We start from the raw sequence: 213,926 nt of genomic DNA, 5'->3' as shown, positions 1-213,926 counted from the left end.
AGAAGCTTTTTAGTTGAGAACGGCTCATCCTTCGCTAAAGCTTCGGATGACTAAGGGGATGCAAACTTACAACCTTTTTCCCGTACAAAACAAACAAAATTTCAAACTTTTTTCAAGGAGCGTTTTTCGCTTTGAAGCTTCACCCCTGCTGGGCTCACAACTGGCGGTACATTTACCGTTTGTTGTTTCTCAAAGCGGGTGCAAATATACACCCACTTTCCATTCCCGCAAGTTCCTAAACCAACTTTTTTACCCTTTTTTTAAGCCCCCATTATAAGGTGCTGAAAATGACATTTTTGAAGACGAAAGTTTTTTTTGATCCTGCCAAGGTTTGAAACTCCTGGCAGGGTTGTGCAGAATAAAACGACCCCGGTTTAGCTCTACCAAAGTTCCAAACTTTGGCAGAGCTATACTTCTTCCTTAGTACTTCGTTTCGCGTTAGCGGGTGAAGCGGCATCTTTTAAAGCGCTGGCACATAAGGCGCTTTAAAAATATAGTGCAACACGCGACCCACCTTCGCTGAAGCTTCGGTGGGCAGGCCCACTGTTCCTGTAACGAAGGTGGGGAACGCCCAAACAACGAAGAAAAAAACACTCATATATATAATAGTATTGTAAAGCACCTATTATCCTATTATCTTTGCGGCTTAATTGAGAATTATGATAAAGATTACGTTGCCAGATGGCAGTATTAAAGAGTTCGAGAAAGGCACTACTCCGCTGGAGGTTGCCAAAAGCATTAGTGAGGGACTTGCGCGAAATGTACTTTCGGCAAAATTCAATGACACGACGGTTGAAGTTACCACTCCTCTTAATACAGATGGCAGCCTTACTTTATATACCTGGAATGATGAGGAAGGAAAAAAGGCTTTTTGGCACTCTTCTTCCCACGTCATGGCACAAGCCATTCAGGACCTTTATCCCGGCGTAAAGCTTACTATTGGCCCGGCTATTGAAAACGGGTTCTATTACGACGTGGATTTTGGGGAGCATAAAATCTCTGAAAACGATTTTCAGAAAATCGAGAATCGTATGCTGGAGATCGCACGTGGAAAACATGATTTCAACATGCGCGCCGTGCCTAAGGAAGAAGCAATTGGCTATTACACCAGGGAGAAGAACCCATATAAGGTGGAGCTTATTGAAAACCTGGAAGACGGTACTATCACTTTTTGTGACCATGATACCTTCACGGATCTTTGCCGCGGAGGACACCTCCCTAATACTGCTCCCATCAAAGCTGTAAAGCTGATGAGTGTGGCAGGCGCTTACTGGAGAGGCGATGAGAAAAATCCGCAGTTGACAAGGGTCTACGGAATCTCCTTTCCAAAGCAGAAAGACCTGAAAGAATATCTTGAACTTCTCGAGGAAGCCAAAAAAAGGGATCACCGAAAGCTTGGAAAAGAGCTGGATCTTTTTACTTTTTCTCAAAAGGTTGGTCAGGGACTGCCTTTATGGCTGCCTAAAGGTGCCGCTTTAAGAGAGCGTCTTGAGAACTTCCTTAAAAAAGCTCAAAAAAGAGCCGGTTATGAAATGGTGGTGACACCTCATATTGGTCATAAAGAATTATATGTGACCTCCGGGCACTACGAAAAATACGGAGAAGACAGTTTTCAGCCTATAAAGACTCCAAACGAAGGAGAGGAATTTTTACTGAAACCCATGAACTGTCCGCACCACTGTGAGATCTACAACAATGGGCACTGGAGTTACAAAGATCTGCCAAAACGTTTTGCTGAATTTGGTACCGTTTACCGATATGAGCAAAGTGGAGAATTACACGGTTTAACCCGTGTACGCGGATTCACACAAGACGATGCACACATTTTCTGTACTCCGGATCAATTGGACGAGGAATTTAAAAAGGTAATTGACCTTACCTTATATGTATTCAATTCTCTGGGCTTTGAAAACTTTACTGCACAGGTTTCTTTGAGAGACCCTGAGAACAAGACAAAGTATATAGGATCTGATGAGAACTGGGAAAAAGCTGAAAATGCCATCATCAATGCTGCAAAGGAAAAAGGCCTTAATTATGTAGTTGAGACCGGAGAAGCCGCTTTCTATGGACCTAAACTCGACTTCATGGTGAAAGATGCTCTTGGAAGACAATGGCAGCTGGGAACTATTCAGGTGGATTACAATTTACCGGAAAGATTCAACCTTTCCTATAAAGGAAACGATAATGAAATGCACCGCCCGGTAATGATCCACAGGGCTCCTTTTGGAAGTATGGAGCGCTTTGTTGCTATCCTACTGGAACATACAGCAGGAAACTTCCCGTTGTGGCTGATGCCGGAACAGGCTATTATTCTCTCTCTCAGCGAGAAATATGAAAAATACAGCCAAAAAGTTTTAACTTTGCTGGAAAATCACGAAATTCGCGCCCTTACAGACAACCGGAACGAGACCATTGGTAAGAAAATTCGGGAGGCTGAAGTAAGTAAGGTTCCGTATATGTTGATCGTTGGAGAACAGGAAGCAGAAAACGGAACGGTTTCTGTACGTAAACACGGGAAAGGCGATATTGGCACTATGTCAATTGAAGACTTTGCCGAAATAATTAAAAAAGAAGTAAATAGTACTTTACAACAATTCGAAGTTTAACTAAAATTTTTGAGCCATAGCAATACGAAGAAAAAGATCAAGAAGACCTCTTAGAGAAATCAAAGAAGATCCGCACAGAATCAACGGTAAGATCCGCGCGGAAGAAGTTCGCCTGGTAGGTGATAATGTGGAAATGGGAGTTTACCCAACCAAAAAAGCTTTAGCCATTGCTGAAGAACAGGAACTGGACCTTGTGGAGATATCTCCCAATGCGAATCCACCTGTAGCCAAAGTGATGGACTATAAAAAGTTTCTCTACGAACAGAAGAAACGAGACAAAGCCTTAAAGGCTAAAGCAACCAAAGTTGTTGTAAAAGAGATCCGTTTTGGTCCAAATACCGATGATCACGATTATGAGTTTAAGAAAAAGCACGGAGAAAAATTCCTGAAGGAAGGTGCCAAACTGAAAGCTTATGTATTCTTCAAAGGACGTTCTATCGTGTTCAAAGAACAGGGAGAGATCCTATTATTGCGTTTGGCGCAGGACCTGGAAGAACTTGGGAAAGTAGAACAAATGCCAAAGCTTGAAGGTAAGCGAATGACAATGTTCATCTCTCCGAAGAAGACAAAATAATACTGAATATGCTTCAGTTGAAGCATTTTTTGGTTTACAATAATAAGTGAGATAATTAAAAAGAAGGACACAATGCCTAAAATGAAGACAAAATCCAGTGCTAAAAAGCGTTTCAAGCTTACCGGTACCGGAAAAATTAAAAGAAAGCATGCGTTTAAAAGTCACATCTTAACAAAGAAGACTAAGAAACAAAAGCTTGCCTTGACGCACAGCACTTTAGTGCATGAAGCAGACGAGGATAGTATCAAACTTCAATTACGTTTGAAGTAATTGAACTTTTGATGGTTTACCAAATTTAATAACCCTGGAGTTGGGCTCAATAAAAGTGTCGGGTTTACCGGCCGCCTGCTACAAAAAAATTTTAAAATATGCCAAGATCAGTAAATTCAGTTGCTAAGAGAGCCAGAAGAAAAAAGGTTCTTAAGCAAGCAAAAGGTTACTTTGGACGTCGTAAAAACGTTTGGACAGTAGCTAAAAACGCGGTTGACAAAGCAATGCTATATGCTTACAGAGACCGTAAAACCAAGAAAAGAAATTTCCGTTCCCTATGGATCATGCGTATCAACGCTGGTGCCCGTATGCACGGAATGTCTTATTCTCAGTTCATGGGGAAAGTAAAAGCCAGTGGAATCGAATTGAACCGTAAGGTTCTTGCAGATTTGGCGATGAACCACCCAGAGGCGTTCGAAGCTATCGTCAACAAAGTAAAGTAAATAAAAACTGTTATCTCACTTATAGAAAGATCCTGCTCGAAAGAGCGGGATCTTTTGTTTTTATATAGTTTTCTTTCTCTTTTTTAGCCACTGACCCGCCGGCCGGCCGGCAGGTGCACGGATAATTTCTTTTGTCATTCTGAACGAATCGCAGCGAAGTGAAGAATCCTTTTAAAGAAGCACCAAATCTCAAGCACCAAATTCCAATCGCCTTTTCGAAAGTTTTGAATTTTGAATTTGCAATTTTGAATAACAAGAGATTCCTCTCCCGAAGCCTCGGAATCGGAATATCAGGGAATTTTTTTTCTCTTTTCCCCCACGATCGTCAACACCAGTTTTCTGCTCCCGCCGTGGTTTCGATGTTCACACAAATAGATCCCCTGCCAGGTTCCAAGGTTCAGCCTTCCATTTGTAATAGGGATCTGCAAAGAAGTGTCAAGCAAAGAAGCTTTTATATGTGCAGGCATATCATCAGGGCCTTCCAAGGTGTGTTTGTAATAGGGTTGCTCTTCAGGGACCATTTGGTTAAAGTGACTTTCGAAATCCTGCCTTACCGTAGGATCGGCATTTTCATTGATGGTCAGGCTCGCAGAAGTATGTTTTATAAACACCTGTAAAATGCCATTTTTGAAACCTTTTAGTTCCTCCAGCTGTTCCAAAATTTCGTCTGTTACCAGGTGAAAACCTCTGGACCGTGATCTTAGGGAAATTTCCTTCTGAATAATAGCACTCATAAATGACATTTTTGAATAGACATCATATCACTAAGTTATAAAATCTGACCGCGTTTTCTCCTAATATCTTCTGAAGGTCAGCTTCGGAAAAATAGCTTTTAACCATTCCAATGGTTTCAGAATAAGAGGCAGTGGCAGTTCAAAGCGGCCAGTCTGATCCAAAAAGCAACCTTTCCGGACCAAAGGCAGAAGCCGCCACCTCTAAAAAAGGTTGAAAATCTTCAGTTTTTCAGCTTCCATTTCGGAATTTGAACTTTGGAATTTGGAATTTAGAAATAGGTTAGGTCTTCTGTTTTTTCTTTTTAGCCGCAGGAAACAATACGTTATTCAGAATAAGGCGATAGCCGGGCGAGGTAGGATGCAGCTCCAGCTCGGTCTTGGGATCTCCCACCATGTGCTGGTAATCTTCCGGATCATGACCTCCGTAAAAAGTGAAAAATCCGTTGCCCTTAATTCCGTGAATATAACGGGCTTCTCCATTGATCTTATTTTCTCCCAATACCAGAACGGTAGGTTTAATATTATCGGGATCGTAAGCGGTGGTCTGGCCCATGAAACCTTTCACCAGCACAGTGTGATTTTGAGTGAGCATGGTGGGAATAGGATCCCACTTAGCCGAAAATTCCATGAGTCGGAAATAGTCGACATCCATAGGCACCCTGCGTTTGGTGGTCATATCTATAGAAGAAAATTCATAGACCATAGGATCCCGCTCCAGAATAAAATCTGTGAAGGCAAAGGTCGTAGTGTAATCGATCTTGTTTTGATAATCGGGTTCGCTGGGATCACCATCGAACATAGGTTCAGCTATATCAACCCCTTCAGCAGCAAGAGCAATATCAAAACTGTCGGTCGCGCTGCACATGGCAAACATAAAACCACCGCCCACTACATAGTCACGGATCTTAAGCGCCACAGCGAGTTTCTCTTCAGAAACCTTATCGTATCCCAACCTTTTAGCTAAAGCTTCTGCCTGTCTTTTATCTTCTACATACCAGGGCGCTGTGCGATAATTCCGGTAAAATTTACCATACTGGCCGGTGAAATCTTCATGGTGAAGGTGCAACCAGTCAAATAACAGCAAAGCATCATTGAGCACCTCTTCATCATAAATTGTTTCGTAAGGTATCTCGGCATAGGTGAGCACCATTGTCACAGCATCATCCCATGGCTTATTTCCCTGAGGGCTGTAAACTGCTATTTTTGGCGCCTTTTCAAGCAAGACCGCTTCCATGTTCTTGGACGGACTACTGATCTCTTCCAGGATTTCTCCTGTTCTCTGATCGCTCAGCACTTCAAAAGAGACACCTCTGATACGGCATTCCTTCCGGAGCTCTTCAGAATCTGGCATTAAAAAAGAACCTCCGCGGTAGTTCAACAACCACTGCACATTCACCCCTTTTTTGAGCATCCAGTAGGTAATTCCATAAGCTTTAAGGTGATTGGTCTGACTTTCAGCATCCATAGGGATGAGCACCTGTGAGGCAAATCCGGAAAAAGTGATCAGAAAAAAAAGCAGCAGAAAAATGCCTTTTTTGAAGGGCAATAAAAAACCGGAAGCGGAGAAATTTCCCGTTCCGGTCTCTGAATTATTTATAAAAGCTATTACACCATTATTGTACTGGTTCTTATTCTCGCATTTAGAAGGGTACGTCGTTGTCATCATTAAAATCATTCATCGAACTTCCAAAAGCTTCATCGGCACTTGGAAAATGGCCGGTACTGAAACCTCCATCACCGGAACTATCGTCATCATTCATCTTTGAATAGAATTCAGACGGAGAATCAAAGTCATCTAAGTTATCAAATTTACCCAAATGCCCGATGAATTTCAACCTAATATTCTCGAGTCCACCATTCCTATGCTTCGCAACGATAAATTCAGCCTGGCCATCTGTCGGAGATCTTTCTTCATCATCCCACTCCTCAATCTTGTAGTATTCGGGACGATAAATAAAGGACACGATATCGGCATCCTGCTCGATCGCTCCAGATTCCCGAAGGTCACTCAATAAAGGTCGCTTACTACCTCCCCTGGTTTCCACCGCACGCGATAGCTGGGAAAGTGCAATAACCGGGACGTTAAGTTCTTTCGCAAGGGCTTTCAGGTTTCGGGAGATGGTCGATATCTCCTGTTCCCTGTTTCCCCCTTTTTGAGTTCCGCCGGCGGTCATTAGCTGAAGGTAATCGATCACGATCAATTTGATCCCGTGCTGCGAAGACAGACGCCGCGCTTTTGCACGCAGGTCAAAAATGGAAAGTGATGGGGTGTCATCAATGAAAAGGGGTGCTTTTTCGAGACCTTTTACTTTGACGTTCAATTGTTCCCATTCGTGTTTCTCCAGATTTCCGGTTCTCAGTTTTTCTGAAGAGAGTCCGGTTTCTGAAGAGATCAAACGGGTGATCAACTGAACAGATGACATTTCCAGAGAGAAGAACGCCACCGGAATATTTTGTCCAACAGCAATATTTCGGGCCATCGACAAGGTCAGAGCCGTTTTACCCATACCCGGACGTGCCGCTACAATGATAAGGTCACTGGGTTGCCAGCCCGAAGTTAGTTTATCCAGCCTTTCAAAACCGGAAGGAATTCCGGAAAGTCCGGATTTATTAGAGATCTCTTCGATCTTCTTCTTAGCCTGCATTACAAGATCCTGAGCGGTCTCAGATGAACGTTTAATGTTCCCCTGGGTAACTTCATACAATTTAGATTCCGCAGCATCCAAAAGATCAAAAACATCGGTTGTCTCATCGTACGCATCTTCAATGATCTCACTGGAGATCTTGATCAGGCTTCGCTGAATATACTTCTGAAGAATGATACGGGCATGGAATTCAATGTGCGCTGAAGAAGCTACTTTTTGAGTGAGTTGCACCAGGTAAAAGTCACCACCTACCTGCTCCAGCTTCTGATCCTTACGCAGTTGGTTAGAAACCGTTAATAAGTCAACCGGCTCCGAATTTTCAAAGAGCTTAAAAATGGCTTCGAAAATGTATTGATGTGCTGATTTATAGAACACTTCGGGATGAAGAATATCAATGATCTCATCGACACCTTTTTTGTCGATCATCATTGCGCCAAGCACAACTTCTTCTAAATCAACTGCTTGTGGCGGAATTTTTCCTTTTTCAAGGCTGACAACATTATTGGAACTGTAATTGTAATTTTTGGGGGAGCTGGCTTTTTCCATAGGAACGAAAGTAGAAAAATTGACTTTAGAAATAACCTGCGAAAGCCTTGACTTAGTTCACAGGTTATGAACATTTTAACTGTTGAAAACTTTATTATTTTGTTGATAAGGCCAAAAAAATCCGAAGTGCGGTACTCCGGATTCGTTTTTTGGTTATATCAGGGCACTTATCCTTTAAATACTCCCATATTTGAGTATTTCTCCATTCTGTTTTTCACAAGCTCTTCTGGTGATAAGTTTTTAAATTCATCATAGGCTTCAGAAATGGCATTTTGAACCGTCTCAAAAGTTTTCTCTCTGTCACTGTGCGCTCCTCCCAAAGGTTCTTTTACGATCTCATCGATAAGTCGCTGCTTTTTCATGTCTTTAGCGGTAAGCTTCAAAGCCTCGGCCGCTTTTTCTTTGTATTCCCAGCTTCTCCACAAAATTGAAGAACAGGATTCCGGAGAGATCACAGAATACCAGGTGTTCTCCAGCATCAGTACTTTATCTCCCACTCCAATTCCCAGTGCTCCTCCACTGGCTCCTTCTCCAATAATCACTACAATGATCGGCACTTTTAGCCGTGTCATTTCAAGAATATTTCTTGCAATTGCTTCTCCCTGTCCGCGCTCTTCAGCTTCCAGACCGGGATAAGCTCCCGGAGTATCCACGAAAGTCACTACGGGAATTCCGAATTTTTCAGCAGATTTTATAAGACGCAGGGCCTTGCGGTATCCCTCAGGATTCGCCATTCCGAAGTTGCGGTACTGGCGTGTCTTTGTGTTGTATCCCTTCTGCTGCCCCACAAACATATAACTCTGGTCTCCGATCTTTCCCAATCCGCCGATCATCGCCTTGTCGTCTTTCACATTGCGATCTCCGTGAAGTTCAAGAAAGGTATCTCCACAAATAGCTTTGATATAATCTAAAGTATATGGTCGGTTAGGATGTCTGGAAAGTTGCACCCTTTGCCAGGCGGTAAGGTTCTTGTAAATTTCTTTTTTAGTCTCATTCAGCCTTTTTTCGATCTGCCGGCAGGTAGCCGTTACATCTACTTCACTTTCTTCTCCAATCGCACAGGCCTTTTGGTACTGCTCTTCCAACTCCTTTATAGGTAATTCAAAATCTAAATATTCCATAATGAGTTATGGGTTTGTTTAAAATTAGCTTACAAATATAACAAACTTTAAAAGGTAGGTTTCCTTTGTCTTTTAATTTTTCTCCTTGTTTTCAGAATCCCGTTGAGGATCACGGTTGAAAGGATAATTGCCGCACCATAATAAAATCCCGGGGCCATTTTTTCTGAACTTCCGAAGATCCAGAAAGCCAGCAGGATTCCGTAAACAGGCTCCAGATTTATGGTGAGCATAATGGTATACGGACTCAAATGCCGCATGACTGCTACGGAAGCTATAAAAGCATAGGCCGTACAAACAGAGGCCAATAATACCAGATAGCCAAGATCTGAAGCTGAAAGGCTAAAGAAAGCTGCAGTGAATCCTTCAGAAGCAATTCCGAAGAAAGTAAGGAACAGCAAATAAAGGGTGATCGCACCTGTTCCGGTAAGCAGTTCGTAAAATGAGATAACTGAAGCGTCTTCTTTTTGAGCAAGTTTTCCGTTGATAAGTGAAAACACTGCGGAAAGAAATGCCGACAACAGGGCTAATCCGATTCCCAGTAGATGTTCTGTCTCTACTTTAAAGATTATGTACAATCCGGCAATTACAATAATTCCGAATAGTATCTCGTACCAGATCACCTTTCGCTTATAGAAAATGGGTTCCATAATGGAAGTGAAAAAGGCGCCCGTGGACATTAAGGCAAGTGTAACCGAAACATTAGAAACTTTGATAGCGCCAAAAAAAGTGATCCAGTGCAAAGCGATGACCACTCCCGCGATCAACATGGGTAATACCCTTTTGGCTCCCAGGTTCATATCCTTTCTCCTGAACTTGAGCCAGAGAAGGATAAAAAAACTGGCCATCAGCATTCTGTACCAAACCAGCGGCACCGCATCAAGACTGATGAGGGCACCCAACACCGCTGTAAATCCCCAGATAAAGACGATCAGGTGAAAATGCAGATAACTGCGCAGTTTATCGTTTGGCATTGAACAACAGGTAAACGGCTAGAATTCCGAAGATGATATTTGGGAACCACACGGCGATAAGAGGTGAAAAAGTACTTTGTTCGGCTATGGTTCCAAAGACCTTGTCCATAAAGATAAAGACAAAGGCAAGGGTGATTCCCAGAGCGAGGTTCACTCCCATTCCTCCCCGTCTTTTAATGGAAGACACCGCCACCGCAATGATGGTAAGAATATACGCCGAGACCGGAAGGCTCCAACGTTTGTAAGCCACAACCTTATAACGGTTGATATTACCTGAGCCCCTTCTTTGTTCCTGCTCAATAAAAGCAGCAAGTTCATCGTAGTTCAGCGTTTCAGCCATGTAGGACACGGGGGTGAGCTCATCAAATTCGAAAGGCAGCACCGTATCTTTACTGATCTCGGTGATCAATTGGTCGCCGTTCTCTCCTATGATCCTTTTGTTGTAGTTGGTAAGGGTATAAGTGGAATCTTCGTTGAATTTAAGTCTTGAAGCACTTATCTTATATTTCATTTCATTCCCAACGAAATGTTCAAGGGTAAAGTTTCGTGCAGAACTGGTGCGCGGCTGGAAGTGGGAAGCATAAATATACTCGTTGTCATTTATCTGCCGGTAAACATCACTGGTCTCCTGCACCTCATTACTTTTTTTGAAGTAGTTGTATTTGAATTCGTTGAAACCTTTACTGGCACTCGGCGCAAGATACATTCCCAATACCAGCGCACCCATACATACAAGGGTCGCTCCAATAATGTAGGGTCTTAAAAACCTCCAGAAGGAAACTCCACTACTCAAAAAAGCGATAATTTCTGTATTTTGGGCTAACTTCGAAGTAAACCAGATCACCGAAAGGAACAGGAACAAAGGGAAAAGCAGGTTTGCAAAATAAATGGTGAAGTCTATATAGTAATAGACCACTTCCATAAACGGCACCTCATTCTCCAGGATCTTATCGATCTTTTCTGCCAGGTTTACCGTAATCCCAATGGGAATAAACAGCAAAAGCATCAGGAAGAAAGTGCCCAGATAGCGCTTTAATATGTACCAGTCGAGTATTTTCAAGTTACAGGCGTTTATCCATTTGCCGTACCATTTTGTCCTTCCAGGTGGCAAAATCCCCTGCTAAGATATGTTTTCTGGCCTCACGAACCAACCACAGATAGAATCCGAGATTGTGCATGGTTGCGATCTGTTTCCCTAACATTTCATTGACGGTGAACAGGTGCCGCAGATAAGCTTTTGTATAAAAAGTATCAACGTAAGTAGTTCCATTCTCATCAATAGGAGAAAAATCATCCTGCCACTTCTTGTTTTTGATGTTGATGGTTCCCTGGGAGGTAAAGAGCATTCCGTTTCGTGCATTCCTGGTAGGCATCACACAGTCGAACATATCCACCCCAAGAGCGATATTCTCCAGAATATTAATTGGAGTACCCACCCCCATTAGATAACGTGGTTTATCTTCGGGTAAAATTTTGGTCACCACTTCGGTCATTGCATACATCTCTTCTGCAGGCTCTCCCACAGAAAGACCACCAATAGCATTTCCTTCTGCTCCTGCAGCCGCAATATATTCCGCAGATTGCTCCCTAAGATCTTTGTAAGTACTTCCCTGTACTATTGGAAAAAGTGCCTGGGAATATCCATATTCCGGAGGAGTTTTATCTAAATGAGTGATACACCTGTCCAACCAGCGATGAGTGCGGTGCATTGAATTTTTAGCGTAGTTATAATCACAGGGATACGGAGTACATTCATCAAAAGCCATGATAATATCGGCACCGATCAATCGCTGTATCTCCATCACATTTTCAGGAGTGAAATTGTGATAAGAGCCGTCTATATGAGATTTGAATCGTACGCCTTCTTCTTTGATCTTTCTTCTTTCGGCAAGTGAATACACCTGGTATCCTCCACTATCTGTAAGGATATTCCGGTCCCAGTTCATGAATTTATGGAGTCCGCCGGCTTTCTTGAGAATTTCAGTTTGAGGCCTTAGATAGAGATGATACGTATTACCAAGGATTATATCTGGATTAACTTCCTCTTTTAATTCTTTCTGACTAATTCCTTTTACGGAAGCCACTGTACCAACGGGCATGAAAATAGGGGTTTCAATAATTCCGTGGTCTGTGGTAATAACTCCGGCGCGGGCACTGCTACCGGCATCTTTAACTGCTAATTCAAATTTCATAGAGAATTTTAATGGCCGCAAAGATAACCAACTGAAAGGCATTTTCTGAAGGATTCAAACCTTAAATTGCTGCCTGTTTTCGCATTATTCAAATAATTGCGGAACATTGATTTTCAAAGCATTCATAAAATAGTATTTTTGCATCACATTTAATAAAACACAAATGCCAAACACACAACAATTAGAAGATTTTGTCACTCAGGTGAGAAGAGACATTTTACGGCAGGTGCACAAAGTGAATTCGGGGCATCCCGGAGGATCTTTAGGCTGCGCCGAATTTTTCACGGTGCTATACCAGGAGATCATGGACCGCAAGGAAGGCTTTGATATGAATGGAAAAGATGAAGATCTTTTCTTTCTTTCCAACGGACACATTTCCCCTGTGTTCTACAGCGTACTTGCCAGAAGTGGTTATTTTCCGGTAGAGGAATTGAACACATTCAGATTGATCAATTCCCGCCTTCAGGGTCACCCTACAACTCATGAAGGATTGCCAGGCGTGCGCATCGCCTCAGGATCTTTGGGTCAGGGAATGTCTGTAGCCATTGGTGCTGCAAACACTAAAAAACTGAATGGTGATAACCACCTTGTTTATTCTCTTCATGGAGATGGTGAATTACAAGAAGGTCAAAACTGGGAGGCTATTATGTATGCCGCCGCCAAAAAAGTGGACAACCTGATAGCAACTGTTGACAGGAACCACCAACAAATTGACGGAAACACAGATGACGTGTTGCCAATGGGTGATCTCACCGCGAAATTTGAAGCTTTTGGTTGGGATGTACTGGAATTAAAAGATGGCAACGATATCAACCAGGTAATCGACGCTTTAAAAGAGGCAAAAAGCCGAACCGGAAAAGGTAAACCGGTAGCCATCATAATGACAACTGTAATGGGTCACGGTGTCGATTTTATGATGCACACTCATAAGTGGCACGGGGTGGCACCAAATGATGAGCAATTAGAAAAAGCACTTGCTCAAAACCCAGAAACTTTAGGCGATTACTAGCCCAACCGACAAAATCGAAGAAATGAAGAAATATACAAATACAGGAAGTAAAGATACCCGATCTGGTTTTGGAGATGGTCTTACCCAGCTCGGAAAAACTAATCCAAATGTGGTAGCCCTATGCGCTGACCTTACCGGATCCTTAAAAATGGGAGATTTTCAGAAGAATCACCCGGAAAGATTTTTCCAGATAGGAATTGCTGAAGCTAACATGATGGGAATCGCTGCCGGAATGACCATTGGAGGGAAGATCCCTTTCACCGGTACCTTCGCAAACTTTTCTACCGGAAGGGTTTATGATCAGATAAGACAATCGATCGCATATTCAGGGAAAAATGTGAAGATCTGTGCTTCTCACGCAGGACTAACTCTTGGAGAAGACGGTGCTACTCACCAGATCCTGGAAGATCTTGGAATGATGAAAATGCTTCCGGGGATGACAGTGATCAACACTTGTGATTACAATCAAACTAAAGCGGCTACCATTGCAATTGCAGAGCACGTAGGTCCGGTCTATTTACGATTCGGAAGACCAAAAGTGCCAAATTTCACTCCTGAAGATCAGGTGTTCGAAATTGGTAAAGCGAATATCCTAAATCCAGGAAACGATGTAACTATAGTTGCAACGGGACACCTGGTATGGGAAGCCTTACAAGCTGCAGAGCAACTTGAGGAAAAAGGTATCAAAGCTGAAGTAATAGATATACATACGATCAAACCTCTTGATGAGGAGGCGATCCTGAAATCTGTTAGAAAGACCAAGTGTATTGTAACAGCCGAAGAGCACAACTTCCTTGGTGGCCTTGGAGAAAGTGTGGCGCGTACGCTCGCCCAGCACTACCCTACTCCGCAGGAATTTGTTGCTACCATGGACACATTTGGTGAAAGTGGTACTCCTGAACAACTGATGGAAAAATACGGACTGAATGCTGAAGCCATTGTAAAAGCTTCAGAAAAAGTATTTAAGAGAAAGTAATCCATTCAGCACCAGCTTAAAAACCCCTGTAGAATCATATTTTACAGGGGTTTATAATTTCATTAAGGAATATAAGTCACAAATAATCGTTTTCTTTGGATAAACTTAAACCTACTATTATGAAAAAAGGAATTTTAGCCCTGTTTCTCATTTCCACAACTGCCGTAATGGCCCAGAGTGGTTTTGGTGTAAAGGGTGGCTTGAATTATGCCGATAACGGCGACATCGAATATTCTGATATTACCACCGCTGGTGAGGATGCCATAAAAGGTGGTGACAGTAAAGTGGGATACCACTTCGGATTCTTTTACAGAGCAGAATTCTCAGGCTTTTTCATTAAACCTGAATTACTTTATACCAGAACCAAGAGTTCCTACGACTACAACGACAAGAATGCAGAGTATAAAATTTCAAAATTGGATCTGCCTTTACTTTTTGGTGTTGACATTATAGGACCTGTTAATATTTTTGCAGGCCCAAGTCTTCAATACATTCTGGATAACGACTTTCAGGGAGTGAGATTGGGAGACGTAGAAGAGGATTTCACCATTGGAGCCCAGTTTGGCGCCGGAATACAGTTTGGCGGTGTAGGTTTGGATGTTCGTTATGAACGCGGACTCTCCAAAAATGAGGCTACGGTTCTCGACCTGGATAACCCGGAAGGCTTACAACGGGTGGATACCCGCCCCAGCCAACTTATTTTCAGTTTGTCCCTCCAGTTGTAATTGCACGCCTCAAAATCTAAAGCATCAAAAAAGCCCCGAACACGGGGCTTTTTTTATTATATCTAATTATTGGTTTTCTTAGTTATCCTTATCCAGATAATCAGGAATACCGTCATTGTCTTTATCAGGGAAACTAATACTTCCGTCTTCATTGATAGTGATCTCTTCCCTCGTCGGGATGAAATCATTGTCATCATCATTGTCGGCATAATTAGATGTACCGTCTTTATCAGTATCGTCATTTGCGATGATCATATCTTCATTTAGATCCTCCATCCAGGAAGGGATTCCGTCCCTGTCGTGATCAGCTTCATTGACCCCATAGAGGTTAAATGTAAATACCAGAGGGCTATACGGTGAAATACCTGCTTGAGGACGGGCGAAGTATCCAAGACCTGAGGTCATGAAGACAGCGCCAATTCCGTAGTCATTATTCCACACAACGGTGTTGTCCGGTTGCACCTGGAACCCGGATGAACCTTTGAACTCAGTTAGAGCCCGTCCAAATCCCGGAATAACCGCGGTAAGATCGAACCACACCGGAGTTATTGAACTGTCGAACATAGTCTGGTTTAACAATTCTCCACGATATGAAACCAGGGTAGAATCGGTAAACTTAGGCTGGTCTTTCACTCCTTCTCTCACCTTAAGAATGTACATAGTGTAATCCACTCCTTCCCAGGTGACCGTTTTTGTTTCCAGAAGATTCGATTCGATTAAAGGAGTCTTATCGGCATTAGCTTCATTGATGGTATCAATTCGCACCTGGTAATCAAATGATTCTGAAGGATTCTCGAAATCTTCGTAGTTGTAAAAATGTGTCTGCAGGTATTCTAAAAGCACTTCCTGATCTGTAGCTTCCTGTTCAGAGCGATCTCTTTCAGGAACTGTTACAGGACCGTCATCTTCTTTGTTACAGGAAAAAAGTGCAACGGCTAAAATAAGGGAGGCAAACAAATATTTATTCAATCTCATCAAACTGTGATTTTAGGGCCGCAAGATACAATATTCTTGTATTTTTGCTGATTAATAAACGAGTTTTACTGCAAAAAGTATGAGAGTTGACAAGTTTTTATGGTGCGTTCGATATTTCAAGACCAGAAGTATAGCCACAGAAGCATGTAAACAGGGAAAAGTAAGGGTGCAGGATGCAATTATTAAACCTTCCAGGGAAGTATTCCCCGGAGATAAGATAGTAGTTCGTAAGAATCAGATCAATTATGAGCTGGAAGTGCTCGACCTACCTCAAAGTCGCGTTGGAGCTAAACTTGTCAATCTTTACATCAACGATATAACTCCCAAAGAAGAGTTCGCAAAACTGGAACTACTCAAATACTCCAGAGATTACTACCGTAAAAAAGGAACGGGCCGTCCCACCAAAAAAGACCGAAGGGAATTGGATGACTGGTTTGAAGCTCCCGAAAACGAAAATGAGGAAGAAAAAGACAACTAACTGTTACACCTAAAAAAGGCATTTTTGACACCGTCTTATTTTTTATCTTTGAGAAAACATTCTTCATGAAAAAAGCTTCTGTTTCCATTCTCAACCACATCGAGATTAGCCACAAGATAAAAAGGATCGCTTACCAGATCTATGAAAGCAATGTAAATGAAGAGGCAGTAGTCCTGGCGGGAATTGCCACAAATGGATTCCAACTAGCCAAAATATTGAAAGAGGAGCTGCAAAATATCTCGGAGCTCCAGGTTGAACTTTGTGAGGTAAGGATTAATAAGGGAAATCCGCTGGAAAAGGTAGAGACTTCTATGGCGGCAGAAGATTATAAGAATAAATCTATCGTACTCATCGATGATGTGCTCAACTCAGGCACCACCCTGATCTATGGAGTGCGACATTTTCTGGAAGTACCTCTTAAGCAGTTCCGTACTGCAGTATTGGTTGACCGAAGCCATAAAAAATACCCTGTAAAAGCTGATTTTAAAGGGATCTCCCTCTCCACTTCCATTCATGAACACGTAGAAGTATTATTCGAGAAAGAAGATAGTCGGGTGGAACTACTTTAATTTTTCGGAGATCGCGTTTACCACTTCTTCTACTGACTTACCCTCTGTTGAGAGAATAATTTCACTCTGGTTGTAGTAAAAGGAACGTTCGTACAAATGTTTCCGCACAAAATCTTCAAGAGCTTCAAAAGAACCTAGATGACTTATGACCGGTCTCTGATCTTTCTCTTCGGAAAGTCTTCTTAAAAGCTCCTGCAGATCGGTTTTAAGGTAAATAAGCACCGAATCCTCATCATCTTTAATCAGCTGGAGGTTTTTACCGTAACAGGGTGTGCCTCCCCCTAAAGAAAGCACAACAGAATTGTCATTTTTGAGTATTTCCTGAAGCACTTCACCTTCTTTTCTTCTGAAATAGATCTCTCCTGACTCCTTAAAAATATCAGGAATGTTTTTTCCTTCCCACTTGCTTATTTCTTCATCAAGGTCCATGTATTTGACGCCGATTTTTTCTGCCAGCGACTTGCCAACCACCGTTTTTCCCGATCCCATGTAACCTGATAAAATTATTTTCATACCTTAAACCAATGATTTTTAGAGGGTTTATCTCCCTCTTTTAAACGTCGCACAAATTTATGTCAATTTGTTCTTGAAAAATAAATTAATGTGGGTATATTTGCACCCGCATTAGCAAAAATGCAATAAGCCAGATCTGGTAGCTCAGTTGGTAGAGCATCTCCCTTTTAAGGAGAGGGTCCTGGGTTCGAGCCCCAGCCAGATCACGAAATTAGAAGTACTGATTTGTTGGGCGAGAAGCCTGTCCCGAGCGAAGCTGAAAGAAATTGAAGCGAAATCGAGGGAAGCCCCAGCCAGATCACGAAATTTGAATTACTGATTTGTTGGGCGAGAAGCCTGTCCCGAGTGAAGCTGAAAGAAACTGAAGCGAAGTCGAGGGAAGCCCCAGCCAGATCACAAAATTTGTTCTTAAAAATCCTGACCTGGTAGCTCAGCTGGTAGAGCATCTCCCTTTTAAGGAGAGGGTCCTGGGTTCGAATCCCAGCCAGGTCACTTTCTTATCCTTTATTTTCTGAAAAAGTGGTACATCAGAAGGCTCTCAGCTCTTTCAGAAACCACTCCACAACAGAAAATAAATTATAGAATGCCCAGGTGCTGGAACTGGTAGACAGGCATGGTTGAGGGCCATGTGTCCATTAGGGCGTGCGGGTTCGAGTCCCGCTCTGGGCACCAGTAACCCTGAAAATTCAAATGGGAATTTTTAGGGTTTTTTTATTCCCTGTAGGTAGGCCTGGCAGATCGATTTCTTTAAAAGATTAGTACAAAAAGGATACAAAATCTAACCTATAAAACATATTAGAAGGCGTGCGGGCCTGCCTGCCGGCAGGCAGGTTCGAGTCCCGCTCTGGGCACCAGTAACCCTAGAAATTCACACGGGAATTTTTAGGGTTTTTTTATTCTCTGTAAGTAGGTCTGGCAGATCGATTTCTATAAAGAATAGTACATAAAGGATACAAAATCTAACCTATAAAACATATTAGAGGACGTGCGGGCCTGCCTGCCGGCAGGCAGGTTCGAGTCCCGCTCTGGGCACCAGTGACCCTGAAAATTCAAATGGGAATTTTTAGGGTTTCTTTATTTCCTGAGGGTAAGTCTGGCAGATCGATTTCTTTAAAAGATTAGTACAAAAAGGATACAAAATCTAACCTATAAAACATATTGAAGGACGTGCGGGCCTGCCTGCCGGCAGGCAGGTTCGAGTCCCGCTCTGGGCACCGGTGAACCTGAAAATTCAAATGGGAATTTTTAGGTTTTTTTTCCTGAGGGTAGGTCTGGCAGATCGATTTCTATAAAAGATTAGTAAATCAAGGATACAAAATCTAACCTATAAAAAATATTAGAGGGCGTGTGGGCTTATCTGCCGACAGGCAGGTTCGAGTCGCGCTCTGGGCACCAGTGACCCTGAAAATTCAAATGGAAATTTTTAGGATTTTTTTACACGATAGGCAGGTCTAAAAGATCGAATACTATAAATGTTTACTAACCAAAGGATATAAAATTTGCCGTTTTGCAAATGAAAAAAGGGGTCCGCCCCCTTCTGCCGACAGGGAGTTTCGGGTCCGCTCTGGGCAATTCTTTTTTCTTTCCCTTTATCGATTTTATCTCGCGTCTTTAGTAGGAAAAAACTGCCACCTCTTAAAAATTTCACCTTTCTTACAATTTCTCTGACTCAAAAGATAAATTATTGTTAATCAATTTTTTACAAGATCAAGAAGGGCATTTAATTGCTATTTTTATGATAGTAAAAGTTCCTTCTAATATGTAATTGATTATGCAGTTCCAACTCTACTCTCAGCTATTGCGACTTGACCTATCCAACGACCATCTCCTACAGATGTACTACGTCTTGTATTATGACCTGCCCAAGGAAGAAAAAGACCTGGCAGACAATATTTCACGTCTTATAGAAATAAGAGAAAAAGCCAAATTGGAGATCAGGCGGCTTCTTTTCAATATCAGGAATTCTCTACAGGATTCCCGATTAGGCATCGCTATACTGAATTTCCTGCCTATCTTTTTGAAATTGGATTACCTCGCACGAAACACCTTTAATGATCCTAATCTGAAAGTGTGTTACGAGAAGGAAAAGAAAAATATAAAACTTTATTACGATACACTTTATAACCAGGATATTCCACCTTCAACACTTGAAGTTCTGTTGAAACAGAAAAAGAAGCTGGAATCCCTGCCATAATAGATGAGAATGAGTAATTTTTACTGGGGGGCAAAAATTACTTGATATATGCTTCGGTAGATTCTTCTACCGAAGTCTCTCATCTACTTTTTGAAAGAGGCAATTCAACATGAATTGCCTCTTTTTTATTTCACCTCATAATGATTCTCAAATCTTTTCCTCGAACCACTTTGAAGCACCCTATCTGTTTCCAGTCATACTAACTCGTTCCTTTTTGGATACACTGAAACTATCAAAACAAAAAACTCCCGCCAAAAGCAGGAGTTTTTATCAATCTATGTGAATTACCTTATGCGGCATTCTGCTTTTTGATAAGGTTAAGAGCAGAACCTTCCTTATACCACTCTATTTGAGGAAGGTTATAAGTATGATTTGCTTTTATAGTATCTTTTGAACCGTCAGCATGTACGATCTCGATCGTAAGCTGCTTGTCTGGTGCAAAATCTTCAAGATCTATAAAGTTGAAGGTATCATCTTCCTGAATAAGATCGTAATCGTTCTCATTAGCAAATGTGATACCCAACATTCCCTGTTTCTTAAGGTTAGTCTCATGAATTCTTGCAAAAGATTTCACCAGCACCACCTTAACACCCAGGTGTCTTGGTTCCATTGCAGCATGCTCACGGGAGGATCCTTCTCCGTAGTTATGATCTCCCACTACAACAGTAGGAATACCGGCTGCCTTGTATTTTCTCTGTGTATTCGGTACTCCGTCATATTCCCCGGTGATCTGGCTCTTCACGAAGTTTGTCTTCTTGTTGAAAGCATTCACAGCTCCAATAAGACAGTTGTTCGAAATATTATCCAGGTGTCCTCTGAATCTTAACCATGGACCCGCCATAGAGATATGGTCAGTAGTACATTTTCCGAAGGCTTTGATCAAAAGTTTTGCACCCATCAGGTTCTTACCATCCCATGGCTCAAAAGGTTCCAACAACTGCAATCTTTCAGAAGTCGGACTAACTTTCACCTCTACAGAAGAACCATCTTCTGTAGGGGCCAGGTAACCCGGATCTTCCACATCAAAACCTTTTGGAGGTAATTCAAGTCCTGTAGGCTCGTCCAATTTTACATGTTCTCCATCCTCATTCAAAAGGGTATCTGTAGTTGGATCAAAATCCAGTCTTCCGGAAATTGCAATTGCAGCCACCATTTCAGGAGATCCTACAAACGCATGTGTGTTAGGGTTCCCATCGGCTCTTTTAGAAAAATTCCGATTGAAGGAATGCACGATGGTATTCTTCTCATCGCCTTTACGGTCACTTCGGTCCCACTGACCAATACATGGCCCGCAGGCATTCGTAAAGATAGTAGCGTCAAGATCTTCGAAGATCTGAAGTAAACCATCCCTTTCCGCAGTAAAACGTATCTGTTCAGACCCGGGATTTATTCCGAAATCTGATTTTGCTTTAACTTTTTTATCAACTGCCTGTTTCGCAATGGAAGCAGCACGGGTAAGATCTTCGTATGAAGAGTTAGTACACGAACCTATCAATCCCCAGTCCACATTAATAGGCCAGTCGTTCTCTTTTGCTTTTTTGCCCATTTCTGAAATAGGTGTAGCAAGGTCTGGTGTAAACGGACCGTTAAGGTGAGGCTTCAGTTCGGAAAGATTGATCTCGATCACCTCATCGAAATACTGCTCAGGATTTGCATAAACTTCGGCATCGCCGGTTAGGTGCTCTTTTACTTCATTTGCTGCATCGGCAACATCAGTACGATTTGTGGCACGCAGGTAACGCTCCATTGAATCGTCATAACCAAAAGTAGAAGTCGTAGCCCCTACTTCGGCACCCATGTTACAAATAGTTCCTTTTCCGGTACAGGACATAGATTGTGCTCCTTCTCCGAAATATTCAATAATAGCTCCAGTTCCCCCTTTTACGGTAAGAATTCCGGCTACTTTTAAGATCACATCTTTTGGAGCAGTCCATCCCGAAAGTTTTCCGGTCAACTTAACCCCGATCAATTTTGGCATTTTTAGCTCCCATGGCATTCCGGCCATTACATCAACTGCATCTGCACCACCAACTCCAATAGCTACCATTCCCAATCCACCGGCATTCACCGTGTGAGAATCGGTACCGATCATCATTCCTCCCGGAAAAGCATAATTCTCAAGAACAACCTGGTGGATAATACCTGCACCCGGTTTCCAGAAACCTATTCCGTACTTATTCGAAACTGATTCAAGGAAATCAAAAACCTCGTCACTTGATTTTTTGGCGCTTGGAAGGTCAAATTGAGCTCCCAGTTTAGCCTGGATCAAGTGATCACAGTGTACAGTTGTTGGAACAGCTACCGTCTTTTTCCCTGCTTGCATGAACTGCAACAAAGCCATTTGGGCAGTTGCATCCTGGCAGGCGATCCTGTCCGGAGCAAAATCAACGTAGTCTTTTCCGCGGGTAAATTTCTGAGTAGGTTTTCCATCCCACAGGTGAGAATAAAGGATCTTTTCTGAAAGAGTCAAAGGCTTTCCAACAGCTTCACGTGCAGCATTTACACGCTCTGCCATTTGGCTGTAAACCTTTTTGATCATATCAATATCGTAAGCCATAGTCTTATTTATTTTTTTGTTCTGAAGTTCTGCAAAATTACTAATTATAGGTGAAGATTAAAAATTATAACTAAAGACTAATTTTAAATGAATATTTTTTAGCACTTCTGAAAATTATCCACTAAAAATTAACTAAATCGCATATTATAGCATCATGAATGAGAAATTGGCAATTTCCTCACCAATATCATTTTTTAGAATGAAAAAATTATTAAAGCAGGGGCTTAAAATCTTTGGAATGTAGAATACCAGAGACCTAAAATTCCCTTTTTAGGACCTTAATATTTAGGGAATAAATAATGGATCAGAATAAGGTCTTGATAATATCTTCTTCAGATATACCTTCTGCTTCGGCCTTATAATTTTTGATCACCCGGTGCCGAAGTATTCCGAAAGCCACAGCCTGCACATCTTCAATATCGGGAGAATATTTGCCGTTTACAGCTGCGTGGGCTTTGGCTCCTAAAATGAGGTTTTGAGAAGCTCTTGGCCCTGCACCCCAATCGACAAACTCCCTCACAAGATCTGTAGCTTTGTCTCCTGCAGGACGGGTCTTGCTCACAAGGTTTACTGCATATTCCACCACATTATCTGCCACAGGTATCCGACGGATAAGATGTTGAAAATCCACAATTTCTTTCGCCGAGAAAAGAGGATTTATAAAAGCCTCTTCGTCTGAGGTAGTAGTCTTCACTACCTCAACCTCCTCTTCGAAACTTGGATAATCAAGTTTAATAGCAAACATGAATCTGTCTAGCTGGGCTTCAGGTAAGGGATAGGTCCCTTCCTGTTCAATAGGATTTTGGGTAGCAAGTACAAAGTATGGCAGATTCAATTTATAGTGTTGCCCGGCCACAGTCACCGCTCTTTCCTGCATTGCCTCTAAAAGCGCCGCCTGGGTCTTGGGTGGTGTTCTATTGATCTCGTCAGCCAGAATAATATTCCCGAAAACAGGTCCTTTAATGAATTTAAACTGTCGATTCTCATCCAGAATTTCTGATCCCAGAATATCACTCGGCATTAGATCCGGCGTAAACTGGATCCTCTTGAAGTGCAAACCCAGAGCCTCGGCAATGGTATTGACCATTAAGGTCTTTGCCAATCCCGGAACTCCGATGAGTAAAGAATGTCCTCCGGAGAAAATAGATAGCAGTATCTGATCAACCACCTCCTGCTGCCCCACAATCTTCTTGGCAATTTCCTGCCGAAGTTGCTGGTGCCGGGTGACGAGATTCTTTACCGCTTCTACATCAGACATACAATTTCTACTGTTTTAGCCAGTTACTCGAAAAGTCACATTCGCGATACTCTCCGTTGACCTTAATATACGTATCTTTTATCTTTTCTCTCTGCCAGTCTTCAATTGCTTTCAATTGTTTATCACGCAAAGCAAGATCTTTGATCTTGTTATAATCCTGAGCGTAATTCGCCTTGTGTTCCGTAAAACGATTGGTGACCGTTATGATCTTGTAGAAAGGACGACCGGTGTTATCCTGATCTGTGATCACTCTTGAAACCTCTCCTTCTTTCAGGTTTACAACCTGCTCGTATAATAAAGGATCAATCTTGGAGAGCTCAAAACGCGTATCTCCAGTAGTAGGATTCACCAATTGTCCGCCGCTCTCTCTTGTTTCTTTTTCGTCAGACACTTCGCGTGCAGCTACTCCGAACTTTAATTCGCCACTGGCGATCTTTTCGCGCACATTCTGAATTTCTTCAAAGGCTTTCTGTTTGGTCTCTTCGGTCACATCGGGAATAAGGAGGATATGCCTAACATCTACCTGTTGCCCGCGGATCTTATCTACGGTAAGAATATGGTACCCAAACTCCGTTTCAAAAGGTTCGCTTACCTCTCCTTCCTGAAGACTGAAAGCTGCATCTTTAAATTCTTTTACAAAAGGATCTTTTCTGGAAAGGGAAATCTTTCCACCGGAAGAACGTGAACCGGGATCCTGAGAGTATAATACCGCCTTGGTAGCAAAACTTGCACCGTTCTCCACAATATCAGCACGCATTTCGTTCAAACGATCAATGATACGTTGTCTTTCTTTCTGAGGAATTTCAGGTTTCACCACGATCTGTGCGATCTCAACCTCATCCCCAAACACCGGCCGCTCATCTTCAGGAATACTGCTAAAGAACTCCCTAACTTCTTCCGGAGTGATCTCTACCGCATCTACAATCTTGCGTTGCATTTCTCCGGCCAACCTGTTTTGCTTGTTGATCTCAAAAAGTTCTGCTCTAAATTCTGCTTCATTGTCCTTTTTATAGAACTCCAGCACTTTTTCCAAAGATCCCACCTGTTGGGTCATGTAAGATAACTGCTGATCTACATTCGCATTGATCTCAGCATCTGAGACTATGATACTATCCTGAATAGCGTGATGAGCATAAAGCTTGTTCTCCATCAACCTTCCGGCAAGACTGCAAGGAGTTACATCTTTAATAGAAGCTCCCTGACTTTGCAGTTCAATGTACATTTTATCGATATCACTATCCAAAACCACGAAATCACCCACAACCGCGGCCACTCCGTCAACTTTGAATTTCTGTGAGTTTTTAAGGGAATCTCTTACCGGGATTGCGGTTTCCTGGATAGCCGTACTATCGGTCACCACCACTTCCTGGGCCTGTGCAGTAGCAAAAACAGCAGTGAAAATAACAACTGCTGCGTGATTAATTATAGATTTCAAATTTGTCGTTTTTAATAGCATCTTGAGTAATGTCTTTTTCTAATTTCTTGATAAGTTCAAGTTTTCTTTTATTCAGAAGGATCTGTTTGATGTTTGGCAAAGAATATTCCAAAGGGGCTTGTTCATTGCGCAATTTCACATCTTCAACAGAGATCAAATATACTCCTAATGAATCTTCGAGTTGCAAAAAATTCTTGTTTTTTAAGAATTCCTGATCATTTTGAGGGGTTAACGGCCTGATCTTTTCATAGACCTGTTTGGTTTTTACCCAAACCGAATCATTCAAGGAATACGAATTAAACTGAATGGCCATATCCAACAAAGCCTGTTTATCTTCCTCATTAAAACGTCGGAATTGGGTCTTTATCTTTTCAAAATCGGAATTTTGCTTGGAAAGATTGATGTACCTTAGTTTAACAAGGTCATCATTCAGCAGAAAGTTCTCTCCATTCTCTTCGTAATATTGCTCAGCGGCTTCCATGCTAATGCTCGTATCCAGTTGTCGGGCAACAATAGCATCGGTATAAGCCTTGGCATAGAGTTCATTTTGATAATTCTGTACAAGCTTATCAAACTCCCTCAATTGCTCGTCACTCAAATTCACTTTTGCACGATCGATCAACAACTTTTGGGTCGCCCAGCGATTTATGAAGTTAGAGACCAATAAGGCACTGTCTTCTGGAGAGGTATTCTCAGAGATCAGGGAGTTGACATCTTCTTTATATAAATAGGAACCGTTTACCCTGGCAACCACTTCCCTGTCTTCTGTTTTTTCAAAAAAACTGCAACCGGGAAGCAGCAGCATCAGAAGAAACACAGAAGATATACTTTTTAATTTTTTCAAAGGATTGTGAGAATACATGAATAGGCAAAAATAAGAATTCTGCCATCTTTACCAACTACTTAGTAAAACGACAGAGCAGAAAAAAAAGTATACTTTTGAAAGGGTGTCAAAAATGGCATTTTTGAAAGAACTAAAAGCTAAGAATATGACCGATAAGAAAGATGAACGAAAATTAAAATTGATATGGGATTTCCGCGGACCTGATTCTACGCGCACAGCTGAACATCATGCTTTGCACCTCAAGGAGTTTGTGAAGACCAATGATATTTCTCTTAATATTACCGGATTTGAGAAGGTAAATCCCGACTACAGTACCGCCTATATCGTGGTGCACGAAAGCGAAATGAAAGCTGTTCGGGATGCATTAAAACCACACCGCGGACAAGTTTATGAGGAATAATTTCTGAAATTATCCTAACAGGATCCTAAAAAAGTAAACCTGCTCGTTTATATTTGCGAAAAACAAAATCAATTTCATGAAAAAAGCAGTATTAGTATTGGGATTGGCCTTAATGAGCCTTTCTACTTTTGCACAGTCTAAAATAGGTACCATTGACGCAGAATACATTCTTAGCCAAATGCCTGAAATGGCACAGGTGGATGAAGGACTGAAAGCCTATAATAATGACCTTCAAAAAGAGCTGGAAACCACCGTAACTAAGTATGAGACCCTGGTGAAAGATTATCAGGCCAATAGTAATGGTTATACAGAAGAAGAAAAGACTACCAAGGAAAATGAGATCATTACTCTGGAAAATGAGATCAAAGGTTTTAGAAATAAGGCCACTGTAATGATGCAAATGAAGAGAAATGAGCTTTCTGAACCTTACTACCAAAAGATCAACGCTGCGATGGAAGAGGTGATCAAAGCAGAGAATTATACACATATCTTCCACGCTTCAGGAAATAACCTTGCTTTCGCTTCAGACCAGTATGACATTACGCTCAAAGTGATGGAAAAACTTGGAATCTCTGCGAAGTAACAGAAAAACCGTTTTGCCATAATTAAAAGAGGCTGTTCAAATTTTGAACAGCCTCTTTTAATTTATTCAGATTCCTATTACCTGCTGTAGTTAGGAGATTCTTTTGTGATGGTTACGTTATGAGGATGACTTTCATGAATTCCTGAAGAAGTGATCTTTACGAACTTTGCCGTCTCCTGTAAAGTCTGAACATCTTTAGCGCCACAATACCCCATTCCGGCACGTAGACCGCCCACAAACTGGTGAATACTTTCAAAAAGGTCACCTTTGTATGGCACTCGCCCTACAATACCTTCCGGAACCAGCTTTTTAATATCATCTTCCACATCCTGGAAATAACGGTCCTTTGAACCCTGCTTCATAGCTTCTACAGAACCCATTCCGCGGTATGACTTGAATTTACGGCCTTCGTATATAATGGTCTCTCCCGGAGATTCTTTAGTCCCGGCTAATAGCGAACCGAGCATTACGCAGTCGGCTCCGGCGGCAATAGCTTTTGGAATATCACCAGTATAACGGATACCTCCATCAGCAATTACAGGTACACCACTGCCTTTTATAGCAGCTGCAACCTCAAGAACAGCCGAGAATTGTGGAAAACCTACTCCGGCTACCACCCGGGTCGTACATATTGAACCGGGTCCAATACCTACTTTAATAGCATCGGCTCCCGCCTCAACTAAATATTTGGCTGCTTCGGCAGTAGCGATATTTCCAACCACTACTTCCAGCTCTGGGAAATTCTTCTTTACTTCCTTTAGAACGGTAACTACTCCTTTGGTATGCCCGTGAGCAGTATCTATCACAATCGCATCCACACCGGCTTTAACCAAAGCTCCGGCACGATCAACTGCATCTCCGGTGACTCCAATGGCTGCTGCAACACGTAGCCTTCCGAAGCTATCTTTGTTGGCTATAGGTTTTTGAGAGAGTTTCGTAATGTCACGAAAAGTGATAAGTCCAACGAGTTTATCTTCGGAATTAACTACCGGTAATTTTTCGATCTTGTTCTGCTGCAGAATACCTTCAGCTTCTTCTAAAGAAGTTCCTTCAGAAACTGTGACAAGATTCTCTGAAGTCATAACCTCAGAAATCGGCCGGTCATTATTCTTTTCAAAACGAAGGTCACGGTTGGTAACAATTCCAAGAAGTTTTCCTTCGTCATCAACGATAGGAATCCCACCGATACTGTGCTCGCGCATATTTTCTTTAGCATCGCGGACTTTAGCGGTAATAGGCAAGGTAACAGGATCAATGATCATCCCACTTTCTGCCCGTTTCACTTTACGCACCTTAAGAGCCTGCTGCTCGATCGTCATATTCTTGTGAAGTACTCCTATTCCCCCTTCCCTGGCCATGGCAATTGCCATACTGGATTCGGTCACTGTATCCATAGCAGCGGAAACAATGGGAACGTTAATACTTATATTCCGGGTGAATTTGGATTGGATATTGACTTCGCGGGGAAGGATCTCTGAAAAAGCGGGAACTAAAAGTACGTCGTCGTACGTTAATCCTTCGCCTACAATCCGGGAGTTGTGTGCAATCATGGCAATTAAGATTTAATTGCGTGCAAATATACAGAGTTAAACTCACAAGCCGGCAATAAGTTTTACTAATTATTTGCCTTTCTTGATTTTAGAGTGGAGAAATTGAAGCGAAGATCGTTGCAGTCTGCGGAAAATTTTTTCTGCAAAAAAAAAACTACTTCGCTTTCTTCAGAAGTAGCTGATATAGAAGAATTATTGCTGAGGCCGCAAAACAGAAGGTCATAAGGATTCCCGAAATAACTACGATGTATTTCATCCATTCCACTCCCTTCCATACAAAATAGATCCCTCCGAAGGTAAGTAAGATGGAAAAGAAAGGTTCCAGGATAAGGAAGAATTTAATTCTTTGAGGCAACTGTGCGAATAGTAGTATTCCTCCCAAGAGGAAAAAAATAAAGGACATGGAAAGTACGTGAGTATGAATTATGGTGAGCATCTCCCGCTCCCCTTTTTCAAACTTCATCACCTCTGCATCGGGATCATCCTCATTACCCAGGTAATTTTCTTCAATCCCGGCGGGTGTTGTGGTCTCCGTCTGCCCTACAAATAAAAGTCCCGTTACATAACCGACCGAGAGCACGATCACAAAAACAGCAAGAAAAGTTCTTATCTCTCTTGGAAGGCTTAAGAGGAGTCCGTTATAGCGCATTAGAGAACCTTGTTTTCTTTTAAGATCTCAACACTTACCAAAAGGTCTTTTACTGCAGATTTCATGGACCGCACAGAAATTGTTGCTCCGGAAATAGCTGCAATATCATGGATCTCTGAGGATTTTGACTTACCATCAAACTGGCGCAACCAGCGTTTGCTTCCAATCTCGCCTCCATACTCTTCCCGATATACCAATACTTTGGTTCGTGCGATCACCAGATCTTTGTTGAAGATAACCAGGTAGTCAAATTCAGCAGTTTTGCTAGGTGCCTTATCCAGGTATGCATAACCAATAAGATTTCCGTCACTTTTCAGTTTAAAGAAATTCTCCTTTGATATCCTGGAAGGTAATTTTTGACGCAGGTTATCGGGGATTTCCACACCCTGGTGTTCAAAGGAACTTACATGAAACTCATCTCTTATTTCACGGTCAATTCTTTTTCCTAAACCGTCAGAATTCCCAATCATCCCCATCAACGGAAACATCAAAAAGATCGTAATTAATAATTTCTGAATCATGTTGCAAATTTAATTAAATAATACGGAAGCAGTAATGCCAAAAGCCGGGAGAGATTCTCCCGACTTTCAGCAGTAAAGTTTCTTTAGAGTTTAGAACCAAACTCCAACTCCAAAATTCACCTGGTTCTTAGCGTCATATCCTTCAACGGCGTTATCCTTAATTTGATAATCTCCTTTGAAAACTACTCCAGGAGCTATATGATAACTTAGACCAAGAGTTATATCATTTCTGTCATAAGCCGGATTTTCCACCAGGCTACCTGCAGTTTCTGCGTGAGTATCATAATCCTCGTAGCGTGCAAAAGCAAATAGTTTCTGCTTATTCATAGTTGGTAACAAGTTATAAGCTGCTTCAGCATACCATCCAGAAAGAGCACTTCCCAAATCTCTTCCGGTAAGGTTGTTATATGCATCAGTATCTGTTAACGAAGCATAAATATATTCCCCTCTGGCAGTGAAACGCTTGTAAACGTATCGTGCATCCAAGCCTACCATAGACATTCCCACATCAGCTCCATCTAACATATCAACCTCGTCTGCAGCCTGAGTTCTACCAAAATATCCGGCAAGACCAAGTCTCATTCCAAGGATACCGTAGTATTCAACTTTAGCAGAAAGGTTTGGAGTATTTATTGTCGACTTTATCCCTTTTTGGCGTCCCCCACGAAGACCATTGCTTCCTTTTAGCAAACCGTTTCCATCAGAATCGGTTGACTGGAAACCATTAAAAATATAAGCCTGATAGGTAAGGTTAGCTGAATTGATCCTTCCGGTTAATCCCACACCTATTTCTCTCCAGGTAGTGGGAACAATAGATCCTGCAATTGCAGGGCGTTCCACTCCATTAAAAGTTGTTGGTTCATGGTATTCATTAATAATTCCCATTGGCACCAACATAAGACCAGCACGCAAATTGACATTTCTGGCAACATTATAGTTTACAAATGCCTGCTCCACGTAAACTTCTTCAACGTGCTCAAATTCAATTTCAGTAAAGAACTGAACTTTATCAGTGAATTGATAACCTAAAAGCATTACAAGACGCTGAACATCCAACTCGCCATTATCTCCCTCTGGTTGATTATAAGTAATCTCTCCGTAAGCTCCCAGGGTAACAGCATCATTATTTGCCGACAATACTCTTTGAGCAGAGTTTAATTGGTATTGTGGATTAAAAGTAATCGAGTCAGTATCAGTCTGCGCAAAAGAAAGCATGCTTGTCGCTCCCAAAACAACTGAAAGTAATAATTTTCTCATGGTATTTATTTAGACTTGTTTAAAATAGTGATGCAAATATAGAAGTGTGAAATTTTTTAACAAACTTTATTTAGACTAATTTTAAATAGTATTTTTTAATACCTGAAGAAAAAGCTATTGATAATCCTAATGATAAGCGGTAAAGATCTTTGTAGCCTCATTGTGTGAGGCCTCAAAACTCATCATTTTGACGTCGGTTTCTGCCTTACGGGAGGTGAAGTAAGAAAGTAGTTTTTCGGTAGGCATATTGCCGGTAAGTTCATCTTTTGCCATCGGGCAACCGCCAAATCCCTGGATAGCTCCATCAAAGCGGGTACAACCCGAGCGGTATGCTGCATCCACTTTCTCAAACCAGCTGGAAGGTGTGGTATGAAGGTGGGCTCCAAATTCAATTTTTGGATACTTCGGAATGAGATTGGAAAAAAGATATTCTATGACTTCCGGAGTAGAGCTTCCTATGGTATCAGAAAGTGAAAGTATCTTCACTCCCATTCCTGAAAGTTTTTCGGTCCACTCCCCTACTATCTCCACATCCCACGGATCTCCATACGGATTTCCAAAGCCCATTGAAAGATAAGCCACTACTTCCTTTCCGGTCTTTCCAGCAATGTCGAGAATTTCCTGAAGCGTTTCTACAGATTCCGCAATGGTCTTATGCGTGTTACGCATCTGGAAGTTTTCAGAAATTGAAAAAGGGTATCCAAGATAATTGATCTCGGGGTGCTGTGACGCATCCTGTGCCCCCCGGGTATTGGCTACAATGGCGAGCAGTTTGCAACGGGTTCTGGAGAGGTCCAGTTTGGAAAGAACCTCAGCTGTGTCGGCCATCTGCGGAATAGCTTTTGGCGAGACAAAACTTCCGAAGTCAATGGTATCAAAACCGCAACGCAACAACGATTGTATGTACTGAACCTTTTTCTCAGTAGGAATAAATTCCTTAATTCCCTGCATCGCGTCCCGCGGACATTCGATTATTTTGATCTGCGCCATAGGCTCAAAGATACAATTTTGAAGAAAAATTGATGATTTGATAATCAGCAGTTTGAAAAAATAAATATTCGGAATTATACCTCTCAAAAAGGGCATTTTGGAAGAATATTTTCAGAAGCATCTGCAGCTACACCAGGATAAATATTCCAATTCCTAAAAACACCAAGACCTGTAACCATTTAAAGATAAGTCCCGAATGTGGGTGCGACTGCAGGTATTTCGAGATCTTGCCAGCGAGTATGGAAACCGTAGAAAAGATGATAAAGGCCTGTAACAGGAAAATGAAGCCAAGCAGGTAGAACTGTAAAACCGTATTACCCGTGGGATCCCACAAAAAACCCGGAAAAAATGCCAGAAAGAAGATGGCGACTTTAGGATTGAGAACGTTCATCAAAAATCCTCTTTTAAAAAGGGAAAAGAGGCCCTTCTTCCCGTCCACAGCAGTGGTGGAAAAAGCAATTTTCGGGTCGCTTTTAAAAACCTGCCATGCGAGGTAAAAAAGATAAGCAGCACCTAATAGCCGAATGATGAAAAACAGCATTTCAGACTGTTTTATAATTGCCGAAATACCAAACGCGACCAAACTGGTGTGAATGATAATGCCGCTTACCAGTCCTAAAGCAGTAACGATCCCATACTTTTTTCCGTTGGTCACTCCCTGCACCAACACATAAATTATGTCCGGACCGGGAGAAAGTGTCAACAGCACTGAAGCTGTCAGGAATGGGATCAATTGTTCTATCACAGACCTCGTTCTAAAATAGCTTTATTGATCTTTTTGATCAATTGTGGACCTTCGTAAATAAATCCGGTGTAGAGTTGTACCAGGCTGGCACCCGCTTCAAGTTTCTCAATGGCATCTTCAGCAGACATGATCCCTCCCACTCCAATAATAGGAAATGCGTGGTTACTTTTTTCAGAAAGAAAACTGATCACTTCGGTAGCCCGGTCTTTTAAGGGAAGACCACTCAAGCCCCCGGTCTCTTCCTTTTTCTCCGAAGTGAGCCCTTCGCGGGAAATGGTAGTATTGGTAGCTATAATGCCGGCGATTTTTGTCTCCTTTACTATGTCAATGATATCCAGCAATTGCTCTTCAGTAAGATCTGGCGCGATCTTCAGCAATATGGGTTTGGGAGAAGGCCGTTCAGAATTCCTTTTTTGAAGGGTATTTAAAAGCAGTGTCAATGGTTCCTTATCCTGAAGCTCCCTCAGATTCGGAGTATTGGGAGAACTTACATTCACCACAAAATAATCCACGTGGTCCAATAGTGCGTCAAAGCAAATGATGTAGTCATCAACAGCCTTGTCATTGGGAGTGACCTTATTCTTTCCAATATTTCCCCCAATCAGTACATCTTTGTTCTTTTTTAAACGCTCCACAGCAGCCATCACTCCGCCGTTATTAAAACCCATTCGGTTAATAAGAGCCTTATCTCCTACCAGTCTGAAGATGCGTTTCTTCTCGTTCCCCGGTTGTGGCTTCGGGGTAAGAGTCCCAATTTCGATGAAACCGAATCCGAAGGATGACAACTCTTTATAAAGTTTTGCATCCTTATCAAAACCGGCGGCAAGGCCCACCGGATTCTTAAATTTTAATCCGAAAACCTCCCGCTCCAGCCGTGGATCCTCTAAAGCAAATTTCTTTTTAACAATACTCTGCACCAAAGGCAGTTTGAACATTTTCCGAAGTAAGGAAAAAGTAAGATGATGCACCTTTTCAGGGTCAATTTTAAAAAGTAGCGGGCGTACTAATTTTCTGTACATGATCTGGATTTTCGGCAAAATTAACACAAACCTAAAGAATTAAACTCCGAAAAGCCAAAAGGTTTTGAAGCTGAAGCAGAGTTCACTAATTTTGGGGAAACTTCAACCAAAATGACCGATAAAAACAATATCATAGACCGCTTTATCAGTTACGTTAAAATTGACACTCAAAGCGACGAAAGCAGCAATAGCACACCAAGTACTGAAAAACAATGGGATCTGGCGAAGAAATTGACCGAAGAACTTCGGGAAATGGGAATGCAGGAAGTGAGCATTGATGAAAATGCCTATGTCATGGCTACCTTACCTTCAAATGTTGATTTTGATGTGCCTGTTATAGGATTTGTAGCCCATTTTGATACCACTCCGGATTTTTCCGGAACAAATGTGAATCCGCAGATCGTTGAAGATTATGATGGTAAGGACATTGTGCTGAACAAGGAAAAAAACATCATCCTTTCTCCTGATTATTTTGAAGACCTTTTAGAGTATAAAGGGCAAACGTTAATAACTACTGATGGAACCACTTTGCTGGGAGCTGATGACAAAGCGGGGATCACCGAAATTATGGAGGCGATGCAATATTTTATCGCACACCCCGAAGTTAAACACGGGAAGATAAGAGTTTGTTTCACTCCCGATGAGGAGATTGGCCGCGGAGCTCACAAATTCGATGTGAAAAAATTCGGAGCCGAATGGGCCTATACCATGGATGGCAGCCAGGTGGGTGAATTGGAATATGAGAATTTCAACGCCGCCGGAGTAGTGGTGACCGTAACCGGTAAAAGCGTACATCCCGGTTATGCGAAAGGCAAAATGATCAATAGCATGTATATCGCTCAGGATTTTATCAATTCCCTGCCGAGACTTGAAACTCCGGAACATACTGAAGGACGGGAAGGATTTTTCCATCTCAACGGGATCAAAGGCGATGTCGAAGAGACCAAACTTAATTATATTATCAGGGATCACGACCGGCAGCACTTTGAGGCCCGTAAGGAAGTCATGAAAAAGCTGGGTGCAGAGATCTGCAAGCAATATGACCGTGATTGTGTCACTGTGGAGATAAAAGACCAGTACTTCAATATGAAGGAAAAGGTGGAGCCTGTAATGCACATTGTTGATATAGCCGAAGAAGCCATGGAACGTGTGGACATTACACCTCTTATCAAGCCAATTCGCGGCGGCACCGATGGAGCCCAGTTAAGCTTTATGGGCCTACCCTGCCCAAACATCTTTGCCGGTGGTCACAATTTCCATGGAAAATATGAATATGTACCGGTAGAAAGTATGCAAAAAGCAGTGGAAGTGATCGTGAAGATCGCTGAGATCACTGCGGAAAAGTTCCGTAAATAAGCCTTTTTGAAACCTTACGGGGCAGCTTATCTTTTAAACTATGGCAGCGAAAACAGTAGATGAATATATTACCAATCATCCTAATTGGGAAGAAGAGATCAGGACCCTGCGGGAGATGATTACAGCTACCGAACTTGAGGAAACCGTGAAATGGGGAGGACCTGTCTACACTATCAACGGAAAAAATGTAGTGGGCATCGGCGCTTTTAAGAACCATTGCGCTCTTTGGTTCTTCCAGGGAGCCCTATTGAAGGAAAATACTGCTTTACTGGAGAACGCACAGGAAGGGAAGACAAAGGCCTTAAGACAGATCAGGTTTGAAAAAGGAGAAGAACTGCCAATTGGCACTTTACATAAATATGTTCAGGAGGCAATTCAAAATCAAAAAGAAGGCAAGGAAATAAAACCGGACACAAACAAGGAGACTGTAGTCCCTCTTGAGCTGGAAGGCGCTATGAACAAAGACAAAGCCCTGAAAGCAGCTTTTCAAGACCTCAGCCCGGGAAAGCAGCGGGAATATTGTGAATATATTTCAGAAGCTAAACGGGAAACCACAAAAAAGAGTCGACTGGAAAAGATCCTGCCAATGATCAAGGCCGGTACTGGTCTGCATGATAAGTACAAAAACTGCTAAAAATAAGAAAGCAAATAAAAAACGCAGACCGGCCGGTCTGCGTTTTTTATTTATGCCTGTAACAGGTTTATTTTTCCTTTACAGGTTCATTAAGTTTTCGGCTCATCTCCATTGAGATGGAAGATCTGTCAAAAGTGATCTTTCCTGCTCCCGTTTCGATGATCACCGCATTTTGTTTTTCACTGAAATCAATTATTTTACCGTGCATTCCACTTTTGGTAACAATACGGTCTCCGCGTTTCAGTTCAGAGGCAAATTGTTTTTCTTGTTTCGCACGTTTCATTTGGGGGCGTATCATAAAGAAATACACCACTACAAACATTAAAATAATTGGGGCAAACTGGGCTAATTGATCCATAGATTTGTTATTGGCTCGTATTCCTTACGATTGTTTAGGATTTACGAAAGCCTTGATTTTAAGTTGCTCTTTACCGGTTTCGGTATTCGCAGTAATATTTACAGTTTTTGTTACCTGATTTTGACCACTACCATTGAATTTCACCAATAGCTCACCAGTTTCACCCGGCGCAACAGGTTCTTTTGTGTAGGTAGGAACGGTACAACCACAAGAACTGGATGCGTTGGTAATAACCAATGGAGCTTTTCCAGTATTTGTAAAGGTAAAGGTATGCTCCTGCGGAGTTCCTTGCTCAATAGTACCGAAGTCATATTCAGTTTCTTCGAAAGTCATCACAGGATACACAACTTCCTGCGCGTCACGCTCAGCTGCTTCTTCCACGTTTTCGGCTTTCACTTTGTTGGCCGCATCTTCCTTGCAGGAAGTAAATGCCACGGCAGCGATAACTGCTAAGAAATAGATTCCTTTTTTCATGATTTAGATTTTATAGTTAAAGTTGTTAAAATTAAAAATTTTTAAGGACTACATAAGTCCCCTTCCTATTTTATTCAGTTTGTCGGTTTCTTTGTACTCTTTTGAGAGTTTATCAAGAATACCGTTGATAAAAATACTGCTTTTTGGAGTACTGTATTCTTTGGCAATTTCTAAATATTCGTTAATAGTGACCTTGACCGGAATAGAAGAAAACTTTAAAAATTCACAGATAGCCATTTTGATCAGGATGGAATCCAGGTCTGCGATACGCTCCTTATCCCAGTTTGGGGTCTTACCTTCCATTTCACCGGCCAGACTTTCATCGTTTAGCAATGTCTTTCTAAAAAGCTGCACGGCATAGTCTTTATCATCTGAATTCTTGAAGAGTTTCACCAGCTTCAGTTCGCTTTCAGGTTTCGCCTTCTGAAGCATCTTAACAATCGAAGTATTCACCAATGGCAGATCATCAACCCAGGTTATCTTCTTATCTTCAAGATAATCATACAGCTTTTCATTAGGCGCTATAATATCTTTAAAGATCCTGATGATAAAATCCCTGTCTTCCTTAAAATCTCCGGATCGTGTAGACATATAGTTGTTATATGTCTCGCTATTCCTGATCTCATTCCAAAGGATCTCAACATACTCGTCATCATTCTTCCAATTATTCAGCTTTCGAGCTTCAACTGCATTTTTAAGAGCAGCGTTTTCAGCAAGCATTGAAATCACACCGTTATTGATGAATTTTGGATTTGGATCTCTGTCTTCGTCAGAAGGCAAATGTTTAAGACGACTTTTTTCCTGGTAATCTTCGGCATGATCTCTTATTTCCACTATAAGCTGCAGCATTAAAAGATACAGGTCGTACATCTCATCCATACTTTTCAGAAGGAATTTCTCTTCTGAAGTCATATTGTCATTTTCACTTTGGGAGTACGCGTACAAAGACTGCATTACTTTAACCCGGATATGTCTTCTGGTTAACATAGCTGTAAAAGAACTTTAAAAAATTAGGGGCGAAAGAAAATTCCTTTCGCCCCGCAAAAATAATATTTAATTAAGAACCGCTCGGGTTATTTCTGATTTTTTCTGTCAGCTATTCTCTGCTGCGCCACCTTAAGAGCAGCTTCATGGGTAGAGATATCATTAGCATCAGCACTGGTCAATATTTCAAGCGTAGTGTTGTAAATATTTTCAGTTTTTTCCATGATCTCTTTTCTACCATAGCCTTCCAGTTCAGCATACACATTGATGATACCTCCGGCGTTGATAAGGAAATCCGGAGCATATACAATGCCTTTTTCTCTTAAGATAATTCCATGTCGGCGGTCATCAGCCAGCTGATTGTTTGCTGCTCCGGCAATAATGGAAGCTTTAAAGCTGTCAATGGTATCGTCGTTAATGGTTGCTCCCAAAGCACAAGGCGCATAGATATCTACATCTGCAGCATATACATTTCCACCTTCAAAAATGCTGGAGTTATATCGCTTGCTCACTTCCTGCAGGCGCTCCTGGTTAATATCACTGATGATCACCTTTGCTCCTTCTTTGGTAAGATGCTCAACAAGGGATTCGCCTACGTGTCCAATCCCCTGTACAAGAACGCTTTTTCCCTGTAGGTTGTCAGATCCATATTTATATTTTGCGGCGGCTTTCATTCCCATGAAAACACCGTAAGCCGTAATTGGAGAAGGGTTTCCTGCTCCTCCTTTATCTTCAGAGATTCCGGTAACATAAGGAGTCACTTCACGCACGGTATCCATATCGGCAGTTTCCATTCCCACATCTTCCGCAGTGATATATTTTCCGCTCAAAGAATGAACAAATTCACCGAACCTGCGCATTAGCTCAGGAGTCTTTTGCGTTTTTGCATCTCCTATAATAACCGCTTTTCCTCCTCCCAGGTTCAATCCTGTCACGGCACTCTTAAAGGTCATCCCGCGTGAAAGCCTTAGTACATCATTCAAAGCATCCCATTCACTACTATAGTTCCACATACGGGTACCTCCCAAAGCAGGCCCTAAAACTGTATTGTGAATTCCAATAATTGCCTTTAAACCTGTATCTTTGTCGTTACAAAAAACCACTTGTTCATGGTCATCAAAGGAAAGCTGCCCAAAGACCGGAGCGGCTTTTTTAAGTTCATTTGGCTTTAGAACATCCACTGTCATAAGATTAAATTAAGTTGATAAAATTTTCGTACTACGAAATATTATGTGGCAAAAATAATTAATATTTCAATTTCAAACATATTTTTCAACTGTTAAATAAGAAATTGCCAAAAAACGCAGGTTTTGCAACTATGAAGCATTTAAAGCATCTTAATAAATACTTTCTCAAATATAAATGGTTGCTGATAGGCGGTTTATTCATCACTATTCTCGCGCGCCTTTTCGCTTTGGTCACTCCCAGGCTCATTAGGGAATCTACCAATGCTATTGAAAAATATGTGAATGGTGAGACAGTTTCTGCAGCGGCAGTGCGATCTGAACTTATCACCAATATTCTATTGATCATTGGTGCAACTTTAATTGGTGCTTTTTTCACCTTTTTGATGCGGCAGACCTTTATTGTGGTGTCCCGGCACATGGAATATGATCTCAAGAACGAGATCTACCGGAAATATCAAGAACTATCCCTCAACTTCTACAAACAGAACCGAACCGGTGATCTCATGAACCGGATCAGTGAAGATGTCTCGAAAGTTCGAATGTACCTGGGGCCGGCCATTATGTATAGTGTGCAGACCGGGATACTTTTTATCGTGGTGATCCCATATATGTTCACCCAGGCGCCTGAGCTTACGATGTATACCATAGCACCCCTGCCCATTTTGTCTTTCGCTATTTATAAACTGAGCGTTGCCATTAACCAGCGCAGTACTATTGTACAACAGTATCTTTCTAAACTGAATACTTTCACTCAGGAAAGTTTTAGCGGGATCTCCGTGATAAAATCTTACGGACTCGAACCTCAAACAAACGTGGCCTTTGTAGCCCTTTCCAATGAGAACAAGGAAAAGAATATTGACCTGGTTAAGGTGCAGGCTTTCTTTTTTCCACTTATGGTACTGCTTATCGGAGCCAGTAACATCCTGGTAATTTACATAGGAGGCCATAAGTTCATCACCGGTGAAATTGACAACCTGGGGATCATTGTTGAGTTTCTACTTTACGTCAACATGCTTACCTGGCCCGTAGCAACTGTTGGCTGGGTAACTTCCATCGTGCAACAGGCCGAGGCCTCTCAACGCCGTATCAACGAATTCCTAAAGGAAGAACCACAGATCCAAAATCCCTCCAATGAACCGGAAGATGTACAGGGAGCAGTAGCCTTCAAAAATGTCACTTTCACCTATGAAGATACCCATATCACAGCTCTCAAAAATGTAAGTTTTGAGGTGAATAGTGGGGAAACCCTGGCTATCATTGGCAAGACCGGAGCAGGAAAATCTACTATCCTGGAGCTTATTGGTCGTCTTTATGATGTTGAAAAAGGAGAGATCCTCATCGACGGAAAAGATATTCGTACGATGAACCTCACTGAACTACGGGACAGCATTGGTTATGTACCACAGGATGCGTTCCTCTTTAGTGACTCCATAAGGAATAATATAAAATTCGGAAAAGCAGACGCTTCAGAAGGAGAAATTGTAGAAGCAGCGAAGAATGCAGCGGTTCACCGTAACATCGCCGGTTTCTCCAAAGGTTATGACACCGTGCTTGGTGAACGGGGTATAACTCTTTCCGGAGGACAGAAGCAACGCGTTTCTATTGCACGAGCCATTATTCATGATCCGAAGATCCTTCTTTTTGACGATTCACTTTCCGCAGTAGATACTGAAACTGAGGAAGAAATCTTAAACAATCTCTTCAAGATCTCCCAAAATAAGACCACAATCATAGTGAGCCACCGTATCTCTTCTGTTAAAAATGCAGATAAGATAATTATCCTGGAGGGCGGAGAGGTAGTTCAAAGGGGAACACACCAGGAATTACTGAATACCGAAGGCTACTACAAAGAACTTTATCTCAAACAACTGAGTGAAAAAGAAATGTAAAAATTTGTTGCGAAATGTTAATTTTTTTTAGAATTTTGAACCTATGATTTACAAACCGTAAAAGACAATTGATTATGAGCGACAATGGAACGATTGAAAAAGAAGAGATTTTTTCCAAGGTCTTAAGAGCAGGTAGGCGTACTTACTTCTTTGATGTTAGAGCGACTAAGGCGAATGACTACTATCTTACCATAACTGAGAGTAAGAAATTCACCAATGATGACGGATCTTTCCACTATAAAAAGCACAAGATCTATCTTTATAAAGAAGATTTTGCCGGGTTCAATGAGATCCTGAAGGAGATGACAGATTATATCCTGGAAGAAAAAGGTGAAGAGGTCATTAGCGAAAGACACCAGAAAAATTTCAAGAAAGAATATGAAGAGGAGGACACAGCTCAAACTGAAAAAACTCCATCTGCCGCGAATTTTACTGATATCAGTTTCGACGATATTTAATCTGAAAATAACTTTTTTGAAAAACCGTCCCGAGCAATCGGGACGGTTTTTTTATATTACCGACTGAAAAAATTAAAATATGACAAGAATATATCTTTTTTGCCTTTCTGTGTTTTTGAGTTTTAATCTCGCAGCACAGGAAGATCTCGATCTTTCCTATTATTTACCTCAAGATGTCACCTACAATGAAGCCATTCCCAAACCTCAGGACGTATTGGGATACGTTCCGGGGCAGTGGCATGCCAGTCATGACCAGATCCTGGCTTATATGCGCAGCCTTGCTGAAGCTTCACCGAGGATCAAACTGGAGAATCGCGGCACTACCTATGAAGGTCGCCCTCTCATTCTGCTGATCATTACTTCGGAAGAAAATCACCGCAACCTGGAAGATATCCGCAAACAACATGTGGCACTGACGGAACCTGGTTCAGAAAAAATTGATATTGCTAATATGCCGATCGTGGTGAATCAGGGCTTCTCTATACATGGGAACGAAGCAAGTGGAGCTAACGCCGGTCTGCTTGCCGCTTATTATTTAGCAGCGGCTGAAGGATCGGAAATCGAGAACACGCTTGATAACACTGTAATTCTTTTTGATCCGGTCTTTAACCCGGACGGACTGCAACGGTTTTCAACATGGGCGAATATTCACAAAAGCGCCAATATCAATCCCGATCCTCAGGACAGGGAATACAATGAAGTTTGGCCCGGTGGCCGTACAAACCATTACTGGTTTGACATGAACAGGGACTGGTTACCTGTACAACTTCCGGAAAGTAAAGCCCGTATCGCCACTTTTCACAACTGGTATCCTAACATCCTTACAGACCATCACGAGATGGGAACCAATTCCTCCTTTTTCTTTCAGCCGGGGATTCCTTCCAGAACTCACCCGCTAACGCCGGACCTCAATCAGGAACTCACTCAGGAAATTGGAAAATATCACGCAGCAGCCTTTGATGAATTGGGCTCGCTATATTATACCGAAGAAAATTACGACGATTTCTACTACGGAAAAGGTTCCACTTTCCCGGATATCCAGGGAAGCATCGGGATCTTATTCGAACAAGCCAGCTCCCGAGGGCATGCTCAGGAATCTGACAACGGAATACTTACTTTTCCTTTCACCATCAGGAATCAGTTCACAGCAGCACTTTCAACTTTGAAGGCTGCCACTTCCATGAGGGAACAATTATTGAACTATCAGCGGAATTTTTATCAGAACTCGCGCAAAGAAGCTGAAAAAGGTGCGTACGTCTTCGGAAGCACCAAAGATGCATCCTCTGCCTATCACCTGGCCGAGATCCTGAAAAGACACCAGGTCGAGATCCATGAACTGAAGGAAAATTTTTCAAAAGACGGAAAAAGCTTTGAACCGGGTAGCAGTTATGTGGTCCCAAAAAAGCAAAAACAACAACGGCTTTTGAAAGCGATGTTTGAAAGAAGAACGGCTTTTGAAGACAGTCTGTTCTACGATATATCTGCCTGGACCTTTCCATTGGCCTTTGACGTACCATTCACCGATGATGCGTCTGCCAGCACTGCGGGAGCTAAAATCGACAGTCTCACCTGGCCGGCCTTTGCCAAACCGGAGATGAGTCAGTATGCTTACCTGATGCAATGGTATCAATACGAAGCCCCAAAAGCACTGAACCAGATCCTGGAGAAAGGGATCCGTGCAAAGGTGGCCATGCAACCATTTACAGCCGGCGGTAAAAAATATGATTACGGGACTATTCTAATTCCGGTACAAAACCAGAAACTAAAGAAAGACGAATTGCACGACTTCCTTTCTGAAGTTTCAACGGATGCACATATTTCCATTGACGGAGTAAGCACCGGATCCACAACAGGAATTGACCTGGGAAGTAACGAATTTCGAGCTTTAGAACCTCAAAAAGTGGCTTTATTGGTAGGAGAAGGTATTACACCATACGATGCGGGAGAGATCTGGCATCTCTTTGACCAACGCTATAATATGAAGATCACCAAGCTGGATATCACCAACTTTTCAAGAACAGATCTTGATCGCTACACTGATATTATTCTTCCTAACAGCTGGGGTAGCGCTCTTGACGAGAAAGATGCAGATAAATTGAAGGAATGGGTTCGTGGCGGAGGAACACTTATCGGCTTCAAAAATGCCGCAAAATGGTTCGATAAGAATGATTTTATGGACCTGGAATTTTCAGAATCAGAAGTACCTGCTAAAAATGTCACTTTTGAACAGAAAGATGATTTTAGGGGAGCACAGGTAATTGGGGGTGCCATTTTCGAAGCAAAACAAGATCGCTCACATCCTGTAAATTTTGGATATGCAGACGATAATATTGCCCTTTTTAGAGATACTACCATTTTTGTGAAAGCAGACTCTACTTCCTATAAGAATCCAATTAAGTACACTGAAAAGCCACTGTTGAGCGGATATATAAGTGAAGAGAACCTGGAACTGATGCCGGGAACAGTTCCTTTCAAGCAAAATTCAATGGGAAGAGGCGAAGTAATATTGTTTACAGACAACACCAACTTCAGAGCTTTTTGGTATGGTACCAACAAGTTACTTATGAATGCTGTTTTCTTCGGAAATGAAATGTAGATCCCAAAGAAGATTGAGATCATAGATCAGAGGCTCTGATCCAGAAATTAAAAGGTTCCAAAAATGACATTTTTGGAACCTTTCTTCTTTTTTAGTCCTTAGTCAATTTTGATCTTAACGCCACCGTTGACCACAAATCCGTCAACAGGCGCATAAATATCCCGAAACTGCGGATCTGAAATTGAACCGGTGTAAATGGTATCAAAGCCTGTTTGGCGGGTATCGGTAAAGTTTTCGAAATTCAGGAAGATCGAAAAGTTCTCCCATTTCTTTTCAGTCATTAATCCGAAGATCCAATAATCCTGTCCGGTAGTGCCGTCATTCAGTTCCTGAGGTCCGTAATAATAACCTTCAAGGCCTATTACCAGGTTATCCTCCAGTTCATACACCAGCACATTATTCAGGCGGTGCTGAGCCACCAATGGCATTTCAGTCACCTCTCCACCATAGTGCCTGTTCACATCAGCTAAGGTATAGCCCGTGAACAATTTGAAATTACTATATCCAAACCTCATATTCAACTCCAGACCTTTAGTATCTATGAAACCATTCGGCTGAGTATATTCATAGAATTCTCCGCCCGCATTACTTAAGATCAAAGGATCCTCTACTTTGGTGTAGAACAGCAAAGTATTCAGGCTAAAATCAATAGTTTTAAAAAGTTCAGTCCGGTAATTCACATCCAGGTTAAGACCAATGGAACGTTCAGCTTCGGTTTGAGACACATCTATCGGCATCACATTTTGAAACTGTATCCTTTCAGCGTCTTCGGTAAAGATCGTCGGGGTTTTGTACCCGAGGCCCCCACCGATTCGGGCGGTAACATCTTCAGAAAGGTTTAGCATAGCCGAAAGTCTGGGTAAGAGGAAAAATCCGTATTCATTCTGATAGTCGGCGCGAAGCCCCGTCTCCAAACTAAGGGTCCTGTTAACACTCCAGTTATTCTGAAGAAAAGCCCCATAAGTAATGTGATTGTAATCCACGAGCTGGGAACCCGGATTTGGATCTTCCTCAAAACGGTCAATATTGAGGTTAAGACCTGCTATCCATTCCATTTCTGTGCTTCCGAAGTTATAAGCCACCTCATTGAAGGAAGCGAACTGGTCTCCTGAAAAGACATAATCTGGGATCTCGATCTTTCTTTCAAAAAAGCTGAAACTGTTCTTTATACTCAAATACGAGCCATCAAGGTAATATTGATCGAAACCTACTCTGGTGGTTATACGTTCGGTATTATTACGCTCAAAATACGCATCCTCTACCGGTTCCCCTTCTATGAAATCGATATTCCCGCCTGTCCTTTCTTCAACCACTGTATTCACGCCTACCTCCAAAGTTGTGCGATCATTGAAGTAATAAAATAATCTGGGGTTGACGGTATAACGGTTGAATTCAGGAATGGCCGTAAGACCATTGTCTGCCGGATCGTAAGGATTTCCGTAGTTATAGGATACGAACACGGTAGTCCCGATCTTGTTCCAGGTATTGGAATAAAACGAACTGAGGTCGAGGCCGAGAGCCGAGGTTCCGTTGATCAGAAAATTGAGCTCCCCTTCATCTGTCGGTTTTTTAGAAACCAAATTTACCAGTCCGGCGATGGCTCCACCTCCATAAAGAGTTGAAGAAGCACCTTTGATCACCTCCACCTGCTGAAGGTCGAGCGGTACTATTTGCAAAAGACTCAATCCTCCCGAAAATCCTGAGTAAAGAGGATATCCGTCTTTGAGGAGCTGGGTGTACTTCCCGTCAAGTCCCTGGATCCTTATACTGGAATTGTAGGAAGTAGCCGAAGTTTGCTGGGTTCTGATCCCCGTAGTCTCGTTCAATAACATCCTGATATCTCCGGGTTTCATATTGCCTTTTTCGCCAAGTTCTTCCCCTGAGATCACCTCCACCCGCGTGGGCAGATCAGCGATAGTTCTTCTGGAACGGGTGGCAGAAATGATCACCTCCTCCATCTCCTCTCCTTTCGGAAAAAGATAGATAACTGAAGGTTCTTTTTTTTCCGCCGGAAAGGTCATTTCTATTTCGCGGGTTTCATAGCCCACAAAACTTATAACTATAGTTTGTTCTCCATCAGGGACGTTGTCAAGTATCAGAAGCCCTTCCTGATTAGTGGTTGCTCCTACTGCAGTTCCTTTAACAGAGGCATTCGCTCCCGATAAGGCAGTGTTGGTCTGGGCATCAAAAATGTAGGCTTCAAAGGTATTTTGAGCATTTACCAGGGATGACAACAGCATCAGGGTAAACACCGTGATATTTTTTAAATTCATGTTTTTCTTGAATAATTAAATAATGGTACTTAGAAGGAGCAGTTTTCCTTCTTTGGTGAAATTAAAGATCATTATTTATTTTAGGAGGCTGCCAGATATTTTCTGAAAATTCAGAACGGAAGTATTTTCCGGGAAATTCAGGTTTTGAAACTGAAGGCTGAATGTCCACGGGTAGTTCCACGAATTCTTCCTGTAATACAAATCCTGTACAATTGCCGCAACTCAGGAAAGGAGAACATACCCCCTCTGAACCGGAATGCTTCTCCACAGGTTCTTCATCTGAGCAATAGTCTGCACAACAAGGAACCGCGTTCAGCATTAAAAAAAGAATTGAAAAAATGATTCCGGCGATCTTCATGGCTGCAAATTTAAAAAAGCCTGCCGGTTCAACCCACTCTTAATCCATTTTCTACTTTAAAATCTGTATTTAGGAGGACTATATCGTTATCTGCTCCCACTGCACCCAACACCAGGCATTCGCTCATGAAATTCGCTATCTGTTTTTTCGGAAAGTTAACTACGGCAATTACCTGTCGATTAGTAAGCTCTTCTTTAGAGTAACGACGGGTGATCTGCGCAGAAGATTTGAGGATTCCTATTTCTGGACCAAAATCGATCTTTAATTGGTACGCCGGATTACGTGCCTCGGGAAAGTCATTAACTTCGATGACCGTCCCAACTCTCATTTCTACCTTTTCAAAATCCTGCCAGGAAATTTTCATTATCCGAAGACTTTTTTGATCACCCACGCGGGACCAATGAGCAGAAATTGAAGGTCTTTTAAGAAAGAAGGCTTCTTCCCTTCTACTTTATGTCCATAGAACTGACCTATCCATGCAACTACAAAAATGCCGAGTGAGATCATCCATAGTTCACCTAGTTTTGACAGGTAATAATTCCCTGCAATACAAAGCCCGGCAAAGATCAGGATCTTAAATCCCATGGAGAAGGACAGCCTGAAATAGAAGAGCAGCACCAGGATCAAAATTACCACCGCCCAGTTTTCCAGGAAGGGAATATACAAGGGAAAAATTCCGGTGAGAGGACCAGGTGGTATGCTCATAAGCAAACCTACTATTGAGAAGAAAATAGCCGGAACACAGAAATAATGTATCAGCTGATTTGTTTCATTCTGGTGACTAACCGCATATTCTGAAAACCAATGATCTAATGATTTCATATTCGTGAATTTACCTGAACAAGATAGCAATTTTGAAAATATTCCGTCGAAAATTCGTATTTTTCAGGAATTCACTGAGACTTAAAAAATGGCTGAAACTGCTTCAAATACACTTCCACTGGGAACTGAAATAATAGACTTTGAATTACCCGATGCAGTTACTGCAAATTTGTATTCATTAGTTGATGTTCAAGGAGAAAGAGGAACTGTGATCATGTTCCTTTGCAATCATTGTCCTTATGTAAAACATGTGATCGATGAAATTGTTCGGGTAGCAAATGATTACCGCGTTTTGGGCTTTGGTTTTGCAGCCATAAGTAGTAATGACGTAGAAAAATATCCTGAAGATCACCCCGATCTTATGTGGAAATTTGCCCGCAAACACAACTTTACCTTTCCTTACCTCTATGATCGAACACAGGAAGTAGCGCGGAATTATAAAGCAGAATGCACCCCCGATTTCTATCTTTTTGACGGGGAAGAAAAACTGGTCTATCATGGGCAATTAGACAGCTCCCGACCCGGCAACGGACATTCTATCAATGGCCGGGAACTTAGGGAAGCAATGGACGCTCTGCTAGGGAGTCGCCCCGTGCCGGGACCTCAAAAACCAAGTGTAGGCTGCAGTATTAAGTGGAAGTACGCTCCGTGATCATTTTTTAAGGAATATTTAATCCTGAAGACCAACCTCTTGTTGCTTTTAATTCAGAAATTTAGGGAACAACTAAATTTTAAAATCATGAGCACACTTCGACTCGGGGATAAAGCCCCCAATTTTGATGCGGAAACTTCAGAAGGAAAGATCAATTTCTATGACTACCTCGGAAAAAGCTGGGGCGTCCTTTTCTCCCACCCTGCTGATTATACTCCGGTTTGCACAACTGAACTGGGAACTGCCGCAAAATACATGAAAGAATTTGAAAAACGGAATGTGAAGGTGCTCGCTCTGAGTGTAGACGGACTGGAATCTCATAAGAATTGGATTAAGGATATTAATGAGACCCAAAACACCACGGTCAACTTTCCAATTATTGCCGATGAAGATCGAAAAGTGGCTGAACTTTACGATATGATCCATCCGAATGCTGATGAAAACCTAACGGTAAGATCTGTCTATATAATCGACCCGGAAAAGATCATCAAGTTAATGATCACCTATCCCGCAAGCACCGGCCGCAATTTCGATGAACTTTTGCGGGTGATCGATTCATTACAATTGACCTCCGGTTATAAAGTTGCGACTCCCGCCAACTGGAAAAATGGAGAAGATGTGGTCATTAGCACTTCCATCTCCAATGAGGAAGCAAAGACCCTTTTCCCAAAAGGATTTAAGGAAGTTAAACCTTACCTGCGACTCACTCCCCAGCCCGGGAATTGAAAAAGGGCATTTTCTGAAGAAATTTTCTCAAACAAAAAACCTCCCATAGTCGGGAGGTTTTTGAATATATTCCGTTTCGAATTACTTCACTTTCACCAGTTCCACATCAAAAATAAGGGTCGCATTTGGCGGTATAACGCCTCCTGCACCTCTGGCACCATAACCCAAATGTGACGGGATCACAAATCTAGCCTGGTCTCCCTCCTTTAGAAGCTGTATCCCTTCATCCCAACCTTCAATAACATGGCCTTTTCCCAGAGGGAATTCGATAGGTTGTTTTCTTTTATAGGAAGAATCGAAAACAGTACCATCTGCCAGCATTCCTTTATAATGCACAGAAACTGTTTTGCCTTTTTCGGCTTTTTTGCCGTTTCCTTCAGCGATGAATTTATAGCGAAGTCCGCTTTCGGTCTTTTCAAAACCCTGGGCAAGTTCACCCATCAGTTCTTCCTGTTGCTTTTTGGCAGCTGCTTCTCTTTCTGCCTTAGCACCATTGAACTGGCGAAATGCTTCTACCGCATTGTATTTCTTTGCAGCTTCACCTTCTCTAATAATCTCCAGTTTTTCAATTTTATCTCCCTGTTTGATAGCATCTACCACTTCCTGTCCCTCCACTACGTAGCCAAAGACAGTATGTTTTCCATCAAGCCATGGCGTAGCCACATGAGTGATAAAGAACTGGCTACCGTTCGTTCCCGGACCCGCATTGGCCATAGAAAGAATACCGGGACGATCGTGTTTAAGATCCGGATGGATCTCATCTTCAAATTGATATCCAGGTCCGCCAACGCCGGTACCTTTAGGATCTCCTCCCTGGATCATGAAATCGGGAATTACCCTGTGAAACTTTAATCCGTCATAATAAGGAGTGCCCTGTGGTTTAGCCTGGTTTTCCAGGTTTCCTTCGGCCAGGCCTACAAAATTACCCACTGTACCCGGGGTCTTCTCGAATTCCAGTTCCACCAGGATCTCTCCTTTAGTGGTGTGGAATTTTGCGTATAATCCGTCGTTCATAACTGCTTTTTAAGTTAAGACCACAAAGATAAGAAAGCTTTTAAAGGTAGGAAGTCTACTTTTAGAGGTATAACAAAGGTTTAGCAGGATTGTTAAATAGAAAAGGTGTATCTGTTGTCATTCCGACGAAGGAGGAATCTCTTGCGACAGTGAGATTCTTCACTCCGCGCTGCTCCGTTCAGAATGACAAAGTGCAATTTCTTGTCATTCCGATGCAGGAGGAATCTCTTTAGAGTAGGAGATTCTTCACTGCGCTCCGCTCCGTTCAGAATGACAAAAGCATTGTTCGGTTGTCATTCCGACGAAGGAGGAATCTCTTGCGACATTAAGATTCTTCACTTTGCTGCACTTCGTTCAGAATGACAAAAAGCATTGTTCGTTTGTCATTCCGACGAAGGAGGAATCTCTTTAGAGGATGAGATTCTTCACTGCGCTGCGATCCGTACAGAATGGCAAAAGGATTGTTCCGCTGTCATTCCGACGCAGGAGGAATCTCTTTAGAGTAGGAGATTCTTCACTGCGCTCCGCTTCGTTCAGAATGACAAAAAGCATTGTTCGGTTGTCATTCCGACGAAGGAGGAATCTCCTGCGACAGTGAGATTCTTCACTGCGCTGCGCTTCGTTCAGAATGACAAAAGCATTGTTCCGCTGTCATTCCGACGCAGGAGAAATCTCTTGAGGGACCAATCCATAAAAAAAACCGGAACAGCTGTTCCGGTTCTTCTATATAACATTTAAAAGATTTTAATTGGCAACCTCACTAATAAACTTGATCCGGTATAGCCTTAACTCCTCTTCATCATAATCCCCGTCAAATTCTTCAAGGGCCTCCTCGATCTTATCGGTCTCGGCGTCTATAAAATATTCATGTATCTCTTCCTGCTGATCCTCATCGAGGATCTCGTCGATCCAGTAGTCGATGTTCAGTTTGGTACCACTGTAAACTATAGCCTCCATTTCTTTTATGAAATCTGGCATTTCCATGCCTTTAGCGGCTGCAATGTCATCCAGTGGTAGCTTACGGTCCACATTCTGAATAATGTATAGCTTAAGTCCGCTATTGGCTCCTGTCGTTTTGACAACCAGGTCATCCGGACGGGTAATATCATTGTCCTCCACGTAACGGGCGATCAACTCCACGAATTGTTTCCCATACTTCTTGGCTTTCCCTTCTCCTACTCCGTGAATATTGCTTAATTCATCAATAGAGACAGGATATTTCAGTGCCATATCCTCGAGGGAAGGATCCTGGAATACCAGGTAAGGTGCCAGTCCAATTTTCTTTGCTTCTTTCTTGCGAAGTTCCTTCAGCATTTTCACCAGCCTTTCATCAGTACCTCCACCGCTTTTTGCAGCACTGACTATACCATCGTGGCTATCCACCTCGTAGGTATGATCTTCGGTCATCATGAAAGAGTCCGGAGAATTAAGAAATTTTTCTCCTTTTTTGGTGAGTTTGACCACTCCGTATGTTTCTATATCCTTCCGCAGGTATCCAGCCACTAAAGCCTGCCGTAGTAACGCCATCCAATATTTGGAATCCTTATCCTGTCCTTTTCCGAAGAGGGCATTCTCATCAGTTTTATGAGACTTGATCACAGCGTTGGATTTTCCCACCAGCGTATTGACCACCTCTTTGGACTTGTAAAGCTGATTGGTCGCTTTTACAGTTTTTAAAAGCAATTCCAACTCATCTTTTGCCTCATGTTTCTTTTTAGGATTGCGGACATTGTCATCCATATCGGCTCCTTCGCCCGTCTTTTCGTCAAATTCTTCTCCAAAATAGTGAAGAATGAATTTTCTTCGGGACACGGAGGTTTCCGCAAAAGCGACCACTTCCTGCAAAAGGGCATGACCAATCTCCTGCTCTGCCACTGGTTTACCGCTCATGAATTTCTCGAGCTTCTCAATATCTTTATAGGAATAAAAGGCAAGACAATGGCCTTCTCCCCCGTCCCTTCCGGCACGGCCGGTCTCCTGGTAATAGCTTTCGATAGATTTTGGAATATCGTGATGGATCACGAATCGCACATCGGGTTTGTCAATCCCCATTCCGAAGGCAATGGTAGCAACCACAACATCCACGTCTTCCATCAGGAACATGTCCTGATGCCTGGAGCGCGTCTTGGCATCCAGCCCGGCGTGATAGGGCACGGCAGATATTCCGTTCACCTGAAGGGTCTGCGCGAGTTCCTCTACCCGTTTTCGGCTAAGGCAATAGATAATTCCTGTTTTCCCTTGATTCTGCTTAATAAACCTGATAATATCGGCATCGACGTTCTTGGTCTTGGGCCGTATTTCGTAGTACAGGTTGGGGCGATTAAAAGAAGCCTTAAAGGTGCGGGCATCGGTGATCCCGAGGTTCTTCAGGATATCCTCCTGTACCTTTGGGGTAGCAGTAGCAGTAAGGCCAATGATTGGAATATCATCCCCTATCCGCTTTACGATGGTCCTGAGATTTCGGTATTCGGGCCTAAAATCGTGACCCCATTCACTGATACAGTGCGCCTCATCAATGGCCAGAAATGAGATCTTAACACTACGTAAGAACTCGACATTCTCTTCCTTGGTAAGCGATTCGGGGGCAACGTAGAGGAGCTTGGTCACTCCATTCGTGATATCTTCCTTCACCTGTTTCACTTCTGTCTTGTTCAGGGAGGAATTCAATACATGGGCGATACCATTTTCCGAGGAAATTCCACGGATGGCATCCACCTGGTTCTTCATGAGGGCGATGAGGGGGGAAACTACAATTGCAGTACCTTCCTTGATAAGGGCCGGCAATTGATAACAGAGGGATTTACCTCCTCCGGTAGGCATGACCACAAAGGTATTGTGATCATTGACTATACTTTTTATAACCTCCTCCTGAAGGCCTTTAAACTGGCTAAAACCAAAGTATTTTTTAAGCTGTTCGTGTAAATTGATTTCCTGCGAAGTCATTCAATTGTGTTACAATTTTACATACATTTGCACAATTATTAAAGATACGTTTTTCTTTACTTCATGCAATTCCTAATTCTACAAATTTGACACCTCAAGAAAAAATACTCTCTGTCGCCAGAGAAACCATTTTAACTGAAGCCAAAGCAATCGCAAATTTAGAGCAATTATTAGACCAAAATTTTGCAAATGCAGTAGAAGCCATCTACCATTCCAAGGGTAGAGTTATAATTACAGGAATAGGAAAAAGTGCTGCTATTGCTACTAAAATTGTAGCGACATTGAACTCCACCGGCACTCCTGCCATCTTTATGCACGCGGCAGATGCCATTCACGGAGACCTGGGAACCATTTTGAAAGATGATGTGGTCATTTGTATCTCAAAAAGCGGAAATACCCCTGAGATCAAAGTACTGGTGCCCCTTATTAAGAATTTCGGAAACAGACTGATCGCAATTACCGGAAATACAGAATCCTTCCTGGGAAAACAGGCAGATCATACCATCAACACCTATATTGAAAAGGAAGCCTGCCCCAATAATCTGGCACCCACAACCAGTACCACTGCACAACTGGTGATTGGAGATGCCCTTGCGGTATGCCTTCTAAAAATGCGGAATTTTTCAAGTAAGGATTTTGCAAAGTACCATCCCGGAGGAGCTTTAGGAAAAAAACTTTACCTGCGCGTTAGTGATATTGCAGATCAAAACCAGAAACCTGCCGTTGCACCTGACACTCCAATTCCGCAGGTGATCATTGAGATATCTGAAAAAATGCTTGGGGTGGCCGCGGTGATCGAGAACGGCAAGATCGTGGGAATTGTGACAGACGGGGATATTAGACGAATGTTATACAAGAGTATCGATATTTCAGGACTCCAGGCCCGGGATATTATGAGTAAAAATCCGAAGACCATTTCCTACGACGCGATGGCGGTTGATGCCCTTGACGTGCTGGAAGAAAACAAGATCTCACAATTGCTGGCGGTCAAAAAGGAAAAATATTACGGAGTTGTTCACCTGCACAACTTAATAAGAGAAGGAATAATCTAAAATGGCGAAAGAAAGAAAACAGGCAGGGGAAATGTCATTTTTGGATCACCTCGAAGAGCTGCGTTGGCACCTAATAAGAGCTACGTTTGCGGTAGTAATTGCTGCCACAGCAGCCTTTTTGGCTAAGGGATTCATATTTGACGTACTCCTTTTTGGCCCCACAAATCCAGATTTCTTCACTTACGATATCCTTTGCCAACTATCAACCATGGTAGGAGTTGAAGGCGGATTCTGTTTTGATGAAATGCCTTTTACCATTCAGAGCCGGACTATGGGCGGACAGTTCTCAGCCCACGTTTGGACAGCTATTACAGCGGGCTTCATTATCGCCTTTCCGTATGTATTATATGAGTTCTGGAGGTTTATCTCCCCTGCCATGTACACAAAGGAACGGAATACTGCACGAGGATTTATTTTCATTTCCTCTCTCTTATTCTTTGCAGGAGTTTTATTCGGTTATTACCTTATTACACCTCTTTCCATTAATTTCCTCGGAAAATACCAGGTAAGTGAAAAGGTGCTAAATGAATTTGATATTGGGAGCTACATAAGTCTTGTAAGGTCTTCTGTTATAGCCTGTGGATTGATCTTTGAGTTACCTATAGTTATTTACTTCCTTACCAAGATTGGTCTGGTAACACCTCAATTCCTTCGGAAATACAGAAAATTCGCGTTGGTGATCGTTTTGATCATCTCCGCTATTATAACCCCTCCAGATATTTTGAGCCAGATCATTGTGGCCATTCCGGTACTTTTTCTCTATGAAATAAGTATCCTGATATCCCGGATCGTGAACAGAAATGAAGAAAGAAAACTAAGAAAGCAAAAGCGATGAGCAACCAGGTAGAAGAATTTAACGAGTACCGCCAGAAGATGAATGATAAGATCCTGGCAGATAATAATAAGATCATTAAAAGGATCTTTAATCTTGACACCAATGCTTTTGCATCGGGTGCACTTGATGTAAAGACAAAAGAATTACTGGGGTTGGTAGCCTCCACCGTATTGCGCTGCGATGACTGCGTAAAATATCATTTGGAAACCTGTTTCAAAGAAGGTATTACCAAAGAAGAAACTATGGAAGCACTGAGTATAGCTACTTTAGTAGGTGGAACCATTGTGATCCCACACCTTAGAAGAGCTTACGAATTTTGGGAGGAGTTAGAGAAAGCCGGTAGTTCTATATAAAGTAACATAAAGAATTTTTTCGATCAGAGGACAGTGGACAGAGGGCAGAGGTCTCAAATTAAATAATCAATCTTATGGATAATGTGCATTTTAGTTTTGAGGATTTAAAGGTTTATCAAAAAGCCCTGGATTTTACTGACCACGTTTATTCCTTGACCGATAAATTCCCACAGAAAGAATTGTATAGCCTTGCTTCTCAATACAACAGGGCCGCAGTCTCTATAGCTTTAAATACTTCGGAAGGCTCAGGAGATACTGATGCACAGTTTCACAGGTTTCTGCAGTTAGCTGACGACTCTCTAAGGGAATGCGTTACCTGTTCAACAATTGCCTTTAGAAGAGGATATATTTCAAAAGAGCAAAATCAAAGCTCAAGAATTATGCTCCTGGAGATGTTTAAAATGATCAAGAGTCTCCAAAAGTACCTGAAGTCAAAAAGTAAGTAGTAAAAACTATAATAGGTACGAACCAATGACCACTGACCACCGACCACTGACCTCTAACTACATTTTCTTATCTTTCGAGAAATAAGATCGCATCTGTTGACAGAATAAAAAGAAGAAAAAGAATATGAAACTACGAGCCGACACCCTCATAAAATCCTACAAAGGCCGCGAAGTGGTCAAAGGCATTTCCCTGGAAGTGAACCAGGGAGAGATCGTCGGTTTGCTGGGGCCAAATGGTGCAGGAAAAACTACTTCTTTTTATATGATCGTGGGGCTTATCAAGCCTAACGGCGGAAGGATATATCTTGACAGGGAGGATATCACCAAATTTCCTATGTACAAACGTGCCCAATATGGAATTGGTTACCTGGCGCAGGAAGCTTCAGTTTTCAGAAAGTTGAGTATTGAAGATAATATCATGAGTGTTCTGGAACTTACGAAGCTTTCCAAGAAGGAGCGCCAAATGAAAATGGAATCGCTTATTGACGAATTCGGATTAGGGCATATTCGCAAAAACCGCGGTGACCTTTTGAGTGGTGGGGAACGAAGAAGGACCGAAATTGCCCGCGCCTTGGCCACCGATCCAAATTTTATTCTTTTGGATGAACCCTTTGCCGGAGTTGACCCTGTAGCGGTTGAAGATATTCAGCGGATTGTGGCTCAACTGAAGGAAAAGAACATCGGAATTCTCATTACCGACCACAACGTGCAGGAAACCCTTGCTATTACTGACCGCACTTATCTTATGTTCGAAGGCCGTATTCTAAAGGCAGGTATTCCCGAAGAACTTGCCGAAGACGAAATGGTGAGAAAGGTATATCTAGGGCAAAACTTCGAGCTCAGAAAGAAGAAGCTGTTCAATTAGTTTCAATCCCGAATCTACCCACTCTACAAAGTTTAAAAAATGCCTTTTTTCGGAAGAAACTTCTGCAGTTATACTTTTCTGAATTCTTAACTTTTGACCTCCACCCTACTTCTATGCGTGGCCAGCATAGACAGCAAAACGTAACTGATGATCACCAAAGGAATGGCTGCAAAGTGAAGGAAGATCAATGCTACCACACAATATAAAAGGAATAGGTACCGCAGTTTATTCGCAGAAAAGCCCCAGGTCTTGAATTTCAAAGCGAAAAGCGGGATCTCAGCATTCAGCATATAACAGCTAAAAATAGTGAGACCCAGCAAAAACCACTGGTTCAAAATGATCTGAACTAATTGTGGTTGCGGCTGAAAAATAAGGATCAACGGTAGGCTGATGATCAATAAGGCATTGGCAGGTGTTGGCAGACCTATGAAAGAATCGGTTTGCCGCTCATCAATATTGAATTTTGCAAGCCGGTAGCCGGAACCTAAGGTCACCAACAAACCTGCCAGCGCTGCAACCGGAAAATTCCATTCCAAAAGGTCATTTCCCGATTCCCAATCCACATTTTCCAGTCCGCTTCCCGGCAGAGCCTTTAGTAATAGCTGAAACATGATAATTCCCGGTACTAATCCGCTGGTGATCATATCTGCCAGCGAGTCCAGCTGTAAACCCAATTCAGTTTTCACATCAAGCATACGGGCTGCAAGTCCGTCAAAAAAGTCAAAAAAGATCCCCAGTCCAACAAAAATGGCAGCCATGACCAGGTTTCCCTGCACGGCAAAGATCGCGGCAATACTTCCGCAGAAGAGATTAAGAAGAGTGATGGTATTGGGAATATGTCTTTTTAGGCTCATACAGGTTGGTTTTAGGTAAATGTACTAAAACTATCTTTTCTTCTGAAGGATATGATTCTCTTCTGAAATTTTTAGGGCCGTGGCGCGAAAAACAATTTCTCTAACTGTATGTTTTTTGCCAAATTTCTGCTCCGCCTGAAATGAGGAAAGAATTTGTATTTTTGAGCCAAAGCTCCCCTGATGAAGTACTTTTTTTACGCCCTGCTGTCGGGTATGTTGCTGGCTCTTGGATGGCCCACCTACGGGTTTCCGTTACTGCTGTTCGTTGCTTTTGTACCTCTTCTCTATTCCGAATACCGAATAAGAATGGAAGAGGCCCATTATCGAAAATTAAAGATCTTCGGGCTCTCTTACCTCAGTTTTTTCATCTGGAATCTCATAACCACTTACTGGCTCTACTTTTCCACGCCCTTTGGAGGGATTTTTGCCATAGTGGTCAATTCATTGCTGATGTCACTGGTATTCCTCATCTATCACATCGTAGCAAAAAGAGTCGATTTTAAAGCGGCCGCCAGTTTCCTCATCAGTCTCTGGATGAGTTTTGAATACCTGCACCTCAACTGGGAGTTTTCATGGCCGTGGTTAAACCTTGGAAATGGCTTTTCTGAATACTCTACCTGGATACAGTGGTATGAATATACCGGAACTTTTGGAGGAACCTTATGGGTCTTACTGGTAAATGTGGGACTACTGAAAATGCTGCTTCTTTACCGACAACATCAGGACAAGGCCATCCTGTTAAGAGGTTTACTGAAAAATGGGCTATTGATCCTACTGCCAATTGGCCTATCCTATCTTATTCTGTTCAACTACGAAGAAAGTGAAAAGAAGCTGGAGGCAGTCGTTCTGCAACCCAACATTAACCCCTACACGGAAAAATACAACACTACCGATGTCAGGATCGGACAGCTTTTGACCAAACTCGCCGAAGAAAATATCAGTCCCAATACTGACATAGTCATAGCTCCAGAAACCGTTTTTGCTGATGGTACCATTTACAGTCAGTTCGAGAACTCTGAAGCCAATTTCTTCACCAGGGATTTCGTGAGAAGGCATTCAAAAATGGCATTTTTGAGTGGTATCTCAATGTACGAGCGTTTTAATAATCCGTCGCGGGTAAGGAGTCAAAGCAATCAAATTGGTCCGAGGGACTGGTATGATGATTACAATTCGGCGTTTATGGTCACTGCCAGGGATTCAGTAAGCTTCTACCATAAATCAAAGCTTGTCGTTGGGGTGGAGAACTTTCCGTATCAGGAAGTCCTGAAACCCGTTTTAGGTAATGTGATGATCGACTTGGGTGGAACGGTAGCTATGAAAACCACTCAGAAGGAACGTGGCGTGTTTGAACTTCTTAACGGGGAAAAAGTTGGACCTATTATCTGCTATGAATCGGTTTACGGGGATTTTGTCACCGGTTATGTCAACAAAGGAGCAGATTTTCTCGCGATCATTACGAACGACGCCTGGTGGGGACGGACTCAGGGTCATAAACAACATTTGAGTTACGCAAGGTTAAGAGCTATTGAGAACCGGCGTTCTGTTGCCCGTAGTGCCAACACAGGTATCTCAGCCTTCATCAATGAAAAAGGGCAGATCACCCAATCCCTCGGTTACGAGAAGAAGGGAGCTTTAAGGGGAGAACTTACCCTCAACGATAAGCTCACTTTCTACACCCGCTACGGGGATTACCTGGCCCGGATTGCAAATTTCCTCAGCTTGTTCATCTTCCTTTTTGCCATGGTGAAATGGAAGAGAAAAAGAATTTAAAATTTCAGAATTCAAAGCTCCTGGGGCAGTCCACAGATCCTCCTTAAAAGAAAAAATCCCGCCTTTAGCAGACGGGACATTCACAAAAACACTCCATCACGCAACTGCTTCCGGAGGATTCTTTCTGCTTTTCCTGATCTTCAGCTGTAGAAGGATCAGCATTGCTAATAAACTTCCTGCGGTGATCACTATAAGCATGGTTATCTCGTGAGAAATAGAGGATATTCCGCCGCCATAGAAAGCCACTTTCCGGAAGCCATTCAAAAAGTGGGTTACGGGAATAATTTCCGCAAAGGCACTTATGGCTCCGGGCATTGCCAGGGAAGGCCAGGTAAATCCGCTCAGTACAAAGGCCGGTGTTGAGATCACCATAAGCAGTTCTGTTGCCTTTAACTGGTTAGGAAAAACAATGGAGAACAGCATCCCAATTCCCATGGAAGCCAGTGTTAACAACGCAGTGAGAATAAGCATTGGGAGACTAAAAATATCAGCTTCAATTCTGAAGAAAGGCAGGAACCAACTTACCAATGCCCACATAAACGGGATAAGGATCAAAAATGGCACAGCCTTTAAGAAAATATGGTAAAAAGCCCATTTATGAGTGCCGGCCAATACGTGAAAATAACCGTCCTCAAAGTCCCTCGCAAAAACAAGGGCAAGAGCCAGAAATATCACCTGCTGCATTATGGCCGCAAGCAAACCCGGGAGCATAAAGGTGAGGTAGTTTCCGGTAGAATTGTACATCTTATTGAAGTTGATCCTGAAGCTTTCATAAGCTTCCAGGGCATGAGCGGGAGGCATCCCCTGCTTCTTCAGGCCCTCGATCTCAATGCCGGCATTCATGGTCATCAAGACGGTCTGAATATTCTTGCTGGCAATATTGGCATTCAAAATATTCACCATGTTGAGATCAACTCTTATTTCGGGATGTCTTTTCTGAAGGATCTCAGCTTCAAAGCCTTTAGGAATATTTACTACCGCAGCATATTCCTTAAAAGGCATTTCTTTGGCGATCTCTCCGGGAGAGTATCTTACATCGGCTACTTTTAACGCCTCATTGTCATCAAAAGCGTCGATCAATTTATCTGAAATCGGGCTGTGATCTTCATCTACGATCACAATAGGAAGATCGATCACTTTAGCCTGGTTGTATACGAATCCGAATAGAAATCCGTACAAAAGCGGAGCGCCAAAAAAGATGGCCAGCAACACTTTGTTGGAGAATATCCTTCTGAATTCAATCTTGAGTAATCTTCGAAAGTCCTTCATTCTATTGCTTTAATACGATCGTGCTGTTCATAAAATAATTTCCGGCAACTCCACCTTTTTCAGGGACCAGTTTAAGTTCATAAACAGGTTCAGAAAGCTCGTACATGGGCGCGGTACTGGTGATATCAGAATAATGAGCAAGTTGCTTGATCGCCACGAGTTTGGTTGCTGTTTCTTCTTTAGTGTATGGATTTACTACTGTGAGCTTATCTCCCACTTTAAATTCATATACCTGTGACTCAGGAATACTGAACCTGAAATACATACTGCTTTTTTCATAGCCATTGAAAAGTGGATAACCCGGAGTTAGTAATTCACCTTCACTCAGGCTGACGGTTTCAATGGTCATATTGTCGGGCGCAGTGAGATATTGCTCCATGGATGCACTCATCACCTCCTCTTTAGAACCCAAAGCGCGATCCAACTGCCCCTGCGCCTGGTCTATCTGTTCCCTTCTGGCGCCTTTTTTCACCTCTTCCTGCTTAGCCTGTAAAGCGTCTACCTGGGCCTGAGCCATAGCCAGCTTCATTTTCACCTCATCGTATTGTTGACGGCTCACCAGGGAATCATTGAACATCGCCCGGATCCGGTTAAAGGATTCCCTGGCAAAATCCAATTGCGCCTTTCCGGCATTCAGTTTTCCCTGTATTTGCTCCAGTTGTTCTGAAGTAGCTCCATTATAGGCCATATCAAGTTGCCCCTTAGCAGCTGTAACAGCTCCTTCGGCCTGTTTCATTTTGGCGTTCACTTCAGGAATATCAATTAGTGCCAGGGTATCTCCTATTTTCACTTCTTGGCCTTCTTCTACATAGATCTTACTGATCCTGCCGGGAAGTTTGCCGCTGACAGAAATGGTCTCAAATTTCACTTTCCCCCGTTGAGCCGGGATCTTGTCATCATTATTACACGAGCTAAGGCTAAGCACTGCCAATCCGCTCAAAACTATCTTTTTGTATAAATTCATTTTTTATTTTTTTTTGGTTTAGAAGTCAAGTTGTCCTTTAGCGTGAAGTAGATCGATCTGGGCTCTACGCTCCTTAAAGTAAGATTCCTGTAATCGGAATCCAGCCTGTTCCAGGTCTTTTAAAGCATCCAGCACATCGGTAATGGAAGCAAGATCATTACGGTACTGCTTGTCCACCATTTCGTAAGTTTCCTTAGCCAGGTCGATCTCTTTTTGTACGATCATGGTATTTTGTCGGGAAGCTCTAAGAGCCAATTCGGCTTTGGTGATGGACAGCGCGATCATTTCTTCGGCTTCTGCCAACTGCTCCCTGTACTTAAGGGCTTCAAACCTGGATTGTTGACTTTTTAGATGAGATTGATTCCCGTCGAAAAGATTCCATCGCAACCCTACTCCCACATACCATTTTGGATCCAGCAGAGAGAGGTCATCCTCCAGTAACTCATAATGTCCTTTTAAGGCTAACTTCGGAATGAAATTATTCCTTTCCATTTTCGCTTTACTCAGGCTTGCTTTTTCAGCTTCCTCAAGGGCTTTTACCTCATCGCGTTTTTCAACAGGCTGATCTTCAACCGTGGTAAAAGGCGCCAGGTGTGGATCCAGTAAGTTTAGTTGCTCCCTGTTTACTCCGGTAAGCTGTTGTAAAACCTCTATCAATAATGTCTTGTTCTGCTCAAACTCCAGCTGTTTGCCTATGAGTTGCTGCCTGGCCAGTTCGATCTTTTTTCGTTCTATAGGAGTCGCAAGGCCGTTCTCAATGGCTTTTTTAACAAACAGTTCCTGTTGCGTCAGGAATTCTTCGGAAGTCTTTAGAACCTTTTCTGAAGCATTTACCAAAGCCAGTTGATCATAGGTTTCAATGATCTTTAGCGCTGCTTTATTTTCCAGAGCTGAACCCGCAAAATTTATGGATGCCTCCTTATGCTTACTGGCCTTTAATGCACTGGAAGCCTGAAAACCGCTGAATAATACCCAATCCACGTCAACTGAAGATTTTAAAATATTCTTCTGTTGAATGGCAGGAATCGCCTGCAACGGCAGGGTCTCAGGAAATTCTGAATTGAAGGGTAAGCCAACAGCTTCTTTTATCAGCAGTTTTTGAGTCCCCAAAAGTAATTTTTCAGTATCCTCATCAAATCGGATGTCGTCATTGAGTCGGGTATAATTTCCGTTAAGGGTGATTTTGGGAAGAAAGGTTGATTTGGCCAGCTTTTGGTCTAAAACTGCCTGCTCGGCTTCGAATTCATTTACATTGAGTTCGTGATTCTTGTTCAGGCCCTTATTGATCAGTTCCATCAGCTCCGGCTCCAATTCCTGGGCGTTACTTATAGCCGGAAGAAATCCGATAAGGAGCATTAGAACGGCACCTAAACCTACTCTGTTTCTCTGCATTCTCACTGTTTTTAAATTTAGAGTGCAAAGATCTGGCTGAAGTGCGGTCTTTCTTTTGACCTATATCAAAAAATGAAGAGATGTGAAGAGATCATAGTTTCCTTTTCCTGATCCGGCTCAAGGTTTCCTGTGACATTCCGAGGTAAGATGCAATGTGCCCCAGAGGCACTCTGTAGGTTATATCGGGATATTCGGTAAGCATATATTCATAACGTTCCTGGGCAGTCTGGAACTGTATGGCATTGATCTTCTGAACAACTTTAGTAAGCATTTCTGTTGCCAAAAGACGCCCCAGCTTTTCCATTTTATGATACCTGTCAAAAAGTAGGTCCAGGCGCTCCTTGGTAATAGACACTATAACAGAATCTTCCAATAACTCAAGGTAGTAAGTACTCGGACTCTCCTGAAAAAAACTCTCCAGGCTTGACATAAATCTGCCTTCTCCAAAGAACAATTGCGTGATCTCCTTGCCATCACTATTGAGGTAGTAATTTCTGGCTATTCCTCTTTCTACAAAGTACAGTCTCCGGCAAATTTTTCCCTGTTCCACCAGCACCTCATTCTTCGGAATCTCTTCCCTCTTAAAATTAGAAAGTATATCTGTTAGTTCCTCCTCAGAGAAATCTACAAGGCTTTTCAGAAATTCAGCTAATGTCATAAACCTTTCGCTTAATAGAAATTGGTCCCGAAATATTTGCAAAGAAGCTTATTGCCCCCGGAAAAATATAATTGTACTCAGGGTTTTGGTGAGAATTGTTATGTCCAGGAAAATATTGCGATGCTTGATGTAGTATAAATCATATTGAAGCTTCTCGAGGCTATCAGAATGACTGTTGCCATATTCACCCATTACCTGTGCCCAGCCGGTAAGTCCGGGTTTCACGAAGTGACGGGTATCGTAAAATGGAATAAGTTCTGACAATTCTTTTACAAAGACAGGTCTTTCGGGACGCGGACCAATAAGGCTCATCTCCCCTTTCAGAATATTCCAAAACTGCGGAAATTCATCCAGCCTGGATCGCCGCAGAAACTTTCCGAAGTGGGTGACCCGCACATCGTTCTTCTGGGCCCATTGTGCCCCGTTCTCTTCGGCATCCAACTTCATGGTTCTGAATTTCAGCATTTGAAAAGTTTTTCCGTGCCTTCCCACTCTTTCCTGGGTGTAGAACAATTTCCCTTTGTTTCCTAAAAGATTTCCGAAGTAAATGAACGGAACAAGACAAAGCCCTACCAGGAGCCCCAGCAGGGAGATAAGTATATCTGTCATCCTGTGAAAGAAAAGGTAGAATTTGTTGTCATTACTACGGCTAAAGGGAAAGAACTTGTAAAAATTCTTTTCTATATGCTGCACAGGTATGCGGAAAGTCTTCTCTTCATATACGTGGTTGTAGTCCTGAACCATAAACCCAGCATTCACAAGACTCATGATCTCCCTGTATAATTGCGGATTATTGGCCGAAGCGTCCATTCCGGAGATCAGCAATTCATCTACACCTTCACTTTTAATGGTCTTACTGAGTTCCCCTACAGAAAATGCTTTTAGGCTTATATTTTTACTAGTCCGGCTCAAGGGATCAATATATCCTATAATACTATAATTTGGATCCACCTGTTGTAGTTGTTCTGCTATCATTTCCACTTCCATCGGTGCTCCCACAATAAGGACCCGCCTATAAAACCGGGGAGAAGATATCAAACCAATATAGGCGTAGCGCCAAATGAGAAGGGCGGCAATAATAGCAACATAAAAATAAATGATCTGTAACCGGTTATCTGGCAGAACCGGAGTTAAAACAGGAGTAAGCAAAAAGAAAAGTACGGTGACAGAGGTCGTTAAAACCACATTTTTAAGGACCGTATAATGTTGGCTGGCTTTCTGAAGATCATATAATTCGAAGATACTTGAGAAAAGACTTAGATAAGCTGCCAAAACCACACTCCAGTGCCAAAACCTCTCAGAGATGCTGAAATATTCCAGGCGGAACAGAATCCCCACCACGTATAGGGTGAAAAGTACCCATACCACATCAAAAATTCGAAGTAGGATCTTGCGTTCTGAAACTACAAATTGCAGACTAGATTTCCGGGGCATGGAAAGTTTATTTCGCTGTAAATATAAGGAAGACTTTAAAGCCCTCAGGTCTAAATCCTGATTTTTAACAATGGCGTTCGATCTTTCCATAATCCCCCTACATGTTTTGGAATAATCAATTCCGGTTCTTCAATTATGGATCCTGGTAATAAACTTAATTCTGGCCCCATAAAGTCCTCCACCATCACCTTTTCATCTGGAAAAAGTAATGGATAGTAAATATTTTAAAATAAAGGGAGCTGAAACAGCAGCTAATCTAATAATAATCAGTCGATTATAAAAATAGAATTTCAGCTTTTTGAATAAGGAAAACTGATTTAACTTAGCAATTGGTGCCACTGAAGTTTTACTCTTTTCCAGTCGAAGTCTTCTGCTTTTTTCCTGGCTGCCGCAGCCAGGCGTTGAGCTTTGGCAGGTTCGGAGAGGAGTTCCTCAACAGCACGCGCCATTTTCACGGCATCACGTGGTGGTACTAACAAGGCATTTTTTTGTTCACTAAGAAGAAATGGAATACCGCCCACATCTGTTGAAACTATGGGCAACCCCAAAGCCATGGCTTCTATCACGCTGACAGGGGTATTGTCCACATTCGTGGTGTTTAAAAAAATATCGAATTGAGCGGCCAATTCGATCCAATGTTTCTTTTGCAATCGGCCCATAAACCGTACAGGCAGTTTTTTCTCCTCCGCCATCCTTTTACAGGCAGCCATGGAGGCGTCTTTTTCAGGTCCTACCATACAAAGTTCGGCATCAGGATATTTCATTAGCAGGATCTCCAGGACATGCAAAGCCAGCAATGGATTATATACTTTAGCAAAGGACCTTACCCAGAGTAGGTAGAGCTTTATATTTTTCCGTTCCTTATAAGGATAGTCGGAAAGTTGTATGCTATTGGGGATGTAAATAAGATTTCTGAATCCGGCTGCTTCAAAGCTAGCCATTAAAAATTGTGACGGCGCCACATTCTGATAGGCATTGGAGAACAACTTTGTCGTCTCCCTGGGGGATCTTTTAAGTCGTTGTGGAAGATTCCCACCCCGGAGAATGGGAATGTATTTTAGTTTAAACCTCCGGCATAAGTATCCTACTGCCGCGGCATACCAGAAATTGGTCGTACTATAGGTATCGATGAGGACATAATCTGCTGTTCTCCGGTTTCGGTACACCAGCAATAACATTTCTTTTAAGCGCTGTAGTTTTCCGGGATTTGCTGAAGCTGTCTTTACCTCATAGCCTTCCTCTCTCAATAGAGGTGCAAGTATGTCAACCGAAGTCGGTGTTCCCCCACGGTCTTGTAGTTCATTTCCGATATAAAGGAGGTGCTTTGTCAAGATTCTAATTTTTAGCCACTAATGCACTAATTCTATTTATTGTATAAACACCAAAAAAACCAAGTTATTCTAAAAAGCCAATGGCAAAAGGCTAACGGCTAAGAGCCTCTTATAATAAGAAATAATTGCGAATTGATATCTCTTATTATGATCGGAGTTCACTCCCATTCAACACCTCAATCCACTGTTCCTTTACCACTTCCCAATCAAAAGCCTGCACTTTTTGATTGGCGGCTTCTGCAATGCTTTTGGCTTTCTCCTGATCTTCGAGCAGATCTTCAATAGCAGTTACCATAGCATCTACATTTTTTTCAGGCACCAGGATACCGTCTTTACCCTGTTCGATCAAAAAAGGCATTCCGCCAACGTCGGTAGAGATCACCGGCAGCCCCAGGGCCATGGCTTCAATTACACTGATAGGTGTATTGTCAACATTGGTAGAGTTAATAAAAAAGTCGTAGTGAACAGAGAGTGCGGCCCACTCTTTCTTTTTTAATTTTCCGGCAAATTTAATAGGCAGGTGGTGTGTCTGGGCGTATCGCTGACACTTGGCCAGAGAACCGTCTTTCTCCGGACCAACCATGCACATTTCGGCATCGGGATAATCCTGTTGTATCTTTTCAAAGACCTTCACCGCCAGCATCGGATTATAGCGTTCCTGAAATCTTCTTACCCACAGAAATTTTGGCGCGAAATTTCCCCTTCTCTTGAAAGGATAATCTTCCAGGCTGATGGAGTTCGGGATAATTTTAATATTCTCAAAACCCGCCTTTTCAAAAATGTCGTACAGAAAGTGAGAAGGCGCTACGTTAAGTTTTGCGTTCCCAAACAAAGATCGCGTGAGGTTTGGTGATTTTTGGATGCGTTCCCGCAGATTACCACCATGAAGGATGGGGATATAAGGTAATTTCAACTGCTGGCAAAGCTTTCCAATGCTATAGGCATAGTAGAAATTCTGTGCACCATAAGTATCGATCAGAACGGTATCGGTCTCTTTTCGGTGTGCCCAAATAAGGGAGAGCATTTCCATAAGACGCATTGCCTTATTGTCCTTGCTGCTGGCGGTTTTAACCCAGTAACCTTCCTGCTTCAATACTTCGCTAAAAAAAGAAATATAGGTAGCCGTAAAAGTGGGATTCGATAAATTATTACCTATGTACAGGATTCTTTTTTTCATCAACAAATTTTAAACGACCAGCCTCTCCATTGGTTTTTTCTTTTGCACAGGCTGCTTTTTATCATCAACTATATATAACAATGCAAGACCGTAAACAAAGGCAGGCATAGCAATACGCATGGCAGAATGGTTGATGGTCAGGAACCAGAACGCAACGAAAGCCAAAAAATAGTAATTATTTTTAAACTTCAGCCAAAACAATAAAGGCACAAATATAAGAATTAGAACGGCCACGACACCCAACATTCCGTGTTCTGATAACAACCTGCTAATCTCACTGTGCGAGGCAATTTCAATACCTAATTCTTCCTTTCTAAAATCATAACCTTTCCCCACTCCAAGACCCAGGACCGGGTTATGGTAAAAACCTTCGAGTTCTGTTTCTACCAGTTCAGCCCGTCCTGTGGTAATATCATCTTTTAACTGTCCAGCTGCATTCCTGTTTGTATACCGATTAAAAATTAAACCACCCGTTTGGAAATTTGTGAAAATCCAGGAGAGAAACATTGCCAGTAAGAGTACTCCTACTTTGAAGTTGATTCGTGTTTTTTCAGCTGCTCCTTGTTTATAATACCATATAATAATAAAAGAAACAACACAGATAAAGGCAGTAATAACACCTCCTCTTGAAAAAGTGACCATAGCTCTGTAACTCATTACGCCCAGAAGGAATAAATCAACAATATTGATCCATCTTGTTCTAATGACAAAAAGCCGGGTCACCAATAAAAAAGCTCCCATCCCAAGTACGGTGGAAATTTGATTAGGACCATAACCTCCTGTGGCGGCATAATTGCCTGACATACTAATAAGAGATTGATCCAACCGGGGGGTGTAGAGGTGAAGATAAGCCATTGTGGTAATTAGGGGCATTAATAACATTATAATAACCTTCTCCATCTCATACCTCGTGATCTTCTTATAATAACAGTATAATGCCGATACTCCTAAGCATACAGGACCGGCAAGATTAAAAGCTATAGCTTTACGAAATACCGTGTCATAATCCAATGCCATAGATGCAATAATAATTCCGGGCATTAGCACTAAAAGATATATCCAGTAGGGTACTGTTTTTGATGAAGCTCCCTTAAAGAACATACCTATTAGCAAAAAAAGTATTACTCCGTACTTTCCTGTCTCATAAAAAATAGTTGCGCTGGTCATCCTCCAAAAAACCTCAGCACCAACAAGATATGCAGCTCCAAAAAGAGCTTCATTATTGCGGTTTTCATTCTGAATGGTTATGAACAGAAAATATCCAAATGCACCTAAGAAATGAAAAAAAGCTAATTTTTCGTAAGTGTTAACGGCAAATGCTATACCCAAATGCAGTAGCAGAATCCTGACGTATTCCGAGCTTATAGCTTTTTGAAAAACATCGTCTCTATATTGAAGAGCTGCTCTCATTCTTTCTATTAAATTCTCCCTTTTTTAGTCGTTAAAGTCGCAAAAAAACGTATCACTTCTGAAACGACCTTACCCTCAGTGTAATTGTTTTTAACTTTTCTTTCAAAACAGATTCTGTCTTTATCTCTTGCCAATAAATTGTGATAATAAAAATTCATTGCCTCTGCCAAAGCCTTGGGTTTTCCCGGCTCCACCAGAATACCACAATTTCCCAACACTTCCGGACACTCTCCTACCGCTGTACAGACAACTGGTAAGGCATTTAATCCGTATTCCAGAAGAGCCAGAGGCAAACCTTCTGATTTTGATGACAAAACCCCCAATTGAGCTTGTTTCAAAAACTGCTTCACATCCTTTTGCTCTCCATAGAGATAAACTTTATTCTCCATTTCGTTGTCTAAAAGGTACTTTTTTATTTCATCGTAATAAGGCCCTTCTTCAAACTTTCCTACCAGGTGAAGGGAAACATCGGGCTTATTTATAAAAGCTAATTTAAAGGCTTTTAATAAATTAATGTGATCCTTTTGTGGACGAAAATTGGCAATACAGAGAAGGTTAAATGTGCCTTTCCCTTTCAAAAATATTTCCCCGGAACAATTTTGTTCAGCTAAAAAATTGGTTACATAAATTACATTTTTAGCCCTAAGTTTTTCAATTGCCCAATCTTTAAGTTCAGTATTGACTGAAATTATTCCATTGAAAATATTGGAAAAAACATAAAGCACACCTGTTTTCCTGTCTTTGAGCTCTTTACCGTAGTGATCATGCCATACTAACTTTAATTTTGGGCACGTCATTTTCACCAATGCAGCAAAAAACCAGGAAGTCCCATGGGCCTGAATAAGATCTATATCATTTTTCAAGATATAATTTCTTAATCTAAATAAAGCTCTAAAATCTAATGTGGCTTTTTTCTTTAAAAACAGGAAACCAACAGAAGGATTTAATTTCTCTTTCAACAAACCTTCCGAACGGGTACAGCATAGAAATGAACCCTCGACCCTACTTTCCAAGGCATTGGCATAATTTACTGCCATGCGTTCGGCGCCACCGCTATGAAGACTATCTATGAGTTGTAATACGCGCACTATCCTGTTTGTTGTTTATGATTTGTTGTTTGTAATTCAAAACCTCCTGAATGGCACCTTCGAATTTTTCCAAAGTATATTGTTGACTCCATTGTTTAGCCTCTTTGGACATTCTTTGCATCTCCTTCTGATCTTTCATCAATCCTGAGATTTTATCTACATCCTTTATCCACTGCCCATTGCCAACTATTCTTTCTAACGAGCCTTTAGCTTTTAGCTTTTGGCTGTTGGCATTATTGGTCAATAGAATACCTCTATTCCCTTGATCGAGCATCCACGACACACAGCTTACAGGAGTGGCAATGGGAATACAGCCAAAGAACATACCTTCCGCAATGGCTTTGGGCCAGCCTTCAGATTTTGATGGCAAGATCACAAAATGTGCTTTTTGATAAGCACCCTTCAGTTCTTCTAAAGGTCGGGATCCTTTAAAGGTAACAAATTGCTCTAATTGTTTTTCTCTGACGTAGGTTTCCAGTTTTTCTCTTTCCGGACCATCGCCAAAAATCTCCAGGCTGACGTTTTTTGAGTTGGCAAGGATCTCCGGATCCGTGTCTCCTTTCAACCTCAAATTCAGTTGCTCAACTAACTTTACTGCTTCCAGCGGCTTCTTTCCTTCTACCAGGTTTCCAACGAATAAAAAAGTAAAGGGTTCGGAAAAATCCTTTTCTCCGACTGAAAATTTTTCGTCTTCTGAAAAGGATGCTGTGAAAAAAGATTTAATATTTCTGGTCTGCTCCGGCCAATCTCCATAGACCAGGACCTGCATTTTCCGGGTCAAAAATGTATTATTCAGGATCCATTTTTGAAGTGTATAGGACCAGGGTTGCTTTGAAGAAGGATCCCAATTTCCTGCATATTTCGCCGATTTAAGTTTTGAGGGGAAAAAGATCTGGCCAATACATGATAACAAACCAATATTTCCCGGACATCTCAAATGAAGGTGATCTGCACGTCGCATGGCCCCAAAAATCCGCAGAAAGATAAAGGGAATCCTTAGAACTGAGACTATAGTGTTAATAAAATTTAAAAAATTTAATGATAAAATTGGTGTAAAGGACAATTCATTATGATCATAGTGAATTCTTTGATCACTTCCTCCATAACCTTTTTTATCTACTCGTGAGTTACTGACCAATGGAGCAACAACCTCTACCTCTTCTACAAACTGAAACCACAGGTTCATTTCCCTTATATAAGGGGCATAGGCATAAAATTGGTTGCCTTTTTTGAAATGTTGGACATGGGTGAAGACGGCAAATTTCATCACAGGGACTTTTTTTGCAATAGCATACTGAGATGCATACACCTGAACAAATAGGTGTCTGACTGAGAAGACTTTTCCCAATCACTTCTGTGCCATTTTTTTGCTTTCTTTTCTTTATACTCCTCGGAAACCGGCATAAAATTCAACAAACTTGCATATTTTGCCTTCGCAAGGACCCCTCTTCTTTCTTTCACCTCAAAATTTTCCTGGAATTTAAAAAAGGTTTTTTTGCTAAAAGGCCACTCCCAGTCCTTATCAGATTGAAAAGGCCGGTACAACATCCTGAAAAACTTCATCGGTATACTGGTTTGAAGAGGATCATAACTTATGATTACCCCACCTACTGCCAGCTTTTTATCCAGTTGAGCGATCAATTCATCCACATCTTTAAAATGATGAAGTACCCCATAGGCATAAATGAGATCAAAATCACCTTCTTTAAAGTCCTTGGATAGAAAATCTACAACCTCAGCTCTTGCAGTTGGAATATTTTTCAAACGTTTCTCCAGGTACGTTATTCCGGTTGCACTTAGATCAATACCAAGGTAACTTTTAGAATTTGAAGCCAGGTAAAAACTAAGACTATTGCCTTTATAACATCCCAGATCCAAAACCTTCTTATTGGAAAGATCTCCAAACCACTTTTTGTGTAACTCATATATATCCCGCTCCACCTGCAGTTGTTTTTTGATCTTATTCAGTAAACCATTTCTAAAAAAAGACCAGATCCTGGTAGGTAGGTTCTTATGCTTGCTGTCATAGAATTCTCTCTGACGTTTATTGACGGCTGCTCGTTCTTCAGGATTCATGTTTCGGCTTATCAAATAAGAGGCTGCACCAACCAATAATTCTCCCGGTGCTCTCGGTCAAGGCTTCTATTCTCTTTGGGGTGTTTACAGCATTACCTAACCGCACCAAAGTTAATAATAAAGCTGTCGCATTCCATTTTAACCTGGCTTTTAATCCGGGTGAGGGATATTTAACCCTCCAGACATACCATCCGTTGCGAATAACCATTTTCCCATATTCAAATCGGTTAGGCCTTCCGGAGTCTTCATGATAGTGGTATAACCGGGCAGAGGTGTTAACATATAATTGTCCCATCTTTGACGCCCGTAGACAAAAATCCATATCCTCATAAAGTCCATACCCCTCAAAATAAGAAGAAAACCTGTTGTATTTGAACACCTCTGTTCTATACGATGCCACTCCTCCCATAAAAAATTCCACGGGATATGTCTGGCCAGATGGAGGCAAAAAACCAATAGAAAGTCCATTGGAAGCCTGTGGCATAAATCCGGGGGGCAGGTTACTCAGCAATCCTAATTTTCTCCTTAATGCATTACGACTGCCTAAAGGCCGCACCCAACCATCTATCTCATATTCTTCCGTTTTTATGGCTCCATCAGCCCTTCTCCAGTCTATAGTGTTATCAATAATATACCCCCCTACTCCAAGGGCATTGGGATAGTTATAGTAAGTGTTTAAGAGGTTTTCAAAAAAATCTGGTTTCAGAAGAACATCGTCATCTAAAAAACAGACTACCTCAAGATCGGCGGAAATTTGAGAAAGACCATAATTTCGCTGTTTTGTCAACCCCAGATCTTTCTTAGCTACTGGAAAATATTTAAGATCTTTAAATATCCTCTCATGGAGTATTTGCTTTGTAGAATCATCAGGCGAACCGTCCACGACTACAATCTCCCCCGGATAAAACGATTGATCTTCGATAGATTCCAATAATCGTCTTACCGCTAGTGGCCTCTTATAAGTACATATTATCAATCCAAAATCAATCATTCAGTATATTTCCTAATATAGTTCAATTCAGCATTTAATCCTGCAGCATTTATAATCTCAAGATTGGCGAAAGGCCACTGCTTCATATTCTTCCTTGCTTTAGCCTGGTTCAACAAAAAACTGGAATATCCCTCTCCTAATTGATTCTTTGAAAAGTAGGCCCGAATATTATCTTCCATCTCCGGATTTTGATACACCTGTACCCAGTTATTCGATTTAAACAATCTGTATCTCCCGTAAGGGTCGTTTTTTCGGACCATTCGTTTTATTAATACCTGGTCCACCTTTTCCCTGGCGGCCCATATTGGAAAACGAATAAAATCGGGAAAATTGAACGGTACCAGAGGAGCCTGACTTGTTGGAACTTTTTTCAATTCTTCGAATTCTTTTGCCTCTCTGAAAAGTTTTTTAATAAATCTAAAACTTAGGCGGGAATTAGGATGCATCCTACTGGCCATTCGAAGATTACCCAATGACATTGAAGGGCAAAAAGCCTTATACTTCCTGTTACAAATTAAGACTTGTTTTCCCATGGGAATTCTTGAGTGGGTGTACCAGGTAAAGAGTTCATCCACTAATTCAATGTATTTCAAATTATGGCTTTCGATCCGACAAAAAAGTTCCTCAAGGTCAGTTTTTAAGCTACTAATCAACTGCTCCCGTCCAAGGTTTGAATTTAGCTGTGACACTTTCCCTGGTGTATAACGTCGGGAAAACTGGTAAAACACCTCATTCTTCCATTCCTGAAAGCTCTCGGGATTATTCTCTTCCAGCTGATAGGGCTTCTGAAAAACGAAATGATTTATGAAATCACGAGGTTTTAGCTTCTTACCCGAAAATTTCTTTATTGTCCTTCCCGTTAACACTGTACTAAAGTCTCCTATTAATAAAGGAATGGATTTCTCTTCTGAAGTATTTTCCAGTATCTCTAACCACGAATTAAGGTACAGAGCTTCAGTATCGAGTGTATATTCCATAATCTTTTCGACATCAGGAAAATAAAGTTCAGGCTGAGAAAAACTCTTGAAGGATGCCTTTTTTAACCGAGCCAATCTATTGGCTATTTCGGTTTCATAATTGTCCTCTGCCCCATAAGTAAGACAATTTAATTCCTTATCTTCAGGTATAGCAGCTAAAAGCGTACGACTATCAATGCCGCCACTTAATGCTAGTTTTACACTTTTTGAATTATTCAGGAGAAACTTCACTTCTCTTTTATACGATCTCCAATAGTCACGGACCTGCTCCTTTTTAAGATCAGGAGAAGACAGGTTGTGATACAGCGAATTGTCATATTTTACTTCAGGATTCGCTTTATTCTGCTCGAATTTTATCCATTCCCCGGGTAACAACCGTCTGCAATCCTTTAAAATAGTCCTTCCTCCAATGGCAGAAAACTCCGGGGCCATGCACCTTTGGGTAATACCAACTTCATCAAATTCACCACCTGTAAAAATTCCCAATAAAATAATGCTGTTGCTTATAAACAACTCTTCCCCACTGTATTTATAGTATAGAGGATATATACCTATTACGTCATTAAAAAGGATTATTTCATTCAACTCCTTATCAACAACAACTGAAGAAAAAGAGCCAGTGACGTTTTCGGGTAAGGGCCATTTTCTAGAATACTGCTGGACAACTTTTTCTGTTGAGTTTACCCCGGGTGCTATATCCTGATCCAGATCCCTCATATAGCCCTCGGTTAGGCTCAAAAATCTATCTGTTTCAAAGACCGAATTCTCTTTTTCACAATACCATGTGTAATCTCCCACCTTTTTTTTAGTCAATTCAAAAGGTGTTTCTTTGGAAGTCTGGAACTGCCCTTCGCTATTAGTTAAAAGAAACTTCATCAATTTATCGATCTCAAAACGTACACTAAACCGGCATTTAGTATTTATTCAAAATTAATTTCTTTGCCCAAACCTCACTTTCTTTCCATTGCTTTTTCATACGCTGAAGGTACAATCGAGGATTTCTAATTTGCTGATTAAAATAATATTTCAAAAATAAGTGAGTCTTATAACCCAATAGCTGTTCAATAGAAAAATGTTGAAGTGCATAGACCATTATAGTGGGAGATGGTTTTGGGAGCGGAGGGGTAATTTCCCATTCTAAAACAGGTTTATGTCGAAATCCTCCTTCAGGTGCCTTTAAGTGTCGTATCTCAATATCAGGATCATAAATAATGTCACATCCGGCTTTTCTAAGTTGCATCCCAAAATCTTTATCCTCCCCGTACCCGTGTTCATAGGCCTCTGAAAATTTTACTTTTTCTAAGTAATCCCGATGAACGAAACTGTTACCGGCACCGAATGTGCCCCATTGTTTTTTCAGCTTATAGAGCTTTATCTCCCCCGGCTGTAAATAACTCGTAGTAAGACATCTTGCTCCCAATCGGTTTAAACTTCGTATAGATTTTTCTATAACCGTCTTGTCCAGTCTTTGATCATCATCTGAGAAAAACACCCACCTGGAATCAGTTCTTTTAATTCCAATATTCCTTGCCCGACAGACCCCGGGCATCATTAAAAACTCAAGGATTACCAAAAATGGCCAATCCCGGTCCACAATAAAATCCAGTTCTGAAGCAGTACCATTTATGCTTTGCTCCACCACTACAACCTTCTTGGGGAGTAGGGTTTGAACAGATAAATCCCCTAACACCTGCAACAGATATTTTTTGCGCCCCATTGTAGGAATCACTACATCAACGGAAGTATCGGATTCGGGCACTTTATTAGATCTAATGCCAAAATCGGAAAGGTCAGGTCTTTTATCGATAATCTTTGGATAAAACACACTTTTAAACAACGGCCATAAATATATCCTGCTTTCATATTTATATAGTGACCAGAATAGTATAAAGACCTTTATGTTAGTATAATTTTGTCTAACAAACCTAAACAGCTGGCCTTTGGAGGCTGAATAAGAAATAGGAAGTTTAGTCCTGTTCTGGATCAAACCAGGAGCACTATAGCAAAAAAGTGAATTTTGCTGTCCCGTTTTGGCAATGACATTTAGTAAATAGCTGAAGTTATGTATCCCCTGGGTTACCTGCACAAACTTTAAAAGAACTTTTCCCATTATCCCCCCGACATCACTGCTCATAAGCCACGACCCGTAACTAACATTTCTTTCAATATTTACGAAAGGTAATTGATCTACATAACCAATGTCCGGAGGTAAAAACATTTGATTTTGTCCATAGGACGCCATGATCAGGTCATGATGAAAAATTCCATCCCAGTTGTCAAGATCAAGATCTGGCACCAAGCTCTCTTCACACCACCCAATTACTTCATCTGGAAAATTCTGAGCCAACTCATAAAGAGCTGCTGAACATCGCTTACTTTTCAATTTGAGCACATTTTCCTCTAAGCCAATTATCTTGACTACCAAACCTTCATTTTTGTGAACCAGAATTTTCATAGATCCAAATGCTAAAAACCTAACATACTAAAGATTTTTGCAATCTTTACTCCCGGATGTAAATAATTATCGTAATAGGATTTATTAGCTTTCTGCATTTCCAGTCTTAGTCGATCATCCCTATGTAAATGGTCTATTGCGGCGATGCAATCCTCCGTTGTTTGATATTTAAGATAATTCTCACCTTCCGTTAGTGGACCAAATAGTTTATACTTGTCAATTGGATTTGAGACCACAGCCATACTGTGAGCTACATATTCCCCGAATTTCCAGCCAATACTCTTCTCTAGGCCCTGGTTAACTATTCCGATTCCAGAATTTTTTAAATGAGTGAGAAATTCTTTTTTATGATATTCTGCTTTTCTAAGCAACAGGTCGGGACATTTCTTTAATGCAAGTTCACTTTTTTCGATTCCCCCTAAAAAATCATTTGAATATTTTTCCTTTAAAAGGCGATTCAGAACTATTCGCTCATTATTCAGCCGTTCTCTTTCTTCTTTTTTCCATTCTACACTATTCCTTTCCGGGTCCCAAAGTCGCGTCCTGAAGATTATTTGTTTGTTACCTGAAGGTTCATTTTGCATTTGGTGTACACTGTTATTGTTAATACAGCCTCTCACGTCCAATAAACCGGATACTGTCCTGGAAAATCGAATGGAGTATTGCAATAGTTTCCATTGTTTTAAAAAAGCTTTTTTTAGAAACCTGTTTTCATAAAAGACCAGGTAATTTAGTCCAAAAGGATATAGTTTATTGCTTTTTTCAAAATCTGAGTGAAGAAGCATTCGTTTAATATAAAAGTCAGCTTCTTCGTAACATTCAGCATTGATTTCCGAATTATCGGCCATATCAAAGAACAGGTTCCGGCCTTTATAGCTGACCTTTAAAATATTGACCGGATAACGAGATAATTCAAGGCGATATTCCGTGTCAATATCACCCTTCTCCCGCAGGTATTCCAAACCGGCAAAAATCTGAATGAAATGGGGCAAAGTGGAATTAAAATGTATTACTACCTTGTCCATTTACAATTGAAGTGCAAAAGCTATTTAATATCATTTTTGGTCAAAAAATCAAATTTTCTGACAGACCGGGTAAGTTCTCTTCCCACCACCTGCCCAAAATCGGCAGCATCAATTCCATATCCTTTGGGTTTTTTCCCTTCAAGATCTTCAAATGCCAGGATATGACCTTTTTTAAGGTCTTTGTTCACAGCAAGAGATTTTTCAAAAATACTTTTTACTTCTCCAAAAACAGTATTTGAAGATTTATCTACAGGATTCCTAAAAGCTGTTTCAATATTTCTGATCCTCTCAACCAATTGTGCCACCTCATCTATTTCAAGCGAGGATTCTGCGTCCGGCCCGAAACTTCTCCTATCAAAAACTGAATGAAATTCCAAGATTTCAGCTCCCAAAGCCCGGGCTGCCAAACATGTTTCTATCTTTGCCGAATGATCTGAAAAACCAATTTTAACTCCGTATCGGTCTTTCAATTCTCGGATTACATTGAGACCATAGTTCTCAGGTCGGGTGGGATAGGCAGTTGTACATTGCAGTAATGAATACTCCACTCCCCTTTTTTTCAAGAATTCTGTCGCATCATCGAGCTCCGTATACGAGCTCATCCCGGATGAGAGAATAACCGGCTTACCAGTTCTTGCTATCTTTTCCAGCAACAAAAAATTAGTTACTTCTCCTGAACCGAGCTTATATCTTTTAACCCCGATATCTTCCAAAAGATCTACCGCCGCATTACTGAATGGAGAGGCTAAAAATTCCACGCCCTTTTCATCACACCTGTTCTTTAAAAGTAACCATTCATTTTTATCAAATTCCATTCGTTTCCAATACTCCAGCCTGGAAGAATCCTGATAAGAAAATTTTACACGAAAAGGTTCATGAATACTGCTTTCGGCTTCGGCTATGTGAACCTGGAATTTTACGGCATCTACTCCGGTTTCAGCCAAGGCGTCTATATAGGAAAGTGCCATACCCAAACTGCCTTCATGAGCTTGACCTACCTCTGCGATAATAAAGGCCATTTATAAAAATTTTGATTGCAAGGTAAATATTATAAAACAAAGAAAAACCTTTATCTGGCTCTTCAATCTGTTGTGCTACCAAAATATCTTCCGGGATACTGATATTTTAACTTGGTAAGCAGTTTTTCCCTGGCCCACCAGATCTTTTGTTTCCATGTAGGATCAATAAAAATTATTTTCAGGCCTCCCTGCCAGGTGCCTTCTTTAAAAGGTCCCGATCCTGAATTCTTTTTCAGGCTGATAGAATGCACATACTTATGATAGGGAAACAGTTCTCTCAATACTTTCAATTGCGGAGTTCGATCACCCTCTATTACTATTATTGCATGCTGATTGAGTAATTCCTTTACACCTCTTAAACTATTATCTGCCCCATCAATAATAAGAAATTCGATAGGCTTAATTCCCGCTATGGAGGTTATGTCATCAAACACAGTGAGATAATTAATTTTAGTGCCTAGATTTCGCTCAAGAGCTTTTTTACAGAAGGGGTTTGATTCAGTCCCGGAATATTGAATATTATTATTGACTGCCAAAATACTTCCTGAAATGCTCCCAATTCCTAACCCCACTTCAAGCACATGGGTGATATCAAAGGTCTTTATAATTTTGTAGATCTTTTGCACTGCATATTCACTGGCAATATATTGATTGCCCTCTTTATGTAAGAAACTTTTGTAAACCTTTAGAAGATTCTTGTTCACTCCTTACACCTTTAATACCAGATTAATACTGCCGGCCATTAATTCTTCTTCAGTAAAGCCTGCGAAATCTTCATGAATAGATACGGCTTTAAACTTTTCATAGGACGTGCTATTTTTAGAAGGTATTTCAAATTCAACATGCTCTAAATAATAACCGAGTTCCTTAAAAATTTCAAGATATTCTGGCAGACGAAGACGGTTGTGATAATCGAACTTTGTGCATTTTTTCTTCCACTCTGTCTTAGAAAATCTTAAAAAATCCTGTAAAGAAAGGCTCTTATCCACATAAGCCCTATGATCACTGGGAGAAATAAAATGAATGACAAGGGTACCGGGGTCAAGAGAATTTTTAAACCTCAAGTGCATCTTTTTTATTTCATCCGGACTCACGTGTTCTAAAACGAATCTAGAATAAATGACATCGATATTTTTCAAAATTTCACCTGATAGATCTTTATTGGGATAATATTCTACTTCAGGAGGAAGAGAAAATTCTCCCGTAGTATTTTGAATTTCAATTCCGAACTGTTGAACAAACAGGAGATTCAATTTCTTTATTGAAACTGAATTATAATGCCTGTAGAGATCATACGTCTCTACTTTTTTTGCTCCGCCCAGATACGTTATAAAATAAGGCATGATAGGTAACCAGCCCGAACCTATTTCAAGAATCTTTTTATCTTTTAAAGAAATCCCTACTGTATCGGTTAGACGCTGCAGTTGTTGATAAGTTCCCTGAGCGGCTTTAATCTTTTGTTCCAGGGATCTCTGTTGAAACTTACTTTGCAGAAAATGATAAATTCTTATGCCCAAATGCTCTGGAAGTTCATCTAGTACTTGAAAAAGCAAAATTTTTGCTGCTAACTTAGTGTTCATCAAATAAGACCTTGATTTGCCTGAGCAGTGGGATAATTCTTCATATTATTAGAAGTCTTTTTTTTTAAGACGGGCTAAAAGTTTGGTTTGTATCATGGTAAAAAAACCTTTCCCATTTAGTTCCTGAAAATTGCTCTTTTAACTCATAGTAATTAATAATAAGATCATTTAAATTTTCCGGGTTTTGTTTAATCATAGTAGAAGAAACCTCATAAGGGAGAACTCCGAATTCCTTAAAAAGCGAATTCATTTCTTTTTGCTTGTTCCTACTGAGATCCTCATAAAAAACGGGTATAATTTTGTGACTCTTAAACCTCTTTTTTGTTTCCTGATAATATTTTTCAATCGTCTTAAAAGTTTCTATGCATTCATCTGGAGGTAAATATACTTTCTTATCTTTAAGCTCAATCTCATCAGGATCACGTGGAGTTTTAGTCCATAGCCTTGTTTGCAGACCAATTTTCTTTGAAACATAGGATCTAAGAATATTGTTCCGCATTAAGTGTATTACTACAACTTCTTCATCTTCAGCCAAGATATTCCAAATATCTTTATCTATACCTTGGACCGGGTGGAAGTAGAATAGTTTGAAACCGACCCACTTTATTTTCCTGTGACGTTTTCTAAAAATACCACTCCAGATCTTACTGCTAGGGTAAGAATCCAATTTTTTAAATTTTTCCCCAAAACAAACAATTTGCGGGTGTGAATTCAGAAGTTGAGCCAGGAGAGTCGAACCTGTTCTTGCATCACTTATTATAACGAACTTTTTATATCTACGACTACCCAATAGTTTTTCATTCCAATTCTGGATGTTCCGACAATATTTGATGAAAACATCAGGGAATTTTATCTTCATCTCTTCAGGAGTTTAAATATTGACTGGTTACGCCATTCTCTATACTCCACTATTTTATAACTGTTACTATCAAAAATTTCCATTAATTCTCCTTTAGTATAATCACTTAACCACCCATTCTCCAATCGATTGGCCTTAGAAATATCTGTACAGGAATAAGATAAAACTACTTTTTTAATTTTAGGATTTAATTGAGCAAAAACAAACGCTATATCATACACATATTCCAGAACCCCACTGAAAACTGCAGTATCAAAACCAGCAAGATCAAATGGAATTTTTTTATTTAGATCACATTTTAAAACAGAGGGGTTTCTTTGAATAAGATCAGAAGGAGTGTATTCACATCCTTCAGGCAATAAATCTCTCAGTACCATATTGCCAGCTCCAAACTCAATTACTTTTGAATCAGGCTCCACCATATTTCCCATAATGCAGGTACGCTCATTCCAATCTTGAAAAAGATGCTCCTCTGCCTGCCACCTCTCATAATCAGTCTTTTTTCCGGCTTTTAGTTTTCGCGTTATTCTGACCTGTCTGGAAATTTTCCTTCGATGCTTAGCAGCTCTAATTTTATTACTGAGGAAGCGAATTAACTTTTTCATGATATTCGAATAGCAAACTCAATTAGACTGCCTCCATTCCTGACTTTATAGTAATAAGGTTCCTGTCTGTGAAAGGAGATCAAATGCAGTAATAGACGATCGTTTATTTCTTTCAGGGAATAATAGCTCTTTACTTTCATTTTCAACACCTTTTTTATTCTATATTTCAAAGTGATGGGTTCTCTCGCTGCTTTGATCTGTACTTTGAAGATCCCATTTTCCAATTGAGGTAATTTCCTGTAAAGCAGTTCCTCAATTTCATTTCTCTCGTTGGTTATATACTGACCGACCTCTTTCTGATATAGTTCCTGCATTGTTTTCTCTGAAGGAATCTCTCCCCAACCTCTTGGATTTACCGCTGTTCTATTTTCTTTTTTTGCACTTTTCAAAATCTGGTGATTGAGTGCGACAATACCATTTATTTGCAATTTCTCTGAAAGCTTAGACTTTTCTTCTAAACGATAAGTAGAATGCCACTGATGAAGTACCATTACCTCCTTTTCATAAAATTCAATATCAAGACCGATATTTTCTAATCGAACGTGAAGATCGGTGTCCTCTGCACCCCAGAAATGATAAAATTCATCAAAACCTTTCAGGTCTTTGAGAACTTCCACCGGCAATAGGGAAATCCCTGTCGCCTCTCCATTACTTTTTCTATAAGTACTGAAATCAAAGAACTTTTTGTTCTGCACAGATTCTTTGGAAGACAAAAAACCCACCTGAAAATAAACACACTTTTTTAGATCTTGAAGACTCCTTGCCTTGGCTATAAAATCCTGACGAAAGATCATATCAACATCAGCAATCAAACAAAATTCAGACTCTAAATGTTTTATTACTGAATTTAATGCCTTTGCCTTGTTCCAGGGCTGATCTTGCACCGCATAGCATATATATTCTACAAAAGAAAATTGGTAACATAAGGATTGGGCTTTAGGAGAAAAGCTATCATGGGATCCATAATCAATAAAATGAACCTTAAAGTTTTTATCCTCCTGCTCATCAAAAGACTGTAGACAATTCCGAACATGATCGATTTGACGGTCGCGATATGGGATCAGTACACTTAGCAATTTATTGTTGCAATTGAGTTTCCACCTGATGGTAAGCTTTTAAGACTTTCTCTTTGATAAAATTTCTTTCTAAATAAGGTCTGAGGTTTTGATTACTATATTGAACCGCCTCCCTTACAAAATTTCTATTTTCCACTGCTCTTCTAATATAACAAGCAATTTCCTCAGCATTTTCAGGATCTTCTATTAAATAACCATTTTTTCCATGTTCAATAAGCTCGGCTGTTGCTCCTCCAGGATTAGATTGAATAGGGAAGGCTCCCATAACTATCGCTTCCAGCAGGGTGTTTGGCATACCATCTGAAATACAATTACCAATATAAATTTTGGATTCTCCCATTAACTTCAAGACTTTCCTATGCGGTATTTTACCCAATACCTGAAAATTGTTCCATTTACTTAATCCCAGCTCTTCTACGCTTTTCTCTAAGTCGGGATCACAAGCAAAAACGATTATTCTATAAGGACTTAGTACTTCTTTGATTTTTCCCAGGGCTTCCATAATAAAATAGGCTCGCCCAAGCATTCCCTGGTAACCCTTAATGAGAATGACCTCCCTTGAATCATGAGGAATAAAGGATTCATTCCAAAATTCACTATTGTACCCTCCACCTCCTGGAAAAGTACCCAAATATGTTCCTTTAAAACCAAGATTTCTAGCCAATTGACCATCTCTGTCGCAGTCTGCAAACATATAATCAAAATAGGGCAAGGTAGCTTTTATTTTTTCCAACTCTTCAGGAATATTTTGCATAAAATACAAATCATTCCCCCAGGCAGAATAAATCCATTTTATCCCTGGATTCTTCTTCATAACCTTTAAAATAGGAAAAGCTCCAGAAAATAGAACAAAACTTTGCACTACATCAGGTTTTATTTCTTGTATTTTCTCAGCTACCACATTACTAAGCTTCCTTTGATTTAGAAAGTTAATGGCTTTATCTACCATAGTAGCTCTATTTTTCACCCAATATCGTCCCGGATAATCCCACCTGTTGCGCCAGCCGGTAATCTGATGTACAAAATCAATTTTTTTTACAAAAGTGTTAGAGTCAAAAACATCTATCCAATGGATCTCAAAACCTGAATCTTTTAGCTGTTCGGTCCAGTTAAAAAAATGATTTGAAAACATAGATATCATTAGAATCTTCATTTTCTCTAATCCACTAGTTGTTGAATGGTTTTCTTTAAATATTTTTCAGACAAATAAAACTTGAGGTCTTCCCGGTCTAGAGTAGTAGAAGGATTTTTCTTCCACGTTTTATATAGTTCTTCAAGAAGAGAGGTAATTCTCTCAACCTGATCAATTTCTGCCCAATAACGATAATCTTCGCCCATAAGTCGACGGCTTTCACTGTAATACGGTCCCAGTAGCAAAATAGGTTTATTGGCACTAATACAAAAAGGAAACTTACCTGGTAAGAATGGACTTATTTCTGATTTTGCTTCCAATATGATATTAACTGCTGCTGCTTTCTGAACCCGGTCAACCTCCTGAAGTGGTTGATTATCGGGAACAAAATTAATAGAGGCTTCCTCTTCAGAAACCTTGTTGAGGTAATCTTGAAAATAATTCGTAGCTCCTATAAATAATAGCAAAGCCTCCCCCTCTGCTTCCGGGTTACGCTTGATGAATAATTTAAATCCTTCAACCAGACCTTTTGGATTTCTAGCGTGCAACAAATTACCAGCATGCACTATTGTAAATTTATTTGATTTCATATAAGCAGGCAAAGCATTCGGGGAATCGATTTCCTGTAATTGATGTGGAATTACAACTCCAGTCCTAAAAAAATCTCCGAAGTAACTTCCCATCCATTCTAATAATAGTTGACTGGGAAAAGCAGAGTATTTTGCCTTTTCAGATAGTTCCTTTACGAATTTCCACTTATTCATATAGCCTGGTTCTACCCAGGCATAAGGCCTTGGGTATAAATGCATAGGGTAGGGATCATGAATATACGCTATCCATCGGTCGTGCCATTCCGGCATAGCTAAAAGTGCATGATGAGGACGAAAACTACCTCCTTTACTAAGGGTCAATACCAGGCTTGGATCAAAATCCTTTATTTTTTTTAATTCCTGCACAATACTATTCCTGTCATTAAATAGTGTAAAGGAAAATCCGAAAATTTTCTCCAACGGCCGATGCAAATCTAGATTTAACTTATAGCGCAGATGTCTCTCAATCCTGCTGAGAAAATAATAAAAACTCCTTCGCTTTTCTCTAATGGCCACACAAGGAATACCGTCAAGATGGATCTCCTTTCGAGTATAGTGAAGAACTTTTATTTTAAATCCGGCTTTATGCAGATTTCTTATCAGAGAAACCCTTCCTTTAGTTCCACTACTATCCTCTACATCAATGGATTCAGAAATGATTAAGATTTTCTCTTTTGGAGTAGTTTTCAAACTTAGCGAGATTTTGGTAAAACTATTACTTCTTATTACTATATACAACAGGATTTTAATCTTACTTTTGATTTATCCCTTGGAAAATTTAAAAACATTTAAACTATCTTTTTACTGAAACTCAATTCCTTCTAAAATGTTATTTACCTAAAGCTAAAATTTCTATTTCAATGAAGATTGATCTTATTGCCGGAGCAAGACCAAATTTTGTAAAAATAGCAGCAATTATACACGCACTGGAAACAATTCCCTCTTCCTTTAGTTATCGCTTGATCCATACTGGCCAGCATTATGACGACAAATTGAGCGCTGATTTTTTTCGAGATCTGAACATCCCTCTACCGGCACATAACTTGGATATTGGAAGTGGCAGTACCGCCTCACAAACTGGAGGTATCATGATGGCTTATGAACAACTTTTACTATTGGAGAAGCCTGATATATGTCTTGTGGTGGGTGATGTAACCTCAAGTATGGCCTGCGCTATTACAGCAAAAAAAATGCAGGTAAAAGTAGCCCATATTGAAGCAGGATTACGTTCCTTCGATTGGAAAATGCCAGAAGAAATAAACCGTGTTTTGATAGATAGTATTGCTGATTTCTTCTTTACTACTACAAAGGAGGCTAAACACCTTCTACTTGAATCAGGAAAAAACGAACAGGATATTTTCTTTGTAGGAAATACAATGATTGACACTTTGTTAAAGTTCAAACCCCACTTTCGAAGGCCTGAAATATGGAACCAACTGAATTTGGAAGAAAAGAAGTTTCTTGTCCTGACTTTGCATAGACCGGATAACGTTGACGATGTAAAAAATTTAGAGAGGATTCTTAATACAATATTAAGTAATGTAGGGAACCTACCTGTAATATTTCCGGTACACCCAAGGACAGCAAAAACCTTGAAGGAATTGAATTTTATCAGAGAAAATTTGCACCTTATAGATTCTTTAGGGTACCTCGAATTTAATTATCTTGTAGAAAGGTCTAAAGCTATATTAACAGACTCTGGGGGAATAACAGAAGAAGCTTCTATTTTACAAATCCCTTGCCTTACATTACGTGAAAATACAGAACGGCCTGAAACAGTAACTGTGGGAACAAACAAAATTGTTGGTACAGATAGTGAAAAAATTACTGAAGCTTTAGATGAGCTATTTAATGAAAATTGGAAGAAAGGAGGCATTCCAGATTTATGGGATGGAAATGCAGGTATAAGAATTGCTAATATTCTGAGTAAACTCTCCTCTTAAGCCTTCCTTTTAATTTTAAAATTGGCCTGAGGATAGGATAGAGTAAAAACCCCGCTTTATATTTAGCTCTTTCAAAAAATGATGCACCCGAATATTCCAGTGTCAAATTAATTATTGATTTGGACTTTAAAAAAAATCCCAATTCAATAAAGTAACTCTGGAGAGTGTCGGTTAAAAGCTGTTTCTCTCCTAAATTTATAATTACCATTTCTGTTGCTTTTACTTTGGAGTTCCTTCTCTTTTTATCTGCAGCATGAAATTCAAAAGTGGTAGATTCAGCATGTTTTCTTCCGTAGAAAAGTACTTTATTAATGGAAACACCCTCCAGTCCTTTTAAAATCAATCTCGCATAATACTCCCACTCATCAGCATAAACAATATCCTCACTAAATCTTTCTTCGCCTAATGCTGATTTTATCCATAGAACGTTACACGTATTGAATTCAAGATGATTTTTCAAAATTCTATCTAATTGGCTCAAATCAACTTGGGACACATGATAGGAATTATTTGATCTCTGGTAGACAACCTTATCAAAATCTCCATAAAAGACTGACCTTCCGAAACGACAAAAGGATTTCCCAGAATTATCTAATTCTCTTTTACTAATGGCTAAACATTCTGGATGCGCAATATCATCGCTATCGAACCAGTGAATATATTCACCATTTGCCTTATCTAAACCAAAATTCCGACAAGAATTAGCACCTTTATTTTTCGATTCCGGTCTTTTGTATAGTCTAAATCGGTTATCCTTTCGAACATATTCTTTTACAACGCTCCAAGTGTCATCTGTAGAATGATCATCTACAACAATACATTCCCAATTTTGATATTGTTGCTGTAGAATTGAATCCAGGGACTCTCCTATTAAATCTACCCTATTAAAAACAGGCATTATGATACTGATCAATTCTTTTTCCATTAGTGGTAGATTTTTCTCCTCAGTTTTTTAAAGGGTTTTAAAAGACACCGTCCTACTTTAAATTTCACAATAAGGTTGTGAATAATAATTGTTATTTTGGAAGGTTCCTTTCTAAGTTGCTCTTTGAAAAAATTATCATTGTCTCGTAAGATCTCAGGAAGATTCTTGAAATTGAAAAAAAGACGTTCCTTTACTTTATTTATGAAATAAAGATCTTTTTCCTTATAGCGAATATTGAGGTAGGCTTCAATAAGTTTCCAACTATTTATAAGGTCCACAGCATTTTTACTTGTCGCTTCACTTGTATTTTTTCCTGTTTTCAACCGGTAATATGCTACAGGATCAGGAGAAAAATAAATTTTGTCCGCATTTGAAATCACCCTCGCCATAAATTCACCATCCTGATTAACACTTAAAAATTCAAACCATCCTCCGGCTCGAATAACCGCTTCTCTACTTATCAAATAAGAATGATTTGGAAGGTAACCCACAGAATCCGCAAGAATTTCAAAGAACTGGTAAGAAGATTTGAAATTGCGATAAACAGGAAGTTGTTCAAATATTTTTGACTCTCCAGATATAGATAATCTTCCCCATCTTGAAAAAGAAATTGTTGCATTATTAGTTTCTAATTGCTGGTATTGTTTTTCAAGTTTATCAGGTGAAATAATATCATCACTATCCAGCCATTGTATATATTTACCCTTACTGTTTTCAAGTCCAAAATTGCGACAGGCATTGGCTCCTTTTGGCCTGTCTTCAGGTCTTTGATAATACAGTATCCGATCATCAATATTTGTATAGAATTCCATTAGTTCAGCTGTATGATCATTTGAACCATCATCTACTACTATACACTCCCAATCTGAAAAACTCTGAGTTATTACAGAATTTAGAGTTTCCCCTAAAAACATCACCCGATTATAGGTTGGAATGATAACGGATACTTTAATTTCTGACATTTCTATTTTCAAAAATATTTTTCAATTTGTTTTCCATTTGCTTAAAGGTTTTCCAAATACGATAATTCCTCGAGTTCCTTAATTTTTCAATTTGAAAATTCTGTGTACCTATTTCGTCTAAAAAATTATCAATAGTGCCTTCAATGTTTTGAGTTAAAAGATCTTTATGTTTTTTATAAACATAGCGTCTTAGATCGGGATAATTGAGACGAGCCTTTTTATTTCTAGAGTTGGGAATATTCCTGTAATTGAAAAGTATTTCAGGTATAACAAAAATACTCCAGCCTTTTTTCCCCACCGCAATAGTGAATTCCCAATCCTCAAATCCTTTATCCATGTTTCTATCATAACCATTTACCTCCGCCCAACATTTTTTTCTGAACAATAGACTCGCACTTGCATTGTTCCGAAACAATCCTGAAAAAGGATCAGCACCTGTTGGTTTTGAAATTCTAGTCTCCTTTCCAAATGAGTTTTTAATTGATGCCCAACAAGTAACCATTCCCACGCCAGAATTCTCATCAAGAATTTTTACAGCTTTTTTTAAAAAATCCGGGTGGAAATAATCATCTGCATCTAAAGTTAAAATATATTTTCCCGTGGCTTTTGCTATTCCATTATTTCTGGCACTTACAACCCCTTTATTCACCTGTGTGATCAATAGATCAATGCTGCCAATATATTCATTCAGTGTTTCTTTAGTTGCTTGATTTGAACCGTCATCTATTACAATAATTTCTTTGTTCTCATAGGTTTGATTTATGGCGGAACGAATCGCGTCCTGCACATATTTATCATGGTTATAACAAGGAATTATTACTGAGACTTTATTCATAATAGAACTTTTCTTTTATTCAATATTAAGAAGTATTGTTTAAAATTTGCCCAAACCTGAGAATTGAATTAAAAAGGTAGAGTTTATTTAATAATTGATCTGAAGGTTTTGAATTTCCAAGTCATTTAAAATGGCATTAGTAAATTTTCGCACACCGATTTGGTTGAGATGCTGGGAATCATAAAAATGGAGGCTATCTACCAGTTCAAGGTTTAGATTGTAATCCTTAAAGCTTCCTAATTGAGAGATTCTTTTATTGAACTCAGTATTGCTGGTAATAGATTCGTAAGAATTCCTGGTGATAGGAGGTCTGACTAAGATTAAATCAATTCCTTCATTCCTGAATTTTTTAATTATTCCCTCCAGTACGTTCATTTGTCTCTCTTTAGATGGTAAGGATCGGGATCTAATTTGCTTCTGGTCACTATAATAGCTCAGGCCTCTTTGCACAAATCCACCATCCCCAACATATATGTCCATGCCTTTTATAGCGGGTTCGGCATAATCAGAACGGTCTATTTTATTATTTAACCATGAAAATAATATCGTATTGAACAATTTTATATTTGGAATATCTTGTAGTAGCTTAAAAACAGATAAATGGATTTCTGGCAGGTTGGCAACAATATCTAATGAGGATTCTAATCCATTACCAGTAAAATCATTAGGACTAACCACATAAATAACCTGCTGAGGAGTTAGTTCTTCCAAATAATATTCAAGCAATAATTTAGTTTGCAGAGGAGTTTGAGCGCTAGTTCCTAAATTAAAGGCCTTATATCCTTTTGCCTCAAAAATTCTTGTATCTATGCCTCTATAAGCTAAAGAAGAACCAAGAATAAGTATATCAATATCTTCTTGAAAGGATGCATCGCGAAGACGGGAATAAGTATGTCCGTAGCCTCCTTTTAGGTATATAAGATTTCTTTTAAAATCTCTTGGAGCATAATTCCCAATTATAAACAAAAGGAATATATAGATAACGCCTGCAAATGCAGAAAACAGAACCAGTCTAATAATACCCTTTTTCATCTAAAATTGAAAGTAAATAAACGGAGTTTCTTCAGTATACATATACATCCCAACAGTGAATAAAATAACGGAATAGAAACTCCATCTTAAGAATCGTGGTACCTTCTTCTCCAAATCTTCAAGGGCAAAGGAATTTTCCCTATTAAACCATTCTACACTCAACATCAGGATCAAAAGTAAAGTAAGCATTTTGGTACTCATTATAGTATCAAGATGGGGCATTTCGGCAATCCCTTTTTGTAAAATAACATCAATAAAATTAACAGCCTCCTGAACATTTTTCGCTCTAAAAAAAATCCAGGTAAAACAAATAAGCAGAAAGGTTAAAGATATGTGTCCTAATTCAGAAAAGCTGGGGAAAATTCTTCCAATGGCTATTCCATTTAAATGTTTTCTGTTTCTTTTTTTGATTAAGAGAGGAATAAAGAAGATAGCATTTAATCCTCCCCAAATTAGAAAGGTCCAATTAGCTCCGTGCCAAAATCCACTCAGCAGAAATATTAAAAAAATGTTCCTTATTTGATTTACTTTCGTTCCACGACTTCCTCCCAAAGGTATATAAACATAATCTCTAAACCACGTAGTTAGAGATATATGCCACCTTCTCCAGAATTCCGCAATATCTCTTGAAAAGTATGGAAATGCGAAATTCTGCATCAACTTAAACCCAAATAACCTGGCTGTACCGATTGCTATATCTGAGTAACCTGAAAAGTCTCCATAAATTTGAAAAGCAAACAGAATAAGGCCGAGAATTAAAGTGCTTCCACTATGCGCTTCCGGGTTGGCAAACGCCAAGTTTACATACTCAGCGCAATTATCTGCAATGACCATTTTCTTAAAAAGCCCCCACAAAATTTGCCTCAGACCTTCTGAGATATCTTTTTCGCCAATGCTTCTGCTTTTCTTAAACTGTGGAAGAAGATTTACAGCCCTTTCGATTGGGCCGGCTACCAATTGGGGAAAGAAACTCACATAGACCGCAAAATTCGTGAAATTTTTGCTTGGCTTTAATCGATTCCGATAAATATCAATGGTATAACTTAAGGTTTGAAAAGTATAAAAACTTATACCTACTGGAAGTATAATATTGAGAGTGTAGTAGGGAAAATCTTGGCCCAGCAGACTGAAAGCTTGTTGGAAATTATGAATAAAAAAATTAAAATATTTAAAGAACCCAAGAATACCCAAATTGACAACCAGACTACTCAATAGCAAAATTTTCCTTCTAATTGGATTGGTCTCTTTATCGAGAAAAAGACCTATAAAATAATCGACCAACGTACTAATAAAAATCAGCCCTAGAAACCTCCAATCCCACCATGCATAGAAAACATAGCTAGCTATAAGGAGCACCCAGTTCTGAACCTTCAGATTCTTCCTGAACGACCAATAGACCAATAAAACAATTGGAAGAAAAAAAGCAAAATCGAGAGAATTGAAAAGCAAGAGTTATAGTTTTTCTTTTATTAACCGAATATATTATCGCATGCTATTTCATTAATATGTCTGATTCTATCTACAACAATGATTTATAGATATTCTCCCATTCCTTATCCAGTGAATCCTGATTAAAATGATTCTGTACAAAATTAACAGCCGAAAGACCCATCTTCTTTCTGAGGTCCTGATTTAACATTAACCTTTCAATCTTTTCAGTTAAAGCATCAACATCTCCCTCGTCCACGAGAAAACCGGTTACTAACTCTAAAAGTGTGTATTTAACACCCCCAGAATTAAAAGCAACTATTGGCAATCCACAAGCCTGCGCTTCTAAATTGGCTAGTCCTTGGGTTTCTCTCCTCCCTGCTCTGACTGGCATTGAAGTCGAGATATAAATATCAGACGTCATAAGAAATGATTTTATTTCCTGCTGATTTTTTCTTCCTACCAAATGAATTATATCCTGAAGTTCACTATCTCGAATTCGGGATTGAAGTTCTATTCTTAGAGGTCCTTCTCCAATAATTGTTAATTTCACATTATATCCTTTTTTTCTCAAACGTTGCACAGCCTCTATTGCATACACATGTCCCTTAACTTTACTTAATCTTCCAATTGTGATCATACTAAAAGTTTCACTATCTCTTTCTATTGGAGTCGGATTAAAAAATTTTGTGTCAACTCCTACAGGTAGCAATTTTATTCTTTCTTCTGGGCATCCGATTTTGAGTAACTGCGTTTTCAAATAAGGTGTATTAGCTATGATCAGGTCAGCAAATTCAAAAATATCTTTGTAATAATCCCTATCAAATATCTTATTATTGATCGGAAAGAAGGCGTCATGCCCATGGAAGGAAATTATAATCTTATTCTTAATTAATCCATATTTTTTAAGAATATCTAGAGGTTTTGCATTGGTTCCATACTGAATATGAATTATCTGATGCTTATTAAACTTTTTAAAAAAAGAAAATTGAATAAGGTAATCGAAAGCTTTTACTCCATAATTCCTGAAAAGTTTAAAAAAAATTTTTGCGGAGAAAATATTAGTTAATATGATCAGAGTTGCTCTAAATAACTTCTTAATCCTTGAATAAGGTATTAAGGAATCCTCGCTATAGATTCTGGATTCACTATCAATCTCCTCAAGAAGTTCTATGTTTGAGCTTTCATCTCTTAAACTTCCCTTTAAGGCCAAGTCAATTTTGAATCCTGCTTTTTTAGCCGATTTGAATTGAGAAATCATAAAAGTTTCCGAAACTCTTGGAAATTTCCACATTCTAAATAAAATCCTGCTCATGAAATTTGTTCAGTAAAAACCTTAGCTTCCCTATATCTTTTACTTAACCTGTAACTACTACGTTTCAATTGTATTAAAAGGCTCCCCACTAAGGTGAATTCGAAAAAAAGACGACGATTTAATTCTCTTAAATGCGGTCTAACTTTATTAAAAATATATCGAGAATTTTTTACGTGATCATTCTCAAGTCCCTGGAAGAAAAGAGCCATTAGTTGATTGTAGTAGTATTGAATCAATTGCCGGTCATTTAGCTTAATACTCCTACACAAATTTTCAATTGCAATATAACTTAAGGATTCCTTAAAGCTATTGACATAAAACCTATTGTGGCTGGTTTTAGTTCCAGAATGTTGTCTGTAAAGAAATAAAGGTTTATTAATTATTTGAATAGTTTGGTTTTCAGCTTGAAAAAAAATTCTGGAAAAAAATTCTGTTTCCTCCCCACGGTTTACAATTGGATTAAAAAGGGATTGTTTCTCCAAAAAGCACCTCCTGAACATAACCGAATTAGTTATTATTATTTGATTCCCCAGAATAAGATCCTTGAAAAAAGTATATTTTAAACCTACAGGCAATTTCTTTATAGGTTGGAGTTTATCATCAACATAATAACCGGATGATATTACCATATCACTATCATTTGCAAAACTGTTCATCTTATCTTCAACAAACTGGGATAACATGACATCGTCGCTATCAAACCAATTTACAAAGTCTCCTCTACTTTTTGTAAAGCCATAATTCCTACAGCTATTAGCACCTTTAGTTAGGTGATTAGGACGATGAATATACTGGATCCTGGAATCCTTTTGCTTATAGAACTCCATTAATTCTTCAGTATAATCTTTAGAGCCATCATCAATAACCAGACATTCCCAATTATTATAGGATTGACCTATAATTGAATCAAGATTTTGCCCTATCAAATGGTACCGATTATAGGTAGGAATTATTATGGAAACTAAAGGTTGCAATTAGATTATGAATTTCCCGCAATTTAAGAATCTTTATAATAGGAGATTACCAATAAATGACCAATAACTTGAGAGAAGATAGCAGGTAGCCTAATAAATCCAGAATTTTTAATTTTTATTAAATCCGGAATAGTCTATACAAATCATTATTGCCTTAAGAAAGAGATATATCCCTATATACAAGAATAAGGCTAACCAGGGCTGAATATTAAAAAATCACATGTTTTTTATCAAGTTGCGTCTCAAAAAATACCCCTTCCCTGTTGGTTTATATAAGAACAAAACTGGAACTACATAAAATAGTGCTTTAAATTTTCTGCATTTTATGAGATGGGAAATTATGTAAAAAGTAGACCTGGGATTAAAATAACCCCTATTGTCAAGATCAAAATATTTTAATAAGTATTTTTTAGCCTGTTCTGCAAAAAATGCAACAATGGAGGCTGGAAGTTGTTCATGGGTACTCCATTCCCGCAAAGACAAATACATTTTGTGGTATTCTTTAAAGTAAAATTGACTATTAATTTTCACAAACACATTGGAGTCGTGAACTCCTCTAATAGCAACAGACTCATTTAACTTTCCTGGAACCAGTTTCCCTTTTAAGGATATTTTGATCCATAATTCAGTATCTTCAGCAACCTCTAATTTTTCATTAAAATATCCAATTTTTTCAAATATTTCTTTTTTAACCGTTAGACCGATACCTGAAAAGTGACCAATACCTCCTTCAACCCATAGTTCGTGAAATAATCTTTCAGGTGTAACAGGATATTCAAGTGTGGTTAGTTTTACTTTTTCAGCTTCTAAATCACCTTTTGGCAATCTATAAAAATGAGCTCCAATGGCATTATAAACCCCTGCAATAGTCGGATCATCTTCAAAAATCTTTTGATCATACTTAAATCGATTTTCCAGATAATAATCATCAGCGTCTAAAAAGGCTATAAAATCGCTAGAAGCCTTTTTAATACCCAAATTCCGACTAGCAGATCTTCCCAGGTTTTGCTTTTTGTGATGTTGAAAGATTCTTAATTTTGGGTAATTTGCTTCAAGATCTTTTATGATTTTATAACTCTCATCTGTACTCCCGTCGTCTATGACCAGAATTTCATCTACCTCGGTTTGCTGTACTGCAGATAAAATGGCTTTTTCAATATATGCTTCGGCATTAAATACCGGGATTATGACTGATACTTTAAATTTATCTTTCAAAAGCTATTTTTTAATCCATCTAAGAAATCCAAGTTTCCGAAGAAATTTAATTGACTTAGATCGCAATATATTTTTTCTGAACATTCTTAATTCTTCTATTTCCGGATATTCCCTAAATTCTTTGGATAATATTAACTTTCTTTCAGAATGAAGTAGAGTCCTTTCTTTAGAACTAATACCGTCCTTAAAAAATCTTGAGAGAAGCAAATTTGCCTTTTTGGTAGTAAATCCATATTTCAATACTCCAACAGCAGTGAACTTCCAATCACTTATAATTCTATATGTCTCGTCATAACCACCTAATAACTGAAATGCTGATTTTTTTATAAAAGTTCCCTGATGCGGAAGAGAATCACTTTTTAAAAAATTATAAGAAAGTATTTCAGGAGTCCATTTGATATATTTATCATCCTTTTCCACTACTTCAGTGTTAAAATAGATAATTTCTTCATCCCCTAAATATTTTTGAGCTGAATCTAATACTGTTCTATCAATGAAATAATCACCGCTATTTAAAAATAATAAATAATCACCGCTGGCAATTTTCGCTCCTTTATTCATGGCATTATAGATCCCTGTATCAGGTTCACTAATCCAGTAATCCATTTTGTCAGAATTTGCATCTAAATATTCCTTGCTTCCATCAGTTGAACTTCCATCAACAATAATATATTCAAAATCCTGCCAGGTTTGTTCAAAAACACTCTTTAAAGTAGACTTAAGCCCTTCCAGGTTGTTAAGGTTGACGGTAATAATACTAAGGCGGTACTGCTTATCCATTTTAATTGCGGAATTTTTGCTTATATACCATTTTAATTCCGTCTTCCAATTTAATTTTTGGTTCCCAGCCTAATGCTCTTATTCTTGAAATATCTAAAACTTTTCGGGGGGTGCCATCTGGCTTTGATCTGTCCCAAGTAATTCCTCCTCTGTAACCTGTAATTTTCTTTATTTTCTCAGCGAGATCCTTTATGCTTAAATCTTTACCCGTTCCTACATTAAGCCATTGTGTATCGTTATAATGTTGCATTAAAAAGAAGCAGGCTTCCGCCAGGTCATCTACATGCAAGAACTCTCTGCGAGGAGTGCCATTACCCCACACTTCAACAAGCTCGCTGCGAGTTTTTATAGACTTGACTGCGGGCGAAGTAGGCGCAATTTGTCCAACAGTTTCCATTGCTTTTTTAGCTTCATGGAATTTTCTCAAAAGCGCCGGTAAAACATGAGAGGTTTCGGGATCATAATTATCTCCCGGGCCGTAGAGATTTGTTGGCATTACTGAAATAAAATTACAGCCATACTGCCTGTTATAACTTTCGCAAAGTTTTAGGCCGGCAATTTTAGCAATGGCATAAGGCTCATTGGTAGGTTCCAGTTCCCCGGTGAGCAAATATTCTTCTTTAATTGGTTGTGGAGCCATCTTAGGATAGATACAGGAAGATCCCAAAAAAAGCAATTTTTTAACCTGGCCCAAATAACTTTGATGAATAACGTTATTCTGTATCATTAGGTTTTCGTACAGAAAATCTGCGCGATAGGTGTCATTGGCCTTGATCCCCCCCACCTTGGCGGCAGCAAGAAAGACATAATCAGGTTTTTCTTTTTTAAAAAAAGCAGTAACCGCAGATTGATCTTTCAGGTCGAGCTCTTTTGAAGTTCTAAAGATCAGATTAGAAAAGCCTTCTCCTTTCAGCTTTCTCACCAGTGCCGATCCAACCATCCCTGTGTGTCCTGCTATGTATATTTTCGAATCCTTCTCCAAATTAGTATTTCTCTATTTCCTGTTTAGACATATGTCTCCCCTGTACTGGAGTGATTATTCATTATAATCAAGGGTGTCGTGCCCGCCATCCCGTAAATACTTTTCTTTTTCAAAAAGTTTCAAATCGGCCTCCACCATTTCTTTTACCAGCTCGGGGAGTGTATATTTTGGACACCAGTTAAGCTGTTCTTTACATTTGGTAGCATCCCCTATCAGTAACTCCACTTCAGTTGGCCTGTGATATTCCGGATCTATTTTAACTACTTCCTTCCCTGGTTCAACCTGGAACTTCGGATTGGAACAGGAAACCACCACCCCGGCTTCTTCCAGCCCTGTTCCCTTGAATTCAAGTTCAATCCCAAGTTCGAAAAATGCCATTAAAACCAGCTCTCTCACTGAGGTGGTAACCCCGGTGGCGATGACGTAATCATCTGGTTGATCTTGTTGCAACATGAGCCACATGGCCTGCACATAGTCTTTAGCGTGCCCCCAGTCCCGTTTGGCATCAAGATTTCCTAAAAAGAGACAGTCTTGCATTCCAAGTGAAATTCTTGCCACAGCCCTGGTGATTTTCCTTGTCACAAAAGTTTCTCCTCTATTTGGAGATTCATGATTAAAAAGAATACCATTACAGGCAAACATATTATAGGCCTCCCGGTAATTTACGGTGATCCAGTACGCATACAATTTTGCAACGCCATAAGGGCTTCTTGGGTAAAAAGGCGTTTTTTCATTTTGAGGCACTTCCTGCACCAGACCGTAAAGCTCCGAAGTAGAAGCCTGATAGATCTTAGTTTTTCCTGTTAGGCCCAGCAGGCGAACTGCTTCCAGTATCCTAAGGGTTCCCAATCCGTCCACATTTCCGGTATATTCAGGAGTTTCAAAACTCACTTTCACATGAGACATCGCCCCCAGATTATAGATCTCATCGGGTTGTACTTCCTGAATGATCCGGGTAAGATTCATAGAGTCGCTCAGGTCACCATAATGAAGCTTAAAACGAATGTCTTTTTCATGAGGATCCTGGTATAGATGGTCTACCCTGACGGTGTTAAAAGAGGAACTTCTTCGTTTGATACCATGAACCTCATAACCTTTCTCCAGCAAAAGTTCAGCCAGGTAAGCTCCGTCCTGCCCTGTTATTCCCGTTACAAGTGCTTTTTTCATAGGATCTTCTTCAAAATAGTATAGATATTATCTCTAAAGAGATTATTTACTTTTTCATTAAAGCTAACCGGTTCATTTAAATCACTTTTATACAAATAGTGAGAAAAGACAAATGACTTTGAGGAATATTGCGGAGCCATAATATAGTTTCCATATTCACTCAAGAATTTCTCACCAAGAAAATCAGCATAACCATGAAGAAATTTTTGTTGAATATTATTTAATTCGATCAAGTCCGATTTCCGTTTGGCTGCAGTATATCCCAGCTCCGAATTAAGAAAGGGATCACCATACTTTCCTTGGACCTTTCTATTATTCTGTACTTTCAGGAAATCTTTGTCGAAGGGAGTTCCTAACCAGCGATATAATTTTTCAACTTCAATTTCAGTATTGTTTATCAGTTTTTCGTAAGAAAGGAAATAGATTGTTGGTTTTCCAGCATGTTTATCTTCAAAAGATTTAATTGCGAAAGGTCCATGCAACAAATCTCTTTTGAAGATAAGCATCCTTTCCAAGGTGTCAACATTCCAAGTCTTAAAAATAGATTCTGCTACCTTTACAGGATTCCTTTTTAAAATCAGCATTTTACTATTGGGAAATAATTCCCTTATTTCTTCAAGTATTTCCCAATATCGCGGTGTCTTATCGATTATATATTTATGACCTTTTAACATTGGAGAATACAGATTTAGAAGATACTCCTTTTTTAAGTTTTCGAATTCGAAATCGGGATACATTGACCGATAGTGATCAAATGCATCAACCGCGAACTGGTTATTAACTTCGGTTTGTACCAGTGAAGGTTTAATTTGATTGAGATAGTTTAATAGAATCCAGGGCTCACTACAGGTGTTCACCTCATCGTTATTAGAAAGAAGACTTTGAAGATAAGTAGATCCGCTGCGTGGCAGGGAAACAATAAAAACAAGGTTTTCCTCTTTCAAATTAGAATCGCTTTAAAATTTCTTTAATTTTTTGTGTTGCCTTAGCTTTCTTAACTGGTGTTTCAAAAGGTAAATTACTTTTCTCCTCACCTAAATCTAATAATAATTTATTAAGTCTTAATTTTACTTTATACTGCTCAGTTCTATCCAATTGGTCTATATCTTCCCGATACTTACTAAAAATGTAATGAAATGATTCCCGATGTTTTTCTTTTGGACTTCTGGACAATCCGTGATCACTTATTCTTATTTTCGCGGTAGGTTCTAAGGAATAACTTGGAATTGATGTTTTAGAAAGTCTAATTCTTAAATCATAATCTTCGTATAAATTTAAATTTTCATCATGAAAACCTATTTTTTTCAATAAAGAGTATCTTATCAATTCCATTCGAAATAGACTGCATCGCGGAAATTCCCTCATTAAGGTTTTTAGAAAAAAATGTTTCTGATCTAAAATATCCAAATTGTCGCTCGCCCATATCCACTTCACATCATTTAGATCTTGTGAGGATACATACATATTGTTAGAGAAAGAAAAATCGCATTTAGATTTTTGAATTAAAGTGGATTCTATTTCTAGTTTATGTGGTAAATAAATATCATCACCATCCAGATATGTGACAAATTCTCCAGTAACCTGATTTAAAGCACTTTTTCTTACGTCAGCTATTCCCCTGTTTTTGGTATGAAAAATCGGTTTTATCAATTGATGATTACTGGCATATTGGCGAATAAGTTCCTGAGACCCATCAGAAGAACAATCATCTACAATTATTATCTCATATGGTTTAAGGCTTTGAGAAAGTACACTATCTATAGCTTCTTTTAAATAATGTCTTTGGTTATAAGAGGTTATGTAAATGGATATTTTCATTGTATCTAAAGTTTATAACCATATTGCTGAGCCAATTGTTCTGTATACTTTTTCAACTCCTGCTTATTTTCTGCCGTCCACTCTGTATATTGGGGAAAATCCTGTCGTTTAAACATATTTGGAGGTTCGTTTTCAGAAATTAACACCTTATTTGTCCTGATTCCCATTTCCTTTTTCAAATTACTGCCAAAGTCAGTTACTCCAACATACTTCAATAGATCCTTGAACTTTCTTTTCTTTTGGGTTATTTCTTCCAGCTTAAATGTCATGAAATTATTTTCATTGTCACTTTTGAATTCTTCTATGAACTCATGGGTACTTTTCCACACCCAAGCTAATTTCTGCAGTTGTGACAGGCTATTCCATTCAGCCTCATCCTTCATCTTAATCCTACCCTCTTCCCATATAGAGTCATTCTTATGCCACCCTTTAAGAATGGCACTTCTTACAAAATCTCCCGGATGTCTTAATAAATGAATAAATTTCGCATTTGGAAACAATTCTAAAATTTGTCTACAGAAAAACACTAGACACTGGTTTGTCTCTACATATACTTTATTTTGCACATAGGCCTCCAGGATCAATTCCACACGGGCTGCCTTGAATACTTCACCAAGAATTTCATTTTCTTTTTGATTATGGTAAGCGAAATTAGGGTACATCAACAAATTAGGCCTAGCTTCATGATAACTGACGATATTTGAACAAGGTTCCAATATCTTATTTAGAAATGCAGAACCCGATCTTCCTGTATTCAAAATAAAAACAGGCTGATATGAGGATTGAAAATGTAATAAACAGTCTTTGCTAACGTGATGAATATGACTAAATCTATTCATAAGAAGATCTACCGTTTTTGAAAAAAGATTTGAAAAATTTTTTTCCTAAAGCTCCTTCGCCTTTTTTGAGGGTTGGAAATGCCTCGCTCAAGATTCCCCCGACATCAATGTTTTTATTTCCGAGCCGGTTCTTTAATAGATCAAATTCTAATTTATTGAATTTTTCAAATTCACTATTGGATTTGTTTTTCCATACCTGATCATTCCCAATGTGAAAAGAAAGGTGCAAACCATTAATCTCTTGAAAGGATCTTGAATATAATTTCAGATTTAAATATAAGGCTAAACCTACACTTGCTGCGCCAATGCAAATATTTCCTAAATCAAAATTCGAATAAAGTTCTCTTTTAAATACGAAACAATCATAGCCAGGATGTGGCTCACCGTAATCTGCATAAGCTTCGCTAAGAGTTCTTATTGAATAATGTCTAGAAATTGTTCTACGGTTGATTATAAAAGAGTCATGCCCCTCTTCTATCTTTTGGTTTATAAAACTATAGAAATGCGGCTGAACAGCTATATCAACATTGGTATAAATTAAATAATCAGCAGTAGGATCAAAACTAAACCCTCGATCCAAAATATCTTTGAGTAATGGCAATTTTCTTTGTTTTTGAAAATTTCCAAAATCCAATACAGAACGATCAAGGTCCATTGTTTTCGAAAAAAAAAATGGTATTACCACGTGGTCCTCGGGGTACTGAGTAGTCACTAAATTCACCTCAATTTCTTTCCCAGCAAATTGTTTCGCTCTACTCATTGATTCAAATGTAACCGGCTGAGCCACAAAAAGATCAGAAGACTCAGGAACCTTAACTGGATTTATGATATGAGTAATTTTCATAGATTCGCTATTAAAGCTTCTAAATATCTTTATACCAAATTTCCGAAAGTTCTATAGTTTTATTATTCGTGTTGTCTTTATCCAAAGGATGAGGTAAGGTTGCTAATCTTTTATTTTGTTCTAGTTTATCATTTCTGTAAAAGGTAAACTCTAACAGCCGAGGAACTTTCATTCCAAAAACATCATATTCTCCCCTACAATTATTAGGATGAATATGTACACACGTATGATTTTTTAAAATTTTATTAAAGGCAGCTAAAGCATTTTTAAAAAATTGGTCTTCCTTAAGTTTATCAAGATGATGAAATTCTACAACAATAATTCTAAATTTTTGCAGCAATTTTGAGTCAACACTCTTAAAAATTTCATACTCGTGCCCTTCAACATCCATTTGTAAGATAAATTCATCATCGTCCTTAAAACCTTGTGTATATATCCAATCTTCAAATTTTACAAAATCCTTTTTATTTTGATCTCCTATATATTTATCGATAAAATAAATATTCTTGTTGTTGTATTCTGGCTTTTTGACAGAAGCATCAGCCATAAATACTTTCATTCCTTTTTCGGCGCATTCTTTTTCAAATTCAATTACTGGCCCAACTCCAGGAGAAAAACAAGCCTTTATCCCTGATAGATCATTTGGCACTAAATATCCTCCATCTCCATCTCCTCCTACCCTAACCAACCTATGGGTAGTGACAACAGGTCTGAGTGATTTTATGAGATTGTAAACATTAGATTTATTGGCTTTTGATCCAAACAGACCTAAACTCGCTAGAATTTTTTTTTTCATTTTTTTACTTAAAGTCATCGACATATCTAATTAGGTCTAACAATGTTTTCATATCTAACTTTCATTTAATGTTTGCCAGTAATATTCTAATTTATCTTTTCTTGTAGAACCTTTTCCTCATATTCCGTTTTTAAAAGGAAGGGGGGCCAAAATTGATTTTTATAAATGACTTGAAAAGTTAAAACTCCATTAATGCGTAAAATAGGTGCCTTGGTTTCCTCTTCAGAAATCCCCAGGGATAATGTATATAAACCCTTCGAAAGCTGAAGATTATGGTGGGATACTTGAAATTCTAAGATCTCTCCACTTTGCAGTGTTTTTGAATCTTTATTACAATTAGGCTTTAAAAGAGCTACTGGCCTTTGCTCCTTATCATAGATATATATAATTAATATCGGACTAAATATCTCACTAACTATTTTAAACCGTAAAAACAACCTTAACGAGGAGTCCCATTCAAGTTGTGCTATATTATGGTTATAATTTTTAGCTTCTAAAATTTCTATTTTTTCCAATTCAATTCTATCATCTGTTTTTGCAATTTGAAGTTCATTTTCAGCAAATCGAGAATAATAAAGATCTATTCCATTTGCAACTTCATTACTTTGGAAAATGGCTCTTCCCTGTTCCATCAAAATAATTATATCACATAGTCTTGATACTTGGGGCATACTATGAGATACATAAACTACTGCAGTTTTCGGTAAAATCCGATCAATAGTTTTGAAACATTTTAACACAAAGCCTATATCTCCCACTGCCAGAACTTCATCAATAATCAAAACATCTGGTTCCATTTGGGCCGCAATAGCAAAGCCCAATCTTACCTTCATTCCACTGCTGTAATGCTGCACGGGCATATCGATGAAAGCCCGTATTTCAGCAAAATCAATAATTTCCTCAACCTTTTCGTCGATCTCCTTTCGGGTAAAACCTAGTATCGCACCATTATTATATATGTTTTCCCTGCCGGTAAGGATCGGGTTAAAACCAGCACCCAGTTCAATAAGCGCACCCACTTTGCCTTTTATGGTAACTTTACCAGTATCGGGTTTTATAAGCCCATTCAGTATTTTGAGTAAAGTAGATTTCCCGGCTCCGTTATGTCCTATCAGGCCAAGGCATTCTCCTCTTCGAAGTTCGAAAGAAATATCCTTAACTGCCCAGAATTCCTTTTCCCGTAAAAGGCGTTCTTCCTTATTCCCGCTTACGTTAGAGAATAGGTCTTTTATACCATACCATAGACTGGTTTTTAAATCCTTACAAAACTTCTTAGAGACCCCTTCAGCCTTTACCAGTATTTCATCCTTTAGCACAGTCGACATGTTTATCGTTCAATTATAATTGGGATGGAAATTCTATAAAAAACGATTCCTAATATGAATAAAGGAATACAGACAAGCATAATTATTAGAAAATAAACTCCAAATTGGGGGATCATACCAGTAATTAAATCACGTCCCGTTCCAATTATCGCACTAAGCGGATTTACCTCCATAATAGTTTTCATAATACCCGAAGAAGGGATTGGATATACCACCGGGGTTATATACATCAAAAAGCTGGTAGCAAAACCAATAATCTTACCTACGTCCTTATACAACATACTAAAGGGCGTTATAAACAAACCTATGGTAACTCCAAAGAGTATGGCTCCAAAGATGAAGAATGGCAGTAGTAATAATGACCAGTGAAATCCAACTCCAAATAGAAAGACAAAGACGACCAGTAATAGGACCTTGACGGAAGAATTAAATAGTAGTTTGTAAATTCCTGAGATCACCAGTGCCTCTTTTGGAAAATTTATTTTAGTCAATATACCTTTGGCCATTTGAGTATTCAAAGTCGGAAGGTTAATAGCCTCGGTTAAGATAGACCAAAGTAACGTACCAGTAAAGGCAAATAAGGGATAAGGCACCCCCGCATCTGTCACATTTACTGTACCGGTCAAATTTAAAACAATCCAAACCGCTGCAGTAGCTAAAGGAGTGATAAATGCCCATATAATTCCTAGGTAAGACTGACGATACTGAGCCTTAATGTCCCTTTCGGCCAATTGGCGGGATAAAAAGCGGGAACTCCAAATATCTTTTAGACTCTCCTTAAAATGTTTACCAATATTTTGGGTGCTCTCCCTTTGATAAATTCTGGTTTCCAACTGTGGATTCAATTAAAATATCTTTAAGCCCGAAAAATAAGAATTATAGTTTGTAATTAGGTTATACTATATAGGATTTCACATTTCAGTTTTCGGCTTAATTTCTATCTTTAATTTATCTTTTAGTGCTTAATCCCGATTCCTAATTCTACCTGATTTTGTTCCTTCGCGGATTAATAAAGTATTTTAACCGCTTCTTGATCAGGTAATACAAGTGAGTCCTGGATAAGAACCTCCAATACTCATCCAGTAAGATCTTTTGATATAATTTAAACTCTGCAAAATGGAATTCTGCCTCGAGCCTGGATGCCTGTTTTTCATGCAATCTAAAACCTACTAGTTCTTTATTAACAATCAAAATTCTTGACCTGGTGAGGACTCTGTAATAGAATTCTATATCAAGAACTATTTTTAGATCTTCTCTGAAGTTTCCTATCTCATCAATCAATTGTTTTTCAAATAGCACTGCAGTTGGTTCTCCTATTCGATTATAAGGATCTTTAAAAAAGTTTCGGTCTTTTAAAATTGAAGAATTAAGAATGATTTCTTTTTCTTCTGAACCTCGAAGGCCTTTTTGAAGATCTCCATAGCGTTCTTTCCATTTTTCCTGCCAGGATATACTGCCATCAGATAAAATTTTTCTTTTACACCCAACCAGCCTAATTTCATCATGCTCCTCAAACACCTCAAGCATTTCCTCTATGCACCCCGGTAACAATAGATCATCCTGAAATAGGAATTTAATATACTCCCCATTAGATTTGGAAATACAATGATTCCAATTTGCTCCAATTCCGGCAGATTTATGTTTATAAATGTAAACCGGAAAATTCGATTCTTTCTGGTATTTTTTGCAAATAGCCAAACTAGAATCACCTGAACCATCATCACTAATGATAACCTCTATATATGGATAAGTTTGTACTTCAATGGAATCAAGGGCTTCCTGAAGGAATTTCTCTCCATTAAATACCGGTATACATATAGACACAAGGCTAGTGTTCATAAAAGCTATTATTTATTTCATAAGGAACCTTAGGGCATATTTCCATGTGAATTTCCCCATTCCCATTTTACCAATATATCTTAGCTTGGTGATACTTGAAATTTTTTCCTTAAGTAAGCGCGTATACCAGAATATTCTAATCCTTATTTTTTCTTCCGTGGTTGGCTTATCAAAATCGTAATTCCCTTTATGAAATTTTAAATTTCTCCTTATCCAATCTTCCCCAAAATTACCAAGCGAAAAATGCTGCAGCCTGATGGCTGGCAGCACCAAATTTTGGTAATGCTGACCTACGCGAATACTGAAATCCAGATCATAAAAATGAAAACCCCCTAATTTTTCGTCAAATTTAATTTCATACCATACAGACTTACGAACTGCCATAAAAACACCATCCAAAGTTCTCACTTTAATTGGATCCTTCACGTGGGAATTTTGAATTCCCTTCTTAGGGCTATGAGTTACATAAACATGTCGATACTTTGGAATTCCTGTCTCACAACCGGTTGGTAGCCAGAATTTTTTTTCATTCCCAGCTACTCCTACCACCCCTATACTTTTATCAGTCAAAACCCGTATAATCTCCTTTCCCCAGTTATTACTTAAAAACAGAATATCCTCGTGTAAGAAAAGCAGATATTCAAATTTCGATTTTCTGGCACCGCAATTATAGGCAGAGTTTAAGCTTATCAAACCAGGGTTATGAATTTTAATGATCTCATACTTTATTTCTCCAATCGTATCCTGAATATTAGATTGAAGCTGTTCAAAGTAATTTGGCCTGTAAGAAGAGATTATAATAGAGATCATTAACCTTACCTAATAATTTCATTTTTAGAATTCACTCTTTCAAACTGAATTAGTGATTTACTAATAATCTGTAATCCAGGATTACTTATCACGATAACCAAATATATTTAACTGTAGGTCCATTTCAACATTTAAATCTTTATCGATAAACGGAAACTGCCGCGTAAAAGCCTCTTTTATATGATATCTAAAACCTGCCATATGGAGAATCATTAAAATCCTGTGAAGATTCTGTTCTTTCGCATTAAAACTATGATATTCAATGAAAATTTTTTCAACATTTTTTAATTCATCCTTACAGTCATCGATCACTTCAGATTCTGCGCCTTCAATATCAATTTTCAAAAAATCAATCTTTTTATTTTTTAACCAATTTTTTAAACGCGTTGCCTTTACGGTCTTAATATTCTTTTCTTTTCCTAGAACCTCAAGTCTCCCCCCTGCTCCTCCCTCAGCAAAAAATGAAAGTTCCTCCTCCTTATTCCATACTGCATTATTTACTAGCTCTACATCATTATACTGGAAGGATTTAATATTCTTCTCAAGAAAGGAAAATATGTAATCATCGGCTTCAAAAGCTGTAATCGAGGCCTTGGGATACAGTTTTTTGAAATAAATAATACTCATCCCTAAATTCGCTCCACAATCAATTATGTAGGGCTCATCATTTTCTGCCTGAAACTTATAAACACCCCAATGGAAGATCTCCTTTTTACCTAAATAAAAAGAGGATATATCGTGGATATAAAAAGGTTTACCCATAAAAACCATTTCCGTTGGAGTGAATCTTGGAAAAGGCTTTTCGTAAGTTTTACCTGATTTTAATCCTAAACGAACAAGAGATCTAACCAGTATTTTTTTTAATTTCATTTAATAATTATCATTTAAGCTCAAAACCCTGCAATTTTTTCGAAAAGATTCTTCTGGCGGTATACAAGCTACCGTTTAAAAGTCGTTTTGGACAAATGATTATAAGGTCCAGAAACATTTTCAAATAACCCCAAATTTTTTGTTCTCTTAAATATGACATAGCAAGCGATAATTTATGGTCTATTAAACTATTTCTGATCTCCTTTTGAAAAAACTGAAAGTTAGAATCTTTTTGAACACACTCTAAGATTCCCAAATTTACTTTGACCACTTCGCTTTGAATTTCCTTTAATTTTCCAGAAACTCCAATTTTCATTCTGTAAACTGCTGTTTCATCTTCCAATCTTGCGATTTTTTCGCCTTTTCGAGAAGTCCATAAATAAAGGGGCCAATCTCCATATGGAAATTTTTCAATCCAATTTGGAAAATCGGTTGAATCAGTCTTATTCCGGAACATCACGGTTGCAGAGCAAATATAATTTTGCCTGACTATATTTCTAAAATCTGTAGTAACAGGCATTGCAGAATAATTTTTAGATATTATCCTGCCATCAGGATAAAGTTTTTTGAAACCAGTAAAAACGGTTGAATGAGATGGGTAGGCCTCCATAAAATCTACTTGTTTTTGAAGTTTATAGGGATCTGTCCAGTAATCGTCTCCGTCAAGAATTGCTACATATTTACCATCACATTCTTTATAGGTTCTAATAAAATTTTGAATAAGGCCAAGGTTCTTTCCTGAGGATAACAATTTTATCTTATCATGAAATTTCTCAGCATATTTCTTACAAATTTCACCTGTTGCATCCGTGCTCGCATCCTCACCAATAACCAATTGATAGGAAAAATTTGTCTTTTGCATCAGAACACTTTCAATAGTTTGACTAATGAATTTTTCCTGGTTATAGGTGAGCATAAATATGCTTACACATATATTCATAGGTAAAATTTTTAAAGATCCTAAAAGTAAGTATAAAATATTAGCCTAGTAAATATGTTTCAAGACTAGGAGGGAATAGGCATTTAATTATATTTGAACCAATAGAATTTATATTGAAGAACAAAAAAATTTTCATTTTACTTCCAGATGGAGTTGGGCTCAGAAATTTCGCCTTTACCTCTTTTGTTACTATTGGTGAGAAAATGGGATGGGAAGTGGTTTTTTGGAATCAAACACCCTTCGATCTAAAACATCTCGATTATAAAGAGATCAAACTGGAAGGAAAGGTCAGGCCTTCAACTGATATTTTAAAAAAAGCTAAGATAACAGCCGAACTTGATCATTTTACTAAAAAATTAAATGATCCCATTTATCAGCTATACAAGTTTCCGGATTCCAAATCTGGTCTCAAATCCAGAGTCAAATCCGGATTGGTAGATTTTCTCGTAAAAACCCACACTTCAGAAAAAGGTCTTCAACGGCTTAGAAAAAAGATGAAGGTTTCAGAAAGAAAAGGAAGTTTTTACGCCAACTGTAAAAAACTTTTAGAACAGGAAAATCCGGATCTGATCTTATGCACAAACCAACGTCCCGTTAATGCAATTGCTCCTCTTACAGCTGCACAGGACCTGGGAATCCCAACCGCCAGCTTTATATTTTCATGGGATAACCTACCCAAAGCTACTATGGTTGTGGAAACTGATTACTATTTCGTGTGGAGTGAACATATGCAGAAGGAAATGATCACCTATTATCCTAAACTTCGAAAAGAACAGATTTTTGTTACAGGAAGTCCCCAGTTCGAACCGCATTTTGACAAAAGGCTCCTAAAGACCAGAGAAGAGTTTTTTAATGAATACGGGCTGGACATTACAAAAGAGTACATCTGTTTTAGTGGAGATGATATTACAACTTCTCCAAATGATCCGGAGTATTTAAATGATATTGCAGAAGCAGTTACAAAACTAAATCATGAAGGGCACAAACTCGGTGTCCTATTCAGAAGATGCCCAACTGATTTTTCCAATAGATATGGCAATGTTTTGAGGAGGCATTCAAAACTAATTGTACCCATAAAACCAAAATGGGAGAAGTTAGGAGGTGAATGGAATACTGTTTTACCAACACAAGAGGATGTTCAGTTACAAATTAATACGATTGCACATTCTCGAGCAGTAGTCAACGTGGGATCCTCTATGGTTTTTGATTTTTCCATTTTCAACAAACCCTGCCTCTACCTTAACTATATAGTAGACCAAAACCAGGTTAAGAACTGGAATCCGCAAAAAGTTTATAGCTTCGTACATTTCAGATCTATGCCTTCTATAAATTCGGTAATTTGGTTGAACAGTAAAGAAGAAATACCCTCCAAAATTACCGAAGCCTTGACCAAAGGAAAAGATTACGCAATTTGGGCTAATTCCTGGTTTAAAATAATAAATACAACTCCACCAAATGAGGCTTCTATTCGGATTTGGAATAAAATTAATGAGCTATAATGGATCAAGACCAAAAGATCATCTTTCTGAATTCATATCTTCCCAGAACTGGACATAATTTTGCAGCTGAAGTTTTAAAGATCTTTACTGATCATGAAGTACTGCCGCATAACAGAAGTGAAACACGTTTATCTACAATTTTAGATCAATATTTCAAGTTCAGGAATCAAAAGGTACGACATCATACAGACCAGCATTTTTTGAATGATATCTTTCTTAAAGAGGTCAGAAGCAATATATTAAAAAAATCGACAAGAAGGTATATCATGATCAAAGACACCTCCCTTGTTGGAGTTGATTGGCTACCAATAGTATTTCCAAATGACCACCATATAGTGTTGGTAAGGGATCCTAAAAATGTTTTTCTTTCTTTATTAAAAGGAATGACCTTGAAGAAACATTCAATAAGAAATCGGCTAAAAAAGATCACGAAACCACTTGGAATATATCCTTACACGTACAGTAAAAAATTAAGTCAGTTGGTTTTAAGTCAACTTCCTGATCTTAGTAATCATAAAATAATAAGGTACGAAGCCTTGGTTCAAAAAGAAGAGCAGGTACTCAAAGAACTAAAATCGCAATTCGGCTGCACAAAAAGCATTGGACAGATAAAGGTAGAAATTGATTCAATCCAGGTAATCAATTCTTCTTTTTTCAAAGAGACCGGTGGTAAAAAAATATGGGATTTGAAACCGAGGACTTCCAAATTTGATCCTGTAAATAGAAAATCAGAAAATGTCCTTATTCAAAAGGGAGTTGAATTAGGGAGCAAGAAGCTAAGGAAAAAATTAAATTATATATAGATGCACATAGGCCTTCTAACTCCTGAATATCCTCACCCTCGCAGCAGTCCTGCTGCGGGAATCGGTACCAGCATCAGGAATTTGGCCACCGGCATGGTTGAAAAAGGCATACAGGTTTCCATTTTTATCTATGAACAACAGGAGAATGATATCTTCATGGATGAAGGGTTAAAGATTCATTTAATTAAGCAACAGAAGTTCAGGCTATTTGGTTGGTATCTTTATCGAAAATACCTTCAGAACTACCTGAACAAATACATTGCTGTGGATCATATAGACGCTGTAGAAGTACCTGATTGGACCGGGATCTCAGCTTTTATGAAGCTGCGCTGCCCGCTGGTCCTCAGATTGCACGGAAGTGACACTTACTTCTGTCATCTTGAGAACAGAGTACAAAAAAGAAAGAATTTCTGGTTTGAAAAACTCGCCATGCAGAATGCAGATTACTTGGTCGCAGTCAGTCGGTTTACAGCTGAGAAAACAGCACAACTGTTCGACCTAAAAAAAGAGATTCGGGTGATCCCTAATTCTGTAGACGTGCAAAATTTTGCCCCTAATAACAAAAAGACCAGCCTCGACAGTATACTGTACTTCGGAAGTGTTATAAGAAAAAAAGGAGTGCTGGAACTGCCTGAAATCTTCAACCTGGCGATTCGGGAGAATCCAGAAGCTCAGCTTATCATAGCCGGAAAAGACGTGGTTGACCAAAAAACTGGGAGCTCCACCAGAAAATTAATGGAAGAAAAATTTACTCCCGAGGCAATCCAGAAGGTTGTCTGGTTAGGCGAACTTCCTTACACGCAGATCAGGGAGCAAATTGCAAAAGCAAATGTGGTGGTCCTGCCTTCTTTTGCCGAAGCTTTACCCATGACCTGGATCGAAGCCATGGCCATGGAAAAACCCCTAATCACCTCTAATATTGGCTGGGCAAAGGAAGTCATGACCGATGGCAAGACCGGCTTCACGGTTGATCCTAAAGATCATAATGGTTACGCCGAAAAGGTTCTACAACTGTTGAAAGATCCTGAGCTTGCAACAAAAATGGGAAAAGCAGCAAGAGAAAGAGTCTTGGAGAAGTTTTCTTCAGATGTGGTGGTGAAACAAAATATCCAGTTTTACAATAAATTAGTCAGGGGAAAGAGATTGAAGGACAGGTAATCGTCTTTTAGCTTACTTATTACCATTTTCTTCTTGGTAAACGCTTTTTGTCAAAGGCTGTCTGCAAACAATCAATTGACTTCTGCTAAGAATGCGATTCAAGCCTGAAGGTATTTTCTGCTCTGTTTTTAACGCCCAACGTTTGAACCTGTTTTGTTTTTTGCCCCATTTATACATCCGGCTAAAACGTTCCAGCGTACCGACGGGGTAGATTTTCACTTCCTCAAAAAATTTTCTGCCGACTGTTTCAAAATGTTTGCTGCTGAAAGATCGGTCGGGGTGCGGGTCATATTTTTTCCATTTTCTAAATTTCTTTCGCTGAAATTTTGAAGGCCGGTTGCCAACTGGAATGTACCAACGGACTTCATCCAAAAGTTTAAAATTCACGGCAGGCTCGAAAAAGCGGGCCTCCCCATCTGCTTTTAAAAGCCTGGCGGTTTCTGCCAGAAACTTTTCTTCCAGCGGAATTTCCAGATGATGGAGAAAAGCTTTCCCGATAACATAATCAAATTTGTTCCCCTCCAGGTTATTTTCAATAAAATCACCCGGGATGAATTTTATAGGATGTTGAAATTTATATTGTTCATTGAGCACTTGTATGATCCTACCGCTGGAATCGGCAATATCATTGGCATAGACGTCTGCACCAAGAGCAGCCATTACCGCAGCATTAGTACAATCCCCACAGCCCATTTCCAGCACTTTCTTTCCTGCTAATCTATCCCTGAAATTATTCTTGTAGATGGCAAACCAGCTGGTTTCCGTCGTAGTAGCCGAATTTAGAAAAGCATCAAGGTTATGGATCCAGTGTAAAATGTTCTTCACCTGCTCCTCTTTGTATAGACCCTCGTAATGATCCTTATTTTTCTGTTGATTTTCTATACCCATTAGAAAGGTTTTACTTCCAGTAAGCGGGTTTTTAACTCCTTATGTTTTTCTTTGGAAACTGAAGGAACATGCTTGTCAAACAGGTCTGAAATCTTTCCTTTTGAAAAACCATCTTCTACAAATTCGGCTTCATAATTATTCAATCCTACAGACTCAAGATAATCGGCATATTTTATATCATTTCCGAAGATCTTATCTGACATTTTAACCCATACAGCCGGTATCCCATAGGCATGAGCCACAATTAGACCGTGTAAGGAGGTTGAAAGAACCTTTTCACATTCCAGAATTTCTTTTGTAGTAGCCTCCACATCAAGAGTGAGCAAATCAACTACCCTGACCTCTTCTCTTTCCCCAAATAATTTTAGTGCTTTTTCATGATCCTGATAATGGGGAACTATACCGAATTTATATTTCTTTTCTACCTGCGGGCTGTAATATTCCGGCAACAGAATGGCCGGATCTCCATATACCTCAGGACAATCATAACCCAGTTCTAACAGATGCTGCCTGGTTTTCGGTCCCCGAACTGCTCTAAAGTCAGCCTTCTCAACTTTCTGCTCATGGTCAATAATACCGCTACCCCAAACCACCGAGTCCTTACTGGCATGATGAATAATACTCCCGGCTGCCAAGAGATTGGTTTTATTGATCTTATACCAGGGCTGTTTCTTTGGGTGGACAAATTCCACCTCTTTTCCGCTAATTTTTTCCACCAGGTATTTCGAAAGCAAATCCCCGTAGTTCTCTTTTTCCCTGAAGATAAAGCGCCTTTCGCTCCAGTAAAACAGGGGGATCTTTTTATATTCTATGAACTTGACAGGTCTCTTCAAAGTTTAGGTTTGGTTGACTCAAATGTATTAATAAATTTCTTTTGAGACCGAAGCCTTTAGATGCATGTCCAATGGGAATCATCACTGGAAAGCTGGGAACTGGTCGTGGCATTTCCTTCTATGTAAACTGTCATGGGGATCCCGGAGAGCGTGCAAATCCGCTATGGTTCCCCTGCACATACTAATAATTAAACTACGACAGATTGCTTCGCTCCACGACTCCCATTGACGTTTAGTTTTAAATATGGTTTTCTCCCTTCGGTCGTTAGAAATTCCTTTTTTTTCATAATTGTTCATTTTTTTGCTTTTCCAAAAAAATGAACCAAAAAAAGGACACTTTTTTGATAGGTGTTTCCAATTTTGCTCCTGCAAAATTAGAACCGTGCTTCCCCGGCTAAATTTTCTCCAAGGCTTTAAAAATTTTTCACGCCGGAGAATCACTACACTTACAAAAAAGACATTTCAAGAAAAATTATTCTATAAAAAAATGAATTAATCTGTCATCTCCCTCCGCTAGAAAATTTTTCCAAAGGTATCGCAAGGCCTTCTTCTCAAGGTGCTTCTCCAACAATAACGCTCCTCAACGACATTTTTATTACATTAGCCTAACCAATCCCCTTCACTCTTACAGAGCACTGGCGGACAAGGATTCATCATTCAAAAACGAAAAACTGAGAACTCACAACTGACAACCGAAATGCCCAAAAGAAAAATCTGCGTGGTCGTCACAGCGCGCCCCAGCTACAGCAGAATAAAAACAGCTCTCACTGCCATTCAGAATCGTTCTGATCTCGAACTGCAGCTGGTGATCGCAGGCTCGGCTTTGCTGGACCGGTATGGGAATGCAGTAGATTTTATTGAAAAGGACGGCTTTCCAATTGCAGCAAAAGTTTTTATGGTCTTGGAAGGGGAAAACCCAACTACTATGGCAAAGACCACAGGGCTCGGAGTAATGGAGTTAACCAATGTATTTTTTAACCTGAAGCCGGATGCAGTGATCACTATAGCCGATCGTTTTGAGACCATTGCGACTTCTATCGCGGCAGCTTATCAAAACATCCCCCTGGTGCATATTCAGGGCGGGGAAGTAACCGGAAGCATAGATGAAAAAGTAAGACATTCCAACACCAAACTTGCCGACCTGCACCTGGTAGCATCAGAAGATGCACGGGAACGGGTGATCAAGCTGGGAGAAGATCCCGAAATGGTGATCAATACCGGTTGCCCTTCAATAGATCTTGCAAAGTATATCAACGAAAATCCGAAACTTGATTTTGATCCTATTCAAAAATATGGCGGGGTTGGAGAAGAACTGATTTGGAAAGACGGTTATATCGTGGTCATGCAACACCCGGTTACCACAGAATATAAAGAATCTAAAAAACATGTCTTGGAGACCCTAAAAGCGATCAGAGAACTTGATTATCCGACTTTCTGGTTCTGGCCAAACGTGGATGCCGGTTCAGATGGCACCTCCAACGCTATTCGAACTTTTCGGGAGCTGGAAAAACCACAAAATATTCACTTTTTCAAAAACATGGATCCCCTGGATTTCCTGAAACTGCTGAAAAACTCCAAAGCTTTGGTAGGGAATTCCAGTGCGGGATTACGGGAGTGTGCATATTTGGGAGTCCCGGTGGTAAACATCGGAAACCGACAGTACAGAAGAGGTCGGGCAGAGAATGTAATCGATGTCGGTTACAATGAGCAACAGATCCTGGAGGCCACGAAAAAGGCGATTTCAAGGGAACATTTTGCTGCTTCTGAAATCTATGGCGACGGAAATTCCGGAGAAAAAATAGCAGAGATCCTGGCAACGGTTGAACTGAAGTACAGTAAAACTATAACTTATTAAGAGGTAGGTAAAACAATAGATTAAATAATATTTCAGGACTGAGAACAGAAAACTGACAACCGACAACCGACAACTGAAGCATGAAAATACTCGGACTCATCCCCGCACGTGGCGGCAGCAAAGGAATTCCCGGGAAGAACATCAAGCCGTTAGATGGAAAACCCCTGTTACAGTACACGATCGAAGCGGCCAAAAGAGCGAATTTGCTTTCCCGAATTGTGCTCAGCTCAGAAGACGAGGAAATCATCACGGCTGCTAAAAGGCTTGGACTGGAAGCTCCATTTCAACGACCGAAAGAACTGGCAGGCGACAGCAGCGGTAGCCTGGAAGTAATTGAACACGCCCTACAGTTCTTTTCGGATGCAGGTGAGAAATTTGATGCTGTATGCCTGTTGCAACCCACAAGCCCTTTCCGCAGAGAGAATTTGATCGATGATGCCGTAAACGAATTTATCCGGGGAGGGTTTGATTCCCTTTTGAGCGTTAGAGAAGTCCCAGAGGAGTTTAATCCACACTGGGTTTTTGAGGAAGAAAATGGCGGACTAAAGATCGCGACTGGAGAAAAGGAGATCATTCCCCGAAGACAGGAGCTGCCAAAAGCCTACCACCGGGATGGTGCAATTTACCTGACCAAAACAAATGTTATTAAGGATCAAAATTCCCTCTATGGAAAAAAGATCGGCTTTATCGACACTACGGGAGATCCTTATGTGAATATCGATGCGCCGGAGGATTGGGAGAAAGCCGAAAGGCTTTTGGCAATGATCACTGGACAATAAACAAATATCAGTTTGTTACTTTTTGTTTATTATTTATTGACTTAAAAGCTATTGGCCATTAGCTATTGGCTATTGGCTATTGGCTTTCTTAATTTGGAATTTAGCGCTTGATTTGTGGTGCTTTTCAATAGTTTTGATTTCATTATACATTATTCAAACTTACACTATACAATAACTCATGTGCGGATTAGCAGGTATCATTGGACCTAAACCTTCTGAGGCAGAACTACAGAAAATGCTGCAGACACAAAAACATCGGGGGCCCGACCATAACGGCAGTTACCTTGATGAAGGTTACGCCGCACTAGGTCACAGCCGCCTTTCCATTATCGATCTTTCTCCCGAAGCTAATGAACCCTTTGTAGACAATTCTAGGAGGTACTACCTCAGCTTTAACGGAGAGATCTACAACTATAGGGAACTTCGGGAAGAACTGAAGAGTTTTTACCATTTTAAGACCGCATCAGATACTGAAGTACTGTTGGCTGCCTACATCAAATGGGGAAAAGAATGTCTGCAAAAATTCAACGGCATGTTTGCTTTTGCGATTTGGGACTCTGCAGAAAAGAAACTTTTTGCTGCCCGCGACAGGTTCGGCGTAAAACCATTCTTCTATTCCGAAGTAAATGCTCACCTCTACTTCAGCAGTGAAATAAAGGCACTCAAAAATGTCATTTTTGACAGCCCTCCCAATCAAAAGGTGTGGGCCAACTACTTTAGTTATGGCTCGTATGGAATGCCGGCGGAGACCTTTTATGAGAACATCAGCCAGTTACCCGGAGGCCATCTTCTTGAGTATTCAGGAGGGAAATTAAAGAGCCAAAAATGGTATGATTTTGAGAGCAGGGTGAAAAAAGTTCCAAAAAATTTACCTTTTGAAGAGGTAAAAGAGCTGTATCTGGACCTGCTAAAAGACAGTATTAGTTTACGCTTCCGCGCTGATGTGCCTGTAGGTTTCAACATCAGTGGCGGCGTAGACAGCTCCCTCCTGCTCGCACTTGTGAACCTGTTCGAAGATAAGAAGCACATCAACGCCTACACATTTTACACAGGCGATGAACGTTATGATGAATTACCATGGGTGGAGCAGATGATCGCCACGACTCAAAATCCGTTGAAAAAAATTCTTTTTTTAGCAGATGAAGTTCAGGATGTGGCCCGGAAGATAAGTCAGCAACAGGATGAGCCTTATGGAGGTATCCCGACCCTGGCCTATTCCAAAATTTTTGAGGAGGCACATAAAGACGGGATAAAGGTGCTGCTGGATGGACAGGGAATGGATGAGCAGTGGGCAGGATATGATTATTACCAGAACTCCGGAAGCACCATCCAGGGAACCGGAAACATCTCTCCTTTCCGGCCTGAAGTATTGGATCCAGACTTTGCTGCCCTGGCAAGAAAACCGGAGTATCCGCAGCCTTTTGATAATAAACTTCAGAACCTTCAATTCAGGGACCTTTTCTACACAAAGATCCCGCGGGCACTAAGGTTCAATGACAGGGTCAGTATGGCCTACAGCACCGAATTAAGAGAACCTTTTCTCGACTATCGACTCGTTGAACTGGCTTTTGCACAGCCTCAAGAATTTAAAATTAAAAACGGAACAGGAAAATATATGCTCCGGGAGATACTAAAGCCGCTTGTTCCAGAAAGGATCTCTTATGCCCCTAAACGCTCTCTGCAGACTCCGCAGCGGGAATGGTTGGAAAAAGAACTAAGACCCTTTGTGGAAAAGCAGCTACATCACTTAAAAAATTCCCAGGCGGGAGCATGGTTCGATCATCGGGAAATTCAAAAAGAGTGGGAGAAGTATTTAGCGGGGGATAACAGCAGTAGTTTTCACATTTGGCAGTGGATCAACACTTCACTTCTATTTAGTCGGTAGGCGGTAGTCTTTAGTCGATAGCCTGTTGTTGAGAGTCTGTAGTCGACACTGAAGGTTTAAATATTCCGGAGGTATTTCTGAAGGCTACTGACCATTTTTGATAGCTCTGCAAGTTGTTTACGGTTTAGGAGGTTTTCCTGATCAGAAATAAACCTTTGCCGACTAGCAATAGTCGAACACACCACATACTCTTTGATCGAATCACTTGCGATCTGAAGAAACCTATTGAACTGGGAAGTCAGGTTGTACAGCTCAGACTTCGGGAATTTCTCTGAAACTTCATAAGCCAGTCAACAAAATCCAAAGATTTCTGATAAACCTGTAGATCTTCAAATTTGAACTTAGGTAGATCTTCCATACTATAACTATTAAATTACGAAAAGGTTTTAAAAATGGTGATCTACCGACTATCGTCTAAAGACTAAAGACTTTTGACTATTCAAAATTCCTCATAATCTCCCGCCACTTCTTCTTAAGGTTCTTCTTAAGAGAAGGCTGATCCTGACCGTAGCCTTTACCGTACTGGCCGTAGCCGTAGCCGTAACCGTAACCATAACCGTAGCCATAGCCATAACCGTATTTGGCTCTGTGGACAAAGTGGTTGAGTACAAATGAAATATTTTTGACCTCCCCCTTGTTGTATTTTTCATTGATCACCTCCAGCATACCTCGTTTTGTGTAATCCTGGCGGATGAGATAAAGGGTTGCATCAGCATATTTGATCAGGTTGAGAGCATCGGCCACTACTCCAACGGGTGGCGTATCCATTACGATATAATCGTATCGTTCTTTTAGTTCTTCCATGAGCACCTCCATTTGTTCGTTCATAAGCAATTCAGAAGGGTTTGGCGGTATAGGCCCGGCGGTGATCACATCAAGGTGGGGCACCATACTTTTTTGGATGATGGTGTCGAGGGACTCCTGACCTATAAGATAATTGACAACCCCTACATCATTGTTGATCTTGAAATCATCAAAAATTTTAGGCTTTCGAAGGTCGGCACCCAGTAGAAGAGTCTTTTTTTCACTCAATGCAAAGACCGTTGCAAGGTTCATCGCACAAAAAGTCTTTCCTTCTCCCGACACCGAAGAGGTGATAAGAACGGTCTTGGAACCGGTAACGCCGTGTTTCTTGTACATGAACTGCAAGCTCGATCGCAGTCCCCGGAAACCTTCAGCGATGGCTGACTTTGGTTTTTGAAAAACAGCGAGGTTAGTATCCATCCTGCTCTTCCCGATCATGCCCAGAATAGGAATAGGTGAAAGCCTGGTGACTTCCTGGGCATTGTGAACGTTCGTGTTCAGGAAGACCAGGAGAAATACAAAGGTTAAAGGAATCATTCCTCCCACCATTAAAGCCATTACGTAATTTAGCTGTGTATTAGGACCGATCTGTCCACCGCCGGTATCTTTAGCGGTGTCTATCACCATTACATCGCTCACGTTTGCCGCCTTTATTAATCCTGCTTCGCTGCGTTTTTCAAGAAACAAATTGTAGGTGCGTTCACTGATAGAATATTTCCGCTGGATCTTCAACAGGTCCTGTTCCTCCTGTGGCAGTTTCCTGATCTCTGATTCTGCCTGTGCTATATCTCTGTTGATCTCCTGCAGTTCCCTCCTCAGCAGACGCTGAGAAGAATCCATATTTTCAAGCAGTACTGCTTTTACTGCATTGATCTGCCGATCAATATTGTCAAAGACAGGAGAATTCTCCTGAAGGGAATACTGGTATTTTCTTCTTTCTTCTGCCAGGGAAAGGATTCGGCCTATCCCGCTGACGATACTCCCTTCAGAAATCCCTGCCACTGAAGGGGCGGGCACATCGGTATAGTCTTCCCGGGTACGTAAATAGTCCTCCAGGGTTTCATAATAAGCCAGCTGCCGATTTATATCTTCCTTCCGAACGTCCAGGCTCACTAATTTACTGTTTAGTTGCCCGGTTTCCGCGGAAAGATCAATGATCTCATTGTCATTCCGGAACTTATTAAGCTCATCTTCCACTGATTGAAGTTCCAGGGATTTTACAGCAAGACTGCTGTCAATGAACCGAATGGTCTTGGTAGCGAACAGGTTCTTTCGCTCCAGCATATTTTCACTCAGCACCCTCACCGTTCCGTTCAAATAGTCAACGATCTCGGCTTTATTATCTCCGGTAAGGGCCAGGTTAATTACAGAAGAACCCTGTGACTGTGGTTTTACGGACACCCCCCTGAACCTTCCCACCGTACCATCAAAATGCTTAAAGGTTACATAATATGGTTTATCTATCTGAGGCTCCACACCTGTAGGAATAAGGACTCCACTAAAAAAAGGCAGGTCTATATGCTGATTGAGTTTGTATTCTTTATTGAAAGGCCCTTTTTCAACCACCACAGAGGAATACTGCTTGGTTTCATAATTGTAAACCCGGGCAGTTTCCCCGCCGAAATTAGTACTTAGACTAAAGGTTTCCGGATCTTTAAATTTTATCGTAAAAGTATTTCCCTGCGCCTGAAATGCTGTGCTGTCAGCAACCACTTTGAAAGGAGTATATCCATAGGCATTCACCCTCTGGTATTCTCCATCTGTGTAATACCCGATATAATATTGTAAACGCTCCACTACTTCTTCGTTATGAGAGCGGGAGTTAAGAATAGTAATAGCCGTATTCACCTTGTCTGAAGTTCCTCCCCAGTTGAAGGTAAGGCTGGTATTACTGGTGAAAAACGGGTTTTGGTCGTCCTTTATACTTATCGAATTCCCCAGACGGTATACCGGAAGCTTTCGCACATTATTGTAGTAGGCCACTCCCAAACTGATGGCAATGGATACCAGGATCAGCTGCCAGTAACTGAACACCTTGAGAACAAAACCTTTGAAGTCAAAGGTGGAGCCTACGTCTGATATGTGATCATCTTCATGTGCCATTTCTTACCGTGTAAAAACTAAAATACTACTAACTACGAGGGCCAGAACAGAGGTCACCGTTCTAAATACATCTAAACCTGTGGTTCCCAAACCTATTGTTTTCTGCGGAAGCGGATTTACTATGATCAGGTCGTTGGGCTGAATATAGTAATAAGGGGATCGCATTGCGTCAATAGTTGTGAGATCAATATGATGCCTTTTCTCTCCTCCGGGATATTGCCGTACTATTATAACATCCGTGCGATCTCCAAATTCGGAAATATCTCCGGCGTTGGCAATAGCTTCCATAATGTTCACCTGTTCCTTATAGATCACCTGGCTGCCGGATCCGATTTCGCCAATGGTTGTATAACGAATTCCGGCCAGCTTTACGGTTACGAATATATTAGCCTCCTCCTTGAAATATTGCTCTAAAAGGGCCTTTTCTATCTTTTCTCTAACCTCATCTACTGTATAGCCTAAAACGTTTACTTCCCCTAAGGTAGGCACCCTGATATTACCATGCTCATTTACTGTGAAACCATCGTAGTACATACTCTCTTCCCCTGTGGCATTAGGGTTTTCCTGCCCCACCGGATTGAACATCCCCACCAGCTCCTGGTCCAGTGCTTTCACGCGAATACTCAACAGGTCATTGGTTTGTATGCGGTATGGCTTCTGAATTCTTTCTACGGAAATTATACTGTCTACTGCAGCTTCACTTTCCTGCAGGTATTTGAGCCTTTTGGTGGGCACACAGGAGGAAACAAAAATTAGAACACTAACAATAACAACTAATTGTCTGACACTCATTTGGGACATATAGGTTAACACAAATATAGCTTTTGAAGGCTAATAATGAAATAATAAGTTAAATAGTTTGATCACGACCTGTTGTTCGTTAGAGGTTGACCGGAGAATCGGCCAACACATGAAACAATATTTGGTATTTGATAATTGTTCATTGCTCATTGTTCGTTGCTCATTGTTCATTGCTCATTGCTCATTGATAATTGTTCATTGTTCCATGTCCTTTGTTCATTGCTCATTGTTTTGGTTACTTTTGCAAAAAAGAACTGCGTGAATTATCTATCGGTTGAAAACATAGCCAAAGCATACGGGGAGCGGGAATTGTTCTCAGGAATTTCCTTCGGAATTAACGAAGGTCAAAAAGTAGGCTTTGTAGCCAAGAACGGAACGGGAAAGACTTCCCTGCTCAATATTCTTTCGGGAGCAGATAATCCTGATGCCGGACGGGTCGTCTTCCGGAAAGATATTACCACCGCCTTTCTTCCGCAGGAGCCCAACCTGGATCCAAAGTTGACGGTAGAGCAAACCATATTCGCTTCAGACAATGAGATCCTGAAGGTGATCGAACGCTATGAAAAAGCTTTGGAGAATCCCGATGATGCCGATGCTTATCAGAAGGCTTTTGAACAGATGGAAGCACACCAGGCCTGGGATTTTGAGACTACCTATAAACAGATCCTCTTCAAACTGAAACTGGAAGATCTGCACGCTTCGGTGGGCAGCCTGAGTGGCGGACAAAAGAAACGACTGGCATTGGCATCCATGTTGCTTAACAAACCCGATCTCATCATCATGGATGAGCCTACCAACCACCTTGACCTGGATATGATCGAGTGGCTGGAAGAATTCTTCAGAAAAGAGAATTTCACCATTTTCATGGTCACTCACGACCGCTATTTCCTGGAACGGGTGTGTAATGAGATCGTGGAACTGGAGGACGGCAATCTCTATACTTACAAAGGGAATTACTCCTATTACCTCAGCAAAAAGGAGGAGCGTATTGCCCTGGAACAGACCAATACAGATAAGGCCAAACAACTTTTCAAAAAAGAGTTGGATTGGATGCGGCGCCAGCCAAAAGCGCGTACTACCAAATCTAAATCCCGTATCGATGATTTTCATGAAATCAAAGACAGGGCCAGTAAAAGGAGAAAAGATCACCAGGTGCAACTGGAGATCAATATGGAACGCCTGGGGAACAAGATCATTGAACTCCATAATATTTCAAAAAGCTTCGGCGATAAGGAGCTGCTGCACAAGTTCAGTTATAACTTTCAACCCGGAGATCGTCTTGGAGTAATTGGAAAGAACGGCACGGGAAAATCTACTTTTCTGAACATCTTAACGGGTGCAGTAAAACCTGACTCCGGAAAAATAGTTATTGGAGAGACCATTAAATTCGGTTATTACACACAAAGGGGAATTGAAGTCAAGGAAGGACAGAAGGTCATCGATGTGATAAGAGAATTTGGAGATTTCATTCCGCTGAAAAAAGGAAGACAGATCTCTGCTCAGCAACTGCTGGAACGTTTCCTTTTTGACCGGAAGAAGCAGTATGATTATGTAGAGAAGTTGAGTGGCGGGGAGCGAAAAAGGCTTTATTTATGCACCGTTCTTATTCAGAATCCGAATTTCCTGATCCTGGATGAGCCCACCAATGATCTCGATATTGTCACCCTCAACGTGCTGGAGAATTTCCTCCTCGACTTTCCGGGGTGCCTGATAGTGGTGTCTCACGACAGGTACTTTATGGATAAAATTGTGGACCACCTTTTTGTCTTTAAAGGAAATACCGAAATAGAAGATTTCCCCGGGAATTACACCGACTATCGCGAATACGAAGCCAGCAAGGAACCCGAACCTGCCGCTAAACCTGAAGAAACAAGTTCAAAAAAGGAATGGAAGAAGGAAAATGTTTCTACCGGCCTGACCTATAACGAACAAAAAGAGTATCAGAAGCTGGAACGGGAGATCCATAACCTGGAGAAAAAGAAGGAAGAGGTGCAGCAGAAATTTTTACAGGAACTCAATCCCGATGAGATCGCTAAGACCTCTATGGAATTGAGCAAGATCGAGGACGAGATCGAAATTAAAACGGAGAGGTGGTTCGAACTCGGTTCTAAAGTTGAATAATCGGGATTGGTTAATCGGGATTAGTTGATCAGGAAATCACTAATTCTGCTAATTGTTCATTGTTAATTGTTCATTGTTAATTGTTCATTGTATCTGCTTACATAAAATTCCTTCTCCGCTCCACTAATCAGCATGGGGTGCATTCCCCGTTCGTTTATAATTTAATCACTAAATGCTTTTATGACAGGAAAAAATATCCTGTTTATGATGTCTTAAAGAAGTACAGAAAAAGCCTGCTGAAGGATAAAAGGAAGATACAGGTCCAGGATTTTGGAGCCGGTAGCAGAGTATTTAAATCAAATGTACGTGAGGTGTCAAAAATGGCAAAAACAGTTGGAATTTCTGCTAAACGCGCCCGACTGCTGAATCGGTTGGTGCGCTACCTCGAGATAGATCAGGCACTTGAATTAGGTACTTCCCTGGGAATTGGCACTGCAGCAATGGCGGCAGGAAATCCCGTGAAGATCACTACCATAGAAGGTTGCCCCGAAACCGCTGCAATAGCGAAGGAGAAATTTCAAGAATTCGGATTCGATAATATTCAACTTAAGATTGGAAGATTTGAAGAGGTCTTAGGGGAAAGTGGTCAGTGGTCAGAAGGCGGAAATTCCAAATTCCAAATTCCAAATTCCGATTCTTTAAAAAAAGAAAGCCGGAGACAGGCCACCGACACCCATCAACCAACAACCGACAACCCACAACCGACAACCGGGAACCCACAACCCGTAACCCGCAACCTTCAAACCTACGACCTCATCTACTTCGACGGGAACCACCAGAAAAAAGCCACTTTAGAATACTTCGAAAAATTGTTGCCAACTGCACATAATGATTCGGTTTTCATCTTTGACGACATTCACTGGTCAAAAGAAATGGAAGAAGCCTGGGAAGAAATAAAAGCTCATCCTGCAGTTAGAGTGACTATCGATACTTTTTCCTGGGGATTCGTCTTCTTCCGAAGAGAACAGGAAAAAGAGCATTTTACGATAAGGGTCTAAGAACGACAGAAATTTCCTAAAGTAATGTCACCCCGAGCGCCTGCCTGTCGGTAGGCAGGAAGTCGAGGGGTCTCTTCTTTCTCCGAATAGTGGTAAATTTGACTGGAAGCAAGTAACAGGATTTGGCATCTGATTTCTTAAGAGATTCCTCCTTCGTCGGAATGACAGAATCTGTCATTCTGAACACAGCGCAGCGGAGTGAAGAATCTTTTCTTGAAGCTTTTTAGCTATTAGCTGTTGGCCATTAGTCACTGGCTGAATTTGCCATGATTACAAAGGAATGATATCCAAATATGACATTTTTGACAACAATTGGAATTTGGCGCTTGTATTTTGGAATTTCATATTAATTGATTTGTAACAAATCTGTGTAAATTGCGTCTTACGTAGTGACAACATTCTTTCTATGAGCAGCGTAATCAAGATCAGAAAAATTACCCGGGATTTTGCCCTGGGACAGGAGACCGTAAAAGTCCTCAAAGGCATAGACCTCGACATTGGCAAAGGGGAATATGTAGCTTTTATGGGGCCTTCCGGTTCGGGAAAATCAACTTTGATGAACCTGCTGGGCTGTTTGGATACGCCAACTTCAGGTCAGTACATTCTAAATGGGAATGACGTGAGCAAAATGAGCGACAATGAACTGGCCGAGATCAGGAACAAAGAGATCGGATTCGTTTTTCAGACCTTTAACCTGTTGCCACGTACCACCGCTCTTGACAATGTCGCACTGCCAATGATCTACGCAGGGGCTTCAAAAGCAGAACGAAAGGCACGGGCAGAAAAGGTTCTTGCAGATGTTGGTCTGGCTGACCGTATGGACCACCGCCCCAACCAACTTTCGGGAGGGCAGCGTCAAAGGGTGGCTGTAGGCCGTGCCCTGGTGAATCACCCTTCCATTATCCTGGCCGATGAACCTACCGGAAACCTGGATTCCAAGACTTCCGTAGAGATCATGAACCTGTTTGACGCCATTCACAAGGCAGGAAACACAGTGATCCTGGTGACCCACGAGGAAGATATCGCGAGACATGCGCACCGCATTATCCGCCTGCGAGACGGAATGGTTGAAAGTGACGAAAAACAGGTTGCAGAATTAAGAACTGAATAATTTTTGTGCGGAAGGATCCTCTCCCCTTCAAAAAATGCCTTTCTAAAATGAACTTTTTCGATAAGGACCTTTTACTTTACCTGGTGATCATCGTGGTCTTTCTTGCTTTTTTCCTTTGGAACAGAATACAAACCACCAAAAACAGAGAACAAAAGAAGAACAGGAACTTCAGAAACCGGTACCACGAAAAGCGAAAAAACAGACGCAAATAATTCTCCACCCCGAATTTTTTCTTTGTTAAATTTCTGGATTTACAAGCTGTTTTTCAGTACTTTAAGAACAGAATTAAAAGCCTGTTCCCATGGACATTTCCGTAACAAATCAAATTTACCTGTACCTGGGGATCATCTTCATCATTCTGTCTTTTGTCTTTTACTTCAGAAGCCGTAGAAGGAGAAAAAAGGAACTTGAAGAAAGACGTTCCCTCAGCAGCAAGTTCAAGGTGAAGAAGAAAAATAGAGAGGTAGTGTAAAAGGCCATTTTTGAAGGCAGACCTCAAATTATTTTCCACTCTTTCTTTCCCTGCGATATTTCTTACCTTAGCTTTTTATAAAAACTGAAGGTCAGACAAACTCGGCCCAAACTTGACAAGGAAATTTCATGAAAATATATACTAAGACCGGTGACAAAGGCACTACTGCCCTTTTTGGTGGCACCCGTGTGCCCAAGCATCACATTCGCATTGACAGTTACGGCACGGTCGATGAACTTAACTCTCATCTCGGAATGCTTCGTGACCAGAAGATCGACGAACATTCTGAAGAGATCCTGCTGCAAATACAGGAACGCCTTTTTACAATTGGTTCCATTTTAGCAACCGACCCCGAAAAAGCCATCTTAAAGAGCGGAAAGGAACGTCTCGATATTCCGAAGATATCTACTGAAGATATTGAGCTGCTGGAGCAGGAAATGGACAGCATGAACGAAGAGCTACCGCCTATGACACACTTCATCCTTCCCGGCGGACATCAAACCGTGTCAGTTTGTCACATTGCCCGCTGTGTATGCCGTCGTGCTGAGCGATTAGCTGCTGCTCTTCATAACGCAGAAGCATTCGATCCACTTGTTTTACAATATTTGAACAGGTTAAGTGATTACCTCTTTGTGCTGGCACGAAAGTTGTCTAAAGATTTGCAGGCCAAGGAAATTCAATGGATCCCTAAAAAGGATCCTGAAAGACGAAAATGACCTAGATTTCTTAAACTTCAAAATCCTGATCAATTTTAGAGTTTTCAGAAAAACGTTCTTAACATTAATGAAAAAAAAGATTTTTTTCTTGACTATCTCGTCAAAAAAATTATTTTTGCAAAAATTTAAACCGATTAACCGATGTATTGGACATTAGAATTAGCATCCTATCTTAGTGATGCACCGTGGCCCGCGACAAAAGATGAGTTAATTGATTACGCCATCCGCACGGGCGCCCCGCTGGAGGTTGTTGAAAACCTACAGGCCATTGAAGATGAAGGAGATTCTTATGATTCAATCGAGGAGATCTGGCCAGATTATCCTACCGATGAAGATTATCTCTGGAATGAAGATGAATATTAAAAGCATACCACAATAAATAGCAGAAAAAAGTCTCAGAAGTGAGGCTTTTTTTTTGCGTAACTTTGACATTATTAAACCACAAAACTTATGAGTTTTTTAGATTCAGTATTAAAAGTTTTTGTTGGCGACAAGTCCAAAAAGGACATTAAGGAAATCCAACCTATCGTCGATAAAATACTCGCACTGGAAAAAGAATATGAGGCCCTTTCCCTGGACGAACTTAGAGCCAGAACAACCGGCTTCAAAAACAAAATTCAGGAAGCGCTGAAGGAAGTGAACCAGCAGATAGAAAGCCTGAATGCCGAAGCAGACGCCTCTGAAGATATTAGCCGAAAAGAAGATATTTACGCCGAAATAGACGCACTTAAGGAGAAATCTTATGAGATCTCTGAAGGAGTACTCAATGAGATCCTTCCGGCAGCCTTTGCTACAGTAAAAGAAACTGCAAAGCGTTTTGCAGCTAATCCACAGCTGAAGGTGACCGCCTCTGCTTATGACAGGGAACTTTCCGCAGAAAAAGATTACGTAAATCTTGATGGTGACCATGCTATCTGGAACAACTCCTGGGATGCAGCCGGAAAACCGGTGACCTGGGATATGGTGCATTATGATGTGCAGCTTATTGGTGGTGTCGCCATGCACCAGGGAAAAATTGCCGAGATGCAGACAGGTGAAGGTAAGACCCTTGTGGCTACTTTACCAATGTACCTCAACGCGCTTACCGGCAATGGCGTTCACCTGGTAACGGTGAACGATTACCTTGCAAAGAGAGATAGCGCCTGGATGGCTCCGCTCTTCCAGTTCCATGGACTTAGTGTGGATTGTATAGATTATCACCGTCCTAACTCAGCTGCGAGAAGAAAAGCCTATAATGCCGATATCACCTACGGAACCAACAACGAATTTGGATTTGATTACCTGCGTGATAATATGTCGCACTCACCAGATGACCTGGTGCAGCGACCTCATAATTTCGCGATAGTCGATGAGGTGGATTCGGTACTGGTTGATGATGCCCGTACGCCATTGATCATTTCAGGACCTATTCCGAAAGGGGACGTTCACGAATTTGAGCAACTGAAACCGGCTGTAGCCAATATTGTCGACGTACAGAGAAAATATTTGACCGGGGTCCTGGCGGAAGCTAAAAAACTGATCGCCGCAGGAGATACTAAAGAAGGAGGATTCCAACTGCTAAGAGTTTATCGCGGACTTCCGAAAAACAAGGCTCTTATTAAATTCCTGAGTGAAGAAGGTGTAAAAGCACTGCTTCAAAAAACGGAAAATCAGTACATGCAAGACAACAACCGCGAAATGCCGAAGGTTGATGCTGAATTGTATTTCACCATAGAGGAAAAGAACAATCAAATAGACCTTACCGACAAGGGTATTGAATACCTTTCAGGTAAAGATGATCCTGATTTCTTTGTCATGCCAGAAATAGGCATGGAGATCGCGAAGATCGAAAAAGAAAATCTTTCCAAAGAAGAAGAGGCTGAGAAAAAAGAGGAGCTTTTCCGCGAGTATAGTGTGAAAAGTGAACGTATCCACACCATGCGCCAGCTGTTGAAAGCCTATACATTGTTCGAAAAAGACACTGAATATGTGGTGATGGACAATAAGGTCATGATCGTAGACGAGCAGACCGGTCGTATCATGGAAGGTCGTCGTTACAGTGACGGACTTCACCAGGCGATAGAAGCCAAGGAAAATGTGAAGATCGAGGATGCCACCCAGACCTTTGCTACGGTAACCCTTCAGAATTACTTCAGAATGTATCGTAAGCTGGCCGGTATGACCGGTACAGCCGTTACAGAAGCAGGTGAATTCTGGGAGATCTACAAGCTTGATGTGGTTGAGATCCCAACAAACCGCCCAATTGCCAGAAAAGATAAAGAAGATCTTGTTTACAAGACCAAAAGAGAAAAATACAATGCGGTGATCGAACAGGTAACTGAGCTTTCCAAAGCTGGGCGTCCTGTTCTGATCGGTACCACTTCTGTGGAAATTTCAGAATTGCTCAGCAGGATGCTGAAGCTTCGAAATGTACCGCATAACGTACTGAACGCGAAACTGCACAAGAAAGAGGCTGATATCGTTGCCGAAGCCGGAAATCCCGGAGTAGTGACCATTGCCACCAATATGGCAGGTCGGGGTACCGATATTAAACTTACCCCGGAGGTCAAAGAAGCCGGCGGTCTTGCCATAATTGGTACAGAGCGTCATGATTCCAGAAGGGTTGACAGGCAGTTAAGAGGACGTTCCGGACGTCAGGGTGATCCGGGAAGCTCCCAATTCTATGTGTCTCTTGAAGATAACCTGATGCGTCTCTTTGGATCTGAAAAGATCGCAAAGCTGATGGACCGAATGGGCCTTGAAGAAGGTGAGGTAATTCAGCATTCAATGATCTCCAAGTCCATTGAAAGGGCTCAGAAAAAAGTGGAAGAGAATAACTTCGGTGTTCGTAAGCGACTTCTGGAGTATGATGACGTGATGAACGCTCAAAGAGAGGTGGTTTACAAACGTCGTTACCATGCCCTTTTTGGAGATAGATTACGTGTTGATATCGCCAACATGATCTATGATACTTCGGAAAATATTGCAGAAACCAACAAACTGGCCGGTGACTTCAAGAACTTCGAATTCGAATTGATCCGTTATTTCTCGATGAGCTCTCCTATTTCTAAGGAAGATTTCGAAAAAATGGATTTTCAGGAAATTGCCGGAGTGGTTTACAAAGCGGCATACGAGCACTACCTGGAGAAAATGAAGCGCAGTGCAGAATCTGCTTTCCCGGTGATCAAGCAGGTGTGGGAAGATAAAGGCAATAACTTTGAAAGGATCTCAGTTCCTTTCACCGACGGTGTCAAGACCCTGCAGGTGGTAACAAACCTGGAGAAGGCCTACGAATCTGAAGGAAAGCAATTAGTTACCGACTTTGAAAAGAACATCAGTTTAGCCATTATTGACGACGCGTGGAAAACCCACCTCCGAAAAATGGATGAATTGAAGCAGAGTGTTCAGCTCGCAGTTCACGAACAAAAGGATCCATTACTTATCTATAAGTTTGAAGCCTTTGAACTGTTCAAGGTAATGCTAGACCAGGTGAACAAGGATGTTATCAGCTTCCTGTTCAAAGGGGAATTACCTGCACCGAATCCGCAGAACATTCATGAAGCCAGACAACCGAAACGTCGTGAAAAGCTGGAAACCACTAAGGAAGAAATTCCGAATATGGATGAAAGGGCCGCACAAAGCCGTGCAGCGGGACAAACCCAGCGTCAGCGACCTCAGGTTACCGAAACCATTACAAGAGAACGTCCAAAGATCGGCAGGAACGATAAGGTGACCATCAAAAATGTAATGAGCGGTGAGAACAAGACTATGAAATTCAAACAGGCTATTCCGTTACTCGATAAAGGTGACTGGGTGCTTGTAGACGAATAAAATATAAAATTGATCAAAATGATGATAACCCGGGGCTTTTGCCCCGGGTTTTTTTATGCATTTAGGAAAAGGAGCGGGAATTTTAATTAATTTTAATATAACCATCTAAAATCCAACCTCATGAAAAAGTACAGCATTGAGATCAAATGGGGAATAATCTTTATTCTCACCATGCTTGTTTGGATGTTCGGAGAACGCTTTTTTGGCCTTCACGATGAACGGATCGAACAGCATGCCTTCTACACCAACTTCTTCGCTATTGTAGCCATAGGAGTTTATTTACTTGCGCTTTATGACAAGCGAAGGAATTACTACCACGGTATTATGAGCTGGAAACAGGGTTTTATCGCCGGTCTCATTTTGACTTTTGTTGTGACCATTCTTACGCCCCTGGCGCAATATCTGACCAGTGTCTGGATCTCTCCGGAATACTTCCCGAACATGATCGAATATACGGTTCAAACAGGGGAACGAAGCCGGGAAGAAGCTGAAGCTTTTTTCAACCTCAACAATTACATCCTGCAAAGTACAATGTTTGCCCTTTTGTCAGGAGTGATCACTTCTGCCATTGCCGCATTAATAATGAGGAGGAAAGAAAGCTCACCTTCCAAAAGCCCAGATTTAACAGGCATTTAGCAGTAAAAGCAGCTTCTTATTTTTAAATTAACAGGAAGTAATTAACCACAAATTTGAAAATATGAAGATCGAGGACAATGAAAAAAAGAAAGAATTGGCAGCAAACCAGGGGAAAGCATATTCTGCCGCTCTGGATTACATGAAAAGTATAGATAACCATGCCGAAAAAGAGATAGATGATTATATCATAAGCCTGGCTTCTGAAGAGGCTGAGGGAACCTATCAGCTGGAAGGAGGAGAACTCAAGTGGAAAACTCCGAAGGAAGGTTATAATACCCACCTTGAGATCGTTGTAAGGGACAAAAAAGACAAGCGCTTCATTCCGGGATTAAAGATCAAAGGAAAGGTCTATGATGAAGATAAGAACCTCATTGTAGAAACAGACTTCCCGTTTTTGTGGCATCCTTTTTTATTACACTACGGGGCCTTCTTTAAGATCCCAAAAGACGGAAAATACAATGTGGAGATCGACATCCCCGCACCGGAATTCCACCGGCATGATGAGATCAAAGGAAAGCGCTATGAAAAAGATGTGAATGTGACCATTGAAATTGAAATGGAAACCGGAAGGGAACCTCATGGACCGGAATAAACTAACTAACCATTAATAGCCCCCTGTCATGCAGGAAACAAAACTTCATTCCCGCGAGAAACTATTATTTTTCAACAAAGATTACATAGCTGAATTTGTCTATGGAGGAATTGACGGCGCCATTACCACTTTTGCAGTGGTAGCAGGAGCAGAAGGCGCAAGCCTGGGAATCACTGTAGTGATCATTCTCGGCCTCGCAAATCTTATTGCGGATGGATTTTCAATGTCTGTCGGCAATTTCTTTTCTACCAAAGCCGAACGTGACAACTTTGAAAAACACCGGCAAGTGGAATATTGGGAAATTGAGAACCTGAGGGACCGCGAGGTTCAGGAGATCCGTGAGATCTATGAAGCAAAAGGTTTTAAGGGAGAGCTGCTTGAAAAGGTAGTGGATGTCATAACTGCAGACAAGGATGTATGGGTAGACACCATGATGAAGGAGGAACTGGAGATGGTGAAAAGTGATAAAGCGCCTTATAAGACCGCAGGAGTAACTTTTATGAGTTTTGTGATTGTAGGTTCTGTTCCGCTCCTCTCCTATTTCTTCGCCGATAGTGGTCCGGGTATACAAGCTCAGCTGTTTCTTTATTCCTGTATTTTAACAGCTGTAGCACTCGCGATAGTAGGAAGCCTTAAGAGTATTGTGAATGAAAAGAATATTCTAATTGGCATTGGAGAAACCTTGTTACTTGGGGGTCTTGCTGCGATACTGGCTTACTATGTTGGGGATGTCCTTGAAAAAGTACTTATGTAAAGAGGGAGAGGCAGTAGGAAAATTCTATATGTAAAAAATCTTAAGGTTTTATTTCTTTTCTTAAAAATTCCTGAATATTGTATTAAAAATCAGCGATTTAACACTTGATTAGCAGAGTGAAATCCACTTCCCTCGGTATCTTAGGATTTCATTTTAAAAGGTTAACCTATGGAAGATCGTTACTCTAAATTCAAGAAGTTAAACTGGCTTCTTACCCAAAGCTTTGAAGCCGAACGGGTATATTATAATGCCGGCGAAGATGTACAACAGGTAGAATTAAAGCGGTTTTTCAATCATGAGAGTGTGAACCGCAACAGGTTCAGTTATGAAATTTCTGAGCAACTGGTACAGGCCGGGGTGGAGCCCGCTAAAGAATGGATACAAAAAGGAAATCTGGACCGCGACTGGAGACAGGAAAAAAAGGCACTCACCAAACACCGCCCTTTGAAATTACTTAAAAAGTGCCGGGAAAGAGATGAAGAAAATCTGAAGCTCTATGATGAGATCCTTGATGAAAAGAAATTCCCAAAAGAAATTCTTCAGGTATTGAAAAGGCAAAAGAACATTATTTTAAAGTCCCTTGAAACTGCTGAAAAATTCAGGACCGGGGAACAAGCTCTCGATCCTCAAAACAGACCACGGGTAAGAAAACTCAAAGCCATGTAAAGATTCCAAAACTCCACCAGAAACGGTGGAGTTTTTTTTTATTTTGCTTAAATTCAGGCATGAGAAAAACAATGGAGCGTAGTTTCCTGGGTTTGGCCATTATAGCTGTTGCCATACTGGTTCCGTATTTCATCTTTAAGATGAATACCAAATCCTACAGCCCCGAAGAAACCGTAACCTTCCAAAAAGGGAATCTGGAGCTGGAGGTTTTCTATAATCGCCCTTACAAAAAGGACCGCGAGATCTTCGGAAAACTAGTTCCCTACAATGAAGTTTGGCGTACAGGCGCAAATGAAGCGACTACTTTCTACACTAATAAAGATATACTTGTAGACGGCTCCCTTTTAGCTGCCGGGAAATATACTTTATGGACCATTCCCATGGAAGAATCCTGGAAAGTGATCTTTAATTCTGAGATGTATCCCTGGGGAATAACTTCCGACAAAATTCCTTCGCGAATAGCCCAATACGATGTGTTGACAATTGAAGTTCCCGTAAAGAAACTGGAAGAGGTGATTGAGCAGTTCACCATCGATTTTTCTGAGGAACATGAACTCATCATTATGAACCTGTACTGGGATCAAACCCTTATCAAGGTACCCTTAAAACAGGCCACAGATCCTTCAGCTTCTTAAGAGGGTATCTTTAACAGCAAGTTAGGATCAGGACAGTTGGAGAGAAATTTTTCCAGGTCTCTTTTACAGGCTACCCCCGGAAAATCCCCTTTTTGAGTGCCCAGGTCACGAATTATCTGAAAATGTAAATGAGGTGCATAATCCCCATTTTCGGAAGGCCCGCCAAGCTCGCCGATCTTCTCCCCCGCTTTTACCTGTTGTCCTGCTTTAAAATGAGCCAAAGAATTTCGGCTCAAATGCCCATAAAGGCTATAAAAGCTCAGATCCTGAAATTCGTGTTTAAGAATGATAGTTGGCCCATAATCTCCGAAATTATTGTTATCCTGAAAACTATGAACGGTTCCATCCAGAACAGCCAGCACAGCAGTCCCCTCCTCTGCCCAAATGTCTACTCCCAAATGGACATTTCGAATCAGGTCTTCCTCTACAGGAGTTGAAAAAAGAGCACTTCTTTTATAAAGTCCCCGTTTTTCATTGTAACCCCCAAAAGCTACCTTTTTCTGTTTCTCCTCCAGAAACTTCCGAAGAAAAATAGAATATTCTGACGCCGAGGTTAACTCCGCTTCCTGAAGTTCGGGATTGTTGACGGAAAGATCTATTGGAACATAATCTTCCACAAAAAAACCGGCATCGACTACCGGAGTAAAACCAGTAGTGAGGCCGGCGATAAGGTCAGAAAAAGTTTTTTCCTGCATTCTTTTTTTGCCAAATGTAGTTTATGAAAACTACTTCAGCAATACGTCACTAAAACTCGCGCTTATAGATACAGAAGCGTTGGCATTCTTGTTCTTATTGTAGCCGTCCAGTTTTTGGTTATCGTAGGATTTACTCGATTTCACTGAAATGCCCTGAGGAAGTTTCACCTCGCTTTTGTTGCCACTGTAGTGAAAATTATAAGCTACTTCTGGCAGGTCCAGTTTTAGATCGGAATTCTCAAGAACAATGTCAATACTGTTGAAAGCCGGAGCAACTTCGTTGATGGTCAACTCACCAAAAGTGCCTCTAAAAATTCCGTTGTCTGCCAGGTGTTTCACCTTTACATCACTGGAATTTGAAGTGAGTTTAATGCTCACCACTTTATCAATTGTGAATTCTTGCACATAAGAAGCATTTAGTTTCCCGTAATTCCAGGTATTGACCTTGACCGGGGTATACGCCACTTTTAAATCGGTCTTGTCACCTGTAACAGAATTAGCATAGAATTTACTGTGAGAAAGCTGCCCCTGCAGGTTGTTAGTGGTTCCGGAAAGTTTCACTTCTCCATAGCGTACATTCAGCTTCAGATTTCCATTTTTTGGCATCGTTATCTTCAGGGTCTTTTTGGCTTTCATTTCATCAGAATCGATCACAATGACCTTGCCCTTAGAGTCACCATATTTTTCTTCGACCTGTTTTTCAAAATCGGCAGCCCATTTCTCCATATCTTTTCCGAATTGTTCTCCCCATTTCTCCATGTCCTTTCCAAACTGCTCGCCCCATTTTTCCATATCCTTCCCAAATTTCTCTCCGAAATCTTCCATGACAAGGGCATGTTTTTTCCAGAGGGCAGAATCTTTCTCGAACTTTGCAGCCCATTCTTCCATTGACTTTTCAAAGTCTTTCCCGAAATTCTTTTCAATTTTGGCCTCCCATTTTTTGAGGTATTTATCCCCTTCTTTGCGGTAGGCTTCGTAATCAAAATGCATGTCTCCCATGTTGGCAAAAGCTTCAGGTGGAATAGGATTGTTGGCTATACTTTCAAGTATGGGTGCCATCATATCCTGAAGGGGCATCAGCATTTCCGGAAGCTGCGATAAAGGTCCCTCTAGTCCGGCAAAGTCCAAATTATCCAGACTCATTCCTCCTGAAGAGTTTATCTTCACTTCGCTGGCAGTAGCACTGGTAGATAAATTCCAGCCTGCCAAAGCTTTTTCAGTAGCTTTTTTATCGGTACCCGAAGTTTCCAGCAGGGCCTCCACACGGACTTCATTTTTATCCCAATATTCCACCACCACATTGGTGTGTTTGGAATCGATGTTTACAGTAACATCTTTATTGGTCTTGTACGTCTTGTCCAGTTTCCTGGTTTGTGCCACTGCTACCGTGGAACACAGGAGCAAAATGATCAGGTATTTAAGCTTTGAGGTTTTCATAGTTCTTTGTATTTGATTGATTGATGTCTTTGATCTTACTTTTTAGTTTGAACAGTAGTTCGAGGCGCAGTTGCAGGTTGGAGATCATTGCTTCCACACTGCTTTCGTTAAGCCCTGACTCCTGTATCTCTGCATTTAATCTTTTGTATTCTTTATCCAGTTCGGCCAGTTGAGCCATGAAAGAATCTACCAGGGCACGATTCTCATCATTCACTTCCAGTTTAGCTAGTTCAATGTTGAGGCTGGCGAGATAGAAGTTCTCGATCTTTTTAAATTCAGGGGATACGTCACTCAACTGATATTCCTTTGTAACCGGCACTTCCTCCTGAGTTACATTTTCTACCTCCAGAGTATTTTCTACGACCTGTTCTCCTTCGAACATATTGTTTGGAGACAGCAGGAAGAAACTAATTCCAAGGGCCACTACCATCACGGCAGCTATTTTCAGGAACAGAAAACTATTCCTGCCACTCTTTTTCTCCTGCGGAAGAGCCTTTTCCAGCCTCGCTTCAAAACGATGCTGATGGCCTTTTTTAAGCTTGTCTTCAGGAAAGCCTTTGTCTTCCTGAAACATTTTTCTAATATCCTGTGCCATTTCTAAGATCTTTAAGTTCTTCCTGTAATTTTTTCTTTCCTCTGTGAACCAGTGTGCGCGATGCAACCTTTGTGATTCCCAGAATTTCTGCAATTTCTTCGTGATCATATCCCTCGAGCAGGTAAAGCATCAGGGGATATTTATATTTTTCGGGAAGTTGCTGCATTCTCTTTTTTACTTCCTCTATGCCTATACCGTCATTCACTGACCAGTCTTCTTCCTCTTCTACCGTTCCCAGGACTTGCTCGTTAATTGCCAATGTCTCCAGTTTGCGGGCCTTGAGCTTATCAAGACATTTATTGATAACTATCCGTTTTAACCAGGCACCAAAGGTGACTTCCCCGGTAAATTGATGCAGTTTCTCAAAGGCCTTTACGAAAGCCTCCTGCATCGCATCTTCAGCTTCAAACGAATCTTCAATGAACCGCCTGGCTACGAAATACATGCCCTCACAATACTTGTTATAGAGCTTCATTTGAGCCCGGCGATTGTTTTGTCTGCAAGCTTCTATTAATTGATGTTGTATCATCTTTTGGTTGCTGTTCACTTTAAAGACGACAGGAATTTTCCCGCGTTGCAAAAAGGTTCAAAAAAATTAAATTTTTTAGTGATTTTTTCTAACTGCAAGTTAATCAGATTTCTTAAAAATGTTGATTTTAAAGGCTCCCTGAGCCCGGGACAAAAAAAAAGAAGCATTAAAAAATGCTTCTTTTGAGTATCCAAAAATTTATTTCTTTATTCTTCCTCGTCCTCAGCCAGCATCAGGTTGAGAGTAACATCGATATTATCTTCAGTCGCGCGGCTATAAGGGCAGATCTCGTAAGCTTCATTTACGAGCATTTCTCCCGTTTCAACACTGGCTTCGGGTAAATAGGCATCAAGGATGACTGAAAGTACCATGCCGCCTTCTTCCGGTTTACCGATCTCAACAGTAGCGGTTACGCTGTAGTCTCCCAGATCAATATCGTGCTTTCCCGCAACCACTTTAAGGGCGCTGCTATAGCTGGCAGAATAAGCCGCTGCGAACAATTGTTCAGGATTGGTATTATCCCCTCCTTTTCCTCCAAGTTCCTTTGGCATGCTTAATTTCATATCCAGGATTCCGTCGTCACTGGTAACGTAGCCCTCACGACCTCCGGTAGTGGTGACAACAGCGGTATACAATGTCTTCATAGTGCTATTTATTTTACTAATTTAGTACTTCAATATACAAAGAAGATCTCCACTTAAAAATTAATTGTCACATTGAGCAAAAAATCAGCCTTGAACGAATCTGCAGGAAACAAGCCCTCTTCTGAAGTCAATCCCAACGTGGCAAAGAACATCCGGAATTTCCGAAAAAAAGAACTTAAGGTGGATGAGCTTTACAATCAGATCATCAATGGCGATAAATCGGCCTTGAGTAGGGGGATCACTTTGGTTGAAAATAACAATCCGAAGCAGCAGGAAAAGTCAGCTGAGTTGTTGGAAAAATGCCTGCCACATGCCAACCGTTCTATAAGAATAGGGATCACCGGAGTTCCCGGGGTGGGAAAAAGTACTTTTATTGAAGCTTTTGGAGGCTACCTGGCAGATAAAGGAAAGAAAGTAGCTGTGTTAGCCGTAGATCCCACCAGTACAGTTTCCCGCGGAAGTATCCTGGGAGATAAGACCAGAATGGAAACTTTGGTAAACCACAAAAATGCCTTTATTCGACCTTCACCATCGGGCGACTCCCTGGGTGGCGTTGCACGAAAGACCCGAGAAAGCATCATTCTTTGTGAGGCTGCCGGCTTTGACACCTTGCTGATAGAAACCGTAGGGGTTGGACAAAGTGAAACCACGGTGCACAGCATGACCGACTTCTTCCTGCTTCTAAAACTGGCCGGTGCCGGCGATGAACTGCAGGGAATCAAAAGAGGGATTATGGAAATGGCCGACGCTATTGTGATCAACAAGGCAGATGCTGAGAATAAACGTCCTGCTGAAAGAGCCAGATCAGAATTCCGAAGGGCTCTGCATCTATATCCCGAAAAGGAGAATGGCTGGAAGCCTCAGGTGCTTTTATGCAGCGCTTTGCACAGGGAAGGTATCGAAGAAGTTTGGGAGCTCATCAGCTCTTTCGAGGAAAAGGTTAAGAAAAATGGCTTTTTTGAGCACAATAGACAGGAACAGAATAAATTCTGGCTATTGCAAACCATCAATGAAGCTTTGAAAAACAGGTTTTACCAGCATCCTGAGATAAAGGAACTGCTTCCGAAGCAATTAAAGGCTATAGAACGTAATGAAACTACACCTTTTGAGGCAGCTGCTCTTCTTCTGGAAAAATACAGGAACTTATAGAAAATTCTCCTTATACCACTTTATCTGATGCTTCAGGCCTTCCCGCAGAGTGGTCTGGGGTTCATATCCCAGCAATTTTTTCGCTTTTGTAATATCGGCCAGGGTACGGGATTGGTCGCCGGCGCGCTTAGGAACCACTTCCAGCCGCACTCGTTTGCCTAACAATTCCTCAACCAGCTCAATACCTTCGCCGGTCTTGTTCTCATCATCTGCCCCAAGATTAATGATCTCCCCATTCAACTTCTCGTGCTGCTCAATGGCTTTAAAAATGCCATCCACAATATCCCCTACATAAGTAAAACTCCGCAGGTGGTTCTCACTGCCTTCATAAATAGGAAATGCTTCGTCCTTAAAAGCACAGGCGATGAGCTTAGTATAAAGCTTTTCCGGTCTTTCCCGTGGTCCGTAAACCGAATATAATCGCAATGAGGAGGCCTTTAATTTGTCTCCCCTGCTTTCTGCCAGTACCAGTTGTTCTCCCGCCAGTTTAGAAACCCCATACCAGGAAGCAGGTTTGGGCGCTACTGTTTCCGGGAAAGTTGCCTCCAGACCATAGATCGAAGAGGTTCCTATATTAAAAAAGTGTTTTAAAGATTTATTTTTGTGTGCGAATTCCAATAGATTTTGGGTTGCAATGACATTGTTGCCAAAGTATTCCTCGAAAGTACTGGAAGCGGAGATCCCCGGCTGAGCGGCGAAATGTACTATGAAGTCAAAATCTTTTGAAAGTTTTGAATATTCTTCGGAATTACGAAGGTCCATTCTGATAATTTCCACTCCTTTTTCGTGAATTGCCTTCGCATTCAACTCTTTTAGGGAAACGTCATAATAATCGGAAAAATTGTCTGCTCCGGTCACCGTATATCCTTCCTGCTGAAGGCGTTCTGCTGCATGAGAACCAATAAATCCGGCAGCGCCGGTCACGAGTACTTTCATGTGAAATATTTTCTTTCCGAAGCAATTTCCGGAGTGATTGGTATAAGTGCAAATTAACAAGCTTTTTCCTTAAAAACCGCTCAAAAGCCTTTTGAAGGAAATATAGGTGTACAATTATTAATACATTTGCACGGCATACCAAACTTTAAATGGACTACCAATTTACGATTATAGTTCCCCTTTACAATGAAGAAGAGAACCTTCTTCGCGTGGAAAAGGAACTGGGAAATTACCTCCAAAAAGCACCCGTTAGATCCTGTGTTCTCTTTGTCAATGACGGCTCTACCGATAACAGCCTGCAGCTGGTAGAAGAAATTTCTGCCCGCAACAAAGATTTTAAATTCATTTCTTTTCAGGAAAACCGCGGACTAAGTGCTGCCATTAAAGCAGGTTTTGATTACGCTGAAACTCCGTTAATAGGTTATATTGATTCTGATCTGCAGACAGATCCTGAGGATTTTGACCTTCTCCTTGAGCATATTGGGGAATATGATCTGGTCACCGGACTAAGGGCGAACAGAAAAGACTCTTTTAAGAAAAATATGTCCTCTTTGATCGCCAACGGCATCAGGCGCAGTTTTACGCATGATGGCATGGATGACACCGGCTGTCCTTTAAAGGTCATCAAAGCCGATTATGCCAAACGCATACCGATGTTTAAAGGCTTACACCGGTTTTTACCGGCTATGATCCTATTGCAAAAGGGAAAGATCAAACAGGTGCCGGTGCGGCATTACCCGCGAATAGCCGGAAAAGCAAAATTTCACCTGCTTAACAGGCTGGTAGGCCCATTTGTGGATTGTTTCGCTTATTTATGGATGAAGAGCAACTACATAAACTACACTGTGAACAGGAAAAATGAGTAGCTGGTATGTATATGCCATAGGATTTACTGCCCAACTGCTGTTCTCTGCTCGGTTGGTCATGCAGTGGATCGCTTCTGAAAAAGAAAAAAAAGTTCTCACTCCGACTAACTTTTGGAAAGTTTCTCTTTTCGCCTCTTTTCTGCTTTTCGTCTATGGATACCTGCGGGATGACTTTTCCATAATGCTTGGTCAGGCCCTCACCTATTTCATTTATATCAGGAATATTCAGTTACAGGGTGAGTGGAAGAAACTGTCAAAAGGCCTAAGAGTGTTCGTGTATGTGTTCCCGGTCCTTCTATTTATCTATTCCTATAACAACAATACATACGATATACAGAAGCTTCTTTTTAACGAAGCTATCCCCCTCTGGCTAGTGTACCTTGGTTCCGGAGCCCAGGTGATTTTCACCTTCCGGTTTATTTACCAATGGATCTATTCTGAAAAGATGCAGGAATCCATTCTTCCGCTTGGCTTCTGGATCCTTAGTTTAACGGGGGCGTCACTCATTCTCATCTATGCCGTGATAAGAAGAGATCCCGTACTCCTTATTGGTCACCTCATGGGAAGTATCATCTACCTGAGAAATATTATTCTAAGCAGAAAAGAATATGCCTGAAAACTTCAAAAATTACCTCCTTCCACTCCTGGGAGTGGGAGTGCTTATTTTTTTCGCCCACCTGGACACCATTTACGTGAACATCATGGAGGCGCGCAATTTCATTACTGCCCGGGAAATGGCCCAGCACCACAACTGGCTACTTACTACCCTTAATGACCAACCCCGGTATGAAAAGCCACCTCTGCCAACCTGGCTCACCGCCCTAAGCGGACTTATCTTTGGCTTCAAAAGTCTTTTTGCCATGAGATTGCCGGCAGCACTTGTTACGCTTTTGCTGTTGTACTTTTTCTACCAGTTTATCCCGAAATTACAGGTGAGCAAAAAACAGGCTTTTTTGGCCGGCCTCATCCTCGCTTCCTCTTTTTATATCATCTTCATGGGACGAAACGGGCAGTGGGATATTTTCACCCATTCGTTTATGATGATCGCGATCTTTTACATGTGGGAGTTCTTCACCGGTTCAAAACAGCTCTGGAAAAATGCATTTTTGGCTGCCCTGTTCCTGGGCTTTTCAATCTTGAGCAAAGGTCCGGTTTCGCTATACGCTCTGTTGCTGCCATTCCTTATTTCCTACGGAATAGTTTACAAATATCAGGACCTGAAGCAAAAGTGGCTTCCGCTGTCATTCCTCATTCTGCTGGCCTTGACAATCGGAAGCTGGTGGTTCATCTATGTACGCCTGGCAGATCCGGTTTCCTTTATGGAGATCACTTCCCGTGAAGCCACCCGGTGGACCAATTATAATGTGCGGCCGTTCTATTACTATTGGAGCTTTTTCACCCAAAGCGGGATCTGGACCATTCCTGCTTTTGTCGCTTTGCTATATCCGTACCTCAAGAAAAGGGTAAGCAATAAGAAAGCATATCTTTTTTCCCTTTTTTGGACCCTGGGAGCCGTGGTGCTGCTTTCTGTTATTCCTGAAAAAAAATCGAGATACCTGTTACCGGTCCTTATCCCAATGGCTCTAAATACGAGTTTCTATATTGAATATCTCTTCAGAAAATTCCGGGAATTGCCGGCAAAGGAAAAGTGGGTGGTCTATTTCAACCACGGGCTTATTGCCCTGATAGGAATTGCTTTTCCGGTGGCCGCTTTGTTCGTTCTGCGCCTTGAAGGCTATTGGTTCTGGTATATCGCCACTTCAGTTTTTCTGTTTGGAACCGGTGTTGCAATTATTTTCTATCTGAAAAAGCAGGAATATCCAAAAGTATTCTACCTCACCGTCGCCTTTATCTGCGGAATAATTGTCTTTGGATTTCCTCTTTCAAATGCCTTTTTGCAAAACCCGGACTTCAACAATATCGCCGAACTTCGGAAAAAAGCGGAAGCAGAAGAACTGCCGGTGTATGAATATGGAAATGAAACCCCCGAAATGATCTGGGAATATGGTAAACCCATTCCGCAGATTGACAGAGAAGCACCGCAACTACCTACCGAAGCTAAATTCGGACTTCTGATAAATGAAAAAGACAGCAGTTTTGTAAAACAGCTGCAGCAGCAATATCAAATTCTTTCCACGGAAAGATATGATCTCAACTACGTGCATCCGGAAAAATCAGGTTATAAAGACCGGTTGATCAGGAAGTTTTATGTGCTGGAGAAGAGGGATTAGAAAAGTACTTTTTCAGAAGGTATTTTTGCAACTTATAGAAGAGCCAACCAAGGAGGATTCCAATTATCCATCCGGTTAGTATGTCCCCGGGATAATGAACCCCCACATAAATCCGGCTGTAGGAAACCAGTAAAGCCCAACCTACAAGGACAAAAAAGATTCCGCGCCAGAACGGTCGCAAGATCAATCCCATAAATACGGCCAAAGCTGCAGAACTGGCCGCATGAGCAGAAAAATATCCGTAGCGTCCACATCGCACGGCCACAAATCGAGCGTATTCCATCACGCCTTCCTGTCTGCAAGGTCGTGGCCTTTCAAACCCGTGCTTGAACAGGTTCGCAAGTTGATCTGTAAAGGTGATAAGCACCGCCACAAGCAGGAGGGTCAAAAAGGTCTTTTTGAGACCAATGCTTCGGTACAGGAGGTACAAGAGCAGTGCATAGAACGGAATAGAACTTATTTTATCTGTGACCAAATTCCAGAAAGAATCCCAGTTGGAATTTCCCAGGTTATTCAAAAACAGAAAAAGCTCCTGATCTATTTGTACCAGCTGCTCCATTCCAGACTACTCTTCGTAACGGCTAATTTCCCGATCGTAAAATTCGGTAGCCTGCTGAATAAGGCCTTCAGCTTCAGAAGCCAGTTCCTTTTCATCGGAAGCATCAAAATCTTCCAGCCACTCCACCTCATCATTCTCAAGATTGAGGATGAACCGTGGAAATTCGGTGTGAACTATAAAAATTGCATCGGGATAATCTGTGTTATCGCCCAAGAGAAATTTAGGAAACTCCATCTACTCGTAAAGATTGATATTAGTAATTGACGGCTTCGACTTCCGCAGAAACCAGTAATTTTTTACTCAAATAATTGAATCGAAGATACAACATTAATGCAGAAGCAGATAATCCTGCCAGTAATCCAAACCAGATACCCATGCTCCCCAGTGCCTCTTCTTTACCCAGGTAAAAAGATACCGGAAAACCGATGATCCAATAGGCCACAAAACAAATGAGGGTAGGAAATTTTACATCCTGCAGTCCGCGTAAGGCTCCGAGAATTACAACCTGTAATCCGTCACTAAGTTGGAATAGGGCTGCAACTATGAGCAGTTGGGCGGCCAGCAATATGACTTCCACATCATCTATATACAAGGTGGGAAGCCAGTTCTTGAGAAGAATGAAGGCTACCGCAAAAACAGCTTCGATCAAAAAGACAAGTAAAAAGGTAGAAAAAGCGATACGGCGCAGGTCATAAAAATTAGCTTTTCCTTTTTGATTTCCCACTCTAATAGTAGCCGTCACTCCTAATCCCACAGCCACCATAAAGGTCATAGATGCCAGGTTCAGCGCGATCTGGTTTGCTGCCTGCGGATTGGTACCCAAAGTCCCGGCCAGGAATACTGTCGCCGTAAAAATGGCTACCTCGAACAGCATCTGCAAAGCGGTTGGAAAGCCCAGTGAAAAAAGCCTTTTGAAGATATCAATTCTAAGCAGTTCTTTTCTGGACCAGATAAAGTACTGCCTGAACTTCTTCTTTCGCCGCAGGATCTCCCACACGAACCACAGCATAAAAAACCGCGAGATCAAAGTGCCAATAGCTGCTCCTTCAAGTTCCAGTCTCGGAAAGATCCAGATCCCGTAAATGAGCAAATAATTGAATACTACGTTTACCACGTTAGCAATAAGGGTGGCATACATAGCGTATTTGGTTTGAGACAAGCCATCAGCAAACTGTTTGTAGGCCTGGAAGATCATTAACGGGATCATAGAGAAAGCGACGATCTCGAGGTATGGTATAGCCAGTTCCACTACTTCGGGCGGCTGATCCAGATGGTATAGGATCGGTTTCGCTAATAACAGCAATAAAAAAAGAAAGATACCATTGATCCCACACATGATGACCCCATGGTGAAAATAGCTTTTTCCGGTCTCAATATCTCCGGCACCATCTGCTTCAGCAATAAGCGGAGTGATGGCAAAAGAAAATCCGATTCCCAGGGAAAGGGCAATAAAGACCAGACTATTTCCTAGAGAAACGGCTGCCAAAGGTGCTGCTCCCAACTGGCCCACCATAATATTATCGGCCAGGCCCACCATCACATGCCCCAGTTGCCCGAGCATTACGGGATAGGCAATATGAAGGTTCTTACTAAATTCTTTGGTATAGGCCGTTAGTTGCACCCTTTCGTGTTTTAAGGCTGCAAAGATAAAAAGTTTAAGGGCCGGCGGGAATTAATTCCGGTTTTCTTTGTGAGCTTTATTTTAGAATGTCGGGCTGATTTTGAATAGAATCAAAACCATATTTATCTACCAGATATACCAGGGAAGCCATAGTTGCCGCTCCCAATTCAAGCTCTCTTTTATTCACCGCTTCAAAAGTATCTGTAGCAGCATGGTGATAATCAAAATACCGCTGTGAATCCGGACGAAGACCTGCCAGGACTGTATTTCCACCTTTTAGAGGACCAATATCGGCACCGCTGCCACCAAGCTCAAAATAGTGGATAAGGTATGGCTTGAAAAGAGGCTCCCAACTCTGTACTTTTTGGAACTGCTGTGGGGAAGCATCAAAAGAAAATCCGCGAGGGGTAAATCCGCCCGAATCACTTTCCAATGCGAATACATGGTTTTCATTTTTAGCTGTAGCCACCTCAGCGTATTTTTTACCACCACGAAGTCCGTTCTCCTCGTTCATAAACAGTACTACACGAATGGTCTTTTTAGGAGTGATCCCGCTTTCCTTAAACAAACGAAGGACTTCCATAGATTGTACTACACCTGCCCCATCATCGTGAGATCCATCTCCGAGATCCCAGGAATCCAGGTGCCCACCTACTACAATAATTTCTTCAGGATTTTCACTACCTGTGATCTCTCCTATCACATTGTAAGACTCTACATCGGGATAGTTCTTACAGTTCATTTTATAATAGAAAGAAAGGTCTTTATTGAGTTTTAGCATACTGCTGAGATAATCGGCATCCTGGGTACTGATGGCTGCTGCCGGAATTCTTTTCTCGTCAGGGAGTTCTCCATAACTCATTGAACCGGTATGAGGATATTTATCGATCTTATGGCTCATAGACCGCACGATCACCCCAGCTGCGCCGTACTTGGCAGCCTCTGCAGCTCCCGAGTATCGTTGATCCACACAACCTCCATAGGCTTCAAAAGTATGTATGACATCAGGTTGCATTGGCCGGTTGTAAAACACGATCTTTCCTGCAAGTTTTTCTTTCCCCAGCGAGGCGAGTTCTTCAAGCCCGTGTACTTCAACCACCTCGGCGCGAAGTCCTGTTTCAGGCGTCGCAACCGAACCTCCCAAAGCTGTAATGTTAACTGGGGTGGTAGTTCCTTCGGCAACCTGCACATAAGCATACTCCTGTACTCCTCTGGTCCACTTCGGAACCATTACCGGCTGTAACCATACCTTGTCCAGGCCGAGCTTCTCCAACTCCGCTTTGGTATATTTTACTGCCCTTTCAGCATTTACTGATCCTGAAAGCCTTCCTCCGATGTTATTAGATAAATGATCAAGCCACTCATAACTTTTTCCGTTTAAAAGTGACTGCTCGTATAACTTCCGAAGCATTAGGGAATCTTCACTAACGGAATTATTCTGTGCAAAACCTGCAAGAGTGAAAGTAAAGATCAGTAATAGGGTGTTCAATTTTTTCATGGTATCCAGTGATTTGGAAAAACAAAAATAAAAAACCATTCCAAAAAGCTTCTGATTTTCAACTATTTTTAAAAAGCTGTGACAGAGGCCTTTTACTTCGCGACAATTAGAGTGCTGTTTTCTCTCCAACTGCCGGCATTTTTTTATCTTTCGGAAAAATTCAAAGACCTTGAACAAGCAGGAAATAATCAATAACGTATCCATTCTCCTCCAGGAAATTCCCACTTCCATGGAGATCGTTAAAGATGACGCTAATAGGGAAAAACGCTTTAACTATCTGGCTAAGTATATGGTGGAAAAAGCCATTGAAAAAGATGCCCTTATTGTTTCTGAAGACGGTAAAGGTATTGCCATACTTTTCCGCACGAACAGCAAAGACAAAAACTTCTGGAAAGATCTTGTTCAGGATATTAAGCTGGCCATCAACGTGACCGGCATCAAAAAAGGTCTTAAAGCCATGAAAGTGCAAGAGTATGTAAAAGCGCAACGGCCAAAAGAAGGAGACTATCTCTATTGCTGGTTCTGGGGGATCATAAGTGATGCCCGTGGCAGCGATGATGCCAAAACGGCTTATCACATGAAAAACCGTTTTATGGAGATCTCACAGGCACTGCAGTTGCCAATCTATGCCGAAACACGAATAAGACGCATCAGTATTGCCTACCAGCGCTATGGGTTTGAGATGTTCAATGAGTGGGATCACCCGAGCGGAGATAAAATGTACTTCCTCAGATATTTTCCGCCACCAAAAGAGAACTAAGATTTATTTACTGGCAAAAAGACGCACATCCTCTTCGGTCACTTCCTGGCCACCCAGAATGATAAGTCTTTCCACCACATTTCTCAATTCCCTGATGTTTCCGGTCCAGTTGTACTCCTGAAGCAGCTTCAAAGCATCATCTGAAAAGGTCTTTTTATTGACCCCTTGTTCAGTAGTGATCTTGTCTGCAAAGAAATTTACCAGTAATGGAATATCCTCCCTTCGATCATTCAAAGATGGCACCTGGATGAGAATTACGGCCAGCCTGTGATAAAGGTCTTCCCGGAATTTCTTCTCCTCGATCTCTTTTTTGAGATCCTTGTTGGTCGCGGCTATTACCCGCACATCAACTTTAATATCCTTATCACTTCCTACGCGGGAGATCTTATTCTCCTGCAGTGCTCGCAGCACTTTTGCCTGGGCAGAGAGGCTCATATCTCCCACCTCATCCAGAAAAATGGTGCCTCCGTTAGCAGCTTCGAATTTTCCGGCCCTGTCTTTATTAGCCGACGTGAATGCTCCTTTGACATGGCCAAAAAGTTCACTTTCTATCAATTCAGAAGGGATTGCCGCGCAGTTTACTTCTATCATAGGTCCAGAAGACCGGTCGCTTTTTTGGTGCAACCAGTGGGCTACAAGCTCTTTTCCGGTTCCATTTGGCCCGGTGATAAGTACTCGCGCATCTGTAGGTGCTACTTTTTCAATTATATCTTTGATTCGGCTGATCTCTTCTGACTCACCGATCATTTCAAAATTCTTGCTGACCTTTTTCTTCAACCGCGTGTTCTCTACCACAAGTTCTTTACGGTCCAGCGCGTTGCGGACGGTATTCAATAACCTGTTGAGATCCGGGGGTTTAGAAATGTAATCAAAAGCACCCATTCTCATGGTATTCACTGCAGTGTCAAGGTCACCGTGACCCGAGATCATCACGATAGGGATCTCCGGTTTTAGTTTTTTCACCGCTTCCAGCACCTCCACTCCATCCATCTTCGGCATTTTGATATCGCACAGGACCAGGTCGTATTCCTGTTCTCTTATCTTTTCTATACCTTCCAAACCATCTGCAGCCTCTTCAACTTCGTAGGAATTGTTTTCTTCGGTAAGGATCTTAATTAATACCCTTCTAATGGCAGCTTCGTCTTCGATCAATAAAATCTTTGGCATGCTTCTTTACTTTTTTCTTTTTAAAATCTGTGAGATAAACCTTCTGAAGTTCGTACTTGATGGCATAGCTGTAATATACAAAATGTTCAGAATTTAAACTGAATGTTGGCAGGCATCATTTCCTCTTTACTTCGGAAAAATTCTCCCTCATTATTCCTGATCCAGATCCTCCATTCCACCTCCCCTGAAGAAGTGAACATCTCTCTGTGGGAACGGAATTGTAATTCCGTTCTCTCTGAATTTCTGATCTATCTTATATCTCACCTGGCTTTTGATCTTTGGATCCACAAAACTGTCAGTAACAAAAAAGTTGATGGAAAAGATAAGCGCAGAATCTCCGAAGTCTTCAAAAAGGACAAATGGCGCAGGTTTTTTGGTGATCCCTGCCTGCTCCTTCACACTATCCAGTAGCAACTCTTTTACTTTTTCAGTATCACTGCCGTAGGCCACTCCCACTCTAACCAGCTCCCTTGTGGTACGGTGATTTTGAGTGAAGTTGAGAATGATCTCACTGGTAAATTTATGGTTTGGAATGATCATTACTTTATCATCTCGGGTCAAAAGTCTGGTAGTACGCAGTTTGATGTCAATGACCCGGCCCACCCGGCCTTCCATTTCAACGATGTCACCAACAAGCAGCGATTTATCGACTATAATGAACAGCCCTCCAATTATATCCTGAAAAAGTTCCTGCAAGGCAAACCCCAATCCAACAAATAAGGCTGCGGAAGCGGTTAGAAGGATGGTAATGTCGATCCCTGCAGAACTCAGCACCGCGATGATCACCACCACATACACCAGATACCTGATGAACTTAAAGACACTTATGAATTTAAGCTTATCAGATTCTGCCAGCTTTCTGGTAAAGAAAATCCTTACCCATCGCATTACGATGTTGGTAAGCAGGAAAGCGACGATGATCAGCAAGACCAGTCCCACTGTAATGCGCACCTGGTCTTCGCCTTTTCCAAAGGGAACAAGGGTATAGTCAAGAAAATCCAGAATGGTTCCCCAGATATCTTCCTGTATAACCTCTTTAACCTGATCTACCCCGCGTTGCTGCATTCTTAATATTTAAGCCAGTTATATAACTCCTTGTAACCCGGTTTCTTCCCGTACATGAGGATTCCAACCCTGTAGATCTTTGCCGCTATCCATACCACCCCGGCAATAGATAGTATTAACAGACCAATAGAGATAGCCAGTTCCCACCAGGCCACTCCAAAAGGGATCCGCATTAGCATCACAATAGGTGAAGTAAGCGGGATCATCGAAAAAACAGTCGATACCACCCCGTGCGGATTTTCAATAACAGCGAAAAAGCCCACATAGATCCCAAGCATCAACGGCAGGATCACCGGCAGCATGAATTGTTGGGTATCAGTCTCATTATCTACAGCCGCGCCAATAGCCGCATAAATCGAACTGTATAGAAAATAGCCTCCAATAAAATAAACTAAAAAACTAATAAGCAAAGTCAACATTGGCAAGCGGGCAATATCCATTACCAGCTGCTGCAGGTCATTGTCTGAAAGCTGTTCCATTGCCTGCTGCTGCGGACTATGGGCTGCCGCGATATCTACTCCGGCAATGCTCGATACAACCGTTAACATTACTCCTCCCAAGATAACCCAGATAAAGAACTGGGTGATCCCGGCAAAAGAAGTTCCCAGGATCTTACCCAACATAAGATGTATGGGTTTTACCGAAGAGATTATAATCTCAATGATCCTATTGGTCTTTTCTTCTATTACACTCCGCATTACCATATTCCCATAGATGATTATGAACATCATCAACAGATAGCCGGCGGCACCACCAAAGAACATCTTGACGTAATTTGACATTTTTGAAGTGCGTTCTCCCGAGAAATTCTGGATTTGAATATCAACCCGCGCTTCAGATTGTTCAATCAGGTCGACATCTATTCCCCTTTGTTGCAGCTGGCGGTTGGTGAGTTTATCACTGATGGTTTTTTCCATTTCTGTAAGAAAACCAAAGGCCGGGGCTTCCTGTGCGAAAAATTGTATTTCGGGGGAAGAATTTTCGGGTATCTTCGGAATGTGAAGAAGTCCGTAGTATTCTTTATCCTTTACCACCGCTTTTGCTTCTTCAAGGGAAAGATCAGAAAGGTCTATAAAATCTATTTCATCTGAATCGGAAAATTCCGAAGAAAAGAGTTCACTTTCATCCATGATCCCTACTATCCTTTGCTCCTCACTATTCAGACTGGCCAGGTACGCGATCAGTACGATCATCCCAACCAAAATTAGTGGACTCAAAAAGGTCATTACAATAAAGGTCTTATTCCGAACCCTCGCCAGGTATTCCCTTTTTATGATGAGCTTTAGATTACGCATTCGTAGTAACTGTTTTAATGAAAATATCGTTTACTGAAGGGATCACTTCCACAAAATGATTAACCTGTGCCCGTGTAGTAAGATATACCAAAAGGTCGTTTGGAGATGCAGAATCAGAGATCTGTATCTTCAATTTAAGGTCGTTATTGATACTTTTAAATTCGGTTTCAGAGATCTTGAATTTCGCATCGAGTTCCTTCCGGAGACTTACCAGGTCTGGAGCTTCGAGTCCAACCTCAAAGGTGTTTGATTTGTACTGTCTCTTTATGGAAGTCACTTCGCCATCGAGTAATTTGTGACCTTTGTGGATCAATGCCATATAGTCACACAGCTCCTCCACACTCTCCATACGATGAGTTGAAAATAATATGGTAGCTCCCTCATCCCGTAGTTGAAGGATCTCATCTTTAATAAGGTTAGCGTTCACTGGATCAAAACCACTAAAGGGTTCATCAAAAATTAACAGTTTTGGCCGGTGCAAAACCGTTACTACGAACTGTACTTTCTGAGCCATTCCCTTTGACAGTTCCTGGATCTTTTTATTCCACCAATCCTCTATTCCCAGTTTTTCAAACCAGTATTTCAACCTCGCCTTTGCCTCACTTTTGGAAAGCCCTTTCAACTGAGCCAGATAAAGGGCCTGCTCCCCCACTTTCATTGACTTATAAAGCCCACGTTCCTCAGGAAGGTATCCTATATGCTGAATATCGGTCGGTCGCAGTGGGTGCCCGTCCAGGAGGATCTCCCCCGAACTTGGTAGGGTTATCTGATTAATGATCCTGATAAATGTAGTCTTCCCGGCACCATTCGGACCTAAGATCCCAAAAATGCTACTTCGGGGGATCTCGAGAGAAATATCATTGAGTGCAGTAAAATCGCCGTAATTCTTGGAAATGTTTTTTGCGATCAGGAGATTATCCATAAGGAAACTTTGATGTAAAGATATCGAAATGCCTAAAAGTCAATTTGGAGATTAGGAAGATTTTAATACTTCTACGAAAAACACCAATTTCGACATAAGGCTATTCTAAAAATAAAACCCATCCTTAATCGCTTAAGGATGGGAAAAAAATTGCTATGAAAAAGAAAAATTGTCACTAATTAAGATTAGTGATGTTCAAATATATGTAAAAAAATTTAACATTCTTACATTATGTGAACATATCTTTAACTTTTTCAAAAAATGATTTATCACTCTTTTCAGGCTTTGGCTGGAAATGTTCGTCGTTTGCCATTCGCTCAAAGAACTCTCTTTGTTCTTTGCTCAGAGTCTTTGGAGTCCAAACATTTACATGAACCAGCAAGTCTCCTTTGCCATAACCGTTGATGCTTGGAATACCTTTTCCGCGAAGGCGCAGGATCTTTCCAGATTGCACTCCTTCCTCTATTTTAATGCGAACCTTTCCGGTGACGGTATCAATTTCTCGTGAGGTACCCAGGGTAGCTTCAGAAAAACTGATATACAGATCATAGTGCAGGTTATCTCCCTCCCGCTGAAGTGCTTCATGTTCTTTCTCTTCAATAGCTACCAGCAGGTCTCCCGGCATTCCGTTACCCGGGGCTTCATTACCTTTCCCGGAAACCTTCAACTGCATTCCTTCCACCACTCCGGCAGGGATCTTAATTGAAACGGTTTCTTCTCTAACTACTAATCCCTGTGCATCTGCATCTGCCGGTTTATGATCAATGATCTGACCACTTCCGCCGCAAGAGGTACATGGAGAAGCAGTTTGCATTCTACCAAGAATAGTATTGGTGACACGGGTCACCTGACCGCTACCATGACAGGTAGGACAGGTTTTATAAGTAGTTCCCTGAGCCTGGACCTTACGTTTTACTTTTATCTTCTTCTCAACTCCGTTGGCAATTTCTTCAAGAGTAAGGGAAACCCGTATCCTCAGGTTGCTTCCCTTCATTCTTCGCTGGCCACCGCCGCCAAAGCCACCAAATCCGGAGAATCCTCCACCGCCGCCAAAGGCGCCGCCGAAGATATCGCCGAATTGGCTGAAAATATCATCCATATTCATTCCGCCACCTCCACCGAAGCCGCCATTTTCGAAGGCCTGGTGTCCAAAACGATCATATCTAGCGCGCTTATCTTCGTTACTTAGAACTTCATAAGCTTCGGCCGCTTTCTTGAACATTTCTTCGGCCTTCGCATCTCCCGGATTCTTGTCCGGGTGAAATTCAATAGCTTTTTTGCGGTAAGCTTTCTTGATCTCGGCTGTGGTAGCGTTCTTGCTAATCCCTAATATTTCGTAATAATCCTGTTTCATTATAACTTGCTGTTCTTGGTTTTGGGGTCAAAAATTTATTTTCCGGTTACCACTTTTGGATACCGGATAATTCTATCACCCAGTTTATAGCCTTTCTCTACTACGTCAACAATCTTGCCTTTTAATTTATCTGAAGGGGCAGGAATTTGAGTAATAGCTTCATGAAGGTCGGCATCAAAGGCGTCACCCTCTTTGACTTCCATTAATTCCAGGCCTTTGGAACGCAAAGTTTCCCTGAACTTATTATAGATAAGTTCCACACCTTTTAAAAGGTTTTTGTCTTTAGCCTTGGCAATTTCATTAAGGGCTCTGTCAAAATCATCAAGTACAGGAAGCATGGAAACCATCACGTCCTGGCTGGCAGTTTTGAACATCTCAACGCGCTCTTTACTGGTGCGTCTCTTGTAGTTCTCAAACTCTGCGAAAAGCCGCAGGAATTTATCTTTCTCCTTTTCAAGATCAGCCTTTAGCTGCTCTTTTTCAGATTCAGAAGTTTCGGTTTCCTGCTGTTCTTCTTTGGAATCCGCTTCTTCTATAGCCTCGTCAAGTATTTCTTCCACCTGATCTTTGATGCTCTCCTCTTCGGATATATTTTCTTCGTTACGTTCTTTTTCGCTCATTTTTCAGTAAATATTTTATTCCGTCAATCAATAGACAAAAGTGCTGCCAATAAATGTAAAATGTCAAAATGTCACCAGATTTTTTTATGCTTCTATTAAGAGATTTACGGGGCCCTAAGTTCTAATTTTGCACTTTAATTAAAAATAAATAGTACAGATGAAGAAAACCGTCCTAAACTTTTTACTTATTGCCGGTGTGGCAGCTGGAAGTATTTCCTGCAAGAACGACAAACAAAACCAGGTAAAAGCAAACGAAGCCCAGGAGGCTGAAGTTATTTCTCCAGAGGCTATGACCTTTGAGATTGACACTGCGGCATCTGTGATCCAATGGAGAGGAACAAAGCCGACCGGAGAACACCTTGGCACCATTGATATTCAAAATGGCCAGATAAAAGCTACTGCCAATGAACTGGTAGGAGGAAGAGTAGTGATCAATATGAATTCCATTACAGTGACAGACGAGGGAATGGATGAAAAAGGCAAAAGAAATCTTGAGAACCACTTGAAAGGCACAGTAGAAGGTAAGGAAACTGACTTTTTTAATGTTAATAAATATCCCGAAGCTTTCTTTGAAATTACCGGAATGTCTGAACAGGAAGGAAAAAGAATGCTAGAAGGAAACCTGACAATCAAAGATGAGTCTAAGCACATTATGTTTCCAGTTACCACGACTATTGGGAAGGAAGAGCTGACCTTAAAAAGCGAAACGTTTTCAATTGACAGAACAGACTGGGGAATCAATTACAGATCAAACTCTGTATTTCCTGATCTTGGCGATAAGTTCATCAGTGATAACATGGAATTGACCATAGAGGTGAAAGCAAAAAGAACGGAACTTACCGAACTTTAATTACCACCTTCTTCACATAAAACCGGCTTACGAGCCGGTTTTTTCATTTCGAATAGAGAGCAGTGCTTTTTCAAGGTTGACGTAGTGAAAATCGAAACCGGCATCTTCAATTTTTTTACTGCTCACCAATTGACTACTCAAAACCAGGCTTGACATTTCACCCATCGCCGTCTTTAGAATAAATCCCGGCACTTTAGGCAACCAAACGTTTTTATCCATGACCTTTGCCAATTGTTCCGTAAGATCTTTATTGGTCACAGGGTTTGGAGCAACCCCATTATAGACTCCTTCCAGCCCCTGCTCCAAAATAAAGAGAAAGATTCGGGCGAGATCTTCAATATGTATCCAGGATTGCCACTGCTTTCCACTGCCTAAAGGCGCTCCAAGATTGTATTTTACCGGCCGCTCGATCTGAGGAAGCGCACCCCCGGATTCCGATAGGACAAGCCCAATTCGCACTTTAGCTACCAGTACGTCCGGCTCCTTCAGTTCATCGGCCGCTTCTTCCCATTTTTCAGATACCATCCCTAAAAAGCTGTCATCGACTGCTTTTTCATCTTCATAATGCATTTTGGTAAATGAACTTGGATAAATACCAACAGCACTTGCCGAGACGATCTGCCCCACTTTATGGTCCTGCTCTTTCAGCAGTTTTTTTAGAGTATGTAAAGAATCGATCCTGCTGTTAAGAATCTTTTCTTTATTTTTTTTGGTCCATGGTTGAAAAACGTTGGCACCAGCGAGGTTAATAATAGCACCAACCCCCTCGATACAAGAGGGATCTATTTCCCCTTTTTTCGGATTCCAGTAGAACCCCTGGTAATTCTCTTTTTTTTGGATTTTATTTTTACTGTGAGTAAGATAATTTACAGCAAGGCCTTTATCATGGCATAATTCGGTGATCTTACTCCCAATGAGACCGGTAGCCCCGGTGATCAATACCCGCATATTTTTATTTTCAAATTATGAATTTTATAAAAAGGTATAGTCATCCTTTAGCTAAGGTTTAACAGGAATAAACAAAAGCTTAGGATTTGGTAGCCCGTAACATTTCTCTTTTCCCGGGAGGTCCGGGCAAACGTTCCACTTTAAAGCCAACAGCCTGCATTGCTCTTCTTACACTTCCTTTGGCAGAATAGGTTACCAACACTCCACCCGGCTTAAGAGCTGCGAACATGGAGGCAAAGATCTCTTCGGTCCAAAGATCAGGCTGCACCCTCGGCCCAAAGGCATCAAAGTAGATAAGATCAACTGCTTCGGAATACTTAAGTTCTTTGAAGAATTTCTGTTCTTTCTTCAGTTGGAAGAAATCGGAAACTTCGTGTTTTTCTTCCCACGGAATGGCATGGAGCACGTCAAAAACTTCGGAAGCATTCTCTTCATGAAAAGAGGCAGCATAATCCAGTTTTTCCAATTCTTCGGAAGCTACAGGATAAGCTTCGATCCCAGTATAATTAACAGAAATTTTCCCTTTTTTGGCTTCCATGTAAGTGATGAGTGCATTTAATCCTGTGCCAAATCCAATTTCAAGAATAGAGATCTCCTCCACCGCAATCTTTTCCAGAAAATGATAAAATCCGGTCTTGATAAAAACATGAAGCGCCTCTTGTAAGGCACCGTGTTTGGAATGGTAATGTTCATTCCATTCCGGCAGGTAAATAGTAGCCGAGCCATCGGCAGTCTTTATGATTTCTCTTTTCAAACTATTTAATAATTTTTACCCCTTCAGCTTCAAAGGAGAGGGTCTTTTGCGGACTATTTATTTTATTGATCTCATCGGCTGACTTCCCGGCGTCTTCAGCATAATGACGCTGCTCTTCAACAGAGAGCTCGCTAACGTATGCCATGCCCTTGACAATGACAGTCTTATTCTGAATATCCTTAGGAACGAAAAAGGAATAATCCTTAAATTTCACCATCACTTCTTCGCCGTTCTCAAGGTTTAACTTCATCCAGCAGCCCTTGTTCTGGCAAACTTCATTTACCTCCCCCATAAAAGTGATATTCAGGGAGTCACCGGGCTTCAACGTCCTGTATTTTTCCTGCATTTGATAGGCAGAAAGAATGTTTTGCGCAGAAAACTCTTCACCTGCCAGGATGTAATTGCCTTTTTCTGCTGCTTTGGAAGTAATTTTCTCTTGAGAAAAACCGCTGTAGCAATTCAGAATTCCTACAAAAACTATTAGTAAAACTATCATATTCATATATTTTTAGTTAAGTATTCGCACATTTTTTATTATGATAAAATTAGGCAAACCCCGGCTTTAAATACCGCTTTTTATTCGGTAAATTTGCAAAAACTATATTTAGCATGAAAGATGGTATACCTCTCGAAATCGATGTAGTTGAGGCTTCAGCTTCAAAAATCGGTTCGGTTGATTTTGATAATCTCATATTCGGAAATATTTTTACAGACCACATGATGGTGTGTGATTATGTTAACGGGGAGTGGCAAGCTCCAAGTATTCAACCTTATGGTCCCATTCAATTGGAGCCCTCAGCAAAAGTCTTTCATTATGGTCAGGCCATTTTTGAAGGCATGAAGGCTTTTAAAGATGATGAAGACCAGGTTTGGTTGTTCAGACCCGAAGCGAATTTTGAACGCTTCAATAGATCATCAAAGAGGTTAGCTATTCCGGAATTCCCTAAAGATATGTTCTTTGAAGGCCTTGAGACCCTCCTGAACCTTGACAGGGAATGGATCAAAAAAGGTTTCGGTAATTCACTTTATATCCGGCCATTCGTTATTGCAACAGAACCCGGAGTATCGGCTTCTCCTTCAAAAACCTATAAATTCATGATCATTTGTTCCCCGGCGAAAGCTTATTACAGTGGGGAAGTAAGAGTGGTCTTTGCTGAGAAATTCAGCCGTGCAGCTGACGGAGGTGTAGGTTACGCTAAAGCCGCAGGTAACTACGGAGCGCAATTCTATCCCACCAATCTTGCCAAAGAGGAAGGTTTCCAGCAAATAGTCTGGACCGATGCCAATACTCATGAATACCTGGAAGAAGCAGGTACAATGAATATTTTCTTCAGAGTAGGAAATAAATTGATCACAGCGCCAACCAGTGACAGGATCCTGGACGGAGTGACCCGGAAAAGTGTTATTACCCTGGCCGAAGAATTCAACATTCCTGTAGAAGTAAGACGGGTTAAAGTACAGGAGATCGTTGAGGCCGCTGAAAAAGGGGAACTGAAAGAGATTTTTGGTGCCGGAACGGCAGCTACAATAAACCCTGTAAAAGGATTCGGTCACGCAGGAAAGAAATTTGAACTTCCGGAACAGGAAGATTCATATGCCAGTTTCTTTAAATCCAAACTAATGGCGATTCAGTATAACAAAACTGAAGATAAGTTTGGATGGAGATACGCGGTTAAAGAAAGATAGTATTTTTAATTGTTTGAAGGAAAAAGTACCGGGAGACGATATACTCTATCGTGTTCCGGTTTTCCTGATGCATTTGCCCTCTCCAGTACAAGATATCCGCTCTCATCATCTGGTGCCGTAAATCTGATCTCCCCTCTAAAAGGGACAAAATCTTCGGTCATCCATTCGCCCTGTGCTTCAATATATCCCGTAGCCAAAACTTTTTGATCTTTATCGACCAATTTTATCGGGGCGTCTCCTTCAAAGAACCAGTAACCTCTGGCTTTCCCTTCTACTACTAACGGTGAGGAGACCTCAATGTTCGGCATTGGTTGTTCCACCTTAATAAGATCAGAAATTTCCCTTTTTTGGGTATTGTCCGAATTGAACTCCAGGCTTTCTAAAACAGCATTTAGGGCGTTTTTAGATTCCGAAATTACTTCTCCGGAATATTCCACTCTGTCCGGCCCCATTGGCTCACATTCCCGCATTGGTTTTTCATTTCCGGAGCTGTCAAAACATTGGGCGGAGAAATTCTTGACGGCATAATGAACGAATATACTTCCATAATCACCCCATCCCGGTGGCGGTTGATGGAACCTAAGATCAAGAGCCCAGGGCTCCCCGTTTTTCAGAAGATATACCGTGGATCTTTCGAGGTCAATATTAAAAGATAAAGGAAGATTCTTTTCCCACTCCTTAAAAGAAAGTCGCTTTCCGGAAGGAGCATCCACGCCAAAACCCTGTGGGAGAAAGGCAACGTAAGAAAGGCCGGGTTCTTCATGAATGGCATAAGGTGGCGCATTCCCTGTTTCGGGATCATAAATATTTATTACCGGCGAATCACCCGGCAATTTACCTTCGAGTACTCTGTAATCCTCTGGGAATGATATCGAAAAATGCCATTTTTCGCTGATATATTTACTCAATGAAAGGCTCTCTGCCGGTTCTTCAACAACCGGTTCTGGTGGAGATCCTGTTTTATTCTTCTCTTCATTTTTGCAGCCAATGACCAGGAAGATTAGGATCATGAAAAATGACCTTTTCATTTTTTCTTTTTAAAATAGGAAAAGGCTGCGGGAATAGCTTTTAAAACTATATTAAAATCTATTTTTCGAGGATCTTCTGAAGGTCTGGCTGAAAATAATTCGGCCCTTTTAAGACCTTTCCGTCTTCACGGTAGACCGGTTTCCCATCGGCTCCCAACTTACTCATGTTGCTGCGCTGAATTTCAGTAAAAACCTCTTCTATTTTATGTTGCATCCCGTGTTCGAGAATGGTTCCGCAGAGAATATACAGCATGTCACCCAGTGCATCGGCTACTTCCACCAGATCATCATTTTCTGCAGCCTGAAGGTATTCCTCGTTTTCCTCTTTCATAAGGTTGTAACGCAATCTATTCTTATCTTCTCCAAGGTTAGCGGTTGGAGTAGTTTTGACTCCCAGCCCAAATGCCTGGTGAAACTCACGAACAGCTTCTAATCTTTTTTTCATCTTAAAACTTTAACTTCGCATAAAAATATACAAATGTTTAGTACCGGACAGCTGATTTTTGCGGGATTGTTCTTTGTGGCCTTCGTAGGGGTTATCATCTTTAGTTACAGGAAAGACTTACGCCTTCACCAAAAATATTACAAAGGCACTATTTATATCCTATTTGGTTTTATACTTTTTATCGCTTTTCTGTTTGTGCTAAAGACATTTTTAAAGAATTAAAAATCCCCTTTTTGGAAAATAAAAAAACCGCCACTCCTTTCGGAATGGCGGTTTTGCTTTAGAAGCTTAGTTTCTAGTTTTCTACCGGTAAAAAGTGGTAGTTTTCAGAGTAGTTCAACATTTGCTCCTCAAAAGAAAGGGGTTGAACAACCTTAATTGCAGTGATCTCTCCATTTTCATCCATTTCAGGAACCAGTACAGGATTGACAAATCCGCTGTAAGGAGCAGAAGTGAACTGCTCATTTCTTTTCAACACTTCCTTGTGGATATCCTGGTCTACTTTTACTCCGTAGTTTTCAACAAGATTTTTAGCAGCCTCATAATCTCCTTCAGATTTGATCCTTTGGGTCTCTTTCAATAACTGACCAAACAGATCTCTTAGGGCTGCATAATCGGTGATATTGAAATAGGTTTTTCCATCCCTGGTAACCTTCTCAATAATGCCTTTATCACGGCCTTGTTCAAATACCCAGGCACTCACCCACTGACGGTTTCTCATATGGGCTTCTTCAATATCTGCTCCCGGTTCAAGGCGGATAAGCTGCATCATCAATCCATTTCGAATATATCCATCATAAGCAGCTTTCCCTACTTTTTCGTGATCATCTACCAATCCGAGCTCTTCCAGTTTTGGGTCCATTAAGTAATACAGACCAACAAGATCTGCTCTTCCTTCTTCTAAGGTAGAAGCATAACTTTTTAATGTTTCTTTGGTCTCCCCAACTCCAGGATTCAGTTGTCCCGAAGCGTGACCAACCACTTCGTGTAAAGCCGTGTGTAATTTATCTGCTAATACACCATATTCTTCTTCCAGTGCGATCTCTTCCTCATCATGAGCAAACTCCTGAAGCCTTCCGGTGCTACCGGCGTTGTTATAGGAATTGATAATATTTCCAAGAGAAACAGATTTACTTCCGTGAGCTTTTCTAATCCAGTTCGAGTTTGGCAGGTTCACGCCGATAGGCGTGCTTGGCGAAGCATCACCGGCTTCTCCGGCTACAATAACTGTTTTATAAGTTACGCCAACCACTTCCTTCTTTTTGTGCTCTTCCATCAGCGGTGCGTTATCTTCAAACCACTGTACATTTTCTTCAAGTACCTGCATCTTTTTGCTCATGTCAAAATCCTTAATCTGAACAATGGTTTCATAAGAACCTCTATATCCTAGCGGATCATTATAAACTTCTATGAAACTGTTGATGTAGTCAATATCTCCTTCAGTAGCTTCAACCCAGGCGATGTTGTAATCATCCCAGGTTTGAAGGTCTCCTGTTCTGTAATATTTTATCAAAAGACCAAGGGCATTTGCCTGTTCTTCATTTTCTGCAACTCCTTTAGCTTTTTCCAGCCAGTATATGATCTTGTCAATAGCACTGCCGTACATGCCTCCGCTCTTCCATACTTTTTCAACAAGCTGTCCATTTTCCTTTACCAGTTTTGAATTCAATCCAAAGGCAAGAGGTTTCGTTGGATCCGGACTTTGTTTTTTAGCGTAGAATGCAGCAACCTCGTCAGCAGTGATATTATCACCATAGAAATTAACAGCAGATCCTTCAACAAGTCCTTTAGACTCATCAAGGTTCACTTTTTTGCTATCCTTATTATTAAAGATCACTTCATAAGCTTCTCCGGAAAGTTCAGTATCGGTTTCGGCAAGCAGCATATCAAAATAATCCTTGCTGAAGGCAGGCTTCAACTTGTCCATAGAATAGTGGTGGTGAATTCCGTTAGAGAACCACACACGCTTTAAATAGGTCTCGAAGTTCTTCCAATCTTCGGTAGATTTATCTCCTTCGTAGTTGGTGTAGATGTTTTCGAGGGCTTCCCTTATTTTCAAGTTATGTTTGTAGTTCTGGTCCCAAATGATATCGCGACCGCTTAATCCCGCCTGTGTTAGGTAATAGACCAGTTTTTGTTCCTTCAAGCTCAGATTTTCCCAGCCCGGGATCTGGTAACGTAAAACCCTGACATCGGCGAATTCATCTGCGGTATAATCGAATTCATCAGTCTGGACATTTTCTGTTTGGGCCGGTTTGTCAACAGCGGCTTCCCCGCACGAGAAAATGAGGGTTGATGCCAACATTAGCATCAATAAAAATTTAATTTTCATGGGTAAGGTATTAATTGTTCATATTGAAGTTCGAAATGCTCCTCAGGCTCTGATTAATATTGATCTTCACCTGAATGGAATTCATTTCTGAATGAATAGCAAATGTAAGAAACATCGTGCAAATTAACTATATTAGCGTATTATTCAACCAACCCTTCTACAGACCATGAAAATTATAAAGTATCTTCTTTTCCTGATCTTAATCCTGATTATTGCCGGCTCCATTTACATTGCTACCAAAGATGGCGATTATTCGGTAGAAAGTAACCAGATAATTAATGCGCCTGCACCAATGTTGTACAGGGAAATAGCCGATCTTTCCAACTGGCAAACCTGGGAAGGCTGGTCTGAAGTTGAGGGAATTGAAATGAACCTGTCTGATAAAACGGTGGGAGAAGGTGCTGAGTTGAATTGGAAAGCTGATGAAATAAGAGATGGAAAGATCACAACGGTTTCTGCAATTCCATATTCTCAATTAGACCAACAATTAATAATGAAGACAAGCCTGGGCCAGGCAGAAGGTATTATTCACTGGACCATACGTCCAGAAGAAAAGCAAACCCTGGTAAGCTGGAAAATGGCCGGAACGTTGACTTTTAAGGAAAAATTAGCGTTCGCGCTGCAGGACAGAGATATGGCCGAGATCTTCAAGCCTATCTTTGAAAGCAGTCTTAAAAATATTGAAGAGAACGTAACCCGTAAAATGGAGGAGTACTCTATTAACGTGGATGGTGTTACTGAGCATGGAGGCGGATATTATATGTACACTACAACCGCTGCACGTTTTGGCGAGGTAAATTCCAAAGCAGCCAATATGATCGAGCAGGTGAGCATATATATGGAAAAGAACAACATTTCCATAAGCGGGCAGCCTTTTGTGATCTACAATCAGCGGGATGAACGCAACGGAACAACTATTTTTTCAGCGGCAGTTCCAACTCCCAGCCAGGTCATCACGCCTTCCGGCAGCGAAGTTCTGAACGGATATTTGCAACCTCAAAAGGTGGTGAAGACCACTCTCAAAGGAAATCATAAAAATGCTTCGGAAGCCTGGGAAAGGACCTACAGGTATATCGAAGAAAATGGTCTTGAAGTAAATCCACAGGGACAACCATTTGAGATGTACATTACCGATCCTGACGAAGTCGACAATCCGGCATTATGGATCACTGAAATCTATATTCCGGTAAAATAATGAAACAGCTGTTGCTGGTATTTTTGGGAGGTGGAACGGGAAGCGTTTTAAGGTTTTTAATCTCGCGCAGCCTGAACAGGGCTGAAGTGTTGCCTTTGGGTACGTTTACCGTTAACATTCTCGGAAGTTTACTTATCGGGTTGGTTCTTGGACTTGCTTATCGCCACAACTTCTTTTCCACAAATGCCGTCCTATTACTTGCCACCGGATTCTGTGGCGGATTCACTACTTTTTCTGCCCTGGCCTATGAGAACCAGATCTTTTTGAAGAACGGTGATTTTCTTAGTTTCGGAATCTACGTGGTTTCTACAGTAGCAGTAGGAATAGCTGCAATCTATGCTGGCATCTGGCTTTCACGTTACGTGGCAGCTTTTTAAAAATTCCTTTTTTAAGAGCGGCTAGTCGTAATACCGGGAATCACCAAGGTATTTCCTGATCAATTCATTGTATTCCGGCGTAAGTTTGAGTCCCAATGTTCCGGGAATCTCGTATAATTCGTCCATATCTTTATAGCCATTCTTAAGCATTTCCTCCAGGTAAAAAAGAGCGGTTGGAAAATCATTATCCTGCGCACTGAGAGTTATAATATCTTTATAAGCCTCATAATTGTGCGGATTATAGATCGTGGCTATAAGATTGGCGATCATTTTAGAATCGACAGAATAACCTTTTTGCTTCTCCATTTCGTCACGGAAGGAATTGGCCACTTCAGCAACAAAACCTTTCAGGCGCTCAGCCATCTTACCTTCGGCCCCACCCACCTTTGAAATAGAATCCAGCCTTATCTTTTGATAGTTCCACCAACCAAGATTTTCTAAATTTCGGGTAAGAATGTCATCTTCCATGTAATAGGAAAAGTCATCCATGAGTCGCATCTCCTTTTCCACCACATCTTCATATTCCCTTTTTTGAGAAATATAATTCCTTGATTTTCTCAAGGAGTTCAGCCTCTCCTCCACCCGGGACAGATCATGAAGATCTTTATATTTATCCAGCATGGTTTCCAGAAGTTCATGTGCCTTTAAAAGTTTGACATTACTCATAAGTTTGTCCACTCGGGAAAGATCTTCTTCAAAGAGTTTATCTATAAGCTGTTGATCAACAAGGCGGAGTTCTTTTTTCATTGCTTCCAGGGTCAAAGAACCCACCACACTTGAAATGATCTCAGATTCGGGCCAGTCTCCCCCACCTTCATAAGTATAGACCTCTACCGGATATTTTTGGGCACCTAACTGCCTGGCGGTATAATATATTCCTGCGGAAGCAAAATTCTCATCTCCGGTAACTCCGATAAAGCAGAAGTCTTTTTTCTTGTCTAAAAGGTCAAATTTGATCCATTCGTTCCCGACTGCAATCACTCCAAGTATATTTTTGAAAAGCACCGGAACAGTACTGGCTACTCTCCCTCCTTCATTGGAACCGGCTGCAGAGATCTGATTAAGATCAAAAGGCAATGCTCCCGCCGTGCCCAAAACTAATCTGGAAGCGACTTCCAGATTCTCCTTCAGGGGTTGCTCTTCAGAAACAGCATTCGAGGAAACCAGCAGGTAACCCTGCTCTTCAGCGGCATTCTTGAATAGTTGAGCCGTAGCTCTTCCTCTGCCCTTTCCGTCGAAAAGAAATAACACCGGCCACTTCTTATCCGGCTGAAAGTTCGTCGGAAGGTAGAGCGCATAAGTTTCAGAAAGGGAGTCGGAAACTTTCAGGGAATCCACTACCAGTCCTTTTTTAACGGTATATTCCTGGGCGGCAACCTGTAAGCTCAGAAACAGAAAGAATAGAAGTTTTCTCATGGAATTAATTTAAGAAATTTCCCATTAATACTCCTTCCGAATTTTCAGCCCCAAAAAAGGCAAAAAACCTTCACTTTAGGGCATTAAAAAAGCCTTACAAAATGTAAGGCTTAAGAATATAAACTGGAATATGAAACTATGCTTGTTTCACATTTACTGCATTTACACCTTTTCTACCTTCTTCAAGGTCAAAAGTAACTTCGTCATCCTGTCTGATCTCATCAACCAATCCATTAGCGTGTACGAAATACTCTTCATTCGATTCTTCGTCTTTTATAAATCCGTAACCTTTTGATTCATTAAAGAACTTAACAATACCTTTATTCATTATATAAATTTAAATTGGAGGCGAAGGTACAACTATAAAACTTATAACCAACTATAAATCAATAAATTATTATTTAAAGGAAGGTTTGTTAATTCAGAAATGCGATGTGAATCCCCTGTATCAGCATATTAACTCCAATAATGGCGATAATTAATCCCATGATTTTTTCCACTACCACTATCTTATTTGCTCCAATATAGCGCACAAGATACTCGCTGGAGAGAAAAGCAAGGTGATTTAACCACATTACCACGGCAAACATGACAAGAATGATCCCGAGTTCCAGGTATGTAGCATTAGTTGTAAAGTTCATTGCGGTAACAATCGTACCGGGACCGGCCAGAATAGGAATCCCGAGTGGGGAAATTGAAATACCTTCATTGAAGTTCACCTCAGCCTGGTTATCAATACTCGACACCTGCGCCCTTATCATCTCGAAACCAACAAAAAATACCAGAATCCCACCCGTTATCTTAAAGGCAGGGATGGTAAGACCAAAGAAGTCAAAAATGTATTTTCCAAGGATAATAAATCCAGATACTATTACAAAGGCAGTAAAAGTCGCTTTTTTGGAGATCGTCTTACGCGTTGGCCTGTCTGCCTGCCTGGTAAGGCTCAGAAAAATAGGCACATTCCCAACCGGATTATTAATAGCAATAAACCCCGTAAATACTGCAATGGCAAAAACCCCGATGCTTTCCATTTCCAATCCTGCTTTAGCTAAGGGGGTAAAAGTATTTAAAATTAAGTTCCTGCAAAAATTCCTCGGAAATCTTTCATTTTTGACACCTCTTCGGAAGAATTCTTCTTCCATTTTGAGACTTCTTTAACGTTGCTGCAGGACCAATTTTTGTACATTTTGCTCAGAGCAAATCATGTGGTATGAAAAGCTATAACGAGAAGAGAGATTTCACCAAAACCCGGGAGCCAAAAGATGAACCTTCAAAAAAGAAGAATGAAAAACCCATTTTTGTGATCCAGAAACACGACGCCACCAATTTGCATTATGACTTCAGATTGGAAATAGATAACACTCTAAAATCCTGGTCAGTTCCCAAGGGCCCCAGTACCGATCCTTCTGTTAAGCGAATGGCTATTCCTACTGAAGATCATCCTATCGCGTATGCCAATTTTGAAGGAACTATTCCGCAGGGAGAATATGGAGGAGGCACGGTAATGATCTGGGATAAAGGGACGATAGAAAGCAATAAAAAAGACAAAGAGGGAAATATTATTTCGCTCGAAGAAAGTTATAACGAAGGAAGTATTGAGGTCACCCTTCACGGCAAGAAGCTGAAAGGCGGGTACAACCTTATTGAGATGAAAGGGGGAAAAATGAAAGGGAACTGGCTTCTCATGAAACAGCATGATGAGGAAGCCGATGCACGACGAAATCCCGTAAGCACCCAATCCAAAAGTGTAGTTAGCGGCCGTAGTTTAAAGGAAATAGAAAAAGAGGAAGGTCAGGAATCAACAGAGAAAGAATAATGGAAATTGCCGGCGTTGAAATAACACATCCCGATAAGATCATTTTTCCGCAGAAGAAGATCACAAAAGGAGAGATGGCTGAATACTATGACAGGATCGCAGATCACATGCTGCCATATATGAAGGACCGGCCTCTCACCCTCCAACGATTTCCAGGCGGAATTGATGAGAGCGGATTTTACCAAAAAAGCATTTCCGATTATTTTCCTGATTACATAAAAACAGTGGAAGTCAAAACTGAAGAAGGCAGTAACACGCAGATCATCTGCAATGACAAAAAGACCCTTCTTTACCTTGTCAACCAGGGAACCGTAACATTTCATCTCTGGCTTAGCCGAAAAGACAAATTGCGACAACCCGATAAAGTAATATTTGATCTCGATCCTTCCGAAGAAGACTTCGGAAAGGTAAAAGAAGCCGCCAAAGTGGTAAGAAATTATCTCAAAAAGCAGAAAAAAGAACCGGAAGTGATGACCACCGGGCAAAGTGGCCTTCATTTGTATTACGATATCAGGCGGGGAAAGGACTTTGACGAAGTAAAAAAAGAAGCCCGTAAAGTGGCTGAAGAAGTCACTAAACTGCGGCCCGATCTGCTCACAACAAACCTTCGAAAAGATCAGCGGCAAGGAAAGATCTTCGTAGATTACCTTCGAAATGCCTATGCGCAAACGGCAGTTTGCCCCTATTCCCTAAGGGCGAATGAGGAAGCCGGGATTGCAACTCCAATTCAATGGGAAGAACTTACCAGATTGGAAAGTGCAGATTTTTATAATATTGAGAATATTTTCAGAAGACTGGGACAAAAAACAGTAGAACCTAAATAAAAGATCATGAAGAAAATCAGCCCCGAACAGGCCACAGAAGAAATGAACAAAAAAGCTGAAAAGCTTAAGGAAAAAGACCTGGAAAAGGTACTACACAAGCAGGAGAAGATTGAAGATAAGATCAGGAGTAATGATTCTATTAAGGCTTATATACACAAAGCAAAGAGTATGTTCGCCTTGTTAAAGGATTACTGGACCGGGGAATACAAAGAAGTGCCGTGGAAAACCATCGCAGCTGTGGGAGGAGCCTTACTTTACGTTTGGATGCCTCTGGATTTGATCCCCGACTTTATTCCTATCGCTGGTTTTCTGGATGATGCCGGTGTGATCGCTGCCTGTCTCACCCTCGTAAATGACGACCTGGTCACTTATGAAAAGTGGAAAGTGCTTCAAAACAAGACGGAGGAAGAGGAATCTTAAATACCTTCCAAAAAGGGCATTTTTGACACCTCTTATTGTTTGATTGTTTTGTACCTCTTTTAGAAATAAAAAACCTCACAGGTCTTGAAGACCTGTGAGGTTTAATTTATATGGTGAATTAGATCCCGATTCGGCTGCGCCTCTCGGGATAAGCGATTCGCACAACTTTACGTAAAAGCTGTAAAGTTGGCTCTCTGCTTACATGTTCCTTCTATACTGCCCGCCGACTTCAAAAAGCGCGGTTGTGATCTGCCCTAAAGAGCACACTTTTGTTGCCTCCATTAAGACTTCAAAGATATTCTCGTTATGAACCGCTGCGGCTTTTACCTTGTCAAGAGTCTCTTTCTCCAACTCTTTCTTGGCTTCATGCAGGTCATTGAGGGTTTTGATCTGGTTTTGTTTTTCCTCCTCGGTAGCCCTGATAACTTCTCCAGGGGTAACCGTTGGAGAACCTGTTGAGCTCAGGAAAGTATTTACTCCAATAATCGGATATTCCCCGTTATGTTTCAACGTCTCATAATACAGGCTTTCCTCCTGGATCTTACTTCGCTGGTACATAGTTTCCATTGCACCTAAGACTCCGCCCCTCTCGGTAATACGATCGAATTCCTGAAGTACAGCTTCCTCTACAAGATCTGTAAGTTCTTCAATAATAAATGATCCTTGGATAGGATTCTCATTTTTGGCAAGCCCCAATTCTTTGTTGATGATCAATTGGATTGCCATCGCCCTTCTTACCGAAGCTTCTGTAGGCGTCGTGATCGCCTCATCATAAGCATTGGTGTGCAACGAGTTACAGTTATCGTAGATGGCATAAAGCGCCTGCAGTGTAGTTCGAATATCGTTGAAATCGATCTCCTGTGCGTGTAGCGACCTTCCGGAAGTCTGGATGTGATACTTTAGCATCTGTGCCCGCGGATTCGCCCCATATTTATATTTAAGAGCTTTAGACCAGATCTTTCGTGCCACTCTTCCTATCACCGCGTATTCCGGATCAATTCCGTTAGAGAAGAAGAAAGACAGGTTTGGACCAAATTCATTGATATCCATGCCACGGCTCAGGTAGTATTCCACGTAGGTGAAACCGTTTGCCAGGGTGAGAGCCAGCTGAGTGATCGGGTTTGCGCCTGCTTCGGCAATATGGTATCCGGAAATTGATACCGAATAGAAGTTGCGAACATTTTCTTTAATAAAATATTCCTGCACGTCGCCCATCAGTCGCAACGCGAATTCTGTAGAAAAGATACAGGTGTTCTGAGCCTGGTCTTCCTTCAGAATATCGGCCTGCACGGTTCCCCGCACCTGGCTTAAAGTTCTTTTCTTGATATCTTCATAGACGTTCTTCGGAAGCACCTGGTCTCCGGTTACTCCAAGCAACATCAAACCAAGACCGTTATTTCCTTCCGGAAGTTCGCCACGATATTTTGGCTGGTCCACACCTTTATCGGCATAGATCTTTTTGATCTTTTCCTGCACCTCCTGCTCCATACCGTTCTCCTTGATATATTTCTCACACTGCTGATCTATCGCAGCATTCATGAAAAATCCGAGTAACATTGGCGCGGGACCGTTGATGGTCATACTTACCGAGGTCATAGGATCGGCCAGATCAAAACCTGAATACAATTTCTTCGCATCATCAAGGCAGCAGATAGAAACCCCTGAGTTCCCAATCTTTCCGTAGATATCGGGACGATGATCGGGATCATTTCCGTAGAGGGTAACCGAATCGAAGGCTGTTGAAAGTCGCTTGGCCGGCAAGCCCATACTCACGTAATGGAAACGACGGTTTGTCCTCTCGGGCGAACCTTCACCCGCGAACATTCTGGTTGGATCTTCTCCCTGTCTTTTGAAAGGATAAAGCCCGGCAGTATATGGGAATTCTCCCGGCACGTTCTCCTGAAGACACCAGTGTAAAATGTCACCCCAGGCAGAATATTTTGGCAACGCCACCTTAGCGATCTGGGTGTGAGAAAGAGATTCTGTGTGGGTTTTGATCTTGATCTCCTTACCGCGCACCTTAAAGCTGTAAATAGGTTGCCTGTATTTGTTCACCTTCTCGTCCCATCCGGTAATGATCTCCCAGTTGTAAGGATCTAGATCCATCTTCACCTTGTCAAATTCCTTTTTAAGAAGATTTACCAGGTCTTCATTTTCTGCGGAAGTTGAATTCTGAAGGCTCTCCTCTTCGATTCCGAACTGGTTCAACTGCAATTTCACTCCTGTAACCGATTCCAAAGTTTTGTAGATCCCGTAAAGTCTTTGAGCTACCTCAGCCTGGGCTGAAGCCTTTTCATCGTAAGAGCGGTTATTTTCTGCTATTTCTGAAAGGTATCGCGTTCTGCTTGGCGGAATCACAAATACCTTTTCACTCATTTCTTCAGTAATATGGAAATCTGATTTAAAATCGGAACCTGTTTTTTCATCGATCTTGTCCATGATCTGCCGGTACAGCGTATTCATCCCGGGATCGTTGAACTGCGAAGCTATGGTTCCAAAAACCGGAAGTTTGTCTACATTTTCATGCCACAGTCCGTGGTTGCGCTGGTACTGCTTCTTCACATCCCTTAGCGCATCCAAAGCTCCTCTTTTGTCAAATTTGTTGATAGCTACCAGGTCGGCAAAATCGAGCATGTCGATCTTTTCCAGCTGGGTAGCTGCTCCAAATTCGGGAGTCATAACGTATAAAGAAACATCAGAATGTTCCAGGATCTCTGTATCTGACTGTCCAATTCCGGAAGTCTCCAAAATAATCAGGTCGTAATCTGCAGCTTTTAAAACCTCAATAGCTTCAGCTACATATTTGGAAAGGGCAAGATTTGATTGTCGTGTCGCCAATGATCTCATGTAAACCCTCGGATTATTGATCGAATTCATCCGGATACGGTCTCCTAAAAGGGCACCGCCGGTCTTCCTTTTTGAGGGATCTACAGAAATGATCCCAATGGTCTTTTCAGGAAAATCGATCAAAAACCTGCGTACGAGTTCGTCAACCAAAGAGGATTTTCCCGCCCCACCGGTTCCGGTGATTCCCAAGACTGGAATCTGGCTTTTCTTATTGTCTTCATGTATCTTCTGAAGGGTATCTTTTGCAACTTCCGGGAAATTTTCCGCAGCCGAGATCACTCGCGCGATAGCTCCGGGTTCTTTTTCAGAAAGATGATCCACTTCCCCGTTCAGGTTTTGACCAATAGGGTAATCAGATTTTTCAACCAGATCGTTGATCATTCCCTGCAAACCGAGCTCTCTTCCGTCATCGGGAGAATAGATGCGGGTGATTCCGTAATCCTCCAGTTCTTTGATCTCTTCGGGAAGGATCACTCCGCCACCGCCACCAAAGATCTTGATGTGACCTGCGCCTTTTTCCTGCAACAGGTCATACATATACTTGAAATATTCGGTATGCCCGCCCTGGTAAGAGGTCATGGCAATGGCGTTGGCATCTTCCTGTATCGCGCAGTTCACCACCTCTTCCACACTGCGGTCGTGCCCCAGGTGGATCACTTCAACGCCGGTGGACTGGATGATACGACGCATGATATTTATAGCCGCATCATGCCCGTCAAAAAGGGAAGCTGCGGTAACAATTCTAACTTTATTCTTGGGTTTATAAGGAGTTTGTTGTTCCATGTTCTTTCGAAAACGTTTTAGGGACCGCAATTTACGAATTTAGGAAGGAACTGTGCATATTTTACTATTTATTCAAAATGTCCCCTTTTTCAGCCATTATTCGGAAAAAGACCATCAATTTCAGGATAACTTTTGTTTAAGAATTTCTTCCTTCTGAATTCGATACCTTTGGAAAAACCCCTGATTATGAAAAAAATTTACCTTCTCCTCCTGTTGCCACTCTTTTTCGGTTGCGCTGAATTGCAACAGATAGCAGACAACCTTCCGCAGGAAGGCGGTTATATTTCAAACGCTGAAGTTGCGGCCGGGCTAAGACAGGCATTAGATAAAGGTATTGACCAGCAGGTTTCAAAACTGGCGCAGGAAAACGGCTTTTTCAGCAATGAACTGGTGCGGATCACTTTGCCTCCCGAACTTCAGAAAGTAGATAAAGCCTTGCGCGACGTCGGACTCAATTCCCTGGCCGATGAAGGTTTGAAGGTTTTGAACCGTGCCGCCGAAGATGCCGTTAAAGAAGCCACACCTATTTTTGTCAATGCCGTGAAGGAGATCACGTTCAATGATGCTAGAAATATTTTACTTGGAGAAGATACAGCGGCCACCGCTTATCTTTCTCAGAAGACCAGCGATCCTTTATACGCCAAATTTAATCCGGTAATCACTAATTCTCTTGATGAAGTGGGCGCGACACAAGTATGGTCAAATATTATTCAGCGCTACAACCAACTTCCATTAACTTCGAATGTGAACCCTGATCTACCCGATTATGTAACTAAAGAAGCTCTAAAAGGCGTTTTTACGATGATCGCGGTAGAGGAAAAAGAGATCAGAAATAACTTTGCTGCACGAACTACAGATCTCCTAAAAAGAGTGTTTGCGCTACAGGACTAAAAATGAGATTTTTAGAGGTTATTGACAATGTTAAATCTTCACAATTCTGCTGATACCCTACGATTGATCCAATAATTCTAAAGTTTTTAACAATACAGGTGCTTCAGAAGAGCATTTTTAAAACAAGCTTAACTACTGGTTAGCAATTATTCGAGAAACAGCTGGATATATTTGTAGAAAGAAGCAATAAATATGTTCAGACTATTTGAACCAAGATCTACCTTAGAGAAGCTTCAGGAAAAGTATACTTTCCTGATGCGGCGGTCGTATGAGCTGGCCTTGATCGACAAAGATAGAAGTGACCTGCTCAACGACAAAGCATGCAAGATCATGCAAGAGATCAGGCGAATGGAGAAAAATCAGGAGGCCAGAACTTCTGACTGAAGTTTCCGGAAGTAGCCGAAAGCTTTCTGCAACCTGGAGCCATACCAGCTAAAAAATTCACCATCCACAATGTGGATGCGATCCTTCCTCACCTCAATTCCCAACTCCTCTTTATCTTTATCTTTAAACGGAAATGGTTCCGTAGACAGCAGTATCAAATCTGCCTCTTTGACCTCATCTATCGAAACTTCAGGATAGCGCGAATCCTCATTTTCAAAAATATTTCTGAAGTTGTTCAGGCCCATTAAATGATCAACGAAAGTATCTTTTCCTACTGCCATCCAAGGATTCTTCCAGATCATATAAGCCACCTTTTTCTCAGGTTTCCCTTCCATAAATTTCAGAAAATCCTTTCTCTGATCGTCGATATCGCGCACTATTTCTGACGCTTTCTCGCGGGTTTCAAAGATCTCCCCATACTCCCTTATGAGTTCCAGTGAATCATCTATTGTCTTGATATCAGATACATGCACCGGAGCAATTTTTTCAAGTTCATAGACTATCTCAGGAGTATTTTCTTCTTTGTTACACAGGATAATGTCTGGTCCAAGCTCAGCAATCTTATCAGCATTTACCTGCTTGGTACCGCCAACTACTTGTTTCTGTTTCTTTAGATCAGGAGGATGAACGCAGAACTTGGTCACACCACAAATGGCATTTTCCAGCTGAAGGTCTACGAGCAACTCCGTCTGGCTGGGAACCAGTGAAACGATCCTTTTAGGTGGATTTTCAATAGTTAATTCCCGGTCAAGCTGATCAACAAAAGTTCTCATCTTTCTGATTTTTAGCTATTTACTTAATATACCAAGAAAATCTGAAAGAAGGAAGAAAGTAGGTAGCTATCTACAGGAAACCGGCCATCTGTTGCTGCAGGTCTTTGGCCACTTCGGCAGCTTTTTCAGCAAAATCCTTTTCTTTAGAGGCATACAAAACACCTCTGGATGAATTTATAAGCAGCCCCACATTTCCATTCATTCCATATTTGCAGACCTCTTCAAGACTTCCGCCCTGTGCACCCACTCCGGGCACCAGCAGGAAATTTTCTGGAATGATCTTTCTAATATCTGCCAGGAACTCTGCTTTGGTAGCACCCACCACGTACATTAAATTTTGAGCGTTCTTCCAGGTTTTGGATACCTCCAGTACTTTTTTGTACAGTTCCTCACCATCCATCTTTTGGGTCTGAAAATCAAAAGCGCCCTGGTTCGAAGTTAAAGCCAACAGAATGGTGTGTTTATCTTTGTATTCCAAAAATGGCTCTACGGAATCCCTACCCATATATGGCGCCACGGTAACCGAATCAAAATTCAGGTCCTCAAAAAAGGCTTTTGCGTACATGCCTGAGGTATTTCCGATATCTCCACGTTTAGCATCGGCAATAGTAAAGATCTCAGGATGTTTTTCATTCAGATAATCGATGGTTTTCCCCAAAGCTTTCAGCCCGTTGATCCCATAGGCTTCGTAGAAAGCCAGATTAGGCTTATAAGCAACGGCAAGGTGATGGGTGGCATCGATGATGGCTTTATTAAAGGCAAAGATCGGATCTTCCTCCTCCAGGAGGTGTTGCGGAATTTTCTCAAGGTCCACATCCAGACCAATGCACAAGAAAGACTTCTTACGCTTTATTTCTTTTACCAGGTGTTGAGTTGTCATGAGGTTGGGTTAGAAAGAAAAAAGCTGCCGGCGAACCGGCAGCTTTGAAAAAGTTTATATCTAAAAGACGTCTGAGTTCGCCTTCAATTTCTCTGTATTTTCTACAAGTTGCAGCTCATCAATGATCTTCTGAATATCTCCGTTGATAATATTTGAAAGATCATACAAAGTTAGTCCAATACGGTGATCGGTCACCCGGCCCTGCGCGTAATTGTAGGTACGGATCTTTGCACTACGGTCACCACTGGAAACCATCGAGTTTCGTTTGGCAGCATCTGCTTCCATCTTCTTTGCCAACTCCATTTCGTAAAGCCTGGATCTTAAAACCCTGAACGCTTTATCCTTGTTCTTGTGCTGAGATTTCTGATCCTGGCACTGTGCAACCAATCCTGTAGGTATGTGCGTCAATCGAACCGCCGAATAGGTGGTGTTCACCGACTGCCCTCCCGGTCCTGAAGAACAGAAGTAGTCAATTCTCACATCCTTAGGATCGATCTCCACATCAAATTCTTCAGCTTCGGGCAATACCATCACAGTAGCTGCAGAGGTATGCACCCGACCTTGGGTCTCGGTTTGCGGCACACGTTGTACACGGTGTACCCCGGCTTCAAACTTCAAAGTTCCGTATACGTCTTCGCCGGTCACATCAAAAATGATCTCCTTGAATCCGCCGCTGGTCCCTTCGCTAAAGTCAACGATCTGGTGTTTCCAGCCTTTGCTCTCAATGTATTTGGTGTACATACGGTAAAGATCTCCCGCGAAGATACTCGCTTCATCTCCTCCGGTACCGGCACGTATCTCCATCACCACGTTCTTGGCATCTTCAGGATCTTTCGGTACGAGCATCATTCTTATCTTCTCTTCCAAAGCAGGGAGTTGTTCCTTGGCCTCTTCCATCTGCATCTTCGCCATCTCGGTCATTTCGGGATCGCTGCCATCGGCAATGATCTCCTCGGCTTCAGAAATATTCTGGCTAAGCGTCATGTATTTCTCACGCTCGTCCATCAGCTTTTTCAGCTCCTTGTACTCCTTGTTCAGTTCAATATAACGCTTTTGATCAGCAATCACCGCGGGCTGAATGATCAGGTCATTCACCTCGTCAAAACGTTGCTTCACAATATTCAATTTCTCGATCATAACATCTTCTTGTAAAGCGCAAATTTACGATAAATCCACGGATTTTTAAGAATGCTTTTTTCTGCGGAAAAAAATTCCTACAGCCCGAAAAATGGGCCGAAAATTGCCGATTCAGCTGAAATAAACTACCTTATTTGGGATGAGTCAACTGAAGAAAATAGGTTTGGGCGGAGGTTGTCACTGGTGTACCGAAGCTGTTTTTCAATCGGTACCGGGGGTGGTCAAAGTCGAACAGGGATATATAGCTTCGGAAGGAGCTGCTTCAGAACTTTCGGAAGCTGTCATTGTTCATTACCATTCAAAAAAGGCATTTTTGGAACAGCTTATCCGGGTGCATCTTCACACCCACAGCTCCACTTCCCGACATTCCTTCCGCGGAAAGTATCGCAGCGCGATCTACTATTTCTCTTCAGAAGATGGTAAAGCAGCAGAAAAGACCCTGGAAAAGCTGCAGCAGGAATTTTCCGAAAAAATTGTCACGAAAGTTCTGCCTTTCCGGAAATTTGAGGCCTCCAGGGAAGCTATTCAAGACTACTATATAAAGCATCCTGAAGCGCCTTTTTGTAAGAGGTATATTGAGCCGAAGCTGAAGGTTACAAAGAAAATTATCTCTTGAATTTTTCACACAAAGACCACAGAGAGTAAAGAAAGAGCACAAAGGGATTTCATAAAGAATTGTATCTTAAGGCAATGGAGGGAAATTTATCATACAAGATTATTGGAATTGCTCTCGAGCTGCACAAAAACCTTGGACCGGGTTTGCTTGAATCATCTTATGAAAACGCATTGGCCTATGACCTCAGAAATGCCGGTCTTGAAGTCAAGCAGCAACATCCAATGCCTTTTTTATACAAAGATGTAAAAATGGATGTAGGGTATAGGATAGACCTTTTGGTAGAAAATGAAATTATTATTGAAATAAAATCATTGGAGAATCTTGCACCTGTCCATTTCGCACAACTTCTCACTTACCTTAAACTATCTGAGCTGAAGCTGGGCCTATTGATCAATTTCAACACCAAACTTCTTAAAGATGGAATTCACAGAATAGTGAATTAACCCAATCTCTTAGTGCGCTTATTTTTATCTTATTTTGCTTTGTGTGAAATAAAATTTACCTGTACTCAAACTTTCCAAACTCGCTTTTGATCGTAAGCTTTTTCTCTTCAGAAGCCTCTACCCTGCCCACGATCTTTGCATCTACTTCGAAGGATTTGGAAATTGCGATAATATCTTCAGCGATCGATTCATCCACATAAAGTTCCATGCGGTGTCCCATGTTGAAGACCTGGTACATTTCTTTCCAGTCGGTGCCGCTTTCTTCCTGAATAAGTTTAAACAGTGGAGGCACCTCAAAAAGATTGTCTTTTACCACATGAACTTTGTCAACGAAATGCAACACTTTCGTCTGTGCTCCACCGCTGCAATGAACCATTCCAAAAATGTCATTTTTCGAATACTTTTCCAGGATCTTCTTGATCACCGGCGCATAAGTCCGGGTCGGGGAAAGCACCAGTTTCCCCGCATCAAGTGGGGAATTTTCCACTTCGTCTGTCAGATTTTTCGAACCTCCGTAAACCAGGTCATTCGGGATAGCGGAGTCAAAACTTTCCGGATATTTTATTGCCAAATAATTGCTGAACACATCATGGCGTGCAGAGGTCAAACCGTTACTGCCCATTCCGCCGTTATATTCTTTCTCGTAAGAAGCCTGCCCAAAGGAAGAAAGTCCCACGATCACATTTCCGGGTTTGATGTTCGCATTGTCGATCACCTCACTGCGCTTCATACGCGCAGTCACGGTAGAGTCGACGATTATGGTGCGCACGAGGTCGCCTACATCGGCAGTTTCGCCACCTGTGGAGTGAATATTTATTCCGAAGCTTTTAAGATCTTGAAGGAGCTCTTCTGTACCATTAATAATAGCAGAAATCACCTCTCCTGGCACCAGGTTCTTGTTACGGCCGATGGTTGAGGAAAGCATAATGTTGTCAACAGCACCCACACACAGGAGATCATCGATGTTCATGATAAGGGCATCCTGGGCAATTCCTTTCCAGACGGAAAGGTCGCCGGTCTCTTTCCAGTACATATAAGCCAGGGAAGATTTGGTACCCGCACCATCGGCATGCATGATGAGACAGTAGTCCTCGTCTCCTGTAAGATGATCGGGAACGATCTTACAGAATGCCTGCGGAAAAAGTCCTTTGTCGACGTTCTTTATAGCGTTGTGTACATCTTCTTTTCCTGCCGATACACCTCTACCGGCATATCTTTTACTGATCTCTTTGCTCATGTTGGTGTGTTTGTGGCTTCAAAGATACAGAGTTTTTAAGCTTTTAGCCACTTCAGAATAAAGGAAAAGCCACACGTTAGGTGTGGCTTTATAATTATAAAAAACTTGAGGATTATCTGATGAATAGTAATTCTCTGTACTTGGTTAGCGGCCAGATCTCATCGTCTACCAACAACTCTAATTTATCGCAGTGGTATCTGATCTCATCAAAATGAGGCTTCACATTGTCACAGTAGGCTATTGCCTTTTCTTCGGCATCCTCAATCTTATTTGCCTTTTTACGTGCTTCTACCATATTGGTAACTCCCGAATTGATCTTGGCAATATGGCGGGAAATATCTTCAATGATCTCAAGTTGCTCTTTCGAGTGTTTCTTAAAGTCATTTTCATAGATATCTTTCAAGCCCCTTACGTTCTCGATAAGAATGTTCTGGTAACGTATAGCTGTAGGAATTACGTGGTTCTTAGCGATATCTCCAAGAATACGGCTTTCTATTTGCACCTTCATTACGTATTCTTCAAGCTCGATCTCGTGACGTGCTTCAGTCTCGATTCGGTTCATCACTCCAAGCTCTTCAAATAAAGCAATGGTCTTTTCAGAAACTTTTGCCTTAAGAGCCTGAGGCGTATTTTTATTATTACTTAGTCCGCGTTTCGCTGCTTCTTTTTCCCAGGCTTCAGAATATCCATCTCCTTCAAAACGGATATTTTTAGAGTCCTTGATGTATTCTCTAAGAACATTGAAGATGGCATCGTCCTTCTTCATTTTCTTGCCTTTGATCAACTCATCTACCTCTTTTTTGAATTCCTTCAGCTGTTTAGCCACAATCGAATTGAGGACTGTCATTGGCTGTGCACAGTTGGCAGTAGAACCAACAGCACGGAACTCAAATTTATTTCCGGTGAAGGCAAAAGAAGAAGTCCTGTTACGGTCGGTATTATCCAAGAGGATCTCCGGAATTTTTCCTACCACGTTCAGTTTTAGTTCGGTCTTTTCCTGCGGAGAAAGCTTCCCATCAGTTACTTTTTCGAGTTCGTCAAGAACTTCAGTTAATTGGGATCCGATAAAAGTTGAAATAATAGCAGGAGGCGCTTCGTTGGCTCCCAAACGGAAGTCGTTAGATGCACTTGCAATAGAAGCTCTTAACAACTCCTCATTATCATGCACCGCTTTAATGGTGTTGATAAAGAAAGTAAGGAACTGCAGGTTCTTCATTGGAGTAGAACCCGGACCTAAAAGGTTAACACCGGTATCTGTACTTAAAGACCAGTTGTTGTGTTTTCCACTTCCGTTGATTCCCGCAAAAGGTTTTTCATGGAAAAGGACCACAAAGTTGTGTCTCTCAGCCACCCTGGTCATCACATCCATTAACAGGGAGTTATGATCTACAGCAAGGTTAGCCTCCTCAAAAATAGGCGCCAACTCGAACTGGTTTGGAGCTACCTCATTGTGACGGGTCTTAACCGGCACTCCCAGTAGCATACATTCTTTCTCAAGATCGCGCATAAAACCAAGTACTCGCGACGGAATTGATCCAAAATAGTGATCATCCAACTGCTGACCTTTAGCAGGAGAATGTCCTAAAAGGGTTCTTCCCGCAAGGGTGATATCAGGTCTGCTCGCTGCAAGTGCTGAGTCCACAAGGAAATATTCCTGCTCCCAACCAAGCGTTGCCTGTACTTTAGATACATTTTTATCAAAATATTTAGCAACATCGGTAGCGGCGTGATCCACTGCCTGAAGTGCTCTTAAAAGTGGCGTTTTAAAATCAAGCGCTTCCCCGGTATAAGAAACGAATACACTTGGAATACATAGAGTAGTTCCATAAATGAACGCAGGAGAAGTAGGATCCCAGGCAGTATACCCACGGGCTTCAAAAGTGTTTCTAATTCCACCGTGTGGGAAACTTGAAGCATCAGGTTCCTGCTGTACCAATTGGCCACCGCCAAATTTTTCGATTGCAAGGCCATCACCAATCGTTTCAAAAAAGGCATCGTGCTTTTCAGCAGTGCTTCCTGTCAAAGGCTGGAACCAGTGAGTGTAGTGGGTCGCTCCTTTAGAGATCGCCCATTCTTTCATCCCGGTAGAAATGTGATCGGCAATGGTGCGGTCAATTTTCTTTCCGGTGGCGTTTGCCTCCATTACGCTCTGGTAAGCTTCTTTTGTAAGGAATTGACGCATAACGCTCTCAGTGAAAACGTTCTTTCCGAACAATTCTGAGCGTCGGATCTTTTCGTCAACTTCAATTGGTTTACGGTTAAGGGTTTCTTTTAGGGCCTGAAATCGAAGTGTTGCCATTTTTGTTGTGCTGTTTTTGTTGAACGGCACAAATATATAATTTTTATATACACCCCTAATTTTTTAAGGGGTATTTCTGAAACTTTTAGTAAAAATTTACAAGCACCCCCTGAAAAATCCTATCCAAGGAATGCTAGACCTACAAAAACAACGTATCCTATAAACAAAAGCAAGCCTTTTAATCTGCCCATGGTAAATTTGCGAGGTAAGAAGGCCAGAGGAATAAGAATAAAAGAAATACCCATCATCCAGAAGATATCACTGGTCAACATCTCTTCAGACTTCACCACTATAGGTTGAATAATAGCAGTAATCCCTAAAACCGAAGCAATATTGAAAATGTTGGAACCTATAAGGTTCCCCAGAGAAATGGCTTTTTCCTGTTTTAAAGCAGCGATGAGTGAAGCTGCGAGTTCCGGTACACTGGTACCTATTGCGATCATGGTGACCGAGATCACCCTTTCGCTTACGCCGAGTGTTGTAGCCAGCTCAACAGCACCGGTAACCAGCAATTCAGAGCCACCATATAAAGCAACTCCTCCAATGAACAGCCAGATCAGCATTTTGAAAACTGAGGTGGTCTGTAAATTCGGATCAACTTCATCGGCCTGTAATTCAGGTTTACGACGAGCCCTTCTTATTAAAAGTACTAAATAGAGAACTATCCCTCCCAAAAGAATAAATCCTTCCATACGGGAAAGGATCCTTTCAGAAAGTAGGAAGAAGTACAGTACAAAAGAAAAGATCATCATTACAGGCCAGTTGAACCTGTAGAAGTCACGATCGATGAGCAAGGGGGAAACCAGGGCGGTCAAACCCAGAACAAGACCGATATTAGCAATATTTGAACCTATTACATTTCCCAGAGAGATATCAGAAAAACCTTCAAGAGCAGCCTGTAGACTCACGAGTAATTCCGGAGCAGAAGTAGCAAAGGAAACCACGGTAAGACCTATTACCATTCGGGAAAGGTTCAGCCTAAAAGAAATAGCCACACTGGATCTCACCAGGAACTCTCCTCCAACAACGAGTAAGACAAACCCCAGGAAAATAAATAATATGCTCATCAATTTTTTTGTGCGAAGATAAAGGTTCTCAAACAAATCTTATGGTATGCTATGACCAATAGATCTTTAACAATTATTTTCTATCTTCAGTTTCTCAAAAAGACAGATCGACCAACACTTATAAAATGAAAAAGAAATTTTTCAGGCTCCTCGCAGGAATAAATAAAAAGCTATTACCCAGCTATAGCAAAAAACGCCTGGACCTTGCCAAAGCCAGCAATCTTCAAAAGGCGGTTATAGGATGGAAGCTTTATGTCACCAAACGTGCACTGGGAGACTAAAAAGTGAACAACGAAGTAACTTCGTAACCTTTTAGCTTTTCCTTTCCGTTCAAAAAGGCCAGGTCCATCAGGAAATTACACTGAATGATCTCGCCGCCCATCTTTTCCACCAGCTTGCAGGCCGCCGCTGCAGTACCTCCGGTAGCCAGAACGTCATCGTGAATGAGCACTTTTTCCCCTTTTTGAATAGCATCTACATGTACTTCCAGCACATCTTCGCCATACTCGAGGGAGTAACTCTCACGATGGGTCTCAAAAGGTAATTTTCCGGGTTTTCTCACCGGAACAAATCCTGCACCCAATCGCTGTGCGAGTAAGGTGGCAAAGAAAAAGCCTCTGGATTCTATCCCTACTACTTTATCAATAGAAGAGTCCCTGAGGAAATCCAGCAGCGCCAAAGTGGTTCTTTCAGTGGCTCCAGGATTCTGAAGCAGTGGGGTAATATCTTTATAAATTATTCCGGGTTTTGGAAAATCGGCAATATCCCGGATGTACTTTTGGAGTTCTTTCATCAGAAAATATTTGCTTACGAAGATAAAGCTTTCCTGCTGAAAGAAGGTTTCCAAAAAAGCCTTTTTTGAAGATCGATCGCGGTCCTTTTTTCCTATAACTTTTGAAGTAAATTTTACAAAAAATGTCAGAATTTTAAGATTCAAAAAAGGTGTTTTAACGAGGAACTTCATCTTCTCATAAACTTAAGTTAAGAGCTGATTTTGCATGGGGGATTTCCCTCATTTTTGCTATATTCTACTAGCCCTCCGTTTTTCGACAAACCCTTTAAAACCAAGGTAATGAGCGATCACCTAAAACGGGAAAATTTACTCCGCCAGTTGTTGGAAGACAATTTTGTGCTCGCTAAACAAAGTAGACGCATCAGGGATATTATTACCGATCCTTCTCTTAAGAAATATTTTCAAAATCTCAGCTCAAGACACAACCAATTTGCAATAGAACTTCGGGAGGAAATTAATTTTTATGGAGGACAGGTTCCTTACATTCCGCCACCAGCTTTTGAACGCAATTGGAAAGAACTTTCCGCAGGAAGCATTAAAAAACTCCTGAAGAAATCTTATAAGCTTCACAAAAAGGCGATGCGTGACTATCGCACTGCCCTTTCACAGATCAATGATGGTTCCTGCCGGGAGATATTTATTCGACACAAAGCGAGATTTGAAAATATGCTTTTTGAATTAAAATCTCTCAAAACCCTTCTAAGTTTCAGAAAAGAAAATTGGAGACGCCAGGAACAGGAAACCTGATCCCTTACTTCAACTTATTTGCACTCATCGATGACAGGCGATCTTATTTTTCGTTGAATTCTTATATTGCAGGAGAGAAATCAATACTTAATCGAAACTCCTACCATGAAAAAAAAGCTTCTCCTGGGCTTTGTAGCAATACTAAGCCTGCAGCTAACTTATGCCCAGAAATCAACCCTTAGTGTTGAAAAGATCATGCAAGACCCCATTTGGATGGGAACCTTTCCCTCTGATGTTTCATGGGGTGCGCACAGTGAAAACATTTACTTCAAATACAATCCGGAGAAAAATCCTGAAGATTCCCTCTACAAGATCAATATTAATAACAGGGATAAAATTGTAAAAGTGGATTGGAGAGAGCAGGAAAAACTCCTCCCCTCACGTGGCGATTTCAATGATGCGCATACCTGGAAAGTCTACACGAGAGATAACAGTCTTTTTATTTACGACCTGAAGAAGCGCAATGAAAAGCAACTACTGGAGTTGGGACAACCTATACAGGACCCTCAATTTCTTGCAGACGAAAACATGTTGAGCTTTGTACTTGATAACAATGCATATACCTACAACCTGGAAACCGGAGTTCTAAAAAAGCTTACCAATATAGAATCAGGTGATAAAAAAGAGAAGAAAGAAAAGGAACTTTCTGCCCAGGATGAATGGTTAAAACAGGAAAATCTGGAGCTGTTGGATGTGGTGGAACAACGGGAGAAGAAAAAAAAGGCGACTGAGGAATACCGTGAAATGACAGGGAAACCTGAGCCTTATACCTACTACGCCGGTAAAAAAAGGGTCTATAATCTCACCGTTTCCCCAGATGCCCGGTATGTCACTTTTAACCTTATCACCCGCAAAGAGAATAAAGATACAGGAGTACCTGATTATACCGATGCTTCAGGATATACCGTCGATCTACCTGCCCGTAGTAAAGTGGGAGGAGAACAGTCTGAAGTGGAAATGGCTATTTATAATGTAGAACAGGACACGGTTTATAATGTTCAAACAGATGCTCTTCCCGGAATACAGGATCTGCCAGATTATGTAAAAGATTACCCGGATAAGGAGTGGGAAAAGGAAAACCGGGAGGTAATTCCTTCAGGACCATACTTCTCAGAAAACGGAAAAAAAGCGGTGGTCAACGTTCGGTCTCATGACAATAAAGACAGATGGATCGCAGCCCTGGACCTGGAAACAGGTGCACTGCAATCCCTGGACCGGCAGCGAGATGAAGCCTGGATCGCAGGCCCGGGAATAGGATATTCATTTGGAGGTGCAACCATGGGATGGCTACCCGATAATAAAACGATCTATTTTCAAAGTGAAGAAAGTGGTTATTCGCACTTGTACCTGTTGAATACGGAATCAGGGAAAAAGCAGCAACTTACTTCTGGAGATTATGAAGTATTTGATCCATTCCTTTCCAAAGACAAAAAGCATTGGTTCCTCACTACTTCGGCAGAAGGACCCGGAGTAAGACATTTCTATAAAATGCCTGTTAGAGGAGGAAAAATGGAAAAACTCACCCAACTCACAGGGAATAATGAGGTATATCTTTCTCCAGACGAAAATTACATGGCGATCAGGTATTCCTACAGCAACAAACCCTGGGAACTTTATCTTAAAAAGACTTCAGCCAAAGCGGAAGCAGTACAACTTACTTCAGGTCAATCTGAAGAATTTAGCAGTTATGACTGGCGCGATCCTGAAATGATCATGTTTGAGGCACAAGATGGAGCGAAAGTCCCTGCAAGGCTATATGTTCCAACCGCAGCGGCAAAGAACGGAGCTGCAGTTATCTTTGTCCACGGCGCCGGATACCTGCAAAACGCGCACCAGTGGTGGTCTACCTATTTCAGGGAATATATGTTCCACAACTTACTTACCGATCTTGGATATACCGTACTTGATATTGACTACCGCGGAAGCGCGGGGTACGGACGCGACTGGCGCACCGGAATATACCGACATATGGGAGGAAAAGATCTTTCTGATCAGGTGGCGGGAGCCAATTACCTGATAGAGAATCAGAATATTGACCCGGAAAGAATCGGTATTTACGGCGGAAGTTATGGTGGATTTATTACGCTGATGGCCATGTTTACAGAACCTGAGACTTTCAAATCTGGAGCTGCTTTGCGTTCGGTTACAGACTGGGCGCATTACAATCACGGGTACACTTCCAATATTCTGAACGAACCGGTAAATGATCCTATAGCCTATCGTCGCTCCTCTCCTATTTATTTTGCCGAAGGCCTTGAAGGCAATCTTTTGATCGCCCACGGAATGACAGACACTAATGTCCATTTTCAGGATGTGGTGAGATTGGCTCAAAGACTTATCGAATTGGGTAAGGAAGATTGGGAGCTGGCAGTATTTCCCGTTGAAGATCACGGGTTCGTTGAACCCAGTAGCTGGACCGATGAATACAGACGCATACTGGAACTTTTCAATGAAACATTGTTGAAATAACTTCAGAAAGTTCAAGAGCCGGAGGCTGATTAATACCAGTTTCCGGTTCTTTTTTGACCATTATTTAAATTGTAGGATTTTTATTACATTCAACCTTTATCTCAGAAGATAAAACACATTTTTCTTAGTTAAAAAGAGAAATATTCATAACTATTTATTATTGAGGGATTTATTTTTAATCCTATATTTGCTGATCTTAACAAATATTTAAGAATCAATCAATTCCGGCATGACCTCTACACTCACCGACCTTCACTGGAAAATGGTTTTCAAAACCATTGACTGTCCCAGCCTGCTGTTAAAGCCGGGTGACGGTTCAAAGTTCGAGGTGGTTTCTCTCAACAATGCGTTCACCGAACTCACCGGAGTTTGTGAAGCAAAATTAGAAGGAAGGCCTGTGGGAGAAGGATTCCCAGAGTGCACCGAATTTGAAGAGATACAACAATCTCTTGAAAAAGTCCGGGAAAGCGGTGAAAAGGAAATCACCGGAGTCATTGAATGGACCCTTCAGGCAGAAGAAAGATCGTTTTATTTTGAGCTGAATCCCCTGAAGGATGAGGCAGAAACTGTGCTCTACATTCTTCTGAGCATTAAGGAAATCACGCTCCGGAAAAAACTTGAGAAACGGGAAAAACAATTGAATGAGGAGCTGGCAATTGTGCGCCAGGAATACCGGAATTTCGTTCGGGAAAACCCCGACGGGCTCTATCGGCTGGATCTGCAGGGAAATTTCTTACATGCGAATGAAAGTGTGGCCAGAATGGCAGATCTTCCATTGGACGAACTGCTTAAAATGAGTTTTCTTCCTTTCTGTGCACCCCATCATAAAGAACATATTTTAAACCATTTTCAGAAAGCGGCCAACGGAGAAATAACTTCCTTTGAAGGTGACTTTATTTCCGCTACGGGCAAGACCGTGAATCTAAAGATCCTTTTGATGCCCATGTTCCTTGATGGAAAAGTGGCAGAAGTCCATGGAATTTCTAAAGATGTCACCGAAATTAGACAGACGGAAAAAGTAATGGTCGAAAAAAGCCGTTTTTTGGAGGTTAATGCTGCATTCATTAGTTCCCTTTTGGAAAGTGAGATCAATGATGCTACCCTTCAGGAAACCTTCGGAGTTATTGCACAAACTGTACAGGCCGACAGAATGTACTATTTTGGTGCAGACAGAGATCCTGACAATGGCGAGATCCTTATCAGCCAAAAGGTTGAATGGTGCAGCGACAAAACAATTCCGCAAATCGACAATTTGGAGTTGCAGAACATGCCGATCAAAAAAGTGGAAGAGATCACTGCCCCACTTATAAAGAATCAACCATTCAAAGCAGGGATCAGTGATCTGAAAAAGGGAGAATTAAAGAGTATTTTTATTGAGCAGGATATAAAAAGCATGCTTCTCCTGCCAATCTTCCTGGGAGAAAGCCTCTACGGTTTTGTAGGATTTGATGACTGCACCAGGGAGAGAAAGTGGAAGGAAGAAGAAGTAACTTTTTTGAAAAGCCTTACTCAAAACCTTACCAACGCTTTTGAAAAGCGGGAAGCCCTGCAAAAGGTAAGAAAGCGTGAAGAAGATCTTAAACGTAGTGAACAGAAATTCAGGGCGCTGGTACAGGAAGGATCTGATCTTATTGCCATTTTAGATACTGAAGGTTATTATTCTTTCGTCAGTGAGAATTATGACAACATACTTGGTTTTGATCCAAAGGAATTAATTGGCAAAAATTCCTTTCATTTTATTCATCCGGAAGACTGGGCGCGGGTAAAAGAACAGTTCAATAAGTTACAGACCCAAAAACAGGTAAAAATTGCTCCTTTCCGCTTTCGGAATAAAAAAGGCGAATGGAAATGGAGCCAAACTACAGTAACCAACCTGTTGAACGATTCAGCAGTTAACGGGATAGTAGCTAATTCCCGCGACATAACCACTATCATTGAGCAGGCAAGGGAGATCGAACATATCAACGAACGCTATCAACTGGCAGCAACTGCCACTCAGGACCTTATATATGATTGGGATATTCTCACAAATGAGGTGAATAGATTCCATAGAGGACAGCAAAAGTTATTTGGATACCCTGCCGATGAAGTCAATAAAAAAGACTTTTGGAGAAATCATATTCATCCCGATGACTTTCAGGAAGAAAAAAAGCTGTTGTCCCAAACGCTTTCTGATCCTAAAGAAAATTTTATCAAATCTGCCTACCGCTTCAGGAGAGCAGACGGCACTTATGCCAAGGTTGTTGACAAAGGGTACATCATAAGAGATTGTGACGGTAGGCCTTTAAGGCTAATTGGCGCCACCAGTGACATTTCTGATATCACTGCTAAAAAGGAGGCTCTCAAGATCGCGAATAAGCGATTCAAGATGGCCATGAAGGCGACCAACGAAATGATCTGGGATTGGGATATTGCAACAGATTCTGTAACCCGAAGCAAAGGTTACAAGAAGATCTTTGGCTATGACACCAATGATGCCACTTCGGTGCACTCGTTCTGGCTTACAAAAGTTGCAAGTGCTGACAGGGAGAAGGTAGTAAATTCCCTTAATAAGGCCCTGGAAAACTGTACCGTTAAAAAGTGGAAACTGGAGTACCGTATCATAAAAGCCGATGGAACCGTTGCTTATGTAAGTGACCGCGGATATATTCTTCGGAATGACTTCGGAAAAGCTACACGAATGGTAGGTGCTGTTCTGGACGTTACCAATTCAAGAAAACTTCTTAGAAGAGTACAGCGACAAAATGAGGTGCTCAAGGAGATCGCCTGGGAACAATCTCACCTGGTAAGAGCTCCCCTGGCTCGAATACAGGGCCTGGTAGACCTTCTGGAAGAGGAGAACGCAGATGGAATTTCCAGGGAAGATATTTTAGAACTTATCCAGAATTCCGCAGATGAACTGGATTGTATTATCAGGAGCATCGTCAAGAAAACTGAAGAAATAAGTCCGCGGACAAACTAATTCCTCTTGTTCCTTTTCTAAAGTGCCCCTTTTTTAAGAACTTCGGGGTTCATCTGGAAAAGACATGAAGAAACTAGCCGTAGCACTGGCCGGATATGGTTCAGGGGGAAAAATTTACAACGCCCCAATTATCTCAGGAGTTGAAGGATTATCCATTACTCACATCCTAACCTCAAATCCCAAAAATGTAGAAGCAGCGAAGCTGGACTTTCCTACAGCTGCAGTCGTCTCCTCTTACGAAGAGATTTTGAACAACCCTAACGTTGACCTAGTAATTATCCTCTTACCCAATCACCTGCATTTTGAGTATGCTAAACGCGCTCTTGAAGCAGGAAAACATGTGGTGGTAGAAAAACCTATCACGCCAACCACTGCGGAAGCAGATGAATTAATTAGCCTGGCTAAGGAAAAGAACCTGATCTTAAGTGTTAATCATAACAGGCGTTATGACAGCGATGTCCGCACGGTTCAGAAACTTCTGAAGGAAAAGAAACTGGGAGATATCGTGGAATACGAAACCCACTTTGATCGTTTCCGCCCACAAATAAAACCCGGATGGAAGGAACAGGAAGACATTGCTGGCAGCGGGATCGTTTATGACTTGGGCAGTCACCTTATCGATCAGGCCCTGACACTCTTCGGAAAACCGGAAGCTGTTTATGCTGATATCCGTATCCAGCGAAAAATGGCAAAAGTACCCGACAATTTTGAGATCCTGTTGTTATATCCACACCTGAAGGTCACCCTTAAAGCCGGAATGCTGGTCAACGGAAAAGGTCCCACAATCAGCATTTTTGGGACCCGCGGCAGCTTTACAAAATTCGGGGTCGATTTACAGGAGGAAAGCCTGAAGCAGGGAAAAACACCTCAAAATGACCCGGAATGGGGACAGGAACCACAGGAAATTTGGGGACAAATTAATACGATAGAAGAACAAGGCCGGTATTCCAGCGAAAAAGGGGATTACCGCATACTTTATCAGAATGTTTATCAAGCAATTCTTGGGAACCAAGAACTTGAAGTCACGGCGCAACAGGCAAGAGATGTTATCAGGGTCATTGAACTCGCATATGAGAGCAACACCCGCCGCTGTGAAATGCCGTTTTCCTGAAAAACTTCTAGATCTTCAGCTTTTTAAAATATCGCTGTGCTTCTTTCAATACCCGAGGTGCCATTATCAAGGTGGAAACCATCGTTGGAATGGCCATTAGCGCGAAGAACCCATCGATCAGGTTGATCATTAAGCTAAGGGAAGTTGTCGCACCAATTAATATACTCAATACATAGAAGTAGTTGTAGTAATGTTTTCTTTCAGCCCCTATCAGGAATGACAAACATTTCGTTCCGTAGTAAGAATAGGAAAACAATGAGGAAACACTAAAAATGGCGATACAGACCAGCAACAGGTAATTTCCGTAGAAAGGAATGGATTGATCGAAGGCAGCTGCCGTTAAACTTACCCCGTTAACATCGGTAGTTTTCCAGACGCCTGTTACAAGAATAGCCATTCCGGTCAAAGAGCAAACAACGAGTGTATCAATTGCCGGCCCAAGCATTGCTACCAAACCTTCACGCACAGGTTCTGTCGTTTTGGCGGCTCCATGAGCCATAGGTGCGGTACCTATCCCGGCTTCATTTGAAAAGGCTCCCCTCCTGATACCAAGAATGATCAAACCGCCAAGCATACCACCCAAAAAGGGTTCTCCGGCATAATTTTCCGCAGCAAAAGCATCTGTAAAAATGAGAGCGAAATATTGTGGTACAACTTCAAAATTCACAAACAGAATTAGGAGAACAGAGATGAAGTATAGGGCTACCATTGCAGGTACTAACTTTGAAACCGTATTACTGATACGTTCCAGGCCACCAAAAATGACCACTGCGGTGATGGCTGCGAGAACCAGACCTATAATGAGATTGGAATAAAAGTCAACTTCGATCCCGTTGGGAGTAAGGAGTATATAATTTATAGCCTGAGTCAGCTGGTTGACATTAAAAACAGGTAGTGCTCCAATAAGTCCGGCGAGACTGAAAAAGGCCGCCATGACCCACCATTTCTTGCCCAGACCTTCGACTATAAAATACATGGGACCTCCCTGCAATTTTCCTTCGGTGTCGCGACCTCTGTACATTACGGCCAGGGTATTGGTAAAGAATTTGGTTGCCATACCAATGATGGCGCTCACCCATAGCCAGAACATGGCCCCGGGGCCACCAATAGCGATTGCCACTGCCACACCGGCAATATTTCCCATCCCAATGGTCGATGACAGAGCAGTAGACAAGGCCTTAAAGTGGTTGATCTCTCCCGGGTCATCGGGATTGTCATACTTCCCTCTCAACACCTCAAAAGAATGCCTCAGGTATCGGAAAGGAAGAAATTTTGAAAGAATCAGCAGATATAATCCACCACCGGTAAGTAAAATTAAAAGCGGAAGTCCCCAGACAAAGGAGGCGAATTCAGCTATAAACCCATCTAGTTCAGCCATGCAACAAATATAGCTATTGCCACAGATTATGCAAATGAATAATCTGCAGCCAACCAGGTTAAGAAAAGAAATTCCACATCTCCCGGACGGCCTTCAAACTTCTGTTTTAAAAGATTCTCCTTTAGTTAAGCTTTTCAGCCTTATGCCATTTAGTTTCCGGAAAAACTACGACACAACAAGAACACAAAAAACTGCTGAAAGACCAGAACAAATATTAGTTGATCAAAAAAATGCCTTTCAAAAAAGGCATTTTTGAATGCTTATTTTAGAGAGATCTAATCCCCTTTAAAAGAACTTAATAAGGCACCTCCAAAAATGGCTCCTGCAAGCAACAATAAGGAGCCCCGGTTTTCGACGATCAAATCATACACACTGTAGTTTTGCGCCTCCTCATTAAAATCTCCATGAGTTCCCTGGTCGCCGGGAACAGGTTCCCATAAATTATTTTTCCTGTCCGGATCTTCAGGTTCCTGCGTAAGCTGTCCTTCAATTCCATTTTTAGCCATATAGTGATCAAGGTATTCCGGCACCAGTTTGTTTCCCCAAACCGTCTGTACGGTTGAAAATCCTACCATTCTGAGGCGTTCCCCGGTTTCGGCTACTTCGGCCACAACGCGGGCAGCAACTTCTGGCTGGAAGATCTTGCCCATAGGTTTGGGTTTTCTTCCGAACCTGGTCTTGACCCAACCGAATTGAGTTGTGTTCATAGCCGGAAGATGCACTATTGAAAGATCTACATCAATATGGTCATGCAACAATTCAGCACGTAAGGATTCAAAAAAGCCCTGAATGGCATGCTTTGAAGCACAGTAGGCCGACTGCAGCGGAATTCCCCTGTAAGATAAAGCGGAACCTATCAGAATGATCTTACCATAGTTCCTTTCTTTCATCTTACGCAATGCCGCCAGTGTTCCGTAAACCTGACCCAGGTAGGTCACATCGGTTACCCGCTTGTACTCTTCCGGAGTCATATCAATGGCCTTACTAAAAACACTGACCATCGCGTTATTTATCCAGATATCGATTGGACCAATATTCTCTTCAGCAAAAGTTGCAGCCTCCTCCATTTGGTCGGGATTGGACACATCGGCCTCGTAGATCCAGGCGTGGCCGCCGGCATCTTCCACTTCCCGCTTGGCTCCTAAAAGTCCGTCTCTTCCACGTGCTATTAACAGAATACGATCTCCGTGTTTTGCAAATTCTTTCGCGGTTGCCCGGCCGACTCCTGCTGAGGCTCCCGTAATTACCACTACTCTGCTCTTCTTTTTCATATCGTTGGTTTTAGTTATTTAGATCAATTCCTCTCCTTTTAAATGTACCAATTATGAAAGCTGTCCAACGAAGGTTTAAGAATATTTGACATGCAATTTTTGGCATTTTTGCATAATCTTAGGACTTGATATTATTCAATGCTGAAAAGAGAATGATTAGGACTGAGTTCGTTTAGTGTTTGGATTTTGCTTTTCCATTTCCATCATATCGCACACCAGGCCAGCCCAGGTAAAATTATGAGCTCCATAACCCTCACCCGTAAAAGGATTGTAGTATTCGCGAAAGCCACTTTTCCTGATAAGTTTTTTGATGCTGTTGACAAGATTAGTCGCTTCATCATTGTAGCCCCGGTCGATAAAGAATTTATGTAGAAACCAGTTGTTAGTGATCCAGGTAGGGCCACGCCATATGAATATGGATTCCAGGGGATCAAAGGAAGATTCATTTTTAGCTACAGAAGGAATAGGATAACGGGCCTTGAATTCATTGCCATTGAAAAAGTGACGATCCATTACTTCTTCGGTTATTTCAGATGGAATGGTATTGAGAACAACAGGATAAAATATAGTAGGAGTAAGTACCTTTATCTGCTTATTATCTTTTCCGTAGCAATCATAAAAGGCCGCATCCTCCTTATTGTACATAAGTTTCATCATGCTTGCCGTCACCTTGTCTGCCAAATCTTGGTAATATGCTCCATCTTCCCCAACAGCCTCACAAAGAGTTGCCATGGCTCTCAAATTTTGGGCATAAATGGTATTGACCGCGACATCTTTCACTAAAAAATATCCTTTCTTATAGATCTTTTTGAGATCATAATTATGGATGAAATTCCGCAGGTCCACGCTCACTACCTTTCGGAAAAGTTTACTGTTAGCCAGTTTGGGACCGTATTTCAATGGAATATCGTAGGAGGGCTTCCAGTCCATTCCCGATTCAAAAGGAGAAATGATGGTGAGTAATTTATCTCCCTGAAAATCCCTGTGGGTGGCTAGCCAGTGATAATATTTTTTTAGCTTCGGAAGCATCTTCCGAAGAAACTCCTTATCTCCCGAATCTTTAAAGATCCTTTCCACAGCCTGTGCGATCAACGGTGGCTGGATAAGAGCACTCATGTGGCTTTGGTAAAAATTCTGAAACCGGGGCAATGATTGAAAAAAATCGGTCATTCGCCCGGGCTTCAACCGATCCCAATAAATCATATGCCCTACAAAACCGTCCTCGCTTTGGAGTGCAAAAAGGCTTTCCACGTGCTTCTTTGCCATATCGTGATCTCCAAGAGCAGAAAAGATAAAGACATGAAAGCAGGTGTCCCAGAAGAATTGATATGGATAACGCGATGGCGAGGGTCTGGTGAAATGGAAAGAAATATCGCCCTCAGCAACCCCTTCTTCCATATTGGCTTTTAAAAGTTCCCGTACACGTTCAAAAATCTCTTTATCGGTCATTCCTGGATTTTAATAATCAAAGTTTCATTTGACGTACGGATCCCACAGCCCATACTTTTCTTTCACCGGACCTAAAGGAAAAGCTAACGCCATTACCAGTAGTCCTGCGACGAGTCCAGTGATATTAAGTCCTGTTGTAGATTGTTCCATGAACCATGGTGCGACAGCCAGTAAAAGCCCCAGTAGCACATTTAGATATCGCCCCCGCCGGACGATCTCTCCCATACATATTACAGAGACCACAATGATAAGCGACCCGCTAAGGTGGAAAATGTCTGCTGTGGTTGCTTCAATGCTCACCCCAAACAAGGCAGGGGCAACCATGACCCCGATTCCTATTAGAGTAGAAACAGCAAGGGTCCAGGGCACACTCATTCCCCAAACAGAAGCTTTGAAGACCTCTAAAGGTTTATTCGGAAGATCAATAAGATCTGTTGTACGCTCATCTTTGTTGGATTCGAAAGCTTTGCCTCCTTTCCAGAAAACTTCCCACATATTGTCACCCCTTCGTTTAGCCTGCACCATGTGCTGCCCCATTGCGATCACCTCATCAAATTCCAAGGGGATCATGGGTAGCATAATAGCAGCCGCCAGTAAGCAGAAAGTACACCATTCCCCCACTATGACCGGCTGAGAGATCACCAGGAAGATATGGACCAAGCCCAGTGGAATTACTAAAATTCCGAAGAAGGTTACCATCCAGGGCATGGTACGCCAACGGGTGGGGCTTCCCATCCAACCCATCAGGAATTCAAAAGTATAGGCCAGGGCTCCCATGGCTCCGTCTGAAATTGGCAGGGAGTGAGACATATTCGAATTGAGAACCTGCATGGTACTTTCCCCAAAGAAAGGATCTGTAGCAATGTCTATATAACCCAGTTGAAAAGCGCCAAGATACCGGGAGACTACCCATCCAAAAAAGGCAAGTACGATCATGATCCATCGCTGTGGCCAGCTAGAAGGATTATAAGACCAGCCCGGGGGAACTTCAGAACCCATTTTCATATAAGTAATCATATTGGGCATGCCGGGGATAAGAATAGTAAGTGCAATTACCAGCACTCCTACCACGGTGGCGTTGAGATAACCTACTGCCGTGGGAGACCAGAATATCAATGGAGCAAGGCTTAACCATATTCCTATAAAGCAACAGATCCATATACTAATGGGCTGGTTGGGGGTAAGCGAACGCCAACCAAAAATTAGGAGCAGGATCCCACTTATTATGTCACTCCATTTGAGGATCGTAATCCGTTCGCTAAGGCTTAACCAAAGGTCACGGCCACCGCTGGGTTCTACAACTCCCACGTCATAACTGAAGGTGAACGGGAAAAGGATCATCCACAAACCCAGCAGGATTAGTAGCCAGTAGACCCAAAGAGTCTGTTTGTGATGCATCTGCAGCATTTTCATGCGCTGCTCCATATCCATTCCCCCGCCTCCCTTGTTTTTTTGAGAGTCGTCATCTTGCATTTGCATTTCTGCCATGGGCCGGGTCACTCCCCTACTGCCCATGTTCATGTGATCTTTATCCTTCTTTTTTTCTCCGGAATTAGATTGCTGTGCCATGGGTGGTTGAATTAAATATTTAAATCTTTTGCTGAAAGAGCAGCAAAGGCCTCTATTAAATTTATAATTCAAGGAGCAGAAACAGCATTAAAATTATGATAATATCCTGTATTTTAAGAAAGTTTAAACAGATACCGATAAATGTCATCAAATTGCTTTTTTCAAAACCTGTTTATTCTCATATTACTGCCCACCTTTTTCCTGTATCTTTACAACCAATTTTTTAGTTCCCCACTTTAAATGTTCTTACAGAATCTTTTAACCAAAGCATTCCGATACTTAAATATCAAGCTATTGGTTATCAGTACGTTTTTCCTAACGGGAAATTCTTTCTACGGACAGGAAGTGATTCCCACTTATTCCGATTATCTTACCGATAACCTGTATTTGTTGCATCCATCCATGGCCGGGGCTTCCAACCTGAACAAGCTGAGATTGACGGCAAGGCAGCAATGGTTTGATGTCGAGAATGCTCCCAGTCTTCAAACATTGAGTGTACATGGGCGGATCAGGGAAAAATTCGGCATGGGAGGAATAGTATTTAATGACCAGAACGGAAACTATTCAAAAAGGGGAATTTTTGGCACCCTTTCCTATCACTTATTATTTTCCCGAAGCGAACTGGATCTCAACCAGCTTTCCTTCGGAATAAGTGCCGGTATTATCCAGCACAGCCTGGATCAAAGGGACTTTTCGGGATCAGATCCTCTTCTGGGAAGCGGAAGAGCTTCCGATATTTACGCGAACATGGACGTGGGTTTCTCCTACTATTACTTCAACTTTTTTGCCCATCTCACTGCAACGAACCTTCTTTCCGTAAAGCGGGACCTTTTTTACTCAGATGCCATCCCGGAGAACCTGCGAAAATATCTTTTTTCCACAGGCTATGTCATCGAAACCTATAAAAGACTTTGGAGCTACGAACCTTCAGTTATGTTTCAGTGGAAGGAATCTGCCGGGGAGAAAACTGTTGATGTCAACTTTAAAGTATATCGGGATATGGAAAACGGCGCTCTTTTTGGCGGAATTTCCTACCGCAGGAGTTTTAACGGATCTGAATACACAGCTGATGGCGACGAAATCAAAACCCAGTATTTACAGTATCTCACCCCTTTTGCCGGTCTGGAATACAAAAATTTTCTTTTTGCCTACACCTACAGTCATCAGTTCAATTCGGTGGTTCTCAGTAACACCGGATTTCATCAATTGACACTGGGCTATAATTTCGGGGAGAACAGAGGACGCTATGAGTGCTATTGCCCCGGAGTCAACCAGCGACGAAAATAACCCTCATTCCTGAGATTTATCAGTTTTTCTCGATTTTTCCGTCTTTAACTAGCGGTAAATCAAGTTGAATTAAAGCCGTTTAACTACTTTTGAAGCCATGCGGATCTTCTTCCTTTTAATGCTACTCATAGCTACTTCTTCAGCAAATGCCCAATTGGGATTTTGCAGCGGAAGCAAAGGAGACCCTATTTTCCATGAGGATTTTACCGGCATCACCTCCCTGCAATCCAATGTGACAACCTATAATTTTGTAAGTCGAAATCCAGATGACGGAGATTACACTATTTCAAGTCAACTTGGGATCCACAACGGAAACTGGCATACCTCTTTTCCCCAGACAACAAAATCAAACGGGCAGGCTTTAATTGTTAATGCTTCTTTTTCCGCTGGCAAATTTTATCAATTTAAAGTCACTAATTTATGTGAAAGTACTACTTATGAGTTTTCAGCATTTTTAATGAATGTCTACAACCGCGCCACTAATTACTGTCCTGATGGCGGTTTTCCTATTAACGTCAAATTCCAAATCTGGGATGAAACCGATACGGTCCTTCTGGGTGAGGGAGACACGGGAGATATAGGCTCAACCAACACTCCTCAATGGAAACAGTATGCGCTTACCTTCAGGTCTCAACCTGGCCAGGGATCTATCATTCTCAAAATGTTCAACAATGGTGTGGGCGGCTGCGGAAATGATCTCGCTATAGACGATATTATTTTCAGGTCCTGCGGAGACTTCACCGAGATCAATACTTATGATGATCAACCCTCACCTTACGGAATATGTGAGGAGGACACCCCGGCCGCTGTGACGCTCAATGCCCAATCTGAATCTATTGTGTATAATACCCATTTCTACCAATGGCAAAAGAGCACAGATGACGCTAACTGGACAGATATTGCGGGGGAGACTCAAAACATCCTGCAAGTTTCCGGAATTACCAGTTCGGCCTATTACAGGGTAAAAGTTGCAGAAGATGCTGCTAACCTTAGCGGTTCCTTTTGTAATTCGGCTTCAGATGGATTTCTTGTAAAGGTTTTGAAGACACCTTTGGCGCCCATAAGTAATGGGGATAAAACTAGCTGCAGCAACGAATCCATTCCTGAACTTTCAGTGAAGGTTGAAGCTGATGAGAAGGTCGATTGGTATAATGCCCCTTCCGGAGGTAACCTGCTGGCAGAAAACACAACCTATTTTCAACCTGCACAAGCCGGTACTTATTACGCTCAAGCCAGCAAAAAAGATTACAATTGTGTCCCCGGACCACGCACTGCCGTGAAACTGGTAATTAACCCCGCTCCCTCTGCCGAAGATGAAACAGCATACCTTTGTTCAGGTTCTTCAATAGTTCTGGACGCCGGTATACCGAATTTGAACTATACGTGGTCTACAGGTGAATCAACTCAGCAAATAACTATTACGTCCGCCGGTAATTACTATGTAGAGATCACTAATAGCAATAACTGCAGTACAACCAAGAATTTTGAAGTTTCAGCTGTTCAGCTTCCGGTAATAAAAGATATACGGTCCCTGGAACGTACAGTGAACATAGATCTTCAGGCACAAGGTAATTTCGAATATTCTTTGGATGGGCAGAATTTTCAGCTGAGCAATGAATTCCTGAATGTGAAAGGCGGGATATATACGGCATACGTCAGAAACATAAATGGCTGCGAAACCGTATTCAGGCAATTCGCCCATTTGGTGATCCCTCAGTATATCACTCCCAACAACGACGGCCAAAATGACTTTTTTGAGGTCCGCGGAATTTCCTTCTTCGGAAAGTCGTATATCCGAATCTTTGATCGCTACGGAAAATTAATAAAGTCCGGTTATGGTGCCGGTTTCAGATGGGACGGCACTTTTTCTGATAAACCCATGGCGGCAGAAGACTACTGGTATGAGATAACCATAGAAGGATTTGCTCCTAAAAAAGGGCATTTCAGCCTGCTGCGATAATTGAAGAATAATTTCAAAAAAATCTTTTCGGTTTTTTATAATAAAACCTATATTTGCACCCGCCTACGGAAAAAGGCTGAGGCCTTTTCCTTCGGCGGGCAGGCCCGCCACCGAACGTTCCGTTCGGAAGTGGCAAAAAATAAGGCCTCGTGGCGCAACTGAATAGCGCATCTGATTACGGCTCAGAAGGTTACAGGTTTGAATCCTGTCGAGGTCACTTAAAGCAGAAAGTCTGCAGCGAAAGCTGCGGACTTTTTTATTTTCCGGAAAAGCTGAGCTTGCTCAAAGCTTTGGAGGGAAATAAAAAAGCGCAACGCCTGCAAGGCGGGGCGGACTTTCTATTTTCAGGTGGGAACTCAAAGGAACAGCGAAGCTAATCCTTATAAATTCTGAAAAATCTTAGTTTAAAAATTACGATTACCGGAAAAGCTGAGCTTGCTCAAAGCTTTGGAGGGAAATAAAAAAGCGCAACGCCTGAAAGGCGGGGCGGACTTTCTATTTTCAGGTGAGAACTCAAAGGAACAGCGAAGCTAATCCTAATAAATTCTGAAAAGCTGAGCTTGCTCAGGGCTTTGGAGGAAAATAAAAAAGCGCAACGCCTGCAAAGGCGGGGCGGACTTTCTATTTTCAGGTGAGAACTCAAAGGAACAGCGAAGCTAATCCTAATAAATTCTGAAAAGCTGAGCTTGCTCAGGGCTTTGGAGGGAAATAAAAAAGCGCAACGCCTGCAAAGGCGGGGCGGACTTTCTATTATCAGGTGGGAACTCAATGGAACAGCGAAGCTAATCCTAATGAATTTTTAAAGATCCAGGTTAAGAAATCCAAGTACATAAAAAGCAGAAAGTCTGCAGCGAAAGCTGCGGACTTTTTTATTCAGCTAAATCCCAATAGAACTATAAAAAATAAAAAATAGGGGCTACAACCCGGTTTCATAATTTTTTCCGGTTACCCGGATAATTTGAAATTTTCGGTTGATTAGATAAGATAAACTATCCCCTTTTTATTAGTTAATATTTTATCTCCTTTCGTTCTAAACGATCTGTTTCCAACATGTTTTTTGGAAAAAATTACTGCCATTTATCTGTAACAATTGTTACACAATTGACTGATTATGTATTAGATAAACATGATAAAAGTCATAATAAGACGTCAGCGCGAATGTAATTTTGTAGTGTTAAGAAATTATTAATTCAACAATTTAAATCATTTGTGTCATGAAAAAGTTAAAGTATTTTTTGATGCTATTCTTTTTGTCAGTAGGATCATTTGCAAATACCTATACCAGTTATGTTCCGGCAGGTATAGATCCGCCGGATGAGTTTACCACCTTAGTAGAATTCTTAGAAGGAAAAGTAGACTTTTTAAAAGGCGATTTCCCAATAATCAGTGGAGATGAAGTTAAAAATAACTTAAGAAACGACGGGTTCCATATTATTGATATTAGAACCGACAGTTGGTTTGAATACGGGCATATTAAAAATGCCGTCAATGTTCCGGCTGAGGAACTGCTTACATACTTTCAAACCAAAATAAATCCATCAGACTATGAGAAGATAGTTTTGGTTTGCTACTCCGGCCAATCAGCCGGGTATTATTCGGGCCTTCTTAGAATAGCCGGATATGACAACGTCTATAGTATGAAATGGGGAATGAGCACATGGAGAGAGGACTTTGCAGAAACCTGGCTCAAAAACATCAAACCTTCCCTTGAAGACAAATTAGAGACAAGCCTTAATTCCAAAGCGGATCCTACTACTCATCCTGAAATTAATACCGGAAAAGCAGGAGGTGAAGAGATACTTCAGACCAGATTACAAGAATTGTTTGCCATACCATACAGTGATTTCATTTTAAAACCAGTTGATGTTTTTGAGAGCCCTCAAGCGTATTATACTCTCTATTACGGAAAAACAGATGATTATACCAAGGGACACGTACCTGGAGCAATTTTATACGAAGATGGAAATTCCTTACAGTTCAATAATGACTTATTGTCTCTGCCAAAGGACAAGAAAATTGCCATTTACACAACTACCGGTCAAAAAGCTGCTTACCTGACAGCCTATCTCAACGTCCTGGGCTATGATGCCGGGAATATTGCTTATGGAGAGAATGGATTTATGAATAATCTTTTAAAAAAGCATGGAAGAGATGCTTTTAGTACAAAGGAAATCAACATGTTTCCTGTAATAGAATAAACCAGCCAAAACCTTAGAAAACGTACATCATGAAAAAATTATCAGTTTTTATTATCGGATTACTATTAATACCTGCTTTAACCCTTACCTCCTGTGACAGAGGTGACGATCCTACAGGCGGGAATGTGGTTGCAACCCCGGCTTTTGACCTTATGGCCGATTACATGGTAGCAAACAATTTGGATGTTAATAATATCCTGACCAATCAGGATGGTGACAAGTTTGTAGTTGGCGCTCCTGCTGAAAATGACCTTGGGGCGTTTCTGGATAAATACTACATCATGGACATTAGGAGCAGTGATGCTTTCGCAGCATCTCACATTAGTGGAGCTCAAAATGTTGCCTTCTCAGACATCCTGACTGTTGCTGCTTCAACTACCAAACCTATTTTGGTGGTCTGCTACACAGGGCAAACAGCTTGTTATGCCACAGCTTTGTTACGCCTTTATGGATATCCAAAAACACAGGCTCTCAAATGGGGAATGTCTGGATGGAATTCAGGAAATGCGGGGCCATGGAACAGCAACATAGCTAATATTGCAAAAAACAGCCCCAATTGGACGTACGCCCCTGCTCCGGCAAATATAACCTTCAAGGATCCTGTTATTTCAACTACTCTTACCGATGGAGAAGATATTCTCAAAGAACGTGTTGAAGCAGTAGTTGCAGAAGGCTTTAAAGGTGTTAACCCGGCAGATGTTTTAAATAATCCTGGCGGATATTTCATCAACAACTACTTCAGTGAAGCTGATTATATTGGCTTTGGCCACATAAGTTCAGCTTATAGGATTTTACCTCTTACATTGGCCGGCGATAGTTATAAATCACTTGACCCTGAGGCTAAGACAGTAATTACTTATTGTTATACAGGTCAAACTTCGGCTGTTATAACTGCGGTTCTGCGCGTTCTTGGCTATGATGCAGCAAGTTTAAAATTTGGAATGAATGGGCTATATAATGAAAATCCAGCCTGGCAAAGCAATCAGTGGGGGCATGACTCAAAACCAAAGAGCCTTCCTGTTGTAGGAAACTAAAAAATAGACCCCCTAAAAAATGAAAAACAAATTATACTTATTGCTAGCACTAACATTAGTATTCAGTACGAATACCATGTTTTCTCAGGGTTGTGAAGCAGAATTACCGGGTTCAGCCAATGATTCCGTAAGCGGTCCAACTATAAACATTTTCGGATATATCCAACCCCAATATGATTATTTCTTTACAGATGGAGAACAGGCCAACACTTTCCGATTCAAAAGAGCTCGTATTGGGGTTTCCGGTAAAGTGTTGAACAAATTCTCCTACTACTTCATGCTGGAGACCAGTCCATTTATTGGAAGTAGCGGCGATGCCTATTTAATGGACGCATTTATTACTTATGAAGCCGATAATTGGGCTAAAATCTCCCTTGGTTCCTTCAAGCAGCCTTTCAGCTTAGATGTCACAACACCTTGCCATAGCCTGCCTACGATCGAAAGATCAATTGTAGCCGACCAATTGGTCGCACCTCAGCGTGATTTTGGTGTAGGAATTTGGGGCGGTAATAAATTCAACAGGTTGAATTATGCCGTTGCACTTATGAATGGTCGAGGGTTAGGAGTAAAAGATGACAATGTTAAGAAAGACATCATTGGACGGGTTACCTATAAGGTGATAAGAAACCTATCTATAGGCGCAAGCTTTAGATATGGTTATCCTATTCCAAACAATAATGACGATGATAGAACATCTTTTGGTGGAGAATTTGCTTTTGAATTCGGCAAATTACTCTTACAAGGGGAATATATTTATGATGAAGGCGCTTACTTCGCCGGTGCAGCCGGTGGTTGTGGCTCAACCCCTATAGCTTTAGGAGAAGAGAGAGAGGGTGCTTATATACTTGCAGCATATGATGTGACAGAAAAATTCCAACCGGTGGTTAAATATGAATATTTTGACCCGGATGTCAACATTAAAGATAACCTGGGATATTCTGAAAGGATGACTGTTGGGTTTAACTACTTCGTAAACAATAAGGTACGTTTTCAAATAAATTATTTAGCCAACATTGAAACTGTTGCCAGTGTTAATAATGATGCCTTATTAACACAGGTGCAGGTGAAATTTTAAAAATGTTTTTATTGCTTGGATTAGTTGATAGTTCTAACCCCTCTGTTTTTAGAGGGGTTAGTTATATATTTGTGTTACTGTAAATTATCAAAAGATGGACAATAGTGTTATTTTAAAAAGAAAGCTATATCACAACTACTCCCACATTTTTGAACCAAATTTAATTCAGGATATTACTGAAGTCGGGTATCTGAAAAAAATAAACAATGGACATCTTATGATAGATATTGGTGAAGAGCTAACACATATTCCCTTAATCATAGATGGCATTGTCAAGATCATAAGAAAAGACAAACACGGATTTGAACTTTCGATATATTATTTAGAACCGGGAGATACCTGTGCTATTTCTTTTGCAAACTGTATAAATAAAAAGAAAAGTATTTTTAAAGGTATTGCAGAATCTGATGTTGAAGCCGTTTTTATACCTGTGGGTCTGGTAGATAAGTGGCTGATACAATACGAAAGCTGGCGACATTTCATAATTGATAGTTACCATTTCAGACTTTTGGAAATGGTTGAGACCATTGATTCGCTTGCATTTTTGAAGTTAGAAAACCGGATCTGGAAATACCTGACAGATAAAGTGAGAATTGCAAACAACATCGATCTGGAAATTACCCATCAAAAAATTGCAGAAGATCTCAATTCTACGCGAGTTGTTATTACCAGGATTATTAAAAAACTGCACGACGAAGAAAAGATTTATTCCACAAGGAATAAGGTCAAACTTCTGGAATATTATCAATAAAACGTTCAATTCTCAGCAAAAACAGCTGAATATATTGTCCAATCGCTATTAGACATGACAAAGGTCATGTTTGCACTTTGAGCGTTTCGCTATGTTTGTTATGACATAACGCTAATAGCAATGGTTAGTATTGAAGAGGCCTTAAATGCAGTTTTAAAAAACAGTAAAAAAATTTCTTCGGAAACAAAGCTACCTCTTGAGAATTGTACTAATGCTATTCTATCCCAAGACATTTTTTCTCCCATAAATATGCCTCCTTTCAGGCAATCGGCCATGGACGGTTATGCCGTTAATGCACATGAACATCTGTCATACTCTTTAGTTGGTGAAGTTAAAGCAGGAGACAGTCACCAGCCCAAAATAAATTCCGGAGAAGCTATTAGGATATTTACAGGAGCTCCGGTCCCCTCTTCTGCAAATGCTGTTGTTATCCAGGAAGAGGTCGAGGTTAAAAATGGTAATATCTTTTTAGAAAAATTCCCACGAGAAAAACAAAATATCCGACCGGCAGGTGAACAGGTCAGGGAAGGAGAATTAGCCTTAAAAAAAGGGAGTAAGTTAACACCTGCTGAAATTGGATATTTAGCCTCTTTGGGGCTTGAAAATATTCCGATATATAAAAAACCTGCCATCGCAATTGTAACTACTGGTAATGAACTCATTTCTGCCGGCGAAACTCTGACCTACGGAAAGATTTATGAAAGCAATTCAAAAATGCTGAAAAGCGCCTTAATTTCTTTGGGCTTTGACAAAATCTCTCTTCATACTGTAAAGGATAGTTATGAGGACACTTATCATAAACTAAAAGATCTAATTGCTGAAAATGATTTGGTGCTCATCACAGGTGGAGTATCTGTGGGGGATTATGATTTTGTAGGACAGGCATTAAAAGGACTGGAGACAAAAGAAATCTTCTATAAGGTCAATCAGAAACCTGGAAAGCCCCTCTTCTTTGGGAAAAACGGGAGAACGCTTATTTTTGGACTTCCGGGAAATCCTGCAGCCGCACTAACTTGTTTCTATATGTACGTATATCCTTCTGTCCAAAAAATGGCCGGATATGACCCTCTCCTGAAAAAAGTAATTGCGACCTCAAGTTCTCATTTTGTGAAGAAAGGAGACCGGCCTCAATTTTTAAAAGCAATTTACAAAGAAGGAAAGGTTACAGTTTTAGAGGGACAAAGTTCAGCTATGCTGCAAACATTTACACTGGCAAATGCTTTGGTCAAAATGGACGGAGACCGGGAAGAGATCAAAATCAATGATAGCCTTGAAGTCTTTTTACTTCCTGTTTAACATGAAATTTATGAATTGTAAAGTTAAAAGTAGGATCTGGATCGAATTGGATGATAAAGAATTTCTTGGAGAAGGAAAGGTTCGGTTGTTAAAAGCCATAGACCAAACCGGGTCCTTGTCCAAGGCAGCTAAATCTCTCGGTATCTCCTATAAAAAAGCCTGGCACCTCATAGATTCAGTTAATAATACAGCAAAAAAGCCAGTCACGGTGAACAGCATTGGTGGTAAAGGCGGCGGCGGAACAAAATTAACACCTTATGGGAAAGCTTTAGTTAAGGCTTTTGAAGAAATGAACCTGAAATGCTGGGATTTCCTGGATATACAACTTGAAAAGATCAAAAGCCTGTAAAAAGTACTGTGGTGAATATATATCTGTTTCTCCTCATATTGCCGGTCATATCTTTTCTATACTCCAGTGTGGGACACGGTGGAGCGAGCGGATATTTAGCTTTAATGGCTCTGTTTTCATTTGCTCCTGAAACAATGAAGCCTACAGCGCTTTTGCTGAATTTATTCGTGGCGGGAATTTCCTTTTTCTATTATTATAAAGAAGGTTATTTCAATAAGAATTTATTTATCCCATTTGCGATCTCCTCTATTCCCTTCGCCTTTTTAGGAGGCACTATAGAAATAGATGCTTTTATCTATAAGAAAATTTTAGCCGTTCTTCTGGTATTCGCAATCTTGAAAATGTTGAACGTTTTCGGAAAGGAAAAAAATATTTCCAGACAAGTGAAGCTTTGGCAGGGACTTATTGTTGGCGGAATTATCGGCTTCTTCTCCGGCCTAATTGGTATTGGCGGCGGAATTATTCTTACCCCGGTTATTCTTCTCTTGCATTGGGGTAAAATGAAGGAAGCGGCTGCGGTCTCAGCTTTGTTCATATGGGTTAATTCAGCTTCAGGATTAGTGGGACAATGGAGTTCCGGAATAGATCTCAATATGGAATCCTTTGTACTGGTTGGGATAGCACTTCTGGGCGGATTTTTTGGTGCTTATATGGGAAGTAAAAAATTAAACAATTATCGGTTGCGATACATTTTGGTCGTGGTGCTTGCCCTCGCAAGTGTAAAACTGTTTTCTACTTAAAAAATGATCAACAGAAACGAAATAACAGGTATTGTGCTGGCCGGAGGGAAAAGTTCCCGGATGGGTACAGATAAAGGCCTCTTAGATTTTGATGGAAAAAAATTCGTACAGCGCAGTATTGCTGCATTGCAACCACTGGTTTCCAGAACCCTGCTCGTATCAAACAACCCCGAATATGACATTTTTGAGACCCCACGGGTAGAAGACCTAATTAAAAATGCCGGGCCTTTAGCAGGAATCCATACCGGGTTATTCCACTCTGACACTAATTATAACCTGGTGTTGAGCTGTGATATCCCACTGATCAAAACTGAAATTTTAGAAGAACTTATCAGTGCTTATGATCCTGTTACAGATGTTGTTCAAATTGTGAGCAACGGAAAAAAAATGCCTTTAATAGCATTGTACCACAAACGCTGTGAAAATTTGTTTTACGGGCTTTTGCAGAAGAACGAGCGCCGCTTACACGTGGCCCTGGATCAATGTAAAGTGAAAAATGTCATTCTGAACTCAGCCATGGATATTTTCACCTCAAATATTAATACACCGGAAGAATTAAAATTGCTTGAATATGAAGCAGCTAAAAATTAGATACTTCGGAATGCTTACCGAAGTGACAAAATGCGAAGAAGAACTCCTGGAGTTTTCAGGAACACGAATTTCGGAATTGCTCGAAAACCTCTATGCGAAATATTCCGGCTTGAAAAATAATAGTTTTCAGGTAGCTCAGAATAAAAAAATAGTGTCTTCCGAAGAAAAACTGACTGATAACGAAATTGTATTGCTGCCTCCTTTTTCAGGCGGATAAAAAATTGGACCGATATAACCGACATATTATTCTTCCTGAAATTGGCCAGAATGGTCAGGACAAAATTTCCGGTGCCAGGGTTCTTGTAGTGGGGGCCGGTGGATTGGGCTGCCCGGTGCTGCAATATTTAGCTGCTGCCGGAATAGGAACAATCGGAATTATCGATTTTGATACTGTTGAAATCTCCAATCTCCAACGTCAAGTTCTGTTTGGTTCATCCTCCCTAGGGCAAAACAAAGCGATTGCCGCAAAAAAGAGGCTTGCAGATCTTAACCATTCCATTACCGTAAAAGCATATCCTCAAAAATTAGATTTTCAGAATGCTCTTCAGTTATTTGAAGAATACGATATTATTGTTGATGCGAGCGACAATTTCGAAACAAGATATCTGATCAATGATGCCTGCATATTAACAAATAAACCATTGGTATTTGGTGCCGTTTATAAATTCCAGGGACAGGTATCCGTATTTAATTTTAAGAATGGACCTTCCTACAGATGTGCTTTCCCCGAAGATCCGGAAAAAAACAGCTCCCCAAATTGTTCAGAAGTCGGCGTGCTGGGTGTTTTGCCGGGTATAATTGGAACAATGCAGGCCAACGAGGTGCTCAAGATCATCCTGGGATCAGGTAGTGTGCTTTCCGGAAAAATTCTTTGGTATAATGCATTATCATCGGAATCCACCACTTTGACCGTTAGCAGAAAGGATTCCGAAATTGAAAAAATCCGGTCGTATAAGAATAGTTTCCTTCAACAGGAATCGTTCGCTAATTGCAATTCAGAAATACCCGAAACCTCCATAAAAAAACTTCTCGGGCAAGAAAACATTCAGTTTATAGACGTGAGGGAGCTACACGAACAACCGAAAGTTCAAGCTATCGATGCCATACAAATTCCTTTGAATGAACTAAACCAGCAGATTGACAAGATTAGTGAGTTCAGTACAAAAGCTGTTTTCTGTCAGTCAGGAATTAGAAGTAGGCGAGCTGTATCTATGTTACAGGAACATAATTTCAGCAATTGCTATAGTATCAGGGAAGGTGCATCAGAGATCAACAGGATCATAAAAGGCATACATAAACAGGTAGAAAATGAAGAATAAGGCATATAAAGATGTTTTTGTAGAGGGCGCAATTTCAGCTGAATTTATTGCGCAATCAATAGCAAAGCATCAAAGCAAAATGAGTATTGGAGCTCATAATATTTTCCTGGGCCAGGTGAGAGCAGATATTGTTAATGGTAAGACGGTAACGGCTATAGAATATTCCGCGTATAGGGAGATGGCTAATACCATATTTCATGAGATACGGGAAGCAGCTTTTGCAAAATTTGATTTAACCTGCATGCATATTTATCATAGCCTGGGAACGGTAAAATCGGGAGAGGTTTGCCTGTTTGTTTTTGTTTCCTCCCCAAGGCGCAAAACTGTTTTTGAAGCCCTGGAATTTATTGTTGAAGAAATTAAAGCCAAAGCACCTGTTTTTGGAAAAGAAATATTTGATGACAGTACCCATCAATGGAAAGTAAATACTTAAGAAATGGTTGATATTACTAATAAGAGCACTACGTTAAGAACTGCGGTTGCACAGGCCATTGTAAGAGTGAGCAAACAGGAAACTATTGCAGCTATTAAGAATGATACAGTTCCCAAAGGCAATGTTTTCGCCATGAGTAAGGCCGCAGGTTTGTTAGGAGTAAAACGCACCCCTGATCTTCTACCAGATTGCCATCCCCTGCCAATAGAATTCACCAATGTTGAATACGAGATCAATGACCTGGAAATAACCGTTTTGTTCACGGTGAAGACCATTTATAAAACAGGCGTGGAGGTAGAAGCGATGCACGGCGCAAGTGTGGTAGCCTTAAATATGTATGATATGCTGAAGCCCATAGATAAAGGAATTGAGATCCTTCAGATTAAACTGCTGGATAAAAAGGGAGGAAAATCAGATTTTAGAGACCGCTTCAAGAAAGACCTTACAGCCGCAGTGATCGTTTGTTCTGACACTATCGCAGCCGGACAAAAAGAAGACAGGGCAGGAAAAGCGATTATTGAAAAGTTAGAAACCTGTGACGTTAAGATCGCCGAATACATTATCATTCCTGATGAAAGAGATATTATTCAGGAAAAAGCGAAGGCATTTCAACAACAAGGGTTGGATTTGATTATCTATACAGGAGGAACCGGATTATCAAAACGCGATGTTACCCCTGAAGCTCTTGAACCCTTATTAGACAGACGTATACCCGGAATTGAAGAGGCTATTCGCAACTACGGCCAGGACAGGACTCCTTTTTCGATGCTATCCAGAAGTATTGCGGGTACTATGAAGAACACTCTTGTCCTGGGATTGCCGGGCTCCACGAACGGAGCTAAAGAATCTATGGACGCTATTTTCCCTTCGGTGCTACATATTTTCAGAATATTAAAAGGGGCAAGACATGATTAAGCCACTGCCGGAATTGTAAAAACACATTCCAACCTAACCACCGGACAATTGTAAAAAAATTACAATGGATAGAAATAATAATAACATATTACAGGATTCCTACGGTAGGGATCACAACTATTTACGCATTTCTTTAGTTGAACGCTGTAATTTGCGTTGTTTCTATTGTATGCCTGCAGAAGGGGTGCCCTTAACCCCAAAAGTGGATTTAATGACCTATGAGGAGATCTATGAAATAGCAAAGATATTCGTGAAAAATGGCGTGACAAAGATAAGGCTTACAGGTGGCGAACCCTTAATTAGAAAAGATTTCCCTGTTATTTTAGAAAAACTGGCTTCCTTGCCGGTAGAATTGTCTATCACCACCAATGCAGTGATTATCCACAAATTTATTGAGGTGTTGAAAACGAATGGAGTCAAAAACATTAATTTAAGCCTTGATACCTTAAATAAGGAAAAGTACCGGAAGATCACCCTTAGAGATCATTTTGACACAGTTTTTAACAACCTGTTACGTTTAGAAAAAGAAGGTTTTAATGTGAAAATAAATGTGGTGTTGATCCGGGGGGTGAATGATGAGGAGCTCCTTGAGTTCATTCATCTCACCAGGAATCTACCCGTTTCGGTCCGCTTCATCGAGTTTATGCCTTTTGACGGAAATAATTGGGACATGAGCAAAATGGTCTCGTATAAAGAAATCATGGAAACTGTAGTTTCTTCTTTTGAGGAAGGTAGTGTAGAACGTTTACAGGATGCATCAAATGATACTGCCAAAAATTACAGGATAAAGGGTTATGCAGGAAGTTTTGCTGTAATTAGTTCGGTCACCAATCCTTTTTGCGACTCCTGCAACCGATTGAGGTTAACAGCCGATGGGAAATTAAAAAACTGTTTATTTTCATCATCCGAATCCAATCTGTTGGGCTCGCTCAGGCAAGGAAAGCCCATTGAACCGGTGATCGGGAAAGCTGTACTGAATAAGGTAAAAGTGAGAGGTGGAATGGATAATTTAGCCAAACTACAACAACCTGCGCTGCACAGTCAAAACAGAAGTATGAGCACTATTGGAGGGTAATTACTTTCCAGGTAAAATACATTCGTCTGTTACCTTTTTTAGAACAGGTTGTAATCCAAGTTCCAGAGTCTGTCTCATAACTTTAGAATCATCTTTATGACATTGCAGGCAGGCTCCAACCAGTAACATTCGCTTTTGTTCCTTCACATTAAAAGGCCTGAAGTTAGTTCGGGTAGAATTTACCACACCCTTGTCGACTTTCTTTAAAAAAGGGATCCAGGCATCTTCAGGTAAATTGTCATAGGTATTCAATGCATATTGAGGAGTAAATTCCCAGGAGCCTTTGTTGTTCTTTACATTATAAACCAGAGAACCCATTCCGTAGCCAAGGGTTGCAGGGTTAGCGTGACAGGATCTACAGTCCCTAACCTCCTTTGTGGTGGTATGAGGTGAATTTGGTGCATAAAGCCTGTGAAATGAAATATCTTCCCCGGGCTTACCGGCATAACTTCCTTTGTCGATAGTCATGATCATTCCGGGAATTGCCGGTTCAATAACATTGTTACCTTCATGTTCTCTTACTCCCAAAGCAGGCTGTGATGATGAAAATTCAGCGACATATTCTTCCCATTGACCGGTAACATATTTTTTATCCAGTAGATCAAAAGCTCCCGGTTTATCCCGATCGAATTGATTGTGACAGCCAATACAACGTGAAGTCCAGGAAGAATGACAGGCACTGCAGCTCACATTTTGATGAGCAGTTCTTGAGCATACCTCGGGTTGAGGTTTTAATGGATGTAATACTCCGTCCTTCTTACCTATTAAAAAGGCATTCCCATTAGAGTCCACAAAAGTATTTACTAGTGGATGCCCATCTTTCTTAACTGCAATAATTTCCTTATCTGCATGTTCAAAATTGCGGTGCATGTACGTTAAAAGACTTTCCCTGTCTAATGAACCATAGGAAATTGTTTTGGGCTTTTCTTTGAAGTGGCAGTCACTGCAATTTAAAGAAACTGCATCTTCCTGATGTAAATGTTTTTCGCCGGTACCCATCACCTCATGGGAGGAGTGACAATCTATACATAAAAGACCTTTTGTATGATGTACATCTGCCTCCAGGTTTTTATAAACCCTTTTATCCTCCAGAACCGAGTAACCATTTTTGCCGTGGATCTCTTTTTCATCTAATAATGTCTCCTGTAAACCTATATAATTGGTAGATATCCTACTGGAACGACTATGGCAACCAAAACAATGGGTGTCATTTACAAATATATCTGTTGAAGGGTGGAACCTGGGTAATTCTTTTTTACCAGAGGCCAGGTATTTTTCCAGGTCTGACTTTGCTTCATCAGAATAATTAAGATGGCAGGCGATACAACCACCTCCTCTACTCAATTGGTTTATTTCTCCGAGTCCGGGTTTTTCTGCACCCAGATGACAATTAGCACATAGATCTCTTATATGTTTATCTGCCGCAGAATATTCTATGTCTTTTATATGATAATGATAGTTAGGGCTGTCAGCTTCACCAAAAACATATTTATCCACTGCAACGAGTCCGCTATTGGTGGTCATCAGAGAATTATTGACCTTTCTTAATTCTTCAAAATGGCATTTCCCACAGGTCTCTCTTGCATCAGAAAGATTTCCGGGTATCAGGATCATTCCTTCATGAGCCACGGTTTTGTTTAGAGAGGTTGTGTTTCCTAAATGACAACTGGAACAGCCAATAAGTTCCGGGTTATGATAATCCGAATAACCGGTGGTGTTTTGATGACATTGAAGACATGATTCAGTCTCCCCCACTCTAATTTCCTTATAAGAATTTTCAGGATCTGTATAGGAGTGAAAAGGATTGTTGTTTCGAACATATAAAAGGATAGCTATCAGTAAAATAAGTACTGAAAAAAGAGCAATTTGGGAGGTTCTTTTTTTCATCAAAAACAACTGTACTTCAAAATTACGACATTTTAAAATGTTAATTAATTAATACTTTTTATATACTGACTTTAACATTTTATATGTGACAATTGTCACATATAAAATACTGACAATATGATTTTTATCATGCTAGGACCTCACATTTAGAAATAGGTTTACCCTTGCATAAATAATTGAGAGTTATGGCTACTTCAAGAAGAAAATTCATAAAAATCTCTGCCTTGGGAATAGGAGGTTTGGCAACCTCAGCAAGTGCACTAAATCTGATGGGTATGAACCCGCTTTTAGATGCAGCTGTTAAGAAAAATATTGCTAAAAAATTCACAAGATCCGCCACTTACTGTGAAGTATGCTTTTGGAAATGTGCCGGATGGGTTTATACTGATGAAGAAGGTAAGGTCACTAAAATCACAGGTAATGAAGATGACACCCACTGCAACGGAAGACTTTGCCCCAGAGGAACCGGTGGCGTTGGGATGTATAATGATGAAGACAGACTTAAAACCCCATTGATAAGAACAACTATTGGAGGTGAAGAAACCTTTAGGGAAGCAAGTTGGGAAGAAGCCCTTGATCTTATCGCTTCAAAATTTAAAGGAATTAAAGAGAAGTATGGTCCCGAATCCTTCGCATTACTGAAACATGGATCTCCCGGAAGCCACTTTGAACATCTATTTAAAGCTTATGGGTCAGACACTATTGCAGAACCTGCTTATGCGCAATGTAGAGGCCCCAGGGAGACAGGGTTTGGATTGACCTTCGGGTCATGGGTTGGATCTCCGGAACCGGCAGACATAAGAGACACCAAATGCCTGGTACTTATCGGCTCCCATCTCGGCGAGAATATGCATAATTCGCCGGTTCAGGAAATGTCTGATGCCATTGATAATGGAGCTACCATTATAACGGTGGACCCACGGCTCTCTACTGCGGCCAGCAAATCAAACCACTGGCTTGCGATCAAACCGGGAACTGACATCGCACTACTATTGTCATGGATGCATGTGTTGATCGAAGAAGGTTTATACAACAAGAAATATGTTGAGAAATACGGTCTTGGATTTGACCAGTTAAAAGCACATGTAAGAACTTATACCCCGGAGTGGGCCTATGGAATTACAACCATAGAACCAGATGTAATTAGAAAGACTGCCCGTGTAATGGCAGCTGCTGCACCGTCTACAATTATTCACCCCGGAAGGCACGTGACCTGGTATGGTGATGATTCCCAAAGAGCGCGGGCTATGGCAATTCTAAACGGACTGCTGGGATCCTGGGGAAACAGAGGCGGCTTCTACTTCAAAGAAAGTCTCAAAGTACCTACGTATCCTCATCCCGAATATCCGAAACCTAAATGGGGCTGGGAAGAGATCGGAGAAAAATATCCGTTTGCTCAGATGGGAATCACTACAGAAGTGATAAAAGCGACCATAGAAAACGATCATAATGAACATCCAATAAAAGCCTGGATGGTTGCAGGAACTAATTTGACACAATCCCTGCCTCAGCAAGAAAAAACCATTAAGGCTATCAACGCCCTCGAATTCCTGGTTGTGGTGGATACCATGCCAATGGAAATCACGGGATATGCAGATGTGGTTCTTCCGGAGTGTACCTATTTGGAACGTTATGATGGAATACGGTCTGCTACAAACCGCAATCCGTCTATTGCAGTCAGGATTCCTGCAGTAAAACCCAAATATAATTCCAAGCCCGCCTGGTGGATTAGTAAGCAAATAGGAGAACGTATTGGATTGAGTGAGTATTTCGATTATAATGATTTTGAAGAAGTAATTGAATGGCAGCTCAACAAATTGGGGACCTCTCTGGAAGAAATGAAAAAAATAGGAGTCAAGAATTTTGAGAGAACTTCAGGACCCTTATTTCTTAAAGATGGGCAGGATTACCAATTCTGGACACCGAGTGGAAAGGTTGAATTCTATTCACAACAGCTGGCAGATAAAGGCTTTGATCCAATGCCTGTTTATACACCTCATCCCCAACCGCCTCAAGGTTACTACAGACTTAATTATGGGAGGTCTCCAATGCACACGTTTAGCAGGACCATCAATAATCCCAACCTCAGTGACCTTAAAGATGAAAACACACTTTGGGTAAATCCTAAAGTGGCGAGAATACTCGGATTGAAAAAATATCAGGAAGTCTGGTTAAAAAATCAGGACGGTATAGTTTCCTCATTCCCTATCAAAGTCAGGATCACCGAAAGGATAAGATGGGATTCGGTTTATATGTATCATGGGTTTGGCCACAATAACAAGAAATTATCCAGAGCCTATGGTAAAGGGGTAAGTGATACCGAATTAATTTCTCAAACAGTTATAGATCCACTAATGGGAGGAACTGGTCTCAGAGGCAATTTTGTTTCAATTTTAACCGAAAATCCCCATAAAAATTTAGAGATATGAGATACGCAATGGTAATAGACACTTTAAAATGTGTTGGATGTAGTGATTGTGTAGTGGCTTGTCAAACAGAAAATAATGTTCCTCATGGGTATTGCAGAGATTGGATAACAGAAGTTGTAAGCGGATCATATCCCAACCTTGAGTTAGAACTAAGGTCAGAAAGATGTAATCACTGTGACACAGCACCCTGCGTAAGATGCTGTCCAACCGGGGCAAGTCACATAGCTGAAGGAGGAGTAGTTCTGGTAACTGCTGATGAATGCATTGGTTGCGGCGCCTGTATAGAGTCCTGCCCATACGATGCACGCTATCAACATCCAGATGGTTATGTAGACAAGTGTACCTTCTGTCATCACAGATTGGAAAAAGGACAACTTCCTGCCTGTGTATCTGTCTGCCCTACCAAGTGTATGTACTTTGGAGATCTGGACAACCCAAATAGCGAAGTTTCACAACTATTAAAGAACAGGAAATACAAAACCTTAGCGCCTGAAGCAGGAACTAACCCCCATGTATTTTACTTAATCTAAAGA

202 protein-coding genes, 4 tRNA genes and 1 pseudogene are annotated in these 213,926 nt (G+C 41.0%); 87 read left to right on the top strand and 120 right to left on the bottom strand.

Annotated elements, in window-relative coordinates; genetic code table 11:
* Positions 1–659 precede the first annotated feature (659 nt).
* The 4 genes from thrS to rplT all read left to right on the top strand — a co-directional run bounded on the left by thrS (position 660) and on the right by rplT (position 3,893).
* The gene (thrS, locus tag ACNORC_RS15210; RefSeq protein WP_418336524.1) at positions 660–2,606 is read left to right on the top strand and encodes a threonine--tRNA ligase; all 1,947 of its coding nucleotides are present in this window, start codon (positions 660–662) and stop codon (positions 2,604–2,606) included.
* A gap of 58 nt (positions 2,607–2,664) precedes the next feature.
* The gene (gene infC / locus ACNORC_RS15205; protein ID WP_418336528.1) at positions 2,665–3,180 is read left to right on the top strand and encodes a translation initiation factor IF-3; all 516 of its coding nucleotides are present in this window, start codon (positions 2,665–2,667) and stop codon (positions 3,178–3,180) included.
* 72 nt (positions 3,181–3,252) lie between these two features.
* Complete coding sequence (rpmI, locus tag ACNORC_RS15200; protein WP_418336523.1) at positions 3,253–3,450, top strand: 50S ribosomal protein L35; 198 nt, start codon at positions 3,253–3,255, stop codon at positions 3,448–3,450.
* Between the two features lie 98 nt (positions 3,451–3,548).
* Positions 3,549–3,893 (top strand): 50S ribosomal protein L20, encoded by a 345-nt coding sequence (gene rplT, locus ACNORC_RS15195; RefSeq protein WP_418336522.1) that lies wholly within the window; start codon positions 3,549–3,551, stop codon positions 3,891–3,893.
* A 290-nt stretch (positions 3,894–4,183) separates the two neighbouring features.
* On the opposite strand, the gene ACNORC_RS15190 is transcribed toward rplT, so the two are convergent.
* The 8 genes and pseudogenes from ACNORC_RS15190 to tgt all read right to left on the bottom strand — a co-directional run bounded on the left by ACNORC_RS15190 (position 4,184) and on the right by tgt (position 12,102).
* Positions 4,184–4,627, bottom strand: coding sequence for a secondary thiamine-phosphate synthase enzyme YjbQ (locus ACNORC_RS15190; protein WP_418336521.1), 444 nt, complete (start codon positions 4,625–4,627; stop codon positions 4,184–4,186).
* Positions 4,628–4,766: 139 nt separating this feature from the next.
* A pseudogene (locus tag ACNORC_RS15185) lies at positions 4,767–4,838 on the bottom strand (hypothetical protein); the annotation flags it as partial.
* 69 nt (positions 4,839–4,907) lie between these two features.
* Complete coding sequence (locus ACNORC_RS15180; protein WP_418336520.1) at positions 4,908–6,293, bottom strand: asparagine synthetase B; 1,386 nt, start codon at positions 6,291–6,293, stop codon at positions 4,908–4,910.
* Complete coding sequence (gene dnaB, locus ACNORC_RS15175) at positions 6,268–7,818, bottom strand: replicative DNA helicase (protein WP_418336519.1); 1,551 nt, start codon at positions 7,816–7,818, stop codon at positions 6,268–6,270. The genes ACNORC_RS15180 and dnaB overlap by 26 nt, the downstream gene beginning before the upstream one ends.
* 167 nt (positions 7,819–7,985) lie before the next feature.
* Positions 7,986–8,939, bottom strand: a complete 954-nt coding sequence (locus tag ACNORC_RS15170) for an acetyl-CoA carboxylase carboxyltransferase subunit alpha (RefSeq protein ID WP_418336518.1) — start codon at positions 8,937–8,939, stop codon at positions 7,986–7,988.
* Positions 8,940–8,986: 47 nt separating this feature from the next.
* The gene (locus tag ACNORC_RS15165; protein ID WP_418336517.1) at positions 8,987–9,910 is read right to left on the bottom strand and encodes a DMT family transporter; all 924 of its coding nucleotides are present in this window, start codon (positions 9,908–9,910) and stop codon (positions 8,987–8,989) included.
* The gene (locus tag ACNORC_RS15160; protein ID WP_418336516.1) at positions 9,897–10,970 is read right to left on the bottom strand and encodes an LptF/LptG family permease; all 1,074 of its coding nucleotides are present in this window, start codon (positions 10,968–10,970) and stop codon (positions 9,897–9,899) included. The genes ACNORC_RS15165 and ACNORC_RS15160 overlap by 14 nt, the downstream gene beginning before the upstream one ends.
* Before the next feature lies 1 nt (position 10,971).
* A complete protein-coding gene (gene tgt / locus ACNORC_RS15155) occupies positions 10,972–12,102 on the bottom strand; it encodes a tRNA guanosine(34) transglycosylase Tgt (RefSeq protein ID WP_418336515.1) in 1,131 nt (376 codons plus the stop codon).
* Positions 12,103–12,265: 163 nt separating this feature from the next.
* Here tgt and ACNORC_RS15150 point away from each other — a divergent pair, with 163 nt between their 5' ends.
* The 3 genes from ACNORC_RS15150 to ACNORC_RS15140 all read left to right on the top strand — a co-directional run bounded on the left by ACNORC_RS15150 (position 12,266) and on the right by ACNORC_RS15140 (position 14,812).
* Positions 12,266–13,111 carry a transketolase gene (locus tag ACNORC_RS15150; protein WP_418336514.1) on the top strand — a complete coding sequence of 282 codons (846 nt, stop codon included), beginning with the start codon at positions 12,266–12,268 and terminating at the stop codon, positions 13,109–13,111.
* Between the two features lie 22 nt (positions 13,112–13,133).
* Positions 13,134–14,087 (top strand): transketolase family protein, encoded by a 954-nt coding sequence (locus tag ACNORC_RS15145; protein ID WP_418336513.1) that lies wholly within the window; start codon positions 13,134–13,136, stop codon positions 14,085–14,087.
* 119 nt (positions 14,088–14,206) lie between these two features.
* Entirely contained in the window at positions 14,207–14,812 is a 606-nt protein-coding gene (locus ACNORC_RS15140) for a porin family protein (RefSeq protein ID WP_418336512.1), read from the top strand.
* A gap of 78 nt (positions 14,813–14,890) precedes the next feature.
* On the opposite strand, the gene ACNORC_RS15135 is transcribed toward ACNORC_RS15140, so the two are convergent.
* Entirely contained in the window at positions 14,891–15,787 is an 897-nt protein-coding gene (locus tag ACNORC_RS15135) for an FKBP-type peptidyl-prolyl cis-trans isomerase (RefSeq protein WP_418336511.1), read from the bottom strand.
* Between the two features lie 79 nt (positions 15,788–15,866).
* Between ACNORC_RS15135 and ACNORC_RS15130 the strand changes: the two genes are divergently transcribed.
* Complete coding sequence (locus tag ACNORC_RS15130) at positions 15,867–16,265, top strand: RNA-binding S4 domain-containing protein (protein ID WP_418336510.1); 399 nt, start codon at positions 15,867–15,869, stop codon at positions 16,263–16,265.
* Between the two features lie 65 nt (positions 16,266–16,330).
* The gene (locus ACNORC_RS15125) at positions 16,331–16,834 is read left to right on the top strand and encodes a phosphoribosyltransferase domain-containing protein (RefSeq protein ID WP_418336509.1); all 504 of its coding nucleotides are present in this window, start codon (positions 16,331–16,333) and stop codon (positions 16,832–16,834) included.
* Here the strand turns inward: ACNORC_RS15125 and ACNORC_RS15120 are convergent.
* A complete protein-coding gene (locus ACNORC_RS15120; protein WP_418336508.1) occupies positions 16,826–17,347 on the bottom strand; it encodes a shikimate kinase in 522 nt (173 codons plus the stop codon). The genes ACNORC_RS15125 and ACNORC_RS15120 overlap by 9 nt on opposite strands.
* 133 nt (positions 17,348–17,480) lie before the next feature.
* Between ACNORC_RS15120 and ACNORC_RS15115 the strand changes: the two genes are divergently transcribed.
* From ACNORC_RS15115 to ACNORC_RS15100, 4 genes are all read left to right on the top strand, one after another.
* A tRNA-Lys gene (locus tag ACNORC_RS15115) sits at positions 17,481–17,553 on the top strand.
* A gap of 213 nt (positions 17,554–17,766) precedes the next feature.
* Positions 17,767–17,839 (top strand) — tRNA-Lys (locus tag ACNORC_RS15110).
* Between the two features lie 93 nt (positions 17,840–17,932).
* A tRNA-Leu gene (locus ACNORC_RS15105) sits at positions 17,933–18,019 on the top strand.
* Between the two features lie 1,099 nt (positions 18,020–19,118).
* Positions 19,119–19,541, top strand: coding sequence for a hypothetical protein (locus tag ACNORC_RS15100; protein WP_418336507.1), 423 nt, complete (start codon positions 19,119–19,121; stop codon positions 19,539–19,541).
* A 289-nt stretch (positions 19,542–19,830) separates the two neighbouring features.
* On the opposite strand, the gene ACNORC_RS15095 is transcribed toward ACNORC_RS15100, so the two are convergent.
* From ACNORC_RS15095 to ACNORC_RS15080, 4 genes are all read right to left on the bottom strand, one after another.
* A complete protein-coding gene (locus tag ACNORC_RS15095; protein ID WP_418336506.1) occupies positions 19,831–22,098 on the bottom strand; it encodes an aconitate hydratase in 2,268 nt (755 codons plus the stop codon).
* Positions 22,099–22,402: 304 nt separating this feature from the next.
* Positions 22,403–23,356 (bottom strand): AAA family ATPase, encoded by a 954-nt coding sequence (locus tag ACNORC_RS15090; protein ID WP_418336505.1) that lies wholly within the window; start codon positions 23,354–23,356, stop codon positions 22,403–22,405.
* Between the two features lie 7 nt (positions 23,357–23,363).
* Positions 23,364–24,812 (bottom strand): peptidylprolyl isomerase, encoded by a 1,449-nt coding sequence (locus ACNORC_RS15085; protein ID WP_418336504.1) that lies wholly within the window; start codon positions 24,810–24,812, stop codon positions 23,364–23,366.
* The gene (locus ACNORC_RS15080; RefSeq protein WP_418336503.1) at positions 24,775–25,608 is read right to left on the bottom strand and encodes a peptidyl-prolyl cis-trans isomerase; all 834 of its coding nucleotides are present in this window, start codon (positions 25,606–25,608) and stop codon (positions 24,775–24,777) included. Before ACNORC_RS15080 ends, ACNORC_RS15085 begins: the two co-directional genes overlap by 38 nt.
* 172 nt (positions 25,609–25,780) lie before the next feature.
* On the opposite strand from ACNORC_RS15080, the gene ACNORC_RS15075 reads away from it, so the two are divergent.
* Positions 25,781–26,035, top strand: coding sequence for a hypothetical protein (locus ACNORC_RS15075; protein ID WP_418336527.1), 255 nt, complete (start codon positions 25,781–25,783; stop codon positions 26,033–26,035).
* A 76-nt stretch (positions 26,036–26,111) separates the two neighbouring features.
* Positions 26,112–26,618, top strand: coding sequence for an OmpH/Skp family outer membrane protein (locus ACNORC_RS15070; RefSeq protein ID WP_418336502.1), 507 nt, complete (start codon positions 26,112–26,114; stop codon positions 26,616–26,618).
* A 77-nt stretch (positions 26,619–26,695) separates the two neighbouring features.
* On the opposite strand, the gene guaB is transcribed toward ACNORC_RS15070, so the two are convergent.
* The 7 genes from guaB to ACNORC_RS15035 form a co-directional block, all read right to left on the bottom strand.
* On the bottom strand, positions 26,696–28,168 hold the full coding sequence (guaB, locus tag ACNORC_RS15065; RefSeq protein WP_418336501.1) for an IMP dehydrogenase: 1,473 nt from the start codon (positions 28,166–28,168) through the stop codon (positions 26,696–26,698).
* Positions 28,169–28,322: 154 nt separating this feature from the next.
* The gene (locus tag ACNORC_RS15060; RefSeq protein WP_418336500.1) at positions 28,323–28,817 is read right to left on the bottom strand and encodes an Aq_1264-related membrane protein; all 495 of its coding nucleotides are present in this window, start codon (positions 28,815–28,817) and stop codon (positions 28,323–28,325) included.
* Complete coding sequence (locus tag ACNORC_RS15055; protein WP_418336499.1) at positions 28,817–29,338, bottom strand: FMN-binding protein; 522 nt, start codon at positions 29,336–29,338, stop codon at positions 28,817–28,819. Before ACNORC_RS15055 ends, ACNORC_RS15060 begins: the two co-directional genes overlap by 1 nt.
* Positions 29,339–29,428: 90 nt before the next feature.
* The gene (locus tag ACNORC_RS15050; protein ID WP_418336498.1) at positions 29,429–30,595 is read right to left on the bottom strand and encodes a putative porin; all 1,167 of its coding nucleotides are present in this window, start codon (positions 30,593–30,595) and stop codon (positions 29,429–29,431) included.
* Positions 30,596–30,721: 126 nt separating this feature from the next.
* Positions 30,722–31,585 carry a hydroxymethylglutaryl-CoA lyase gene (locus ACNORC_RS15045; protein WP_418336497.1) on the bottom strand — a complete coding sequence of 288 codons (864 nt, stop codon included), beginning with the start codon at positions 31,583–31,585 and terminating at the stop codon, positions 30,722–30,724.
* A 127-nt stretch (positions 31,586–31,712) separates the two neighbouring features.
* The gene (locus ACNORC_RS15040; RefSeq protein ID WP_418336496.1) at positions 31,713–32,330 is read right to left on the bottom strand and encodes a LysE family translocator; all 618 of its coding nucleotides are present in this window, start codon (positions 32,328–32,330) and stop codon (positions 31,713–31,715) included.
* Positions 32,327–33,349, bottom strand: a complete 1,023-nt coding sequence (locus tag ACNORC_RS15035; protein ID WP_418336495.1) for a quinone-dependent dihydroorotate dehydrogenase — start codon at positions 33,347–33,349, stop codon at positions 32,327–32,329. Before ACNORC_RS15035 ends, ACNORC_RS15040 begins: the two co-directional genes overlap by 4 nt.
* Positions 33,350–33,460: 111 nt before the next feature.
* Between ACNORC_RS15035 and pepT the strand changes: the two genes are divergently transcribed.
* Both pepT and ACNORC_RS15025 read left to right on the top strand, forming a co-directional pair.
* Entirely contained in the window at positions 33,461–34,705 is a 1,245-nt protein-coding gene (pepT, locus tag ACNORC_RS15030) for a peptidase T (RefSeq protein ID WP_418336494.1), read from the top strand.
* A 40-nt stretch (positions 34,706–34,745) separates the two neighbouring features.
* The gene (locus ACNORC_RS15025; RefSeq protein WP_418336493.1) at positions 34,746–35,339 is read left to right on the top strand and encodes a YdeI/OmpD-associated family protein; all 594 of its coding nucleotides are present in this window, start codon (positions 34,746–34,748) and stop codon (positions 35,337–35,339) included.
* A gap of 67 nt (positions 35,340–35,406) precedes the next feature.
* Here the strand turns inward: ACNORC_RS15025 and yajC are convergent, their stop codons facing one another.
* From yajC to ACNORC_RS15005, 4 genes are all read right to left on the bottom strand, one after another.
* Positions 35,407–35,697: a preprotein translocase subunit YajC gene (gene yajC / locus ACNORC_RS15020; RefSeq protein ID WP_418336492.1), complete on the bottom strand. Its 291-nt coding sequence runs from the start codon at positions 35,695–35,697 to the stop codon at positions 35,407–35,409.
* A 24-nt stretch (positions 35,698–35,721) separates the two neighbouring features.
* Positions 35,722–36,171 (bottom strand): DUF1573 domain-containing protein, encoded by a 450-nt coding sequence (locus ACNORC_RS15015; RefSeq protein ID WP_418336491.1) that lies wholly within the window; start codon positions 36,169–36,171, stop codon positions 35,722–35,724.
* A gap of 48 nt (positions 36,172–36,219) precedes the next feature.
* Positions 36,220–37,158 (bottom strand): transcription antitermination protein NusB, encoded by a 939-nt coding sequence (locus ACNORC_RS15010; RefSeq protein ID WP_418336490.1) that lies wholly within the window; start codon positions 37,156–37,158, stop codon positions 36,220–36,222.
* An 86-nt stretch (positions 37,159–37,244) separates the two neighbouring features.
* On the bottom strand, positions 37,245–38,342 hold the full coding sequence (locus ACNORC_RS15005; protein WP_418336489.1) for a Glu/Leu/Phe/Val family dehydrogenase: 1,098 nt from the start codon (positions 38,340–38,342) through the stop codon (positions 37,245–37,247).
* 131 nt (positions 38,343–38,473) lie between these two features.
* Between ACNORC_RS15005 and ACNORC_RS15000 the strand changes: the two genes are divergently transcribed.
* The 3 genes from ACNORC_RS15000 (at position 38,474) to ACNORC_RS14990 (ending at position 43,285) form a co-directional block, all read left to right on the top strand.
* Positions 38,474–40,231, top strand: a complete 1,758-nt coding sequence (locus ACNORC_RS15000) for an ABC transporter ATP-binding protein (protein WP_418336488.1) — start codon at positions 38,474–38,476, stop codon at positions 40,229–40,231.
* Positions 40,232–40,305: 74 nt separating this feature from the next.
* Positions 40,306–40,689 (top strand): PUR family DNA/RNA-binding protein, encoded by a 384-nt coding sequence (locus ACNORC_RS14995; RefSeq protein ID WP_418336487.1) that lies wholly within the window; start codon positions 40,306–40,308, stop codon positions 40,687–40,689.
* Positions 40,690–40,768: 79 nt separating this feature from the next.
* A complete protein-coding gene (locus tag ACNORC_RS14990) occupies positions 40,769–43,285 on the top strand; it encodes a M14 family metallopeptidase (RefSeq protein WP_418336486.1) in 2,517 nt (838 codons plus the stop codon).
* A gap of 98 nt (positions 43,286–43,383) precedes the next feature.
* Here ACNORC_RS14990 and ACNORC_RS14985 read toward each other — a convergent pair whose 3' ends face one another.
* From ACNORC_RS14985 to ACNORC_RS14970, 4 genes are all read right to left on the bottom strand, one after another.
* Positions 43,384–45,558 (bottom strand): TonB-dependent receptor, encoded by a 2,175-nt coding sequence (locus tag ACNORC_RS14985; protein WP_418336485.1) that lies wholly within the window; start codon positions 45,556–45,558, stop codon positions 43,384–43,386.
* A gap of 61 nt (positions 45,559–45,619) precedes the next feature.
* Positions 45,620–45,916, bottom strand: coding sequence for a hypothetical protein (locus ACNORC_RS14980; RefSeq protein ID WP_418336484.1), 297 nt, complete (start codon positions 45,914–45,916; stop codon positions 45,620–45,622).
* 28 nt (positions 45,917–45,944) lie between these two features.
* Complete coding sequence (locus tag ACNORC_RS14975) at positions 45,945–46,280, bottom strand: tRNA-binding protein (protein WP_418336483.1); 336 nt, start codon at positions 46,278–46,280, stop codon at positions 45,945–45,947.
* The gene (locus ACNORC_RS14970; protein WP_418336482.1) at positions 46,280–46,738 is read right to left on the bottom strand and encodes an Mpo1 family 2-hydroxy fatty acid dioxygenase; all 459 of its coding nucleotides are present in this window, start codon (positions 46,736–46,738) and stop codon (positions 46,280–46,282) included. The genes ACNORC_RS14975 and ACNORC_RS14970 overlap by 1 nt, the downstream gene beginning before the upstream one ends.
* Positions 46,739–46,826: 88 nt before the next feature.
* Here ACNORC_RS14970 and ACNORC_RS14965 point away from each other — a divergent pair, with 88 nt between their 5' ends.
* On the top strand, positions 46,827–47,390 hold the full coding sequence (locus ACNORC_RS14965; RefSeq protein WP_418336481.1) for a thioredoxin family protein: 564 nt from the start codon (positions 46,827–46,829) through the stop codon (positions 47,388–47,390).
* Positions 47,391–47,477: 87 nt separating this feature from the next.
* Positions 47,478–48,116, top strand: a complete 639-nt coding sequence (locus ACNORC_RS14960) for a peroxiredoxin (RefSeq protein ID WP_418336480.1) — start codon at positions 47,478–47,480, stop codon at positions 48,114–48,116.
* Between the two features lie 81 nt (positions 48,117–48,197).
* Here the strand turns inward: ACNORC_RS14960 and ACNORC_RS14955 are convergent, their stop codons facing one another.
* Positions 48,198–49,130, bottom strand: coding sequence for a peptidylprolyl isomerase (locus ACNORC_RS14955; protein WP_418336479.1), 933 nt, complete (start codon positions 49,128–49,130; stop codon positions 48,198–48,200).
* A gap of 744 nt (positions 49,131–49,874) precedes the next feature.
* Complete coding sequence (locus ACNORC_RS14950; RefSeq protein ID WP_418336478.1) at positions 49,875–52,073, bottom strand: RecQ family ATP-dependent DNA helicase; 2,199 nt, start codon at positions 52,071–52,073, stop codon at positions 49,875–49,877.
* Positions 52,074–52,159: 86 nt separating this feature from the next.
* Here ACNORC_RS14950 and ACNORC_RS14945 point away from each other — a divergent pair, with 86 nt between their 5' ends.
* From ACNORC_RS14945 to lptB, 5 genes are all read left to right on the top strand, one after another.
* Entirely contained in the window at positions 52,160–53,125 is a 966-nt protein-coding gene (locus tag ACNORC_RS14945; protein ID WP_418336477.1) for a KpsF/GutQ family sugar-phosphate isomerase, read from the top strand.
* Position 53,126: 1 nt separating this feature from the next.
* Positions 53,127–53,960, top strand: a complete 834-nt coding sequence (gene tatC / locus ACNORC_RS14940) for a twin-arginine translocase subunit TatC (RefSeq protein WP_418336476.1) — start codon at positions 53,127–53,129, stop codon at positions 53,958–53,960.
* On the top strand, positions 53,957–54,313 hold the full coding sequence (locus ACNORC_RS14935) for a carboxymuconolactone decarboxylase family protein (RefSeq protein WP_418336475.1): 357 nt from the start codon (positions 53,957–53,959) through the stop codon (positions 54,311–54,313). The genes tatC and ACNORC_RS14935 overlap by 4 nt, the downstream gene beginning before the upstream one ends.
* Before the next feature lie 74 nt (positions 54,314–54,387).
* A complete protein-coding gene (locus ACNORC_RS14930; RefSeq protein ID WP_418336474.1) occupies positions 54,388–54,759 on the top strand; it encodes a four helix bundle protein in 372 nt (123 codons plus the stop codon).
* Between the two features lie 124 nt (positions 54,760–54,883).
* Positions 54,884–55,624 (top strand): LPS export ABC transporter ATP-binding protein, encoded by a 741-nt coding sequence (lptB, locus tag ACNORC_RS14925; protein WP_418336473.1) that lies wholly within the window; start codon positions 54,884–54,886, stop codon positions 55,622–55,624.
* 86 nt (positions 55,625–55,710) lie between these two features.
* On the opposite strand, the gene ACNORC_RS14920 is transcribed toward lptB, so the two are convergent.
* Positions 55,711–56,478 (bottom strand): CDP-alcohol phosphatidyltransferase family protein, encoded by a 768-nt coding sequence (locus tag ACNORC_RS14920; RefSeq protein WP_418336472.1) that lies wholly within the window; start codon positions 56,476–56,478, stop codon positions 55,711–55,713.
* 180 nt (positions 56,479–56,658) lie between these two features.
* Here ACNORC_RS14920 and lnt point away from each other — a divergent pair, with 180 nt between their 5' ends.
* Entirely contained in the window at positions 56,659–58,248 is a 1,590-nt protein-coding gene (gene lnt, locus ACNORC_RS14915; RefSeq protein ID WP_418336471.1) for an apolipoprotein N-acyltransferase, read from the top strand.
* A gap of 96 nt (positions 58,249–58,344) precedes the next feature.
* Here lnt and ACNORC_RS14910 read toward each other — a convergent pair whose 3' ends face one another.
* The 23 genes from ACNORC_RS14910 to ACNORC_RS14800 all read right to left on the bottom strand — a co-directional run bounded on the left by ACNORC_RS14910 (position 58,345) and on the right by ACNORC_RS14800 (position 84,046).
* On the bottom strand, positions 58,345–59,517 hold the full coding sequence (locus tag ACNORC_RS14910) for an ABC transporter permease (RefSeq protein ID WP_418336470.1): 1,173 nt from the start codon (positions 59,515–59,517) through the stop codon (positions 58,345–58,347).
* A 1-nt stretch (position 59,518) separates the two neighbouring features.
* On the bottom strand, positions 59,519–60,481 hold the full coding sequence (locus ACNORC_RS14905) for an HlyD family secretion protein (RefSeq protein WP_418336469.1): 963 nt from the start codon (positions 60,479–60,481) through the stop codon (positions 59,519–59,521).
* An 18-nt stretch (positions 60,482–60,499) separates the two neighbouring features.
* A complete protein-coding gene (locus ACNORC_RS14900) occupies positions 60,500–61,873 on the bottom strand; it encodes a TolC family protein (RefSeq protein WP_418336468.1) in 1,374 nt (457 codons plus the stop codon).
* A 91-nt stretch (positions 61,874–61,964) separates the two neighbouring features.
* Positions 61,965–62,531, bottom strand: coding sequence for a Crp/Fnr family transcriptional regulator (locus ACNORC_RS14895; protein WP_418336467.1), 567 nt, complete (start codon positions 62,529–62,531; stop codon positions 61,965–61,967).
* A gap of 48 nt (positions 62,532–62,579) precedes the next feature.
* On the bottom strand, positions 62,580–64,055 hold the full coding sequence (locus tag ACNORC_RS14890; protein ID WP_418336466.1) for a sugar transferase: 1,476 nt from the start codon (positions 64,053–64,055) through the stop codon (positions 62,580–62,582).
* Positions 64,056–64,282: 227 nt separating this feature from the next.
* The gene (locus ACNORC_RS14885) at positions 64,283–65,296 is read right to left on the bottom strand and encodes a glycosyltransferase family 4 protein (RefSeq protein WP_418336465.1); all 1,014 of its coding nucleotides are present in this window, start codon (positions 65,294–65,296) and stop codon (positions 64,283–64,285) included.
* A gap of 145 nt (positions 65,297–65,441) precedes the next feature.
* The gene (locus tag ACNORC_RS14880) at positions 65,442–66,473 is read right to left on the bottom strand and encodes a glycosyltransferase family 4 protein (protein ID WP_418336464.1); all 1,032 of its coding nucleotides are present in this window, start codon (positions 66,471–66,473) and stop codon (positions 65,442–65,444) included.
* 9 nt (positions 66,474–66,482) lie between these two features.
* Positions 66,483–67,883, bottom strand: coding sequence for an O-antigen ligase family protein (locus ACNORC_RS14875; RefSeq protein ID WP_418336463.1), 1,401 nt, complete (start codon positions 67,881–67,883; stop codon positions 66,483–66,485).
* A gap of 8 nt (positions 67,884–67,891) precedes the next feature.
* Positions 67,892–68,971 carry a glycosyltransferase gene (locus tag ACNORC_RS14870; protein WP_418336462.1) on the bottom strand — a complete coding sequence of 360 codons (1,080 nt, stop codon included), beginning with the start codon at positions 68,969–68,971 and terminating at the stop codon, positions 67,892–67,894.
* On the bottom strand, positions 68,946–70,238 hold the full coding sequence (locus ACNORC_RS14865; protein WP_418336526.1) for a glycosyltransferase family 4 protein: 1,293 nt from the start codon (positions 70,236–70,238) through the stop codon (positions 68,946–68,948). Before ACNORC_RS14865 ends, ACNORC_RS14870 begins: the two co-directional genes overlap by 26 nt.
* Entirely contained in the window at positions 70,238–71,047 is an 810-nt protein-coding gene (locus ACNORC_RS14860; protein ID WP_418336461.1) for a class I SAM-dependent methyltransferase, read from the bottom strand. The genes ACNORC_RS14865 and ACNORC_RS14860 overlap by 1 nt, the downstream gene beginning before the upstream one ends.
* Complete coding sequence (locus ACNORC_RS14855; RefSeq protein ID WP_418336460.1) at positions 71,037–72,038, bottom strand: glycosyltransferase family 2 protein; 1,002 nt, start codon at positions 72,036–72,038, stop codon at positions 71,037–71,039. Before ACNORC_RS14855 ends, ACNORC_RS14860 begins: the two co-directional genes overlap by 11 nt.
* The gene (locus ACNORC_RS14850) at positions 72,035–73,891 is read right to left on the bottom strand and encodes an asparagine synthetase B family protein (RefSeq protein WP_418336459.1); all 1,857 of its coding nucleotides are present in this window, start codon (positions 73,889–73,891) and stop codon (positions 72,035–72,037) included. The genes ACNORC_RS14855 and ACNORC_RS14850 overlap by 4 nt, the downstream gene beginning before the upstream one ends.
* 37 nt (positions 73,892–73,928) lie before the next feature.
* Positions 73,929–75,470, bottom strand: a complete 1,542-nt coding sequence (locus ACNORC_RS14845; protein ID WP_418336458.1) for a glycosyltransferase family 2 protein — start codon at positions 75,468–75,470, stop codon at positions 73,929–73,931.
* 11 nt (positions 75,471–75,481) lie between these two features.
* A complete protein-coding gene (locus ACNORC_RS14840; RefSeq protein WP_418336457.1) occupies positions 75,482–76,495 on the bottom strand; it encodes a hypothetical protein in 1,014 nt (337 codons plus the stop codon).
* A 20-nt stretch (positions 76,496–76,515) separates the two neighbouring features.
* Positions 76,516–77,514 carry an N-acetylneuraminate synthase family protein gene (locus tag ACNORC_RS14835; RefSeq protein WP_418336456.1) on the bottom strand — a complete coding sequence of 333 codons (999 nt, stop codon included), beginning with the start codon at positions 77,512–77,514 and terminating at the stop codon, positions 76,516–76,518.
* 62 nt (positions 77,515–77,576) lie between these two features.
* A complete protein-coding gene (locus ACNORC_RS14830; RefSeq protein ID WP_418336455.1) occupies positions 77,577–78,218 on the bottom strand; it encodes a hypothetical protein in 642 nt (213 codons plus the stop codon).
* A gap of 3 nt (positions 78,219–78,221) precedes the next feature.
* Positions 78,222–79,094, bottom strand: coding sequence for a class I SAM-dependent methyltransferase (locus ACNORC_RS14825; protein WP_418336454.1), 873 nt, complete (start codon positions 79,092–79,094; stop codon positions 78,222–78,224).
* 64 nt (positions 79,095–79,158) lie between these two features.
* Positions 79,159–79,953: a hypothetical protein gene (locus ACNORC_RS14820; RefSeq protein ID WP_418336453.1), complete on the bottom strand. Its 795-nt coding sequence runs from the start codon at positions 79,951–79,953 to the stop codon at positions 79,159–79,161.
* Positions 79,950–80,558 (bottom strand): class I SAM-dependent methyltransferase, encoded by a 609-nt coding sequence (locus tag ACNORC_RS14815; RefSeq protein ID WP_418336452.1) that lies wholly within the window; start codon positions 80,556–80,558, stop codon positions 79,950–79,952. The genes ACNORC_RS14820 and ACNORC_RS14815 overlap by 4 nt, the downstream gene beginning before the upstream one ends.
* Positions 80,555–81,634: a glycosyltransferase family 2 protein gene (locus tag ACNORC_RS14810; RefSeq protein ID WP_418336450.1), complete on the bottom strand. Its 1,080-nt coding sequence runs from the start codon at positions 81,632–81,634 to the stop codon at positions 80,555–80,557. Before ACNORC_RS14810 ends, ACNORC_RS14815 begins: the two co-directional genes overlap by 4 nt.
* A gap of 1 nt (position 81,635) precedes the next feature.
* A complete protein-coding gene (locus tag ACNORC_RS14805) occupies positions 81,636–82,775 on the bottom strand; it encodes a glycosyltransferase family 4 protein (protein ID WP_418336449.1) in 1,140 nt (379 codons plus the stop codon).
* A gap of 17 nt (positions 82,776–82,792) precedes the next feature.
* A complete protein-coding gene (locus ACNORC_RS14800) occupies positions 82,793–84,046 on the bottom strand; it encodes a glycosyltransferase family protein (RefSeq protein WP_418336448.1) in 1,254 nt (417 codons plus the stop codon).
* A 170-nt stretch (positions 84,047–84,216) separates the two neighbouring features.
* Here ACNORC_RS14800 and wecB point away from each other — a divergent pair, with 170 nt between their 5' ends.
* The gene (wecB, locus tag ACNORC_RS14795) at positions 84,217–85,299 is read left to right on the top strand and encodes a non-hydrolyzing UDP-N-acetylglucosamine 2-epimerase (protein ID WP_418336447.1); all 1,083 of its coding nucleotides are present in this window, start codon (positions 84,217–84,219) and stop codon (positions 85,297–85,299) included.
* Here the strand turns inward: wecB and ACNORC_RS14790 are convergent.
* From ACNORC_RS14790 to ACNORC_RS14685, 22 genes are all read right to left on the bottom strand, one after another.
* Positions 85,271–86,224 carry a glycosyltransferase family 2 protein gene (locus tag ACNORC_RS14790; RefSeq protein WP_418336446.1) on the bottom strand — a complete coding sequence of 318 codons (954 nt, stop codon included), beginning with the start codon at positions 86,222–86,224 and terminating at the stop codon, positions 85,271–85,273. The genes wecB and ACNORC_RS14790 overlap by 29 nt on opposite strands.
* The gene (locus tag ACNORC_RS14785) at positions 86,224–87,198 is read right to left on the bottom strand and encodes a glycosyltransferase family 2 protein (RefSeq protein ID WP_418336445.1); all 975 of its coding nucleotides are present in this window, start codon (positions 87,196–87,198) and stop codon (positions 86,224–86,226) included. Before ACNORC_RS14785 ends, ACNORC_RS14790 begins: the two co-directional genes overlap by 1 nt.
* Complete coding sequence (locus ACNORC_RS14780) at positions 87,173–88,021, bottom strand: glycosyltransferase family 2 protein (RefSeq protein WP_418336444.1); 849 nt, start codon at positions 88,019–88,021, stop codon at positions 87,173–87,175. Before ACNORC_RS14780 ends, ACNORC_RS14785 begins: the two co-directional genes overlap by 26 nt.
* Positions 88,022–88,108: 87 nt before the next feature.
* Positions 88,109–89,053, bottom strand: coding sequence for a hypothetical protein (locus ACNORC_RS14775; protein ID WP_418336443.1), 945 nt, complete (start codon positions 89,051–89,053; stop codon positions 88,109–88,111).
* Positions 89,054–90,265 (bottom strand): MBOAT family O-acyltransferase, encoded by a 1,212-nt coding sequence (locus ACNORC_RS14770; RefSeq protein ID WP_418336442.1) that lies wholly within the window; start codon positions 90,263–90,265, stop codon positions 89,054–89,056.
* A 307-nt stretch (positions 90,266–90,572) separates the two neighbouring features.
* Positions 90,573–91,796: a glycosyltransferase gene (locus ACNORC_RS14765; RefSeq protein WP_418336441.1), complete on the bottom strand. Its 1,224-nt coding sequence runs from the start codon at positions 91,794–91,796 to the stop codon at positions 90,573–90,575.
* The gene (locus ACNORC_RS14760; protein WP_418336440.1) at positions 91,793–92,770 is read right to left on the bottom strand and encodes a glycosyltransferase family 2 protein; all 978 of its coding nucleotides are present in this window, start codon (positions 92,768–92,770) and stop codon (positions 91,793–91,795) included. The genes ACNORC_RS14765 and ACNORC_RS14760 overlap by 4 nt, the downstream gene beginning before the upstream one ends.
* A 216-nt stretch (positions 92,771–92,986) precedes the next feature.
* Positions 92,987–93,985 carry a glycosyltransferase family 2 protein gene (locus ACNORC_RS14755; protein WP_418336439.1) on the bottom strand — a complete coding sequence of 333 codons (999 nt, stop codon included), beginning with the start codon at positions 93,983–93,985 and terminating at the stop codon, positions 92,987–92,989.
* A gap of 3 nt (positions 93,986–93,988) precedes the next feature.
* Positions 93,989–94,765 (bottom strand): glycosyltransferase family 2 protein, encoded by a 777-nt coding sequence (locus ACNORC_RS14750; protein ID WP_418336438.1) that lies wholly within the window; start codon positions 94,763–94,765, stop codon positions 93,989–93,991.
* A 1-nt stretch (position 94,766) separates the two neighbouring features.
* Entirely contained in the window at positions 94,767–95,747 is a 981-nt protein-coding gene (locus ACNORC_RS14745) for a GDP-L-fucose synthase family protein (RefSeq protein ID WP_418336437.1), read from the bottom strand.
* A gap of 54 nt (positions 95,748–95,801) precedes the next feature.
* A complete protein-coding gene (gmd, locus tag ACNORC_RS14740; protein WP_418336436.1) occupies positions 95,802–96,914 on the bottom strand; it encodes a GDP-mannose 4,6-dehydratase in 1,113 nt (370 codons plus the stop codon).
* On the bottom strand, positions 96,911–97,858 hold the full coding sequence (locus tag ACNORC_RS14735) for a sulfotransferase family protein (RefSeq protein WP_418336435.1): 948 nt from the start codon (positions 97,856–97,858) through the stop codon (positions 96,911–96,913). Before ACNORC_RS14735 ends, gmd begins: the two co-directional genes overlap by 4 nt.
* Before the next feature lies 1 nt (position 97,859).
* Positions 97,860–98,732 carry a glycosyltransferase family 2 protein gene (locus tag ACNORC_RS14730; RefSeq protein ID WP_418336434.1) on the bottom strand — a complete coding sequence of 291 codons (873 nt, stop codon included), beginning with the start codon at positions 98,730–98,732 and terminating at the stop codon, positions 97,860–97,862.
* 5 nt (positions 98,733–98,737) lie between these two features.
* Complete coding sequence (locus tag ACNORC_RS14725; protein ID WP_418336433.1) at positions 98,738–99,571, bottom strand: sulfotransferase; 834 nt, start codon at positions 99,569–99,571, stop codon at positions 98,738–98,740.
* Positions 99,564–100,415, bottom strand: coding sequence for a hypothetical protein (locus ACNORC_RS14720; protein ID WP_418336432.1), 852 nt, complete (start codon positions 100,413–100,415; stop codon positions 99,564–99,566). The genes ACNORC_RS14725 and ACNORC_RS14720 overlap by 8 nt, the downstream gene beginning before the upstream one ends.
* 19 nt (positions 100,416–100,434) lie before the next feature.
* A complete protein-coding gene (locus ACNORC_RS14715) occupies positions 100,435–101,211 on the bottom strand; it encodes an FkbM family methyltransferase (RefSeq protein ID WP_418336431.1) in 777 nt (258 codons plus the stop codon).
* An 86-nt stretch (positions 101,212–101,297) separates the two neighbouring features.
* Complete coding sequence (locus ACNORC_RS14710; protein WP_418336430.1) at positions 101,298–102,527, bottom strand: ABC transporter ATP-binding protein; 1,230 nt, start codon at positions 102,525–102,527, stop codon at positions 101,298–101,300.
* Positions 102,528–102,538: 11 nt separating this feature from the next.
* Positions 102,539–103,369: an ABC transporter permease gene (locus ACNORC_RS14705; protein WP_418336429.1), complete on the bottom strand. Its 831-nt coding sequence runs from the start codon at positions 103,367–103,369 to the stop codon at positions 102,539–102,541.
* A gap of 148 nt (positions 103,370–103,517) precedes the next feature.
* On the bottom strand, positions 103,518–104,375 hold the full coding sequence (locus ACNORC_RS14700; RefSeq protein ID WP_418336428.1) for a glycosyltransferase: 858 nt from the start codon (positions 104,373–104,375) through the stop codon (positions 103,518–103,520).
* Between the two features lie 12 nt (positions 104,376–104,387).
* The gene (locus ACNORC_RS14695; protein WP_418336427.1) at positions 104,388–105,185 is read right to left on the bottom strand and encodes a glycosyltransferase; all 798 of its coding nucleotides are present in this window, start codon (positions 105,183–105,185) and stop codon (positions 104,388–104,390) included.
* Between the two features lie 81 nt (positions 105,186–105,266).
* The gene (locus tag ACNORC_RS14690; RefSeq protein ID WP_418336426.1) at positions 105,267–106,055 is read right to left on the bottom strand and encodes an FkbM family methyltransferase; all 789 of its coding nucleotides are present in this window, start codon (positions 106,053–106,055) and stop codon (positions 105,267–105,269) included.
* Between the two features lie 10 nt (positions 106,056–106,065).
* Positions 106,066–106,995, bottom strand: coding sequence for a glycosyltransferase (locus ACNORC_RS14685; RefSeq protein ID WP_418336425.1), 930 nt, complete (start codon positions 106,993–106,995; stop codon positions 106,066–106,068).
* Between the two features lie 113 nt (positions 106,996–107,108).
* Between ACNORC_RS14685 and ACNORC_RS14680 the strand changes: the two genes are divergently transcribed.
* Genes ACNORC_RS14680 through ACNORC_RS14670 form a run of 3 tightly spaced genes read left to right on the top strand, consistent with a single transcriptional unit; the run spans position 107,109 to position 110,455 of the window.
* The gene (locus ACNORC_RS14680; protein WP_418336424.1) at positions 107,109–108,494 is read left to right on the top strand and encodes a glycosyltransferase family protein; all 1,386 of its coding nucleotides are present in this window, start codon (positions 107,109–107,111) and stop codon (positions 108,492–108,494) included.
* Positions 108,494–109,297, top strand: a complete 804-nt coding sequence (locus tag ACNORC_RS14675; RefSeq protein ID WP_418336423.1) for a sulfotransferase — start codon at positions 108,494–108,496, stop codon at positions 109,295–109,297. The genes ACNORC_RS14680 and ACNORC_RS14675 overlap by 1 nt, the downstream gene beginning before the upstream one ends.
* Positions 109,298–110,455, top strand: a complete 1,158-nt coding sequence (locus tag ACNORC_RS14670) for a glycosyltransferase family 4 protein (protein ID WP_418336422.1) — start codon at positions 109,298–109,300, stop codon at positions 110,453–110,455.
* A 12-nt stretch (positions 110,456–110,467) separates the two neighbouring features.
* Here the strand turns inward: ACNORC_RS14670 and ACNORC_RS14665 are convergent, their stop codons facing one another.
* Positions 110,468–111,343 (bottom strand): class I SAM-dependent methyltransferase, encoded by an 876-nt coding sequence (locus ACNORC_RS14665; RefSeq protein ID WP_418336421.1) that lies wholly within the window; start codon positions 111,341–111,343, stop codon positions 110,468–110,470.
* The gene (locus ACNORC_RS14660) at positions 111,343–112,176 is read right to left on the bottom strand and encodes a polysaccharide pyruvyl transferase family protein (protein ID WP_418336420.1); all 834 of its coding nucleotides are present in this window, start codon (positions 112,174–112,176) and stop codon (positions 111,343–111,345) included. The genes ACNORC_RS14665 and ACNORC_RS14660 overlap by 1 nt, the downstream gene beginning before the upstream one ends.
* 697 nt (positions 112,177–112,873) lie before the next feature.
* On the opposite strand from ACNORC_RS14660, the gene neuC reads away from it, so the two are divergent.
* From neuC to asnB, 3 genes are all read left to right on the top strand, one after another.
* Positions 112,874–114,031 (top strand): UDP-N-acetylglucosamine 2-epimerase, encoded by a 1,158-nt coding sequence (gene neuC / locus ACNORC_RS14655; protein ID WP_418336419.1) that lies wholly within the window; start codon positions 112,874–112,876, stop codon positions 114,029–114,031.
* 80 nt (positions 114,032–114,111) lie between these two features.
* Positions 114,112–114,810: an acylneuraminate cytidylyltransferase family protein gene (locus ACNORC_RS14650; protein WP_418336418.1), complete on the top strand. Its 699-nt coding sequence runs from the start codon at positions 114,112–114,114 to the stop codon at positions 114,808–114,810.
* Between the two features lie 178 nt (positions 114,811–114,988).
* Positions 114,989–116,695, top strand: a complete 1,707-nt coding sequence (gene asnB / locus ACNORC_RS14645) for an asparagine synthase (glutamine-hydrolyzing) (protein WP_418336417.1) — start codon at positions 114,989–114,991, stop codon at positions 116,693–116,695.
* A gap of 56 nt (positions 116,696–116,751) precedes the next feature.
* On the opposite strand, the gene ACNORC_RS14640 is transcribed toward asnB, so the two are convergent.
* The 3 genes from ACNORC_RS14640 to ACNORC_RS14630 all read right to left on the bottom strand — a co-directional run bounded on the left by ACNORC_RS14640 (position 116,752) and on the right by ACNORC_RS14630 (position 120,394).
* Complete coding sequence (locus tag ACNORC_RS14640) at positions 116,752–116,877, bottom strand: hypothetical protein (RefSeq protein ID WP_418336416.1); 126 nt, start codon at positions 116,875–116,877, stop codon at positions 116,752–116,754.
* A gap of 253 nt (positions 116,878–117,130) precedes the next feature.
* On the bottom strand, positions 117,131–119,602 hold the full coding sequence (locus ACNORC_RS14635) for a GumC family protein (protein ID WP_418336415.1): 2,472 nt from the start codon (positions 119,600–119,602) through the stop codon (positions 117,131–117,133).
* A gap of 3 nt (positions 119,603–119,605) precedes the next feature.
* Positions 119,606–120,394, bottom strand: a complete 789-nt coding sequence (locus tag ACNORC_RS14630; protein WP_418336414.1) for a polysaccharide biosynthesis/export family protein — start codon at positions 120,392–120,394, stop codon at positions 119,606–119,608.
* Positions 120,395–120,661: 267 nt separating this feature from the next.
* On the opposite strand from ACNORC_RS14630, the gene ACNORC_RS14625 reads away from it, so the two are divergent.
* The 13 genes from ACNORC_RS14625 to ACNORC_RS14565 all read left to right on the top strand — a co-directional run bounded on the left by ACNORC_RS14625 (position 120,662) and on the right by ACNORC_RS14565 (position 132,914).
* Positions 120,662–122,524: an ABC-F family ATP-binding cassette domain-containing protein gene (locus tag ACNORC_RS14625; protein ID WP_418336413.1), complete on the top strand. Its 1,863-nt coding sequence runs from the start codon at positions 120,662–120,664 to the stop codon at positions 122,522–122,524.
* A gap of 80 nt (positions 122,525–122,604) precedes the next feature.
* Positions 122,605–123,522, top strand: a complete 918-nt coding sequence (locus ACNORC_RS14620) for an O-methyltransferase (protein WP_418336412.1) — start codon at positions 122,605–122,607, stop codon at positions 123,520–123,522.
* A 406-nt stretch (positions 123,523–123,928) separates the two neighbouring features.
* Entirely contained in the window at positions 123,929–124,633 is a 705-nt protein-coding gene (locus ACNORC_RS14615; RefSeq protein ID WP_418336411.1) for an ABC transporter ATP-binding protein, read from the top strand.
* A gap of 47 nt (positions 124,634–124,680) precedes the next feature.
* Positions 124,681–124,845 carry a hypothetical protein gene (locus ACNORC_RS14610; protein WP_418336410.1) on the top strand — a complete coding sequence of 55 codons (165 nt, stop codon included), beginning with the start codon at positions 124,681–124,683 and terminating at the stop codon, positions 124,843–124,845.
* A gap of 89 nt (positions 124,846–124,934) precedes the next feature.
* On the top strand, positions 124,935–125,105 hold the full coding sequence (locus ACNORC_RS14605; protein WP_418336409.1) for an LPXTG cell wall anchor domain-containing protein: 171 nt from the start codon (positions 124,935–124,937) through the stop codon (positions 125,103–125,105).
* Positions 125,106–125,233: 128 nt separating this feature from the next.
* Positions 125,234–125,821, top strand: a complete 588-nt coding sequence (locus tag ACNORC_RS14600) for a cob(I)yrinic acid a,c-diamide adenosyltransferase (protein WP_418336408.1) — start codon at positions 125,234–125,236, stop codon at positions 125,819–125,821.
* Between the two features lie 141 nt (positions 125,822–125,962).
* The gene (locus ACNORC_RS14595; protein ID WP_008272287.1) at positions 125,963–126,184 is read left to right on the top strand and encodes a DUF2795 domain-containing protein; all 222 of its coding nucleotides are present in this window, start codon (positions 125,963–125,965) and stop codon (positions 126,182–126,184) included.
* A gap of 87 nt (positions 126,185–126,271) precedes the next feature.
* On the top strand, positions 126,272–129,631 hold the full coding sequence (gene secA / locus ACNORC_RS14590) for a preprotein translocase subunit SecA (protein ID WP_418336407.1): 3,360 nt from the start codon (positions 126,272–126,274) through the stop codon (positions 129,629–129,631).
* A 120-nt stretch (positions 129,632–129,751) separates the two neighbouring features.
* Positions 129,752–130,267, top strand: coding sequence for a DUF4199 domain-containing protein (locus ACNORC_RS14585; RefSeq protein WP_418336406.1), 516 nt, complete (start codon positions 129,752–129,754; stop codon positions 130,265–130,267).
* A 61-nt stretch (positions 130,268–130,328) separates the two neighbouring features.
* On the top strand, positions 130,329–130,859 hold the full coding sequence (locus ACNORC_RS14580; RefSeq protein WP_418336405.1) for an iron transporter: 531 nt from the start codon (positions 130,329–130,331) through the stop codon (positions 130,857–130,859).
* A gap of 28 nt (positions 130,860–130,887) precedes the next feature.
* Positions 130,888–131,613: a VIT1/CCC1 transporter family protein gene (locus ACNORC_RS14575; protein WP_418336404.1), complete on the top strand. Its 726-nt coding sequence runs from the start codon at positions 130,888–130,890 to the stop codon at positions 131,611–131,613.
* 168 nt (positions 131,614–131,781) lie between these two features.
* On the top strand, positions 131,782–132,279 hold the full coding sequence (locus ACNORC_RS14570) for a DUF2383 domain-containing protein (RefSeq protein WP_418336403.1): 498 nt from the start codon (positions 131,782–131,784) through the stop codon (positions 132,277–132,279).
* A gap of 59 nt (positions 132,280–132,338) precedes the next feature.
* Positions 132,339–132,914, top strand: coding sequence for a DUF2911 domain-containing protein (locus ACNORC_RS14565; protein WP_418336402.1), 576 nt, complete (start codon positions 132,339–132,341; stop codon positions 132,912–132,914).
* Here the strand turns inward: ACNORC_RS14565 and ACNORC_RS14560 are convergent.
* The 5 genes from ACNORC_RS14560 to ACNORC_RS14540 form a co-directional block, all read right to left on the bottom strand.
* Positions 132,911–133,609: a peptidoglycan DD-metalloendopeptidase family protein gene (locus ACNORC_RS14560; protein ID WP_418336401.1), complete on the bottom strand. Its 699-nt coding sequence runs from the start codon at positions 133,607–133,609 to the stop codon at positions 132,911–132,913. The two genes, ACNORC_RS14565 and ACNORC_RS14560, sit on opposite strands and share 4 nt — an antisense overlap.
* A 30-nt stretch (positions 133,610–133,639) precedes the next feature.
* Positions 133,640–135,046 carry a nucleoid-associated protein gene (locus ACNORC_RS14555; RefSeq protein WP_418336400.1) on the bottom strand — a complete coding sequence of 469 codons (1,407 nt, stop codon included), beginning with the start codon at positions 135,044–135,046 and terminating at the stop codon, positions 133,640–133,642.
* Positions 135,027–135,641 (bottom strand): hypothetical protein, encoded by a 615-nt coding sequence (locus ACNORC_RS14550; RefSeq protein ID WP_418336399.1) that lies wholly within the window; start codon positions 135,639–135,641, stop codon positions 135,027–135,029. The genes ACNORC_RS14555 and ACNORC_RS14550 overlap by 20 nt, the downstream gene beginning before the upstream one ends.
* A complete protein-coding gene (locus tag ACNORC_RS14545) occupies positions 135,625–136,116 on the bottom strand; it encodes an RNA polymerase sigma factor (RefSeq protein ID WP_418336398.1) in 492 nt (163 codons plus the stop codon). Before ACNORC_RS14545 ends, ACNORC_RS14550 begins: the two co-directional genes overlap by 17 nt.
* Positions 136,117–136,376: 260 nt before the next feature.
* Complete coding sequence (locus tag ACNORC_RS14540; protein ID WP_418336397.1) at positions 136,377–136,814, bottom strand: Ohr family peroxiredoxin; 438 nt, start codon at positions 136,812–136,814, stop codon at positions 136,377–136,379.
* A 90-nt stretch (positions 136,815–136,904) separates the two neighbouring features.
* Here ACNORC_RS14540 and meaB point away from each other — a divergent pair, with 90 nt between their 5' ends.
* Positions 136,905–137,963, top strand: coding sequence for a methylmalonyl Co-A mutase-associated GTPase MeaB (gene meaB / locus ACNORC_RS14535; RefSeq protein WP_418336396.1), 1,059 nt, complete (start codon positions 136,905–136,907; stop codon positions 137,961–137,963).
* Here the strand turns inward: meaB and ACNORC_RS14530 are convergent.
* Positions 137,958–138,899, bottom strand: coding sequence for an NAD-dependent epimerase/dehydratase family protein (locus tag ACNORC_RS14530; RefSeq protein ID WP_418336395.1), 942 nt, complete (start codon positions 138,897–138,899; stop codon positions 137,958–137,960). The genes meaB and ACNORC_RS14530 overlap by 6 nt on opposite strands.
* Positions 138,900–139,048: 149 nt before the next feature.
* Between ACNORC_RS14530 and ACNORC_RS14525 the strand changes: the two genes are divergently transcribed.
* Genes ACNORC_RS14525 through ACNORC_RS14515 form a run of 3 tightly spaced genes read left to right on the top strand, consistent with a single transcriptional unit; the run spans position 139,049 to position 141,996 of the window.
* Positions 139,049–139,765: a glycosyltransferase family 2 protein gene (locus tag ACNORC_RS14525; protein WP_418336394.1), complete on the top strand. Its 717-nt coding sequence runs from the start codon at positions 139,049–139,051 to the stop codon at positions 139,763–139,765.
* Entirely contained in the window at positions 139,758–140,381 is a 624-nt protein-coding gene (locus tag ACNORC_RS14520; RefSeq protein WP_418336393.1) for a lipid-A-disaccharide synthase N-terminal domain-containing protein, read from the top strand. The genes ACNORC_RS14525 and ACNORC_RS14520 overlap by 8 nt, the downstream gene beginning before the upstream one ends.
* Positions 140,374–141,996 (top strand): ArnT family glycosyltransferase, encoded by a 1,623-nt coding sequence (locus tag ACNORC_RS14515; protein ID WP_418336392.1) that lies wholly within the window; start codon positions 140,374–140,376, stop codon positions 141,994–141,996. The genes ACNORC_RS14520 and ACNORC_RS14515 overlap by 8 nt, the downstream gene beginning before the upstream one ends.
* Here ACNORC_RS14515 and ACNORC_RS14510 read toward each other — a convergent pair.
* The 4 genes from ACNORC_RS14510 to ACNORC_RS14495 all read right to left on the bottom strand — a co-directional run bounded on the left by ACNORC_RS14510 (position 141,962) and on the right by ACNORC_RS14495 (position 145,674).
* Positions 141,962–142,555 carry a phosphatase PAP2 family protein gene (locus ACNORC_RS14510; RefSeq protein ID WP_418336391.1) on the bottom strand — a complete coding sequence of 198 codons (594 nt, stop codon included), beginning with the start codon at positions 142,553–142,555 and terminating at the stop codon, positions 141,962–141,964. The two genes, ACNORC_RS14515 and ACNORC_RS14510, sit on opposite strands and share 35 nt — an antisense overlap.
* Before the next feature lie 6 nt (positions 142,556–142,561).
* Positions 142,562–142,789: a DUF8828 family protein gene (locus ACNORC_RS14505; RefSeq protein ID WP_418336390.1), complete on the bottom strand. Its 228-nt coding sequence runs from the start codon at positions 142,787–142,789 to the stop codon at positions 142,562–142,564.
* 19 nt (positions 142,790–142,808) lie between these two features.
* The gene (locus tag ACNORC_RS14500; protein WP_418336389.1) at positions 142,809–144,176 is read right to left on the bottom strand and encodes an MATE family efflux transporter; all 1,368 of its coding nucleotides are present in this window, start codon (positions 144,174–144,176) and stop codon (positions 142,809–142,811) included.
* Between the two features lie 76 nt (positions 144,177–144,252).
* Positions 144,253–145,674, bottom strand: a complete 1,422-nt coding sequence (locus ACNORC_RS14495) for a M20/M25/M40 family metallo-hydrolase (protein ID WP_418336388.1) — start codon at positions 145,672–145,674, stop codon at positions 144,253–144,255.
* 169 nt (positions 145,675–145,843) lie between these two features.
* Here ACNORC_RS14495 and ACNORC_RS14490 point away from each other — a divergent pair, with 169 nt between their 5' ends.
* Positions 145,844–146,434, top strand: a complete 591-nt coding sequence (locus tag ACNORC_RS14490; RefSeq protein WP_418336387.1) for a hypothetical protein — start codon at positions 145,844–145,846, stop codon at positions 146,432–146,434.
* Positions 146,435–146,437: 3 nt separating this feature from the next.
* Here ACNORC_RS14490 and ACNORC_RS14485 read toward each other — a convergent pair whose 3' ends face one another.
* From ACNORC_RS14485 to ACNORC_RS14460, 6 genes are all read right to left on the bottom strand, one after another.
* Positions 146,438–147,601 carry a sigma-54-dependent transcriptional regulator gene (locus tag ACNORC_RS14485; RefSeq protein ID WP_418336386.1) on the bottom strand — a complete coding sequence of 388 codons (1,164 nt, stop codon included), beginning with the start codon at positions 147,599–147,601 and terminating at the stop codon, positions 146,438–146,440.
* Between the two features lie 150 nt (positions 147,602–147,751).
* Positions 147,752–148,666, bottom strand: a complete 915-nt coding sequence (locus ACNORC_RS14480) for a mechanosensitive ion channel family protein (RefSeq protein WP_418336385.1) — start codon at positions 148,664–148,666, stop codon at positions 147,752–147,754.
* Positions 148,667–148,668: 2 nt separating this feature from the next.
* A complete protein-coding gene (locus ACNORC_RS14475; RefSeq protein ID WP_418336384.1) occupies positions 148,669–149,961 on the bottom strand; it encodes an ABC transporter permease in 1,293 nt (430 codons plus the stop codon).
* Positions 149,954–150,883: an ABC transporter ATP-binding protein gene (locus ACNORC_RS14470; protein WP_418336383.1), complete on the bottom strand. Its 930-nt coding sequence runs from the start codon at positions 150,881–150,883 to the stop codon at positions 149,954–149,956. The genes ACNORC_RS14475 and ACNORC_RS14470 overlap by 8 nt, the downstream gene beginning before the upstream one ends.
* Before the next feature lie 229 nt (positions 150,884–151,112).
* Positions 151,113–152,237: a molecular chaperone DnaJ gene (gene dnaJ / locus ACNORC_RS14465; protein WP_418336382.1), complete on the bottom strand. Its 1,125-nt coding sequence runs from the start codon at positions 152,235–152,237 to the stop codon at positions 151,113–151,115.
* Positions 152,238–152,272: 35 nt separating this feature from the next.
* Positions 152,273–152,857, bottom strand: coding sequence for a nucleotide exchange factor GrpE (locus ACNORC_RS14460; protein WP_418336381.1), 585 nt, complete (start codon positions 152,855–152,857; stop codon positions 152,273–152,275).
* Between the two features lie 157 nt (positions 152,858–153,014).
* Here ACNORC_RS14460 and ACNORC_RS14455 point away from each other — a divergent pair, with 157 nt between their 5' ends.
* The gene (locus ACNORC_RS14455; protein ID WP_418336380.1) at positions 153,015–153,707 is read left to right on the top strand and encodes a YceI family protein; all 693 of its coding nucleotides are present in this window, start codon (positions 153,015–153,017) and stop codon (positions 153,705–153,707) included.
* Between the two features lie 27 nt (positions 153,708–153,734).
* Here the strand turns inward: ACNORC_RS14455 and ACNORC_RS14450 are convergent, their stop codons facing one another.
* From ACNORC_RS14450 to ACNORC_RS14440, 3 genes are all read right to left on the bottom strand, one after another.
* On the bottom strand, positions 153,735–154,655 hold the full coding sequence (locus tag ACNORC_RS14450) for a TIGR01777 family oxidoreductase (protein WP_418336379.1): 921 nt from the start codon (positions 154,653–154,655) through the stop codon (positions 153,735–153,737).
* A gap of 79 nt (positions 154,656–154,734) precedes the next feature.
* Positions 154,735–155,409, bottom strand: a complete 675-nt coding sequence (gene mnmC2, locus ACNORC_RS14445) for a tRNA (5-methylaminomethyl-2-thiouridine)(34)-methyltransferase MnmC2 (protein WP_418336378.1) — start codon at positions 155,407–155,409, stop codon at positions 154,735–154,737.
* A gap of 1 nt (position 155,410) precedes the next feature.
* Positions 155,411–155,905: a DUF4920 domain-containing protein gene (locus tag ACNORC_RS14440; protein ID WP_418336377.1), complete on the bottom strand. Its 495-nt coding sequence runs from the start codon at positions 155,903–155,905 to the stop codon at positions 155,411–155,413.
* A 113-nt stretch (positions 155,906–156,018) separates the two neighbouring features.
* Between ACNORC_RS14440 and ACNORC_RS14435 the strand changes: the two genes are divergently transcribed.
* Positions 156,019–157,095 carry a branched-chain amino acid aminotransferase gene (locus tag ACNORC_RS14435; protein WP_418336376.1) on the top strand — a complete coding sequence of 359 codons (1,077 nt, stop codon included), beginning with the start codon at positions 156,019–156,021 and terminating at the stop codon, positions 157,093–157,095.
* A gap of 5 nt (positions 157,096–157,100) precedes the next feature.
* On the opposite strand, the gene ACNORC_RS14430 is transcribed toward ACNORC_RS14435, so the two are convergent.
* The 3 genes from ACNORC_RS14430 to ACNORC_RS14420 form a co-directional block, all read right to left on the bottom strand.
* On the bottom strand, positions 157,101–158,123 hold the full coding sequence (locus ACNORC_RS14430; protein ID WP_418336375.1) for a Gmad2 immunoglobulin-like domain-containing protein: 1,023 nt from the start codon (positions 158,121–158,123) through the stop codon (positions 157,101–157,103).
* Between the two features lie 58 nt (positions 158,124–158,181).
* The gene (locus ACNORC_RS14425; protein WP_418336374.1) at positions 158,182–158,568 is read right to left on the bottom strand and encodes a pyrophosphohydrolase domain-containing protein; all 387 of its coding nucleotides are present in this window, start codon (positions 158,566–158,568) and stop codon (positions 158,182–158,184) included.
* Between the two features lie 295 nt (positions 158,569–158,863).
* Positions 158,864–160,900 carry a dipeptidyl-peptidase 3 family protein gene (locus ACNORC_RS14420; protein WP_418336373.1) on the bottom strand — a complete coding sequence of 679 codons (2,037 nt, stop codon included), beginning with the start codon at positions 160,898–160,900 and terminating at the stop codon, positions 158,864–158,866.
* A gap of 166 nt (positions 160,901–161,066) precedes the next feature.
* Between ACNORC_RS14420 and ACNORC_RS14415 the strand changes: the two genes are divergently transcribed.
* Together ACNORC_RS14415 and crcB are read left to right on the top strand one after the other, a co-directional pair.
* The gene (locus tag ACNORC_RS14415) at positions 161,067–162,095 is read left to right on the top strand and encodes a GyrI-like domain-containing protein (protein WP_418336372.1); all 1,029 of its coding nucleotides are present in this window, start codon (positions 161,067–161,069) and stop codon (positions 162,093–162,095) included.
* Complete coding sequence (gene crcB, locus ACNORC_RS14410) at positions 162,095–162,472, top strand: fluoride efflux transporter CrcB (RefSeq protein ID WP_418336371.1); 378 nt, start codon at positions 162,095–162,097, stop codon at positions 162,470–162,472. The genes ACNORC_RS14415 and crcB overlap by 1 nt, the downstream gene beginning before the upstream one ends.
* A 21-nt stretch (positions 162,473–162,493) precedes the next feature.
* Here the strand turns inward: crcB and ACNORC_RS14405 are convergent, their stop codons facing one another.
* The 3 genes from ACNORC_RS14405 to ACNORC_RS14395 form a co-directional block, all read right to left on the bottom strand.
* A complete protein-coding gene (locus ACNORC_RS14405) occupies positions 162,494–163,888 on the bottom strand; it encodes a hypothetical protein (protein ID WP_418336370.1) in 1,395 nt (464 codons plus the stop codon).
* A gap of 136 nt (positions 163,889–164,024) precedes the next feature.
* Complete coding sequence (locus tag ACNORC_RS14400) at positions 164,025–164,216, bottom strand: cold-shock protein (RefSeq protein WP_418336369.1); 192 nt, start codon at positions 164,214–164,216, stop codon at positions 164,025–164,027.
* 88 nt (positions 164,217–164,304) lie between these two features.
* Positions 164,305–164,919 (bottom strand): MarC family protein, encoded by a 615-nt coding sequence (locus ACNORC_RS14395; RefSeq protein WP_418336368.1) that lies wholly within the window; start codon positions 164,917–164,919, stop codon positions 164,305–164,307.
* A gap of 179 nt (positions 164,920–165,098) precedes the next feature.
* Between ACNORC_RS14395 and ACNORC_RS14390 the strand changes: the two genes are divergently transcribed.
* From ACNORC_RS14390 to ACNORC_RS14380, 3 genes are read left to right on the top strand one after another with little or no spacing between them, the layout of a single operon-like run.
* Positions 165,099–165,704, top strand: a complete 606-nt coding sequence (locus ACNORC_RS14390) for a DNA polymerase ligase N-terminal domain-containing protein (RefSeq protein ID WP_418336367.1) — start codon at positions 165,099–165,101, stop codon at positions 165,702–165,704.
* Complete coding sequence (gene ligD / locus ACNORC_RS14385; RefSeq protein WP_418336366.1) at positions 165,704–166,528, top strand: non-homologous end-joining DNA ligase; 825 nt, start codon at positions 165,704–165,706, stop codon at positions 166,526–166,528. Before ACNORC_RS14390 ends, ligD begins: the two co-directional genes overlap by 1 nt.
* 6 nt (positions 166,529–166,534) lie before the next feature.
* The gene (locus ACNORC_RS14380; RefSeq protein ID WP_418336365.1) at positions 166,535–166,948 is read left to right on the top strand and encodes a YkvA family protein; all 414 of its coding nucleotides are present in this window, start codon (positions 166,535–166,537) and stop codon (positions 166,946–166,948) included.
* A 198-nt stretch (positions 166,949–167,146) separates the two neighbouring features.
* Here the strand turns inward: ACNORC_RS14380 and ACNORC_RS14375 are convergent, their stop codons facing one another.
* A complete protein-coding gene (locus tag ACNORC_RS14375) occupies positions 167,147–170,578 on the bottom strand; it encodes a methylmalonyl-CoA mutase family protein (RefSeq protein ID WP_418336364.1) in 3,432 nt (1,143 codons plus the stop codon).
* Positions 170,579–170,764: 186 nt separating this feature from the next.
* Here ACNORC_RS14375 and ACNORC_RS14370 point away from each other — a divergent pair, with 186 nt between their 5' ends.
* Both ACNORC_RS14370 and ACNORC_RS14365 read left to right on the top strand, forming a co-directional pair.
* Positions 170,765–171,469 (top strand): DUF4197 domain-containing protein, encoded by a 705-nt coding sequence (locus tag ACNORC_RS14370; RefSeq protein ID WP_418336363.1) that lies wholly within the window; start codon positions 170,765–170,767, stop codon positions 171,467–171,469.
* 192 nt (positions 171,470–171,661) lie between these two features.
* Positions 171,662–171,853, top strand: a complete 192-nt coding sequence (locus ACNORC_RS14365; RefSeq protein WP_418336362.1) for a Lacal_2735 family protein — start codon at positions 171,662–171,664, stop codon at positions 171,851–171,853.
* Here ACNORC_RS14365 and ACNORC_RS14360 read toward each other — a convergent pair.
* From ACNORC_RS14360 to prfA, 3 genes are all read right to left on the bottom strand, one after another.
* Entirely contained in the window at positions 171,829–172,626 is a 798-nt protein-coding gene (locus ACNORC_RS14360) for an ABC transporter substrate-binding protein (protein ID WP_418336361.1), read from the bottom strand. The genes ACNORC_RS14365 and ACNORC_RS14360 overlap by 25 nt on opposite strands.
* Positions 172,627–172,696: 70 nt before the next feature.
* Positions 172,697–173,506, bottom strand: a complete 810-nt coding sequence (gene pyrF / locus ACNORC_RS14355) for an orotidine-5'-phosphate decarboxylase (protein WP_418336360.1) — start codon at positions 173,504–173,506, stop codon at positions 172,697–172,699.
* A gap of 60 nt (positions 173,507–173,566) precedes the next feature.
* A complete protein-coding gene (prfA, locus tag ACNORC_RS14350) occupies positions 173,567–174,643 on the bottom strand; it encodes a peptide chain release factor 1 (RefSeq protein WP_418336359.1) in 1,077 nt (358 codons plus the stop codon).
* Between the two features lie 139 nt (positions 174,644–174,782).
* Between prfA and ACNORC_RS14345 the strand changes: the two genes are divergently transcribed.
* Positions 174,783–175,259, top strand: coding sequence for a peptide-methionine (S)-S-oxide reductase (locus ACNORC_RS14345; RefSeq protein WP_418336358.1), 477 nt, complete (start codon positions 174,783–174,785; stop codon positions 175,257–175,259).
* 74 nt (positions 175,260–175,333) lie between these two features.
* Positions 175,334–175,702, top strand: coding sequence for a GxxExxY protein (locus ACNORC_RS14340; protein ID WP_418336357.1), 369 nt, complete (start codon positions 175,334–175,336; stop codon positions 175,700–175,702).
* Between the two features lie 55 nt (positions 175,703–175,757).
* On the opposite strand, the gene ACNORC_RS14335 is transcribed toward ACNORC_RS14340, so the two are convergent.
* The 3 genes from ACNORC_RS14335 to ACNORC_RS14325 form a co-directional block, all read right to left on the bottom strand.
* Complete coding sequence (locus ACNORC_RS14335) at positions 175,758–176,939, bottom strand: AIR synthase related protein (RefSeq protein ID WP_418336356.1); 1,182 nt, start codon at positions 176,937–176,939, stop codon at positions 175,758–175,760.
* A gap of 112 nt (positions 176,940–177,051) precedes the next feature.
* The gene (locus tag ACNORC_RS14330) at positions 177,052–179,238 is read right to left on the bottom strand and encodes a glutamine synthetase III family protein (protein ID WP_418336355.1); all 2,187 of its coding nucleotides are present in this window, start codon (positions 179,236–179,238) and stop codon (positions 177,052–177,054) included.
* A 119-nt stretch (positions 179,239–179,357) separates the two neighbouring features.
* Positions 179,358–180,305 carry a calcium/sodium antiporter gene (locus tag ACNORC_RS14325; RefSeq protein WP_418336354.1) on the bottom strand — a complete coding sequence of 316 codons (948 nt, stop codon included), beginning with the start codon at positions 180,303–180,305 and terminating at the stop codon, positions 179,358–179,360.
* A 125-nt stretch (positions 180,306–180,430) separates the two neighbouring features.
* On the opposite strand from ACNORC_RS14325, the gene ACNORC_RS14320 reads away from it, so the two are divergent.
* On the top strand, positions 180,431–180,586 hold the full coding sequence (locus tag ACNORC_RS14320) for an SsrA-binding protein (RefSeq protein ID WP_418336353.1): 156 nt from the start codon (positions 180,431–180,433) through the stop codon (positions 180,584–180,586).
* Here the strand turns inward: ACNORC_RS14320 and ACNORC_RS14315 are convergent.
* On the bottom strand, positions 180,583–181,098 hold the full coding sequence (locus ACNORC_RS14315) for an adenine phosphoribosyltransferase (protein ID WP_418336352.1): 516 nt from the start codon (positions 181,096–181,098) through the stop codon (positions 180,583–180,585). The two genes, ACNORC_RS14320 and ACNORC_RS14315, sit on opposite strands and share 4 nt — an antisense overlap.
* Before the next feature lie 279 nt (positions 181,099–181,377).
* Here ACNORC_RS14315 and ACNORC_RS14310 point away from each other — a divergent pair, with 279 nt between their 5' ends.
* The 4 genes from ACNORC_RS14310 to ACNORC_RS14295 all read left to right on the top strand — a co-directional run bounded on the left by ACNORC_RS14310 (position 181,378) and on the right by ACNORC_RS14295 (position 188,387).
* Positions 181,378–181,845: a hypothetical protein gene (locus ACNORC_RS14310; protein ID WP_418336351.1), complete on the top strand. Its 468-nt coding sequence runs from the start codon at positions 181,378–181,380 to the stop codon at positions 181,843–181,845.
* Positions 181,846–181,950: 105 nt separating this feature from the next.
* Complete coding sequence (locus ACNORC_RS14305; protein WP_418336350.1) at positions 181,951–184,314, top strand: S9 family peptidase; 2,364 nt, start codon at positions 181,951–181,953, stop codon at positions 184,312–184,314.
* 229 nt (positions 184,315–184,543) lie between these two features.
* A complete protein-coding gene (locus ACNORC_RS14300) occupies positions 184,544–187,276 on the top strand; it encodes a PAS domain S-box protein (protein ID WP_418336349.1) in 2,733 nt (910 codons plus the stop codon).
* Between the two features lie 64 nt (positions 187,277–187,340).
* Positions 187,341–188,387, top strand: coding sequence for a Gfo/Idh/MocA family oxidoreductase (locus tag ACNORC_RS14295; RefSeq protein ID WP_418336347.1), 1,047 nt, complete (start codon positions 187,341–187,343; stop codon positions 188,385–188,387).
* A gap of 7 nt (positions 188,388–188,394) precedes the next feature.
* On the opposite strand, the gene ACNORC_RS14290 is transcribed toward ACNORC_RS14295, so the two are convergent.
* The 4 genes from ACNORC_RS14290 to ACNORC_RS14275 form a co-directional block, all read right to left on the bottom strand.
* Positions 188,395–189,765, bottom strand: a complete 1,371-nt coding sequence (locus tag ACNORC_RS14290; protein WP_418336345.1) for an alanine/glycine:cation symporter family protein — start codon at positions 189,763–189,765, stop codon at positions 188,395–188,397.
* 275 nt (positions 189,766–190,040) lie between these two features.
* Positions 190,041–191,036 (bottom strand): SDR family oxidoreductase, encoded by a 996-nt coding sequence (locus ACNORC_RS14285; RefSeq protein ID WP_418336344.1) that lies wholly within the window; start codon positions 191,034–191,036, stop codon positions 190,041–190,043.
* 156 nt (positions 191,037–191,192) lie between these two features.
* Positions 191,193–192,485, bottom strand: coding sequence for an amylo-alpha-1,6-glucosidase (locus ACNORC_RS14280; protein WP_418336343.1), 1,293 nt, complete (start codon positions 192,483–192,485; stop codon positions 191,193–191,195).
* Positions 192,486–192,509: 24 nt separating this feature from the next.
* Positions 192,510–194,054 (bottom strand): vitamin K epoxide reductase family protein, encoded by a 1,545-nt coding sequence (locus ACNORC_RS14275; protein ID WP_418336342.1) that lies wholly within the window; start codon positions 194,052–194,054, stop codon positions 192,510–192,512.
* Positions 194,055–194,348: 294 nt separating this feature from the next.
* Here ACNORC_RS14275 and ACNORC_RS14270 point away from each other — a divergent pair, with 294 nt between their 5' ends.
* The 16 genes from ACNORC_RS14270 to moaA all read left to right on the top strand — a co-directional run bounded on the left by ACNORC_RS14270 (position 194,349) and on the right by moaA (position 209,077).
* Entirely contained in the window at positions 194,349–195,341 is a 993-nt protein-coding gene (locus ACNORC_RS14270) for a PorP/SprF family type IX secretion system membrane protein (RefSeq protein ID WP_503473629.1), read from the top strand.
* A gap of 97 nt (positions 195,342–195,438) precedes the next feature.
* Positions 195,439–197,301 carry a T9SS type B sorting domain-containing protein gene (locus ACNORC_RS14265; RefSeq protein WP_418336340.1) on the top strand — a complete coding sequence of 621 codons (1,863 nt, stop codon included), beginning with the start codon at positions 195,439–195,441 and terminating at the stop codon, positions 197,299–197,301.
* A 143-nt stretch (positions 197,302–197,444) separates the two neighbouring features.
* Positions 197,445–197,518, top strand: a tRNA-Arg gene (locus tag ACNORC_RS14260).
* Positions 197,519–198,515: 997 nt separating this feature from the next.
* Positions 198,516–199,499: a rhodanese-like domain-containing protein gene (locus tag ACNORC_RS14255; protein ID WP_418336339.1), complete on the top strand. Its 984-nt coding sequence runs from the start codon at positions 198,516–198,518 to the stop codon at positions 199,497–199,499.
* A gap of 29 nt (positions 199,500–199,528) precedes the next feature.
* Complete coding sequence (locus ACNORC_RS14250; protein WP_418336338.1) at positions 199,529–200,533, top strand: rhodanese-like domain-containing protein; 1,005 nt, start codon at positions 199,529–199,531, stop codon at positions 200,531–200,533.
* A 40-nt stretch (positions 200,534–200,573) separates the two neighbouring features.
* Entirely contained in the window at positions 200,574–201,608 is a 1,035-nt protein-coding gene (locus tag ACNORC_RS14245; RefSeq protein WP_418336337.1) for a porin, read from the top strand.
* Between the two features lie 94 nt (positions 201,609–201,702).
* The gene (locus ACNORC_RS14240; protein WP_418336336.1) at positions 201,703–202,359 is read left to right on the top strand and encodes a Crp/Fnr family transcriptional regulator; all 657 of its coding nucleotides are present in this window, start codon (positions 201,703–201,705) and stop codon (positions 202,357–202,359) included.
* Positions 202,360–202,479: 120 nt separating this feature from the next.
* On the top strand, positions 202,480–203,655 hold the full coding sequence (locus ACNORC_RS14235) for a molybdopterin molybdotransferase MoeA (protein ID WP_418336335.1): 1,176 nt from the start codon (positions 202,480–202,482) through the stop codon (positions 203,653–203,655).
* Positions 203,656–203,665: 10 nt separating this feature from the next.
* A complete protein-coding gene (locus ACNORC_RS14230; RefSeq protein ID WP_418336334.1) occupies positions 203,666–204,004 on the top strand; it encodes a winged helix-turn-helix domain-containing protein in 339 nt (112 codons plus the stop codon).
* Between the two features lie 11 nt (positions 204,005–204,015).
* Positions 204,016–204,744, top strand: a complete 729-nt coding sequence (locus ACNORC_RS14225) for a sulfite exporter TauE/SafE family protein (RefSeq protein WP_418336333.1) — start codon at positions 204,016–204,018, stop codon at positions 204,742–204,744.
* A gap of 3 nt (positions 204,745–204,747) precedes the next feature.
* On the top strand, positions 204,748–205,335 hold the full coding sequence (gene mobA, locus ACNORC_RS14220) for a molybdenum cofactor guanylyltransferase (RefSeq protein ID WP_418336332.1): 588 nt from the start codon (positions 204,748–204,750) through the stop codon (positions 205,333–205,335).
* A complete protein-coding gene (locus tag ACNORC_RS14215; protein WP_418336331.1) occupies positions 205,316–205,552 on the top strand; it encodes a MoaD/ThiS family protein in 237 nt (78 codons plus the stop codon). The genes mobA and ACNORC_RS14215 overlap by 20 nt, the downstream gene beginning before the upstream one ends.
* Positions 205,553–205,556: 4 nt before the next feature.
* A complete protein-coding gene (moeB, locus tag ACNORC_RS14210) occupies positions 205,557–206,654 on the top strand; it encodes a molybdopterin-synthase adenylyltransferase MoeB (RefSeq protein ID WP_418336330.1) in 1,098 nt (365 codons plus the stop codon).
* Positions 206,644–207,087, top strand: a complete 444-nt coding sequence (locus ACNORC_RS14205; protein ID WP_418336329.1) for a molybdenum cofactor biosynthesis protein MoaE — start codon at positions 206,644–206,646, stop codon at positions 207,085–207,087. The genes moeB and ACNORC_RS14205 overlap by 11 nt, the downstream gene beginning before the upstream one ends.
* A gap of 3 nt (positions 207,088–207,090) precedes the next feature.
* The gene (gene moaCB / locus ACNORC_RS14200; RefSeq protein ID WP_418336328.1) at positions 207,091–208,002 is read left to right on the top strand and encodes a bifunctional molybdenum cofactor biosynthesis protein MoaC/MoaB; all 912 of its coding nucleotides are present in this window, start codon (positions 207,091–207,093) and stop codon (positions 208,000–208,002) included.
* Positions 208,003–208,066: 64 nt separating this feature from the next.
* Entirely contained in the window at positions 208,067–209,077 is a 1,011-nt protein-coding gene (gene moaA / locus ACNORC_RS14195) for a GTP 3',8-cyclase MoaA (RefSeq protein WP_418336327.1), read from the top strand.
* Here moaA and ACNORC_RS14190 read toward each other — a convergent pair whose 3' ends face one another.
* On the bottom strand, positions 209,078–210,964 hold the full coding sequence (locus tag ACNORC_RS14190; protein ID WP_418336326.1) for a hypothetical protein: 1,887 nt from the start codon (positions 210,962–210,964) through the stop codon (positions 209,078–209,080).
* A gap of 185 nt (positions 210,965–211,149) precedes the next feature.
* Here ACNORC_RS14190 and ACNORC_RS14185 point away from each other — a divergent pair, with 185 nt between their 5' ends.
* The gene (locus ACNORC_RS14185; RefSeq protein ID WP_418336325.1) at positions 211,150–213,393 is read left to right on the top strand and encodes a molybdopterin-containing oxidoreductase family protein; all 2,244 of its coding nucleotides are present in this window, start codon (positions 211,150–211,152) and stop codon (positions 213,391–213,393) included.
* Complete coding sequence (locus tag ACNORC_RS14180) at positions 213,390–213,923, top strand: 4Fe-4S dicluster domain-containing protein (protein ID WP_418336324.1); 534 nt, start codon at positions 213,390–213,392, stop codon at positions 213,921–213,923. The genes ACNORC_RS14185 and ACNORC_RS14180 overlap by 4 nt, the downstream gene beginning before the upstream one ends.
* Positions 213,924–213,926: the final 3 nt, after the last annotated feature.

Origin of the sequence: Salinimicrobium soli, from assembly GCF_048323655.1 — a bacterium.
Classification (GTDB): Bacteria; Bacteroidota; Bacteroidia; order Flavobacteriales; family Flavobacteriaceae; genus Salinimicrobium; species Salinimicrobium soli.
Note: the sequence above shows the minus strand (reverse complement) of the source record. Positions and strands in the feature narration are given on the sequence as shown.

What these genes read in the sequence shown, in the direction of transcription:
- thrS (WP_418336524.1), top strand. Translation starts at nt 660, where the DNA reads ATGATAAAGATTACGTTGCCAGATGGCAGTATTAAAGAGTTCGAGAAA.
- rpmI (WP_418336523.1), top strand. Translation starts at nt 3,253, where the DNA reads ATGCCTAAAATGAAGACAAAATCCAGTGCTAAAAAGCGTTTCAAGCTT.
- rplT (WP_418336522.1), top strand. Translation starts at nt 3,549, where the DNA reads ATGCCAAGATCAGTAAATTCAGTTGCTAAGAGAGCCAGAAGAAAAAAG.
- ACNORC_RS15190 (WP_418336521.1), bottom strand. Translation starts at nt 4,627, where the DNA reads ATGAGTGCTATTATTCAGAAGGAAATTTCCCTAAGATCACGGTCCAGA.
- ACNORC_RS15180 (WP_418336520.1), bottom strand. Translation starts at nt 6,293, where the DNA reads ATGATGACAACGACGTACCCTTCTAAATGCGAGAATAAGAACCAGTAC.
- dnaB (WP_418336519.1), bottom strand. Translation starts at nt 7,818, where the DNA reads ATGGAAAAAGCCAGCTCCCCCAAAAATTACAATTACAGTTCCAATAAT.
- ACNORC_RS15170 (WP_418336518.1), bottom strand. Translation starts at nt 8,939, where the DNA reads ATGGAATATTTAGATTTTGAATTACCTATAAAGGAGTTGGAAGAGCAG.
- ACNORC_RS15165 (WP_418336517.1), bottom strand. Translation starts at nt 9,910, where the DNA reads ATGCCAAACGATAAACTGCGCAGTTATCTGCATTTTCACCTGATCGTC.
- tgt (WP_418336515.1), bottom strand. Translation starts at nt 12,102, where the DNA reads ATGAAATTTGAATTAGCAGTTAAAGATGCCGGTAGCAGTGCCCGCGCC.
- ACNORC_RS15150 (WP_418336514.1), top strand. Translation starts at nt 12,266, where the DNA reads ATGCCAAACACACAACAATTAGAAGATTTTGTCACTCAGGTGAGAAGA.
- ACNORC_RS15145 (WP_418336513.1), top strand. Translation starts at nt 13,134, where the DNA reads ATGAAGAAATATACAAATACAGGAAGTAAAGATACCCGATCTGGTTTT.
- ACNORC_RS15140 (WP_418336512.1), top strand. Translation starts at nt 14,207, where the DNA reads ATGAAAAAAGGAATTTTAGCCCTGTTTCTCATTTCCACAACTGCCGTA.
- ACNORC_RS15135 (WP_418336511.1), bottom strand. Translation starts at nt 15,787, where the DNA reads ATGAGATTGAATAAATATTTGTTTGCCTCCCTTATTTTAGCCGTTGCA.
- ACNORC_RS15130 (WP_418336510.1), top strand. Translation starts at nt 15,867, where the DNA reads ATGAGAGTTGACAAGTTTTTATGGTGCGTTCGATATTTCAAGACCAGA.
- ACNORC_RS15125 (WP_418336509.1), top strand. Translation starts at nt 16,331, where the DNA reads ATGAAAAAAGCTTCTGTTTCCATTCTCAACCACATCGAGATTAGCCAC.
- ACNORC_RS15120 (WP_418336508.1), bottom strand. Translation starts at nt 17,347, where the DNA reads ATGAAAATAATTTTATCAGGTTACATGGGATCGGGAAAAACGGTGGTT.
- ACNORC_RS15100 (WP_418336507.1), top strand. Translation starts at nt 19,119, where the DNA reads ATGCAGTTCCAACTCTACTCTCAGCTATTGCGACTTGACCTATCCAAC.
- ACNORC_RS15095 (WP_418336506.1), bottom strand. Translation starts at nt 22,098, where the DNA reads ATGGCTTACGATATTGATATGATCAAAAAGGTTTACAGCCAAATGGCA.
- ACNORC_RS15090 (WP_418336505.1), bottom strand. Translation starts at nt 23,356, where the DNA reads ATGTCTGATGTAGAAGCGGTAAAGAATCTCGTCACCCGGCACCAGCAA.
- ACNORC_RS15085 (WP_418336504.1), bottom strand. Translation starts at nt 24,812, where the DNA reads ATGCTATTAAAAACGACAAATTTGAAATCTATAATTAATCACGCAGCA.
- ACNORC_RS15075 (WP_418336527.1), top strand. Translation starts at nt 25,781, where the DNA reads ATGACCGATAAGAAAGATGAACGAAAATTAAAATTGATATGGGATTTC.
- ACNORC_RS15070 (WP_418336502.1), top strand. Translation starts at nt 26,112, where the DNA reads ATGAAAAAAGCAGTATTAGTATTGGGATTGGCCTTAATGAGCCTTTCT.
- guaB (WP_418336501.1), bottom strand. Translation starts at nt 28,168, where the DNA reads ATGATTGCACACAACTCCCGGATTGTAGGCGAAGGATTAACGTACGAC.
- ACNORC_RS15060 (WP_418336500.1), bottom strand. Translation starts at nt 28,817, where the DNA reads ATGCGCTATAACGGACTCCTCTTAAGCCTTCCAAGAGAGATAAGAACT.
- ACNORC_RS15055 (WP_418336499.1), bottom strand. Translation starts at nt 29,338, where the DNA reads ATGATTCAGAAATTATTAATTACGATCTTTTTGATGTTTCCGTTGATG.
- ACNORC_RS15050 (WP_418336498.1), bottom strand. Translation starts at nt 30,595, where the DNA reads ATGAGAAAATTATTACTTTCAGTTGTTTTGGGAGCGACAAGCATGCTT.
- ACNORC_RS15045 (WP_418336497.1), bottom strand. Translation starts at nt 31,585, where the DNA reads ATGGCGCAGATCAAAATAATCGAATGTCCGCGGGACGCGATGCAGGGA.
- ACNORC_RS15035 (WP_418336495.1), bottom strand. Translation starts at nt 33,349, where the DNA reads ATGTACAGAAAATTAGTACGCCCGCTACTTTTTAAAATTGACCCTGAA.
- pepT (WP_418336494.1), top strand. Translation starts at nt 33,461, where the DNA reads ATGACCGATAAAAACAATATCATAGACCGCTTTATCAGTTACGTTAAA.
- ACNORC_RS15025 (WP_418336493.1), top strand. Translation starts at nt 34,746, where the DNA reads ATGGCAGCGAAAACAGTAGATGAATATATTACCAATCATCCTAATTGG.
- yajC (WP_418336492.1), bottom strand. Translation starts at nt 35,697, where the DNA reads ATGGATCAATTAGCCCAGTTTGCCCCAATTATTTTAATGTTTGTAGTG.
- ACNORC_RS15015 (WP_418336491.1), bottom strand. Translation starts at nt 36,171, where the DNA reads ATGAAAAAAGGAATCTATTTCTTAGCAGTTATCGCTGCCGTGGCATTT.
- ACNORC_RS15010 (WP_418336490.1), bottom strand. Translation starts at nt 37,158, where the DNA reads ATGTTAACCAGAAGACATATCCGGGTTAAAGTAATGCAGTCTTTGTAC.
- ACNORC_RS15005 (WP_418336489.1), bottom strand. Translation starts at nt 38,342, where the DNA reads ATGACAGTGGATGTTCTAAAGCCAAATGAACTTAAAAAAGCCGCTCCG.
- ACNORC_RS15000 (WP_418336488.1), top strand. Translation starts at nt 38,474, where the DNA reads ATGAAGCATTTAAAGCATCTTAATAAATACTTTCTCAAATATAAATGG.
- ACNORC_RS14995 (WP_418336487.1), top strand. Translation starts at nt 40,306, where the DNA reads ATGAGCGACAATGGAACGATTGAAAAAGAAGAGATTTTTTCCAAGGTC.
- ACNORC_RS14990 (WP_418336486.1), top strand. Translation starts at nt 40,769, where the DNA reads ATGACAAGAATATATCTTTTTTGCCTTTCTGTGTTTTTGAGTTTTAAT.
- ACNORC_RS14985 (WP_418336485.1), bottom strand. Translation starts at nt 45,558, where the DNA reads ATGAATTTAAAAAATATCACGGTGTTTACCCTGATGCTGTTGTCATCC.
- ACNORC_RS14980 (WP_418336484.1), bottom strand. Translation starts at nt 45,916, where the DNA reads ATGAAGATCGCCGGAATCATTTTTTCAATTCTTTTTTTAATGCTGAAC.
- ACNORC_RS14975 (WP_418336483.1), bottom strand. Translation starts at nt 46,280, where the DNA reads ATGAAAATTTCCTGGCAGGATTTTGAAAAGGTAGAAATGAGAGTTGGG.
- ACNORC_RS14970 (WP_418336482.1), bottom strand. Translation starts at nt 46,738, where the DNA reads ATGAAATCATTAGATCATTGGTTTTCAGAATATGCGGTTAGTCACCAG.
- ACNORC_RS14965 (WP_418336481.1), top strand. Translation starts at nt 46,827, where the DNA reads ATGGCTGAAACTGCTTCAAATACACTTCCACTGGGAACTGAAATAATA.
- ACNORC_RS14960 (WP_418336480.1), top strand. Translation starts at nt 47,478, where the DNA reads ATGAGCACACTTCGACTCGGGGATAAAGCCCCCAATTTTGATGCGGAA.
- ACNORC_RS14955 (WP_418336479.1), bottom strand. Translation starts at nt 49,130, where the DNA reads ATGAACGACGGATTATACGCAAAATTCCACACCACTAAAGGAGAGATC.
- ACNORC_RS14950 (WP_418336478.1), bottom strand. Translation starts at nt 52,073, where the DNA reads ATGACTTCGCAGGAAATCAATTTACACGAACAGCTTAAAAAATACTTT.
- tatC (WP_418336476.1), top strand. Translation starts at nt 53,127, where the DNA reads ATGGCGAAAGAAAGAAAACAGGCAGGGGAAATGTCATTTTTGGATCAC.
- ACNORC_RS14935 (WP_418336475.1), top strand. Translation starts at nt 53,957, where the DNA reads ATGAGCAACCAGGTAGAAGAATTTAACGAGTACCGCCAGAAGATGAAT.
- ACNORC_RS14930 (WP_418336474.1), top strand. Translation starts at nt 54,388, where the DNA reads ATGGATAATGTGCATTTTAGTTTTGAGGATTTAAAGGTTTATCAAAAA.
- lptB (WP_418336473.1), top strand. Translation starts at nt 54,884, where the DNA reads ATGAAACTACGAGCCGACACCCTCATAAAATCCTACAAAGGCCGCGAA.
- ACNORC_RS14920 (WP_418336472.1), bottom strand. Translation starts at nt 56,478, where the DNA reads ATGAGCCTAAAAAGACATATTCCCAATACCATCACTCTTCTTAATCTC.
- lnt (WP_418336471.1), top strand. Translation starts at nt 56,659, where the DNA reads ATGAAGTACTTTTTTTACGCCCTGCTGTCGGGTATGTTGCTGGCTCTT.
- ACNORC_RS14910 (WP_418336470.1), bottom strand. Translation starts at nt 59,517, where the DNA reads ATGAAGGACTTTCGAAGATTACTCAAGATTGAATTCAGAAGGATATTC.
- ACNORC_RS14905 (WP_418336469.1), bottom strand. Translation starts at nt 60,481, where the DNA reads ATGAATTTATACAAAAAGATAGTTTTGAGCGGATTGGCAGTGCTTAGC.
- ACNORC_RS14900 (WP_418336468.1), bottom strand. Translation starts at nt 61,873, where the DNA reads ATGCAGAGAAACAGAGTAGGTTTAGGTGCCGTTCTAATGCTCCTTATC.
- ACNORC_RS14895 (WP_418336467.1), bottom strand. Translation starts at nt 62,531, where the DNA reads ATGACATTAGCTGAATTTCTGAAAAGCCTTGTAGATTTCTCTGAGGAG.
- ACNORC_RS14890 (WP_418336466.1), bottom strand. Translation starts at nt 64,055, where the DNA reads ATGGAAAGATCGAACGCCATTGTTAAAAATCAGGATTTAGACCTGAGG.
- ACNORC_RS14880 (WP_418336464.1), bottom strand. Translation starts at nt 66,473, where the DNA reads ATGAAAAAAAGAATCCTGTACATAGGTAATAATTTATCGAATCCCACT.
- ACNORC_RS14875 (WP_418336463.1), bottom strand. Translation starts at nt 67,883, where the DNA reads ATGAGAGCAGCTCTTCAATATAGAGACGATGTTTTTCAAAAAGCTATA.
- ACNORC_RS14865 (WP_418336526.1), bottom strand. Translation starts at nt 70,238, where the DNA reads ATGAAATTTGCCGTCTTCACCCATGTCCAACATTTCAAAAAAGGCAAC.
- ACNORC_RS14860 (WP_418336461.1), bottom strand. Translation starts at nt 71,047, where the DNA reads ATGAATCCTGAAGAACGAGCAGCCGTCAATAAACGTCAGAGAGAATTC.
- ACNORC_RS14855 (WP_418336460.1), bottom strand. Translation starts at nt 72,038, where the DNA reads ATGATTGATTTTGGATTGATAATATGTACTTATAAGAGGCCACTAGCG.
- ACNORC_RS14850 (WP_418336459.1), bottom strand. Translation starts at nt 73,891, where the DNA reads ATGAAGTTTCTTTTAACTAATAGCGAAGGGCAGTTCCAGACTTCCAAA.
- ACNORC_RS14845 (WP_418336458.1), bottom strand. Translation starts at nt 75,470, where the DNA reads ATGAAAATTCTGGTTCACAAAAATGAAGGTTTGGTAGTCAAGATAATT.
- ACNORC_RS14840 (WP_418336457.1), bottom strand. Translation starts at nt 76,495, where the DNA reads ATGGACAAGGTAGTAATACATTTTAATTCCACTTTGCCCCATTTCATT.
- ACNORC_RS14835 (WP_418336456.1), bottom strand. Translation starts at nt 77,514, where the DNA reads ATGGCCTTTATTATCGCAGAGGTAGGTCAAGCTCATGAAGGCAGTTTG.
- ACNORC_RS14825 (WP_418336454.1), bottom strand. Translation starts at nt 79,094, where the DNA reads ATGAACACTAAGTTAGCAGCAAAAATTTTGCTTTTTCAAGTACTAGAT.
- ACNORC_RS14820 (WP_418336453.1), bottom strand. Translation starts at nt 79,953, where the DNA reads ATGAAGATAAAATTCCCTGATGTTTTCATCAAATATTGTCGGAACATC.
- ACNORC_RS14815 (WP_418336452.1), bottom strand. Translation starts at nt 80,558, where the DNA reads ATGAAAAAGTTAATTCGCTTCCTCAGTAATAAAATTAGAGCTGCTAAG.
- ACNORC_RS14805 (WP_418336449.1), bottom strand. Translation starts at nt 82,775, where the DNA reads ATGATATCTATGTTTTCAAATCATTTTTTTAACTGGACCGAACAGCTA.
- wecB (WP_418336447.1), top strand. Translation starts at nt 84,217, where the DNA reads ATGAAGATTGATCTTATTGCCGGAGCAAGACCAAATTTTGTAAAAATA.
- ACNORC_RS14790 (WP_418336446.1), bottom strand. Translation starts at nt 86,224, where the DNA reads ATGGAAAAAGAATTGATCAGTATCATAATGCCTGTTTTTAATAGGGTA.
- ACNORC_RS14780 (WP_418336444.1), bottom strand. Translation starts at nt 88,021, where the DNA reads ATGAATAAAGTCTCAGTAATAATTCCTTGTTATAACCATGATAAATAT.
- ACNORC_RS14775 (WP_418336443.1), bottom strand. Translation starts at nt 89,053, where the DNA reads ATGAAAAAGGGTATTATTAGACTGGTTCTGTTTTCTGCATTTGCAGGC.
- ACNORC_RS14765 (WP_418336441.1), bottom strand. Translation starts at nt 91,796, where the DNA reads ATGAGCAGGATTTTATTTAGAATGTGGAAATTTCCAAGAGTTTCGGAA.
- ACNORC_RS14750 (WP_418336438.1), bottom strand. Translation starts at nt 94,765, where the DNA reads ATGGATAAGCAGTACCGCCTTAGTATTATTACCGTCAACCTTAACAAC.
- gmd (WP_418336436.1), bottom strand. Translation starts at nt 96,914, where the DNA reads ATGAAAAAAGCACTTGTAACGGGAATAACAGGGCAGGACGGAGCTTAC.
- ACNORC_RS14730 (WP_418336434.1), bottom strand. Translation starts at nt 98,732, where the DNA reads ATGAAAATATCCATTTACATAACCTCTTATAACCAAAGACATTATTTA.
- ACNORC_RS14725 (WP_418336433.1), bottom strand. Translation starts at nt 99,571, where the DNA reads ATGAATAGATTTAGTCATATTCATCACGTTAGCAAAGACTGTTTATTA.
- ACNORC_RS14720 (WP_418336432.1), bottom strand. Translation starts at nt 100,415, where the DNA reads ATGAAAATTACTCATATCATAAATCCAGTTAAGGTTCCTGAGTCTTCT.
- ACNORC_RS14715 (WP_418336431.1), bottom strand. Translation starts at nt 101,211, where the DNA reads ATGAAAAAAAAAATTCTAGCGAGTTTAGGTCTGTTTGGATCAAAAGCC.
- ACNORC_RS14700 (WP_418336428.1), bottom strand. Translation starts at nt 104,375, where the DNA reads ATGAACACTAGCCTTGTGTCTATATGTATACCGGTATTTAATGGAGAG.
- ACNORC_RS14695 (WP_418336427.1), bottom strand. Translation starts at nt 105,185, where the DNA reads ATGATCTCTATTATAATCTCTTCTTACAGGCCAAATTACTTTGAACAG.
- ACNORC_RS14690 (WP_418336426.1), bottom strand. Translation starts at nt 106,055, where the DNA reads ATGAAATTAAAAAAAATACTGGTTAGATCTCTTGTTCGTTTAGGATTA.
- ACNORC_RS14685 (WP_418336425.1), bottom strand. Translation starts at nt 106,995, where the DNA reads ATGAATATATGTGTAAGCATATTTATGCTCACCTATAACCAGGAAAAA.
- ACNORC_RS14675 (WP_418336423.1), top strand. Translation starts at nt 108,494, where the DNA reads ATGGATCAAGACCAAAAGATCATCTTTCTGAATTCATATCTTCCCAGA.
- ACNORC_RS14670 (WP_418336422.1), top strand. Translation starts at nt 109,298, where the DNA reads ATGCACATAGGCCTTCTAACTCCTGAATATCCTCACCCTCGCAGCAGT.
- ACNORC_RS14665 (WP_418336421.1), bottom strand. Translation starts at nt 111,343, where the DNA reads ATGGGTATAGAAAATCAACAGAAAAATAAGGATCATTACGAGGGTCTA.
- neuC (WP_418336419.1), top strand. Translation starts at nt 112,874, where the DNA reads ATGCCCAAAAGAAAAATCTGCGTGGTCGTCACAGCGCGCCCCAGCTAC.
- ACNORC_RS14650 (WP_418336418.1), top strand. Translation starts at nt 114,112, where the DNA reads ATGAAAATACTCGGACTCATCCCCGCACGTGGCGGCAGCAAAGGAATT.
- asnB (WP_418336417.1), top strand. Translation starts at nt 114,989, where the DNA reads ATGTGCGGATTAGCAGGTATCATTGGACCTAAACCTTCTGAGGCAGAA.
- ACNORC_RS14635 (WP_418336415.1), bottom strand. Translation starts at nt 119,602, where the DNA reads ATGGCACATGAAGATGATCACATATCAGACGTAGGCTCCACCTTTGAC.
- ACNORC_RS14630 (WP_418336414.1), bottom strand. Translation starts at nt 120,394, where the DNA reads ATGAGTGTCAGACAATTAGTTGTTATTGTTAGTGTTCTAATTTTTGTT.
- ACNORC_RS14615 (WP_418336411.1), top strand. Translation starts at nt 123,929, where the DNA reads ATGAGCAGCGTAATCAAGATCAGAAAAATTACCCGGGATTTTGCCCTG.
- ACNORC_RS14610 (WP_418336410.1), top strand. Translation starts at nt 124,681, where the DNA reads ATGAACTTTTTCGATAAGGACCTTTTACTTTACCTGGTGATCATCGTG.
- ACNORC_RS14605 (WP_418336409.1), top strand. Translation starts at nt 124,935, where the DNA reads ATGGACATTTCCGTAACAAATCAAATTTACCTGTACCTGGGGATCATC.
- ACNORC_RS14600 (WP_418336408.1), top strand. Translation starts at nt 125,234, where the DNA reads ATGAAAATATATACTAAGACCGGTGACAAAGGCACTACTGCCCTTTTT.
- ACNORC_RS14595 (WP_008272287.1), top strand. Translation starts at nt 125,963, where the DNA reads ATGTATTGGACATTAGAATTAGCATCCTATCTTAGTGATGCACCGTGG.
- secA (WP_418336407.1), top strand. Translation starts at nt 126,272, where the DNA reads ATGAGTTTTTTAGATTCAGTATTAAAAGTTTTTGTTGGCGACAAGTCC.
- ACNORC_RS14585 (WP_418336406.1), top strand. Translation starts at nt 129,752, where the DNA reads ATGAAAAAGTACAGCATTGAGATCAAATGGGGAATAATCTTTATTCTC.
- ACNORC_RS14580 (WP_418336405.1), top strand. Translation starts at nt 130,329, where the DNA reads ATGAAGATCGAGGACAATGAAAAAAAGAAAGAATTGGCAGCAAACCAG.
- ACNORC_RS14575 (WP_418336404.1), top strand. Translation starts at nt 130,888, where the DNA reads ATGCAGGAAACAAAACTTCATTCCCGCGAGAAACTATTATTTTTCAAC.
- ACNORC_RS14570 (WP_418336403.1), top strand. Translation starts at nt 131,782, where the DNA reads ATGGAAGATCGTTACTCTAAATTCAAGAAGTTAAACTGGCTTCTTACC.
- ACNORC_RS14565 (WP_418336402.1), top strand. Translation starts at nt 132,339, where the DNA reads ATGAGAAAAACAATGGAGCGTAGTTTCCTGGGTTTGGCCATTATAGCT.
- ACNORC_RS14560 (WP_418336401.1), bottom strand. Translation starts at nt 133,609, where the DNA reads ATGCAGGAAAAAACTTTTTCTGACCTTATCGCCGGCCTCACTACTGGT.
- ACNORC_RS14555 (WP_418336400.1), bottom strand. Translation starts at nt 135,046, where the DNA reads ATGAAAACCTCAAAGCTTAAATACCTGATCATTTTGCTCCTGTGTTCC.
- ACNORC_RS14550 (WP_418336399.1), bottom strand. Translation starts at nt 135,641, where the DNA reads ATGGCACAGGATATTAGAAAAATGTTTCAGGAAGACAAAGGCTTTCCT.
- ACNORC_RS14545 (WP_418336398.1), bottom strand. Translation starts at nt 136,116, where the DNA reads ATGAAGCTCTATAACAAGTATTGTGAGGGCATGTATTTCGTAGCCAGG.
- ACNORC_RS14540 (WP_418336397.1), bottom strand. Translation starts at nt 136,814, where the DNA reads ATGAAGACATTGTATACCGCTGTTGTCACCACTACCGGAGGTCGTGAG.
- ACNORC_RS14530 (WP_418336395.1), bottom strand. Translation starts at nt 138,899, where the DNA reads ATGAAAGTACTCGTGACCGGCGCTGCCGGATTTATTGGTTCTCATGCA.
- ACNORC_RS14525 (WP_418336394.1), top strand. Translation starts at nt 139,049, where the DNA reads ATGGACTACCAATTTACGATTATAGTTCCCCTTTACAATGAAGAAGAG.
- ACNORC_RS14520 (WP_418336393.1), top strand. Translation starts at nt 139,758, where the DNA reads ATGAGTAGCTGGTATGTATATGCCATAGGATTTACTGCCCAACTGCTG.
- ACNORC_RS14515 (WP_418336392.1), top strand. Translation starts at nt 140,374, where the DNA reads ATGCCTGAAAACTTCAAAAATTACCTCCTTCCACTCCTGGGAGTGGGA.
- ACNORC_RS14510 (WP_418336391.1), bottom strand. Translation starts at nt 142,555, where the DNA reads ATGGAGCAGCTGGTACAAATAGATCAGGAGCTTTTTCTGTTTTTGAAT.
- ACNORC_RS14505 (WP_418336390.1), bottom strand. Translation starts at nt 142,789, where the DNA reads ATGGAGTTTCCTAAATTTCTCTTGGGCGATAACACAGATTATCCCGAT.
- ACNORC_RS14495 (WP_418336388.1), bottom strand. Translation starts at nt 145,674, where the DNA reads ATGAAAAAATTGAACACCCTATTACTGATCTTTACTTTCACTCTTGCA.
- ACNORC_RS14485 (WP_418336386.1), bottom strand. Translation starts at nt 147,601, where the DNA reads ATGCCAAAGATTTTATTGATCGAAGACGAAGCTGCCATTAGAAGGGTA.
- ACNORC_RS14480 (WP_418336385.1), bottom strand. Translation starts at nt 148,666, where the DNA reads ATGCAGCAACGCGGGGTAGATCAGGTTAAAGAGGTTATACAGGAAGAT.
- ACNORC_RS14475 (WP_418336384.1), bottom strand. Translation starts at nt 149,961, where the DNA reads ATGCGTAATCTAAAGCTCATCATAAAAAGGGAATACCTGGCGAGGGTT.
- ACNORC_RS14470 (WP_418336383.1), bottom strand. Translation starts at nt 150,883, where the DNA reads ATGGATAATCTCCTGATCGCAAAAAACATTTCCAAGAATTACGGCGAT.
- dnaJ (WP_418336382.1), bottom strand. Translation starts at nt 152,237, where the DNA reads ATGAAACAGGATTATTACGAAATATTAGGGATTAGCAAGAACGCTACC.
- ACNORC_RS14460 (WP_418336381.1), bottom strand. Translation starts at nt 152,857, where the DNA reads ATGAGCGAAAAAGAACGTAACGAAGAAAATATATCCGAAGAGGAGAGC.
- ACNORC_RS14455 (WP_418336380.1), top strand. Translation starts at nt 153,015, where the DNA reads ATGAAGAAAACCGTCCTAAACTTTTTACTTATTGCCGGTGTGGCAGCT.
- ACNORC_RS14450 (WP_418336379.1), bottom strand. Translation starts at nt 154,655, where the DNA reads ATGCGGGTATTGATCACCGGGGCTACCGGTCTCATTGGGAGTAAGATC.
- ACNORC_RS14440 (WP_418336377.1), bottom strand. Translation starts at nt 155,905, where the DNA reads ATGATAGTTTTACTAATAGTTTTTGTAGGAATTCTGAATTGCTACAGC.
- ACNORC_RS14435 (WP_418336376.1), top strand. Translation starts at nt 156,019, where the DNA reads ATGAAAGATGGTATACCTCTCGAAATCGATGTAGTTGAGGCTTCAGCT.
- ACNORC_RS14430 (WP_418336375.1), bottom strand. Translation starts at nt 158,123, where the DNA reads ATGAAAAGGTCATTTTTCATGATCCTAATCTTCCTGGTCATTGGCTGC.
- ACNORC_RS14425 (WP_418336374.1), bottom strand. Translation starts at nt 158,568, where the DNA reads ATGAAAAAAAGATTAGAAGCTGTTCGTGAGTTTCACCAGGCATTTGGG.
- ACNORC_RS14420 (WP_418336373.1), bottom strand. Translation starts at nt 160,900, where the DNA reads ATGAAAATTAAATTTTTATTGATGCTAATGTTGGCATCAACCCTCATT.
- ACNORC_RS14415 (WP_418336372.1), top strand. Translation starts at nt 161,067, where the DNA reads ATGAAAATTATAAAGTATCTTCTTTTCCTGATCTTAATCCTGATTATT.
- crcB (WP_418336371.1), top strand. Translation starts at nt 162,095, where the DNA reads ATGAAACAGCTGTTGCTGGTATTTTTGGGAGGTGGAACGGGAAGCGTT.
- ACNORC_RS14405 (WP_418336370.1), bottom strand. Translation starts at nt 163,888, where the DNA reads ATGAGAAAACTTCTATTCTTTCTGTTTCTGAGCTTACAGGTTGCCGCC.
- ACNORC_RS14400 (WP_418336369.1), bottom strand. Translation starts at nt 164,216, where the DNA reads ATGAATAAAGGTATTGTTAAGTTCTTTAATGAATCAAAAGGTTACGGA.
- ACNORC_RS14395 (WP_418336368.1), bottom strand. Translation starts at nt 164,919, where the DNA reads ATGGAAAGCATCGGGGTTTTTGCCATTGCAGTATTTACGGGGTTTATT.
- ACNORC_RS14390 (WP_418336367.1), top strand. Translation starts at nt 165,099, where the DNA reads ATGAAAAGCTATAACGAGAAGAGAGATTTCACCAAAACCCGGGAGCCA.
- ligD (WP_418336366.1), top strand. Translation starts at nt 165,704, where the DNA reads ATGGAAATTGCCGGCGTTGAAATAACACATCCCGATAAGATCATTTTT.
- ACNORC_RS14380 (WP_418336365.1), top strand. Translation starts at nt 166,535, where the DNA reads ATGAAGAAAATCAGCCCCGAACAGGCCACAGAAGAAATGAACAAAAAA.
- ACNORC_RS14375 (WP_418336364.1), bottom strand. Translation starts at nt 170,578, where the DNA reads ATGGAACAACAAACTCCTTATAAACCCAAGAATAAAGTTAGAATTGTT.
- ACNORC_RS14370 (WP_418336363.1), top strand. Translation starts at nt 170,765, where the DNA reads ATGAAAAAAATTTACCTTCTCCTCCTGTTGCCACTCTTTTTCGGTTGC.
- ACNORC_RS14365 (WP_418336362.1), top strand. Translation starts at nt 171,662, where the DNA reads ATGTTCAGACTATTTGAACCAAGATCTACCTTAGAGAAGCTTCAGGAA.
- ACNORC_RS14360 (WP_418336361.1), bottom strand. Translation starts at nt 172,626, where the DNA reads ATGAGAACTTTTGTTGATCAGCTTGACCGGGAATTAACTATTGAAAAT.
- pyrF (WP_418336360.1), bottom strand. Translation starts at nt 173,506, where the DNA reads ATGACAACTCAACACCTGGTAAAAGAAATAAAGCGTAAGAAGTCTTTC.
- prfA (WP_418336359.1), bottom strand. Translation starts at nt 174,643, where the DNA reads ATGATCGAGAAATTGAATATTGTGAAGCAACGTTTTGACGAGGTGAAT.
- ACNORC_RS14345 (WP_418336358.1), top strand. Translation starts at nt 174,783, where the DNA reads ATGAGTCAACTGAAGAAAATAGGTTTGGGCGGAGGTTGTCACTGGTGT.
- ACNORC_RS14340 (WP_418336357.1), top strand. Translation starts at nt 175,334, where the DNA reads ATGGAGGGAAATTTATCATACAAGATTATTGGAATTGCTCTCGAGCTG.
- ACNORC_RS14335 (WP_418336356.1), bottom strand. Translation starts at nt 176,939, where the DNA reads ATGAGCAAAGAGATCAGTAAAAGATATGCCGGTAGAGGTGTATCGGCA.
- ACNORC_RS14330 (WP_418336355.1), bottom strand. Translation starts at nt 179,238, where the DNA reads ATGGCAACACTTCGATTTCAGGCCCTAAAAGAAACCCTTAACCGTAAA.
- ACNORC_RS14325 (WP_418336354.1), bottom strand. Translation starts at nt 180,305, where the DNA reads ATGAGCATATTATTTATTTTCCTGGGGTTTGTCTTACTCGTTGTTGGA.
- ACNORC_RS14320 (WP_418336353.1), top strand. Translation starts at nt 180,431, where the DNA reads ATGAAAAAGAAATTTTTCAGGCTCCTCGCAGGAATAAATAAAAAGCTA.
- ACNORC_RS14315 (WP_418336352.1), bottom strand. Translation starts at nt 181,098, where the DNA reads ATGAAAGAACTCCAAAAGTACATCCGGGATATTGCCGATTTTCCAAAA.
- ACNORC_RS14310 (WP_418336351.1), top strand. Translation starts at nt 181,378, where the DNA reads ATGAGCGATCACCTAAAACGGGAAAATTTACTCCGCCAGTTGTTGGAA.
- ACNORC_RS14305 (WP_418336350.1), top strand. Translation starts at nt 181,951, where the DNA reads ATGAAAAAAAAGCTTCTCCTGGGCTTTGTAGCAATACTAAGCCTGCAG.
- ACNORC_RS14300 (WP_418336349.1), top strand. Translation starts at nt 184,544, where the DNA reads ATGACCTCTACACTCACCGACCTTCACTGGAAAATGGTTTTCAAAACC.
- ACNORC_RS14295 (WP_418336347.1), top strand. Translation starts at nt 187,341, where the DNA reads ATGAAGAAACTAGCCGTAGCACTGGCCGGATATGGTTCAGGGGGAAAA.
- ACNORC_RS14290 (WP_418336345.1), bottom strand. Translation starts at nt 189,765, where the DNA reads ATGGCTGAACTAGATGGGTTTATAGCTGAATTCGCCTCCTTTGTCTGG.
- ACNORC_RS14285 (WP_418336344.1), bottom strand. Translation starts at nt 191,036, where the DNA reads ATGAAAAAGAAGAGCAGAGTAGTGGTAATTACGGGAGCCTCAGCAGGA.
- ACNORC_RS14280 (WP_418336343.1), bottom strand. Translation starts at nt 192,485, where the DNA reads ATGACCGATAAAGAGATTTTTGAACGTGTACGGGAACTTTTAAAAGCC.
- ACNORC_RS14275 (WP_418336342.1), bottom strand. Translation starts at nt 194,054, where the DNA reads ATGGCACAGCAATCTAATTCCGGAGAAAAAAAGAAGGATAAAGATCAC.
- ACNORC_RS14265 (WP_418336340.1), top strand. Translation starts at nt 195,439, where the DNA reads ATGCGGATCTTCTTCCTTTTAATGCTACTCATAGCTACTTCTTCAGCA.
- ACNORC_RS14255 (WP_418336339.1), top strand. Translation starts at nt 198,516, where the DNA reads ATGAAAAAGTTAAAGTATTTTTTGATGCTATTCTTTTTGTCAGTAGGA.
- ACNORC_RS14250 (WP_418336338.1), top strand. Translation starts at nt 199,529, where the DNA reads ATGAAAAAATTATCAGTTTTTATTATCGGATTACTATTAATACCTGCT.
- ACNORC_RS14240 (WP_418336336.1), top strand. Translation starts at nt 201,703, where the DNA reads ATGGACAATAGTGTTATTTTAAAAAGAAAGCTATATCACAACTACTCC.
- ACNORC_RS14235 (WP_418336335.1), top strand. Translation starts at nt 202,480, where the DNA reads ATGGTTAGTATTGAAGAGGCCTTAAATGCAGTTTTAAAAAACAGTAAA.
- ACNORC_RS14230 (WP_418336334.1), top strand. Translation starts at nt 203,666, where the DNA reads ATGAATTGTAAAGTTAAAAGTAGGATCTGGATCGAATTGGATGATAAA.
- mobA (WP_418336332.1), top strand. Translation starts at nt 204,748, where the DNA reads ATGATCAACAGAAACGAAATAACAGGTATTGTGCTGGCCGGAGGGAAA.
- ACNORC_RS14215 (WP_418336331.1), top strand. Translation starts at nt 205,316, where the DNA reads ATGAAGCAGCTAAAAATTAGATACTTCGGAATGCTTACCGAAGTGACA.
- ACNORC_RS14205 (WP_418336329.1), top strand. Translation starts at nt 206,644, where the DNA reads ATGAAGAATAAGGCATATAAAGATGTTTTTGTAGAGGGCGCAATTTCA.
- moaCB (WP_418336328.1), top strand. Translation starts at nt 207,091, where the DNA reads ATGGTTGATATTACTAATAAGAGCACTACGTTAAGAACTGCGGTTGCA.
- moaA (WP_418336327.1), top strand. Translation starts at nt 208,067, where the DNA reads ATGGATAGAAATAATAATAACATATTACAGGATTCCTACGGTAGGGAT.
- ACNORC_RS14190 (WP_418336326.1), bottom strand. Translation starts at nt 210,964, where the DNA reads ATGAAAAAAAGAACCTCCCAAATTGCTCTTTTTTCAGTACTTATTTTA.
- ACNORC_RS14185 (WP_418336325.1), top strand. Translation starts at nt 211,150, where the DNA reads ATGGCTACTTCAAGAAGAAAATTCATAAAAATCTCTGCCTTGGGAATA.
- ACNORC_RS14180 (WP_418336324.1), top strand. Translation starts at nt 213,390, where the DNA reads ATGAGATACGCAATGGTAATAGACACTTTAAAATGTGTTGGATGTAGT.